Origin of the sequence: Irregularibacter muris, from assembly GCF_024622505.1 — a bacterium.
Classification (GTDB): Bacteria; Bacillota; Clostridia; order Eubacteriales; family Garciellaceae; genus Irregularibacter; species Irregularibacter muris.
Genome location: NZ_JANKAS010000001.1, coordinates 115,344 through 346,029, shown reverse-complemented (window position 1 = coordinate 346,029; position 230,686 = coordinate 115,344). Strand labels below are relative to the sequence as shown.

Below are 230,686 nucleotides of genomic sequence, written 5' to 3'. Positions count from 1 at the left end.
CCCTGTACCTAAGATATCTTCTACAATGACCTGGCCTACTTTTACAGGAGCATCGACTTCTAGAGAGTTAATAAGTTCCATGCATTGGTAGTTCATATCTTTGGGTATTGCCCCCTTGGTTTTTACTGGTAGTCGATTTAGTAAAGCACGGTTAATCTTTATGGTGGAGGTGATGACTCTTGTGGGATTGGTCATTTCTAAGATGCCATAACGTTCACCTCTTTTGCATTGATTGCCTTGAATTTTATATCCCTTGGGGTCAGTATCATCCTTTGTAATTTGCAAATGACATCCTATAGGACATACAATACAAATGATTTCTTTTTTTCCCATTATCTCTTCCCTCCCTCTTTTACTTCAACTTTTAAAGTTTTTCCTTTAGCGTTTTTTAAGAGGTCTACATCTATATTTATTCTTTCCATTTCTCCAGGAGTTAAGGTCTTCTTTCTCACCTTTTTGATGATTTCATCCTCTAGTTTTACATGAATCATGGCATCGGAATACACATCATCTGATCTCATAAAAAGGGTAAGAGTCTTCTCTAAATTATCTACCTGGATTACCTGAGGGACAATATATCGAATGCCTTTTTCTGCCTGAGCATAAACACTCTTTTCTCGTTGATTAAATCCTTCTATAATATATTTAGCCGCGTTCTTTCCTGCCTTACGCCCTTCCTCACTGACATAATCCACTAAATCATGAACATGAACCACATTACCACAGGCAAAAATTCCATTTACTGTGGTTTCCATTGATTCATTTACTATAGGTCCTCCTGTAATGGAATCCAATTTTAAATGGGCACTCTTGGAAAGTTCATTTTCGGGGATTAATCCCACAGATAGAAGCAATGTGTCGCAGGAGTAATACTTTTCTGTACCTTTTATTGGTCTTTTCTTTTGGTCTACTTGGCAAACTTCTACTCCCTGTACTCTATCTTTTCCATCTATTCTTGTTATGGTATGACTTAGTAGCAGTGGGATGTCATAGTCATGGAGGCATTGAACAATATTTCGAGTAAGTCCCCCCGAATAGGGCATAATCTCTGCTACTCCCATGACTTCTGCCCCCTCTAAGGCAAGCCTTCTTGCCATAATAAGCCCTATATCTCCTGAACCTAAAATAAATACTTTTTTTCCTACCATATAACCTTCCATATTAATAAATCTTTGTGCTGTTCCTGCTGTGTATATTCCAGCCGGTCTGCTACCTGGAAGTTTTATGGCCCCTCTCGTTCGTTCTCTACATCCCATGGAAAGGATGAGGGCCTTTGCTCTTAAATTAATCAATCCATCCTTACTATTTATAGCACTTATTGTCTTGTCTTCTGTAATATTGACCACCATGGTGTCCAATTTATATTCAATTTCTAGTTCCTTTAATTGCTCTATAAATCTCTGAGCATATTCGGGGCCAGTTAACTCTTCCTTAAATTCATGTAGACCAAAGCCATTATGAATACATTGTTGCAAAATGCCCCCTAGTTCTCTATCCCTTTCTATAACCAAAACCTTCTCTACGCCTTTCTTTTTCGCTTCCACAGCGGCGGCAAGTCCTGCTGGTCCTCCTCCGACTACTACAATATCATACTCAATCATGTCAGCACCCCCTTATTTCTTCCCCTTATTGGTTTTTCCAGTTAATATATAGGAATTCTTGCTGTCCTTCACAATTTCATCCATGTCCTTGCCTAACTCTTTTGCCAAGATCTCCATTACCCTAGGAGCACAAAATCCCCCTTGACATCTACCGGTTCCTGGTCTGGCTCTTCTTTTTACTCCATCTACAGTGGTTGCTCCTGCTTTTCTGTGAATAATATCTACGATTTCTCCTTCAGTGATGCTCTCACATCTGCAGATGATTCTTCCAAATCGAGCATCTTTTTTTATAAGTTGTGCTTTTTCTACATCACTCAATTGGTCAAAACGTACTACTCTTTTTCGTCTAGGGTTATAATCATCTTTTTCTTTTAACTCTCCTATAATCCCGCCAAGTATATTGACTACATGTTTTGCAATAGCAGGGGAAGATGTTAGTCCAGGGGACTTAATACCTGCTACATTGATAAATCCTTTTGCATCCTTTGCTTCCCCTATAATAAAGTCTTTTGTACTAGGCTCTGCTCGGAGTCCTGCATAGGTGGTAATGACCTTATGGGCAGGAACATGGGCAGCAGATTTTCTGGCGATTTCTTCTATAATCTTTAAGTTTTCTGCTGTGGTTGTCAGGTTTTCTTTATCTTCCATATCTTGAGCATCTGGACCTAACAAAAGATTGCCGTGCACGGTGGGGGTGATGAGTATACCTTTACCTAGCTTTGTAGGACATTGAAAGACAACTTTATTGACGAAACCTCCCTCGCTTTTGTCCAATACAAAATATTGCCCCCTTCTAGGCGTGATAACAAATCTATCCTGGGATACCATATTATTGATGTGATCAGCATGAAGACCAGCGCAGTTGATAACATATCGTGAATTTATCTCTTGATGGTTGGTCATTAACCTATACCCCGTCATGGTTTTTTGGATATCTAACACCTGAGTATTTAATAAAATTTCCACTCCATTTTCTGCTGCATTTTCTGCTTGGGCAATGGCTAGTTCCCAGGGATTGATAATGCCACAAGTGGGAGCATGGAGTGCGCCTACTATAGATTGGTTTAGGTTAGGCTCCATTTCTCTTACCTTGTCCCCTGAGATAATCTCTACACCTTTGACATTATTTTCTATACCCTGTTGGTATAAGGTCCTTACTGTTTTCATTTCTTCCTCGCTAAAGGCCAATACAAAAGAACCTATCCTTTTATATTCCACATCTAGTTCATCACATATTTGATCAAACATAGGGTTACCCAAGGAGTTGAACTTGGCCATTTGGGTACCAGGTTTGGTATCATACCCTCCATGGATAATGGCACTATTGGCCTTGGTGGTGCCGTTGGATACGTCGTTTTCTTTATCCATCAATACTACTTTGATTTCATATCTAGACAATTCTCTCGCTATGGAGGTACCTATTACACCAGCTCCTATTATTGCAACATCAAACATTTTCTTTTCCCTCCCCTTTCTCTATAGACAAGCAAGCTGGAATCTTAATAAGAAATGAATTGTTTATCTATAGATATCATAGAAAAAGGCCGCACAAATCTATCCCCATTTTATCTTGGGCTTAATTTGTGCGGCTCTCTTACTCTTGCCTTACGATATAGACTTTTATTTTAATGATGATTCTCAATATATTTTATGCTTCTTCCCAGTCTAAGGCTCTTTCTACTGCTTTTTTCCAACCAGCATATAGTTTTTCTTTTTCATCTTCAGCCATTTCTTGTTGGAATACTCTATCCACGTTCCATTTCTTAGCAATCTCTTCCTTGTTCTCCCAGAATCCAACGGCTAAGCCTGCTAGATAGGCAGCACCTAAAGCAGTAGTTTCTATGATTTCTGGTCTATGAACAGGAACACCTAAAACATCAGACTGAAATTGCATTAAGAAGTTATTGGCAACGGCTCCACCGTCTACCTTTAAGGCTTGAAGATTGATCCCTGAATCTTCCTGCATGGCTTCTAAAACATCTCTAGTTTGATAGGCAATAGACTCCAAAGCAGCTCGGATAATATGATTTCTATTGGCCCCTCTAGTTAATCCTACCATGGTTCCTCTCGCATACATATCCCAATGGGGGGCTCCCAATCCTACAAAACCAGGGACTAAATATACCCCATTATTATCTTCAACTTCAGTGGCAAAGTATTCGCTATCCTTGGCATGGTCAATTAATTTTAACTCATCTCTTAACCATTGGATAACGGCTCCGGCTATAAATATACTTCCTTCTAGGGCATATTCAACCTTGCCATCTACTCCCCAAGCAATAGTGGTAAGAAGGCCGTTTTTGGAGGGTACCATTTCTTCCCCTGTATTCATTAACATAAAGCAGCCCGTTCCATAAGTATTTTTTGCCATACCCGCTTCAAAACAAGCCTGACCGAATAATGCTGACTGCTGATCCCCTGCTATACCTGCGATAGGTATCATAGCTCCGCCAAAGGTAGCTTCATCAGTATATCCATAAACTTCACTAGATTGTTTAACTTCTGGTAACATAGATGCTGGAATATTTAATTCTTCTAATATCTTCTCGTCCCACTTGAGATCTTTAATATTGTAAAGCATGGTTCTAGAAGCATTGGAATAATCCGTTACATGTACTTTCCCCCGAGTAAGGTTCCAAATAAGCCAAGTATCAATATTACCAAATAATAATTCCCCTTTTTCGGCTTTTTCTCTAGCCTCTTCTACATTATCAAGAATCCATTTAACTTTTGTTCCTGAGAAGTAAGCATCGATTACAAGTCCGGTATGATTTTTTATGTATTCCTCTAGTCCTCTAGACTTTAGATTATCACATATAGCAGCCGTTCTTCTACATTGCCAAACGATGGCATTATATATGGGTTTTCCTGTATTTTTATCCCATACTACAGTGGTTTCCCTCTGGTTTGTGATACCGATGGCAGCCACTTCTTGAGGCCTAATTCCTGCAGTTTCAAGAACTTCTCTAGCCACTCCACTTTGTGTGCCCCATATTTCCCCTGCATCATGTTCTACCCATCCAGCTTTTGGATAGATTTGGGTAAATTCCTTTTGCGCAACCCCGACTATCTTTCCATCATGATTAAACAATACCGCTCTTGAACTTGTAGTTCCTTGATCAAAGGCTAAAATATATTTCTTTTCCATAAGTATCCCCCTTAATTTATAGTGTTTTTAGAAAGATATAATACATAGATAAGCAATGTAAAATCTTAATAAAAAGTTTAATGCCCTAATGCTTTTTATTGGAAAATATCATTGCTTATCTATAATTTATTGTGAAATATAAAATATGATTGCATTAAAATATACTATGAATTTTATTAGAGGTTGTATTTTTATTCAGTTTCTCTTATCTGTAATCCTTTACAAAAAACAAGATAGAAGAAATCCGCCTAAAGTTCCTCCAACTAATGCAGCAAGATAATCAGGCACACCCTTAGAAAAACTATCTCCACTAACTACTGATGCAGTAAAAAGTCCTATTCCAGCTGCCCAAGCCATATCTACCCATGCTCCTGTTTGGAATATCATACCTACACCATGATTTAATGTCCATGTGGTGCCAACAATAAAACCTGCTGCCATCCATCCGCCGATATTTCCCCAGTTTTCAACCATTTTTCCCCATATCATTCTGATAAGAAATGGGAAAATAAATGCCCCTGCAAAGGTTGCCACTATATTTTGAAATGTCACTACTAGTCCCCCCTTCTTTATTATTTTAAATCACACATGATATAAACCTTTTTAGGCTCTAGGCCTTTTTGGATGCCAAGTATTTCTCACATTTAGCCGCCATAAAACCTCCAGCTATGCCTCCTAACAACACTACGATTAGGGTTGGTAGTGCAGCCGTAAAGGCTTCTCCGCCTTGCATAAATACATCTCTCATGGTTCCCGCCATTCCTATACCTGCTGCCATGTCTACAAAGGCTCCTCCGTTATTTACTAAACCTACAGCATGATTTAGGAACCACATGGTACCAATGATGATAAAGCCGGCAAACCATCCTCCAAAGATTCCATAAGCGTCAGCAAAGGCTCCCCAGACACTCATCACGAAGATACCTGCTATTGCGGTCCCAATAATTGTGCTAATATGCTTCATTGTTACACCTCCTTTTATATTATACTTATGTATGTGACTAGGATAAATATTCCTATAAACTCCCCAACTACACATACCATATTTTTTCGTTACTAGTGGAAATTCCTATGGCACCAGATTGTAAGCTATGAATAACATCTTCTTTATGTGTGATTAGCCCTCCGGCAATGATGGGGATATTGGTCTCTTTCTGTACATATTTAGTTACCCTAGGGATAATGCCTGGTAGTATTTCTATGGCATCGGGTTTTGTACTCTTTACAGATTTTATTCCTGTTTCTAAGGATAATGAATCTAAGGCAAACAATCGTTGTATGGAGAAAAAGTCCATTTGTTTGGCCGCCTTCACAAGATTTCCCTTTGTAGTGATGATGCCGTCTGGTGAAATATGTTCATGCATAAATTTTAAAGCCATGATGCTTTTAGATAGACCTTCTATTAAGTCTATATGAACATAGATGAGTTTTCTCTTGTCTTTTACTCTATCTACAATGTGTTTTATATTAAATATGTCCCCATGTAAAAGGAAAACAATATTACATGGGGAATGAATTGCTCTTTCAGCTTCCTCCATATTGTTTATAGCGCCAATGATCGGATTAGTATTTAGATTGTCAAAAAATTTATTGTTCATCTAACCTATCCCTTCAAATAGCAAAATCTAAAATATCTTGGAGAAGATAACTTTCATTGGTTGACATCATCATTTTCCCCTTTATGATTTAAGAGTGTTAGCGATTTCTCTTATGATAATATAGCTGGAGGTTGCACCTGGATCTTGGTGACCTATGCTTCTTTCCCCTAGGTAACTCGCTCTACCCTTTCTTGCAATAATGGTCTTGGTGAATTCTACCCCTTCTTGTGCAGCTATTGCAGCCCTTTCAAAAGCCATAATAGTATCTTCCCCATTTTCCACTGCTTTTTCCAAGGCCTCATGGGCGGGTATGAGAGCATCTAACATTGTTTTATCTCCCTTTTGAGCCTTCCCCCTAATTTTTATTCCCTCTATAGCTTCATAAAATATTTTTACTGCATCCTGCTTGTCTATATCCATTTTCCCACTGACTACCATGGATGATTTTAAAAATGCTGTACCATATAAAGGACCTGATGCGCCTCCTACAGTAGATATTAATGTCATGGCTACGGTTTTTAAGATGGTGCCACAATCCTTATCCTTTAAATCTTCTAGCTTATTGAGCACGGCAGTAAATCCCTTGCTCATATTAATTCCATGGTCGGAATCTCCTATGGGATTGTCTAAATCTGTTAAGTATTCTTTATTTGATTTTATTGCTTCTGCTATATTCTGAATGATCTTTAAAAGGCTTTTGGATGTAATCATAATTCACTCCTCCTGTAAACAGATATGGCTTACAACTGTTTGAAAGCAGGTGTATCTGCCTCTCCATCTAATAGTTCCTTTAGCTCATCATCTAATTTAAGTACACTTATGGATGCACCGGCCATTTCTAGAGACGTCATAAAGTTCCCTACTAGAGTTTTGTAGACTTTTATTCCTTGTTCCCCTAGTTTTTTATGAACTTCCCTATTTACAATATAAAGTTCCATCAATGGCGTACCTCCAAGACCATTCACCATTACAGCAACTTCTTCATCTTCTTTTACTTCCATATCATCAAGGATTTTTTCTAGGAGTTGATCTGCTATTTCATCAGCTGATTTTATGCTTTCCTTGTGAGTACCTGGTTCTCCATGTATTCCTAATCCCACTTCCATTTCATCCTCGCCGATTTCAAAGCTTGGTTTACCAGCAGCAGGTACGATACAAGGGGTTAGGGACATTCCCATAGAGCGAACATTTTTTACCACCTTATCTGCTACCCTTTTTACTTCTTTAAGCTCCAATCCTTTTTCAGCAGCTGCTCCTGCCAGTTTGTGAATCAATACGGTCCCTGCTATTCCTCTTCTACCTGTTGTATAGGTACTGTTTTCTACTGCAACATCGTCATTTACCACAACATTTTCTACAAGAATTCCCTCTGCTGCAGCCATTTCTGCGGCCATTTCAAAGTTCATAATGTCTCCCGTGTAGTTTTTAATAACCAATAATACTCCTGCCCCTCCATCTACCGCTTTGATCGCTTCATATACTTGATCAGGAGTGGGTGATGTAAATACTTCCCCTGCTACTGCACCATCTAACATGCCTTTTCCTACAAATCCTCCATGGGATGGTTCATGACCACTTCCTCCTCCACTTACTAAGGCTACCTTGTCCTGTACGGGAGAATTTTTTCTAACTAATACGTCATATCCCTCCACTCTTTTTACATACTCCGGATGAGCTGCTACCATTCCCTGGAGCATTTCCTCTACAACATTTTCCCTGTCATTAATAATCTTCTTCATTATCCCACTCTCCTTTATTTTTGTTATCATTGATTAAAAACCTGCCTTGTAACCCTTTAAACCATTAGGCTTAAACTATTATGCTAGTTGATTTTGAACAATTAGCATAATAGAGAGGGTTATGCTTAATATATATTTTAATAATTCTTAATTATGACAAGCATTGGAATATTTTCCGCAAAAAACACATGGCTACTGTCTTCCTCTTTCAAGGCAGTATTCATGTGTTTTTGATCTTATATTGATATGGTTTTAAATAGATTTTTAAGTAACTTTTCTAAAAAATGATAAAAATTTTTCCAAATCCTTTTTCATAATGTTATTTTCTAAATAGATAAAATTAAACTCTCGTTCAATAATGAAATCCTCGATTACAATTTCAACTAATTCTTTATTTTCTATCTCCTTTCTTACAGCATCCTCATACATAAAACTAAGTCCTATTTCCCTTTTCACCATTTCCTTTATTACATTTACATTCCCTATTTCTATAGTGTTTTTAAATCCCTGTAGAGTATAATTTTTATCAAATAGACCTCTTTCTAGCACCTCTCTAGAGCCTGATCCTTTTTCCCTAATGATCATAGTTTCCTCCATAATGTCTTTTAAAGAAACCTTTTCCATTCTTATAAAGGGGTGAGTGATGGGAGCAGTGAGTATAAATCGAGAAGTTTTATAAAGTTTAGTTGCATAGTCTGATTTGTTAAAAAGGCCCTCTACTAGTGCAAAATGTATTTGGCCCTTTTGTAACAACTCAAGAACTTTCTCGGTATTATCCACATACATCGTTATCCTATACTCATGAAAGGTTTTCATGAAATCATCTAAGATAGGTGGTAGAGTAAACTCCCCTATGGTTAAAGTGGCTGCAAATCTTATTTCCTTTTGTACACGATTTAATTCTTTGATTTTTTGTAATACATTTTTCTCATTCACCTTTGTGCTTAATGCATATTTATAAAAAATTTCCCCTGCCTTGGTTACCTTTAGTTGTCTATTGGAATAATGAAAAAATTTACAGTCATAATAATTTTCCAGAGATTGAATATGTTGGGTCACAGCAGGCTGAGTTATACAAAGTTCCTCAGCAGCTTTTGTATAACTTCTATTTTTATATAAAGATAAAAATGTATTTACTTTTATATCAAGCATTTTCATCACCTCTATAATTTATTCTTATATAATTATAATCATTTATAATTATATTTTATATTCAAAAGGTGATAAAATCAAAAGGAATTTATTTAAGGAGATGATGGTTTTATGCATATTAAAAAATATGTACCCGGAATATTTTTTACTCTGTTATTGGCCTATATTTCTATGTTTTTTAGTGGACTTATTCCTTATAATCTGATAGGCGCTGGTGTTTTTGCTCTATTGATCGGAATGTTATTAAATCCCGTTATATCAAAATATACATTTTTTGATGCAGGCTTAGGATTCACTTCAAAAAAGATACTACGTCTAGCTATTGTACTTATGGGACTTGGTCTTAGTTTTAAACAGGTTATGGAAGTGGGAAAGTTCTCTCTATTTGTTATGATATTTACTTTGGCCACAGCCTTTGGCGGCGGTTACCTACTTGGGAAACTATTTCACATGAATTGGAAACTGTCCAGCCTTATTTCAGCAGGAACGGGAATCTGTGGAGGTTCGGCTATTGCTGCTATTGCACCCGTTATTGAGGCTGAGGAAAGTGATATTGCCTATGGGATTTCTGCTACTTTTATTTTCGATGTTTTAATGGTTATTCTTTTTCCCATTGCTGGAAGGTATTTTCATATGTCGGATTTGGGTTATGGCTTATGGACTGGGACAGCAGTAAATGATACCTCTTCAGTAGTAGCTGCTGGCTACGCCTTTTCAGATATGGCGGGTAAACTCTCTGTTATTGTTAAATTAACAAGAACTTTGTCCATTATCCCCATTGTGCTTATATTTTCCTATATAAATGAACGCCTTTTACGGAAGGAAGCTAGGTTGGCTATGGGAAATGAGGAAGTAGCTTCTACCAGAGCAAATGAAGGTGTCAATATTAGAAAAATCTTTCCTTGGTTCATCTTGATGTTTCTTGGCATGGTAATCATTAAGAGTTTAGGTTTTGTTCCTGAATCGGTTAGCCACTCTCTTTCTAATATGAGTAAGCTTTTTATGGTCATGTCTTTAGGAGCCATTGGTCTTAGAACAAACTTTAAAAAGCTTGCTAAGTCTGGTTTTACACCGATGATCCATGGTTTTATTATTTCAGCTTTAGTGGTAGTTGTTTCCTTCTTAGTGCAGATGATGTTTGGACAAATCTAATTTACAAATGAAAATATTTTAATTTTACTTGTTGTGCTGGTTGATTACTCTTCTCCTGCCAACTGGCACAACAAGTTGCTCCATTTTAATGATAGACCTTCTCTTTTATGATGTAACTTTAGATTTAGAAAATTTTATAAAATCAAAATCCAATATTGCTTTTGTTTTTTCTTCAGGCAAAAGGGGTTTTCCCCCTACATATTTATTCATAAAATTTAAACATGATCCTATCATACTGCCTAAAATAATAGCCGATACTAGTGTTCCAATATGTAAGCCCTGTAACTTTCTAAAAAATAACATACTAGAAGCAAAGGATATGGTAAAACAAACCAGATCAAATCCTGTTTTAAATTTTTTATATTTAATATTTTTTATTTCTGTAATTTCTTTTACAAAAGTGTCAAAAGGAAGAATAGGATAATTGCTTTTTATTAGAGAGGCTAGACCTACAGAAATAACTACCGAGGATAAAATAAATAACATAATTCTTTCCACGAGTGTACTGGCTGTATAGAAAGTCAAAAGTCCACCAAATAAATCTATAGTCACTCCGAATAAAAAAGCAACGATAAAGGACATTAAATGCTTTACTGTGAGTTTTTTAATCATTATCACTAAAAGTAGTAAGGAAAAACCATGAATAATATAGTTCCATTGTCCAAAACTTAATTTTGTAAAATATAAGCTAAAAACATAGGGAACAGATGTGGCAACTGAAATGCCTAAATCTGATTTAACCACCAATACGACACCCAGACTTAAACATGCTAATCCTAATAAAAATAAAAATAAATTATAGATTTTTAATTTTTCCATATACGCCTCCAAAGAATCGTTTTTTATGTAAACATAAATATGACATTGCTTTTCCTATATACTATATAAAGCAATGTCATATTTAGATCCTAATTATTTTAAACTGTATTTCAATATACTTATTTTAATTTGTTATCCTGATCATCCCATACATATAACGCTTTACTATTCTTTAATTCCTGAATTTCCTCATTACTATATCCTATTTCCCTTAAGATTTCTGGCCCTTGTTCTCCAATTAGCGGACCACGATTATAATCTGGTCTTCCCATCTCCGCAAATTTTACTGGTAAACATACTAATGTTCTTTCATTACCATTATCGTATTTCATCTTGTAGAAGCAATTATTTGCCCATGCTTGCTTATCCTCTAAAATTTCTTCCCAAGACTGAGCTACACTAAAGGGAATATCCGCATTGGTCAAAATTTCTTTCCATTCTAAAACTTCCTTGTTTTTCATAGCTTCTGCTACAATATCATATACTTCGGTGCCAAGGTTTTTTGCCTGTAAGTTTTGCACGGGGAAGTAATTTTCATCATCCACTAAATCTTCCCTACCAATAGCAGTCATAAACCTCTTATAATAGGTATTATAATCAGGCATACAGGTTTGAATATATCTACCGTCCTTAGTTAGCCATGCAGTATTAAATGGGTTATCTGCTTCGCGAATATCAATAGGATATTTTTTCCCAATATCTTTATATTGGGCTGCTTGCACCATCATCCCCATATTAAATATAGCACTTTCAAATAAACTTGTAGTGACTTTTTCGCCCTTTCCAGTGGTCTTTGCTTGATAAAGTGCCGCCAAGATTCCCGCTACTAAGTTCATTCCTACATTATGATCACCAACTCCCGGTACCACATTCATAGGTCTGGAATCCTTTTGTCGTAAAGTTTCTAGATATCCACCTCTTGCAAAGTAGGCAGTAAAGTCAAAACCTGGAAGATCCTTATCAGGTCCAAATTCACCATAACCTGTGCACATAGCATAAACTAAACTAGGATATCTTTCTCGTAAAGCTTCATAATCCAATCCGGCTCTTTCTAATGCTTGCACCCTCCAGTTGGTAATTAATATATCGGCTTGATCTAATAATTTGAAAAATGCCTCTTTTCCCTTAGGATCTTTCATATTAAGAGAAATACAAGATTTATTTGCATTTTCTAATTCCCAGGTAGTGTTTTCATACATATCCAAAGGTCTTCCTTCAGATGGTGCTGTATATCTTAAGGGATCACCCTTTGGTGATTCAATTTTAATAACCTCTGCTCCTAAATCCGCTAAAAATCTACCGGCTGTTGCTGCTGCAATAAATGTAGCAAGTTCTATTACTTTAACACCCTCTAATGGTTTGCTCATGATTTTACCTCCTTTTAAGTTGTAAATTTTTTCACACTAAAGATATCTATCATAATTATTAGTAACTGGAAGCACAAGAAAGAGAATTGGATCTTTCCTCTAATTTATCTAATTCTTCAATAATTGTAGGGATGACTTGATATAAATCCCCGACAATGCCAAAGTCTGCCGTTTCCAAAATAGGTGCAGCCTCATTGGTATTGATAGCAATAATATAATCAGAATTTTGCATTCCTGCAAGATGTTGAATAGCTCCTGATATTCCACAGGCAAAATAAATCTTAGGCTTAACCGTAGTTCCTGTCTGACCAATTTGGTGTGAATGATCAATCCAACCGGCATCAACACATGCCCGAGAAGCTCCTACCATTGCTCCTAGTTTATCTGCTAATTTTTGTAGGAGTTCAAATCCCTCTGGTTTTCCAAGTCCCATACCACCAGAGACAATTATTTCGGCATCTGTTAAAGATACTTGATTCTTTACGGTTTTTACAATATCTATAACCTTTGTGCGAATATCTCCATCGTTAAATTCTACCTCTAACTTGACAACTTCTCCCTTAAGGGAACGGTCATATTGGGCCTTATCCATAACCCCTGGTCTAACTGTGGACATCTGTGGTCTATGATCTTTACAAACAATGGTTGCCATTAGGTTACCTCCAAAAGCTGGTCGAGTTTGTTTAAGATATTTGCCCACAGGATCAATTTCCAATTGGGTACAGTCTGCCGTTAACCCTGTATTGGCTTTAACCGCAAGGCAAGGCCCTAAATCCCGTCCTATATGGGTCGCTCCTAGCAATACAATTTCCGGTTTATATTTTTCAATAGCTGAATAAATCACCTTTGTATAGGCATCTGTTCTATAGGTATTTAGCTCCCCATGGTCAGCAATATAAACTTTTTCCGCACCATGGGCAAAAAGCTCATCCGCTAGAAAATCCACATTATGGCCACAAAGTACAGCGCAAAGTTCTGTGCCAATTTCCTTTGCTAATTTTTTCCCTTCTCCTAATAGCTCCATAACTACAGGCATAATTTTACCATCTCTTTGTTCAGCAAAGACCCATACCCCTTGGTATGCACTAATATCCTGTGTGTTTTTCTTTTCCACTTCAGTTTTTTCTATAGCATCAAAAGGACATTTTTCAACACATACACCACATTCAGTACAGGAAGTTCCTATCACTGCCAATTTGCCTTCCATGGTTATCGCATCAAAGGGACAGTTCTTTACACATATAGAACATCCTTTACATTTCTCATCGATTACATTAATTGCCATATTTATTCACCTGTCCTTTCATTAAATTAAATGTTCTTGAGATAATTTGTTAACTAACTTATTTGCAATTTCAGATATATTGCCTTTAAATATTTCCCCTTTTCCTTTTTGAGGGGGAGTAAAGGATCGAAATACCTGGGTAGGTGATGCACTTAACCCACAATCCTGAGAATCCAATTCTAAATCCTTATGATTCCATATCACGATTTCCTTAGCGTAAGCATCTAAAATGCCGCTAACTGTCATATATCTAGGGTCATTTAATTCTTTTACACAGGTTAGTACACAGGGCATTTCTACTTCTAATACTTCATAGCCATCTTCCAGTTGTCTTTCCACTATACATTTACCCTCTTGTAATTTTACATCCTGTACATAGGTAACTACTGGAAGATCCAATCTTTGGGCAGTTTGAGGACCTACTTGGGCGGTATCACCATCAATGGCCTGTCTTCCGGCAAAAATGATATCTACATCCCCTACTTTTCTGATTCCTGCTGCTAGGGTAGTGCTGGTAGCACAGGTGTCTGCTCCTCCAAAGGCTCTATCGCTTAATAGATAAGCCGAATCTGCCCCCATAGCCATACATTCTCTTAGCATTTCCTCAGCTTGAGGTGGTCCCATAGTAATTACAGATACTTCTGTGCCTTTTATTTCATCTTTGATTTTTAATGCTGCCTCTAGGGCATTTGCATCGTCAGGATTCAGAATACTGGGGACACCTTCCCGAATCAGCGTCCCTTTTACAGGATCTATCTTTACTTCATTGGTATCAGGTACTTGTTTTACGCAAACTAGAATTTTCATCTATCATCTTCTCCTTTCTATTTCTTGAGCAATTGCCCTGCGATTACCATTTGTTGTACTTGAGTAGTTCCTTCGTAAATTGTAAACACTCTACAATCCCTATACATTCTCTCAATCTTATAATCCTTTATAAAACCGTAACCTCCATGAATTTGTAAGGCTTTTGCACAGATTTCATTACAAACTTCTGAGGCATAGTATTTTGCTATAGAAGCTGCCTGGGTAGTATTTTGATTGGTGTCTTTCAAATAAGCAGCTTTATAAGTTAATAATTTTGCTGCTTCTAATTTTGCTGCCATATCTGCTATCATAAAGCTTATTCCTTGGAATTTTGCAATACTTCTACCGAATTGTTTTCTTTCTGCAGCATATTTAATGGCTTCATCTAGGGCTCCTTGGGCAACACCTATGGACTGGGCAGCTACACCAATCCGTCCAACATCAAGAGTTTTCATGGCATTAATGAAACCTTTCCCCTCTTCTCCTAGAAGATCACCTTTATGCACCCGTACATTTTCTAGAATAATATCACTGGTTGCACATCCGATTAATCCCATTTTATCTTCTGGTTTACCACAGGAAACACCAGGTAATGTCATATCTACTATAAATGCACTTATTCCTTTAGTCCCCTTGGTTACATCTGTTTTTGCATATACAACTGCATAATCTGCTAAGGGAGCTGCCGTAATAAAAGTTTTTCGTCCGTTTAGTATATAATAATCCCCATCCTTAACTGCTTGGGTAAGCATTCCACCAGCGTCAGACCCCGCATCAGGTTCGGTTAAAGCAAAACACAATTTTTTCTCATTGGTTAAAATAGGTCGTAAATACTTATCTTTTTGTTCTTCAGTACCTTCTAATAAAAGAGGTCCACCGGATAGGGAGTTTGGAGAGGAAACATAGATACTGGCCACACCACTTACTCGGGCAATTTCCTCTACCACGGTAACATAGGCTCTATGATCTGCTCCACTCCCCCCATACTCTCTAGGAATTTTAATCCCAAAAAAACCTACATTGGCCATTTTCTGTAGTATTTCTTCGGGGAATTCCCCGCTTTCCTCTATCTTGTCTAATATTTCAGTGGTCAATTCTTTTTCAGCGAACTCCCTGGCTAGTTTTCTAATTAGTTCATGTTGCTTTGTAAAAAACATACTAGATCCTCCTCATTCTTTGGATTTATTCTATTAATGGCTTGTTGTTTTAAATCATTAATCCTAACTTTTCCACTTGCTGTGTGGGGAAAGTTATTAAATATCAATATATGCTTTGGAACTTTATACTCCGCTAATCTTTCTCCTATAAACTTCTTCAATGCTACTGTGTCTATTTCTTCTCCTCTTTCAGGAATAATGCAAGCCACAATTTCTTCTTGTAACACATCAGCTTCTATTCCTATAACCTTTACATCTTTAATTTTTGGAAAGCATCCAATGCATTCTTCTATTTCCAAGGGGGAAATATTCTCCCCACCCCGTATAATCATTTCCGATGCTCTTCCTGTGATGTATAAATATCCATTATGATCTAAATATCCAAGATCTCCGGTAGATAGCCAGCCCTCTTCATTAATAGCTCTCTGAGTCTCTGTAGGTGTTTTATAATAGCATTTCATTACATGATAACCCTTTGTTTGTATTTCACCTATCTGACCCGGTAACAACTCTTTCTGGGAATCCTGATCATAAATTCTTAGGAAAACATTATTAATGGTCCTACCTACTGTCTTAGATTTTATCTCCAAGGAATCCTCATAATCAGAAATAGTAATACAGGGCGAAGCCTCAGTCTGCCCATAAGAAGGTTGTAAATGACTAATGTGAAAAGTTTTACACAATTTCAAATAATCACTGGCAGATATGGGAGAACCAGCTATAATTCCTGACCTTATGGAAGATAAAGGATATCTTGAACGCTGTTTATTATGCAACATAGCAAGAAACATAGTGGGAACACCATTTAAAATGGTACAGTTCTCTTCATAAACTCTTTTTAAAACCTCTAAAGATCTGCACTGTTGTAATAAGTGTATAGTACACCCTGCATGAACTGCTGCTAATAAACTAGCCGTTATACCAAAACAATGAAATAAAGGAACGGCGATACACATCCTATCCTCATTAGTCCAACGCATATTTCTAGCAATTTCTAAAGAATTATTGTTTAGACTATAATGGGAAAGCATAACTCCCTTTGGTAGCTTTGTCGTGCCAGAGGTGAAAAACATTGCTGCCGTATCATGGATAGATATTTTACTTTGTTGTTGGAAAAGTTCCCTTAACTCTTCTTTAGTTGGAGGAGAACTTTTTTCTTGCAGTCCCTCCCAGCTACCATCTCTGGATTGGCCGATAGCAACACAGTTTTCCCCTTTGAGATATCCAATGGATTCTAATCTTTTTAAAATACTTTCACAATCACAGTCTTTATAGGAATCACCATAGCATATAAATTCTATATCCGCATATTCTAATACATTAGATAGCTCCTGTTCTTTGTAACAGGTATTAATTAATACAGGTATAGCTCCTAGCTTTATCAGTGCAAAAAAGTTGATAATCCAATTTGGACTATTGATACTCCAAATGCCTACATGGGTTCCCTTTGTTATCCCCTTTCTCATAAAAAAAATAGCAACATTATTGGATCTTAAGTCAAGGTCACTCCATGAAAATTTCTTTCCCTTATATTCCAATGCTAGTTGTTCGGGAGCCTGATTCACTCGCTCCCGAAAACTATCATATATGGTTTTCTTTTCTAGCTTAATTGCAATCACCTACTTGTTGATTTCTCAACCTTATCAATTTTACCCATTGCAGTAAGAATCATGTGGATAATATAGGGAACAATCACAACAGCTATGGTAATATATCCTAAGTATCCATATCCCACCTTAACCAATGGCAATAAACCAAATTGGGCGATACAGAATGCTAATATAACAAATACAAATGTAGTAATAATAGTTAGTTTTGAAGGTTTTGTTTTTCCATTAGAATCTTTGGATTGTTCTTTGTCATATTTAACCACTATACGGTTTACAATGCCAGCGATCATGTTTACTGCAGTAGATACTGCACCAAGGATAATTAAAATAGAAATGATAGGCGTCATAAAAGAACTTCCTACCCCGTTACGAATTAGGGTTAAGATTGGAATAGGTTGTTGATCTATTCCAGGAGTATTTACAATGGCTAATAAACCTAAAGTGGAAATAAAGATGATGCCAGCATTTACAATTACTCCATAAATCATACTTGTTTTTGCATCCTTTTCTGAAGTAAAGGCCTTCGCATGTTGTACTAACAATCCAATAGAAGCTAATTGAAAGAAGGCATAAACTAGAGAACTCCATATAGCTGGCCCTACAGGTGCTTCTTGGCTGGCTAAAGCCTTGATGTTAGCAGTAATATTTCCCCATTGGGCAATAATATTAGGGATGTACACCACTAATAATCCAACAATAATAATGACTGATAAAGTAGAAGCTGCTTTACGAACAATTTCTGTTCCATATACCGTGGTAATGAAAATAAATATTCCTATAATTACTGTACATAATAAGTAGGGAATTCCTATAAGCTCAGCCATAGTAGATCCACCAGTGGCAAAAGCTACTGAGGGTGCTAAACAAAGTAAAATAATGTAAACTATTTCATATAAATTTGAAAAGATTGGAGCAAATTTTCCATAAAAACTATCATTAAAGCTTCTATAGTCATATACATCGTGTCTTTTTGCATATCGAAGAGCATACCACTGAAAAACAGCACCTACCACTTGAGCTAAAATTGGTGTGATTAAAGTCCAGATGCCAAATACAATAAAGTATTGAAACAATTGTGCACCTGATGCAAATCCTCCACCAAATTGTGTAGTAAACCAAACAAACGCTACACCAACTGTCACTGACATGTTATTCTTATTGATTAATTTCATAACGTTTCCCCCTATTCATAGGAATTTAATTTATTTTTTAAAGATTGCCCAATTGGTTTTCTGCAGCATATATTTTGTAATCTTTAATTTGTGCCGCAGAAAAATTCAGTCTCATGTGCAATAAGAATTACTTTATTAAATATTTTCTTTAAAGGTCTGAATCATCGTTTTTGCTTGCTCATAATTTACCATTTGTCTATCTACTTCAATTTGGATGCAATGAAGTGATGCAGCATCACATGCTTTTTTAATAATGACATAATCAAATTCTTCCGGATCACAAAACTTAGTCATAACCATTAGAATCCCCTTAGCCCCTCTATCCTTGGCCATATTTACAATATAATCAGCTCGTTTTTTATCAACATCATATAATACTGAACAATAATCCATCTCTGCGAACTTATTAGCTAAAGCCTCCAATGCTGTATCCGCTGGTTTAGTATCTACTCGATATTGTCTTGATTCATGAGCGATATCGTCCCCAACAATTTGGAGATTATTTTCATCAAAAATAGATAGTAAGCTTGGATTATCTGCTAAAATACCAGAAGTAACCACTTGAATCTTTTTATTTTCTTCCTTTGGCATTTTTTTAAGCTCTTCAATTAATTCTTTAACCAGTAAAGTATGTTGTTCTTTTAACATAAAATAAGCACTTTTAAAAATATCATTTCTTTGGCTGGCTGTTATAGAGGGGTAATCTCCTAATAATTTAGAGATTTCTCTCATCACAGCATTGTGTTTGTTATATATTTCACTTGACTTTTCCAAAGAATGATCATCAAATTGATGACCTGTTATTTCTTCTAAATCTTTGATTACTCTTTCGTAACTCGCCTTAGTAAAACCAATGCCTGGCTTAATCTTTCTATTTTGGGGGTAGTTCATAGGGATAAGAGGAATGCCTGAAACACCATATTTCCAGTTTTGTCCCAAGGATTTTAGGGAATCGCATAAATTAGGAATAACCATAGCACTGACCCCTTCATATTCTCCACCTACTCCAAGTTCTAAAACAGATTGAGCAATACTACAAATAAAAGCTGGAAAGTATCTCTTGGATTCCTTTAATTCCATATCTGCTCCCCACACGCCAAAGGGAACCATATCCATTGAATGAATAATCTCTTCTGGTGTATAAACAGGAGCACAGGCTACTGCTTTCTTACCTTCTGCTAAATATCTTTCCAGTTGCATTTTTGGATTGGTTGCAACTTCATGAAATTTATCCAACATTTTTTTAATATCTGCCATTATCTGTTCCCCTCCTTATTTGCTTCCATTATCTCTGTTAATCCTTGTACCCTGGTATCATACTGGGCTTCAGAAAAGTTACGTGGATCAGCCTGGTCTCCATCAAAGGAAGTTACAGGAAGTTCACATTCCTCACCAATTTGACGACTCATTTCGTACATAAATCCACTCCACAACTTACAGGATCTATTGGTGTGTACTAAGAGTCCCTCTGCTCTTGTCCTCTTTACAATATCAATTCGAACATCCCTTGCCCTTTCCAGATTCATACAATTAGGTACTTTACAGTAAGCCTTAATAAGACCGTCAAAATCGTCATAACAAACTCCAAAAGCATCTGCATAAATAGTCGCTACCATATTAATGCCCCGGTTTTTTAATCCAGTGAAAGTGGTTCGTAGATGTGGCCAACAGGCAATCCCTTCAAACATAATTCTATGTTTCTCCTCTGCCCTAAAGGTACTGCTTCCTTCTTGTACCGCTTTTTTATACTCTTCTGTCAAAGTTTCAAAGGCTTCTGCTGCCTCTACGGTACCCCTAGCACAAACTGCAACGGCCATGTGATTAAGCAAATCAAATCCACTTAATGGTGAGGGCTCATATTTTGTATAGGATGTAGCTTCTAACCATGCTCGTGAGGTGCGATTGGAAATGGCCATAACTTCTTTAAACTTTTCATCATCCCACCTTTTCCCAGTGATTTCTTCTAATTGCTTTATGGCTTCTAAAAATTGTCCTTTTACATAAGCTATTTGGGCATCAGACACCTCATAATCTGTAGTAAAGGGGATGTCTATCATAATTAAAGGAATATTTAATTCCTTTGCAAGGTTTTCATACCACTTAATCATGCAATTACATATATTATTACAACATAGTAGAAAATCAGGTTGGGGCATATTCTGTTCTGGTGCATCCTTAATTTTGGCATAAGCTAAACTTATCCTAGCATAGGCACAAATATCATTAGAATAGCCATCACTTTCTGCGATTTCACACAGTTTTTCGCCAGCTCCCCTAGCGGCAATAGCGGCTGCTTGGTTTTCCGGATAACATACCTTTAAACCTAGGGTCTGATGAATTTCTTGGGGGAAATTACTGGCACACCATCCTACCATTTCACCCCGATCCTTTGCCTCTTGGGCCTCTTGATAATGCTTCACAATAATCTGATTGAGCTTATACTTTGCTGAGTTTGGATCTACTGGGCGTCTTTGTTTTTTTACTGCTTCTGCCATAAAAATACCTCCCTTTATTTATTTGCTTTATCATAAGCGAGTAAAGCTGCACCTAAAGCACCCATAAGCTGGGCATCTTTGGTAAATACAATGTCAGTTTCTAAAAAACTTTCTAGGGCTGTTCTTACTCCACCATTTTGTGCCACTCCACCGCTCATATAAACTTTTTCTCTGATTCCAATTCTTTTTGCTAGAGAGCCTACTCTTCGAGCCACTGATTCACAAATTCCTGCTACTAAATCTGGTAATTTTACCCCTAAGGCTAGCTGAGATATGACTTCTGATTCGGCAAATACCGTGCAAGTATTTGAAATTCTTACGGGATTACTTGATTTGGCCGCTTGCTTTTCCAAATCTTGAATATTTAATTGCAAAATATTGGCCATGACATCAAGAAATCTTCCTGTACCAGCTGCGCATTTATCATTCATTAAAAAATTCAACATTCTGCCCTTCTCATTTAGGGCAAGTACTTTTACATCCTGTCCACCTATATCAATAATTGTGCGAACATCAGGACATGTAAAATGTACCCCCCTTGCATGACAAGTTAGTTCACTCACTTCTTCATTTGCTATCTTAAAGGAAGTACGCCCATATCCTGTGGCCACTATATAAGCAATATCTTGTTCAAGAATAGGTGCTTTCTCTATCACTTCTTCTAATGCCCTTTCAGGTCCATTGGTACCTGTGCCGGCAGCAACTATTGATGAGGAAACAAATTCTTTTCCATCTTTTAAAATCATACATTTTGAGGTAGTGGAACCCACATCTACACCTAGTGTATACAATTTCCCCCCTCCATTTCATGGATTCTAGAATACTTGTATACAAGTATTCCGAAAAATAATTGCATGTATTGTTTTTATTTCTATAAGTAAAATTAACACATGCTAAATCAAATCATGATCTTTATCTAATTAATCGTCAAAAATATTTGTTAATGTTTTGTCTAGTTAAAATATTAACACCTATTCCTGTGTTTGTAAATAGATTTTTATAATTATATACAAAAAATCATACCTTGGTGATTTTCTCTAAAATATTGAGCAAATATTGCTTATATTTCGTGATTTTATTATAAAATCACCAATTTTTAGAAATCACGGGTATGATTTTCTTGAGTATTTTTAGTTTTTATTCTATTCAGATAGAAAGTGAAAATATTGAGGGAAAGCTTGACTAGATTCTGTACTGGCTTCTGCGATTGTCCTTATATGTTCTTCTATATGGGTTTGAGCTAATTTTAGATCATTATCTTTCAGTGCCTTTACAATTGCCTGATGTTCATCAAATATGTCAGATAAACTATGGGTATAGCTAACATATAAATTTCTCCATCTATTGACATGGATTAAAGGTTCCTTGATTAAATCAATTAGTCCCTTTCGTTTACTTCCACTTATTAATAAATTGTGAAATTCTTCATCTAACATTTTATATTCGTCAGGATAGCCCTCACGATGATAATATAATTTTTGTTGTTCTAGATTTTTTTCTAATTCTTTAATTAATTCTTCTTTATGGGGAAGTTTTATTATCTTAGATAAACATTCCTTTTCTAAAGCATTCCTTAAAAATAAAACATCATTTACATAATTGACATCAATTAGACTAATATATGTACCTCTTTGAGGATATATTTCAACTAGTTTTTGTGCCTTTAATCTAGTAAATACTGTACGTATTACTGAACGTGATACATTATATTCCGCACAGGTTTCATTTTCACTTATCTTTCTTCCAGGCTCAAGCTCTAAGTTAATAATTCTTTCTAACATATCTTTATACACTTCATCCACACTGATAGGCATTGCATTAGATTTTAAATACATTGTTGCTCCTTTCCCTGAAAACTTTTTTCTTCTTTTATTTACAAGAAAGATGGTATATTCAATTATTGTACAAGTTAAATCTCCTATTTAGCTTGCACAATACCTCATATTATTAGTTTATCAATCTTTCCCTTATCTGTAAATATCACCAATCCATTATTACTGTTAGGGAATTATCCTTTATTCTGAGGGATAAAGTTTCCATAGATACTAGAATAATTACACTGCTTTTTAAGAATTTTTCATAATAATAATAATAATAATAGCAATGAACACCAGCAATGTTAATTAATTGTCCTTAATTTTATAATCACCTTATTAGGAGGAAGATTTGCACTTAACCTTTATGTTATTCGATAAAAAATGATTAAATATTTTATTTCTCTCCCTTAGCAATAGGGTAGTCTCTATAGGTAATCCAATCACTCCAACTTCCAACATATAGTTTTGCCTTTAGACCTAGTTCATCAAGGGCAATAAAATTCATACAAGCATTTATGCCTGAACCACAATACAGCCCAATGTCCTGATAATTTTTAATATCTTCAAATCTTTTTTCCAATTTATCTTTTTCCTTCCACTCACCCTTTTCTTTTAAATTATCCTCTGCTGGATAAAGTTTGGCTCCTGGTATATGACCAGCTATTTTATCTACTGGTTCCACTTCTCCAATATATCTTTCTTTTGTCCTAGCATCAAGAAGCACAAGCGTGTCATCTTCTAACCTTTGTTGAATTTCTTGGGCAGTAATTTGCATTTCTTTGTTTATATTGATGGGAATATTTCCCTCTCGCTGTTCAGGAATATTCTTTGACAATGGATAATTTATTTCTAGCCACTTTTCTAATCCACCATCCAAGACATAGACTTTTTCATGGCCAATATATTTTAATTGCCACCAAAGTCTAGCAGCAGTAAATAATTTATTATCATCATAGGCAACAACTATAGTGTTTTTGCTCACTCCCATTTCTTCTATTGTTTTTTTAAAAGCCATTGTATCTGGTAATGGATGTCTACCCCCATGTACTCCCTTAGATCCCGATAGCTGATTTTTAGTATTTATGAAATAGGCCCCAGGAATATGGGCTTTCAAATAATTTTGATATCCGTCCTCTCCTTCAACCAAGCTGGATCTACAGTCTACTATAACAATATTTTTATCCGATATATTCTTACAAAGCCATTGAGCACTCACTAAATTTTTCATTTTTACCCTCCTCAATAAATTCCTGTAGTGCGATATTCTGTTTTCTAAATGTTTATTTAAGATAGTACAAAAACTTTGCAATTAAGCAAAGTTTTCTCACTCTTCTTCTATGATGATATCTTTTCTTTTTTTACTAAGTGCTTCTATTCTTTCAATGATACTAAGAATTTCATTGGATATATTACGGAGATCACCAGTTTCCACATTTTTATGGAGGAAAAAGCTTTCAAAGGAATGTTTAAAGGTCTCAATCCTATTTCCCAACTCTACAAATTCAGGGAAATTATTGCTATTTACAGCATTGCTAAATAGCTCAATATCCTTTAAAATAAATTTCACGATCTCTTCTTCTGTTTCAAATCTTCCCAAAGGAAGGCTATAAGGTCTAATTCTATCAATGAAAAATCCTCCATGATTATCCCGATGATAGGTATATTTTAACTTAAATTGTGTATCTGGATTAGACTCTGGATGAATATAGTATTTTACATAGACGATATTGTTATCAATCTCATCTACAGTACATCCCAGCTCTCTTAAATCTTCCAAGGCATATCTATGTAATAATGAACGTCTACTAAACATAACGCAACCTCCTTTTTGCTTTTATTCTATCATATCCTAATACAAAAAAAATAGGAATATTTAATTTTTAATTTGATTGTTTTTCTCTATCCAGGGTATATTATAACTGAAATAGGATACTTGAGGAGGTATATTATGGAGAAAATCAAAAGAATATTAAAATTTGGTATGCGTTTAGAAAAACAAGGGGAAAATTTTTATGAATACTACCGAGATGTAGTCACAAATAAGGGCACTAAAGAATTATTTGATGATTTAGCAAAAATGGAAAGAGATCATTACAATCTCTTAGAAAAAAAATATGATGAATTAAATACTAAGGATGACCTAAAGGTAATTTCTTGGGTTGTAGATGATCGAGAGTATTTTGATAGCCCAAAAATCTTTGGCCAAGCTGCAGATTTAGTGCCTACTGAAAATGAAGACACACAAATTTCTGATTTAGCAATTATGAGAATGGCCTATATCATTGAAGGAGACTTTTGTGAATTTTATAAAAATGCAGCAGAAAACGTAGAAAATGAAGAAGTGAAAAAATTCTTACTTCAACTATCAGAGTGGGAAAATGGACACAAAGAGATTTTTCAGAAGGAATATAGAAAACTATTAAAAGAAGACTGGGAGGACATGGAAAATTATCTTGCTTTAGATTAATTTATTTTTTACATAATGAATAAGAGGGAGACCGATATGGTCTCCCTCTTATTCATTATGCTTTAAGAAATATATTGATCCTCTACATAGTTTAATCTTTCTACAATACGCTTTTCACCTAAAACAGTGATAATTTTCATTAAATCTGGCCCGTGCATTTGCCCCGTAAGCATTATACGCACTGGCATAAATAGATTCTTTCCCTTAATTCCTTCTTCTTTTTGAATTTCTTTAAATATACCCTTTGCTATTGTAGGATCTAGATTTTCTGTTTTCTGTATTTTTTCTCTAAATACAGTAATCAGCTTGGGGATTTGTTCTCCCTGTAAAATATCATGACACTCTTGATCCTCTAAAGAGATTTCATCTTTAAAGAAAAGGGCAGCTTGCTCAGGAATTTGAGATAAATAGGAAACCTTATCTTTAATGGATTCTACCATCATTTCAATCCACTCATATCTTTTTTCTAGGTCTTCCTCCTGAATATATCCTGTTTCTAATAAATAAGGAATAGACAACTTTGTAATTCTTTCAACAGATGCTTCTCTAATATAGTGGGCATTCATCCAATTTAATTTACTTACATCAAAAACTGCTCCGGATTTATTGACTCTTTCTAAATCAAATAATTGTCCCAATTCCTCTATGGAGAATATTTCTTCTTCATTTCCTGGGCTCCATCCCAGTAGTGCAATAAAATTCACTAAAGCTTCTGGTAAATATCCCTTTTTCATAAAATCTTCTACCGCAACGTCCCCTTGACGCTTGCTTAGTTTTTTTCGATCTTGGTTTAGGATATTTGGTAAATGGACGAATTGGGGAGCATCCCATCCAAAAGCCTCATAAAGAAGCACATGTTTTGGTGTAGAGGGTAACCACTCTTCTCCTCTAATAATATGGGTAATCCCCATTAAATAATCATCTACAATCACAGCAAAATGATAGGTTGGATAACCATCAGATTTAATCAGCACCTGATCATCTAAGTCGTTGGTGTTGACTTCGATATGTCCTCTGACAATATCATCAAAGGTCACCAAACGGTTTTCTGGTAGCTTCAAACGTATGACATAGGGTTGTCCTTCCTTTAATTTTGCTTCTATTTCCTCTTGACTTAAATTTCTACAATGTCCATCATATCTTGCAATGTCCCCTTTAGCCTTTTGCTCATCTCTAACTTTATCTAATCTCTCTTTAGAACAAAAACAATAATAGGCCCAGCCATTGTCCAATAGTTTTTGAATATATTCTTTGTAAATAGGTAATCGTTCTGACTGAATATATGGGCCATTTTCCCCTTTTTGTATAATCCTTCCTTCTTGGATAAATGGACCTTCTTCATGATAAACCTCTGCCCAATTCATGGATTGGATAAGGCCTTCAATGGCACCCTCTACTAATCTATTTTGATCGGTATCTTCTATTCTTAATACCATTGTCCCATTGTTTTTCTTAGCAAATAAGTAATTATATAATGCTGTTCTCAGTCCACCAATATGTAAATATCCTGTTGGGCTTGGTGCGAATCTTACTCTAACCATAATAATTTATTCCCTCCTTCATCTGACAACATTTTACCATCTACAAGCTCCTTTTTCAATGTCCCTTCTGTCACAGACTATTATCGTCTTTATTTCTTGTTTTGGCGTAGTCTATAATTGCTTTTTTAAGTGCTAAAGCTCCCAGTAAAGAACAATGTACTTTTTCTTCGGGAAGCCCCCCTAATGCGTTAATAATATCCCCCTCTGTAATAGCAAAGGCTGCCATTACCGGTTTATTTTTAGCTAGCTCTGTAGTCATACTACTGGACGCTATGGCACCAGCACAACCATGTACTTTAAACTTTATATCTTTAACAAAATCATTTTCCACTTTAATATATATTTTTAAATAATCACCACAGGAGGGGTCCCCTGCCTCGCCCATACCATCATAATCTTCTATTACTCCTACATTCCTTGGATTAGTAAAGTGCTCAATAGCTATATCCGTATACAAAACAATATCCCCCTCTACCCATTTCCTTGATTTAATTTCAGTTTTTTCTATTGTATTATATCATAACTTTCAGCACTTCTTTATTTCAGGAATAGTGAATTCGCTAATTTTATAATATTTTTAATATGTTTTGTATAAATTCTTCATACTGATCCTTTTGATTTTGAATGTATTCTTCAATTTTTCCTTCATCACTCATTTCTACAAGTTTAGGATCTATAGGTAGTTTTGAAATTAACTCTAGATCCATTTCTTGAGTTATGCCTTCAATTAGACTCTTTCCAAAGATTTCTGTTTTTTCATCACAATGAGGACATTGAAAGTAACTCATATTCTCTACAATACCCAAAAGAGGAATATCTAAAGAACTAGCCATTTTAACAGATTTTTTCACGATTAATTTTACTAGTTCTTGGGGAGAAGTCACGACAATAATCCCATCTATGGGTATGACTTGCATAATGGTAAGGGGAATATCTCCTGTTCCTGGAGGCAAGTCGATAAATAAGTAATCCAATTCTCCCCAGTTAACATGGGAGAAAAATTGCTTTACGGTATTATTTAAAATAGGACCTCTCCAAATCACAGGAGATTCTTCATTGTCTAATAATAGGTTAATGGATATTGTCTTAATACCCGAGGATGTTTCTACTGGATCTATATATTTATTATTTCTATCGGCTCTTTCTTTATTAATTCCAAAAATTCTAGGTATACTAGGGCCCGTGATATCCGCATCCATAATTCCTACTTTATAACCTTGATCCTGAACTAGAGAAGCAATTAAAGAGGTGACTGAGGATTTTCCTACCCCACCTTTCCCACTCATAATGGCAATTACTTTTTTAATTGTTGAAAATTCATTGGGTTTTTCTTTTTGAAAAATCATTTTATCCCTCCAGAACATAATTATTTTTTAAAATATCTTTATTCCTTAAAGAAAATTTATCCTCAATTGGATTTTTCCCAAAGTATCTTGGCTTATACTAAGCTTTGCCTTTCTTTAATCTTCTTTCCATATAAGATTAAAGAGTTTCCAATGGAAACTCCCTAATCGTCCTTTATCTAGTCATTGTGTTATTTTGCAAGGAGTTCTCCAAAGATTCGCCCAGCTTCCTGAGCTCTCTCCATTTCCTCTTCTCTACTAAATTGTATTCTTAGAGGGAAGATAGGCTTCTCCATTCCTGTTGTTTTTATTAAGTAATTCTGGTTAATTGTTGTAAATCCTAATTTTTCTAAATGCTCTTCTACATGGACAATCCCTTCGCCACTCCATCCATAGGAACCAAAGGCAGCTGCTAGTTTCTCTTGTCCTTCTTCATCGGCTAAATGGGTCAATAATTCCTCTACATTACCTACCATGTCTGCATATTTTGTGGAGCTGCCTACTAACAAACCATCGCAATCTTGGATGGCAGATTTGACATCCTCTAATTGGGCATTTTTTAGATTAAATACAAGGGGGTTAATCTCCATTTCTTCTAATCCCTTCACTATTCTTTGTACAATTTTTGTGGTGTTTCCGGTCATAGTGCTATAGGCAATAACCACCTTTTTGTCCTTTGCATTTCCATCTATATTGCTGTACTCATCATATAACTGAATATATTTCTGGGCATTTTCCCGCAAAATATAGCCGTGGGAAGGTGCGATCATCTTCACTGGCAAATCTTTAATTTTTTTTAACATATCCCTTACATAGGAACGATGAGGATGCATAATTAGCTGATAATACACTTTATAATCTTCTTCATATTCTTCCTTAGCTAAATCATTGAAAAGCTCCTTTGTGGCAATGTGAGTGCTAAATTGGTCACAGGGATATAAGATTTTATCTTCAATGCAATAGGTAACCATGGTTTCTTCGGTATGAAGATATGGCGTTTCAAAGAATTTTAATGTTTTACCTCCAATATCTAAGGTGTCTCCCTCTTTAATAATTAGATACTCTCTATGATGAAGTTTAAACATATCCTTTAGTAATTCTGCACCCAGGGCAGTAGTTACAATTTGAGCATTCGGTGCTTGAGCTGCCAGGGCAGGTAGCGCACCTGCATGGTCGGGCTCTACGTGGTTGATGATAATGTATTGAATTTCTGATGGATCTATTATTTCCTTTAAATTGTCTACAAATTCTTTTCCAAATAAAATATCTACAGTATCTATAATGGTTGGTTTTTCTGTTTTTAGCAGATAACTATTGTATGTGGTTCCTTTTTCTAAAGTCAATCTATGAAAGGGTACCTTTCGATCATCGATTTTACCTATCCAATAGGATTGAGGTGCAATTTCAATAGCTTTCATATTATTCATCCTCCCTTAATGTTAAATAACTTTTCTTTGTCTTTATTATAAGAGTCTTAGAATATTCATTCTGTGATTTCAATCAAACTTTAAAAGTTATTTAACCAAAGGCTTTTCCTTTCATGAATAATAAATTAGAAGAGCAACGAAGTCGCTGCCCTTAAAAATCCTCTATCTCTATACACTTTGTGAAAGTGCCTCTATATTCTTCACTAAGATTTTCTTGTTTCCGATTATTTCAATTATGCTTTCTTCTTGGAGGGCATTTAATTTTCTGCTAATGGTTTCTCTAGTCACACCGATGTAATTAGCCATACCCTCTCTGTTCAAGGGTAAATTTATTAACACTCCCTCTTTATTATCCTTTCCATAATTTCGGGCAAAATCCAACAGCATCGTTCCAATTCTTGATTCTATATCCTTTGTACCAAGACTTTGCAACATGGATTGAGTTTTTTCCAACCGTTTAACCAATTCTTCTATAATATTTAAACTAATATCTGGATAATCATGGATTAGTTTTTCAAAGTCTTCCTTATAAATCATACATATATGGGTATTTTCTAAGGCCTCAGCATTATAGGTAGAATGCTGATTGATTAATATATTCATTTCTCCTATAAAATCTCCTGAAGAATATATAGATAAAATTTGTTCCTTGCCCTCTGGCGTATACCGATAGGCCTTTACTTTTCCTCTATTGATAATCATTAAATTTTTACTTTCATTACCTTCAAAGAGAATAATTTCTCCTTTTTTATACTTTCTTCTCTTAATTAATGATAATACCCTTTCTAATTGTACCTTATTTAATTGTGAAAAAATAGGTACGTGCCTAGCACAACTACGATGCTCACAATCACTGCAATTACAGGTTATGATTTCCACTTCTCTCATCTCCTCATCTTCTTCACTTATTATTGTATAATGAAAATGATTATCAATGCAAGTTTAATAAAAAAGAGGTAAGGGAAACAGTGATATGAGCCAGTTCACAGAATCCCTTACCTCTTTTTGTTAAACTATTATGAAGCTAAACCGGAGAGTACAGATACTCGGACAATAATGCCTTCAAACTTTCCTTCATCACTTACAACAGCTATAGGATATTTGGTATCTGCTGCCTTAGGAATTAAATCTTGTACATAATCACATGAATGTGCTACATGATAATCCGTCCTAATGATATCTTTTAAAGTCTTCTTGTTTTTTATAGCCTCTATTGCATCATCTATAGTAATAATCCCTTCAAGTATTCTTTTATCACCTACTACAAATAGGCTAGAGATACCATTTGAACGCATCTCTTGTACGGCTACTTTCAAACCATCTTTATTTGACACCAAGGCTGGGCTCTTTTTCATAATATGTTTTGCTTGGAGAACTTTTGAACGATCAATATCATGAATAAAGTCTTCAATATATTGGTTTGATGGATTTTCAAGAATTTCTTCTGGTGTACCTACTTGTACAACTTCTCCATCTTTCATTACTGCAACTCTGTCTCCAATCTTAAATGCCTCATTGACATCATGGGTGATAAAAATGATGGTTTTCTTTAATTTTGCCTGTATGTCTAGTAATTCTACCTGCATTTCCCGACGAATTAAAGGATCCAATGCGCTAAAGGGTTCATCCATAAGCAAAATATCTGGATCGTTTGCTAGTGCCCTAGCTAGCCCTACTCTTTGCTGCATCCCCCCACTAAGTTGGTGGGGCATAGATTCCTCCCATCCTTCTAACCCAACAGTCTTGATGGCTTCCATAGCAATCTTAGTTCTTTCCTCTTTAGAAACCTTTTTTATCTCTAGACCATATTCAACGTTAGATAAAATATTTCGATGGGTTAAAAGACCAAAATGCTGAAATACCATAGCCATCTTTTTTTGCCTAAACTCTTTTAGCTGTTTTTTATCATATTTTACAATATTTTCACCATCAACAATTACTTTCCCCTTTGTGGGTTTATTTAATAAATTAAGACATCGAATTAGAGTTGATTTCCCACTACCGGACAGTCCCATGATGACGAAAGTTTCTCCCTCTTTTACCTCCAGAGAAACATTATTCACACCGATTGCCTGTCCTGTTTTTTCTAATATCTCTTTTTTACTTTTTCCCTGCTCTAACATTCTAAAGGCTTCTTTAGGATTTCGTCCAAAAATTTTATATAAATCTTCCACTTTTAATTTTATTGTCATGGTCTACTCCTCCCTTCTCCTTCTTTTATTCTGATACCTTAAAGCTATCCGCCATACCCTGGGTAATTCGATCAAGAATAATTGCTAGGATAACAATACTTAGGCCTGCTTCAGAGCCCATGGCTACGTCAATTCGGTTAATGGCTGTAATAACATTTATACCCAGCCCCTTAGCTCCAACCATGGAGGCGATAACCACCATGGAAATAGCCATCATAATGGTTTGATTTATACCTGTCATAATGGTAGGTAATGCCTGGGGTAATTCTACCTTGATCAAAGTTTGCCATGGTGATGAGCCAAAGGAATATGCTGCTTCTTTCATTTCCCTTGGTACTCTTCGAATAGCAAGATTAGTTAATCGAATAGCAGGAGGAATTGCATAAATGGTTGTTGCAAATACTGCCGGTACTAATCCAAGTCCAAAGAGCATAATGGCTGGAATTAGATATACAAAACTAGGCATGGTTTGCATAGCGTCTAAAAGAGGCTTAACCACCATATCCAATTTTTCACTATAGGCTGTTATAATCCCAATAGGTATACCTATGATGAGGGAAATAATCACAGCTGTAATGACTACTCCTAAAGTCAGCATCATAGCTTCCCAAAGACCAAAGGTACCGATGAGGAAAATAAGTACAGCATAGGATAGACCAGCCTTCCACCCCTTTACCTTCCAACCTATTACAAATATGAAAACAATAAATATCCACCAAGGAATAATCATTAGAAAATTCTGTACGCCTAATAAAAAGTTTAAAGTCCCTGTCTTAATCACATCAAAAAATACTGAAAAATTGCTTTGTAGCCATTTTACCAATTGATCAACATACATTCCAAAATGAAATCTCAATGAATCTGGAAACATTCCCATAATTACGAGTTGTTATAATAAAACATACAACTCTTTTCACCTCATTCCTATAATAGTCTTATGAAAGGAAATATGAACAAATGTAGGAGGAAAATCTCCATACATTTGTTCATATTTTCTTAATTATTGAATAGCTTCTTTTACTTTTTGGGCGATATCTTCAGATACCCACTGAGTCCAAATATCTTCTTTTTCTCTTAAAAACCATAGTCCTGCTTCTTCAGCGGTAGTATTGTTGTCTTGCATATAGGCTAAAGCCTCACTTGTTATATCACTACTTGTTTTATATTTTTCTAAAAATTCTACTACCTTTGGTGCTTTCTCTGGCATATCTTTGTATACTGCCACTGCAACATCTACAGCTGGCCATTCAGTAGCGTAACCATCTTCCCATTTTGCTTCATCATAGGGTTCATCTTCTAGTAAAGTAAAGTCATATTTCCCTGTTACCCAAGTAGGCTCCCAATAGTAACCTACCCAGGCTTCTCCACTTTCATAGGCTGCTGCAAGAGAAGCTGCAAGACCAGAATCAGATCCAGGGCTGAAATAATTAAACTGCTCATCTAGTCCATAGGTCTCTACTTTGGTTCTCAATATTTGGTCTACCTCCCATCCAGGAGGGCCACCATATATTCTACCCTTGGATGGATCTTCTTCATCTTTAAATAGTTCTGGATATTTAGCCAAGTCTTTTACCGTCTTTAAATCTGGAGCCATAGGTTCTATCCCTCTGTCTGGGTCTCCCTTGATCACATAGGTAGGTACGTATAGCCCTTGGGCATTATCATCAAAGTTTGTAGAAGTCTTGATGATATCGCCGTTTTTTATAGCTTCGTCATATCTTTCCTGGACATTTTGAATCCATACTTCCATATAGACATCAATTTCTCCATTAGTAAAACCAGTAAAGGTGGCTGCAGTAGAACCAGAAATAACATCTGTTGGATAGCCATATCCTTTTTCTATAATGGTTTGGGCTACAGCATTGTGAAATTGAATGCTTTCCCATTGGGCATCTGCAAAGACAATTTTGTCTTTCCCACTTTCTCCTGTTGTATCATTTGTAGAACAGGCGGTAAATCCAATCATAGCAAGACTTATGTAGAGTACCAATAGAATGATTAAACTTTTTTTCTTCTTGAAAATTTTTGTCATAGTATTTGCTCCCCTCATTTTGTAGGTAAAAATTAAATCTTACTTTCTTGGTAAAAATAGATCTTTTAATTGTGACAACTCATTTATAATTTTAGGTTGTAACTTGTCTGTAATTATAACAATATTTTCTAAGTCTTGTCAATACCCTATGAGAAATTTTTACGCAAAAAAACCGCCATATCTAGTCTATATATGGCGGTCTTGTCCATCATCAAAGAATATTAAATTAAATATTATTATTTGTTTCGGCTTGCTCTTTTGCGTTTTGTACTGTCTAAAATTTTCTTTCGAATACGGGTATTTTCTGGTGTGATTTCCACCAATTCATCTTCTTCAATAAATTCTAGGGCCTGCTCTAAGCTTAAAACTTTTGGAGGAGATAATTTAAGAGCGTCATCGGATCCAGAGGCACGGACATTTGTAAGTTGCTTTCTTTTACAGACATTTACCTCTATATCCCCTAATCGAGCATTTTCTCCCACAATCATTCCTTCATAGACTTTAACTCCCGCTCCAATAAACAGCGTTCCCCTCTCTTGAGCATTAAACAATCCATAGGCTATAGATTCTCCTGTCTCATAGGCAATAAGTGACCCTTGGGAACGAGTAGGTATTTCTCCTTTGTAGGGTGCATACCCATCAAAAATAGTATTTAAAATTCCATTTCCTTTAGTGTCTGTCATAAATTCCGATGCATAACCAATTAGGCCTCTAGCTGGTATGGAAAATTCTAATCGGGAATATCCACCTTTGGATTGGGTCATATTGATTAGTTCTGCCTTTCTCTTCCCCAATTTTTCTATAACCGTACCCATAAATTCCTCTGGCACATCTATAGTTACTATTTCCATAGGTTCATTTTTCTTTCCATCTATGATTTCAAAGAGTACTTCAGGCTTTGAAACTTGGAATTCATATCCTTCTCGTCTCATGGTTTCAATGAGTATGGAAAGATGAAGTTCACCTCTACCTGATACTTTAAAGGCATCAGGGCTATCTGTTTCCTCTATTTTAATACTGACATCGGTTTGTAATTCTCTAAATAATCTATCTCTTAATTGTCTAGAGGTTACAAATTTCCCTTCCTGTCCTGCAAAGGGGCTATCATTTACAGAGAAGGTCATGGCAATCGTAGGTTGGGAGATTTTTACAAAGGGAAGGGCTTCAGGATGTTCCGCATTACATACGGTGTCCCCAATGTGAATCCCCTCTATTCCCGCAATAGCCACAATACTTCCTACCTCAGCTTGGTCAACTTCCATTCTATTTAATCCTTCAAATTCATAAAGTTTTGTAATTTTAACCTTTTTATGCAGTTCTGGGTTTTGTTCATTTACCATAATCGCCTCTTGATTGGTTTTAATGCTTCCTCTTTCTACTTTACCCACACCAATACGTCCAATATAATTATCATAGTCAATGGTAGAAATTAAAACTTGGAAAGGACCATCAAAATTCCCCTTTGGCGCTGGGATATGTTCCAGTATGGTCTCAAATAATGGCTCCATATTATCTCCTAGCTTGTGCATATCTAAGGAGGCTATCCCATTTTTAGCAGAGGCATATACAAAGGGGCATTCTAGTTGTTCTTCATCTGCATCTAGCTCTATAAAAAGATCTAGCACTTCATCCATTACCTTTTCTGGTCGTGCTCCTGGTCTATCTACTTTGTTAATACATGAAATAACTGGTAGTTCTAGTTCTAGAGCTTTTTTAAGAACAAATTTTGTTTGAGGCATAGGACCTTCAAAGGCATCTACTACCAAAACAACTCCATTCACCATCTTTAATACCCGCTCTACTTCTCCGCCAAAATCAGCATGGCCCGGTGTATCAATAATATTAATCTTTGTATCTTTATAACGAACAGCTGTATTTTTAGAAAGGATAGTAATTCCTCGTTCTCTTTCTAGATCATTTGAATCCATTACCCTTTCTTGAATCACTTGATTTTCCCTAAAAGTACCACTTTGTCTTAAAAGTTGGTCTACTAAGGTAGTTTTACCGTGGTCTACATGGGCAATAATAGCTATGTTTCTTACATCATTTCTGACCTGTTCCATGTTATTTCCTACTTTCCTATTAAATTTAAATATGATTATTTTTACTCTACATTATATAAAATTCCCCCAATTAACTATTTTAACACTTTTTGAGGATTAATAGAAATAAAATTAAAAAAAATATGATTTTCTCTCTAGTAACACTCCTTTTCTACCCGCATATGATAAATTGACAGTCAATCTTTGGAAATTATATGGAAATTGAGGTGATCTATCGATGTATAATCAAAATGAATGTCATGCTGTAGCTTATATAAAAGGGGGACCTTTAGCACCGAATATACAAGGTACGGTAAATTTCCAAGACGTTCCAGGGGGAACCATGGTATGTGCATGTATTATGGGATTACCTGAATACAAACCAGCATTAGGAAATCGTGCCCCCATTGGACCCCATGGCTTCCATATTCATGAAAATGGAAGTTGCATGATTGGTGATCCCACCGACCCCTTCCAAGCTGCAGGTGAACATTGGAATCCTTGCAATCAACCCCATGGCAATCATGCTGGGGATTTCCCTGTTCTTTTCTCTAATAATGGAATGGCGAACACCTGCTTTTTTACCAATAAGTTCAAAGTAAATGATATTATCGGAAAAGCTATTATTATCCATGAAAACCCTGATGACTATCGTACACAACCAGCAGGAGCATCTGGAAAACGGTTAGCCTGCGGGATCGTACAATCTATGTAGCCCTCAAGATTAAAAGCCCCAAGTGTGATATCACTCTTGGGGCTTTTAATCTTGAGGGCCAAGTAAATGAAATAAATTTCATTTACATCTTTATTTTAATCCTTTACCTAGAGTCTAAAATCTAGACAAGGTCCTCATTTTTAGGACATTTAATCTAATCTAGATCAAAAATTTCTAAAGTTCTATCCAGTATTCCTGTAAGATAGGCAAGTAAAACACCGTAATTAGTAATGGGAAGGTTTTTTTCTTGACAAATTCTTATTCTATTTTCCATGGTCTTTCTATTTACCATACAGGAGCCACAGTGAATGACTAAATCATAATTTTCGATATCCTCAGGAAAATTCTGACCTGCATTAAAATGGTAGTTAAATTGTTTTTGGGTATATTGATTTAATAATTTAGGTATTTTTACTCTTCCTATATCTTCATGGGAATGGCTATGGGTACAGCTCTCGGATATTAAAATATTTGCGTGGTTGGGTAATTGGTCTATAGATTTTATTCCTTCAACAAATGTTGGCAAATCCCCCTTGTATCTGGCGAAAACAATAGAGAAGGAAGTTAATTTTACTTCCTTGGATACCATTTGATCTACTTTTTTAAAGGCTTGAGAATCGGTAATCACTAGATCTATATCTTTCAAGTCTTCTAATGCTGATGGGAGCTCTATATCTCGAACGATATAACTTTTTATGCCATGATCTAAACAATCCCGTATGACCTGCACCTGGGGCAATATGATTCTTCCCTTTGGTGCTTCAGCATCAATGGGAACAACCAGTATTACTTTTCCATTATAGGGAACTAAATCCCCTACTATAGGAGGGTCTTCTTCTTGTTTTTTTATTTTAGTGATCAATTCCTCTTTTAACCTATGAATATTTGTACCTTCCTTGGAGGAAACAAAGATACATTGGGAATGGACCTTTTCCATTTCCTTTCGTTTTTCCCAGGAAATTTGATCTATCTTATTTATAGCAACAATATAGGGAATGTTTAATCTTTTGAACTCTCTTTTTGTCTTTTCTAGTAGATCATTATCTATGTCCTGGGCATCCATCACAAAAATGGCAAAGTCTGTTTTTTCCAGAACTTTCAAACTCTTCTCTACTCTGAGGGAGCCTAACTGGCCTTCATCATCCAATCCAGCAGTATCTATAAATAATACAGGTCCTAGGGGCAATAATTCTATGGCCTTATTTACTGGATCTGTGGTAGTCCCCTTAATAGGGGACACTAGGGAAATCTCCTGTTCTACTAAAGCATTTAGTAGGGATGATTTTCCAGCGTTTCTTTTGCCTACTAGAGCAATATGAGTCCGATTGGCGTTGGGCGTTTTATACATATAAATCCCGATCTCCCTCTTTAATTTTTTCTAAATTTTCTAGAAGTAGTTTTTTAATATCTTCTCTCTCTATTTTCTCAGCCTCTTTGTAAATTACTCTTTGGGCTTGCTGATATAACTCTTCATCTCCGTAGTCCTCAATAAATTCCATGAGGGTCATAAGGGCATTGGGACCGCAAACATTTTGAATTTGGCCTGATTTGGCTAATCTCATAAATCGATCCCCCGTTCTTCCCTGTCTATAACAGGCAGTACAGTAACTAGGAATAAACCCATCCTTTAACAATTCCTTAAGTACTTCTACTGGGGTGCGATGATCACCTATTTCAAATTGGTTTACATCCCTGCCACTATCATGTTCTTTATATCCTCCAACTCCAGTACAAGAGCCTGCACTAACTTGAGAAACTCCGTAGTTGATAACTTCCTCACGTATATTGGAGGTCTCCCTAGTCGATAGAATAATTCCTGTATAGGGCACTGCAATACGTATAATAGCCACTATCTTTTTAAAGGTTTCATCATCAATGATATGGGGAAATTGTGTTAAATTCATTCCCTCGGCTTTTTTTAATCGGGGCACCGAAATAGTATGAAAGCCTACTCCGAATTTTTCTTCCAAATATTGATTATGAAGCATTAAGGATAAAACTTCAAAACGATAATCTGCAAGGCCAAAGAGTACACCTCCACCCACATCATCAATTCCTCCCTCCATAGCTCGATCAAAGGCCGTGATGTGATACTCATAGCTACTTTTTAGACTTTTGGGATGAACTTTTTCATAAGTAGGTTTATGATAGGTCTCCTGGAATAAAATATAGGTTCCAATATTTTTTTCCTTTAACCTTTTATAGTTTTCTACTGTAGTAGCAGCAATATTTACATTAATGCGACGGATATTTCCCTTTTCGTTCTCAGTTTGATAAATCGCATCGATGGCATCTAAAATATAATCAATAGAGCAGTTGACAGGATCTTCTCCTGCTTCTAAAGCAATACGTTTATGCCCCATTTTCTCTAAGATTTTAACTTCCTGTTGTATTTCTTCCATAGTCAGTTTTCGGCGTGGAAAAGGATTCTTTTTTTGATAGCCGCAATAAGTACAATTATTTACACAAAAATCACTTACATAGAGAGGTGCAAAAACGACTATACGATTGCCATAAATAGCCCTTTTTATTTCCCCTGCAATTTTATACATCTCATTAATTTGTTCCTCATTTTGGATATATAATAACTTTGCAACTTCTAAATGACTAAGTCCTTGGAATGTCTTTGCTTTTTCTAATATCTCATTAATTTCTTCTTTAGATGCATTTTGGGATTGTTCTAATAATTCCTCTACATATTGATGATTAATAATCATTGTTTTCCTCCTATCGTAATATGATCCCCTCTAGATAAATCCACTTCAAAGCCCGCTTGATGTATTCGTGTTTCTATACAGCTCCTGCAGTGGGCAGATTCATCTCCCGTACAAATTTTTCCCTGATAGATTTCATATTTTTCTCGCACAGAAATAGGCGAAAGATTGGGCATCACTACATTAGCCCCTGCCTTTAAAGCCTTTTCTCTTCCTATAGGATCTAGGGTCCCCATGGCCGTTGTTGCAGGTAACAAAACATTAGGTAATAATAGTCTAGTCAAGGCTAACATAATCAAAGTTTTAGCAACTGTGCCTCCTACCTCACAACCTAGGGGAGTTTCCCCGTGGGGAATAAAGGGGCCAATGCCCACCATATGGGGTTGTAATCTTTTAAGGAATAATAAATCCTCTACTAAGTTTTCATCCCTTTGACCAGGCAAGCCTACCATAAATCCTGCTCCCGTCTGAAATCCTATTTCCTTTAACTCTTGTAGACAATTTTGTCTACTTACAATGTTCATCGTGGGATGAAATTTTTTATATAGATCTTCACTGGCTGTTTCATGTCTTAAAAGATATCTATCTGCTCCCGCTTCAAAATATTTTCTATAACTCTTCTTCTCTCTTTCTCCTATGGATAAGGTAATCGCCACATCAGAAAATTTTTCTCTGATGGCTTTGATAATTCTGCATATCTTATCGTCATCATAAAAGATATCTTCACCACTTTGTAAGACAAAAGTCCTATAACCCAATTGATAACCTTCTTGACAGCATTCCATAATTTCCTCTAGGGATAAACGATATCTCTCTACATTTTTATTCTCCCTACGAAGACCACAATAGAGACAGTTTTGTTTACAATAATTTGAAAACTCAATTAATCCTCTCATATATACTTTTTTACCGTAAACTTTTTCCCTCGTCCTTTGGGCATAGAAAAATAATCTTTCTGGATCGGAATAATTAAAATAGGTAATAATCTCTAATAATTCCTCTGGTGATAAATCATTATATTTATATAATTTTTCTAATATGTTCTTCATTCCTATACTTCCTTTTTTGAGATAGATGTTTTTATGGTAATGCCCTTTATATTCCCTAATTTTCCGGTAAGATGATTGATCTCATCTAAGCTACCTAAAAGGGTTATTGATACGACTGAAATCCCCACATCTTCAAAGGGAATTCCCATCCGCCCCCGTACAATATCTTTAAACTCAGCAATAATATGATTAAATTCGGCTTGACACTCCTTTGGATTTTCCAATATAGCACCTACCACAGCGATTCTTCTATTCACTCTACCACCCCTTTTGTTTTTAAAATATTTGTTTAGCACATAAAAAAACTTTCCTCAGAGGAAAGTTTACACACAAACAAACTATCATAGTAGCCATAAAAGGCCTAATATGAATAGACTCTATGTATCCCTCCCTTTTAGATTAGATGATTCTTTTCTATTAGGTATGATCTTATGATAAGACAAATGAATTAAGGCTTTCCTCAAAACATTTGAATATTTATTTTTATTATTGTTAATACTTTATCAAATCTTTCTACCTATGTCAACAATAGATATCATTTGTCCTTTACTATCCTCGCTTGCTTTCATCTCTTGGTTCTCTTCCCTATGTCCCCCGAGATTTCCAAAATACTCATTTACTTTTAGGAAACATTATCTTTCACCTATTGAATAGGTAAGTATAAAAATATAGAATAATATTGGAAGGATATGGTACAAAAAATATTTTACCTAGGAGTACAATTATACTATGATAAATTTGTTAAAAGTCCTTATCAACAATCTAAGTTATGTAATTCTCATTGCTTTTATTATTTCAAATATAAATATGTTTAAGAAAATAATACAAAAGGATGAGTTTAGATTATTTGATCATATCATACTCTCTTTAATTTTTGCCATCTTTGGAATCGTAGGCACCTATTCAGGTACAGATGTTTATGGTGCAATAGCCAATACAAGAATCATTGGAATAATGGCTGGTGGAATATTATGCGGTCCATTTGTGGGCATTGTATCAGGAATAATTGCAGGTCTCCATAGATTCACCTATGATATAGGTGGCATAACTTCCATTCCCTGTGCAATAACCACTATTCTCACAGGCTTTGCTTCGGCCTTCATCTATATAAAGGGCACAAGATTTGAAAAATGGGTTTATGGACTCATTGGGGGCTTTACTATGGAAAGCATTGAAATGCTCCTGATACTTCTTATATCCAAACCCTATTCCAGTGCACTATCCATAGTAAAAAGTATCTATCTGCCCATGAGCTTCACAAATGCCATAGGGATATGTATGCTTATATTGGTTATACAGAGAATTTTTAATGAAAAGGATCAAATAGCTGCAACACAAGCCCAACTAGCCCTTGAAATAGCAAATAAAACCCTACCCTATTTTAGGGAAATTGACAGCGACTCCTTGAAAAAAGTATGCTCCATAATAAAAGATTCTGCAGGAACGGCCGCAGTTGCCATTACCGATAAAGATACTATTTTGGCCCATGAGGGTCTTGGGGAAGAGCATCATATCAGTGGAGTTCCTATTCAGACTACTGCTACCAGACAAGTTATTGACGATGGGATTATGCGAATTTTAAATCATCCTAAGGAAATCCAATGTCCTAATAAAAAATGCCCACTAAAATCAGCTGTAATTGCTCCCCTTAAGGAGGACGAGGAGGTTATAGGAACCTTAAAGCTGTACTATGCAAAAGAGAATGGAATTTCCTATACAACTCAAAAGCTGGCCATAGGTTTATCTATGCTCATATCCACTCAGATTGAAATAAGCAAGGTGGGCAAGCTTAAGGAGTTGGCTACAAAGGCAGAGCTTAAAGCCCTACAGGCACAGATTAACCCACATTTTCTTTTTAATGCTTTAAATACTATCACATCCTTTTTAAGATTCAATCCCAATAAAGCAAGAGAACTGATTGTTAATCTATCAACCTATTTAAGGTATAATATAGAAGAAACAAACACCCTTGTAGATATTACCGAGGAGCTTGAACAGGTTAAAGCCTATGTGGGAATAGAAAAGGCAAGGTTTGGCGACAAACTTAGGGTAACCTATGACATCGATGAAATCATACATATTAAAATTCCTTCGCTTATAATCCAACCTTTAGTAGAAAACTCAATAAAACATGGAATACTCAAGGGTTCTGGCTCCGGAAATGTTTCCATTAAAGTGAAAAGACTTAACTTAAATGAGGTTGAGGTGGTTGTGCAAGATGATGGAATAGGTATCCCACAGGCTGTGATTGATAGCATATCCAATGGAACCTTGAGAGAAAATAAAATAGGCCTATGCAATGTACATAACAGATTAAAATATTTATACGGTAAGGGGATTATAATTGAGAGGCCTGCTATAGGAACAAAAGTCAGTTTTATTCTTCAAGATAATACAAAGGGGGATAAATAATGAATTGCATTATTGTAGATGATGAGTTTCCTGCTATAAAGGAGCTAAGTTATTTTATTGAAAGCTTTAGTTCAATTAAAATACTGGAAAAGTTTAATGACAGTATAATGGCCCTTGAATATATACAAACCCAACCTGTAGATGTCATTTTTCTTGACATAAACATGCCCAAATTAGACGGTATTGCTCTAAGTAGAGTGATAAACACCTTGAAGAACAAACCTCTTCTGGTATTTATCACTGCCTATAGGGAGTATGCGGTGGAGGCCTTTGAAGTTTGTGCCTTTGACTATTTATTAAAGCCCTTTTCTGAGAGTAGAATAATCGATACTCTGCAAAGACTTGAGGGCTTCAGTGAAAATCTATGCAGCAACAATAAAATAACTCTATGGAAAAAGCAAAAAATGTTTGTATTAAACATAAACGATATACTCTACTGCCAGGCAAATGAACACGAAGTGTTTATTTACACAAAGGAGGATCAATATAAGATTACTTCAAGTATTAGTGACTTTTATAGGAGACTTCCCCAAGATAATTTTTTTAAATCTCATCGTTCCTACATTGTAAATCTGGATAAAATCATTGAGATAATTCCCTGGTTTAACAATACCTATATGTTAAAGCTTCAAGGGATCAATGACGAGGTACCGGTTAGCCGTCATAATATTTTAACATTTAGGCAGTTGATGGGCATATAAGTGCATCTTATGTGCCTTTTTTGCTATTTCATGATACCGTTAATCCCTCTTTGCACACTATCTTATATAATGAAAGTGTAAAAAAATATTTTTAGGGGGGATCATAATGATATCATTTTTTCTATCCATCGCTGCCCTTATACTGGGTTATATGTTTTACAGCAAGGTTGTAGAAAAAGCCTTTGGCGCGGATGAAAACATCCAGACACCCGCAGTTAGACTTGAAGATGGCGTTGATTTTGTAAAAATGCCTGCATGGAAAATTTTCTTAATTCAGTTCTTAAACATAGCCGGTACAGGACCTATCTTTGGTGCTATTGCCGGTGCATTATGGGGACCTGCTGCCTTTCTGTGGATTGTATTTGGTTCCATATTTGCCGGTGGTGTACATGATTACTTATCAGGAATGCTATCAGCAAGACATGACGGTGCAAGTATTCCTGAGGTTGTAGGAAAGTATTTAGGTCCCGGTTTTAAGAACTTCATGAGAGGCTTTTCAGTCTTAGTTCTTGTCCTTGTCGGTGTGGTTTTCATAACAACTCCTGCAAATCTATTAGCGGGATTAACTCCTAAATCACTTAATGCAGCTTTCTGGATTTATATAATATTTGCTTACTATATATTAGCTACTATCCTTCCAATTGACAAAGTTATAGGAAAAATTTATCCACTCTTTGGTATATCTCTTTTAATCATGGCTTTGGGTATATCCGGTGGTATAATCTTTGAGGGATATAAAATACCTGAAATTACTTTAGCTAACCTTCATCCAAATAATCTTCCCATTTGGCCATTAATGTTTATATCCATAGCCTGTGGAGCGATATCAGGCTTTCACTCAACACAATCACCTATGATGGCTAGATGTATTACTTCTGAAAAGCAAGGTAGAGTAATCTTTTATGGAGCCATGATCGCTGAAGGTATAGTTGCTCTAATATGGGCAGCAGCTGCAATTGCTTTTTTTGGCAGCACCGGAGAATTAAATGCACAAATGACTGCTAATGGTGGGCAGGGTTGGGTTGTAAGCACAATTTCCACCTCACTTCTCGGAAAAATCGGAGGAGCCCTTGCAATCCTTGGAGTTGTTGCCTGTCCTATAACTTCTGGGGATACAGCCTTCAGAAATGCAAGACTTACGATCGCTGACTTCTTAAACTTCAAACAAAGTCCAATAAAAAATAGACTTATAGTCGTTGTACCACTATTTGCTATTGGTTTTATATTAACTCGAATAGATTTCAACATACTTTGGAGATATTTTGCATGGTCTAATCAAACTTTAGCCATGATAGTACTCTGGGCAGCCGCTATGTATTTATCTTTAAGAAAACAGATTCACTGGATCGCTACAGTGCCAGCTACCTTCATGACTGCCGTTTCAATCACTTATATACTCGTTGCTCCTGAAGGCTTTCAGCTTTCATCTTCAATAGCTTATCCTATTGGGTTAGTGGTTGCTGCTTCATCCTTAGCAGTATTTTTAGTAGCCGCTAAGAAGAAGGCTAAGGGAGGACATTTAGAAAATAAGATTAAAGCCTAATCATCAGCCTGCAGCGCATAATAGCTCGGCTATTATGTACTGTGGGCTTTAATATAGTATTTTATAATGATGTACAAATAAGCTTAAATTAACAAAGGGGTGAGTGGCTATGGATTATAAAGACGTACTAAAAAATGCAAAGGTTAATTTAAATGGAAGTTGTAGAGTTTGTCCAGTATGCAATGGTAAGGCATGTGCAGGAGAGGTGCCCGGCATGGGTGGAAAGGGCACAGGAGAGGCCTTTAGGGCAAACATAGATGCCTTAGGAGGTTATAAACTAAATATGAGAACGCTGCATAATTGCAGCAATCCCGACACTTCCATTGAACTCTTTGGCAAAAAAATGAGAATTCCTGTATTTGCAGCCCCTGTATCAGGGACAATTCTGAATATGGGAGGAAAATTTACTGAAGAAGAATATATCTCCTGGATTATTAAAGGCTGTCTTCATAGAGGAATTTACCCGATGGTAGGTGACACTGCTGTAGACTCCTTCCTCATAACAAATCTTCAAGAGCTTAAAAAGGTAGACGGAAATGGAGTTGCCATTATAAAACCCTGGGAAAACTCAGATGTTATTAGCAAAATACATTTAGCTGAAGAAGCAGGTGCCTATGCAGTTGGTATGGATATAGATGCAGCAGGCCTTATAACCCTCTCACTTCATGGAAAATCTGTAGGCCCAAAAACTATAGAAGACATAAAAGAAATCGTAGAAAGTACAAAATTACCCTTTATCCTAAAGGGAATTATGACTTCTGACGAGGCAGAACTGGCAGCTGAGGCTGGTGTTGCTGCCATAGTTGTATCAAACCATGGCGGCAGAGTACTGGATCAAACTCCTGGAGTTGCTAATGTCCTTCCCCAAATTGCTACAAAGGTAAAAGGAAGGGTGAAAATACTTGCAGACGGTGGTGTTCGAAACGGTGTAGATGTTCTTAAAATGCTTGCCCTTGGAGCCGATGCAGTTTTAATAGGAAGACCTTTGGTTTCAGCCTCTTTTGGTGGCCAAACAGATGGCGTAAAGGCTTATATCGATAATATAGCCGCTGATTTAAAGTCAGCTATGATACTAACTGGCTGTAATTCCATCAAAGAAGTTACTGGCAGGATTTTAGTTTAATAACTTCGCTATAATAATATTATTAACTTCATTTCCCTATTGAACATAGGATGTTATTACCTGTTAAAATTTACGCCAAAGGAGGTAATACAATGGAGGAGTTAGGGCAATTTATTAAACAGATCCAACTTGACCAAGAAAATAATATTGTAGTGGTAGTAGAGGAGCAATTGCTTACATTATTGCAAAATAGAAAAGTGCAATTTTTTCTATTTAGTACTGCTAAAAAAGTATTACAGGATGATTTTATAAATTTGGATATAGAAAATAATAGAATAAAAATTAAAGTCATTGAGGGTACTGAAGAGAAAAACCTAGAGAGGGTACGTCAAGAACTTCTAAAAAGCTTTGAGGGGCTGAAACCTTTTCTTCCTAAGAAATAACAAAAAATCCTGATGAATATTCATCAGGATTTTTGTTATTTCTCAATACCCTCCCGGGCTTGCACTCCTTGGGTATAATAGTGTTTTATCTCCTTCATCTCTGTTACTAAATCAGCCAATTCTATTAACTTTTGAGGAGCCTTACGCCCTGTACAGATCACTTCTACATGGGGTGCTCTTCCTTCTATGGCTTCAATGACTTTTTCTATATTAAATAATTTATAATATAGTGCGATATGAATTTCATCTAGAACCACTACATCATATTCACCCTGGGCTAATATTTTTTTTATTTCCTCCAAACCCTTTTGGGCTTTTTGAATATCTTCTTGGGTAGGCTCTTTGAAAATAAAACAATCTTGTCCGAATTGTTTTATTTTTAAATGAGGAAGAAATTCTACTGCCTTTAATTCGCTATAATCCATTCCCTTTATAAATTGACCAAAATAAACCTTTTTTCCAGCGCATACTGCCCGTAAAGAAAGGCCTAAAGCAGCAGTGGTTTTGCCCTTTCCATCTCCCGTATATATCTGTACATATCCTTTATCCATGTAAACCCTCCTAAAACTTTTATTTAAGCATATTTATTGCCTGCATAATTCTTGGCACCACTTGTTTTTTCCTAGATACTATGTCTTTTACAAATACCCCCTGATAGGCCTCTACATTGAAAGCTGTGGAAATAAACTTTCTTATCCCACATTCATAAAGGACATAAGATCCACCTTTTAAGATATCTGTTATAATAAGAAGAGTAAGAAAATGATTTTTTTCTTGATGTACATTTCTTATAAACTCAAGAAATACTTCTTTTCTTGAAAAAACTTCTTCGATATCTAGGGTAAATACTTGTGACACTCCTATTTTATCTTGACCAACATTAAAGACCTTATAGTCCTTGAAAAAGATATCTTGTACACTCTGTCCTTCTAAAGAGGTCCCCGCCTTGAACATACTCATCGAAAAATCCTCTATATCTAGATGTAAAATCTTATTTAATTCTCTAATCGCATGATGATCAATTTCAGTAGTAGTGGGTGACTTTAATGAAAGAGTATCCGATAGAATCCCTGCCATGAGTAACCCTGCCATTTTTGCGCTGATTTCAACTCCATATTCTCTGTACATATTGTAGACAATGGTACAGGTACTCCCTACAGGTAAGTTTCTAAAATGAATGGGTAGAGTAGTGGATATATCTCCTAATTTATGATGATCTATGATCTCCATAATCTCCGCCTCACGAATGCCCTGAGCACTTTGAGCATATTCATTATGATCTACTAGAATAACTTGTTTTTTATCAGGAATTAATAAATGTTGTTTATTCATTATCCCTAGATATTTATTTTCACTATCTACAATGGGATAATTTGCATGGTTTTTATTCACTATTTCTTCCTTAACTTCATCTAGATATTCATTTTCATCAAATTTCATGATATTTTCAGAAATCATAATGGAAGATACAAAATTACATTGGTTTATTAATTTTGAAATGGTATAGGTATCCTTGGGAACTCTGATTAAACTTACCCCTTTTTCCTTGGCTTTTTCAATATATTCTTGAGGTATTTCTTCCTTGCCAGAAATGATGATCAACTGTACTTTACATTTAATGGCATGATCAATAATAGAAAATCTATCTCCTACTATAACAATACTCTCCTCATTTAAGAAATCTAACTTTTTCAATGTCCTGGAATACAATGCAATTACTGATATTTTACCTTGGAATTTTTCTTTTTCAACGACTAATGCCTCCCCCTCTAAATCCTGTAGAATATTGTCCATGGAAGTTTCTAGTTTATATAGATCTCCTGTAATAAGAGCCATAGCAATGTCCTTCATGGTAATAATCCCCATTAATTGATTGTTATGATCTACTATAGGTAGAGTTCGGATATTGTTCTTTTCCATTAGTTTGTAAGCATGTAAAATCGAGTAATGGGGTAAAAGCCCAGGTATTTTATCATAATTTAGATCACGAACTTGGGTTTTAACATTTCCTATAAGATGTGGTGATTCCATTTGAAAATAATCTAAAACATATTTTGTTTCTTTATTCACCGCTCCCAACCTACAAGGGAGGGTATTATTTCCCAGTTTGTTTTTCAAATGTGAAAGTGCTATGGCCGAAGCAATGGAATCAGTATCTGGATTGCGATGGCCAAATATAAGTGTTTTCATCAACATCATCCTCCCTAAAAGTATATTTTCTTACTCGCATTGAAAGTATAACATAAGCTTTGTATATTTTCATTGTAAAAATTTTATATAAAAGGATTATCGGTATTATAAGGTCGAGTAATAATGAAAAAACACTGGCATAGTATAAATACTTTACCAGTGTTTCTTTCTAGTATGGTCTTCTACCACTAATAAAGCGGTTTTTAAAGTAAGCATTGTTTAGAGAGGTGATTTGTATGCTTTTCCCTGGACTAGGTGAATGAATAAAACTATTCCCTCCAACATAGATACCTACATGTCCTGGAAATACAACGATATCTCCAGGTTTTAGCTCACTTTTTGATACACGGGCTCCAAATCCTCCCTGGGCACCTGAACTTCTTGGAATATTAATTCCATATTGTCTATAGATGTAGGATGTAAATCCTGAACAATCAAAACCTGCTGGTGTAGATCCGCCACTTCTATAAGGGGTACCTAGATAATGTCGAGCAGTAGATACAATGGCTGATCCTAAATTGCCATTATATGTAGGTGCTGGTCTATTAGAACTCACTGAATTTTTATTTCCTTTTTTTCTTGAGGATTGTGTTGAAACTGCAGCTCTTGGACGCTCTTTTGTGCCCACCAGTACTACTTTATTCTTTGGTTCCTGCAATACCTTTTCCTCTACAATAGTCTTTTTGCTTTCTACTCCATTGATAAAGGTAATTTCAGCGGTGATTTCTTTTTCCCCTTTTTTGCCTTCTTCTTTAACCTTCTTTTCCCCTTTGTACAGGGATGAATCTTTCTTTTCTTCTACTTTAAAATTAATATCTGCAGTATCCTTATGTCTTTCCACCGTGACAACCTCTAATAAAGATTGAGGAACAACCAAGTTGATCTCTTCTCCTGGTTTTAACTTTTCAATATCTTTATCAGGATTGGCTTGTTCCAAGGTACGAATTCCCATATTGAAGGATCTGGATATATTCCAAGCAGAATCTCCCTGGGCTACCCTATAGGTTTGCATCTTATCATTCTTTTCGCTTAGAGCAGCTAGTGCCTCTTCTTTAGATAATACTGCATCGGCGGGCATATCCTTGGATATTATTTGTACCTCTTGATTAAAAGAAACTTCCAATACTTCAGTGTCTTTTTCACTATCAACTTCTATGTAAGGTTTTTTCACTTCTTCCAATATTTCCTGAGCATCTTTAGTAGAAGTAACAACCAATTCTTCCTGTCCATCTACGACGATAATAGAGGCAGGTTTTAAAACTTCCAGGTTTTGAGAAATAACTTCTCCTAATTTTTTTGAGTCTACCAAATCTTCTTTGTTGACCCGTACTTTCTTCATATCTATGTCTTTTGCGAAATATGCATTTTCGCCATGTTTTTGTGCTATGTCATTTTCTACTATTTTTAGGGCTTCCTCGATGGTGGTTACTTCTTTGACAATTCCAATGTTTTCCCCATTAAGTTGAACTTGATAGGAAAAGCCACTTTGATACACGAAAAAGCTTGTAACACCCATAATCGTTACGATAGAAAAAACAATTAAGGGTTTTTTCCATTGCACTACTTTCTGTTTACTGACCCTAGAGAATTTCGTCCAAAAGTCTTTAACTTTCATTCCTATTGGCTCTTTTTCCATTCCTCATCCTCTCCCCTTGAAAATAATATCCAAAATGAAGTTGTCCTTCATACTTATATATGTATTGTAACATCTTTTCAAATATTCTACAAACTTTTGTTACAACTTTTCTATTTTTTCCCTATAATGTACTAAAAATAAGTTTTTTCATATTCTGCTATACACTGAAAATGGTATATAATGATATATAGATAGCTATCCTAGAGTTTAAAAACCTTTTCAAAAATAATTCTCCTATAGAAAAAATATTTTTATTGTAAAGTAGGTGGCGGCCCATGAAAAAAAACACTTCTCTATCCCTATACTTTTTAATATCTTTGTTCCCTTTCAGCATCTTAATAACTTTTTTCTTCTCAAGATACCCTCTGGTGACAGAGCATATTTATTCTACAGGTATGTATAAAATAATAGGGAATCTTCTATCTCCCTTTTCCAAGATTACTAAGATTTCTGTAGGAGAATTTTTACTCTATATACTTTTGTTGTTTATTCTTTTCCAATGTTTAAGGTTTGTATATCATCTCTTTCAGCCTAGAAGCAATGTAAAAAAAATGTTCTTTACCTTGTTCATCAACATTATTGTTTGTCTTAGTATTCTCTATTTTGTTTTTATTATTACCTGGGGAATAAACTATCATCGGTTGCCCTTTTCTACTATAGCAAATCTAAATCCTCAACCATCTTCTGTAGAAGATTTAGAATCCCTTTGTGAAAATTTAATAGAACAGGCAAATAGCCTTCGAGAAAAGAATCTTGAGGATGAACAAGGGCTAACTGATATTCCCAATAAGTTAAAATCTGTGCCTGAACGTTCTAATCTAGGCTTTTCTATTTCTTCTAGGGTGTATCCCGAGCTAGGAGGGAGAGATGTTTATCCCAAAGGTGTTTTTCTTTCAAATCTTATGTCCTATGCTGGTATCGCGGGTATATTTTTCCCCTTTACAGGAGAAGCCAACTTCAACACCTTACTTCCTGATGTTCAGCTACCCAGTACGGTCACCCATGAAATAGCCCATCAACGAGGTTTTGCCCGAGAAGATGAAGCGAATTATATTGCATATCTAGTGTGTAGCCATCATCCTGATGTAGATTTTCAATACTCAGGAATATTATTGGCGCTGTCCCATTCTATGAATAAGTTATATGAATATGATCAGGATAAGTATCTTCATTTGACAAAGAACTATAGTAAGGGATTGATCCGAGATCTTGATTCTATTAAAGAATTTTGGAGTTCTTATGAAGGCCCCTTAGAGAGATTTTCCTCTAAAATGAATAATTTATATTTAAAATCCAATCTTCAAGAAGAAGGGGTCCATAGTTATGGTCGAATGGTGGATTTACTTCTAGCAGAATTTAAAGAAGGTAGAAAAACCTCAATGAAATAAAGGTTTTTCTACCTTAATTCTTCCCTTATTATCTGATTAAATCCTTCACTACCTCTGATGCAATGATTAAACCTGCTACCGAAGGTACAAAGGATACGCTACCTGGAATTTGTCTTCTTTCAACACAAGTCCTATCTTTGCTAGGACATATGCAATTTGTTTTGCAACCCCCATCTAACTCTAAGGGTGTTAAAGGCTTTTCCTTAGAAAACACTACCTTTAATTTAGGAATATTTCTTTTTCTTAGTTCAGTTCTCATTACCCTCGCTAAGGGGCACACCGATGTTTTATAAATATCTGCGACCTCTAACATCGTAGGATTTAATTTATTTCCAGCTCCCATACTGCTCATCATAGGAATATTCATTTTATGGCATCTTTCTACTAAATCCAGTTTAGAGGAGACCATATCAATAGCATCTACCACATAGGAGTATTCCTGGGATAGCATTTTCTCTGCACTTTCTGGGTTGTATAATTCCTGAAAAACTTCCACTTGGGCTTTGGGGGCAATTTCTAAAATTCGTTCTTTCATGACCTCTACCTTGGGTTTTCCTACTGTTTTTCTAGTAGCATGGATTTGTCTATTGATATTGGTTAAGCAAATATCATCATCATCTATCAATACAAAAGAACCTACTCCTGAACGAACTAAGCCTTCTACAACAAAAGTCCCCACTCCACCAATTCCAAAAACAGCAACTTTACTATTTTTTAATTTATTTAATCCCTCAGTTCCTATTAACATTTCTGTTCTTGAGAAGGAATGTAACATTTTAATAATCACCTCTATAATTGGTTATTTTTATTATTTTTGCGAAAAACTATCTTTTAAAAATTCTCAATGATCCAAAATACATTTTATCATAGATAAAAACCTCAACAAAGTATAAATACAGAAGATTATTTTCCTGTGTTTAACAACTTATCCATACTTTACATAGTGTATTCTCAACAAAACTACACATACTATTATTGCAAAACCAATTAGGAGGTGAAAACTATGGCAAACAGAAGTAGTAATAGAGTTTTAGTTCCTGAAGCTAGAAAAGCCCTTGATAGTTTTAAACTAGAAGTAGCTAACGAACTTGGAATTGCAAACTATGATTCAATGGATAAAGGTAATTTAACTTCCAGAGAAAATGGTTATGTTGGTGGTACTATGGTCAAGAAAATGATTGAAAAGGCGCAAAATCAAATGGCAGGTAAATAATTTAATATAAAATCAAAGGAGATCCATATTTGCGGATCTCCTTTGATTTTTAAATATATTTTTTCTATTTTATTGCTCTATCTACTTTTATTTTTTTTCCTTTAATTGTAGTTTTGGGAAGTTGGTTTAAGACTATTTTTTCCTTTCCATTCAGTATATCTACATAGGATATATTGTCCTGAATATCAATAATTCCGATATCTTCTGATGCAATTCCTTGGATACTTGTCATTGCCCCTAAAATATCCCCTGGTCTTATTTTTTTATTTTTCCCTGCTTTAATATAAATCTTTGTAATTTCTTGATTTAATTTTAACCCCTTATCTTTTTTCATCTTTGGCTTATGTTGTACTTGCTCCTGAAAAGCTTTCCTTCCTTGTTCTATATCTTTTTCCGAGGGTAATTCCCCTGGCGATATTTTATAAGCTAAATAATCCTCAATTTGATTAAACCATCTCACTTCTCTTGGGGTTACTAGGGTGAGAGCAACACCTTGTTTTTCTGCCCGTCCCGTTCTTCCAATTCTATGGATATAAGATTCCTTTTCTACAGGGACATCAAAATTTACCACAAGGTTGATATTCTCTATATCAATTCCCCTGGCGGCCACATCGGTGGCAATCAAAAAGCCAAAGGTCCCTTGTCTAAACTCCTTCATCACTGTAAGCCGTTCCTCCTGTTCCATTCCGCCATGTAGTGCACCACAACGATAGCCTTTGCTCTGCATCTTTTGCAAAAGCCAGTTTACGGTATTTTTTGTATTGCAAAACAAAATACAACTATCTGGTCTATAAACATAGATTAACTTATTTAGCAAACTAAATTTCCCCTTTTCTTCCACGGGATAATAGTATTGTTGTATTCTCTCTGTCGCAGGATTTTTTGAGCTTATCTCAATCAATTTCGGCTCTTCCATATGTTTTTCACAAAGATATAGGATTTTTTCCGGGATTGTAGCGGAAAATAACATAGTTGTTCTAGAGATAGGCAAGGTTTTTATAATCGTTTCCACATCTTCAATAAATCCCATATTTAACATTTTGTCTGCTTCGTCAATGACCAAGTAATTTATTTTTTCCAGATTAATATTGCCTTTTTGTATATGATCTAATGTTCTGCCGGGCGTACCTACAATAATGTGCACTCTTTGTTTTAACTCTCTGACCTGACGTTCAAAAGATTGTTTTCCAAAAATAGCTTCGCATCTTATTCTTTTAAATCTTCCTATGTTGAATAATTCTTCTTTAACCTGTACGGCCAATTCCCGGGTAGGTACTAAGATTAAAGCCTGTGGACTGTTTTCCTCTATTTCTATCCTCTCACAGATTGGGATAGCAAAGGCAGCTGTCTTTCCGCTACCAGTTTGGGACTTAACAATAAGATCTATGCTCTCCAGTGCAGAGGGCAGTACTTTCTCTTGAACATTGGTAGGGGTCATATATCCCAATTTTTCTAATGCTCTTATTATTTTTTCATCTAACTTAAAATCCTGAAAGCTTACTTTATTCATTAATATTTACCTCACTATAACTTGTATTTAGCCTTATTCTACCCAAAAATCTATAAAATCCTACTTGACGGAAAATGTAGAATAGAAAAGGTGATCTCTTGCCAACAGATAAGCTTTGTTCTTTTAAAGTAAAAACAGTGGTAAATACCACTGTTTTTAAATAACAATATTTTTTTCTTCTCCATTCATCCATGAGTAAACATTATCAAATACAATTTTTGCTCTTTTTATCATGGATTCCTCTGTAGCAAAGGCTACATGGGGTGTAACTAAAACATTTTTGGCATGAAAGAAAGGATGGTCAGGGGCAATGGGAGGCTCTATTTCAAATACATCTATTCCTGCTCCGGCAATTCTATCTTCATTTAATGCAGCTGCTAAAGCCTTACTATCCAATACAGGTCCCCTAGCAGTATTAATAAGAATAGCATTTTTCTTCATCCAGGATAATTCTTCTTCCCCAATTAATTCTTTTGTATCCTTTGTTAGAGGAACATGCAAGGATACGATATCACTTTTTGACATCAATTCCTTTAGACTCACATATTGGATACCTAATTCCTTTGCTTTTGGAGATTGAGATCTATTATATCCCAAAAGATTACAATTGAATACTTTTAATAGCTCTGCTGTACGCAGTCCAATACCACCTGTTCCAACAATTCCTACGGTTTTTCCATTTAACTCATTTCCCATCAACCCTGCTTTTGTTCCCTCACATCGTGTGACCTCATCACATTTTACTATATTTCTTAGTAAGGTGATGATCATGCCTAGGGTTAGCTCCGCCACAGCCTCAGTGGCATATCCTTGAGCATTGGATACTTTTATTCCTCTAGCCTGACAAATTTCTTGGTCAATGTGGTCATACCCTGTAAAAGCCACGGATATGTATTTTAAATTTTTTGCTGCCTTTATCACTTCACCACTTAAAGGATTATTGGCTATAATGAGTATATCTGCATCCTTGACTCTCTCTTTCAAAATCTCTTCATCTTTTTCTACTGTATCATAAGCTATGAATTCATGACCCATTTCTAAGAGTTTGCTGGATAAATTTTTTAGCTTTTCTTCACGAATAGAAAGTGGTTCCAATAATACAATTTTCAACAGTAACACGCTCCTTTTATATCTAAAGTTATTCTTATTGTATCTTTTTTTATACGTAAAAACAAATATAACTTCTCCTTGTCATGCACGACTCTATTGTTTTTAACGATTTCTCCCCCTAGTTGCTCTCTTTTTCCCTTGAATCTTTTGTTTTTGAGATCCCCCAGATTTTTTATCCTTTGTCCAGCTTTTTTCCTGTCTTCTCTTATCCGAGAACTTTGCTATTTTATTATATTTTTTATTCTTTCCCGTGCCATGACTGGGAGCTTTATCATCATTGCTTTTTTCCCCAATCTGTTGTGAACTTATCTTTTCTAAGTTCATCCCTATTTCTTTTTCTATGCTATTTAGCATTTGGTCATCCCTGAGCGTTGCAAAGGTAATAGCCACCCCCTTTTCCCCTGCTCGACCGGTACGCCCTATACGGTGGATATACCCTTCTGTATCCTGGGGCATATCATAGTTAAACACATGGGTTACTCCCTCTATATCTAATCCCCGGGCAGCCACATCGGTTGCCACAAGAAGCTGTATATCCGCCTTTCTAAAGGCTTTCATTACTCTTTCCCGCTTTGCTTGACTTAGATCTCCATGAAGTTCTTCTACATTGTACCCCTTCTCTCCCAAGGCATAATTTAGTGCACTTACACGGCGTTTAGTACGACAAAAGATTATGGCCATAAAGGGCCTATACTTATCTATGGTCATGCATAGTTCGCCCTGTTTTTTCCTATCGGTAGTTTTTATCACTATTTGCCTTATTTCATCAAGGATTATTCTCTCACTTTGTACTTGTATTTGCACAGGTTGGTTCATATATCGAGTTGCCATAGCCCCTACTCCCTTAGGCATTGTAGCTGAGAAAAACATGGTTTGGCGCTCCCTAGGTGTTTGCCTTATGATATCTTCTACCTCATTTAAAAACCCCATGTGGAGCATTTGATCCGCTTCATCGAGAACAAGCATGGAAACTTTACCTATATTGATGGTTTTTCTTCTCAGATGGTCTAGTAATCGTCCTGGTGTTCCTATCACAATATGTATATCTTTTTTTAACTTTCTAATCTGCCCTTCTACATCCTGACCTCCATAGGCAGATAATATTTTTATATCTTTATTCGCTACTAGTTTCTTTGCTTCTGATGTTATCTGGATAGCCAGTTCCCTAGTGGGTGTAACAATGAGAGCCTGTATAAAAGGCTTGTTTGCGTCAATTTTTTCTATGATGGGGAGCATAAAAGCAAGGGTTTTTCCCGTGCCTGTTTGAGCTTGGGCAATAACATCCAGCCCCTTCATAAGTACTGGAATAGTTTTTACCTGTATTGGTGTTGGTTCTTTTATGCCGTTTTTGGCTAATGTAGCACTCATTTCTCTATTAATACCTAATACCCCAAAGTTTTTCATCATATTCATTTTTCCTCCAATTTTTATTTATGATCTATAAATCTGTTTCTTCCCCATTTATGGAGGAAGATCAATATCCTTTATTCCCTTTCTCTTGATTATAAATAATAATATCCTCCCATAGAATAGGGAGCTGTTCTAGCGTAAGAAAGGAATGCTATATCTATCCTTTAGCATTCCTCTATAACTATTATTTATATATTGATAAGAATAAAATTTTCTTATTTCACCATCAACTGTTCATGAATAGCCCTAGCGGCAGTTTTTCCTGCTCCCATAGCTAAAATTACTGTGGCCGCCCCTGTAACAGCATCGCCACCAGCATATACCCCTGGTTTATTTGTAGCTCCCGTTTCTTCTTCCACAAGAATACCACCCCATTTTTGGGTTTTTAGCCCTTTTGTAGTGGACTTTATTAGTGGATTGGGAGATTGACCTATAGCTATAATAACCGTTTCTACTTCTAACTGATGCTCTGATCCCTCCTTAGGAACAGGTCTTCTTCTACCAGAATCATCGGGTTGCCCTAGTTCCATATCAATGCATTTTATGGCTTCTACCCAACCATCCTCTGTGCCTAAAATTTCTGTTGGATTAACCAAAAGTTTAAAAATAATGCCCTCTTCTTTTGCATGGTGTACTTCTTCCAGCCTTGCAGGCATTTCCTCTTCAGATCGACGGTAGATGATATAAACTTCTTCTGCTCCTAATCTTTTGGCACTTCGGGCAGCATCCATAGCTACATTGCCACCTCCTATGACTGCCACCTTCTTTCCGATCCTAATAGGCGTATCATATTCTGGAAACTTGTAAGCTTTCATAAGGTTGACTCTCGTTAGAAATTCATTGGCCGTATATACACCATTTAAGTTCTCCCCTGGGATATTTAAAAAGTTGGGTAATCCTGCACCAGTGCCTACAAAAACGGCTTCAAAATCCTCTTCTATGAGCTCATCAATGGAATATATTCTACCTATGACCATGTTGTTTTTAATGGTAACACCTAAATTTTGTAAAGACTGCACTTCCTTATTTACAATTTCCTTGGGCAATCTAAATTCTGGTATTCCATAAACTAATACTCCCCCAGGGGTATGGAAGGCTTCAAAAATAGTTACTTCATAGCCCATTTTTGCTAAATCTCCTGCACAAGAAAGACCTGCTGGTCCTGAGCCAACGATGGCTACTTTCTTTCCATTAGGTTGTATATCTATCTTCTCTTCCTGAACATTTTCCATATACCAATCTGCTACAAATCTTTCTAATCTTCCAACCCCAACGGGTTCTCCCTTTTTCCCTCTAACACATAGTCCTTCACATTGATTTTCCTGGGGACATACTCTGCCACATACAGCAGGTAAGGAATTGGTCTCTTTTATCTTATGATAGGCCCCTTGAAAATCTCCTTCTGCTACCAATTTGATAAATTCGGGAATTTTTACATTTACTGGACATCCCTGTACACAAGGTTTGTGTTTGCATTGCAAACATCTTTTAGCCTCTTCTATGGCTGATGCCTCTGTGTATCCCAAAACTACTTCTAAAAAGTTTTTGTTTCTTACTTGTGGATTTCTTTCTGATATTGGAACTTTTTTCAAGGACATATTAGGCATTTTTTAGTACACCTCCCATAGTACATTCATGATCTTTTGCAGAGGACCTTTCTTGATCCTTATACATAGATTGTCTCCTCATGGCTTCATCAAAGTCTATGAGATGTCCATCAAAATCAGGGCCGTCTACACAGGCAAATTTAGTTTTACCTCCTACAGTTACCCGACATCCTCCACACATACCCGTACCATCAATCATTACCGGATTCATACTAATAATGGTTTTTATCTCATAATCCCTAGTTAAATCACATACCGCCTTCATCATGGGAAGTGGTCCAATCGCTATCACTAAATCATATTCATTTCCTTGGTCTATTTGATTTTGTAATACATTGGTCACAAATCCTTTATTTCCATTAGATCCATCATCCGTTGTGATAAAGATTTCATCACTTATTGCTGTCATTTCCTCCTCAAGAATAATTAAATCCTTATTTCTAAACCCAGCAATCAGATGAACTTGGGCTCCTAAACTATGCAATTTCTTGGCTTGAGGAAAGGCGATTGCTGTTCCTAGACCTCCCCCTATCACCGCCACTTTTTTATACCCTTCCAAATGAGATGCTTCTCCTAATGGGCCTACAAAGTCTAACAGATGTTGCCCTTCCTCCATATTTCCAAGTAATTGGGTAGTTTTTCCAACTTCTTGAAAAATAATCGTTACTGTACCTTCCACCCTATTATAATCCGCAATAGTTAGAGGAATTCTTTCTCCGCCTTCATATACTCTTAAAATAATAAATTGTCCTGGCTCCGCTTTTTTTGCTATAGCCGGTGCATGGATATCCATTGATTTAACATAAGGATTAAGTACTCTTTTTCGAATAATCTTGTACATTTATCCAGTCCTCCTTTTGATATTGAGTCTAGAAATTATATTTCCAAATGACTTTGAAATTTTATCAACACATTGTTACTTTTTTATCTAAATGTAAAGCATTATCAATTAATAGCTATTTTATCATACTTACTTTTTTTCGTACAGACTTACAATGAATCCTCCTCTTTAAACCCTTTTAAAGTTGTAATGATTAATATACACCAAGAAGCAACCCTTTTAGGTTGCTTCTTGGTGTATATTTTATTTCATATTTTACCTTTATATTTTCCATACCTATAGTAATACACTTACTCTAAAACTGCCTAGTGTACTTGCAGCTTTATATGCTTCCTGTATATCCCCTAGTTTATATGTTTTTTCAACTAGTTTGGACACATCAACAAACTTTTCATTTAATAATTTTGCTGCTGTAAAAAAATCCTTCATGTCTGCCCCATAGGTTCCTATTAATTCAATTTTTTTATAATGAATAATATTAGAATCTACGTCCATTTTTGGAGCTGGATAGCCAGCTGCAAAGTATAGTATCCGTCCATGAAGTTTTTTCACCATTTTCATGGCCTGTTCATTTGCTTTTGTGGTACCTACAGCAATAATTACTGCATCTGCTCCTCGTCCATTAGTTCGTTTATGAACTTCCTCAACTGGATCTTTTTCCAAAGCATTGATCACATCAAAACCTAGGGATTCAGCTGCTGCAATTTTTTTCTCCATGATCTCGGTAATAATTACCCTAGCTCCGTGGGCCCTTACTGCCTGAGCATTTAATAACCCCATCGTCCCAGCCCCAATAATCACAACGGTTTCAAAGGGTTTTATTCTAGTTTTTTCAAGACCTTCTACAACTGTAGCTAAGGGTTCTAGAAATGCTGCCTCACTGGCATTTAAGTCTGGATTCATTTTCATCAGTACTTTAGCGTCTCTAACGCTGTAATCTGCGTATCCAAATGCTCCCAAATACCCGTCCTTTGTTGCTTGGTTTTTTACATTAATACACTCACTAGTAATTCCCTGCCTACATGGATCACATTGCCCGCAATAGGTGTAAGCCATGGCAACTCGGTCACCAATTTCAAGCTCACTAAGTACATTTTTCCCTTTCTTTACGATTTTCCCTGACCATTCATGACCACCTGCCATGGGATATCCCTGATGTTCTCTCAATCCCATCCATTGACCATAGTCTGTTGTACAGATATTACAAGCCTCATGCTTTACTAAAACTTGGCCCTCACCAATCTCTGGCAAATTTCTTTTATGCACTTCGGCATTTCCCTTTTCCGTTAACACCGCAAATGTCATTTTTTTAATTTCCATAATATAGTCCTTTCATGATAAATTATTTTATAGTGCTAATTTAAATATTTTATTCACATCTCCTTGATGCAATTTTATAAAGTTACCTACAGATCCATTCATTGTGCACTTATGACTCATATTCTCTAAATGTTCATCATGAATGTTTAAATCCCTTAGCCTAGTCGGTGCCCCTATTTGTTTAAAGAATTTTTCTGTTTCGAATATGCCTTCCATAGCTGTCCGGTCTAAATTATCCAAGTCTATTTCGATGTTCCACACTCTATTAGCAAATTGGGCAAATCTATTGGTGTTTGTTTTATATACGTACTTCATCCATGCTGGAAATATAATAGATAGGGTAAAACCATGGGTAATATCGTATTGGGCACTGATTTCGTGGGCAATCATATGGGAACCCCAGTCTTCTTCTCTGCCAGTACCCAAAAGGCCATTATGAGCCAATGTACCCGCCCACATAATTTCTGCCCTTGCATGGTAATTTTCTGGTTCTTCTAAAACAATGGGTATGTTTTTAATCAAGATTTTTAGTAAGCCCTCACATAATCTATCTGTTAGGTCAACATTTTCTGTATTGGTAAAGTACCTTTCAAAGACATGGGCCATGATGTCAATTGCTCCGGCAATGGTTTGCTTTTGAGGTAATGTAAATGTAGTCTCTGGGTTTAATATGGCAAATTTAGGTCTTAATTCTTCTGTGCTAAAAGCTCTTTTTAGCCCTTTATCTTGATTTGTGATTACCGTTGTGGTACTGGATTCGCTGCCTGCTGCTGGAATTGTTAGAATTGTTCCTAGTGGTAAAACTTCATTTTCAAAAACTTCTCCACTAAAGCAACTCCATATATCTTTATTACACTTTGCCCCCATTGCTATTGCTTTGGCTGTATCGATGACACTTCCGCCACCCACCGCCAATATGAAGTCTATATCTGATTTCCTTGCTTTATCAATACCTTCCAAAACTAAATCTAGCCTGGGATTAGGTTTTACCCCTGAAATTTCTTCAAAAATAAGCTGGTTTTTATCCAGCTGAGCAACAACCTTATCATAAATACCGTTTTTCTTTATGCTATTTCCTCCATAAACGAGTAATACTTTTCTTCCCCATTTGGAAATTTCCTTAGAAAGATCATCAAAAGAATTTTTTCCAAAAATTATTTTTGTTTCGTTCTGAAAATTAAAGTCTAACAATTTTCCACCTCCACTATACCTTTGTTTATGCTTTACCTACTGATCCAAATAATCTAACATAATGCTCTAATTTTTCTTTGTAACCCTTTATTCCGGTTTCAAAAGCGTCATATAAGTTTACGTTTTGAATAGCAAATTCTCCACTCTTTCCATCTTTATCCACAATTACATTGCCTTCTAGATAATTATTTAATTGATACACCGCTGCATTACTCAGATCAGTAAAAAGATTAACTTTTTGTATACCCTTTTCTATACATTTTGCTAAATTTTCATCCCCCGTTCCTGATCCACCATGAAGTACTAGGGGGATCTCAACCTTACTTTTAATTTCTTGCAATAGTTCAAAGTCTATTTTGGGTGTTCCTTTGTAAGTCCCATGGGAGGTTCCTATAGCAACCGCAAGGCAATCTATTCCTGTATCCTTCACGAACTGAACCGCTTCATCGGGATTGGTTAAACCTTCATCCCTAGTTTGTTCATATTCTGAACCAATCCCAACGTGGCCAAGCTCAGCCTCAACAGATACATTCACCGCATGAGCTATTTTTACAATTTCCTTTACTTCCCTTACATTTTCCTCATAGGGTTTTTGTGATCTATCCACCATTACAGAAGAAAATCCATTTTTAATAGCTAATACGGCTTCTTCAAAGGTAGCACCATGATCCAAATTTAATGCAACATTAACATTGGGATATTTTCTTTCATAGAATCTCGAAATATCCCCTACAATTTCTATTAGATCATATCCAGCACAATCAATAATTATGGGTGCTTTCATTTCTTGAGCTACTTCAAACACACTTCTAATGGTTCCTGCATCTATAACATTTGGAGCTGCAATTCCATAAGCGTTTTTTTTAGCATGTATTAAGATTTCTTTCATTGGCACTATCATAATGACATCCCCTTTTTGTATTATAAAATCCCAAAATATGACCCTATCAAGCTTATAGCTAAAATAATAACTAGTAAAACAGATATGTTTTGGCTCTTATTTTTCAAGTAGTAGTATATGCCAAATACAACAGCCAACGGTAGTAATCCTGGTGCTATTCCATCTAGGATTTCTTGAATACTTATACCATTTGTATTAGATAAGTTTATGGAAACTGGTGTACTAATTTTAATAAAATTCGCTGATAATGACCCCATCATAAAAAGTCCTAAAATACTGGCTCCAGTTATTAACTCCTGGATCCATCCTGATTGAAGAATAGATTTTATAGATTCTCTTCCTAATGTATAGCCTAGTTTCCACAAATAATATCCTTCAAATAAGGTAGCTATTACAAATAGAAATGGAATAAAAGCACCCAATGAACTACCTGTAATTCCAAAGGTAACTGCTAATGCTGCAAAAATTGTTTTAAGAGTTCCCCAGTCAATGGTATCCCCAATTCCGGAGATTGGTCCCATTAAACCAGTTTTAATACCGGTAATCGCCTCATCTGGTATACTATCACTATTGGCCTTTTCTTCTTCCATTGCAACTGTTACACCATGTATTAGATTAGCCCATGTTCCCTGACTATTAAAGAAATTAAGGTGCCTAGTCAATGCTTTACTTAAATCATCCTTTTTTCTATATAACTTCCTTAAAATAGGTATCATACTTGCACAAAATGCTACTGATTGCATTCTTTCATAAGAGTTTGATACTTCACACCCCATATACCAAGTCATAAAAGATCGTGTTTTATCTTTTTGTGATAAAACAATTGGTTTAGTTTTGCTTATTTGTTCACTCATATTCTTTGCCCTCCCTCTTCATTATCGCTATTTGGGGATTTTCCTAAAAAAATTATCAGTAAAGCAACGCACGTACCAAAAATTGCAGAGGCCATAATATTTAATTCCAAATATTGAACTAAGAAAAATCCTATAATGAAAAAAGGTAATAGCTTTTGCTTTCCAATGATAAATATGATTATTGCAAATCCTAGTGCTGGTAATATACCACCTGCTACACTTAAGCCATGCAATATCCATTCGGGAATGATATCTAGAAATCCTTGGACTGCATTTGCTCCATAGAAATTAGCTAAAAATACCGGTGGAAATCTTAAAAGAAATCCCAACAACATAGGCCAGACAAATGCACACATATATATACCTTTTGTATTGGCATTTAATGCATGCTTATCTGCTAGATGGGCGAAACCTGCATTTATAGTTCTTCTAGCTTGATCTACAAATACTCCAAGTACTCCAAAGGGGATAGCAAATGTAACTGCCATTTGAGGATCCATACCGGTTTGAAGCCCTATAGGTATAGCAATCAAACCAGCTAAGCATTCATCTGCAGGCATATTTGCTCCAGCTGCAACCATCCCCATATAAACAAGTTCTATGCTGGCCCCCATTATCATTGCGGTAGGTACATCCCCCATGATTAATCCTATTGGAAGCGCCATAACGATGGGCTGACAAATAAACCAGTGAAATGTATAACCCAGTTTACTTTGCCCCAACCAATACCAAAAACCAGTAAAAATGGCCAAAAACAACGATCCACTCATTAATTATCACCTCTTAATATTTTTTTAGGATTTTATCTATTTCAACTTTTGTTTCCTCGGGTATAATGTGTACAGCTACTTCTATACCTTCTTGTATTATGTCTTTTAAACATTTCACATCATTATCATCTAGTGATACTGCTCTGAAAACTGGTTTTTTCCCTGGTGCACTAGCAATACCTCCAATTTGGATATATGTAATAGGCAAGCCTTTTTTAATTGTTCTATATACAGTTGGTATATTTTTCAGTAGTATTAATAGTTTCCCTTTGCCTAGTTGATCTTTTTTATAATGTTCAGCAACTTGATCTACAGAATATATTTCTACAGATATCCCCTTTGGCGCTGCCATAATTGCGATTTCTGACATAAATGCATCTGCTGCCAAATCATCATCTATAATAATGATCCTATTGGCTCCACATTTTTTTAACCACTTGGTAATTACTTGCCCATGTATTAATCTACTATCAATTCTTACTAAATTAATTTCTGCCATATGATATCCCCCTAGTCTTTTTTTGATTTTTCTATCTTCCCCTTAATTGTCACTGGTTGATTCTTGCACACAACATCTCCTTTAGATTTTGTATCCCCTCATTGCCACTGGTCATACATTTTTCTACTAGCTCTGATAAGCTGCATGTGTTTCTAGATACAAGAGCTTCAATAAGCATAGGTAAATTGATACCGGTAATACACTCGAAATTTAAATGTTTTAAATTACTGGCTATTACATTAGACGGACTGCCACCAAATAGATCAGCAAGGACTAATACTCCATCACCTCTTTCCAAAAGATTTATGCTTTCATATACCTTACTTCTTAACTCTTCTACACTGTCATCGTGTTCTAAAGTCAAATAAGTTATATTTTCCTGTTTTCCTACAATTAGTTCTGCACTTTCTATAATTTCCTTTGAAAATTTTCCATGGGTAACTACCAAAATTCCAGTCATAAGCATTTGTCCTTTCATGTTAAATGTTTTGTTACTCTTTATTAAAGCAAGTTCCGTGCCATCATATGTATTCCATTGTATTTTTACATCATTATAAAGAACTTATAGTAAAACCCCTTAAAATCCATAGGATTCTAAGGGGAGTTGAGTAAACTAAGGTTAAAATGTATCATACAAAATTTGTGTATCAACTTCTTTTATTCTGTATCAATTAAATCAATTAGATAGGATATTTCTGTATCAGGTATTTTGATACTAAAGGTATCCTCCATATTTTTTAAGGATTTCTTTATCCTATTGTATTGAACTTTATTTTTATTAATGATTTCATCTACTTCATCAAATTGGAAAGCTTCATTCTTCATAATTCTTTCAATCATACCCGCCACATGGAAAACATATAATAATTTTTTCCTATTTTTATCGGTTATTTTATAATTTTGTGCAATATATTCGAAGGATTGATTTGCTAAGTGGTATGCCTTTGATGGATCTAAAAAAGTAAGCATCTCCTTTAAAGTTTTAGAAATCAGATTTATATTGGAGTCAATAGAATGGTATGTAGTATCTTCTTGTATATCGCTATTGTAAATTATTGCCTCTAGCCTTTTATATCCATCGCCCAATATCAAATCATCTATGGATATGAAGGGTGTATGGGGGACTTTAGGATTAATTGCCCCGACGACAGCAATAACATTATCATTATCTATTGTTTGATAGTTATATTTCATAGCCTTGATTTCAATATTGTATTCATTAATTATTGGAATTCCACTTCGAATTAGTTTTTCCAACTTAATGGCAGTGCCTTTTCCAGTAATACATGTTGTGATTATTGTTCTAGGTTTTTGTTTTAAAACTCTGCGCTTTGTCTCGTTTGTAATTATCCTTCCGACATAGGGATGCACCCTATTAATCTCCTCTACAATTTGTTCCAAACTTGTATCCGGAATAAGGCTTTTTCTTACAACTTCAATGACAATGGGTGTGGATACCATTTCAATGCATTGCACCTTTATATTTGTTTTTTTGGTAATAATCTCTCCAAAGGCTATGAGTGAACCCATATCCACTAAGATTAATGCCCCTTTTTGTTGATCAATTTTTTTTACCAAATCTATAGCTTTTTGCAGAGCAACATCTACTTTTTCTTCTAAGGGCATATCAATGGCATGGCAATGCTTTGTGCCTAACAAACTATTGGCAACTGCAGCCATGCTTGTAGCTGTATGGTTCCCATGGGCCATAACAATGACTCCTACTTTTTGAGGGCAATTTTTTAATTCTGTATCAACTGCATGAAGAAGCATGGTTACTATTCCAACCTCTTCCTGGGGTATTTTTATATTTAGTTCTGTATTAATGACATCTACCATTAGTTTTGCCTCTTGAAATTCATTGTGATAGTTTAAGGCAATATCCTTTATGCTTTTATATTCATAATTCTCATTTCTAGAGAGACGTTCAATTAATGCACTTATATGCATCATCAAACTTATTTTTAGCTTACTAGCATAGTTCTTATCATACTTATTTTCGCTGGTCCTTATTGCATTTTTTACAGCATTGTAAACCTGTGGACTCACTATTTTAAAAATTTCATCTGTAGAAGGCATATCTTTACTGATACTATATTTGTTTAGAAGTAATTTTAAATACTCCTCTATATATGAATTTAAAATTATTTTGATTTCTTCATTATCGTATCCTTTTTCTGAATACTGAGTATACTTTGTTCCTAAATCATTATATAAAGTATTGGATATATCGTATTCATCTTTCAAATGATTTTCTTTGCTATGTTCAGGAAAAAAATCATGGTATCTTTCAATGCCAATAGGGATAATATTCATTATCTCCTTTCTTTTTTCACGATATTCCATTAATCCATCATAGATATGTTCAGGAATCATAGAGGTGTTTATCTCGAGCATTTTTTTATTGTAAGTTTTATATTCTAAAAACCCCTTGGCACATAGCAATTGTATATCACTCTTTAACTGCCCTATATTCCCATTACAATCGTACAATAGTAGTGAGTGTATTACTTCATTATATAGCCTAATCTTAGTTCCAATCACCTTGGATTGCTTTTCAAAAAAATCTGAAATCAATTGGAATCGTTCTGGTAGTGTCCATTCATTTAAAAAGGGTAAATTGATGACCATGGGGAATCTTCGTGTGAAAGTTTGTAAAAGAGATGTGGTGATATCTTCTGTTGTAGCTCCAATGATAAAAACATTTGATTTCCTATACTTTTCGGTATCACCTAATTTTCTATATACCCCCTTATCAATGACCATGAAAAGCATTTCTTGTCCCTCAGGAGGGAGCCTGTGAACTTCGTCTAATAATAATATTCCTCCATTAGATGTTTCAACAAGACCATTTTTTTCAGTGTCCGCTCCAGTAAAGGCTCCTTTGATATGACCAAATAACATGGATAATAAAAGTTGTGGATTTTCTGCATACTCTGCGCAGTTAAATACGGTAAACTTTCCCCCAGAATTTATGGTGTTACTTTGTACTGCAAAATTGTACATGGTTTCTGCAAAGGTTGTTTTTCCTGCACCAGTAGGTCCAATAATTAAGGTATGCAGTCCTCTAGGGGGATAAAGCACCGCTGCTTTAGCTTGTTTTATTGGGGTTTTTAAGGTATTAGAAGAGCCAATAATAGAATGAAAGACATCTTTTATTTCTACCTCTTGATTATTGGTAATCAGTTCTTTCAGTGAGATCGCTTCACTATTTTTAGTCCTATTTATCTTTATACCAGCAATCTCTTCGAGTTTACCTTTGTCAAAGTAATAAACGGGTCTGCCTTTAATTTTCATCACCTTTTGTTCATCATATAAAGCATTTAATTCTTTGCTTGTATTACTTCTATTTATTCCTGATAACTCGCTTATATATTTTGTTTCAAACCCCTTGAACCCATCCATGATCTCATCTATTGTAATCTCTTCACAAATTGATGTCAGCGTATGAAAGATTTTATCTTTTCTATTCATGAATAAAGCCTCCCATTGTATTTAATCTTGATACATACTCCCCTTAGACATGAACCAGGTATAGTAAGGCCTAGAATAATCATTCAAATTATCATGAACATTATTCTGGAGTAGTTAGCCATTAATAAATTAGTATTCTTTACTTTTCTTCAATTTCCTTCATGCTTTTTTCGACATTCTTTTAAGCTATCTAATGACAAAATAAATTTTTAAAATATTCATCATGCTAGAATATGTAATTTCTGGTATTTCTCCTAACATGGTTTACATAAACATGGCCCTCCTGTATAATAGCCTTTGTTACATGTTCGTTACATGTTTACACACTTGCTGAATCCTAAGAATCTCTTAGGTACGGAGGAACCAAGTTTAGGGGTCAATCCATGGTATATGGTAGGGGGCCTTCTACCCCGCACCCGTCAGCTAACTTCGGAAGCAAATATTCGGAAGGAGTGGAATAAATGAAAACAAAAAAGAAGATAATTTTGACCATATTCATAGCAGTTTTAATGCTGGCTATTATTACACCAGAGGTATTAGCTAGTGAATCTTATCGGTTATTAAAATTTGGAAGCCGTGGAAATGATGTTGCACATCTCCAACAAACTCTACAAAATAGAGGCTATTCTATTTCTGTGGATGGAATCTATGGAAAGAAAACAGAGAGAACCGTTATTAATTTTCAAATCAATCATAAATTAAGAATTGACGGTATAGCTGGTAGAGAAACCCAATCTAAACTATTTGGGAATGCTACTACAACTTCAAGGGGGACAACCTCTAACACCAAAGTTGATTCTAATGATATCTATTGGTTGGCAAGAATTATTCAAGCCGAAGCTGGGGCAGAGCCCTATAAGGGAAAAGTTGCCGTTGGGAATGTTATTATAAACCGTGTTAATTCTAAAGACTTCCCCAATACTGTTTATAATGTAATCTTTGAATACTACAAGAATATACCTCAGTTTAGTCCTGTAGCTGATGGGACTATTTACAACAATCCTTCCCAAGAAAGTATACAAGCAGCTAAGGAGGCTATAGGTGGCGCAAGACCTGTTGGAAATTCAACTTATTTCTTTAACCCATCCAAAGCAGCCGGTAGTTGGATTGTAAACAATAAAGCCTATGTTACAAGAATAGGTGGACATGTATTTTATCAATAATTAGTAATGATCAAAGGGCAATCTTCCATTTTGGAAGATTGCCCTTCTTTTTTATGTATATAAAATACTCTCTATTTTAAGACGACATGAAGCTTTTTTCTTTGTATTGCATACAATTATTTCTTAGAGTTTTGCCACCACCCGACAAGGCAATCCTGTTGTCTGTGCATATTTAATAGGATAAGTATTGGCAATGAACTCCTTACTCCCAGTTTCCAAACCTAATGCCTTCAAATTACAAATATTTTCAACAACAAAAACATTTTTATCTGCACAATATTGGTCTTTTGGTGTATGTTCCGCACCTCGTCTAATTCCAGCACAATCAATTCCAATAATAGAAATTTTTAATTCTAGTAGCTTTTCAATTAAATCCTCTGAAAGCTGAGGATGTCCTTGAAAATATCCTTTTCCCCCATATCCTTCTCGCTCAATAAATCCAGTATGAAAAGCTACAAACATATCTTTTTTCACCTTTAAAATATCAATATCCGATATTTCAATATCCCTATCTACAATTGTACTTACATCGAATGCGATGGCCTTTCGCTCAATGTATTCTAAGGGGAATTCTTTGTCCATTACATCAAAATGGGTTCCTAAATGACCTACTAAAGCTTTCTTTTCATTTCCTTGGGCGTCTACAATCATTTTGGGCGTCACTAAAACCGTCAAATCAATAAACATTTTTTCACCTCTTTTCCTTTGATATGAATTCTATCTGTTCTCCTAAATACTCATTAAATTCCTCAAGAAATGTACAAATTTCAGCAAGTTTATTCTCGGGATATTGGTTCAAAAAAGCAGAATCCCGTTTCCTCCATATTTCATGACGTTGTTTGTGTTCATCAAATAATTTTTGCCCATCCCTTGTTAATTTGAAATAAATTTCTTTTTTGTTATCTTCTAAAGAATAGCTTTCAATCAATCCTGCCATTATTTGTTTTTTAGTAATCTTACTAATCGCTCCTCGGGTCATCTTTAAATGATTAGCAATATTGGTGACATTTGGGGTATCTAATACACCGATTGCATCAATGCAATGTATTTCAGAATATCCATAGCCATGTAAAAATTCTTTCTCTATTAATTTAGATAATAAGTCTTGTTTTTCAAGATGTTCAGCTAATAGCTCAAGAATTCGAATATTCATAACCTCCTCCTTAATTGTATCCTTGGAAACATTATAACCAGTTATTGTTTCTTTGTCAACAATACTGTTTTAAATTTCTATGTTATCCAAATGCAAAATCCTATAACCACATGCTATGTTAATGGTACACCACAATTAAAGAGAACAGCCTATAGGCTGTTCCCTTTAATCATCCTTCATATCCTATTTTTACTGATTAATAATCTCCATAAACTCTTCACCGGTAATGGTTTCTTTTTCTAATAGATATCTGGCTAGTTGATGCATTTTATCTTGATTTGATTTTAAGATATCTATGGCCTTTTCATGAGCTTTTTTAATAATTTCTAGTACCTCTTGATCAATTTTAGTAGCGGTTTCTGAAGAACATGCTAGGGAGGTATCTCCACCTAAATATTGATTGGTTACCGTTTCTAAAGCCATCATATCAAAGTTTTTACTCATTCCTAATCGAGTAACCATTGCCCGGGCAATCTTTGTGGCTTGTTCAATGTCATTGGAAGCACCCGATGTGGAAGTACCAAATATTAATTCCTCTGCTGCACGACCACCAGTAAGGGTAGCAATCTTATTAAAGGCTTGTTCCTTACTCATTAGGGTGTTTTCTCCTTCTTCCACCTGCATAGTATAGCCTAAAGCTCCAGAAGTACGAGGTATAATGGTAATCTTGTGAACGGGGGCAGAGTCTGTTTGCTTTGCTGCAACTAAAGCATGTCCTATTTCATGATAGGCTATGATTTCTTTTTCCTTTGGCGAAATTACTTTGCCTTTACGTTGATATCCTGCAATAACAACTTCTACAGATTCTTCTAAATCCTCTTGGGATACTAAATTTCTTCTCTGCCTTACAGCCCGAAGTGCACCTTCATTAACAATATTGGCAAGATCTGCTCCTGATGCACCAGAAGTTGCCCGCGCAATGATATTAAAATCTATATCAGGTTTCATTTTTATATCCTTAGCATGGACTTTTAAGATGGCCTCCCTTCCTGCAAGATCAGGTAATTCTACAGGGATACGTCTATCAAAACGCCCTGGACGTAATAAAGCCTTATCTAGTGACTCAGGGCGGTTAGTGGCCGCCAAAATAACAACTCCTTTTTTCCCATCAAACCCATCCATTTCAGTAAGAAGTTGGTTTAAGGTTTGTTCTCTTTCATCATTGCCCCCAAAGCCTGCATTGTCACGTTTTTTCCCTATGGTATCAATCTCATCAATAAAAACGATACAAGGGGCTTTTTCGTTAGCCTGTTTAAATAAATCTCTGACCTTGGCAGCACCCATTCCCACAAACATCTCTACAAATTCAGAACCAGAAATGGAAAAGAAGGGTACATTGGCTTCACCGGCAACTGCACGGGCTAATAAAGTTTTTCCTGTACCAGGGGGTCCTACAAGTAATGCTCCTTTAGGCAGTATGGCTCCTATTTCGGTATACTTTTCAGGACTATGCAAAAAGTCTACAATTTCTGTTAAGGCTTCTTTTGCCTCGTCTTGCCCTGCTACATCCTTAAAGGTTTTTCCTGTTTCGGCTTGTACATATATTTTGGCATTGCTCTTTCCAAAGGTCATGGCATTTCCACCGCCAAGCATACGCTTTTGCATTTGTTTTATCAGGAGCTGTCCCAATCCTATGAATATGGCTGGCAATAGTATCCATGACAAAATAAAGTTCGTTAAAGGAGAGTTTTCCTTTGGAATGACCTTAGAAAATTTCACTCCCTCTGCATATAATTTATTGACCAACTCCGGATCTTCCATTAACCCAGTGATATAAATTTGTTCTGTTTTATCCTTGTTCTTTACGGTAAAACCAATCTTATCTTTCTCAATCTCTACTTCACTTACTTTTCCTTCTTCTACCTGTTTTAAAAATGTTCCATAATCAACTTCTTTAACTTGCTGTTGTAAAAAGGTAGGTACTATTAGTGTATTAAAAAATATAATAACCAATAAAGCTATAGCATAGGAAAAGATTATAGATTTCTTGGGATGTTTTTGCTCTTTCATCTTGGTCACCTCTCATTGATTTAGCTTCTTCATTTCCTCTAAAATGGATGTCAATTGTTTTAATCCATAAATAATAGCTTCAAAATCATCTTGATTTTTTGTTTCTAAAATTGGTTGGTATTTTCCCTGCAATTCTCTGTCTATATTTGAAATGGTACTTTCCCCTAACTGAGTAAGAACCAACTTTACCCTACGTTCATCCTTTTCACTACGAATCCTTTGTAAAAACCCCATTTTTTCTAATTTTTTACACATGGAGGAGGCATTTCCGCTTGTTAATCCAAAAGTGTTTCCTAAAGTACCCACAGTATGTTCCTCATCCTGATTGATTTCAATCAGAATGCGGGTCTGCATAATGGTTAGTCCATAATGCTCTCCAATAGGACGAAAAACAGACTCCATGTTTTCATTTACACAGCGAAGTAGATCCCATATTTCATTTTTAAATTTTACTACTTTCATTCCTATCATCCCTTCAAATATCTATAAAGAATATTATCTATACTATATAGATAATATTCTTTATAGTATCTTTTGTCAAGATAGGATAATTGTCGATAAAAAAATATGCCTAGAAGATTCTTGTGAGAAAATCTTCTAGGCATTGATATTTTATTCATAGAAATCTAGATAGGAATGTTTTTCACCATCTTTTTTCCATCCCAATATAGCGTCCATATTGACATTCCTTGCAGCGTTAAAAATGGATTTATCCACATCTTTAATATTTATCTTTAAATCCTCTATTAGTTTTTTTATTTCATATCTTTTATTGCCTGTTCTCTTAGCAGCTACCATGCATGCACAATTAAGGGGCCAAATACCATTGTTTTGTGTAAATTTTTCTATATAAGTCTCCTCCATAAAGTAAAGAGGTCTGATTAATTCAAGTCCCTCAAAGTTTGTGGATTTTAATTTAGGTAACATAGTTTTAACATTACCAGTATAAAGGATATTAAGTAGAGTAGTCTCTATGACATCATTAAAATGATGACCAAGAGCCAACTTATTGCATCCTAGTTCTTGCGCTTTATTATACAAGGCTCCCCTTCTCATCTTGGCACACATAAAGCAAGGATAATCCTTAGCAATATCATTGATAATTCCAAAAATACCGGATTCAAAAATCTTTATAGGGATATTCAAGTAGTCGCAATTATCGATTAGCAGCTTTTTTATGTCTGGATGATAACCTGGATCCATGACAATAAATTCCAACTCAAAATTAGCTTGATGATTGTGTTTTTTTAATTCTTGAAATAATTTAGCCATTAGCATACTATCTTTCCCTCCTGAAATAGCAACGGCTATTTTATCTCCCTCTTCAACTAAATTATATTCTTTTAAAGCTTTGGTAAACTTTGACCAAATATGCTTTCTATATTTTTTTATAATACTTTTTTCAATCTCCTCAAGGGGTTTTCTTTCACTAAAGGGGACTAGCACTTCACACCCTTCTCCTGTTATATCCTTCATTTTTATCACCTCATCTATCTGATGGTTTATATCATTAATCTGGATCAGTCTACAGTCTACAACCTACAACTCTTTTACTGTATCAAACTTTTCAGAAGGGATCAATATTTTTATAGCCAAGGATTTATGAATAATTTGACTATTTAGACCCTATTGATTTACAATTGTCATATAATGGTACAAAAATAAAAATTTGGAGGAGATGTATAATGACTATAAATTGGCTAGAATGGATAGGGTACTTAGCTTCTTTTTTGGTTTTAGTATCTTTATTGATGACTTCTATAATAAGACTAAGATGGATAAACTTAATAGGTTCCGGACTTTTTTCTTTATACGGCTTTCTCATTGGATCCTTTCCAGTAGCAATAATGAATTTTTTCACTGTCTGTATTAATATATATTATCTCCGAAGGATCTATTTTACCAGGGAAGATTTTAAAATCCTTCCTCTAGAGGACAACCGCCAGTATTATCATTATTTTTTAGATTTTTATAAAATAGATATTGAGAAATATACAAACCAGAAATTTGTTCAGACAGATAAATTTGATGTCAGTTTTTTTACTTTGCGGAATATGATCCCAACAGGGATTTTTTTAGGAACTCGCTATAATGAAACGACCCTAGAAGTAGCCTTAGATTTTGTTATACCAGAATATAGAGATTTAAAGATAGGTGCCTATATTTATACAAATATGAAAGATTATTTTCTTCATGAAGGCTACTCTGAATTAATAAGCTTTTCGACAAATAAAGAGCATGATAAATATTTTGTCAAAATGGGTTTTGAAGAATCCATAGAAGAGGGAAAAACTTGTTTTAAAAAGACTCTTCTATAGCATAAAAAGGCTTCACTGATTTCAGCATGAACTGCTATGACTACAGGTTTTTTATCAAATAAAAAGATCAGAAACTTTTCTGATCTTTTTATTTCTATTATTGGTTTTGTATTGATAATATTACGTCTATTTCATCGGGGTTGTATCCTACTAATATATTTCCATTAATATCTATTACCGGCACATCTCTTTGCCCAGATTTTTGTACCATTTCTAAAGCAGCATCCTGATCCTTGGATAAGTCCTTTTCCTGAAAAGTAATATTTTTTTGGTTTAGGTAATCCTTTACCTTGTGGGCCCATGGTCAAGTAGGTGTAGTATATACTACAATATTATTCATGACTATTCCTCCCATAGATTTTTTGTTTTGACTGCTTCTTTTTATTATTTGTCTTTTCCATAGGATTTAATCATCAATACTTTTTCTATATTCTACAACAAAAAAAGAGCCGTCTATAGCTCTCTAATTATATTTAGTGTAGTATTCTTTTATCAGCTTATCCAATTCTTGACTTACATGAACAATCATGTCCTTAGTCAAAGCCACTTCATTACTTACCATTTTATTTAATATATGTCGTTTATCCTCAATAGCAATTATCAAATTTTTATCGCCCATTTTGATCCTCTCCTTATATCCTTACCCTCTTCTTGCCTAGTTTATTAATTTACACCAACGCTATTGATTATATTATTAAAGAAATAGAAAATCAAGGAAATTAATCAAAGTATTGTATGTGATTGTTTAACAAAATTACCAGAGTTATATTGTATATTATTAACAACATAAATTAATCATAGGATTTATTCCCTAAAGGTCATCAAATTAAGAAAAATAAAAGAGCGATATCCTAAAATTAATTAAGATATTTTTACATTAGTGGTAAATATTAGTTATTGTTAACTAGTTTATTTTATTGAATAAATCCCACTCTGTTAGCATGCCAAGAAGTTTACCCTGGCTGGTTCCGTCAGAAGTAATAAATAGGGCCACTAATTTATGATTATCTTTATTTTTCTGTTTGAAATGTTTTTCTGCATCATAAACATTTAAGAATTTATTCACAAAATAGTATTCTTCTTTTCGTTGTCCATCTAATTTCGTAAATTCAACAAAATCATTCATCATGGTATTCTCAGAGATCAAACATTTTTCTGTACTTGCTAAATAATATACCAGTACATTTCCATTAAATACTCCTATAACATTCTCACCCTCTAAAATAGGCACTCTAGATATCAGTAATTTCTCCATAGATTGCATAATATCCACGGCTAGGCTATTGGGTGAAGCCACAAGCATTTTTGATCTATGGGTACATAGATCAAAAACAGTTAGAGGATTTTTAAATCTGTTTAGAATCATTTGATATTTTTCAACCACTTCTGGCAGTGGAACTGCTATTGGATCTGCGGTTTCAGAAATGGTGTCATGAATTATACAATTTCTTAATCTAGCATATTGTTTTAGTGTATCTATATTTCTAGAGATTAGATCATTTTTGTTCGCTAATATATTCAATGCTTTCATATGGGACATTCGTGTGTCTGCGTTTAATTTCTTTCTCATCTCTCTATCTAGTTCATTATATATCCTAATGAATTCATCTACTCTATTCACGACATTTTCTCTCCCATCCTAGGTAAAGAAGTTTTCACTTCTTAAACTTTTTCTCCTCAATAATTTCATTTTGCTATGATTATTTTATCAAAATTAGGTTTATCTGTCGAAAAAGTTTTAGGGAAATTTATAGATATTTCCACCGAATAGGGGAACTAGCCCAGCTAAAGCAAAAATATTGAAAACCCCACCTTATGAAAGGTGGGGTCTTAAAATTCAATGAATCCTTTGGTTTTACTCCATTGGTTTTAATTTGCTAACTTTCCTCCAGCAATGGTGTAATCTTGCCCGAATAGTATATGCATAAAACATGAAGGGCTCTTGTACAAGCAGTATAAAGCAGCAGTCTGTCCTCTTCGCAGCAGTAGTTTTCATTCCCTGCATTATAAATAAGTACTACATCAAACTCTAATCCTTTAGCAAGATAGGATGGAATTACAAGGGTATCACTTACATATTCATCGTCATCCCTCATTATAGCTTTAACATGGATTTTATCTTTTAACGACCTATATACCTCCTCTGCTTCCTTTGCCGTTCTTGTTATAATTCCAATAGATTTGTATCCTTTCTCCTTGTATAATTTTATGTCCTCAATAATTCTTTCTTTGATATTTCCTTCTGTGGAGAACCCAAGGATTAATGGCTCCTCTCCACTTCTTTCTACATATTCATCTGAAATTTTCTTGTTAAGCAACTTCCTTGAAAACTGAGTAATTTCCATTGTAGATCTATAGCTTTTGGTTAGATTAATTATCAAAGTATTATTTTCGGGGAATATTTGGGATATACTATGATAATTTCCTAAGTTCATAAAGGGATTTATAGATTGGTTAAGATCACCCAGTATAGTTATATCTGCATGCTGAAAAAGCTGATAAAAAATTTCATACTGTAAAGGTGTATAGTCCTGAGCCTCATCAATAATAACATATTTTATTTCTGATGTTTTAGGAAGATCTCCTAGGGCTCCTTTCAGATACAAAAGTGGAGGTTGTTCCTCATAATTAAGCCTTCCAGCATTCAGATTATCCAAAGTATAGCTTTTTATTTTATCCATTTTCTTATAGTATTCGGTATTTGAATCTTCAATAAAAAATTCTAATTTCTCAAAAAGTTTTTTATACATATCTACTAAATCAAACTCTGTCATCCTACTGATTTCATGATATATATTTTCCATTTCATTTTTTATCATAGATTTACTGCGTTCCATAATTTCTACTTGATCTACATAAGATCCGGAGTCCTCAAGTTCACTAGCAAGTTCTTCGATCATCTGTTTTTCATATGGCTCTAAAAGGAATAAAATTCTTGCTCTTATCTTTTGCAGCCTTCTTTTCAGGGGAAGTTGTCTATAATCTTTTAAAAATAGCGCTTGTAAATCTTTAGAGGATAGGACTAACCTATCTCTAACTATAATATCTTTAAAGTTTTTGTCCATTTTTTCAATATAGGCTACATATTGTTTTAATACATCGATAAACTCCATAGAAGACTTATATTTTATATTCTCTATTCTGCTTTGATAAGCTAAATTTCCTTTTGAAGTCAGAATATATTCCATCATTGCGCAGTAGTCTTCCTTTATAAGCTCACTCCCTAAGACCTTATGCATATAGTCCTTAAATGTTGTCTGATTCATATTGTCTTCACCAAGCTGGGGCAATACATTAGAAATATAATCATTGAAAATTTCATTCGGTGAGAATATTACTATATTTTTAGATGTTATTTTATCCCGATGCTTATATAAAAGATAGGCAATTCTATGAAGGGCGATAGAGGTTTTCCCGCTTCCTGCAGGCCCTTGAACAATTAGATTTTTATATTTTTCATTACGAATTACTTTATTCTGCTCTCTTTGAATGGTTGTTATTATTGTTTTCATCTTATTATTGTCTGTACTCTTACCTAAGATATCTTGAAGGATTTCATCGTCTATCTTAAGATTGCTGTCAAACATATACTCAAGTTTTCCATTATTAATTTTGTATTGTCTTTTCAGCGTAAGTTTTCCATCAATAATCCCATCAGGGCATATATAATTTGCTTCTCCAATTTCATAATCATAAAACATACTACAAACCGGTGCACGCCAATCATATACAAGGAAATCATAATGATCATTTATTAGATTTGAGATTCCAATATAATACTTCTCAGCTCTTGATTCTCCATTTTCAAGAAAATCCATTCTTCCGAAATAGGGTGATAAAAGCATTTTTTCGTATTTTTCCTGAAGTTTTCTTGTAAACTCATAACTTCTTTTCTGGGTTTTAATCATATCGGTGAAGGTCATAAACTCTGCAATCTGATCAAGTCCATTACTTATAGAAAGCGCGCCTACATTTTGCCACATTTCCTTTTGGGTTTCAATGGTATCTTGTTTAAATTTTTCTTTCATATTACGTTTTTCATCAAACTGTTTTTTTATTTCTTTAAGTACATCCCGAAGCCTTTCATTCTCCACATCCCATTCAACGTCGTTCTTATGCATAATTTCCCTCCTCAATGAACAATTTATTAATATTTTTCTAAAATCTATTGACATTGACTTTTTAAACATATATAATATAATTAGGATAGTATTATATGTTAATATTCAAAAAGTGACAATGTATTTATATTATCACTTTTGTTTTACTATGTCAAAAAGACATTTGTTCTTAAACAAATGTCTTTTTTTAAATATAGAAAAGCTCCTCTTGTTTACTAGAATCTTTTCTATATTCTTAAAACAGCCCTAGCCGCTTTTTTGCAATATAAGATTGGATATCACTTTTGAATATTTTTCTTATTTTCAACATTATGAATAACTTCATCTACATATTTCGTCTTCTTATTTGTCTTCCTCATGATTTTAGATATCCTAGATAATGGGTAAATATTATTGATATTTTTTCATCAGAATCCGATATATAATAATACCAATAATGTACATAAAAATCCAAAGAATAAAAAGATAAAGAACAAGCATCTTTGTATCTAGTATTCCCAATGAACCCATAATTGAAAAAATGACAATCGAAAGGGCAATCACTAAGAATGTAATAATATATGCAATCCGTCCTGATCGATTTCTCAAACTTTCTTTGAATTCATCTTTGAGATTGATCTGTTCTTCTTCTAGTCTTGCTTCATAGACAGCTTTTCGTTTTGGTGATGTCCAGTAGAAATACCTCCAAATCAAATATAGGCCATTTATTAGTCCTCCACCTGAAAACCCAAATAATAAACTACCAAGTGAATTTACAGTATTTAATGCAAGCCCCAAACACACGGCTCCCAATGCCATATAGAGCAATCCAATGTACAAGTTATTTTTTTTCATTTTTTTTACCTCCTTTATTGGGAAAGAAGATTTCCTCGATTTTTAATCCAAAAAAATCTGATATTGTAAAAGCTAAATCTAGTGAAGGATTATATTTTCCGTTTTCTATCGCACTGATGGTCTGCCTGGATACTTTAAGTGCCTTAGAAAGTTCTTCTTGGTTCAATCCCTTATCTTTTCTTAATTTTTCAACTAGATTGTTCAAGTTTTTCCATCTCCTTTAGTCAAGTTTCCTTTACATATATAGTACCATTTTCAATTATTCTTTGTCAAGTTTCCTTTACAAATTTAATCTTAAAAAAACAGCAACATTTATCATTGCTGTTTTTTTAAGATTAAATTATAGATCAAAAAAATACTAATATTTGCATTTTTATGCAAATAAATAATTCTCATTTGGCTAAGATTTTCCATTAATGCTTTGTTTTACCTACAAAATTTATCAAAAATGAATTTGATTAATTGTTTTTTTAATGTCCCGTATCTTTTGTATTTTTGTATAGTAAATGCTTTCCAAGCCTGCTCCTTGTTTTTCTTCCGCTTTAGTTTAATAGAGTCGCTTTGTATAGCTGTCCTCCAGAATATCCATAACATCTTGGTTTGGAATTTTCGAGTGGTCAGATAAGATTTCTGATGCCGAAGGTAATGTTTTTTTATCTGGCCAGAAACTTGGTTGCCATAGATTGGAACGTTTGAAAGCTTTAGCACAATGGATGAAACATTCTTCGACTTCTACTCCTATACCTAAAAGTGGTTTCTTGCCTTTAAATTTCATTTTTTCAAGTAGTTCTTCATCTTTGACTATAGCTGCCTTTCCATTCACTCTCAGAGTTTCTTCCATACCGGGAATTATGAAAAGAAGGCCTATTCTGGGGTTTGATAAGATATTACGCATAGAATCAATTTTTTTATTTCCAGGTCTTTCAGGTATAATTAAATGTTTTTCATCTAAGACAAGAACAAACCCTGGGTTATCCCCCTTTGGAGATGAATCGCAATAACCAGCATCGTCTGCTGTTGAAATAACCAAAAACGGTGATTTGGAAATAAAATTTACACAATGTTCATCTAAATATGTAATAACCTTATTTCTTATTAATTGGCTAGGAAATCCTATAATGCTCCGAAGTTCTTCTTCGGTTTCGATTGTTTGGTTAAATCCTTGACTTGATCCCATTAACATCACTCCTCTTCTTTTCATTATATTATCAAAGTTATGATTATCTGTCGAAGAAATTTTGCAAGATTTTATAGGCATTACCACTGAATAAATAAATCCCTTGATTTTAGTCCAATGATTTTAATTTGTTGGCATTAACCCATTTTTGCTAAAAGCATATAAGCCAATTTAGAAAGATTGGCTTATATATATTGGTGATATGCCCCTTAAAGGAGTGGGCTATCCCCATATACTCCATGGTTTCTAAAGGTATTAAATAATAGATTGTTGATACGGTATTTGCCCTGCTCTACACTACATAATACAAATACTTCCCATCAACCAGCTCTGCTTTTATCTTGCCGCTTGTAATAAGATATTCAAGGTGAGATTCTGCCTCATTGACGGCAAAAAACTTTTGAACTATGGGGAAATCGTTCCAATTCTTAGATCGAATTGACCACTTCATCTTTGAAGCAACCTCATAGGCTGTAATGCCAGGCGTTATCAAAACTGCATTATAGGCCTCCTCTAGTCTTTTCCTATGGTGCTGAATAAGCTGTTCAATTCTCTCCCTATGATTCCCAATTGTGCTCCTATGAGCAGAAAATGTATGTTCTATGTTCATATCTTTAATTTTTTCTAGACTTTCAATATACTTCCCAAGTGGATTTTCAAAGTTATTCCAAGTTCCTATATTTGGGGAAATGTCAAACAATATATGATCTCCGCTAAAAAGCAACTTTTCATTTTCTTCATAAAGACACATATGCCCAGGAGTATGACCTGGAGTGATAATGGATCTTAACGTATAGTTTCCCAAATCAATAGTAAAATTATCTACTATAGTTTCGTACTTTATTTCTCTCGGTGGAAGATATGCTGTTAGAGGGTTGTATTTACTGTTTTGTTCAAATTCTTCCATTGAAAAGCCGCTTCCTTTAAACTTATTCAGCATATAATTCCAATAATGATTATTTAAGAATTCATCAAGATATTTTTTATCTATATCACTGATATAGATTTTTGAATTTTTCGATGCTATCCTATAGCTAAGACCTATATGGTCTGAATGAATATGTGTTAAGAATATGTCTGTTGAGTTCATATCCACCTTTAATTTCTTAAGACCTTCCTTCATTGCCTGATAACATACTTCTGAATTAAATCCTGTATCCACTAAAAGGTTTCTTTCTTCTCCTTTAATATAGTAGCTGTTTAAATTTTTAAGTGGATTGTTAGGTAATGGGATTTTTATAACATATATATTCTTTAAAATTTCTTCTATCATGATTTCTCCTTCCAAATCAAAAAAACCGTATCAGATATCTCTAATACGATCTATGTATTTACATTATAATATATGGTGGAGGCGAGGGGAGTCGAACCCCTGTCCGAAAGCACATTCCCCAAAGTTTCTCCGAGTGCAGTCAGTTTTTTAAGATTCGCCTCACCTAACTCCAACTGACAGGATTTAGGCTACGCTAGCTTCATCTATTCTACTTATTCTCAAAGCTTTGAATAAGCAGGTCCCCGCTAAGTCGGCGCTCTAACCAATCATGCGGGAATGATTGGTAGAACGTTAGCTGAATTAAGCAGCTAAAGCTAAATTATCGTTTTTAGCGTTTACTTTAAGTTTCCAGGTTTTTTAGTGGCCCCGGAGTCCACTACTCGCTACTTTGGCTTCAACACCCCCGTCGAAACCAGTACGCCCCCATATTTAATTTTCTTTCGAAGATACAGTATATCACTATTTTTTATTTTTGTCAATATCCTTCTAACTTTGATTTCGGTCTTTAAAAGCTCTTTCCATAGCTCTTTGAGCATCTTTTTTAGCTAAATCTTCTCTTTTATCATATAATTTTTTCCCCTTGGCCACAGCCAATTCCATCTTCACCAATCCTCTTTTTAAATATAATCTTAAAGGAATAAGTGCATACCCCTGTTGTTGAGTATATCCTATTAATTTTCTTATTTCTGATTTATGCAATAATAATTTTCTTACTCTTAGGGGATCTTTATTGTTAATATTGCCTTGTTCATAAGGACTGATGTGCATTTGATGCACTTGCACTTCTGCATTCTTGATAGAAGCATAGCTTTCCTTTAGGTTTACCCTTCCCTGTCTAATGGACTTTACTTCAGTTCCTGATAGGGATATTCCTGCCTCATATGTTTCCTCTATAAAGTAATCATGTCTAGCTTTTTTATTATTGGCTATAACTTTTATACTATCCTTTGCCATATGGTCACCTTCTTTTCAACAAGAAAGCGGTTAGCACCGCTTTAGTGAAATAGAATAGTTTGGTCTTAAAAGAGCAATACCAACATTTCTATTTCATACAAAACCCTATTTGTACTACAACAAATAGGGTTTTGTCATACTTTTATTATAGCATTAAAGTGAGAATTGTCAATTGGTGGAATTTTCATTCTCTATTAATACAAAGTCTATTTGACGTTGAATAATATCTACTCCTACAACCTTAATCTTCACTTCATCTCCTAATTTATAGCTTTTTTTGGTTCTTTCTCCAACAAACTGATAGTGTTCTTCATCATATTGATAATAATCATCATCCATTGAGCTAACTCGGACTAAACCCTCTACAGTATTCTCTAGCTCTACAAATACTCCAAAGGAAGTAACCCCAGATATGATCCCTTCAAATTCTTCACCAATATGGCCTTTCATATATTCTGCTTTCTTTAAATCATCTGTTTCTCTCTCCGCTTCCTCGGCTACTCTTTCTCGAATAGAGGATTGTTGGGCTACTTCTGGAATTCTATTATTTAATTTCTTTATCCTACCCTCATCTAATTTTTGGAAAAGCATTTCACTAATAATACGGTGAATCATTAAGTCCGGATATCTTCTAATAGGCGAGGTAAAATGAGTATAGTAGGGTGCTGCTAATCCAAAATGTCCTAGATTATCAGAATGATACTTAGCTTGCTTCATAGTCCTTAGCATTATCTGACTAATAACACCTTCCTCTGGTTTGTCCTTTACCTTCTCTAATAATACCTGTAATTCTTTTGGATATACCTCATCTCCTATACGTATACGATAACCTAAATTGTGAGCAAATTCTTTAAAAGCTTTTAGCTTTTCTGGATCTGGGTCTTCATGAACTCTATAGACAAAGGGCATATTGGTCCAATGCATATGCTCTGCAATGGTCTCGTTACATACTAGCATAAATTCTTCTATGATTTTATTGGAAATTCTTCTTTCATAGGGTTCAATTTTGATTGGTTTGCCCTCATCGTCCAAAATAATTTTGGATTCTGGAATATCAAAGTCGATTGCCCCCCTGGCCATTCTTCTTTTATTTCTTAAAATTAGTGCTAGTTCCTCCATCAAACGAAATTCTTCCACAAGATGTTCATATTTTTTAATTAGCTCCTGATCCTCTTCTTCTAGGATTTTAGTAACTTCGGTATAGGTCATTCGTTCCATACTCTTAATGACTGACTTTACAATTTCTTGTTTTTCTACTTTTCCCTTACCATTGATCTCCATCATACAAGAAAGAGTCAAGCGATCCACCTTTGGGTGCAAGCTACATATTCCATTGGATAGTTTAGGTGGAAGCATGGGAATTACTCTATCTACTAAATATACACTCGTTCCTCTTTCTAAAGCTTCTCTATCCAAGGGTGAGTTTTCCCATACATAATGACTGACATCTGCAATGTGGACACCTAATAAATAATTACCATTTTCTAGTCTTTCTATAGAAATGGCATCATCTAAATCCTTAGCATCTTCACCATCAATGGTTACAATTTTTAGATTTCTGAAATCCCTACGTATAGCAATATCTTCTTCCCTCACCTCATCAGGTATTTTATTGGCTTGGTTTAATACCTCTTGAGGGAATTCCTCGGGTAAATCAAATTTGCGGATTATCGACAATATATCTGTACCCACATCGTGTTTATGTCCCAGTATTTCCACGATATGCCCCTCTGGATTTCGTCTGCTTTCAGGATATTCTGTAATCTCCACAACTACCTTATCTCCTGTTTGAGCGCCCATGGTATTGGATTTGGAAACGAAAATGTCCTGTTTTATTCTCTGGTCATCAGGGGTGACAAATCCAAAACTTCTACTATCCTCAAAGGTGCCCACTACCTTATCATTGCCCCTATGAATAATGCGTATAACTTCCCCTTCATTTCTTCTGCTATGTTCAGCCTTTTTAGTCAATCTTACTACAACTCTATCTTTATGCATGGCTCCATTTAGATCATCTGAAGATATAAAAACATCACCATCCACAGCTCCAACCTCTGTTAGCAAAAAAGCAAATCCTTTGGCATGGCCTTGGAGCTTACCCACTGCTAGATTCATTCTTTCGGGAACACCATATTTCTTTTTTTTGGTTTTAATAATATATCCTTCATTTTCTAATTCTGATAGTATTCTACTTAATTCCTTTTTTTCACTTTTTTCTCTTATCTCTAATGCCGAAAAAAGTTCTTCTTCCTTCATTGGATTATAGGCCTTTTCCCTCATAAATTCTAAAATTTTATCTTCAATATTCATTATTTTCACTTCCCCTTATAACCTTTATTTTTATTTTTTCTATTTTACTTGTTTTTATACTCCCTCTTTATAGATGTTTTTGTTTCTTCTACCATGAAAAAAATCCTGTGAGATAAAGTATGAAAAGTATATGTAAGAACAATAATATGGGGCTACCTAAATAAAATAATTTATGTTTTGTCTTATGTTGATAGAATTTCATACCTAGTAGTATACCACAAGCTCCCCCTAATAAAGCCATACTCATTAAGTGTCTTTCAGATATTCTCCACTGATGTTTTCTTGCTCTTCTTTTATCTATTCCCATTAACAAAAGGGAATAGACGTTTATTCCTAGATAATAAAAAAATATAATGTATTTATAGTCTTGTAAATATATCATTATATATACCCCTCTTACTTATTCTTATCACTCTTATATCATAAAAGCCAAAAAAGCATGGAAAAATATCCATGCTTTTTGAGATCTATATTTATAGAGACATAAATAATGGTGCAAATACTAAAGCGACAATAGTCATTAATTTAATTAATATATTAATGGATGGACCGGAAGTATCTTTAAAGGGGTCCCCTACAGTATCTCCTACAACTGCAGCCTTATGGGCTTCACTCCCTTTACCCCCATGGGCACCACCTTCAATATATTTTTTTGCATTATCCCATGCCCCACCGGAGTTAGACATTTGGATAGCAACTAATACACCCGTTACTAAAGCTCCTGCAAGAAGTCCACCCAAAGCGGCAGAGCCTAAGAAAAATCCTACTGCCAAGGGTGCAGCTACTGCCAATAGTCCTGGAATAACCATTTCTTTTAAAGCAGCACTTGTAGAAATGTCTACGCAAGTCGCATAGTCTGGTGTTGCCTTTCCTTCCATAATGCCTGGTATTTCTTTAAATTGTCTTCTTACTTCTTCTATCATTTGATTTGCTGCTTTACCAACAGCCTCCATGGTAAAAGCACTAAATAGATAGGGTAGCATACCCCCAATAAACATACCGGCAATTACTTTTGGATCTAAAACATTTATAGCCTTTAGTCCAACAGCTTCAGAATAGGATGCGAATAGGGCTAAGGCAGTTAAAGCAGCAGAACCAATTGCAAAACCCTTTCCAATAGCTGCAGTAGTATTTCCTACCGAGTCAAGTTTGTCTGTGATTTCACGCACAGAATCCGGCAATTCAGACATTTCAGCTATACCCCCTGCATTATCAGCAATTGGACCATAGGCATCTACAGCTATTGTGATACCAGCTGTAGAAAGCATTCCTACAGCAGCCAAGGCGATACCATATAAACCTGCAAAGTGATAAGCCACAAGAATACCTACTACAATAAAGATAATGGGAAGGGCGGTGGAATACATACCCACTGCAAGTCCACTAATAATAGTAGTCGCTGGACCTGTTTCTGATTGTTGTGCAATTTTTTTAACAGATTTGTATTGATCTGAAGTATATATTTCAGTTAATTGTCCAATGATAATCCCCACTGCTAGTCCTGAAACTATAGCAATAAAAGGATTTATATTTTTTAATAAATTTATGCTTAAAAAATATGCAGCAATAATTACGATAGCAGAACTTACATAGGTGCCCATTTTTAATGCTTTATGTGGATCAGAATTTTCATTTCCTTTTACAAAAAATGAACCGATAATAGAAGCAATTACACCTACTGCAGACAGCATGATGGGGAAGGTTATCCCATTGACTCCAAAGGCTAAGGCACCTAAAGTCATAGCGGAAATTATAGACCCAACATAGGATTCAAATAAATCCGCTCCCATGCCCGCAACGTCCCCAACATTATCCCCAACATTGTCAGCGATTACTGCAGGGTTTCTAGGATCATCCTCTGGAATACCTGCTTCTACCTTACCTACAAGGTCAGCTCCTACGTCAGCAGCTTTGGTATAAATACCACCGCCCACTCGGCCAAATAAGGCTATAGAAGACGCACCTAATCCAAAACCAGTAATAATGGTGGTGTCTTGGAAGATCATATATAGTGCACTTACCCCTAATATCCCTAGACCTACTACCGACATTCCCATTACAGCTCCTCCTGAAAATGCGATTTCTAAGGCTTTATTCATTCCAGTTCTTGCAGCGTTGGCAGTTCTTACATTAGCTCTAGTGGCAACTTGCATACCGATAAATCCTGCCGCCACAGAAAATAATGCTCCTATTAGAAAACTAACCGCAGTTTTCCAACCCAATCCAGGAGTAATTATCAACACAACAAATAATACGGCAACAAATAATGTTAATGCTTTATACTCCCTTGTAAGGAATGCCATTGCTCCTTCATGAATATATGTAGAAATTTCTTTCATTCTATCCGTTCCAATATCCATTTTCAAGATTTTCGCTGTTAAATAATAGGCAAAAATCAACGCAGCTACTCCTACAAGAGGAGCGATGATGATCATGTTGTCCATTTTTTCTTTTCTCCTCCTTTAAAATAACAGGCATAATATGCCCGTTTTTAAATGTTCACTATTAAATTATCCAAAAAGTTCGTTATTTCTATTGATTTTATTCGATAATAGTTAAAATTAAAGCGGATAGCATAAAAACGATTGCGGAAATGGTTGTTATGCGAGCTAAAATACCTTCATAGGATTTCGCTCTTTTTTTCCCAAATAAACTTTCAGCGCCCCCACCAATAGATCCAGATAAACCTGCACTTTTTCCTGGTTGTAATAATACACTTGCTATTAACACAAGACTTGTCAAAACCAATAATACAGTTAAAATAGTTGTCACCTTTACACCTCCCCTAATGGATAACATGGATATTTTACCACAGCATTGTATAAAAAACAACAAAAATAATAGAAAGGATATGAATCCTCTCTATTATTTACATAAATTAACTCTTTATTCTTTTTTTATTTTTCTAAACTCACTATTTCTTTAAATTGTAGAAGGATTGAATTCCGTTATATTCTGAGGAATCTCCTAGTTCTTCTTCTATTCTTAATAATTGATTGTATTTTGCTACTCGGTCTGTTCTAGAAGGTGCACCGGTTTTAATTTGTCCTGCATTCACAGCAACGACAAGATCCGCTATTGTAGTATCTTCTGTTTCGCCAGAGCGATGGGATATTACTGCAGTGTAACCAGCTCTTTCTGCCATTTTTATAGCATCTAAAGTTTCAGTTAATGTACCAATTTGATTTACCTTAATTAGGATTGAGTTTCCAACTCCCATCTCAATACCTCTAGATAATCTTTCGGTATTGGTCACAAATAAGTCATCTCCCACTAATTGGACTTTCTTTCCTAGGCGATCGGTTAATAACTTCCATCCCTCCCAATCTTCCTCTGCAAGACCATCTTCTATAGAAATAATGGGATACTTTTCGATCAATGCTTCATAATAATCTACCATTTCTTCAGCAGATTTAACAATGCCTTCTCCTTCTAAATGATATTTACCATCTTCTTTATATAATTCAGTCGCAGCAACGTCCATAGCGATAAAAATTTCTTTACCTGCTTCATATCCTGCTTCTTTAATGGCTTTCATAATTACCTCAATGGCTTCTTCATTAGAGGTTAAGTTGGGAGCAAAACCACCCTCATCCCCTACAGATGTATTTAAGCCTTTGCCCTTTAATACTTTTCTAAGATTGTGGAAAATTTCAGCACACATTCTCAAGGCTTCCTTAAAGTCTTCAGCCCCTACAGGCATGACCATAAATTCTTGAATGTCTACATTATTATCTGCATGTTCTCCACCATTTAGAATATTCATCATTGGAACGGGTAATGCCTTGGCATTAACACCTCCTAGGTATTGGTATAGAGATAATCCTAAGGCCTCAGCAGTAGCTTTAGCTACTGCAAGAGATACGCCTAAAATAGCATTGGCCCCTAATTTTCCCTTGTTTGCAGTACCATCTAAATCAATCATCAATTGATCAATACCCACTTGATCTATTGCATTTAAACCAATGACTTCTGGAGCAATTATACTATTGACATTATCAACTGCATTAGCTACCCCTTTACCTAAGTATCTGCTTTTATCCCCATCTCTTAATTCCACTGCTTCAAAGGCGCCTGTAGATGCTCCTGATGGAACAGCTGCCCTACCTATAAAACCACTTTCCAATTCTACTTCTACCTCTACTGTGGGGTTTCCTCTGGAATCTAAAATCTCTCTTGCATATACATCAACAATTGTCGTCATTATTTTTTCTCTCCTTTCTCTTTATCCTATCTATTTGTCTTATTAGAGAATAAATTCTCCTCTAATGGAAATATTTATTTTACTATCAAGGATTGACCGGACATTTCCTTAGGTTGTTCAATGTTCATAAGATCCAATAACGTAGGGGATATATCGGATAATTTCCCCTGCTTTAGGCTAAGTGCTCCGGCTCCCGCAATAATACATTTGACTAAGTTTGTAGTATGAGCCGTAAAAGGTTTCTGCGTCTGGTAATCAATCAGCTTTTCTGCATTGCCATGGTCTGCAGTGATGATTGCCCTACCTCCCTTTGCTAAAATAGCCTCTACTACCTTTTCAGTACATTCATTGACGGTTTCTACAGCTTTCACTGCTGCTTCAAAAATACCTGTGTGTCCTACCATATCGGCATTTGCATAATTCAATACCATAAAATCATATTTTTCAGATTGGACTGCCTCTAAAACCTCTTCTGTTACCTCATAGGCGCTCATTTCAGGTTGCAAATCATATGTAGCTACTTTAGGTGAGGCTACTAAAACCCTGTCCTCTCCTTCAAATTCCTTCTCAATACCACCATTAAAAAAATAAGTTACGTGGGCGTATTTTTCTGTCTCAGCAATTCTCAATTGTTTTAGTCCTTGCTTGCTAAGATATTCTCCCATCGTATTATCAATGGATTGGGGACTATAGGCCATAATGACATTTTCAAGGGTTTTGTCATATTGGGTCATAGTAACAAAGGTCAAAGGGAAGAATCCATTTTCTCTTATAAATCCATCAAACTCTTCATCCACCAAGGATCTAGTAATTTGCCTTGCTCTATCTGGTCTAAAATTTAAAAATATGATGGAGTCATTTTCTTGTATAGTGGCCACTGGCTGGTTCTCTTTAAGTATAACCGTAGGTAATACAAACTCATCACTGATCTGGTGATCATAGGAATTTTCTATGGCCTCAATTGCTGAAGAGGCTGTTTCTCCTTTTCCTGAGACCATAGCCTGATAGGCTAGTTGGATTCTTTCCCATCTTTTATCCCTATCCATAGCGTAATATCTTCCAGAAATGGTGGCTATCTCACCTATGCCTATTTCTTTTATTTTGTCCTCTAATTCCTGTAGGAAATTCCTAGCACTCTTTGGAGGAGTATCTCTTCCATCTAGAAAACAATGAATATAGACTTTCTGTATTCCCTGTTTCTTAGCCAACTCCATAAGAGCATATAAATGTGTATTATGGCTATGGACTCCTCCATCAGATACTAAACCCATAAGATGAAGGGAAGAGTTTTTGGTCTTTACATTTTCTATAGCTTTAGTAAAAGCAGGGTTTGAATAAAATCCACCTTCTACAATTTCCTTTGTTATACGAGTTAAATCTTGATAAATAATACGACCTGCCCCAAGATTTAAATGTCCCACTTCTGAATTACCCATTTGCCCTTCCGGTAATCCTACTGCCAATCCACTGGCCTGTAGAAAAGTATGGGGGAATTTCTCCCAAAGTCCATCTATGTATTGGGTATTTGCAGAATTTATAGCATTTCCTTGTTTGTTTTCTGTATATCCAAATCCATCTAATATGATTAGTGCAGTTATTGGTTTCTTCATTTTTCTCCTCCCCTCTTCTATCGCATTTTAGTATTTGATTAGAGCAGCAAAGTCTTCTGCCTTTAGGCTAGCGCCTCCTACTAGTGCTCCATCAATGTGGGGCTTTTGCATTAACTCTTTGATATTGGAGGGTTTAACACTTCCACCATACTGTATACGTACTTGCTCAGCTGTATTTTCATCTGCTATTTCTTGAACTTTCTCTCTAATCCAACCGCATACTTCATTAGCATCTTCACTGGAGGCTGTTTTACCCGTTCCGATAGCCCATATTGGTTCATAAGCAATAACTAAGCTGGCAATTTCCTCTCCTGACAATCCAGCCAAAGCTTTTTCTACTTGAACTGTCACTACCTCTTTTGCTAGATCTTTTTCTCTTTCTTCCAAGGTTTCCCCTACACATACTATGGGCACCAACTTGGTTTTTAACGCTTTAATTGTTTTCTTATTCACTGATTCATCGGTTTCATTATAATATTGTCTTCTTTCGGAATGTCCTATAATGACATAGTCTACTCCTAATTCCTTTAACATTTCAGCAGAGACTTCTCCTGTATAGGCTCCACTTTCTTCATAATGCATGTTTTGCGCACCTACACCTATAGGAGTATTCTTGGTTAAATTCTTTACTGTATCTAAAGCAAGATAACTAGGACATAAGACCACATCGACTTCTGGCTCTTCAATTAATGAAATTAATTTCTCCACTAAGTCTTTTGCCTCTTTTGAAGTTTTATTCATCTTCCAGTTTCCAGCTATAATTGGCTTTCTCATTATATCCACTTCCTTTATTATTTATCTTCTAATACTTCTATTCCAGGTAAGTTTTTGCCTTCCAATAATTCTAAAGATGCTCCACCACCGGTGGAAATATGAGTCATCTTATCCCCATATCCCAATTGTTTAACAGCTGCCGCCGAATCTCCGCCACCAATAATAGTCGTTGCGTCACTATCGGCTAAAGCTTCTGCAATAGCTCTAGTACCCTTTGCGAAAGCTGGCATTTCAAAGACCCCCATAGGGCCATTCCAAACAACAGTCTTGGCCTTTTCAATGGTCTTTTTAAATGCTTGTTGAGTTTCTTCCCCAATATCTAATCCCATATAATCTGCTGGAATTTGGTCTATAGAAACCGTTCTATGCTCTGCATCGGCTTTAAATTCCTTGGCAATGACTACATCCTTTGGCAATAATAACTCTACACTTTTTTCCCTCGCCTTATGTAATAATTCCTTGGCAAGACCAATTTTATCTTCCTCTAGTAAAGAAGTGCCCACTTCATATCCCTGAGCTTTGAGGAAAGTATATGCCATTCCTCCTCCAATAATGAGGGAATCTACTTTTTCTAAAAGATTATTAATTACGCCAATTTTATCGGATACCTTTGCGCCTCCAAGAATCGCTGCAAAGGGTCTTTCAGGGTTTTCAATAGCGCCACCCATAACTCGTAATTCTTTTTCAATTAATAGTCCACCATAAGCTGGCAAGAACTGGGTAATTCCCACTGTGGATGAATGGGCTCTATGGGCTGTTCCAAAAGCATCATTCACAAAAATTTCCCCTAGACTGGCTAGTTCCTGTGAAAAGTTTTCTCCATTTTTGGTTTCTTCTTTTCTATATCTAACATTTTGTAGTAAAATCACATCTCCATCTTTCATTTCTGCTGTGGCTTCTTTAGCGCTTTCTCCCACCACTATATCATCAGAGGCAAAGGTAACTTCCTTACCAAGGGCATCTGCTAAACCTTGAGCCACAGGCTCTAAACTATATTTAGGGTTAGCCTCTCCCTTTGGTCTTCCCAAGTGAGACATTAAAATAAGCTTTGCTCCCTGATCAATTAAATAATTGATGGTAGGTAATGCTGCAATAATTCTGGTATTATCGGATATATTGCCATTTTCATCTAAAGGTACATTAAAATCTACCCTCATGATTACCTTTTTACCTTTTACATCAATGTCCCTTACACTTTTTTTATTTAACATAGGTATTACCTCCTGTAAATCTTCAATTTTAGAAGAAAACGGTTAACACCGTCCTAGTAAAATAGGAAAGTTTGGTTCCTTGCCAGTACAACCAACTTTTCTATTTTAAAATAAAAGGGTCCGGTCCGTAGCTTAAAACTACAAAACCGGACCCATTTTCATCTAGCTTATCTTATTACTTGGTGATCTATTCTTTAAATTCCTAACAAATTAGATACCTTTTTCATTAATAAACTGGATAAGATCTATTACTCTATTGGAATATCCCCACTCATTATCATACCAGCTAACTATTTTGGCTAATTTATTGTCCATTACCATAGTAGAAAGTCCATCTACTATAGAGGAGCGTGGATCTTGTTTGTAATCCATAGATACTAATGGCTCGTCACTAAATCCTAATACAACATCATCTGCAGCATCTTTAAGAGCTTTATTAATTTCTTCTGCTGTAGCTTCTTTTTCTAACTCAAAAACCACGTCCACAACGGATACAGTTGGAGTAGGCACTCTCATAGCCATTCCATTTAATTTCCCTTTAAGTTGTGGTAAGACTAAAGCAACAGCCTTTGCAGCACCAGTAGATGTTGGTATTATTGATTCAGCAGCTGCTCTTGCTCTTCTTAAGTCAGAATGAGGTAGGTCTAAAATACTTTGATCATTGGTATAGGCATGTACTGTAGTCATTAGACCAGTTTTGATACCAAATTTCTCATCTATTACTTTAGCAACAGGTGCTAAGCAGTTTGTAGTACAGGATGCATTAGAAATAATATGATGATTTTCTGGTTCATATTTGTCTTCATTTACCCCAAGAACAATAGTAATATCCTCATTTTTTGCTGGTGCACTAATAATTACTTTTTTAGCGCCAGCTTTTAGATGCTTAGATGTACTTTCTTTATCTCTAAATCTACCTGTAGATTCAATAACTACGTCTACTCCTAATTCCTTCCATGGTAAATTTTCTGGATCTCTTTCTGCAAAAACTTTAATTTCTTTACCGTTTACTATAAGAGCGCCTTCCTTAACTTCTACAGTTCCTTGAAATTTACCAAATAATGAATCATATTTTAAAAGATGTGCTAATGTAGAAGGATCTGTCAAATCATTTATAGCTACAATTTCAACCTCTTCAACATTGTTTAAATATTTTGCCTTAAAAGCATTTCTCCCTATACGACCAAATCCATTGATTGCTACCTTTACTGACATATTAATTCCTCCTCAATATTTATTTATTTTTTTCGATGATGGCCTTTGCGGCACTCTCATCGGTTACTAACACCAAGTCTTTTCTGATTTTACAACTTGTCATTATAGCTTCTGCTTTATTGGCTCCTCCAGATACTGCAATGACATGGGGGATTTTTTTAAAGTCCTCTATGCTTATACCCACACTGCTGGAACGATAAATTACATTGCCTTTTTTGTCAAAATAATGTCCAAAGGCTTCAGATACGGCATTGTTTTTTTTGAGAAGTTCTTTTTTCCCTTGATCCAAGCCTCTTTTTTCAGCCATGACATCGGCCCTACCTACTCCATAGACAAGTACATCTAGGGTCTTTAACATATCTAAAGTATGTTTGATAAGTGGGTTGGCTATTAGAGCCTTTAGGATTTCCCCTTCTACATCATCAGGCATATGTAATAATTCATAAGAAGCACTTAACTTTTCTGCTAGTTTGGCAGCGATATTATTTGCTTGTCTTCCAGCATCTCTCCCCATACCCCCTCTAGCTGGGATAACCGTTACATTGGGTAAGTTTAGTCTGGGCATTTCTTCTGCGACCGAGGCAACACTTCCTCCTCCTGTAACTCCAATTTTCATTTTATCCTTTAAAATCTCCTTAATATAATAGGCGGCTGCATGACCCATACTATCTATAATTGTTGGATTTTCCTCTATACTACCTGGTACAATAATGACTTGTTCTAGAGAAAGAAGTTTTTTTATTTCTCTTTCTGTTTCAGAAAGTCCACCCACTTCATGCATTAGTTCCCTAAGTCTTTCTACCATTTTTCTACCTTTTTCTGTAAGAAACATACCATGTCGCTGAATTTCAATTAAATTTTCTTCTTGTAGCTTTATGGTTTCACTTCTTACTATCCTTTCACCTATTTTCAGATTATTTGCCAAAGTACGTCTTCCAATAGGTTGATCATAGTAGATGTTTGATAAAATATTATACCTCTTTTCGATGAGTTCAAACAATTCAGGAGCTATTTGTTTCTGTAATTCAATTATATTGCCAATATCCATGTCCATTCTCCCCAATTATTATTACCCTACTTTTTAACTTTAGTGGAAACCTATCATACTTCTTAGTGCCAAAGATAGTTTTCCTACTTTTTATTCATTTTATACTATATATGGACATTTTTGTCCCAGTGGGTCTTTCTAAGCATATTGTATAACAAATCTTATTTTTTAGCAACCAGAATTTAGTAATATTCTCTAAATTTTCATAAAATGTTTTGGTAGTATATTCTATTGTAAGAGATGAGCCACAAGAAAGCAGCTTTGATCCCTCTAATGATATAAGAAAGTTTGATCCCTTGCTAGTAAGGCCTACTTTCCTCATATTAAAAAAAGATGGATGTTCATCCATCTTTTTAATTAAATCTCTTTCTCTTGGATGACGACATAATTCTCATCTCATCACGGTATTTTGCTACTGTTCTTCTGGAAATACTTACCCCTCTTGTTTTAAGTGTATTGGCAATGTCTTGGTCACTAATAGGTTTTTGCGGGTTTTCTTCTGCAATAATATTTTTTATCATGTCCTTTATTCCCTCGGAGGCTATGGCATCCCCATTTTTCTTTTCGATACCACTATTAAAGAAATATTTTAATTCGAATACACCTCGAGGGGTTTGAACATATTTACCATTGGTAGCTCTACTGACTGTTGATTCATGTATTTCTAATTTTTCAGCTACATCCTTTAAAACTAAAGGTTTTAATGCATGAATACCCATTTCAAAGAAATCTTTTTGCATATCTACAATAACAGAAATGACATTATATAGGGTGTTTCTCCTTTGTTCTATGCTTTTAATTAGCCACATAGCTGAATCTAATTTTTCATTTAGGTATTTAGAGGTTGTAGAAGACTTACTTTCATTTTTCAATATATTTCTATAAAAATTGCTAATTTGTAAACGTGGAGCTGTACTATCATTTACAATAATTATATATTCATTATCCACTTTTTCTACATAGGCATCCGGTACAACATAACCTACATCTTGGTCACTAGAAAAAATTCTACCTGGTTTTGGTTCCAAGGTTCTAATAAAATCCTTGATATCTTGAATCTCTTTAAAGCTTAAACCTAGGTCTTTAGAGATAGTTTGAAATCGATTGTTCGCCAAGTCTTCTAAATAAATATCAATTATTCTTTGAATTTTTTCGTTCCAATAGTCATGATGTTTTAACTGAATACTAAGGCACTCTTTTATATCCCGGGCAGCTACTCCACTGGGTTCGAATTCCTGTATAAATGTAAGGATATTTTCTACATCAGAAATATCCTCTTTCAAAATAGAGGCGATTTCTCGAGTATCTGTAGTTAGATATCCGTTATTATCTATGCATTCTATAATATATTCCCCAATTTTTTTATGTTTTGCATCAATTAAAGAGATATGCAATTGGAATAACAAATGCTCCTTAAGAGTTGTACTGTCCTTTACAAAATTCTCTTGGTTATATTCCTGATCATCATGACTAAAACTGGATTCCCCATAATAGGATTGGTTATTTTCAAAGTATTGTTCCCAATCTATTTCCTCTTTGGTCTTGGAATCTGCTTTTTCTTCCTGTTCTTTAGGTTTCCCATCTACAGCATCTTCCTGGATATCTAAAACAGGATTTTTTTCTAATTCTTCTGCAATAAGATTGTTTAATTCCAAGGATGATAATTGTAAAATTTCAATAGCTTGTCTTAATTCAGGCGTCATAACTAACTTTTGAGTCTGTTGTAATTGCAATCCAAAATTAAGTTTCATATGCTCTCCCCCCTTGTACAGGTCTTCTCTTTCTATCTATATGATTTATGTTCTCCTAATATTATACCACATTTATCAATACATCATGTTGCAAAAATCATTCCATAAATACAAAAACCCCTATTTTACCAGGAGTTTTTGTGTTTTTCTATTTATTTTAGAATTTTTTAAAAGTTTTCTGCAATATATCTTTCTGCACTTACAGCCGCTATTGCCCCATCTGCTGCTGCTGTAATGATTTGTTTAAGCATTTTTTTACGTACATCTCCTGCTACAAAGAGTCCAGGCACATTGGTTCTCATTTCCTCATCCCCAAGGATATATCCTATTTCATCCATTTCCACTAATCCTTGAAATAACTGTGATATAGGTTGATATCCTACATATATAAATACCCCATCTACTTTAAGTTCACTTAGTTCATTGGTCTTTTTATTTTTAAGAACTAAGGACTGCACTACCCCATTTCCTTTAATTTCTTCTACTACCGTATCCCATATAAATTCCATCTTTTCATTGGCAAAAGCTCTTTCTTGAAGAGATTTTACCGCCCTTAGTTCGTCTCTTCTATGAATAAGGGTGACTTTATTGGCAAATTTGGTTAGATACATGCCTTCTTCTACGGCGGAATCTCCTCCTCCTACAACGGCTATATTTAATTCCTGGAAGAAGTCACCGTCGCAGGTAGCACAATAGGATACCCCTCTTCCTCTATATTCTATTTCTCCAGGTACTCCAAGCAATTTGGGTTCTGCACCTGTTGCAATGATCATGGTTTTGGCTTCATAAGTGTTTTTATTTGTTTTCACTACAAAGATATTTTCTTTTTTCTCGATATTTTCAACATTTTCTTGTTTTATTTCACAGCCAAATTCTTCACTTTGTTTTTTCATTCTCTCCATTAATTTAGGGCCTGTAGGATTTTCAATGGATCCTGGATAATTTTCCACATCCTCTGTTGTGGCTGTCTGCCCTCCCATTTGCCCCCTTTCTAAAATTAAGGTCTTCATTCTGCTCCTTGCTGCATATAAACCTGCAGATAATCCCCCAGCTCCTGCGCCTATAATAACGGTATCATAATGATTATATGACATATTGTATCTCTCCTTTACTCATTCAATTTCATATTTTATCTGAAAAATATTTTCAATGCAGATATTCTATCAGACTGATTGGGCTTTTCTACTTAATAATTTACCCAATCATTACAGCAAACAATCATAAATTCCCAAATAATAAAGACATTAGCAGATGACTAATGTCTTTATTATAAATTAAAATTCTCCTAAATCCAAAACAGATTTACTAATATTTGTTGCATGGTCTGCGATTCTTTCTAAATTGCTAAGCATATCTAAGAATATTACTCCTGAACTAGGGTGACAAGATTGTTCATTAAGACGTTTTATATGTCTAGCTCTAAGAATTTCTTCTAATTGATCTATTTCTTCTTCCTGTTTATTTATAGTTTCTGCTAACTCTATATCATCACGATCTAAAGCAGAAATGGCATCTTGGACTATAGAATTTACTTTGTCGGCCATTTCCATTAACTCCCCAATAGCAATATCTGATAAATTCACATTATTTTCAATGCGATATTGGGCCAATTCCACTAAGTTTTCGCTATGATCACCTATTCTCTCCACATCGTTAATGGTATGGTATAGATTGGTTATCCGAGTATCATCTACTTCTGAAAGATTGGCATTGGATAAAGCTACTAAGTACTGGGTGATGTCTTTTTCTAATTGATTTATCACCTTTTCCTTAGCGAAAACCTTTTCTACTAAAACTTCATCTTTATCATAAAAGGCTTTCAGGGCATTGCCTAGATTCTCAATAGCAAATTGTCCCATTCTTACGGTTTCCTTTACAGCCTGCCCTGCAGCTATTGCTGGATTTTCTAGAATTCTCTCATCTAAGAATTTCAAACCGCCCTTGTCTTCTTCTTCCTTACCAGGCATTACTCTTTCCGCCAGGCTTGCCAAAGCTGGTGCAAATGGGAATAAAACAATCGTATTTAGGATATTGAACAAGGTATGCGTATTTGCAATTTCTCTAGAAACATTTGGAACCATCTGACCTTCCAGCATGGTTGTTCCAGAAATAGATATAATGAAATCATAGATGGGATTAGCTCCTTTAAATATCAAGGAGGTTAATCCTAATAATATAAGGAACCAGAGAGTTCCAATTACTTTCATTGTAAAGTGAACAAATGCAGTTCTCTTAGCATTTATAGAAGCTCCTATACTTGAAAGTACCGCTGTAACGCATGTACCTATGTTTTCTCCTAGAAGTATGGGGACTACCAAGTCTAAGGGAGATACTCCCGGAATATTACTAAAGGCACCTGAAATTGCTAATGCTTGCAACAAACCAATGGAAGCACTACTGCTTTGTATAATAGCGGTAAGAGCAAAACCGGCTAAAACTCCAAGGATTGGATTGCTACTAAAGGAAACCAACATTGCCTTAAATCCCTCATGATCTCTCAAGGGTTTCATGGCATTGGACATAAAATCTATCCCAGTAAATAAGATCCCAAATCCTAAAATAACGGACCCTATGTGCTTAGTTTTCTTCTTTTTAGCAAATAAAAACATTCCAGCTCCAATAGTGATGGCTATAGGTGCTAATTTTGTTACCTGTAGCGCTACCATTTGAGCTGTAATGGTGGTTCCAATATTTGCTCCCATAATTACGCCAATAGCCTGAAGAAGATTCATGAGTCCAGCATTTACAAAGCCTACTACCATTACAGTGGTTGTACTACTACTTTGAACAATCATGGTGACAACGGTTCCTACTAATATTCCCAAAAATCGATTGTTCGTAAGAATTTCCAACAATCTTTTCATCCGATCTCCCGCTATCGTCTTAAGGCCGTCACTCATCATGTTCATGCCATAGATAAATAGACCTAAACCTCCAAATAAGCTGATAAGCATTTCCATCGTCATTTTATACATACCCTCCAAACCACTTTTTTTATTAACCCTCTTTATAAAAATATATGAAAACAACCAACATTATTATATATTAAAAAATACATTCTTTCATTATAAATTATAGTTTAATCGTATTCATCTTTTTCCCTAATCCATACCCTTAAAGCCTAATTGTCGTAATGCTTCGTAGGCAATAATCGCTACTGAATTAGATAGGTTAAGTGATCTGGCTTCTTTTCTCATGGGAATTCTAATTGCCCTTTCTGGATTTTTTTCCAATAGTTCTTTAGGCAATCCCGCTGTTTCTTTACCAAAAAGAATAAAACAGTCCTCTTGATAGCTCATATGGGCATAGTCATTGCCTCCCTTGGTAGTGGCATAATAATATGTACTGTCGGGGTATTTTTTAAAAAATTCTTCTAAATTATCATGATATTCAATATCTAGTAAATCCCAATAATCTAGGCCTGCTCTTTTTAAATATTTACTTTCTAAAGAAAAACCCAATGGCTTGACCAGATGTAGTTTTCCGTGAATTGCTCCACAGGTTCTTGCAATATTTCCTGTGTTTTGAGGAATTTCTGGCTCTACCAAAACAATATTAATGGACATTCTATGTTTGTCTCCTCCCTGTACCTTTTTGTATATTATATCAAATAAGTCCTCTATTCATCCATGTTGATTTGCACATAAAAGAGAAATCAATTTTATAATTTCCCTCTAAATTTTCTAGGGTGTCATTCTGCCTTAATGATCTAAAATATATTTTTCCAGGATAGCGGCTACCCCTTCTTGATCATTAGATAAAGTAATTTCATCGGCGACTTCCTTTACTTCCTTTCTTCCATTGTCCATAGCCACCCCCAATCCTGCCTGTTTAATCATTGTGATATCGTTATAGCTATCTCCAATAGCTATAACTTGATTCATGGGAATATGATAATACTCAGCAAGGGTTTTTATGGCATTTCCCTTTGTAGCATTTTTATGGGTTAGTTCAATATTTCTTGGACTAGAACTTGTTACAAAGGCATTATCCATTTGATGGATTCTATATAGAGCTTCTTTTATTATGTCTTTATTCTGAGACCAAATAGAGAGCTTTAGGATTTCCTCCTGTATATCGCAAATCATAGAGGTACTATCTATAGAATGTATGGAAATATGTTTAGTAGGATCTACTTGGGTTTCCTTTAGTAAATAGGATCGGAAAAACTCTAGCTTTTGTCCTACATATATTTTATTCTGGGTAAAGAAGAAATAATCTGCCCCGATATCCTTACATATCTCTGCCCCTTCTATAATTGTTTTCTTATGAATAGGAAAGGTTTCAAATGTTTTTTCCTTCCCCACCTGCTGAATAATCGCACCATTACAGGCAATTATAGGTGTTTTTAAACCTATATATTGGGCATAAAGCAGGGCAGAAGTATATATTCTCCCTGTGGTAATAACAATCTTGGCTCCTTGTTTTTGGGCATCTAATAGGGCTTTTTTTGTCTTAGGAGTAACCTGCTTATGGGTAGTTAATAAGGTTCCATCCATGTCAATAGCCACCATCTTATATCTCATCATTTACTCTCCCTTCAAGTCCTCTTTGATCTTTAAGTTAAAACTATCCATTGATATTTTAATATCCTCTTAAATTATTCTCATATTATTAGCTGGTGTACACCCAAATAATCTTGTCCATCATTTCTCTACAAGAAAACGTCTATCCCCTCTCTAGTAATATAGGAAAGTTTAGTCCTTTGCTAGCTAGACCAACTTCCCTATATCATCAAAAAGGCATATGCCTTTGAGGGTATATGCCTTTAAGAGTCTATTCTACCTTAACAGCGGTACCGTATGCCATTAGCTCTGCGGCCGATTGCATAACTGAAGCTGTAACAAATCTAACATTTACAATGGCATTCGCTCCCATTTTTTCTGCATCTTCAATCATTCTTTGAATAGCTATATCTCGGGCTTCTGACATCATTTCAGTATACTCTTTGATTTCTCCACCTACTATGGTCCTAAAACCAGCCATAATATCTTTTCCTATGTGCTTAGAATGAATAATATTTCCCCTAACAATTCCATACACTTCTACTATTTTTCTATTGGGAACAGTCTCTGTGGTAACAATAATCATATTCTTTTCCCCTTTCTATTTCATGGTACTCAACCATCAAGATTTCACAACTATAAAATACTCCTATTCCCCTTCATTCAAAGGGCTTTGGGTGTTTTAGTTTTCTAGCCTTATTCATCCCTAGGTACTTTCTCCGATTGTGTACCCGTAGGATTTTGCTCTGGGTTTGGTTTTTGTTCCGAAGGCTTTGGCTTTTGTTCCGAAGGCTTTTCCTCAGGTTTTGGATCCTTCGGCTTAGTAGGTGCTTTAGGTGATTTTTCCTTGGGTTTCTCTTTTTCCTTGGAAACTTCCTTCTCCTTTGTACCTACTACGATTAGTCCGTTGACTGGTCTGTAATAATCACGGTGAAGCAGTTCTTTTTTGATCTGTTTTCCATTTTTATAAATAACTTTATAAACATTTGCTTTGTAGCCTGTCTTAGGAGTTTTTTCCTCTTTTTTATAGTCTTTATATTGATTTTTATCCTCTTTATAAGAAATTTTAGGAGCCAAAGTGGAAAGAATATCCGTTTGCAATTTTATCTCTTGATATACACCATTATTATCACCATATATATTTGTTGTCAAGGTGCTGCCATTAACGTACATCTGAATATATATGGGGCTATCTAAAGTGTTTTTAAATTTCATATCACTCCAATCCCCAGATATCATCGCATCTTGACCAATGGGTACGTAGTGTACTGGAAAGGAATGGTGCCTTCTTTCCACTATTTCTAAATTTGCCCTTACAGCTGCATTAAACATAGTGGTAGAGACTTGACATACCCCTCCCCCTACTCCTGGCTCTAATTGCCCATCTACAATGACAGGAGCATCTAGGTAGCCATTATCCTTAGTAATAGGACTAATCACTTGATTGATGGAAAATACCTCTCCTGGAAGAACAATTTTACCATCTATTTTACTGGCGGCAATTTTTATATTTTGCCCTCTTTGCCAGGAGGAGCCATTAAATTTAGTAGAAAATCCAACCATTTTCTCTTTAATGCCTTTTAACATTTCCTCTTTAATTTTAGGTGCCGTGGTGATTACAGGGAGTTCTATTCTTTGGTTTTTCTTTTGAGTAATGGATTCCTCTAATAAACTTATTGTCTCCTCCTCTTTTAAAGCCAACCCATTCTTTTCTTTTGTTGTAATAAATTTATCTTTTTCAAATTTTATTTTTGCATCTACTGCATCTTGCTTAATTTCTTCATTTAATTTTTTTGTAATTTCCTTTATTTTGTCTTTATCCATCGCAACTTTCATAGAAAGATTCTTACCCTTACTTTTTAGGCTAATGTAAGCATTCATTTTATGAAAGAGATTCCCTTCTTTTCCCGATTCATATGCCTCTTCCAGTGTTTTATCCACATCTTGGCTCACACCTAATTGATCATAAGTATAAGACCATTGTTGCTTTCCATAAAAAACTTCCAGTTTCTTTTCCTCTGGTTTCTCACTATATTTCTCTGTTATTTTTTCCTTTGCCTCTTCCTTTGTTAGATATCCTATATTTATACCCTCTATTTTTATATTGGGATATATAATATCTTTTGACACTAATAATCCCAGATAACAAAATAGTAATATAGCTATCGCAATAATGCCTATGGAAGCTAAGATTAAATAATTAGGCTTTTTACTTTTTACTTCTTCCCCTTGCATTTGTTTACCTCCCGGCATCAAATTTTACCCATCTCATTTTTCCAATATATTATATATAAAATTTAGCGACCAAATTACCAATGAAATTGTAAAATTTATGAAACTTCTTTAGAATAATATTCACAAAGATGTTGTATCGGACATATTTCACACTGGGGTCTTCTGGCTTTACAAATATTTCTTCCATGATGTATCAACCAATGATGAGCCTTTGACCATTTGCTTTTAGGAATATTTTTCATTAGTTGTTTTTCGGTTTCCTCTACATTCTTAGCTTCTGCTAATCCAATACGATTAGATACTCTAAATACATGAGTGTCCACAGCAATAGCATCCTTTCCAAATACATTGCTTAATACCACGTTGGCAGTCTTTCTTCCCACTCCTGGAAGTGTAGTTAATTCCTCTAGAGTATCCGGTACTTTACCATCAAATTTTTCCAAAAGTATCCTACTCGTGGCAATGATATTCTCACTTTTATTACGATAGAAGCCACAACTTCTAATCATTTCGCCTAATTCTTCCACACTTAAAGACGCAAAATCCTCAGGTTGATTATAATGATGAAATAGTTTCTCAGTAATAATATTTACTCTTTTATCTGTGCATTGAGCCGACAATATAGTCGCTACCAGAAGTTCAAAGGGAGTAGTATAGTGTAATGCAATGGTTGCTTCTGCATAAGTTTCTCCAAGTATATCTAATACCTCTTGGGTTTTTCTTTGGTTTAACATGTTTTGCCTCCTTATTTATTTTATATGTTATATATTCCCCAAAATATTTTATTTTCACTTTTATTTACTATCATAATTATGCACTATCTAGCAAAAAATATAATGTTAAATTTTTTCTGCTTTAATTTTTAAGTAAATACATAAAATAAGAATAGAAATATTATACAAAGGAGAGATAAAAGATGAAAACTATGATTAGAAATGCTGTCATTGTTGGTACTGTAAGTGCTATTGCTGGCTACTCTATGTACAAACAATCCAGAACTCCTATGAAAAGGTCTCAAAAAATGGCAAAAAAATTAGTATCTAAAGCAACAAATATGCTTCAATAATACAAAAATCTTCTAGTAAAACAAAACAGCTATCTCTGCTCTAGTGAAATAGAAAAGATACAAATAGACTACCCTAGTCTATTTGTATCTTTTCTAGCATTTTTAATGCGGGATCAATGATGGGTAGAGTAGATAATTCCCTAAGCGCTTTATAAATATAAGGAAAATGAGTACATCCCAAAATGATACCTTCACACCCTATAGTGGAAAAAAAATCTAATACTTTTTCTAGTGCAAATTCTTTTACTATGGTTTTAGGGTTCATCTTTTTTTCAATAGCATCTACCAAGAGCAATAAACCTATTCCCACGACATAAGCATCTGAATTTGATTTTTGGATAATCTTTTCTATAGCAAAAGTACTTTGGTTGTTTGCCGCCAACACCCCAATTCTTTTATAACTTTTACCCAATTGACTATAAATTTGCAAAGGAGTAATAATATTCACCTGAAAATCCAAGGAAAGTTTATCCATATCCACCGCCCCACTTAGGGAATTACAATAAACAAATATGTTTTTCATCCCTTGGGATTTTATTTCATGAATCCTATGTATAACCATTTTCTCTAATTTTCGAGGATATAAAATCTGTAGAATTGACTGCTCCTGGGGAGTATTAGAGATGGGATATGCCTCTGCATCATAACCCCGATTTTTTAAAAAATCTACCCCTAATTGAGTATCAAAAATCGTTCCTGCAATTACCCCAATATTCACAAAATGTCACCTCCAAAAAAGCAGACGAATTTTCGTCTGCTTTTTATTTGTCCTCTACTTTAATTATTTTATTGTACTACAATCAATTAAATTATGCGACATTCATCTTTTTGCTCCCCTTAGGGAAACCAAATCCAATAGCTAAGAATGCTACAATCGCAAGCAAGTATGGGTAGTATAGGGATGGCATAATTTGTACTGGAGATAATCCTGCAACACTTCCAGCAATTAATAGTTGTGCTCCATAGGGAATGATCCCTTGCCATATACAAGCAAAGATATCTAACATACTAGCACTTCTTCTTAAATCTATTCCATGTTCCTCTGCAATGTCCTTCGCCATAGGTCCTGTAATAACAATCGCTACAGTATTATTTGCAGTGGCAATATCTGCTAAGGATACTAAAGCGCCAATTCCAAGTTCTGCACCCTTTTTCCCCTTAATAAATCGATTTACTAAATCTAATAGATAAGCAATTCCACCTTGGCTTTCAATAAGGGCTGCTAAACCACCAATTAGTAGAGATAGGATAAAGATTTCTTGCATAGAACCAAAGCCCTCATATATATGGTTAGCAAATTCCATTATGGTAAAGCTATTGCCTATTAATCCTATTCCTCCAGCTAAGACTGTTCCTAAAATCAATACGGTGAAAACATTCATACCCAATAGGGCTAATATTAATACAGATAAATAAGGAATAATTTTAATGAATTGATATTCCAATCCTTGGGGTACAACACCCTTTGCCCCAGTAAATAGCATGACTACAATAGTTAAAATAGCAGCAGGAGCAGCAATTTTAAAGTTCATAATGAACTTGTCTCTCATTTCTACCCCTTGGGTTCTAGTCGCTGCAATGGTAGTATCTGAAATCATAGACAAATTGTCTCCAAACATAGCTCCTCCCACAACTGCTCCTACCGCAACAGCCAAAGGTAGAGATGTTTTAGAAGCAATATCTGCAGCAATAGGTACAACGGCCGCAATAGTTCCTACGGAGGTTCCCATTGCCGTTGCAATAAAAGCTGCAATGATGAAAATCCCTGGTAAAATCAAACTAGCTGGTATAATAGAAAGTCCAAAGTTTACAGTAGAATCCACTGCGCCCATAGCTCCTGCCACAGTGGAAAAACCACCAGCCAATAGGTAAATCATAACCATGGTAATAATATCTTGATCACCAACACCCTTAATAAAGGTGTTCATCTTGTCATCCAATTTCCCCTTACCGATTAAAAATGCAACAATAATACCGGCTACAGCAGCAATAGGTGCAGGCAATTGATAAAAAGCCATATCTTTACCCATTATACTGTAGTAAATTCCTACCCCCAAGAATAAAGCTAAAAATACCAATAAAGGCAATAGGGCAACTGGATTTTTTTTCTGTTCCATAATGATTAATTCCCCCTTTTTTTATTATTTGGGAATGTCATAATATTATGACATTCCCATTATTTAATATATTAACAGAATACGCATAAAATGTATATTGCTATTTACTCATTTCCCCAACTTTATTTAAAGCTTGCTCTAAGTCAGCAATAATATCTTCTACATCTTCAATTCCTACAGACAATCTAACTAATCCATCGGTAATTCCTGCAGCTAATCTTTCTTCCTTTGGCACTGGAGAGTGAGTCATGGAAGCGGGATGTTGAATTAATGAATCCACACAGCCTAAGCTTACTGCTAAACCTATCATTTCTACACTATCCATAAGAGTTCTTCCTTCTTCTACTCCACCTTTTAATTCAAAGGCGATCATTCCACCAAACCCATCCATTTGTTTTTTAGCAATTTCATATTGAGGATGGGATGCTAGTCCTGGATAATATACTTTATCCACTAATGGATGGTTCTCTAAATATTCGGCAACTTTTTGTGCATTTTTACAATGCTTTTCCATTCTCATGCCTAAAGTCTTAATTCCTCGAACAAGCAACCAAGCATCAAAAGGTCCTAAAATACCTCCTAAATCCTTTAGGTGAGGGAATTTCATATCAAATAAAAGCTCCTTGGATCCTACAATAATACCTGCAATAATATCTCCATGACCTCCTAGATATTTTGTTGCACTATGAACCACAACATCTGCTCCCAATTCAAGAGGTCTTTGTAAGAATGGCGTCATAAATGTGTTGTCTACTATAACTTTAGCATCAAATTTATGGGCGATTTCAGCTACACCTGCAATATCAATAACTTTTAAAGTTGGATTTGCTGGAGTTTCTAAATAAACTACTTTGGTGTTATCTTTCATAGCTTCTTCAACTTGTTTTAAATCAGAAGCATCCACTAAAGTAACTTCTATTCCATATTGAGGTAACATTTCTGTAATAAACCCAAAGGTACATCCATATAAAGTATCAGAAGTAACGATGTGATCTCCTTGTTTTAATAAAGTTAGTAGCGCAGTTGAGATAGCCGCCATACCAGATCCAGCTGCAATAGCCATTTCTCCACCTTCTAAAGCAGCCATTTTTTCTTCTAGTTCATTGGTATTTGGATTTCCTAATCTAGAGTAGATGTAGCCACCCTCTTCAAAAGCAAATCTTCTAGCACCTTGTTCTGCATTTTCAAAGATGAAAGTAGATGTTTGGAAAATTGGAGTAGCATGAGAACCTGTAGCTTTATCGTGGAAATTACCCGCATGTAAAGCTTGAGTGTGAAAACCTAATTTTTTATTATTCATTCATAAACCCTCCTAGAATATATAAATTTATTTTTTTCTTTTCATGCCATTATATACTTGCAAAAACCGTGCCAATCTTCCAATGCTAATCTCTGGGTGAAACCGGTTGCAATTCTCACCAATATCCTTAAATATGTGGTTAAAAACATAACCTGTGGTTATAATTATAACCACAGGTTATGTTAAGCCTTTTCTATGCCATAGAGCCTCATTTTATTAATCACTGTTGCATGATTGACCCCTAAGGATTTAGCTGCCTGACGAATACTGGTACTTTGTCTTAATGCCTCTTCAATAGCTCTTTTTTCCGCTTCAGCCACAACCTCTTTAAGTGGTTGAAGGCTTTTTTCTTTTGTCAATAGATCAATAGAGGAACTATATTGCTGATTTTCCAATATAAGATGATGGGTTTGAATAATATTTTCATGGCAAAGGTTCATTGCCCTTTCTATAATATTAGCCAATTCCCTGATATTTCCTGGCCAATCATACTCTATTAATTTTTTAATGGCCTCATCACTTATTCCCTGAATAGGTTTATTCATTCTTTGTCCTAATTTTTGAATATAATATTCACATAGAATAGGAATATCATCTTTTCTTTCCCTTAAAGGGGGAACGGTAATAGGTATAACATTTAACCTATAGTACAAATCTTCCCTAAACTGACCATTTTCCATAAATTTTTCCAGATCTCTATTGGTAGCCGCAATAACCCGTACATTAATGGGGGTTTCTGTATTACTCCCCAACTGCCTAACCTTACTTTCTTGCAATACTCTAAGAAGTTTTACTTGTAGGTGGGTTGACAGCTCTCCGATTTCATCTAAAAAAATGGTTCCGTTGTCAGCATATTTAAAAAGGCCTGGTTTCCCCCCTTTTCTTGCTCCTGTAAAGGCTCCCTCTTCGTATCCAAAAAGCTCACTTTCCAAAAGACTATCGGGTAATGCTGCACAATTCACTGCCACAAAGGGTTTATTTTTTCTTGGACTTGCCATATGAATTGATCTTGCAAACAATTCTTTTCCCGTACCGCTTTCTCCCCTGATTAATACGGTTGAATCACTCTTTGAAATAATCTTAGACATTTCAATAACTCTGATGATCTTCTCGCTTTTACCAATAATTTCATCAAAGGTAATCATAGAGGGTTTGGTAAATAAATGCACTAAGTCCATTACACTTTCTATATCTCTAATACTGCCCACTGCTCCAATGGGCTTTCCTTCTTCATCTAATATGGGTCTTCCGGAGGTAACATAATGGGCAGGGGACTCTTGGTTATCTAAAATAATTTCTACATGCTCATAGCTTTTACCGGTTTTAATGGTCTCCAAAATAGGGAGCTCTGGAGCTATTATTTTTGAAATATGTTCCCCTATGACCCCCTCATTTACCTTGAGCACTTTTTTGGCTCCCTGGTTAAGGGTTGTGATTATTCCATGTTTGTCAACAGCAATAATCCCCTCTTCAGTAGCATCTAAAACAGTTTCAATATATTTCTCCCTTTCTTCCTGGGGTAGCAACTCCACTTTCTGAACAGCTATCACATCTTTCTCCTGCAATAACTGGGACTTCAAAACTTCTAAGCTCACATGAAAATCATCATATGTTTTAATGTATGCAATACCTGGATGTACCTCCAAGGCTCTTATGTCAACACAATAATTGTTTAGAATATGCAGAATATCTAATACCATTCCTGATCTATCTTTGGTATCTATTCGAAGTCTAATGGTTTTTTTCATTTTTCTCACTCCAACAATTGAGTTATGATTCATAAGTATTTCTTCTATTCCAGGAGTCCACGAAGCTCTTTAACCCTTCTATAAGAAAAAGGTCCTTCCCCTTGTCCATAGCCCCTATCCTATTCTTGATGATAGAAACTTGATGATCCTGTAAGATTTTTATCTTTTTTTGTCCGCCTTGGGTTAATGCAAATATTGTTCTTCTCTTATCCTCAGGATGATTATTTTTGCTTATATATTCGAGTTGGACTAATTTATTAATAAACTGAGTTACAGCTGGTTGAGAGATCTTCAAAACATTGGCTAATTCTGTTGTGGAAGTTTTTTTATTTCTATTAAGATATTCCAAAATATAAAATTGATTTATGGAAATATCCTCACTCCTAATTACTTCCTCTATAATTTTTCCATTGATAAAATGTAATTCCGTTATCAAATTTCTTAGGATATTTGCTGAAAAATCAGAGCTTAGTTCCATTAAATTAAATCCCTCCCTTTCCATGCAAGTATTTTGCTTTTTTCCTTTGGGATAATTATTTTCAAGGCTTGTCTCTTGTTATAAATTTTTAAGGGTAGTATTGGGCCTATCTCCCCGTCTATATCACTAGGTATTTCTTCTTGATTGTGCTGCAAGGAGTTTATTGTGAGCTCCGATGTATGAAAAAATATGACATTGGGATCATAAATATGATCTCCTTTTAATACTTTTAAAAATAATTTGGCTAGTAGAGGCAAACTACAATCTTTGAAGAGAATAACATCAAACTTGCCATCGTCAATTTGTGCCTGGGGTGCAATATTTCTAAATCCTCCTGCAAATTGACTATTGAGAATAAGGAAGAAAAGTAAATCCCCCTCAAAATTGTAGTCAGGACTACTTAGAGAAAGAGGAACTGGCTTAAAGGTAGGGATTTCCTCCAAACCTTTTATATAATACCCCAATTTCCCCAAGGTGTTTTTTAGTCTGACATCTGTAGATCGAGGTATAGTGGCCAGTAATCCCCCACTGGCTGCATTGATAAAATACTCATCATTTACTTGGCCCACATCTATATCCATGAAATGATTCTCTACTATAATTTTACAGCATTCATCAACTTTTTTGGGCATACCTAAAAAAGTTCCAAAATCATTAGCAGTACCTGCAGGAATAATACCTAAGGGGGCCTTTATCTTATTTCTCATCATCATATTAATAACCCCATTGACTGTTCCATCCCCACCAGCTGCTACAACAATGGTCTTGCCATCATTTATGGATTCATCGAAAAACATCTGTACATCTGTGTTTTTCCCCAAACGAAATATCTCCACTAGATATCCCCCTTGTTGAAAGATATGAATTGCTGTATCCAATTCATTTTTAAAAGTACCATCTCCTGATACTGGGTTATAAATCATCTTAATTCTTTTCATTTATCTTCCACCTTTGTTAAGTCTTTCACTAGACTATGATGAACTATCGCACTTATTATCATTGTACATCATAATATAAATTAATACATTCTTTAAAAACCTACTACCTAAATTTTATCGATTTTTCTGCATCTATTCAATAGAGATTTTTAGGGAGGTCTTAAGGGAAAGGAAGGTAATCCATGTTTTTTAAGAGGAAGTATTCTATACAAAACATTTCAAAATTCATCATTGGTAATGGAAAGGAAATCCCTTTAATCAATGGCCAAATGATTAAAAGTATAAATTTCGATAATGCCGCCAGTACTCCTATACTTAGGCCTGTGGCAGACTACGTTGAAGAGTTTTATCCTTGGTATTCCAGTGTGCACCGTGGGACGGGTTTTAAATCTCAACTTTCCACAGAAGTGTATGACTTCTGTCATGAACGGGTAGCTGAATTTTTTAATGCCGATATAAATAAAAATACCATAATCTTTACGAAAAACTCTAGCGAAGCCATCAATAAGCTGTCTTATCGATTAAATCTTCAAAAGGATGATGTGGTTCTTACAAGCATTATGGAGCACCACTCCAACGATTTACCCTGGAGGAACAAGTGCCATGTGGAACATATTAAGGCCAATCCAGTAGGTAGTCTAGATTTAAATCATTTAGCTTCTTTAATAAAAAGGTTTGGTAGAAAAGTAAAACTTATCACGATTACAGGGGCTTCTAATGTGACAGGTCATATTAACCCTATTGATGATATCGCCCAGATGGCACACCATGCAGGTATTCCTATATTAGTAGATGCCGCCCAATTAGCTCCCCATAGGGCCATTGATATGAAGCCAAATGATCATCCCTGTCATATTGACTATATCGTTTGTTCTGCCCATAAAATGTATGCTCCTTTGGGTACGGGTGTATTAATTGGACCCAAAATCACTTTTAAAAGGGGCATTCCAGAATATTGTGGAGGGGGAACGATTAAAAGTGTAACCCAGGATGAAATCCATTGGGCCTCTCCCCCTGATAAAGATGAAGCCGGTTCTCCAAATATTATTGGAGCTGTAGCCCTAAAAAAATCTATGGATATCTTAGAGGAAATAGGTATGAATAACATCTCCCAACATGAGTGCCAACTAATGAAACATTTGGTTACTTCGTTGCAGAGTCATCCCAATATTATTTTATATGGGGATAATCAATCCATTCACCCCCAAGAAAGAGTGGGTGTTTTATGTTTTAATATTAAGGATTTAAATCATGCCCTAGTGGCTGCTATTCTTAGCTTTGAATACGGTATATCTGTTCGCAATGGGTGTTTTTGTGCCCATCCCTATATCCATCATTTATTAGATCTTAGCCCCCAGGAAATTCGCATACAGCAAAGACAGATATTACAATCTAATTTTCATAATGTAGTAGGGATGGTACGGGTTAGTTTTGGTATGTATAATCAAATGAAAGAAGTAAACTATTTTTTAAATGCTATTGAAGAAATTCTCGAGCAGCTAGGAAATAATTATTATCAAAAAAAATATTTACTGGACAGAAAGTCCGGTGCCTATTATCCCAGAGATTATGAGGTGAATTTTCAAGAATTTTTCCCATTTTTTTCTTAGAATTATGAACTTTTTTATTCATAAGTCTTATGGGTTATTCAAATACTAAAGAAAAAAGAAAGGATGAAAGTCATGCAAAAAAATGTAGGCACCTTAGATGCATATATGCGAATATCCTGTGGTCTCATGATGTTTGGTTATGGCATTATAAAAAAATCCCTTCCCGCAACTGCTCTAGGTAGCTGGAAAGTAGCAGAGGGAGTTACTAGATTTTGTCCCATGATGTATGCTCTAGGAATGGATAGTCATAATATTCGTTTGGATCTATTTAAAAAGAAAAATCACGACACAGCCTTATCCTACGAAGAATAGAAAATCCCCATAAATTACCCACTAAAATATCTTTTTGAAGTTAGTAAAATAAGTGTCTCAATTATTGAGACACTTATTTTGCTTCCATAATGAAATAATGAACATCATCATTTAATTTTACCCCTTTAGTAAAGGCCTCTAAGTTTTTTAAAATCTCATGGGATAGTAGCTCAGGGGATAGACTTCCATTTTTCTCCATAATATCAATGATTCTTTCTTCGCCAAAGGGCTGGCCTTTTCTATCTGCAATCTCTACTAATCCATCGGTATAAAACAAAACCTTATCTCCTTCATCCAAAACAAGATGATAATCCTTGAATTGGGGATCATAGTTGGCATCAATCTTACAGATAGGAAAGCCAGTGTGTTCCACTACTTCCACCATCCCATTTTTCCTAAATATCAAGGGGTAAGTATTCAATCCTGCGGATGAAAACACAAGTTTTTTAGTCCTTTTCTCATATATCCCATATAACATTAGGGCATACATTTCCAAGGGAAAATCAGTTTCATTGTATTTTCGATATAAATTTGTTAATACTTCTTTAGGAGAAAACATCTTTTCTAAACCATAATGATAGGGTTTAGAGGATACAATGGTTTGTTTCATGAATATAGTCATCATAGCGGCAGGAATTCCATGACCTGCTACATCTCCGATATAAAAGGCCACATTTTCATCATTGAGATCTTCAAATCCATAATAATCCCCGCCTACTTTTTCATAGGGAATGTACTCACTAAAAACTTCTAGGCTATCATATATTTCATGTTTCTCAGACATAATTGCCTTTTGTATAGTCTTCGCATATTCTAAATCTCGTAACATCTCTGTATTGGCTTCGTGAATTTCCTGCGTTCTTAATTCCACTAATTGTTCAAGATTATTTGCATACTTACTAATTTCTTTTTCTGCTCTATCCAGCCTATTATAAGGATGGTGAATGTTAAAAATAAATAGAACTTTGAAGATCATATAGGCAGATATAAGTTTGTATATATGACCCAGTAGATTATAAATATCATATACATTAGAATAACTTACAAAAGCCAATTCTGAAAATATGGTAAGGATTAGAGCAGAAAGAAATAATGATAGTAAAAAATCTTTTTTCTTGTTAAATTCTATAGCAAATCTTATAAAAGCAATTAACAACATGGCAATGATTATATATTCTAAAATAATTTTTATCGGAGTGAGACCTTGTCCCTCTATAAATAATAGGGGAAATCCCTTGGGAAAAAAGCTGAGATATAAAAGAAATCCTAGGGATAATAATAGGGGTAATCCCACCATAAGCCAATTGCTTATCTTTTCTACTTTTCTTTTTATGGGAATAAAACTACTTGTCAATATCCCTATGGAAAGTCCAAGTCTACCAATAATCCAATAGGCCGTAGCAGCTTGTACAGAACTAGGCACCAATAGCCCTGGCATTCCTTTATAGGAAAAAGTATGCCAAAAATCTACACATCCAACAAAAAGAAGAATCCCTGCTAGGACCTTCATTCTAAGCCTACGATCTCTATTCCCTACATAATAGATAACTAAGAAACTAGCGATATACATAATAATACTGGCAAATTCCGCTACAGTATGAAGGACTAAAAAATGTTCCTGTACATAAACTTTATAAAATTTATTTTCTAGAAATCTTACAAAATAAAAAATTACGGCTGAAGAAAAAAAGCTTATTATAATTAAACGATAGGCAGAAAAATCCATATTTCTGCCGGAAATCAATCCCTTAGGTGCATTTTCAATTTTCGCATTCATCTATACACCCTCTTTCTATGAACCTAACCAAGCTTCCTGAATAAAATTAATACCCATGTAAATAATAACTATTTTCAATTGGATATACTAATCATACAATAATCCCTCTACCATTGCAAAAAAAATTTACAGTCTCCTCATATTATTCTACATATTATTCTACATTTCCACTGCATTTTCCTTTATTTTTCGCTAAGATATGAAATAATTTTACACAAAAGGAGACAGCCCTTCTAGTGAAATAGAAAAGTTTGATCCCCTAGGAGCGATCACAACAACTTTCTTATTTCATAAAAAAACAAGGGATATTTTCCCCTTGTTTTTATTCTATAGGTAGGCTTTCCCCATTAAGAATGATAAATATTGCCTCCAATAAATTCTCTTAATATAGAATTTTGTAAAATAGAACTTTCATCCTCTATAGATAAAAAATATTTTAAAAACTTTAATAATCTTTTTGCTTCGCTATAGTACTCGCTATCATGAGGTATTTCTAGCAAAAGTGGTTCAACATATTTTTTCAAAACAGATAATTCATAAAACAACGCAGAATTAAACATCCTATCTGCTTCTTCCTGATAAGGAAAAATATACTTTTCTTCTCCTCTTCGTACCGACTGCCAACGCTGTAAAGTGCTTAAGGCATTATAGTTTCTGTACTTACTATCCCTGATCATTCTTCTAATAAGACGAATATCGGTGGTGTGTATTCTATTGTGCTGATCTACATTTAATTGAGTAAGAGGACTGATATATATTTTATATTTATTATCCTTTGGAATATCCCCAGTCAGTCTTTCATTGAGGCCATGAATGCCTTCTACAATAATAGGGTTATCCTTCGTCACTCTTAAAATTCTTCCTCTATATTCTCTTTGTCCTGTAACAAAATTAAAAGTAGGTATTTCAACTTCTTCCCCTTGAATTAAATTGAGTAAATGTTCATTAAACAACTCAATATCAATAGCTTCTATATTCTCAAAGTCATATTCCCCATTTTCATCCTTGGGGGTAAATTCCCTGTTCACAAAATAATCATCTAATGAAATTTCAATGGGCTTTAGCCCGTTTACCTTGAGATGGGTGGACAATCTATGGGCGAAAGTCGTCTTGCCTGAGGATGAAGGTCCTGCTATTAATATCACTCTTGTACGATCCCTTTGTTGATAAATTTCATCTGCTATTTTACTAATTTTCTTTTCATGATTTGCTTCAGCTACTCGAATGAGGTCGGTTATTTTTTCTACCTCTATGCTTTCATTTAGTATGGCTACATCAGAAACTTCTAATATTCTTCCCCATTTTTCGTATTCTCTATAAACAGAAAATAGTTTTTTCTGTTCTTTGAATTCTATACATTTCTTGGAACTATTGATAGTTGGACTTAGGAGAACAATTCCCGGTAAATAAAACTTTAAATCGAATAATTGTAAAAGTCCGGTGCTAGGTACCATATATCCATAGAAATAGTTATTATAATCCTCCAAAGTATACATATTCAATTTATTTTCCCTGCGATATCTCATTAAATTTACCTTTTCAGGTTCTCTATTTCTTCTAAAAATCTCTTTTGCTTCTTTTATATCTATTTCTTTCTTGCTTATAGGTAAATTCTCATCAATTATTTCCTGCATTCTTTGTTTAATCTGATTTACCTCATCCTTGGTAAGGTTTTTCTTGCCATGCAACTCACAATACAGACCTCCTCCTAAGGAGTGCTCCACAGAGAGTTGTCTATCTGGAAATAGGTCCCTAGCCGCTTTTATTAGGATAAAGGCAAGACTTCTTTGATAGATCCTTATCCCATCTGTGGTTTTCAGATCTAAAAATCTAACATGGGTATCTTCATACAATTTGTTAAATAATTCTTTTAAATCGCCATTGGCCTTGGCGGCAACAATAGGTGTTTCATGTAAGGGTTGCTTTTCCTGACTTAATTCCAATAAACTGATCCCTCTAGGATATTGCTTTTTTACGCCATTGGAAAAAGTAATGATAATTTGTTTATTGTCCATTCGCATAACTCCCCCTTATAATAAAGTAACTCATTGTGCTCATTAAAGTCGCTAAGGATTATAACTCATTGAAAAATGATGTTTTTGGTCTACATCCCTAAATATATATCTATGGAATGGAATGATCTTTATGCCTTCTCTAACATCTCATCCATAGCCATATTAACTAATTCATCACAACGATTATTAAACTCATTATTCGAGTGTCCCTTCACTTTTTTAAACTGCACTTGATGGGTTTGGGTCAATTGATATAATTCCATCCATAATTCTTTATTCTTTAGTTCTCCACTTTTTCCTCTTGTCCACCCCTTCGCCCTCCATGAATCAATCCATTTTTGCTGAAAGGCGTTTACTACATAGGCGGAATCACTATATACATCAACTTTACAAGGTTCTTTCAGCATCTTTAATCCCTTAATAACCGCTAATAGTTCCATTTGATTATTCGTGGTATTGATATAGGCCTTCCTATACTCCTTCACATAGTCTTTTTCAGGATAAATAAGTACGATCCCTATAGCTCCTGTATTCTCCTTTGCCCCATTATCCCGGCAACCTCCGTCAGTATATATCATAATGTTTTTCATATTATGCCCTCTCCTTCTTGTTGTTTTTTCATCATCAAATATCGATTGAGTGTTGTTAGGTAGGGTATAAATAGTCCTTTGTTATTTTCTATTTTAAAAAGAGGATTACACTCCTGATAAGATATGGATTTTCTTTCTCCTCTCTGCGCTCTTTCCCAGTATATCTTCAAATCCTCAAAGGGAATAAAAAAATACTCATCTACGGTATTAAAATATACAATAAGAAAAGCTACCCCTTTCTGTCTAGTAAATTGTTCCATAAACTCAATCTGATGGGCATGAATATTGGAGATAGGGAGATTTTTTTTCGTAGTTTCCTTGGCCTCAAAGCATACGGGTATCCCTTGTACACTGCCCATATAATCCACTGTGCTTTTTTGTTCGAAATAGGCTAGTTTTATAATACCCTTCTCTTTATCAAATTTAACAGGTTTAATGGATGTTGGTATTTTTTGTATAATGGCCAAGTTATGTTTTAGATAATTTTCATTGGTTAGATTAATAAGTTCCTCTAGGGTATTTCCCCTTAAGCCTCTACTATTCCAGTAAGCCATATTTCTTCCCCCTTATTTATCACAACTACTTTTCTTCCCTTATACTATTCGGTCTAAGTATATAACATATCACTTATGAAATATCATTTGGGTAATTTCTAATAATGTCTTTGGAAGTTCTGCCTCAAACATCCTATTCTCCAGATAAGATAAGAACTCTGGACAATTTTGAAACTTCAGGGAATAGGCATGTAAAAACTGTGAATTCAAATGGTATTGATTGTAAAATGTCCTATTTATCTTCCTTATACCGTACTTCATATCTCCTATAATAGGAAAACCCTCACTGGCCAGGTGTGCCCTTATTTGGTGAGATCTTCCCGTAATCAAATCTATTTCTAATAAAGTATATTCATGATTGGACTCTATAGGTTTATATTTTGTATGTATAAACTTTGCATCTTTTGTCTTGTGATGAATAATCTCTACTTTATTGGTACTAGAGTCCTTCACCCAAAAACCCTTTAATTCTTTTGCATCTTTTATTTCTCCCTTAACCAAAGCTCTATACTTTTTTATTACATTATTTTCTTTTATCATTTTATTTATTTCCTGCAAGGTTGGAAAATTTTTGGCAATAATCATTATTCCGCTGGTGTTTCTATCCAATCTATTACAACATGCAGGTGCAAAAGTATTTTCCTTTTCTGGATCATAATCTCCCTGAAGATATAAGTAAGAATGCACCTGATTGATTAATGTATGGACATTTTCCCTATTATCCCCATGTACCAGTAAATTTTTGGGTTTATTTAACAATAGAATATTACAATCCTCATATACAATATTCAATTGTCCTTTAGCAAAGGTCAGGGAAGGTTTCTTTTGAAATTTTCTCATGGTATCTTCACTTAGATAAAGTTGAATTTTATCCCCCATATTTAAAATATAATCTGGCTGGACTTTTGCTCCATTTACCTTTATTCTTTTTTTCCTTAGCATTTTATATAGATATCCTGTAGAAGCCTCGGACATATACTTTTTTAAAAATCTATCTATCCTTTGGTTAGCCTCATTGTGTGTAATGTCCAACTCTTTCATTTTTTCACCCGATTTTCAATGATATTCTCAAGGTTTTCTGGTTTTAATTCAAAGGCGGTATCTCCATAAGAAGCTACAGTAATACTGCCAGCAGCGATTCCACAATGGATAGATTTTTCCATACTATAGTTTTTACTTAGCCCATAAAATATTCCTGCTATAAAAGCATCTCCTGCCCCCTCTTCATCCGCAACAGCAACAATATAGGCAGGAATGAGTTTTCTTATTTTCTTTGTTGCAAAAAATACTCCATCATTTCCCATGGTTACGGCAATCGCTCTGGTGCCTCTCTCGATTATATTTTTTATTTCCCTATGCATTTCATCTAAAGTAGTGCATGTTTCTCCACAGAGGTGAATCATTTCATCTTTATTGGGACAGAAAATATCTATATCCTCTAATAATCTTTTTTTATTTACCTTATCTTCCTCTGGAATATGATCTATGGAAGTAATTAGACTGTGTTCCCTAGCTTCCTCTAATAAGTTGGCTAAAGGACGGTAAGGCCAATTGCCGTCTAAAATAACTCCGTCTAATTCCTCGGGAATGTCATGCAAACTCTCTGTTTGCTCTAAGCCAATTGGGTTAAGCCCTAATTGTCTTAAATTGATCATTACATTTTTCAAGGTATTACATACCACAATATTCATATTTCTTCACTCCTCCATACTACATTGTAGCATAGAACCTACCCTAACTTAAAATGTTAAATCTCTTTCATAGTTGACCCTATCTTATTCAATTTTGATTTCTATCTTCTTTTTCTTCATAATCCCTTTTGGATTCGGCAGTGTACTTGTTTAATTTCCTTAAGTTTATGACCCATAAATATAAAACAAAGGGAATAAAGAGTAACATCAATAGAGGTATCTTAGACAGTAAAATAAAATCAAAAATTCCATGGAAAATTACTGGCATCCAAAGAGACATCGATAGATTTCTTCTGGCTACTCTGGCATTGTTACTAAATTTAGCTAAGGATAAGTAATACCCCATAGTTACTGCAAAAAGTGTATGGGCTGGTACTGAAAAAATCCCCCTATAAATGCCCACAATCGGATCGGTAGGAAAACGAAACATAACATACATTACATTTTCTACAGCTGCAAATCCAAGAGCAGCGAAAACCGAGTATACAATACCATCTAGTTTTTCATTAAAGGCTCGACTATAAAAAGCGCTTTTCAATACTACCCACCTTTTAAAGAATTCCTCAGTAAGACCTGCCACTACAAAGGATAAAAAAAGAGTTCCCCATATCCCTGGCAATCTATTGATAGAAATAAGAAATTTCTCTACAAAAAGAGTAGGGATAATAGATAAAGCACCTAATATAAAGGTTTTCATCAATAGGCTCAAAGGTTCTCTATCATATCTATCTCTAAGGTAAACTCCTAAACCAATAGCTATAATCGGTGCAACAGCTATAATAAGCAATCTTAGTTCCATTCCTTTCTCCTCTCCTAAACCAACTTATCTTAAGGTTTCCCATCTTAAAAATAAAATAATCTACCTTTCCCACTTTTTCCCCTAAATCAATCACAAAATATCCATGGGAGAATATATTGAAATTAAGGTATCTCATAAATTTAAAGGAGGCGTACTATGGGGAAAAAAGATTCCATAAGCTATCATCACCATTTTATTAAGGGAAATACTACCATCAATGATGAACATTGCCATTCATTTCATGAAAAAACAAAACGAATGATTAAAACCACCCATGATCACATCCATCTTATTGATGCGAAAACTTCCTGCGAAGATGAACATATACATTGCATGGCATGTTTTACCGGTCCCGCAATTTTATGTGATAAGGGACACTATCATCATTATTGGGGAGTAGTATCCTATAATGATGGACATATTCATTATTTCAACGGATATACCTCTATTGTATAAAATTTCCACCTTAAAAGGTGGAAATTTTATGCCCTCTTTAGGGTAATAATAATAGTGAAAACATTTACATGCTTTGGTTTGTTTCATTTTTCTGGTAATTATAGTATACTATAATTAAGATCAAATAAAGAATGGAGGAATTACATATGGCATTAGTAACTTCTAAAGAAATGTTCCGAAAAGCCTATGAAGGAAACTACGCTATTGGAGCATTCAATGTGAACAACATGGAAATCATTCAAGGGATTGTAAGTGCTGCTCAGATTGAAAAAGCACCCTTAATTTTACAGGTTTCTGCAGGAGCTAGAAAATATGCAAATCCAATCTATCTTCGAAAACTAGTAGAAGCTGCAATTGAAGAAACTGATCTTCCCATTGTTTTGCACTTAGACCATGGAGAAAATTTTGAAATCTGTAAAGCATGCGTTGATGATGGTTTTACTTCGGTTATGATTGATGGTTCTAGTCTACCCTTTGAAGAAAATATCGCATTGACAAAAAAAGTTGTAGATTATGCTCACGAAAGAGGCGTTGTTGTAGAAGCTGAATTAGGACGTCTAGCCGGTATTGAAGATGCTGTTAATGTAAGTGAAAAAGATGCTACCTTCACAGATCCTGATCAAGCTGTAGAGTTTGTAGAAAGAACTGGCGTAGATTCTCTTGCCATTGCTATTGGTACTAGTCATGGTGCTTTTAAATTTAAGGGTGAGCCTAGACTTGATTTTGAAAGACTAGAAAAGATCACAAACATGCTACCTAATTTCCCAATCGTGCTACATGGTGCCTCCAGTGTTCCTCAAGAATTTGTAGAACTAACCAATAAATATGGTGGTAAAGTACCTGGAGCTCAGGGTGTTCCAGAAGAGATGCTAAGAGAAGCTGCAAAACTAGGAGTATGTAAAATCAATATTGATACAGACCTCCGTCTTGCTCTAACTGCTTCTATTAGAAAAACTTTTACCGAGACTCCTGAAGCCTTTGATCCTAGAAAATATTTAGGACCTGGAAGACAGGCAATCCAAGATATGGTTCAACATAAAATCAAAAATGTATTAGGATGTAGCAACAAAATATAATCCTACAAGATAAAGACTATCCTTGCTCTAACAAAATAAGAAAGTTTAATTCCTTCTAGGCAAGACAAACTTTCTTTTTCATAAAGATGACCAAATAGAAAATTCTATTTGGTCATTTTTTCTAACTCTCTATCTTGTGTTCTAAATCCGCAGCTAAAGCCATGAGCATCTTAAGATCTCCCTTTTCCCACATTTGGGCAAAAATATCTTGATATTTTTCTGCTAGTTCTTCTTTTCCTGATTTATATAGGGTTTGAATATAGTGGAGAATCTGGGATACCGTACTGGAGCGTATGGTAAAAGTTTTTTGCGCATCTTTTATTTCTTCCCGTATTTGAGACATTTCTTGGTCTAAGGAAAAGGCTGCCTCCGCGGCATTTTTAAGTCGGATACAAATTTTCTCTGGAATATTTTCCTTATATTTATAGTTTAAAGAATGTTCTATAGTGGCCCAAAAATTCATGGCCAAAGTTCTGATTTGTATTTCTGCCAGTACTTCCTGTTCCCCAAGAAAACATTGTACAGGGTAACGTATAATCACATGATAACTTCTATAACCACTTTCCTTTTCATGACTCACATAGTCCTTTTCATATACAATATGTAAATCCTTGCCATGGCGTTCTCTGATCAATTGAACCACTTTATTAATGTCTTCTACAAATTGACAAATGATCCTTATGCCTGCAATATCCTCCATTTCATTTTCAATCTTCTCTATAGATATTTTTTGCCTTTTGGATTTTTCCAATATGCTAGAGACCTTTTTTACTCTTCCTATAACTAATTCTATAGGGGAATACTGTCCCATTACTACATATTGTTTTTTTAGGCTTTGGAATTTCATGGTCAATTCTTCTACTGCTTGTTCATAAGGAATAAGAAATCTTTCCCAGTCCTTTGTTTCCAATCAAATCTTCCTTTCTTTTATGCAAATTTCTTTAAGGCAGGACCATTTAAGTAATTACACTTTTCCCCTTGATAAACCTTTCTTTTAGCCATTTCCTCTTCAATTTGATCTCTTATTTTCCACCAACTAGTATTCCAATTCATAAACAATGTGGTTTCTTCTGGTGCCCTACCAATAAGGCGTTGCATAACGATGGAAGGAGATAAATATTCTAAAAATAATATAACCCTTTCCACGTATTCCTCCTTCGTAATAAGTTGCACCTCTCCCTTTTCATACTGGTGGCCTAATACTGTATTTTTTTCGATATAAAGAGAATGAAGTTTAACAAAATCAATGTTTAAAGCTGAAAGTATTTTTGCACTTTCTATTACATCCAGTTCATTATCCCAGGGTAAATTTAATATTAAATGGGCACAGATTTGGAAATCATATTTTTTTATACGATTAACTCCATCAATAAACTCTCCTAGGGTATGGCCACGATTGATTTTTACTAGAGTATGATAATTTACACTTTGCAAGCCTAATTCTATAGTAATATTGATTCCCTTTTCTTCCTTTATTTTATATAAAAAATCCAGATATTCATTAGAAATACAATCCGGTCGAGTAGAAATGGACAATTCTACTACATCTTCTATACAGGCCTCCTTTACATGCCTTTTAAAGGTTTCTAAGGGCATATAAGTGTTGGTAAAGTTTTGAAAATACCCTATAAACTTTTGCGCCTTATATTTTTTCCTAATATAAGAAATATTTTCTTTCATTTGCTGTCCAACACTTAGGGTATTGGAAAGATTCTCATAACCTGCTCCCTCTTCTCCACAATAAATGCACCCTCCATAAGCAATATTGCCATCCCTATTGGGACAAGTTACTGGTAAATTAATAGGAATCTTATATACTTTTTCTCCATATTTCTCCTTTAAATATTCCGAATATACTCTATATAAAATTTTCCTTTCTTCCATAGCTGCACCTCTTTTTGTCTAATTAAACACCTTTTCTTTCCAATTATACCACAAGTATACTGATTTGCTAAAAAACCAAGGGCACCCTTTTTTATAGGATACCCCTTTTATACGCTATATCATGACATATTCTTTTAATAAATCAGGAATGTGTTCTCCTTCATAATTAGTGCTGAATACAAAATGAACCTGGTACTTTTCACAAATCTTTAACAGATCCTTTAAAAAGTTTTCCAGGTCATCTAAATCATTCTCACGAACATCTAATAAATTATCCACGTAAATTCCATCTATATCATAGTTTCCCGCCACCAAGCCATTAATAAAACCAAAAAAGTCTTTAAGGCTTTTCACAAAAAACTCATCAATATTTAAAAAGCGTATTCCTCTATGAAGATCAAATACAGAACTTTCCCTGTTGTCCACGAAAATAATATGTCCCTTTGTTTCTTCAGCTGCTTGATTTGCCAAGGCAATCATTTTTTTTGTTTTTCCACTACCTTTTCCCCCACACACTAATTTTATCATTGTCAACACCTCTTTCTAAATATTTAGAAATCTATGCTTTGTTAATATGTATTCGATACAAAAGAAAAATTTCCTTTATTTACTGTTGTATACATAAAATATTTAGTATTTATTTTTTATATCATAGATAAACAGGTTGAAATCTTAATAAAAATTACACGTTCCTATTATTACAGTCGATGGAAACTTTCACAATTCATTACGATATTAAATCCTAAGCCTTTCCACTGGCTATGCTCAGACACCCAAGCTTCTTAAGGTCTTTAACATCTACATTCATTGGAAATTTTAGAGCATCTACTGTCGAAGCAGTCACTTAGTATTTTTTATTAAGAAACGACATTATTTATATAATTAAGAAGATAATTGTTTATTCTAATAGATTTTGGAAATAAATAGGAATAATGATAGATGCTAAGGAGGCATTCTGATGAATAGATCTTTTAGACTAAGTATAGAATATTGTACTGCTTGAGGATATCTGCCTAAGGCCATGGATTTGGCTAAAGAATTATTACAAACCTTTAAAAATGATATTGAAATACTTACATTTTATCCTTCGAGTGGTGGTGTATTTGAGGTAAAGGCAAATGATCAGCTAATTTTTTCAAAAAAACAATTAGACCGTTTTCCAGAACCTAGAGAAATTCTAGAAAAAATTCAATAATAAAAAAAGTTTGCTTTCTTATCAATAAGAGAGTAAACTTTTCTTTTTATAAATCTTTCTCGATAGCAATCTCCAAAAAATAAAAAAACACCCTAATAGGTGAAATATTTGGTTGCGGGGACAGGACTTGAACCTGCGACCTCCGGGTTATGAGCCCGACGAGCTACCAGCTGCTCCACCCCGCGATGACTTAATAAATAAATTATAGCACGGATATATATATATGTCAAAGGTTTTTTATCTTTTTTATGTAATACACTATCTCTTTATAAAAGCATCTCTACAACTTATACAATGGTTTAAAATAATCCTAAAAATTTATGAAGTTTTCCATGTAAAATCTTATTCATAGGGTATAATGTAAGAAGAATGCTACGTATTGATTACTTTTAGGTAGGTGAATTTATTGTTTACGGATTTTCTAATCAGAAAATTTATTTCTGATTACAAAAATATCAACAATCCCCAAGTGAGAAAACAATATGGTTATTTAGGCAGTTTTGTGGGTCTATTTTCTAATATTCTCTTATTTATAGTCAAGCTTATTTTGGGATTTATGATTAACAGTATTTCTTTAATTGCAGATAGTTTTAATAATCTATCTGATGTTGGTTCCAGTGCTGTTGCCTTATTTGGATTTAAATTAGCAGGGAAGCCTCCAGACAAAGAACATCCCTTTGGACATGGCAGAACAGAATATATTTCTGCTCTTATCATATCCCTTATTATTATTTTAGTAGGGTTTGAATTGTTGCAAAGCTCCTTTAAGCGCATTGTAGAACCAGCGGAGATATTCTTCAATTTAGTTGGCGTTATTGTTTTAGTGATTACTATAGGGGTTAAACTGTGGATGGCAGTGTTTAATAAAAAACTCGGAAAAATAATACAATCCAAATCCCTAGCAGCAACAGCAGTAGATAGTCTCAGTGATGTTTTTGCAACAAGCTGTGTAGTCATTTCTATTATTCTTTCTCCTCTTCTATCCCTTCCTGTTGATGCCTATATGGGGATTTTAGTAGCCTTAGCCATTATGTATTCAGGGATTTCTATGGCTAGGGATACCTTGAACCCTTTATTGGGCCAAGCCCCTGAACCGGAATTGGTACAAAAAGTTGAAGAATTGGTCTTAAACTTTGATTGCATTGAGGGGGTGCATGATCTGATTATTCATGATTATGGTCCTGGTAGAACTATGGCAACTCTACATGCTGAAATATCTGCCAATCTGCCTCCCCTGATATCCCATGAAATAATCGATGAGGCCGAAAGAAAAGTTGCCAATGAGTTAAATGTGCTTTTGGTGATACACATGGATCCCCTTAACATTCACTGCGAGGAAACCAATGAAATTCGGGAAAAAATCAAGGATAATTTATTTGTACATCCTTCTATTGTTTCCTTTCACGACTTTAGAATTATACAGGATGCTCAAAAGAGTTGTATGATTTTTGATGTGGTTGTAGAAGAAACCCTTAGCAACCAGGAAATTTTATCTCTAAAGGATAAGATCAAAGATCATCTGTCCAGTGTATTTCCTGATTATGTCTTTGTGATCACTATGGAAAGACAACACGCCTTTTTACATTAGTCATTTATATGTTCATCGGTTATGCTCGTTAAATTCCGATTTTCTCATGTTCCAAGATCAAGAGTTTGTAAATTGACCTTCAGCATTATCAAAAACTCGCTAGGCTCAAATACTTGATTTAAAATGCTTTCGGCTGCATCAACAAACTCTCCATTTAATTAGCACAACGAGTTATGTTAGTTATATTCTAAAACCCAGCTTAACAATTGTTAAGCTGGGTTTTGTATTTAATAATCACTGTCTTTATCATTATCGCTTTTATCTACTATATTAAAGCCTCCACTGGTACCTAGGCGCATTGCCCCTGCTTCTATAAATTTAGCTGCATCTTCATAGGTTCGAACGCCACCAGAGGCTTTGATTTCAGGGTACTCTCCTAATACTTCCTTCATCAGTTGTACATCTTCTAATTGTGCCCCTGCTGTTCCAAAACCAGTAGATGTTTTGACAAATTCCACGCCTACTTCTTTACATAGACTAGAAATTTCCTTGATGCCTTCATAGTCTAAGTAACAAGTTTCGATGATTACTTTTAATAATTTATCTTCACCAAGGGATTTGACCGCTTCATAGATAGCCTTTACTTCTGATTTAATTCGATCATATTGTTTATCCTGAGCCCAAGATATATTAATGACCATATCAATTTCATGAGCTCCTCTTTCAATAGCATCCTTGGTCTCAAAAACTTTGGTTGCAGTAGTATTCAATCCCAAGGGAAACCCTACCACTGTAGCAATTTTCACATCGGTTCCTGCAAGAATATCCTTTGCATACTCAATGTGCCCAGGTAAAATACAGATGGATGCAAAATCATAGGGTGCAGATTCCTTAGCGAATTTTTCAATATCGGCCTGGGTAGCTGTTGGCTTTAATAGGGTGTTGTCAATATACTTGGATAATTTCATTATTATTCCTCCTCTATGTAATTTAAAATTAAGATACTAGCTTTTTAGTTTAGTATCAGAGTATCTTAAATGAAATACACATTCCTTGCTTGCAGTAGTGGATAACACCATCTGCAAAAGCGTCATTTAGTATTTTATTTAAGATACATTATTATTTAGCTATTTTGTTTACAGAATGAAAAGCTAAGTACAGACTTTTCCAATTTACTAAAAATACTCTTTTAATTCTATGAGATCAAATAGTTTTAGAATGTTTTCATCCTGTACTTTATGATCTGGGTCTAAAAGGATGCCGGTAATGCCCATTTTATTTGCGGCAAGGGTGTCCACTAGATAGTCATCCCCTACATAGGCAATTTCATTAGGCTGACACCCACTTTCCCTTATTGCATGAAGAAAGATCTCTGGATGGGGCTTATTCACTCCAACTTGGTCAGAGGTGATAATAGGATTAAAATAATCAATGATTTTAGAATAGGACATTTTACTATATTGGGCCTGTTTAAATCCATTGGACAAAATGCCTAAGGAGTAATGGGGAGATAAATAATCTAAGATTTCCCTTGCATGAGGCATTAAATGAGGAAGCTTTGCTAGGTTATGCAGGTAAAAATCATTTAAATCTTCACTTTTAAATAATTTTGTTATGCCCAACTCCTCCAGGACTCTGTCAAACCTGCTGACTTTTAGTTCTTCTGCTGTAACTTCCCCTCTTTCATAAGCTTTCCAAAGGTCATGATTGTGCTTTTCGTAGATATCCCTAAAGGAGGAAAAATCAATGGATATTCCCTGTAGATTACTTAACTTTTCCAGGTAAAGTTTTTTAAGTATTTCTGCGGAATTTCTTTTAAAATCCCAAAGCGTGTTGTCTAAATCAAAGTATATAAATCTTATCTTATCCTTTAGTTTTATGATTCAATACCTCCCTCAAACACTAGATTTAGTTTTCATTTTTGATAATTTGGTCAATAATGCCTCCACCTAGGCAAACCTCATCTTGGTAAAATACCACAGCCTGTCCTGGAGTAACTGCTTTTTGAGGTTTATCAAAGATGACTCTACAGACATCCTCTCCTACTAATTCTACTTTAACGCCTTGATCAGGTTGACGATAACGGAATTTTGCCGTACAGCTAAAGGAAGAGGATTTTGGCTTATGGCTAATCCAATTTAAATCACTGGCAAGTAATCCATAAGAATATAATACAGGATGCTTGTCCCCTTGTACAACATATAAAATATTATTTTCTAAATCTTTCTCTGCTACAAACCAAGGTTCTCCAGTTCCTGTCCCTCCTATTCCCAATCCTTTTCTTTGCCCTAAGGTATAGTTCATTAACCCTACATGTTTCCCTTTAACTTCGCCCTCTAAGTTGCGTATTTCACCTGGTTTTGCTGGAAGATAGTGGCTTAAAAATTCTCCAAAGTCCCGTTCTCCAATAAAACAAATACCTGTACTATCTTTTTTCTTGGCGGTTTTAAGCTGGTACTCTTCGGCAATTTCTCGAACTTTCTTTTTATCCATATGCCCTATAGGAAATATAGATTTTGAAAGCTGATATTGTCCCAAGGCACATAAAAAATAGGTTTGATCTTTATTAGAGTCTGCGCCTCTAATTAATCTATATTCCCCATCTTTATAGTCTACTTGAGCATAATGTCCTGTAGCAATATAATCAGCACCTAATTTTAGAGCGTATTCTAAAAATGCTTTAAATTTAATTTCCTTATTGCACATAACATCTGGATTTGGTGTTCTTCCCCTTTTATATTCATCTAAAAAGTAGGTAAACACCCTATCCCAATATTCCTTTTCAAAGTTTACTGTATAATAAGGTATACCAATTTGATCACATACCGCTATAACGTCTTCATAATCCTCAGTGGCTGTACAAAGACCATCTTCATCAGCTTCATCCCAGTTTTTCATAAAAACACCGATAACTTTATATCCTTGCTGTTTAAGCAATAAAGCCGCTACTGAGGAATCCACGCCTCCTGACATCCCCATAACCACTGTTGTTTCTTCCGGTTTTTTCATCATGATTTTATCACCCTTCTGTATTTTAAAAATAGTTCCTATTATATTTCTATTTATAATTTGCTAAGTTGTTGATTTATATTATATAATAAACGGCGCTTATATACAAAAATCTTGTTTCTACATAGAAAAATACCCCATAAAAGTTTTTTCTTTTACGAGGTATTGGCACAACTTAATTACTTCCTAGCCTGTTTAAGCACATCAACATAAGTTTTCATATAAATAGGTAAATCTAAGGGACGTCTGCTGGAAACCAAGGTTCCATCGACAACGACTTCCTCATCCACCCATATAGCTCCTGCATTTTCCATATCGTCTTTTATGGCTACAGTACTGGTTACTTTTTTGCCCTTAAGGGTGTTGGCCGATACCAATACCCAGCCAGCATGACAGATTTGTGCAATAGGTTTGTCATTTTCGTGCATATGTCGAGTGATTTCTAATACCTTTGAATCTCTTCTAAGTTTATCAGGTGCCCATCCCCCTGGAATAACTAACCCATCATAATCAGATGGATTGATATCTCTAAAGGCAAAGTCTGTTACTACTGGTACTCCATATTTACCTAGGTATTGTTTTTGGGCTTCCTCTCCTACTAAGTGAACAACTATTCCTTCTTCTCTTAGCCTATACATAGGATAAGTAAGTTCCAAATCCTCAAATTCATCATGAACTAAAGCAATAATTTTTAATCCTTCTAATTTCATACCTACACCCCTTCTTTCTATTCATTATAGATAACATTGGTATTGTTTATACCCTTTTCTACAAAAAAGAAACTTTGTTTTCTCACCTTGATGACAAAGTTTCTTAAATAAAATTCCCATCCTTAATTTCCATCAGGAAATCTTTGTTTTTTGTATTATAGACAAACAAAGCGAAAGCTTAATAAAAAGTACACGTTCCTTTCATTGCAACGATGGAAAGTTTAAACCGTCTTATGCAAAAACAGTCTCTTAGTATTTTTATTAAGATCCGAAGTTGTTTCCCTATAGTAACCAAGATTTAATATCCTCTATAACCTCTTCTTTGTTTAGCTCATGTAATAATTCATGTCGCGCATCTTGGTAAAAATGATAATCAATGTTTTTAATCCCCGCTTCTTTATAGGTTTGTATAACATGTAGCACGTCTTTGGTGTTGTTTCCCACGGGATCCTTCTCGCCTGAAATAAACAATATAGGCAAATCCTTAGGAATGCTATGGATTAATTTTTTATTGTTTATTGTCTTTAGCCCGGTTAATAAATCATAGAAAAAACCACAGGAAAAAATTCCACCACAATAAGGATCCTGGATGTAATTATCCACTGCTTTTTCATCTCGGGAAATCCAGTCAAATTCTGTTCTTGCAGGTTCAAACTTTATATTGAAGCTTCCAAAGGACAACTTGTTTAATAAGACACTTTTATATCTTTTCCCTCTAAGAGTACATTCTATTTTTGCTAAATTTCGCCCTACATCCAGTATTAGCCCATGTTGACCACTGGTACCTGATAAAATAACTGCCTTTATTCCTCCACCATAGAGGGAGATATAATGTCTTGTTAATAAAGAGCCCATACTATGTCCTAATAAAATAATAGGTTTTCCTGGCCATTGTTCCTTAATATGTTTTGTAAGCTGATACATATCCTCTACAACAATGTCCCATCCTCCTTTGTCAGCAAAAACCCCTCTTTCTTCCATACTTTTGGCCGTTCGCCCATGTCCCCTATGATCATTTGCATATAATGCATATCCTTCTTTTACCATAGACTTAGCGAATTCTTCATAACGACCGGCATGTTCTGCCATGCCGTGGGCAATTTGTATGATCGCCTGGCAAGTATTTCTCTCTGGTAACCATCTATATACAAATAGTTCCTTTTCATCCTGAGCTTTTAACTGAAAAGTGCCTTTATTTATTTTGATCACCCCATAGATTTTCAACTTTTCTTTTTTATATTTTTCCTATCCGATTAAAGGGATAATATCTAAATATAGCTTTCCCAATTATTTTCTCTTTGGGTATAAAAGGAGAGGGCCAAAGATGAGAATCATAGCTAATATTCCGGTTATCTCCAAGAAATAAAAAATTATCTTCCGGCACCGTAATAGGCCCGAATTCATAATTTATAGGTTGAGCTAAATAGGGTTCTTCAACCTTTTGCCCATTTCTAAAAAGATGTCCTTCCTTTACTTCTATGACATCTCCCTCTAATCCTATGACTCTTTTTATCAACCTTTCTTCTTGACTATCCTCTATAGGTGAGAAGAATACCACAATATCCCCGAATTTTAGATTATCTGGCTTGACCATTTTATTGATTATTAATTTATCACTTATACTTAAGGTCGGTACCATAGACGCACTGGGTATTGTTACTGCTTGTGCTATATAGGTCTGTAAAATTAGACTCAAAACTAATGCAATAAGTATGCTAGGTATCCATTCTACAATCCATTTTTTCATGTTATTCATCATCCTATTCCTTAATTTTATATAGGGTATTCTCTATAGTGGTATTTATTTTTTTCTTTTATCCCTTATATAGATGGCCTTGGCCGGTGAGTTTTCAGAAGATCGCTCATTAATATCAAATAATTGAGTGGCTTTTATTAATTCCCCTAATTTTTTATACCCAAAATTTCTGGGGTCAAATTCTGGAGATTTATTGGCAAGATTTTGCCCTACATTTCCCAAATGAGACCAACCATTTTCATCTGCTGAATCCTCTACCGCACTACGCAATAAATTCACTAGCTTGGTATCATTTTTTAGCTCTCTAGTTGTTTTAGGAGAAGACGTCAAGTCATAATAATTTTCCCTTAAAATTTCTGTATAGATAAATTTATCACAGGCTCCCACAAAGGGCCTAGGCGTCTTTTTTTCCCCAAATCCAAAGACAATTCGGCCTGTTTCTCGTATTCTTGAGGCCAAACGAGTGAAGTCACTGTCACTGGATACAATACAAAAACCATCTAAGTTTTCCATATATAATAAATCCATTGCATCAATAATCATTGCACTATCTGTGGAGTTTTTACCTGTGGTATAACTAAATTGCTGTATAGGTTGAATAGCATATTGTAATAAAAGTTCCTTCCATCCCAATAGATTGGGACTGGTCCAATCCCCATAAATCCTTTTTACGCTAGTCACTCCATAATTGGCGATTTCAGCGATTAATCCTTCAATAATTGCTGGTGAAGTATTATCTGCATCAATCAGTACTGCTAATTTTTTTTGTGGATCTTGTTGATTCATTGAATTTTTCTCCCCCTTATTTTTCTTTTGTTTTTATCCTGTGCCCATATTTTATTAAGGTAAACATTTCCCTATTTTTTATTCCCTTTCTCTAGTATACTACATATGAAATATCATTTGAATTTAGTATCTAATTTTTTTCTAAAAGATGAAAAGTAGGTCTAACTTCACAAAACATTAATGCACTACATGATCATGTAGTGCATTAATAAAAATTTTATGTTTATGCTTTTAATTTTTTTACCATTTCCTCGGCAATATTTACGCATTTCTTAAAATCCTCAGCCTTTGGAGAGGACTTTGCCTCCACGGATTCTCCTACTCTTTCCCATTTCATCTTATCTGCAAAAGCTTCTAGGTTAACTACTCCTCCACCGCTCCAACTATAGTTTCCGAATATGCCCAACACTCTATTTTTAAGAGCTGAGTTTTCAATTTTGTTAATTACCGTTTGCATAGATGGAAATAAGCCTGAATTGTATGCACAACTCCCTAAGATGACACCTTTAAATCGCCACATATCGCTAATGATGTAGGACACATGGGTTTTGGATGCATCATATAGTCTAATATTGGTAATCCCTTTTTCTGAAAGTTTTCTTGCAATAAAATCTGCCATTCTCTCTGTATTTCCATACATAGATCCGTATACAATAACTACCCCTTCTTCAGCTTCATAACGACTCCACTTATCATATAGAGAAATAATATGTTGGGGATTTTCTCTCCATACTGGTCCATGGGTGGGAGCTACAATGCTAATGTCCAGTCCCTGTAATTTTTTTAGGGCATTTTGAACCATCATACTAAATTTACCCACGATATTGGAAAAGTATCTACGGATCTCATCCTCATAAAACTCTAGATTAACCTCATCATCAAAAACTCCACCATCTAAAGATCCAAAGCCGCCAAAGGCATCCATGGAAAAAAGAATTTTATCTGTTTCGTCATAAGACATCATAGTCTCTGGCCAATGCACCATAGGAGTTAGGTAAAATCTTAGCTTATGTTCTCCTAAATCTAATACATCCCCATCCTTAACTAAATAAAAATTATCAGTAATCCCATAAAAGGCCTCTAGCATTTCTAAAGTTTTTTGATTGCCCACAATTTTTATGTTGGGAAAATAATGCATAGCCTCCTTAATTGCTCCTGAATGATCTGGCTCCATATGATTTACAATTAAATAGTCTACCTCTTTATTTTCTCCCAATATTTCTTGAATCTTTTCAAAATATGTATCCATTTTGTTGATTTTTACCGTATCTATTAAGGCTACCTTCTCATCATTGATTAGGTAAGAGTTGTAGGCAACCCCCTTATCTAATGGCCAGAGATTTTCAAAGAGTGCTGTCTCTCTGTCATTTACTCCAATCCAATATACTTTTTCTGATACTTTAACAGGCTGATTCATTGATCTCCTTCTCCTCCCTTTTCTTCGTTGTGAAATATTATCTTTTACCACATATTATCAATTATTGCCCAATTTCATGGGAATAAACAATTTTTTATACATAAAACTCTTTCTAAAGGATTTATATCTCTTCTCTTAGGGGGATGGTATATCCTTAGATGAAGCTAAAGGATGAGAAAATATGTATTAATTCATTAAGTTGTTGCCAACACCTTGACCTATGTTTGTCTCTTTTAGCCTAAAGGACTGCCTTTTTAAAAATATACCAAACCATGTTACCAGCACGATCCCCTTAAATATACTACTTATGCTTATACTCCACCATATACCATTTAGTCCAAGTAAATTAGGGGAGGAGAGAATCAATGCTGTAGGTATTCTCAGGGCATTAAAGGTAATCCCTACAATGGAGGGTGGGACAGTTTTACTTAATCCATTAAATGCACCTGCTGTAGTAATTTCTATACACATGAACAATTGGGATATCCCTAAAATTTTGAGATATTGGATTCCATAGGCAATGGCCTCTTGTTCAGGAATAAATATTGAAAATATAGACTCTGCCCCTAAAATTAGGAAACCAGTGGCGGCTATTCCTATCGCACACATTATACCCATGGCTGTAAAATACCCTTTATAAATTCTATTCCATTTTTTTGCTCCATAGTTCTGACCCACAAAGGCTCCTAAAGCCGTGGAAAACCCATTGGCAGTCATCCAAGATATGGCTTCTATTTGAGATCCAACTTTTTGAACGGCTACAGGGACAGGTCCCCATTGGGCAATGATTCTGGCAATAACCATAGCAATTACAGTAAATAAACCACTTTGGAGAGCAACCGGCAAACCTAGCTTGGTTATTCCTCTTATATGGTTCCAATCAGGTACCCTAAAGAAATTGATTTGGGAAAAGACGGGTATTTTCCTTCTAATATTCAAGAGAAAAATTGTGGTAACCACCACTTGAGCTATTACAGTAGCTAGAGCTGCCCCTTTCACTCCCATAACTGGAAAAGGTCCAATGCCCATGATCAATACTGGATCTAAAATCATATTGGTAATCAATCCTATTCCATTAATTAAAAAGGGAGTTCTACTCTCCCCATAGCCATTTAATATCCCTGTAAGCACTGGATTGATAAAATAAAAAAGCATGCCCGCAGATACAATCGTTAAATAGGATTGTGCCATTTCTATAACCGCTTTATCTTGTAAGTTGAAAAAACCAATCACTTGTTTTTTTAGCAAAATCAATATAAATCCATATAGAAGAGCAAAGAATACATTTAATTGAAGGGTATGACGAATATAGTAAATAATGGATTGGTTATCCTTCTTCCCTACAGACTGGGCAACGCCTATCTCTGCAGCTATTTTAGGAATCATAATAAAAGCCATAGCAAGCCAGGTAAAAAAGCCTGCTGTACCTACTGCAGCTACAGCTTTACTCCCTACTCTCCCTATCCAAATCATATCGGTCATATTGTAGGCCATTTGCACAAAGGAAGTACCCATAATCGGTAGGGCTAAGCCTATCAATGCTTTAAAGATATTTCCTTCTATTAGTTTGTTTTGTTCTATCATTTCTAGTTCCTCTTTTCAACCTACTTTATAATTTTTCTTTCTACATCCTTAGCATCAGCATAAGTTTTTAATAGTCTTTCCATGTTTTCCACATGTTTAATTAATTCTTTTTCCCCATTAAAGGATACAATAATCATCAAAAGATTTTGTGTATGATCATTTACCATAGTTCTTTCTGAGTCTGAAGTTGTACTCCCAAAATATCCATCTCTATCTGCAAAGGTTGGCAAAAATTCAATATTGAATTTTCCTTTGCCTATCCCCTCATAGGTAGCTCCTTCTCCAGCCCTTTCTAGGGTAATCGCTCCTGTAACCTTTTCTAAATCATAGGCACACACGGGATAAAGGGACTGTAGAGATATTAGATTATTGATTTCCACTACATTATTGATGGAATATAGATCTTGTCCCTTTAGAATTCTTCGTGCTAGAGCTTCAGCAGATGAACGATATCTTGTGGGATCTTTTCCTAGCTTTCTATAGGCTTGTCTAGTGTCCTTAATATTTTGTTGTTTTGAAATATCCCCTACTACCATATGCTCCTTCATTTTTTTACAATAATCATGAATCTCCTCCCACAATTCTTTGGATGCCTTCTGCACTTTTACTTTTGTCTCTATGCATCCTAGCACAGTATTAGGACAAAGTTCTTTTACTTCAGAAGAAATATTAATTTCTACCATAGGTATTTCACTCCTTTTATGTAGTATACATAATTGTAAATTTCTTACTTCTCTATTCTAATAAGTACTATAATACAATAGGCAGACCTTGTAAAGGAATGTATATTGTCTTTAAGATACTTCACCAAAAAACTTAGGTAGATCTTATAAAGGATCTACCTATTGCACAGAATTATTATTTTCTATAAAAATCTGCCTTTTCCCTTTCGCCTTTCCCCTTAAGTTGATCCTCTCTGTGAGGCACTTGGTCTAGGGGGATGTTTTTTTCTCGGGAAATAATTTCTCTTACTCTACTTTCACAGAATCCGCCTTGGCATCTGCCCATCCCTGCTCGTGTTCTTCTCTTAATGGCATCGGGAGAATAAATATCTATGTTCCTATGAAGGGCATCTACTATCTCGGCCTCGGATACTCCTTCACATCTACATATGATTTTTTCTGGGGCAGAATCAATGAATAAAAGATCTTTTATTTCTTCTGGTTTTAAATTTTTTTCCTTAATGATGGGTTTTCTATAAGGGTTAAAGTCCTCTTTTAGAACTAATTCAACTCCCATGTCCTTGAGTATATCCTTAACATGCAGAGCTATGGCTGGTGAAGCCGTAAGGCCGGGGGATTCAATTCCAGCGACATTGATAAAACCTTTTTCCTTAGTTTCTTCAATGATAAAGTCTTTTGTTGTCGGGGTTGCCCGTATACCAGAAAAGGTCCGTATAATCTGGTTTAGATTGAATTGGGGAACCGATCTTTTTGCTGTCATTACAATTTCCTCTAGGGCATCTTTTTCGGTTCCTACATCTTCTTTATTCTGTGTGTCTTCTGCATTGGGCCCAATCATCAAATTGCCATGATAGGTAGATGCTACCAATATGCCCTTTCCTTTTTTACTAGGTACTTGGAAGATAACATGATTGACTTTTTCTCCAGTCCCCTTATCAAAAATGACATATTGTCCTCTTCTAGGTAAGATATCAAAGGTATTTTGTCCCACCATGGAGGCAATTTTATCACTGAAAACACCAGCACTATTAATAATATATCTTGCTTGGTAGCTTTTTTCTCCCGTATCTATGGTGAAAATCCCATTGTCTTTTTCAATGTTCTTCACTTCAGTATTTAATTTAAGGGTAACTCCATTATCTATAGCATTTTCCATTAAGGCTATGGCAAATTCATAGGGGGATGTTATGCCCACCTCTCCACAATATAGAGCTGCTGCTATGTCAGGATTAAGATTAGGTTCCATTTGAAGAGCTTGTTCTCTATCTATAATTTCTATCTCTTTTACGCCATTTTCTATACCACTTTGGTATAGTTTTTCTAATTCTTCCATGTCTTCCTGGTTAAAAGCTAATACAAGAGCTCCAGTTTGTTTATATCCAAAATTTAATTGCTGATTAAGTTGTCTATACATTCTATTGCCTTGTATACATAGTTTGCCTTTTAGGGTATCAGGTTTCGCCACATATCCGCCATGGACTATACCACTATTGGCCTTGGTCGCTCCACAACCAATGTCTTCTTCCTTTTCCAGCACTAGGATATTCAATTGATATTTGGATAGCTCTCTAGCAATATTTGTTCCTACAATTCCCCCGCCGATTATACATAGATCATACATTTTATCACTTCCTCCCCTAAGGATAGCTTGACGCTAAGGTGCGTAAAACTTAGAAAGCTTAAACTATCTTATGCAAGAATAGTTTATTCCTATATTTATTAAGAAAGAGTTTCTTTTATTCATAGGAACAAGTATTCATATTTCTTGAAGCGATTATGTTTACTCCTGTGTTGAGTATGTTTTCTACCAAAACGTCATTCATTTTTATGGGTGCTTCTACCTCTACAAGATTTAAGGCTTCCATAATAGTGGATAGTTTTTCCTTTGGAACTTCCCCTTGGGTTACCACAGGTATACGTCTTAATGGTCCATTTTTCACCTTAATGGTAGTTGTCAATACCCTAGTAGGGTGAGTAAGTTCCTTTTGTGCGTACGCCGGCCCCCTTTTACATCCATTTCCCTGTACTTGGAAACCTTCTTGATTTTCTATAACTTCTAAGTGACATCCCATTGGACAAACAATACATATAAGTTCATGCTTTTTCATCTTATTCGTCCTCCTTTAATACTTCTACCTTTAGACTTTGGATACCTTCTTCTTTTAGTAAATCCTTTTCAATGATTAAACTTTCCATTTCCCCTGGGGCTAAATGTTTTTTCTTAAAGGTTTTTACCACTTTATCCTCTACTTTAACCACCATCTTTATATTTTTAAATACATTGTTGGGTCTCATTAAAAGTTTTATTTTATCTTCATCATTTATCTGTATTTTTTGAGGAATAATATAACCAATTCCATTACCGGCTATTGTTTCAATATTTTTTCCCTTTGGTTGTAATTTGTCCATTATATATGCGGCGGCATTCCTTCCTGCCCTTTGGCTTTCCTCTGTAACAAAATCCACCAAATCATGAACATGCAATACGTTGCCGCAGGCAAATATGCCCTTAGTTGATGTTTCCATGGAATTATTGACAACGGGGCCTCTAGTAGTAGGATCCAGTCCTATACCTGCTTCCTCCGTCAATTCGTTTTCTGGTATAAGACCAACCGACAATAGGAGGGTATCGCAGTCAAAATATTGCTCGCTCCCCTTAATAGGCTGTCTTTCTTCATCTACCTTGGCTATGGTCACACCCTTTACTCTATCCTTCCCTTCTATATCTATTATGGTATGGGCTAACAATAGAGGAATATCAAAATCTTGTAAGCATTGTACAATATTGCGAGTTAGCCCCCCGGAATAGGGTAGAATCTCTACTACTGCCTGCACATCAGCTCCTTCTAAGGTCATTCTTCTTGCCATAATCAATCCAATATCTCCTGAACCTAAAATGACAACCTTCTTCCCCACCATATAGCCTTCCATATTGATATACCTTTGGGCTGTTCCTGCCGTCATTACCCCCGCAGGTCTTTTACCAGGTATGCTGATGGCTCCTCTTGTTCTTTCTCTACATCCCATGGCCAAAACAATGGACTTGGCCTTATAAATTTGATATCCTTGATTTTTGCTTATGGCATGTACTTCTTTATTGCTGGTAATTTCTAGAACCATGGTATTAAGATGGTATTCTATATTTAAATCCTCTAATTCATCTATAAAACGTTGGGCATATTGTGGTCCTGTTAATTCTTCTTTGAACTGATGGAGTCCAAATCCATTGTGAATACATTGTTGTAAGATACCGCCTAATTCTCTGTCTCTTTCCAATACAACTATTTTTTTCACTCCACTTTTTCGTGCTTCTATGGCGGCAGCTAAACCTGCCGGTCCTCCACCGATAACAATAACATCATAATTTAACATTTTTCCACCTCCGGTATTTAAAAGAATAAAAGGAGTTAATCTATTCCTTGGTATATCCTAAAAGAATTTTTGCATCCCTACCGTCATACAAAATATCTTTCATGTCTTTATTTAATTCCCTAGCTAATATTTCAACTACTCGGGGTTCACAAAAGCCCCCTTGACATCTTCCCATTCCGGGACGGGCTCTTTTCTTTACTCCCTTTACCGTGGTAGCTCCTGCTTTTCTATGAATACAATCTAGGATTTCCCCCTCGGTAATTCTTTCACATCTACAAATGATATTGCCATAAGCTGGGTTCTCCTTTATAATTTTCTTCTTTTCATCCATAGACAATTGATTAAAATGAACTACTTTTCGTCTATTCGGCTCAAAGTTTTCATTTTTCTCTAAAGAATTAAATATTTCCTTCACTAGGTTTACAACCTCTAAGGCAATGGCAGGTGCTGCTGTCAATCCAGGGGATTCAATACCTGCAACATGGATAAAAGTCTTATTGTCCTTAGAACTTTCAATGATAAAGTCTCCTGTATCTGGGGTAGCTCTAAGTCCTGTAAAGGATCTTATAATATCTCCATAGGGAATATTGTTGATTAATCTGCCTACCTGAGCTTTTACATATTCTAAACCCTTCCTTGTTGTTTGTAGAGCTTCCTTATCCTCTACGAGTTCAGAGGTTGGGCCTAATAAAATATTGCCATGAACTGTAGGTACTGCCAAGATACCCTTACTATGTTTCGTGGGGCAAGGGAAAATGATTGAATTCACTAAATTTCCTGCTCGTTTATCCAATACGAAATATTCTCCACTTCTCGGCTTAATGTGGAAAGTATCTTTATTTAACATTCTATTAATATGGTCTGCATAAAGCCCTGCACAATTGATCACTACTTTGGTTTCATAGGTTTTTTCGTTGGTTTTGATACGGTAAATATTTTCAACTTTTTTAATATCTTCTACTTTATTATTAAGAGCTAATTCCACCCCATTGTTCATTGCATTTTCCATTAGAGCAATGGATAACTCCCAAGGACCTACAATTCCCGCTGTAGAGGCTAATAAAGCACCTTGGACATTTTTATTTACATTTGGTTCTCTGACCAAAACCTCTTCCCTTGATAGTCTTTCTACGGGAACTCCATTTTCCTTAGCTCTTTCTTCTAATTGGTCTAAAATCTTTAACTCTTCTTTATCTAAGGCCACGGTCAGGGAACCGATTTGCTTAAAGGGCACATCTAATTCCTTACATAACTGCGGATATAGCTGATTCCCTAATTTATTAAACTTCGCTTTATTGGTTCCTGGTTTTGGATCATAGCCTGAATGTACTATAGCGCTATTGGCCATAGTCGTCCCATTAGCTACATCCTGTTCTTTATCCAACACAATTACCTTTGTTTTATATCTAGACAATTCCCTCGCAATGGCTGTGCCAACAATGCCAGCACCTATAATGACAACATCATACATTATATTCCCCCCTTATTTATTATGAGAATACAAAAAAGCACAACTAGACGATCCAAATTTCGGACCGAATGCTGTGCTTTCTCCCATTCTCTAACATACTATTAACTTATCTCTATTTTAGCATAAATTTCTCTCTTTTCAATAGCTTTAGAGAAGATTTTGTTGATGTTCCTTCTCTGCTCTAGAATTTCTTATCTTTATCAAAGGAACGAGTATATTTATTTAGGTAATTTTCTATGTTGATTAGTCTTTCACCAAAATCTTTTAAGGATTGAGTTTTCACATCATTCCACTTCTTTTGCTCATCTATGAATTCTTCTATGTTATCCTTTGTATCTTTGAAAGATTGCTCCAAATCTCTTATAGCCTCTATTGCATGATCAATTCTTGCTCTTTCATTCTCTATTCCCTCTATATCTTTAGTATTGTTTAACTCTTTTTTCACTTTGTCTACCTCTTCTTGCATGGCATCTAATGAATTAGCCATTTCCTTTACCTCCTTTTTTACCAAAGCCTTTTGGCCAGATTTTCTATGTTTTATGGGTATAACTCTTGTATTTTCAAGGCCGCCAAAACCTATAAAAGAAAAGTTAGAAGCTCTACCAAAGGAATAATTAAGTTGATACTCTCCATGGGTATCCTCAAAACAGGATTTATATTTATACATAAGAATATCCTCTGATTTTGAATCCTTCCATAGATAGGCGTCCTCCCAAGTTTCTCCCAAATCCTCTGTATATCTACTCGCTATGTAATTGTACTCACTCCAAGCGATCCATAGTTTATCATTAAAATATACAAGTAAAGGATGGGTGCTGTTGGCAGGGTTTGAGATATCCTGTTCCTTATGCTTTACATATATACTTTTCTCTCTTTTAAATTTTTCGTATTTTATGATCAAATTGCCCTCAGTAAATTCACTGTAGGTGATATGCAATTGATCTTTTTTCATAATCAGCATATCCAAATATAACTTATTGGCTTGGCTATGGGTTAGTTGTTGACCTTCACTCCAACTATCTTTTTCAAAGTTGAACGTTCTAATAAATAGTTGTTCTACCTCTTCTATTACATCATAGTACCCTAATATTATTTCATCTTTTCCCTTTAGAATTTGAATAGGATTTAATATATCCCGGGTAACAATCTGACATACTTCATTGGTTACCCAGTGATCATGGTTGCCAAATTTATGAACAATTTTATATTGGTTTTTATTTGTATCCAAGCCTATACAATAGAAGATATGAATATCCTTTCCAATGAGATAAATATTTACATTATAAATATCCTGTTGATTGGATTCAACTACTATTTGAGCTTCAGAAAAACCTTTATGGTTGGATAGCAGTATAACATCCCCATATTTTTTTTTACAGACCAAAAAAATTTCTCCTGCTGAATTGATGTCTGCATCAAATTCAGGAGTAGCTTGGTGTAAAATCGTTCTATTTTCTACCTTTCCTAATTGTCTATTAAAAGAATAATAGGAAATATTTTCGTTACGATAGGTGAAATTCTCTAGATTCCCCAAAGAGTCTTGAAGAATTAAACTGGGTGAGTTTAATAAAGACATGATTTTCCCTCCTTAAAATAATCAAGATAAATCCTTTCTCGTTCTATCTTCCTCTACTAACACAACGGGTTATTTATTATATGTTTATTACTCTTTATAAAAAACATGATAATTCATTTAAATTTGTAACAAGTTAGTCTTTAAAGAATATATTGTAAGTGAGAATAAACATTTTAGAAAGAGGAGGTCTATCGATGAGTGAATATAATAAAGGTCATTCTCATTGTGATTCAAAATGTGATCCTATAGACAATACATCCCCAGAGCAGTGCTGTACAGCTGAAACTGGTTGTCATTTTAACGGATCTCTAAGAAATGTTGTTGCTGAACCCATCTATACACAAAAGGTATATGATGCTGCATTGTATCATTTACAAGGATTAAGGACTATCCATAATCAACCATTTAGACCAAATTTAGAGGAAGATGCTCGTATTGAAAGGATAGTGGATATACGATGTAGAAGATTTTTCAATCCTAGAGATATAGAGGATCCAAGAAACTTAACTGTAAAACCCCACACTGAAGTTGCCGGAGCACAATTTGTTCAAAAGTGCGGAGAAGATATATCTGTAGTAGGACCCGATGGAACATATAGTGAAAAACTTCTATATGTAGATACCACTGAGTGTGATGAAAGAGATAGAGGTACTCCAATATTCGGTACGCAGCATATTTCTATCTATGGCAATGTGGTTGTAGAAATTGATGCTATTGTAGTAACAGATTGTAAAAAAAGGTGTGAAGAAACTTTAACAGCAAATGTTCCAATCGCTACTCCAGAGGCTCCTTTAGTGCTGACAAATTTCTTTGAATTATGCTTACCTTCTGTATTTGACGGAGCATTTTTACCAAGATTTACCGAGTTTTGTAATATTGGCTGTGAGCCTAGACTAGCAACGAATAATATTAACAGAGACATAAGGATAAATCCTAAAAACGGTCAGGTATCTGCTAATTTATTAGTTACTGTAAGTTTAGCCTGTGAGAAGAAAATAATTGTCCCCGTACAATTATGTGTATTGTCCACTGGTTTCCCCAAACTTACACCTGAAACTTCTCCTATCTCTAATACTTTCCCCACTCTGTTCCCACAACAAATAGATAGGGAAAGTCAGAAAAATCGTGCTAGGATGAGTGAAGTAGAAAACATTATTGAGGATGAAGAATAATATTTCCCATAAAAAAAGCAGCGGGATAGCCCGCTGCTTTTTTGTGAAATAGGTATTAGCCACTGTCTTGCCTATTATAATTCATTATTTAATTTCCAAAGTTCTCTATAGGATGTCGTAACACCCTTTGCACCTGCCTGCAACGCCCGATCAATGTCCTTTGGGGTTGTGATTAGTCCTCCTGTAATAATGGGTATATTGGTTTTTTCTCTTACTTCTGTAATCATTCTAGGGATTAATCCTGGCAGTACCTCTATATAATCCGGTTGCGACTTTTCTAATAAGCGGTAGCTTTTGTCTAAGGATTGGTGGTCAATTAAGAAAATTCTTTGAATGGCAATTTTTTTCTTTTTCTTGGCAATATGAATCACACTTGTACGAGTAGAAATTAAGCCTTCTAATTTTAATTCTTGGCATAGATATTCTGCCGCATATTCATCACTGTTTAAGCCATGAATTAAATCTACATGAATGATGAGATTTTTATTGTGTTTTTCTGCCAGAGATGCAATAGGTCTTAATTGCGCAATGTGAAAATCCATAATTATACAATAGGGAAAAGAAGTCTGTAGAAATTTCTCATAATCTCTCATATTTGTGATGGCTGGTAATACTTTTTGATTGATAAATTTCATTCTATCCCCTACTTTTTAAAGTAATGACCAATAACGAAAATTATTGATTTAGAGTTTCTCTTATAAATTGTTTCTTATTGGCAGTAATATCCATATATATCTCTTGACTAATAATGCCCTCCCTTAAACAATTCTTAGAAAATTTCAAAAAGGTTTTCACAACTTCTGCTAGTGAATCAAAATACTTATCATCCATTTCCTTCTCCTCTTCTCCCTACAATATCCTTTTCCTCATATCTTTTATGTCAACTCATTGTTTTTCCTTGTGTAGTATATATTAGACATTCAATCACTAAATCCTTTTTTATTTTTGAATAGAGTAGCTTATATTTTACTTATAAAAATAATTGATTAAATAATCTGCAGCCCTATCCAATAATTTTAAGGAATCTAATAACCTAAATACTGTATATCTATCTCTAATAAAACCTGCCTTAAGTACAATCTCTCTTAATAACTCTGGAGTCATACCATAATCACTTGGATGGTAAGATAAATCCAAAGTTGTTAGCCAGGTTTTTACTTTCTCTTCCTTAGGCAAATACTTCATAAGATCTTCTTTTATTTTTTCACTATTTTCTAATTCTGTAAATTCTTTTGTTTCAAATAAAAATTTATATAAAAGAGTACTTATAAGGGTACCAATAGCGACAGTCCTACCATGAGATGGTGGTAATTCTCCTTTTTCCACCGCTTTCATCACTAAATAATGAGATACCAAATGTTCAGAACCAGAGGCGGGCCTGGTATCATCTACTAAAGACATACATATTCCTGATAAAGTCAATGCATCAATAAGATGACCTATAGCTTCGGTATCTCTTTGGGCAATTTTTTCTGCCTCTCGAATACATATATCTGTGGATTCCTCTACCAACTTCACTGTTTTATCACACCAGTATTCTCCAGTGATATGCTTTGATAATACCCAATCAGCTAAGGAAGTCTTTTTCCCGATAATATCTCCAAAGCCTGCTTGTATGAGATCATAAGGGCAATTTTTTATTACCTCTATATCCCCGTAAATAGCTGTTACCGTAGAGCCTTTTATGGTTTTTTTGACTCCTTTAAACATTAGAGAGGACCCCGAAGAGGCATAACCATCCATAGAGGGGGCAGTAGCTATAGTAATTACGGGGATTTTCATTCGATCTCCAACTAACCTATTTAAATCGTTAATTGTGCCAGAGCCTACAGATACTATACCGTCAATCTCTCTATCCGTGCTCATGAGAATTGTTCCTATAGCCTTTTCATCGGGAATTAATTTTTTTTCATCAAATTCTAGCATAGCTGCATTAAATTCATTAGCTTTTAGGGTATCAAAGATTTTTTGATTGATTTGTTCATGGGTATGTTTATCCCCAACAACAAGTATATTTTTCCCTGGGATAAATTCCTTGCATATTTTAGATAGTTTTTCTTCAGTAAAATCAAAGTCTACATCTTTTATAGGGACGAAGTGGGTCCTACCACAAGCACAAGTAATCTCTTTGTTTAATAAATCATTATAATTGGTCATCATGATCCCTCTTTCTATATATGTTTTATAATCTCCTTTACTGAATCCATAATATAGCTAGCTTCTATGTTTGATTGTTTATAATCTTCCAACGTTGTTTCTCCGGATAGAACAAGAAAAGATTTAATTCCTAGGTCAAAGCCCATTTTAATATCCGTATAAAGTCTATCTCCCACCATGGCCATGTCTTCTTTTTGATAATGATAAATATCCATGATAGCATTCAACATATGCTCATAGGGTTTCCCAATGATAAGGGGTTCTTTCCCTGTGGCTGCCTTGATAAAGGCAATCATTGCCCCAATATCCGGCATATTTTTATTGTCTTCTAAGGGACAAACGAAGTCTGGATGGGTAGCGATAAAAGGGTATTGCTTAACATAATCACAGGCGGCCCATAGTTTGTCATAGGTTAATGTGGTATCAAACCCTAAAACTACACAATCTATCTCCTGCCCCCCCTGTTTTACTAATTCAAAACCAGCTTTTTCAAAGGAACGCTCTAGGGCGGGAGTACCTAATAAAAATAATTTTTTATACTTTGTGTATCTTTTAATGTAGTGTATCGTGGCATCCCCTGAGGAAAAAACATCCTCTTCCTCGGCAGAAACTCCTAAATGACTCAACTTCTCTATATAAGCATGCTTATCCTTAGAGGAATTATTGGTCAAAAAAATATACCGGGTTTCATTTTCTTTTAACTTTTCTAAAAATTCCTTAGCCCCATCTATTAATTGATTGCCTAAATATATGGTGCCGTCCATATCCAATAAAAAACATTTTATATTCTTTATTTCATTCATTTGTAGGCTCCTTTCAATGATGCTTTGTATGATAGTTATCAACCCCCTAATATATAGGCTAAAATGATTTTATGACTATATTTTTACCGATAACAATATCGGGATCTTTCTCTCCTTTTAAATGAATAGTACCTGGTAATTGCGCAGTATCCGCCCCATCAAATACTAGACTACAATGGCCCAATGTTCTTAGGGTATAGTTGGCCTCTTCTCCTACTGCAGTTACCTCATATTCATTATCACAAAATATCCATTTATCTCCTACCAACACTTCCCCAACTAGTTCTCCTACTTCATGTGTTACCGAAATTTCTGCTAGTTCTGGAGGGGCATTGTCATTAAAAATAATCACCATTTTTTCCTTTAAAAATTCTGGCACAAGCCCTCCCATATCTGTAATTCTTACGTTGTATTTCATTTCTTCTCCTCCTTCAAATGGAATATGCAAAAATGTAGCACGATGTGCATCGTGCTACATTTTATTTTAAAACATACCTATACTGAATACCCAAGCGATCACTACTGCAAGGGGACCGGTAATCAATCTTGAAAATAATATAGCAGGTACACCGATTTCAACGGTTTCTGGTTCTGCTTCTGCCATGCTTAAAGCTACTGGGAAGAAATCACAACCAACTTGGGCGTTAATTCCATATAATGCTGGAAGCGCATAGGCTACAGGAATAGTTCCCTTTCCAATTTCTACACCAACGAAAACCCCAACAACTTGTGCAATAACTGCTCCAGGTCCTAGAACCGGTGATAATATAGGAATAGCACATATTAAAGCTAATACAACTAGTCCTGGCAAACTACCTGCAATAGGAGTCAATGTCTTTGCAATCCAGTCTCCAGCACCGGAGGCTGTAATAATACCAACAAGCATTGAAACAAAAGCCATGAAAGGCAAGATATTATTAATAACCATGTTCATGGTTTCTTTCCCTGCTGCAAAGAACTTACCCATTACTCCACCCATGACCTTACCAATTCGGGTAATAATATTGGTCTTTTCTTCTACTTCTGGTTCTTCCTCTTCAAAAACGATTTCTTCCACATGGCCTGTTCTAACCGTTGCATCTTCTTCTGCCAATGTAATGTTTTCTAATTTTACACCTGAAACATAAATATCCTCTGTAATAAATTTTGCTAAAGGACCTGACTGCCCAACTGGAGTTAAGTTCACTGTATATACTTTCTTTTGAGGATAAACGCCACACCTGGCAGTACCTCCACAGTCTACAACGGCTACAAATATCTCATCATCAGGAACAGTTGTTTTAAAACCATCAACAATAGTACAACCAGATAATTCAGCTATTTTTTTCGCCACTGGTACAATTCCTCCACCTGTAACGCAAACAACTTTGGTTCTTTTCCCCTCTGGCTTAATGACAAGGGGGCCTCCCCAACCTTTAGAACCTTTTTCGATTCGAATCGCATTGTATCCCATTATGCAGTCACTCCTTTCTTGGATGATCCCTTCTTAGTCATTGCAAAATAGATTTTTTCAGTTATAATTCCTCTAAGGAAAATAACTACAATACCAGATAAGAAGTATCTTACAGCTAAGTCCCCTGTAGGATATCCAGCCTTAATAACACCGTCTGAAATCCCTATCCATACGAAAAGCTCAGCAGCATTAGCATGAGGAAAGAGACCCGTGATAGGATGAACAAAGGATAATGCCGCATCAATAAAAGGTGGTTTGTATTTTTCTTCTAAGAATCTTCCAAAGGTGTAGGCCATTGGATTGGTTAAGAAAAATACTGCCATGATTGGGAAAATTGTATATCTAGTAATCGCATATTTCGTTGTCTTTCTCGCAAAATTTTCCACCTTTTCTTGTCCTACCAATTGTACAATGGAGTTAACAAATGTGATCAAAACAACTAAGGTAGGTATAATACCTGTGACGAGGCCCATAAAGTTTTCCCCGCCGGCTTCGAATAAGCCAATAAAGCCTTCTGCTAATTTAGCCAAAAAATCCATTTTTAAATTCCCCCTTTTTTTTATATTTTAACAGGTAATTACCTGTTAAATAAACTCTTCCTATATAGACCCTTCTACTTCCTCACTATAGTTGAGTTTTTCGTACATAATCTCAATGGCATTATTAATGGCATTACGTATCCGTTTATGTTTTATGTCCTTTAGCCATAGTTCTGAATTTAATACATTTTTCCCATTAATCTCTTCATAGAGCTTAAATCTGTTAAATACGGTTATTCCTTTCATATAACGGGTTTCTAGCACTTGAAAATCATCATCTATTCGTATAAGTACTACGCATCCGGAGCTTAGCATCCCTTTTTCCCTACCTATAATAATTTTCCCCTGCCTCACCATCTCAGAAAGATTTTTTTGGTAGCTTTTAATTTGAAGGATGGTAAGTAGGGTTTGAAGAAAAAATGCTAATAATATAATGACCGCAATTCTACCCATAAATCTCTTCCTTTCTCTTTTTTAAGATGATATTTGCAGTGTCATAATCGGTAACCAAGATATTGATTAAACCTGATTTTATAGCACTTATAATGGCATCGGATTTTTTACTATGGCCCGCTACACCTATGACACAGGGAATTTTGATTAAATCTTCCAAATCAATACCAATGACATTTTCATTGACTTCAAAATCTCCTTTACCCTGACTGTCCATGAACTTGTTGCAAATATCGGCCACAGCACCTTTTTTCCTTAAATCTAACAATTCCTCTTGGCTAATATATTCTGTAAGTATTCTTACCGTCGTTTCTAGATCTGATGAACCTATCCCCACTATGCCCACATCTAGTTTTTCTGTTAGGTTTAATATGGATCTAATACCAGAATCCTGTATAAAGCTTTCTTTAATCTCTAAACTCTTCACCATAGCAGGAGCGTGCAATATCTTATAATGGGCCTTAAAAGATTTTGCAAAGCTTTGGGCGATATTATTGGATTGAATATTTGCATTAATTTGTCCATTTCCTCCCACCATGGGCACAAAAGTAAAATCATTACTTTTGTAATTTTCAACATACTGAGAAACTTTTTCTAGGGTAGAGCCATTCCCCACTCCTATAAGCATTTGGGGTTTCAATATTCTTTCTAGGATATATGCAGCCTCTCGAGCTATGGACTTTTTTATATCCTCGATATCATTGCTTGCTACTTGAACGACGACTACCTCCTGCAGTCCAAATAACTTCTCTAATTCCTTTTCTATTTCAAGATTCTCATGGGATAATGGATTGACTACACTAATCTTCACAATACCTTCCTTCCGGGCAGAAGTAAGTATTCTGGAAATGGTGGCCTTAGAAACCCCTAATTTTTTCCCAATTTCTATTTGATTCATGTTTTCTTCATAGTACATCTTAGAACATTTTACCATTAACCTTATATTTCTATAATTTTTCATCTCACACCTGCAACTTTTCTCACTGTTTTAATTTTATTTCATATTTAGATTCTATAGGCTATGTAAACGATTGTCAATACATTTTCTTGTTTTCTTTGTGTATACTTAAAAGTTATTATTTTAACACTTCCTTTTATCCCGTAAGCTCCTAGATACCCCACCCCCACAAGTATAATCAAGAAAAATGCAGGAAAAAAAGACCAATTCAACAGGGGGTTCTCCCCAGAATTGGTCTTTGGAGTTAAAATCCAGTTGAAATTTTTGTCTTTCTTCTTTCTACATCCCTGTATAAATTAAAATAGCGTCCCTCAAAAATTCTGCTATACCGGGTTGTTCTTTATCATAGTATGCTCTAAATCTTTCATCTTCTACGTACATCTGGGCAAGACCAGCATGGGCTGCCTTACTATATTGATTCCAGGTGTAACTGAGCCACTGTTTATGCAAATCAGCTACTTTTTGGGCTAAAGGACCTGCTGGGTCACCACTTTGAAATGCCTCTGCTAAGGTAGATGAAATTTCTTCCTCTAGTTTTTTAAAATCCCTATACTGTTCCTCAGTCATATTCATCATCTTGGCATTGGACTTATCAATTGTGTCCTCCCCGTATTTTTCTCGAATTTCTTTCCCATATTTTTTCTCGTTTTCCTCAACTACTCGCTTTTTAAACCCTTCAAATTTTTCTCTATCGCTCATTGTATTTCTCCCTTCTTTCAGTCCAATGGTTTTTTCCACATTGGCTATTAATACATCTAATCGTTCTTTCTGTTCAAGGAGCGTTTTATGGTGTTCTTCCAGTGCTTTTCTATAGTCAAAGCCAGGTGAGATTATGATTTCCTTTATTATTTGTAGGCTTACTCCTAGCTCTCTATAAAACAATATCTGCTGTAATTGATCAATTTCTTTTTCACCATATATCCTATAGCCCGAGGAATTTATTCTTGCTGGTTTTAAAATGCCTATTTGATCATAATATCTTAGGGTCCTATTACTAACACCTGCTAATTTAGCTAATTTTTGCACCGTGTACTCCATGGGAAAACCTCCTTTCTCCTATAATATACACCTTTACCTTACGTCAAGGTCAACAGATAATTACAGAAAAAAAAATTATTTTTTATAACCAATAACCGCAGCACCAATTGCCCCTAAATACTGGGAAAATTCAGATGAGATAACTTCTGTATGAAGTTTTTTGCTTAATAAATCTTTTAGCAAAGGATTTTTCGATACTCCTCCAGAGAAAAAAACTTTTTCTTTTACCCCTACCTTACTGGCTAATGTATAGGCCTTACTACATACCGATTGAAGTAATCCCGCTGCAATACTTTCCTTAGAGGCACCCTCTGCCATCAAACTGATAATTTCAGATTCAGCAAATACCGTGCACATGCTACTTATGGTCTGAGCCTCCACACCCTGGGCAATCGTTGAAAGCTCTCCCACTTCTATTTCTAAAGCATGGGCCATCACTTGCAAAAACTTTCCTGTACCCGCCGCGCATTTATCATTCATTAAAAAGTCAATAACATTTCCTTTGGAATCTAGACTTATGACCTTACTATCCTGACCTCCGATATCTATGACCGTCCTTATGCTGGCATCCAGAAAATATGCTCCTTTTCCATGACAGGTAATTTCTGTCACCTTTTGATCTAAAAAGGGCAGGGAGATCCTGCCATAGCCAGTTCCAACTATAGATTTAATCTCTTGTCTTTTTATATCATTAACTTCAATAATCTCTTCAAACAATTGTTGCCCTGATTCCTTGGGACTCCACCCTGTGGGCGTGATTTTCTTTGCTATAATATTTTTACCATCGAATATAACAGCCTTTGCTGCCACTGAACCCACGTCTATTCCAACACTATACATCTGTTATTCCTCCTGCATCTATTTTTCATTCCTTATCTATCATTTATTCTAACATAAGAAAGCGGCTCTAGTGATATAGGAAAATTTGCTTCCTTGCTAGCAAGGGCAAATTTTCTATATTATAAAAAGAGAGCCTCAGGCTCTCCTTTTATGATTTAATTCCTTCTAAGAAGGCTTCTACCCTTACTTTGATCTGACCAACATCAGAATCTGAATAATCAGTTTCCAATTGTAAGAATGGAAGGTCTAATTCATCCCTTACAAAGTTTTTCACTGTAAAGGACTCTATATTATAGGTATGGCACGCTTGCCATGTTAAATCTACAACTCCATCTACCTGATATTCCTTGACTAATCTTTCAATTAAATCTAATCTTCCATTGTTGTTGGTCATGCAGGAACAGGGAGTGGATAGATATTTTTCGGCCAAAGCTTCAATAGGATCCTTTTCTTCATCCACAAGAACATCTAGTCCTTTGTATCCTGTACAGTTTTCTAGTGCCACTACACTGGCCCCAGATTCCTCCAATATTCTTAGGGCCTTTTCAGAGCCAAGACCTATAGGACAGCCCGTTAATAATATACGGGGTGCATTTTCATCAAAGGCATAGATGCCCTTTTCCATACGGTCTTCAACTTCTACAATAAATCTTTCAATCAAGTCTATTCCTGCTTCTTTATCTACATTAAACCCTTTAAGCCATTGGGCGAGCATCATATCCATTCCTGTTATAGGTGCAGGCTTATGAGCATTTAATTGATGTAGACGTCTCATAGCTATTCTTTCTCTGTTCATCAGTTGAATAGCCTCTTTTAGTTTATCCTCTGTAATCTCTACATCAAATTCCTTTTCTAAAAACTCTTTAAAATAAACCATTTCCTTTTTCCATAATGTTAAAGCCTCTTCCCCTTGGGCTGTTTGGGGCAAATTCATAATATGCATAGGTTTTAATTTGGACATTAATTCATACATTTTTTTCTTTCCATCACAAGTAGTCTCTGCCAATAATACGTCTGAGAAATAAAAATAAGGGCATTTATCCGTGATGGCAAATCCATAACTTGATTTAATCAGTGGACATAAATTCCTAGGGAGTTCTTTTTCTGCTTCTTCTATTGGGTCATTGCTGGTGCCACAAAGAGTAACACTAATGGCGTCCGCTGCCAAAGCAATCTCTTGGGGAGAAAATACGCAATACATTCCTACTACTTTTTTCCCTGCTTCATGGGCTTCCTTTATTTTTACTGAATTTACACCTCTTAAACCTTCTATTTCTGTCATCAATTCTGGCCTCACTGGCTAATCCCCCTTAAAATATCGTTTCTTCATTGAATTCTTTTTATCATCTTGTTAAAAATTTGATCTGCATCAGACATCAATAGTGTATCAGAGATAAATGGCCCAAACAATGTATTTATAAGGATTTTACTATTGAATATTTTTATAGATATTCATCCTCAATAGATAGTTTTTATTAGTGAAGGTTCTTTACTTAGAGCCCAAAATTTTTCATTATAGACGATCTATTGTATACTTAATACTATAAGTAATGGTTATAAATTGAGTTAAGGGGGTATCAATAAAAGATGTATACACTAAAAATTACTTAAATATAAACTTTTTGATCAAGAAAGGTAGTGAATGACTTTGAACGTTCTTATGGAAAAATTTAAAGAAGTTTTGCTTGCAGTTCTTCCGATTATGCTTATTGTATTAATCCTTCATTTTACAATTGCTCCTATGGAAAGCAACATGGTATATCGATTCTTACTAGGGGGATTGTTTATTATCCTCGGACTCTCCATCTTTTTATTGGGTGCAGACTTGGGAATTACCCCCATTGGTACCCATCTAGGCTCTTCTATAGTAAAAAGCAATAAAGCTTGGATAGTCGGTGTTGCAGGTTTGATATTAGGATTTTTCATTTCTATTGCCGAACCTGATCTACACATTCTTGCAGGACAGGTAAATACAGCAACTGCCGGATTAATCAGCAAACTGACTATCGTGGTTGTGGTATCCATAGGGATTGCCCTCATGTTATCCACAGGATTATTGAGAATCATATTTAATAAACCCCTGAATAAGCTATTAAGTGGCATCTATTTTATTATTTTTATCCTGGCAATCTTTGCAAGTCCGGAATTTTTAGCCATATCCTTTGATGCCTCAGGCGCGACCACCGGTGCTATGGCTACCCCCTTTATGCTGGCTTTAGGATTAGGAGTGTCTTCTTTAAAGGCTGGAAAAGCCTCCGAGGAGGATAGTTTTGGATTGGTAGGTATAGCTTCTTCCGGTGCTATTTTATCTGTACTTGCCATGAGTATTTTATCCAAATCCGATAAAATATCAGATAATCTAGAACAAGCTAGCCTACATTCAACTTCTATTATTCGTCACTTTATAGAACAAATTCCTGGTGTAGCATGGGAAGTTTTCCTTGCATTGCTCCCCCTATTGCTTATCTTTTTGTTTGTTCATCATCTATCTATTAAATTACCAAAGAGAAATTTGTATAAAATAATGAAGGGTCTAATTTATACCTTTATTGGACTGGTCCTCTTTTTAGTAGGGGTGAACGCAGGTTTTATGGAAGTAGGCAGTATTGTAGGTCATAGTTTGGCTAGTTATGACAATAAGCTCATCGTAGTATTGGTTGGGTTTATTATTGGTTTAGTGGTCATATTAGCCGAACCCGCCGTATATGTATTAACAAATCAAATAGAAAGTGTAACCAGTGGATATATAAAAAGAAAGGTTATTTTATTTGCTTTATCCATTGGGGTTGGTGTTTCTGTAGCTTTGTCTATAATAAGAATCCTTATTCCTCAAATACAATTATGGCATTATTTACTTCCAGGATATATCGCTTCACTCATTATGTCTTATTTTGTGCCCTCATTATTTGTGGGTATAGCCTTTGACTCCGGGGGAGTGGCTTCCGGACCTATGACTGCCACCTTTATCTTAGCCTTTGCCCAGGGGGTTGCCCAAGCAACAGAAGGTGCAAATGTGTTAATCGACGGCTTTGGTATCATTGCTATGGTAGCCCTTACTCCACTAATAGCCTTGCAGGTTTTAGGTTTAATCTTTAAAATGAAAACTGTAAAAGGAGATTTATAAAATGATGAATACTATGGATATAATCAATCATGAGCTATGTGTGGTAATCGTAAATTTTGGTCTAGGGAGTAAAATAGTAAGAACAGCAGAAAAATTTGGTGTGACAGGAAGTACCATTTTATTAGGTAGAGGTACAGTGGAAAATCATATATTAGAATTCCTAGCTCTAAATGATATTCGAAAAGAGATTGTCTTTATGATCATTGAAGAGTCTACGGTTTCTAAAGTATTGGAAGGACTTAATGAAAAGTTTGCCTTTAGAAAACCAAATCATGGAATTGCTTTTTCTATCCCTGTAGTAAATTTTCTCGGTTCTAAAAAATGCCAGTATGATAAAAATAAGGAAAGTAGAGGTGCGGATAATAAAATGTATGATGCTATTTTTACTATTGTAGATAGAGGAAAAGCTGAGAATGTAATAGATGCAGCAGTTCTTGCTGGTTCTAAAGGGGGCACGATCATCAATGGAAGAGGCTCAGGAATACATGAAAAAAGCAAATTATTTTCCATGGTAATCGAGCCTGAAAAGGAGATTATTATGGTCATATCTGAGAAGGAAAAAACTGATCATATTGTATCTTCCATTAGAGAGCATCTAGAAATTGATAGACCTGGTAATGGAATAATGTTTATCTTGGATATCAATGAGGCCTACGGATTAATATAAAATGCTAAAAAACAATGCCTTTTCTCTCTAAGAAAAGGCATTGTTTTTTTAGGATAAAAGATATCCCTTATGCCTCTGTTTCACAAGCTTTATGCTCTTCTAGGTGAATGCCAGACTTTAAAACAGGAAGATTTAAATTGTACTTAACAGCAATCATTCTTATGGCAAAAGTGATAATAAAGCACATATATAAAGAAGAAATACTTTTGAAGTTGTTGTATGTATAGTATAAGCTGGTAGATCCTAATACAGAAGCTATGGCATAGATTTCCCTTTGAAATACCAGAGGAATATCCTTAACAAAAACATCCCTTAAAATTCCACCCCCTATCCCTGTCAATAATCCCATACAAATAACAAGGAAAGGTTTATCCATGTTTCCTATCATAGCTGTAGTAGATCCAATGACGGTAAAGGCCCCTAATCCTATAGCATCAAATATCAATATAATATTTTTTAGTTTAAGAATCTTTTTATGAAATATAAAGGTAAGCAAAGCTGAAAGTATACTGATAAGACAGTATATAGGCTTAACAAAAGCCATAGGAGGAGTTTTCCCCAAAAATACATCTCTAAATATCCCACCACCTACAGCAGTGGTTATGGCCAAAAAAATTACTCCAAATATATCCAATTCCTTTCTAATCCCAATAAGGGCCCCTGATATAGCAAAAGCTACAGTTCCTGCTATTTCAAAAGTATCTAATAAAAACATAATGTCCTTCCCCCCAACGTTATTGTCAAAAAAATTATAGCATAGTTATTCTGCAAATACATCTACTCTATAGACTACTATAAAATTTAGATACTTGTTTATCCCTTAAAAAATATAAGCATTTAAAATGGGGGTATGCTATGATATAATTTTTAGCACAGCATATTAACTTAAGTACAGGAAAGGAAAGGATTTTTATATGAGATGGTTACAAAAACTTGAAAGAAAACTTAGTCCTTATGCAATCCCCAATCTTATGTACTACATAATAGGAATAACCTCCGCTGTATATATTGTAGATTATATTTTCCCTGTATTCTTGTATCAGTATTTAGCTTTTATTCCACACTTGGTGATGCAGGGACAGATTTGGAGAGTAATTACCTTTATCTTTATCCCTCCTTCTGCCTCCATTTTCATGATTGCCTTTGTGATGTATTTTTATTACATGATAGGAACAACTTTAGAAAGTGAATGGGGTACTGTCAAATTTAATCTTTATTATTTATTTGGGATTATAGGTACAATTATTGCTGCATTTATCACAGGCTTTGGTACAAGTATTTATCTAAACTTATCCATGTTTTTAGCCTTTGCCTATCTATTCCCCAATGTGGAAATCTTATTATTTTTTATTCTCCCTGTAAAAATCAAATGGTTGGCCTATTTAAATTGGGGATATTTTATTATTAGTTTGATTTTTGGTAGCATGGGGGTCAGGATAGCTACGGTTATGTCTTTAATCAACTTCTTTCTTTTCTTTGGAAAGGATTTTATCGACTACTTAAAGCACCAAAAGAAGTATGGATCAACCAGAAGAAATTTCAAAAGAGAGATGAAAAAATTCAGAAGGTAAATCTTTCTTTATATTTCATAGTTTATCATTTTTTAAGCCTCCACCTTTTATAAGGTGGAGCTTCTAATGTTTTTGCTTCAGGTGGGGGATCCCCCACCTGAAGTGTCGATGTTCAGTTTTCGCTAGAGGAGTTTACTTTTCCTTTAAAAATATATGAATATCAAATTCTCCAATAAGAGTAACCAAGGACAATAATAGAGCTTTTTCATTGGCCATGGAAAAGGATTTATATTCTCCTACAAAAATCTGTGGCGGTGCAATGTCACAGATGTAATTATTCTCAGTAAGAATGGTTAAAGCATTTCCACCAATAATATTGGCTACTTCCCCTAAAGCAGAGGAGGCAAAACTGTCAAGGGTATTTATTTCCATACCGGACATGATTTTAATCATCTCTAAGGTCATATCCTTAGGAAAACTAAAAAGAATTGTCCCATGTAAATCTCCCGTCACTCCAAGGACTACACTGGCATCTTTACTACTTACCATATCTTCTACCACTGCTACCTTTCCTCTTTTGGGATCCATATCAAACATCAACTTAAATACATCATTGGTGGCCTTATAAAAGGAATTCGCATATTCTGCCTTCATTAGGCTTGCCCCCCTTTACTTTTTACATACTCTCCTATTTTTTGATCCATTTTACCCACATGCATAATCAACCAAGTCATAAGTTTACCCCCAAATTCTTGTATCTTTTCCTTGCTAAAACCCTCTTCTTCAAAAATCTTCACATAGTCATTAACCCCTTCTTTAAATTTAGCATGGGCTTCTTTATGTATTTCAATATCAGGGTAATTGATTTGTTCTTGATAAATTTCCTCTTCATTAAAATGTACGACTACATATTCCTGCATAAAGGCCATAGTTTCCTTTACTTGCTCTAGCTTATCTTCCCAACTATCCTCATTTTGAATAATTTGAAGAAAATCTGATACCCGTTTAAATAGCTCTTGATGTTGTTCATCAATTAATTCTACATCAATTCTATACTTTTCCTTCCACATCATTTTAATATCCCACCTTTTCTTTTCATTAAATTGCTCGTACACATTGCCCTATCACTATTTACCCCTGTATAATATTTATAATCAAGATTGATTTTCCTTTTTATCAAATAAATAAGCTAATGAAGACCTTTCTTCTGTCTTCATTAGCTTATTTATCTCTATATTTTTAATTTCCTCTAGCATAATTTGTCATCTTCCCAAGAAGATAACCTGCTAATTATTATTCTGATTATTATCATGAAGTACTTGATCAATAACAATGACTAAAGCCAACATAAAGGCTTGATCTTCATTATCGTTTATTTCTACCATATAGGTATCGGAAAAAGAAAGCCATTTTTTATTTACCGATGCTACAGGATGGTTGTTCTTTAGGATTTGAAAATCATGGCCGAAAAAATCTCCACTGATTTGGAAGTTGCCCATTATACTTTTAATATTAAATCTTGGTTTTAAGAAGGTAAGTTCCTTTTTTACCGTGGCTAAATGTTGGCCTGATGAATAGATACTATATTCCGGTAAGAATCGAAATACCTTTTGTTCAATATACATCAATTCATGCCCCTGTAAATCTTCTATTTTTAATTTATCTCCAATGGCAAATACTTTTCCTCTGACAATATATCTATCTTGGTCTTGATTATCCTTAATGGTGAAATTATCCCCAAAACTAAATATTTTTTGTCTTATTTTATATTGCATGCCTCTACGCCCTCTCTGTAACACTAAAATTAATCTTATTTTACACTATATTTCCACTTATTGCATTATTTTTATCCCCATCTTATTTAATTTTTCTAATCACTACCGTAATATCTCCTTTGTAATTTTCATCTTCCTGATGTTTATGGGCTTCTTTTAATAAATCTAATAGTTGCCCTCCCTCTATATCCTCAGGGGTTATTTCGCCTATCATGATCATTGTATTATTGCTTTCAGAAAATAATCCGTACTTGTTAAAGTGACATCCCGCATTCACAAAAGCTTTGTGGGCCTTTGTTACTATTTTTGTTATCTCTTCCAGAGAGTGATTCTGCAATTCAAGTCTTAGGGTAACCTCGGCGTCTATAGGTAAAGATTTGTCAAATTTCATATCCAACTCTAAAAGATTGCTATAATTTCCATGCTCATCCATATCATAGATGACCATTGTGTTATTGTCTTCATAGCCTAATTCTTTAGAAATAATCTCTTTTGCTAGATGAGAGTACTCCTTAGAAAGCCTTTCCCAGGTATTAAAACCGTCCAACACATAGTTTTCATAGTCGTCTCTTTGTACCTTTCCCCTTGCATAATATATAGAAAAATGAGTATCAATACTGGTTGTAGATTTTGCTCTGATCATATACATCCCATCTTTAAAGTTATAGGTGGCCTTATCTAATTCTAAATCTAGAGATGCATAATGCTGATCTATATATCTTTGAGCTGCTCTATTGGCCATCATGGCAGATAATGGATTTCCCACAAAGGCATTGGTGATAAAAAGAATAGCTAGAATAAGCAATATTCCTACTGTCCCTGCAACAATCTTTAAGGTTTTTGATTTTTTCATGAGATATCTTCCTCTCTTTTAAAGGCAAATTTTAAGAGCATAGCAATAATGGTACCCAGGACTACTAAACATCCATAGATCAAACTTAAAAATAATCCTCCATACAAAATCCCCCACATAAATCCCTCGGATAGGGATAGATCTATGATCTGCCATAGATAGCTTAAAAGAAAGATAGTTAGAGGAATCCTATGCCATTTTGTTTTAAAAGTTATAAAAGAAATTCCCCCAATAATCGGCATGATCAAGAAGTTATAGAACATTCCCATAGAGTTAGTAAGAGCTACACCTACTATAGCTCCTATAATCAGAATACTAATTTGAGTAATAAAAATATTTCTTTTTATAGAAAAAATGATTTTCATATCCCGGGATTGAGAATCCTGTAATGCCAAGTCCTGAAAGCTTTGAAAATCCGATTTGCATTTTTCGCATTCTTCCATGTGCTCCTGAACTATTTTTATACTCTCTTCGCTAGCAATTCCATCCTTTACTAAAGGCATCAGATCTGAGATGATATTACAAGGAATTTTCATCTAAAACCCTCCTTTTCTAATATATTTCTAATCCATTTCTTAGTACGAAAATCAATCACCCTTGCAGAATTTTCGTTGATATTTACCCTTTGGGCAATCTCACTAAAACTATATCCTTCTATTCTCATTTGCACTATTTTCTGAGTTCGAATGTCCTTTTCCTTTAATAGATTTTTAATTCTTGTGGCTATTTCCTTTGTGATCATGTTTTCCGATATACTATCCCCTACATAGAGACCTAGAAGATCGTTATACTCTACTAGGTTTTTCTTGGTTCTTAAATCTTGCAACCATAAATTTCTTGCAATAGAACACAACCAGGTCTTTATGGAAGAATGTCCTTTGAAATTTTCTATGGAGGTTATTGCCCTTACAAAGGTCTCTGATAATAGATCTTCTGCATGAAGGGGATGATGAGTTAAGGACAAGAGATATCTATAAATGTCATCTTTATAAAGTAAATATAGGTTTTCTATTTCTTTCATTTTAATTCCCCCTTCACTCAATTAGTCACAATATAGGCTGAAATGTTACAGGATTTATCTAAAATTTAATTTTTTTGGATATTTCCATCATATCATTGAATAGGATAGATAAGGAGATGTTTAAGATTATTTCCCTTTTTCTGGGGTATATTAGGTAGTAACAATAAAATATAAATTTGGAGGTATAGATATGAATGTAGTGGCTATAGTAGGCAGTATTAGTGAAAAATCTCAAAATAAAAAACTAGCAAACTTTATGAAAAAACATTACCAAGATAAACTGAGTATTGATGTTTTGTACTTAAATGACATTCCTATGTATAATGAAGATAATGAATTAGATCCACCTAAAGAAGTTGTCGATATTAAAGAAAAAATCAAAAAGAGCGAAGGCATAATCATCGTTACTCCAGAGTACAATCACTCTATTCCAGGGGTGTTAAAAAATGCCCTTGATTGGTTTTCCAGAGTAGATAGAGTCATGGCTCATAAACCTACCATGATTGTAGGGGCTTCCTATGGAGCTCTAGGTACAGTCAAAGCTCAAATGCATCTGAGACAAATCTTGAATTCGGGTGGAATAGCAACCTTGACCTTGCCAGAAAATGAAGTCTTCATAGGAAGTATTCAGGATAAAATGGATGATCAAGGAAATCTAACCCATAAACCTACCCTTGAATTCTTAGATTCTGTTGTGGATAATTTTATAAAATGGTCTGAAAAAGTAAAGTAAGCTTTTTGTTTAAAGAAGAAACCCCCAAATCGAAAAGACTCTTCGGGAAGAGTCTTTTCGATTTGGGGGTTTCTCTCTCTATAAATTGCCAACTTGGTGATTTTCAATTTGATAAACCTGAGAATAGAGTTTATCTCGTACATGCTCAAAAGTGTTTTTAGAAATGGCGTGGGGATAGGACATAATACTTAGTTCTATGGGCTTTACACCTTTTTGATAAGAAGGCTGGATATAGGGGTGATCATTATAGCAAAATCCACATCTTTTATAAAAACCTATACGCCTTTTCGCTATAGAATCCTCTGGCAATTCTACTTCTAAAATTAAAGGATACTGAGACTTTTCCTTTACATTTTTTATTATTTCTTTCCCTATCCCCCTATTTCTATGTTCCTTACCTATGGCAAAATGTTCGATAAAATAAAATGTTTTTAATTTCCATAGGGTAATAAATCCAATTATCTTTCCTTGCTCACGATGAAGTATTACTTTGTAATCATGGTTTTTCAATAACTTTTTTTGTTCCTTTAGGCTTCTTTTTTCGGTTTTGGGAAAAGAGTTATCATAAATCTCCCAAAATTGTGCAAATTCCTGTTCTGTCATCACTATTATCTAGTTTTCCAAATAGGTACTGGACTATCTTTACAAGAAACTAGATGTACACCACCTTTGCTTATATAGTTTTAAATATAGATTAATCTTTAACATATCAAAGACCCATATTGCTGGCTATGGGCCTTTGACAGAAATTTTCCTACAACTAATTGAATTTAAATAGATTTATTCCAATCTCTTCATCCATCTGTCTTTCCACTGTACCTTCAATGGCCTCTATCACAATTTCTCCTGTCACACTGATAATCGCAGAGTTTAGATGCCCTCCATAGGTTTTATACTCTTCATCCGATAGGGTTATATGAAGATGTAGATATACTTCTCCATCTTTTGTGGTGACATTTCCTAATAGACTTGTCACTTCATAATCTCCAGTAAAATCCTTGGTATAGTATTCCTTAGTTTCTACTTGGAAAAATCCTAAATTTGCTTTGTCCACTGCTCCTATACCCTGGACCCAACCTAAGGTAATTTGTTGTTCTGTACAGAAGGTCTTTAAGGTTTCAACAATGTCCTCCCCTATGTTCAATCTTACAATGTACTTATTCCCAATTTTTTTATATTCCACAATACCACTCCTTTGTATTTTATATTGTATCCCATAATATTTGATATTTACATTCTATCATAAACTATTTTATTTTTTAGATACCCAGGATAGAGGGAAATATTCATTTTACCCATAATGCATATCTGTAGACATATTATTTTAGAATCCTAGATAATAAAGGCTTTTTTATCTCAATGGCATGATCTGGACACACTTCATGGCAGCAAAAACAGCTGATGCATTTTTTTAAATCCATTATCGGCTTATTGTTTTCATTCATGGTAATAATTTTGGTAGGACAATTTCGAATACAATGTCCGCAGGATATGCATTTTTCATGAATAAATTTTGGTTTTGCCTTTAGTTTTCTTATTAAAAATTCCTTCCACCACTTTGGCATAGTTTTCGGTAAAAAAGTAACCTCTGTCGAATCAGGAAGTAAAAAGGGAGGAATGGCCATTTGTTTATAATCATCTCCCACGAATTCTATCTCTTGATCAAGTAAATTCCTCTCTCTAGCTAAATATAAGGTGGGAATGAGCCTCTCATCTATAGAAGCAATATCTGCAGCTACAACATCGGTCTCATAAGGATTATCTCCACCAAGGATTAACCCTACATGACGTTTAATTCCACTGGAGGGGCCATTTCCCTCCATACAATCTATAGCATCAATAATGCTATAATCCGGCTTTACATATTCTGCAATATCAATCAGATGATGGCCAAAGTTATCTTTATCCATTAATTTAAAATGATAATTGGCCTTGGTCAGTCCTGGAATCACCCCAAAGAGATTTTTAACTGCTCCTGTATAAGTCATCATTCCATGAGTCTTTAATTTGGCGGCGGAAATAACAAAATCACATTCCGAAACAATATTTATAAGGTCAAATCTTTTTAACCTTAGAGCACCTTCGCTAGTTACTTCACTGTATCCAACATCATAGTTTAATTGTCCTCCAGAATTTTGCGCGGCCAATTCCATTCCACAGGCCCTATAAATTTCTCTCAGAGCATGGACAGTAAAGGGTCCTGCTGGAGAATCTCCAATAATGGCAGTACAACCCCTCTCTATCAGATATTCTGCTATAGTTTGAATAACCATAGGGTTTGTAGTCACCGCATCCTCTGGGCGCTTTTTCATTAAAAGATTAGCCTTAATTAGCACTTTTGCTCCCCTAAAAAGCTTTTTACTCATTGCACTATTATCTAGACAATCATAAATAACTTTTTTGACTGAAGAATATTCATAATCCAAACATTGAAAAACACAAACCTTTCCCATTATTTCATCTCTCCTATATTTTAAATACAAAGTGCTGAATAAACACAATAAATGATTTTAAACTTATTTTATCTCATATGGCCCTACATTTCATCTATTTTTCTGAACTTTATTTTAGTAAATCCTTTACATTGTTTGTAATAATTTCGTTTATATTATAAAATAATACATGTGTATAGAGGAAAAAATTGATAAAAGTTAATAGATAAGGAGAGACTTTCAATGGAGAGAATGATAGGAACGGTAGTTAGAGGTATTCGTACACCCATTATCAATAAGGGGGACATCTTAACAGACATTGTCGTAGACAGCGTCTTAAAAGCTTCACAATCAGAAGGCTTTTCTATTCGGGATAAAGATATTGTGGCTGTTACTGAGTCAGTGGTTGCCCGAGCCCAAGGGAATTATGCAAGCGTAGATGATATTGCAAAGGATATAAGCTCCAAATTTGGTGAGGATACCATTGGGGTTGTATTTCCTATTTTAAGTCGTAACCGTTTTGCTATATGCCTAAGAGGTATTGCCAAGGGAGCAAAAAAAATTGTTCTGATGCTTAGTTATCCTTCAGATGAGATGGGCAATCATATCATTGAGATGGATGCCTTAGATGAAAAGGGTATAAATCCATGGACGGATGTCTTAACAGAGAGTCAATTTCGTCAGTGTTTTGGTTATAATAAACATACCTTTACTGGTGTTGACTATATCGATTATTATAAATCTTTAGTAGAAGAATACGGTATAGAATGTGAGATTATTTTTTCAAATAATGCTAAAACCATCTTAAATTATACAAAGTCTGTTCTTACATGCGATGTTCATAGCCGCTTGAGAACGAAAAAAATATTAAAGGCCAATGGTGGAGAAAAGGTCTTTAATCTTGAAGATATTCTATCCACTTCCATGAAGGGTAGTGGATATAATGAAAATTATGGACTTTTAGGCTCCAATAAAGCCACAGAAAATAGTATTAAGCTTTTCCCTAGAGATTGTCAAAAGATCGTTCAAGAAGTACAGAAAATCTTGAAGGAAAAAACAGGCAAAAATGTTGAGGTCATGATCTATGGAGATGGTGCTTTTAAAGACCCTGTAGGTAAAATCTGGGAACTAGCAGATCCTGTAGTTTCTCCAGCCTATACTAAAGGATTAGAAGGTACACCCAATGAAGTAAAATTAAAATATCTTGCAGATAATCATTTTGCCCATTTGAAGGGAAAAGAATTAAAAGAAGCTATTTCAAACTATATTGAAAATAAAGAAGCTGATTTGATCGGTGCCATGGCATCTCAAGGAACTACCCCCAGAAGAATTACTGATCTTCTTGGATCTCTTTGCGATCTAACTTCCGGTAGTGGAGACAAGGGTACACCTGTTGTTTATATTCAAGGTTATTTTGATAATTTTACAAAGGCTTAGAAATAATCCTTTCTTTCATTAATGATATAGATGATGAGTAAAACCAAAATACCATTTTCGAGAGTTCTCTGATAATGGTATTTTGGTTTTTTTGTTTATATAATTATTTTTAGTAAAAATGGCAAGGTAAATAAGGATAAAAAGGTTGTTGCCACCACCATTACTGCAGCATAATCCTTTTTTATATCAAAATTCTCTGCAAATATAGATGTCATTGTGGCCGAAGGCATAGAGGCTAAAATAATCACCGTGTTAGACACGATGGATCTGTCATTAATGAATATGGAGATAAAATATAATATTGCCGGGATTAAAATAATTTTACTAACAACCCCATAGTATATTGTCCAATCCCTTAAATGGGCTTTTATGTTCACTTGAGAAAAAGTTACTCCCACAATAATCATAGATAGAGGAGCTGTCATATTTCCTATAGAAGTCATGCTCTCTTTTATAACCATAGGAAGCTGAATGTCAAATACCATCAGAATGATCCCCAAGTATACTGCTATAATCGAAGGATTCAAAAATGTTTTTTTTAATTCTTCCTTGAATTCTTCTTTTTTCATCTTTTTATTAAAGAGCATAATTCCATAAGTCCATACAAACAATACAAAAAACATATTAAAAATAGATCCATAGATAACAGCTTCTACCCCATAGAGAGCATGTAATATGGGAAAACCAATATATCCTGTATTCGTAAATACATTGGCAAAATGCAATATAATTTTCTTTTCCTTTTTTATGGGCCAAGTTAATAGATAAGAAAAAACCGTTACAATAATATAAGCAAAAAAACTATAATAAAAAGTTTTAATTACATTGCTCTTGATGGTATTTGTATAGGAAAAAGAAAAGGAAGATACAATCATAAAGGGCAAGATAATTTGTAAAAGAAGATCCGTCAAGCCTCTGTTCAATCTATTTGTAATAATCCCCTTTTTTTCTCCATAGACTCCTACGACTATAACTAAAAATAATGAAAGAATGCTCTTTATTATGGTTAGCATTTCCACTGCATCACCTCCAACATGGTATTACTTACTTTATTCCTCTTCCCTAATTTTTGTTCCTATTAAAATAAAGGATCTACAATCTTTATTTTTTAAAATTTTTCCATAAATTGATTGATGAATTTTTTAATAAATGGGTATCTTAATAGATAATAATGTACATGAAATTACCATGTACATATTGAAAGGAGGATTTTATATATGAATATAGGGAAATTAATCATAAGAATTATTGTATCAGCCGTTGCTATTGGAATTGCAACTTTTCTCACTCCAGGTATGACCAATAGAGGTGGGATCTGGTCTTTATTACTGGCTGCCATAGTCATTGGTATATTGGATTGGGGAATTGCTAAATTAATCAAAGTTGATGCCTCACCTTTTGGTAGAGGGATTGTAGGTTTTCTAGTAGCAGCACTTATTTTATATCTAACGGGAAGAATTGTCCAAGGGTTTAACGTTTCTATCCTTGGCGCTATCGTTGGTGCATTAATATTAGGTGTTGTGGATGCCCTCCTTCCCGGTGAAACCGATACAATGTAAATCAAAAAAACCTTATGCTATTTCTAGCATAAGGTTTTTATATTATCCTTAGATAAGTTCGATATTCGCTGCTTGAGGACCTTTTTGGCCTTCTACAACGTCAAAGGAAACTTTTTGGCCTTCTTCTAATGTTTTGAATCCATCTACATTAATTTGAGAAAAGTGTGCAAATACATCATTACCATCTTCCCCTGTAATAAATCCAAAACCTTTGTCTGCATTAAACCATTTTACTGTACCAGTCATGTTTGTGTACCTCCTAATTTTTATTCTCCCTAAATTATGTAATAGAGATAACAACTTTATTTCTAAATTAGGATTACACTTTAAACAAAGGTTCTAATTTTAAAATATTTTTGTTATATTTATTTACAGTTAACTTAAGTGATACCTAATACTAGCATTTCCTTATTAGATTGTCAAGTTTTAGAAAGGATATTCTCTTCCATTAAACAGTCTTTTTACAAAGAAAATCACTTCTCTTAAATAGGATTCATATATTATTATAGAAATATATGAAAGGAGTGGAAGATATGTATAATCCTTATCAACCTAATTCTAACCATAACCCTATGAATATACCTATGCATTGTAATTGCATGATCTATCCCCACTGGATGTATCCACCAATGCATTGTCCAAATCATCGGGAAAAATGTCCTGCATTAAAAGACTATGGTCCTATGCCCTTTGTTCTTAATATTGAAGAGGCTGCCATACGAAATGATAATTTCCGTCTTACCTTGTGGACAGGAAAGCATTTGCAGCTTACCTTGATGAGTATTCGTGTTGGTGAAGATATAGGTCTAGAAATGCATCCTGATGTAGATCAATTTATTCGTATTGAGCAAGGTCAGGGCATAGTTAAAATGGGAAACCGCAAAAATAACTTGAATTTTCAATCAAGGTTCTCTGAGGATGATGCTATATTTATACCTGCTGGCAAATGGCACAATGTAATCAATACAGGTTGTGTGCCCATTAAGCTATACTCTATTTATGCACCACCTGAGCATCCCCACGGCACAGTTCATCAAACCAAGGAAGATGCAGAGGAACACCATCATTAGTAAATATCATTAAGCCCTGTTTTAAAAGGGGTAGCAGAAGGCTATCCCTTTTAAAATATAAAAGACAATTACATATTTTTTCAATATAAGGCAAAAATAAATGCACATAGAACATATAATTGAGGTGTTGTCATTGACGGAGAACCGTGAAATTTTTCAGGAAAAACGTATGGATATTTTTAGAGAGTTGGTTCAAAGCTTTTGGAATGAAGGTATTCAAAACAATTCTGATTTAGAAAACTTAGCTGCCCATATTCAAAACAAGTACGAGTTTAAGGATAAGGATATGTCCTTGATTAGAAATCATATGAGGATTTGCATGGGTCTAGACCCTCGGGGTGATACAGAATTTAGTAGTGAACTATCCGATATAAAATCGAAAAAGATTTCTCCCCCAATTGCTGCAAATGTTGAAAATCCCCATGAGAGCGACAAACATTGCAATGGGAGATGTAAATATGAGGACCCTATATATAGAAGAAATAATGAGCCTATCATCATTGATAATAAATGCCTAAGTTGTGGCTATGGCGTTTCCCAATGGGATTTTGGAGCTATAGCGGATAAAATCGAATTCATTCCCCTCATTGATCTATTAAAGGATAAAAATACACCTGTCTATGCCGCTGTAGCACCGGCAATAGTCGGTCAATTCGGTGATGATCTTAGTATGGGTCAGTTAAGAACAGCCCTAAAGTTAATGGGCTTTACTGATATGGTTGAAGTAGCTCTATTTGCAGATATTTTAACTATAAAAGAAGCCTTTGAGTTTAATAAACTAGTAAAAAGCAAAGAAGATTTCTTTTTAACCAGCTGTTGTTGCCCTGTTTGGTTTAATATGGTAAAAAAAAGCTATCCTGATCTTTACAAAAAAATGTCTCCCTCGGTATCCCCTATGATTGCCTCTGGAAGAGTTTTAAAAAGTCTATATCGAAATGCCAAGGTTGTATTTATTTCCCCCTGTATAGCTAAAAAAGGAGAGGTAAAAGAACCGGATTTGGAAGGTGCTATCGATTTTGTCATTAATTTTAGAGAACTAAAAGAAGTATTTGAAGCTTTAAAAATAAATTTAAAGGATTTGGTCCCAGACGATATTGACCAAGCTTCTTTAGGGGGAAGACTTTATGCTAGAACTGGCGGGGTAAGTTTTGCTGTTAAAACCGCCGTTAATCGCCTTGAACCTACAAGAGTCATAAAACTAAGAGCAAAAAAAGTGGATGGAGTAAAGGAATGTAAAAATATACTGGAGGATCTTCGCAATGGTAAAGACGTAGATGCTAACTTTATTGAAGGCATGGGCTGTGCTGGTGGTTGCGTCGGTGGTCCAAGAACAAACATTGATGTAGATGTTGCCACAAAGAATGTGAATGAATTTGGAGAGGAATCCTATATATTAACTCCTTTTGATAATAAAAATATTATGAAGATATTGGAGAACTTTGGCATATCTGATCTAGAGGGTATAATGGAAAATGAGATGATGGTAAAATTGTTAACAAGGGAGTAAATCAAAAATTCTCATTTTATTAGGGGATAAATTTCTAGATTTTTATCCCCTCTATCTTTGTACAATAAAAATTCAACAAAACCTCTTGAATTTTTATTCATATTGAGAACTGGCTTATTATTACTCCTGGGAATTGATATTCTTAACAGGCAATGATCTCCTTAATTTGAAACTCCCTTCCCCCAAGTAAATCCCATTCTTTACTACCACAATCAGGACAAATTCCTTTATTGTCAAGATAATTAAACACACTCCTGCAATCACTACATAAGCAATTTCCTGGCAATATCTCCATTTTTAATTTAGTATTCTGTAACATAGTACCATCTACAGCGGCTGGATAGCAGGCTTTGGCATATCTAGGGATTACAGAGGATAATTCTCCAATTTGTAATACCAGTGTCTCTATTTGAGTAAGATCATTTTTCCTTGCAAAATTCTCCACAGTTTGTACGACATTCATCATAATTCCTAATTCATGCAAATAAACCTCACCTCTATTTCCTATACTAAATAATAGGGGCAGGTTTTCCCCTGCCCTAATTTTTTCTAGATACTCTACTGATTTTGCTCTTTTATTTTGAGCTCTTGAAGGTCTTTTTAATGCTATGGGCAATCATTCTTCCCTGTCGCTTAACCATGTTTTTAACAACTATGGGCTTCAGATCCTCAAAGGAAGCATTTTCTTCATCATATTTTCTGACAAGGGATATGGCATCAAATTTACATCTCGTTGTACAAGCACCACAGCCTACACACATATATTGATCTACAACAGTTGCGCCGCAGCCTAGACATCGCTCTGTTTCCTTCTTCACTTGATCTTTCGTCAAAGTAGATCGTAGATCTTCAAAGGATTTTTTGGCCTTTGCTCCCTCTACAGATTCTGTTCTTTGTCTTGGAATATGATCATAGCCTTCTAGCCTTAAATTTTCCTTATCAAAGGCCTTAAATTCTTTTCGATTCCTGCCAATCAGTAAATCCTGTCCTGGATGGACAAAGCGGTGTATTGAAATAGCAGCTTCTTTGCCTAGGGCGATAGCGTCTATTGCAAATTTAGGTCCAGTGGCTGCATCTCCACCAGCAAATATATCTGGTTCTCCAGTCTGTAGTGTATGGGGGTCTACCTTTATCATATTATTTGGATTTACCTCTGCCCTTGACCCCTCCAATAGTCCACCCCAATCTATTCCCTGACCAATGGAAAGTAATATCTTATCTGCTTTTACAACCTTGGTTTGACTTTCATCAAACTTTGGAGTAAACCTTCTATTTTCATCAAAAGTAGAAATACATCTTTTAAATTCCATGCCTACAACCTGGCCGTTTTCTGAGAGAATACGCTTTGGTCCCCATGAATTATGGATCCTTATATCCTCTGCTATCGCCTCATCAACCTCTTCTCCAAGGGCAGGCATTTCCTCTCTATTTTCTAGACAGTACATTTCAACCTTTGAGGCACCAGTTCTCGTAGCTGTTCTAGCCACATCTATTGCAACATTTCCTCCCCCGATTACTAGGACCTCTCCATTGATGTCTACATTATTTCCTAGACTAACATCTAAGAGAAAGTCTACCCCTGAAATAACTCCCTTTACCTTTTCTTCCTCAATACCTAATTTTCTACCTTTTTGAGCACCAATAGCAAGATAAAAAGCCTCATAGCCTTGTTGTCTTAATTGGTCTAAAGTAATATCCTTTCCTACTTCTACTCCAGTTCTAAATTTAACCCCTAACTCCTTTAATATATTAATCTCCGCATTTACCACATCTTTTTCCAAACGATAGGAAGGGATTCCAAGGGTTAACATACCTCCAAGGGCTTTGTGCTTTTCAAATACCGTTACATCATAGCCATCTATTGATAAATAGTATGCACAGGAAAGTCCTGAAGGTCCAGCACCTACAATGGCAATTTTGTTTTTATAATCATGCCTCTTTTTCGGTATATATCGAATATCCCCATATAAATCCTGTTGTGCGATAAACTTTTTAATTTCATCAATAGCAATTGGTTCATCTACATCGCCTCTAGTACATACAGATTCACAAGATCTAGGACATATTCGTCCACATACTGCTGGAAAAGGATTTTCCTTTTTAATCAGTTCCAAAGCTTCTGCATATCTTCCTTGGGAAGCCAGTTTAATATAGCCTTGAATAGGAATATGGGCTGGACATTGGGTTATGCAAGGACTTGTTCCACTATCCAAAACGTTTTTTCTATTTATACGATAGTCAGGATTCCATTTCTCTGGTCCCCATTTTGAATTAGATGGTAAGTCCATCCTTGTCTCAATAACTTGTGCTTCTTCACATAGTTTTTGTCCTAATTTCAGGGCATTAACCGGACATATTTCTACACACTCTCCGCAAGCCACACATTTTTCTACATCCACTTGTGAAACATAATTTGAACGTACCATATCATTGTTCAAAAACATATTAGCTGTTCTTAAAGAGAAACAGCTACATCCACAGCAATTACAGATTGCGTGGGTTTTTCCTACACCATCTACATTAGGTATTTGATGCATTAGTCCATTTTCCTCAGCTTTACTTATAATTTCAAAGGCTTCTTCTCGAGTAATCGCTCTTCCTCTCCCGGTACGAATATAGTATTCAGCGGCATGGTCTAATTGGATACACATCTCTTCCTTTAAATGCCCACAGCCTTCACCCATAATTTCTCTAGATGTACGGCAAGCACAATCGGAAACCGAGAATACCTTGCTTTCATTTAGATATTTTGAAACTTCTTCATAGGAAGCCCTTCTCGTCTCCCCATCAATTGCTGTTTCAATAGGAATAACTCTCATAAGTCCTTTGCCCACAGGGAAAGCACCTGCTGTCTTAGATCCTCTTACTCTTCCATAGGCTTCAAAAGCTTCTGCAATTTGGGGATACTTTTTAACGTTTTCTAGATTATTCGCCATCATTTCCATAACCCCTGGCACCCAAGTATCAAACCAGTATTTATCAACGTCATCCCTTTTATTCACAAAACATACCCCTGCCTCTGCCAATTCCCACAAAACTTTTTCAGCGTCTTCTATAGATCGATCACATAATTTAGCTATTTCTTCTGCACTCTTAGGATTGCGGAATTCTAAACAAAGCCCAATCTCTGCCATCTCATCTGTAACAACAGGTTCTAAAATCATATATTCTGGATCTTGAAAGGTATAAGATGATTTTGAACCATGTTTTTTGCCCCCAATATGATTGGCAAGTTGTAGCACTTTTTCTTTTCCCATTGATTTCCCCCCTACATGAATAGAATGATATTTAGTCTTCTTGCCATTTTTCAATTTCAGTATGAAGCCAATTTGCCCACTCCTCTATTCCTTTTCCTGTCTTTGCAGATATTGGAATAATCTCAATATCCGGATTTAGTTTTTTCGCCCGCTCCTTTACTGCCTCTATATCAAAATCAAAATAATCTAAGACATCAATCTTATTAATGAGCAATATATCTACTTGGGAAAACATTAAAGGATATTTTAAGGGCTTGTCATCCCCTTCTGGCACACTTAAAATCATAGCATTTTTAGATGCACCAGTATCAAATTCAGCGGGACATACTAAATTCCCTACATTTTCTAAAATCGCAAAATCAATCCCCTCTATTCCCAATTGGTCTATCCCTTGTTTTGTCATATCCGCATCTAAATGACACATACCTCCTGTATGTAACTGAATGACTTTTGTCCCGGTTTTATAAACGGCATTGGCATCTACATCCGAATCAATATCTGCTTCTAAAACGCCGATGTTTATTTCTTTTTGTAAAGCTTCAATAGTTCTTAAAACCGTGCTGGTCTTACCTGATCCTGGAGATGACATCAAATTTAATAAAAAAGTTTTATCCTTTTTAAGTCTTTGCCTTAAAAGCTCTGCTTGTTTATTGTTATCCTCAAATACGCTTTGCTTAATTTCTATGACCTTAAAATTTTCCATCCTTTACACCCTCCCCTTAAATTCATTGTTATTGTTTTGTCAAATCCATTGTATCGACAATAAAAAAGGCTGTCAAAGATTTGAAGGTATTGATATTCCGTGATTTGAGTATTAATTGTTTCAAGTATAGTTTACAATTAAAAAAAGTTAAAAAGAAGATTTCATAATTGCTTTAGAACTATACCCCTTCATGAATTGCGACAGTTTTCATCCCCTTAGTAACCGCATTGCGTATCTTTTATTAAAATTTTTCCTTATTTCCCTATAGAGATTAATTTCGTTATACTTCTAGATTTCATTATATTATTTGTGTAAATCTATCCTAAATGTAAAATAACCCAAAGAATTAAGCAAATCTATACTCTCATTATTTAGAGATTGATTACACGATAAATACCCCTCCCCAAGATTGGTGAGGGGTAAATTTTTTGTTTTACTGATGGGAAGTTTCAATATCAAGTATGGAAGCTTCTCCAAGGGCTTTAACCCTTTGATATTTTGGTAAATCAATATATAATTCTCCCATATAGGGATTTCTTTTTGTAGCCATCACCTTATAAATCATGTATGCAAACACGGCGATATTCGCAATTAAAGCAGCAAAACTTACTACAAAGTAAATATCAGGATTATATGTTGACATGACTTGGTACTTTCCTTGATCCTGAAAAAGTGGAAAAGTTTGTGCAAACATGCACCAAATAGCTAAGGTATGAGCTCTATGCTGAAGCCATGCGCCCTTTCCTAATGTGAAGGCACACAAGGTGGGCGCCAATAATAATGCAAAACCACAATACCATGAATGACCGGGCAAACAATTATAAGTATATGCAAAATTCCACAAATCATAGGCAATTATCCAAAACCACATCATATCCGGCCATAGCATATCCATACTTTTATCCTTGGCAGTTTTCTTTCGAATAACAATTCCAAACCATCCAGTAATGGTTATAATATTAAGTATCCCCGCAATTCCATTCATGTAATTCCATGCCCCACTCATCATGATTTCGCCTTCAAAGAATTCTTTCATAAGTCCAAGATTCCCTATTTGAAAATCACGAGCTACAGCTTCTATAATATTAATGGCAAGAATAAGCGGTGGAAAAATAAGGGCAAACTTTTTTTCTGAAAGACTCCATAAAACTTTTCCTGTATTTTTATCTCTTTTCTTATAATGTCTTATGGCCCAGAAACCAATACATCCTGCTGTAGCAGAATAAACTTTTGCCAAGTGGAACCAATCGGTATAAGTTTTTTCTTTTAAAACTGTAAACCAAAGTATAGATAAAAATATCGGTAGCAATATAAAGCTGATAAACGCACCTATTTTTGATCTTCTGGAAAATTCATTAAACAGAAATAAAACAGCAAAAACTACAAACCACATTCCCCAGGCAGAAAATAAAGTTGCTCCCTCTGCATAATTAAATGTAAACATAAAATCCCCCCTTCACAAACAATATATTGCCTGTATAGCTATAAATCATTAATTAAGGAATTTTTCCACCACCTCTCTATACTGCATAGAATAAATACCTTCTCCCATTGAAAAGTAAATATTATTGTGATAGAGTAGCTAGATACAAAATAGCTTTTAGATATTGTTATTATTATGTCAATATTATTTTAAATAAAATAGAAAAATCTGTCAAAATTTCAAAGCCTTTAAATCCCAATCCTTACACTGATTATCTTTCAAGTTATCATTACACTATTTCTTTAAACATGTCTCTTTTAACTAAACCTGCAGACGTTATATGGAAAAATAATGTTAACAAGTCTCAAAGGTAAAATAATTATCAAAATGAGTAAAATTCTTAATAGAAAGAATAAAAAATCTTCCTAAGCATCATGCTTAGGAAGATTTTACGATATATTTTGTTAAAAAAACTCCTCTAATAAATATTCCGAATACTTAATACAATTTTCTATAGAGAGCATACTCATAATTTCTCCCGCTAAAAATATATTGTTTTTTCCTTGCATAGCATCCATTTTTTCATAGAATCCTTGCTGCAAAACATGAGTATCTAAATAGGGACAATGTTTCCATTGTTTCACTTGATATAATCTTGGTTTTTTTATTTTTAATCTTGCCAGATCATCCTTTATCTTATCTAAGGGAGATGACTTATAGCTATGAAGAGGACTATATGCATAAAGAATGACCATCCCCTCTTGATGAGAAGTATTCCATCTAGAGTCCCATATGGTAATATGTCCCCGCCTACTGAGGGATAAATTTTCTAATATACAACCACAGCCCTTAGGAACATTCTCTACAATAAAAGAATATACATTAAAATTTTGATACTTTATGCTTTGTAAATAGTTCTTCATTTCTTCATCCCATAAGTCCAACTGAGAAAAGTTATCTAGTGGTGCTGTTATAATCACCTGATCAAATTGAATTTTTTCAAAGGGTGTCCTTACCCACAAGGTATCATCATCAGATAGGGTGATATCCGTCACTTTCTGCCCTAATCGAATGTCTTTAATCCTACTGCCTAAACTTTCAGCCAATATAGAAACTCCTCTTTTCCATGTATAGAATTGTGGAATTTCCATAAAAGACATTAAATGCTCATCATTCAAGATTCTGAGGACATATAAAGCAGGAACTTCCTCAATATCTCCCAGCCCAAAGATAGTAAAATAATGGAGATAGACAGTTTTTAAAACATTAAAACAATGCATATCACACCATTTAGAAAAGGGGAGCATCAGTGCAGGTTCTATATCTTTAATCTTTGGACTTTTCAGGGATTCATATCCATCCAGCACTTGAGGCAACCGTTTTAGTTCCTCTACAAATCCATGTAAATCCTTCCTAGGTATGGGCATTATTTTTTTGCCCTCAGCATTATAATTGGTCCGAGATAATTGAGGTCCGTCTGCTTTAATATTTAATCTATCCATCAATGCTGTAAGCCTTGAATAGGAAGGGAGACCAAAAATAGCTCCTAATTCATAGGATTTTCCCTTATAAGTAATTGTATGTAATTTTCCCCCTAGACGTACATCTTTTTCCAGAAGGGTCACATCATGGTATCCTTTTCTTTGAAGGCCTTCAGCCATTACTAAACCAGAAAGGCCCCCTCCTATAACTCCAATCCTACAATCTGCCTTATTCATCTCTAACACCTCGTCTTGGGGAATTAATTAAAGCCAGAAGCCAAAGAGGTAATGCATCCAAATCCGTCCCTTTTTCCATTGCTCTTTCAAGAACTATTTCAGCAGGTGTCTTGCCCGCACTTGGTCCCTGAGAAGTTTTATTGGTAAAATTGTATTCTCTTATAAAGTGATTTAATGCATTCTCCACCTTCATAAAGGAATTCAGTTTTTCATTTAAGAGAATTTTATTATAAAATTCTGTAACCAAAAACTCATTAAACTCTACTATATCATCAAATACTTCTGACTCTTCATAAGGAATAAATAGATGATGAATATTATAGGCATCAATAATTTTGTTATATTTATCTCCCTTGACAAAGTATGGTAAGAATTCTCTTTCTTTTGCAGTAATCAGATTTTTTATATCTAAATTGAAAGTTTCTAATAAATAGGCTAATTTTTGTTCAAAATATTCCCAAATACCGATATCATGTTTTTTATTATATAACTTTATCTCGCCCCATTTTGAATAGGTGTCGTAAAAACAATACTGATAGATCTTGCCAATGCCCTCAAAAGTTCCTATATAATCAATTCTTTGAATGACCAAGTAGCCTGGATATGCCTCTTTTGGATCAATAAGATGAAGTGCTGCTTTTTCTTTTCTCCCCTTGATACCCCTAGGAGGTATTTTATACTTAGAATATTCTACGCGTTGTTTTTTTCGGGTTAAATTATTTCGTTTCAATACATTGTAAATCCCTGTTTCTCCAACATCAATCCCCTCAGACTTTAATTCATAGTAAATTCTTCTTGGGCCATCCCCAGGGTACTTTATCACATATTTCAATATTTCATGTTCAATAGCCTTGCTAATCTTATTTGGCATTTTAGGCTTTTTCGGCACCTTATTTTCCAACCCAGCAATACCAAACCTTTGGTATGCAGTTTCCCAATTATAAAAGGTAGTTCTGGAAATTCCAAACAACTCACACACTTCAGAAACATTCTTAACTTTTAAGGCATGTTGTAATATTCTATATTTTGTATAGGCATTAAATCCCTGGAATTTCATCACCATGTACCTACCTCTCAAACCAATTCTATGCATATATCATTATATAATAGATTGGATTAATATGTAAAATATTGCTAGGTATTTGTTTAATAACAAATAGACAATGGCCTTAACCCTGGGGCTGATTGACTGAATTAGCACTAGAAATAGCATTGGCAAAGATAAGCAGGCGTGTCCTATGGCAAATTTATAAACTCTCAGCCGAAAAACTGCGGCAAACCGGATTTTAATTCGCACAATGATTAAATAATAAAAGACTTCAGAGTGACCTATTATTTTTTATTTCCTAAGTCACTCTGAAGTATTTTATTAATGAGCAATATCCATTTTAAAATAAAAGAATCCTACTTTGAAAGCTTATCAATAATTTGCATAATTTCTTGGACTTTCTGATGGGAATCTCCCTTTTCAAAAGCTTCTTCTACGCAGCTCCCCAGGTGTGCATGAAGCACATCTTTGTTGATGTTTCGCAAAATAGCTATTGTTGCCATAAGCTGATTGGATATGTCGACACAATACCGGTCATCAGCAACCATCTTAAGAATGCCATCAAGCTGTCCTCTAGCAGTTTTTAAAAGACGTGTTACTTTCTCCTTTTCTGCCTTCATCTTTCTTGCCTCCTAATAAAAAACTTTCCAAACACTTGTATACAACCTACATACTTCTAGCTATTAAATAGACCACCTAGGATAGAGTGTAGCTTTAACAACGTACTCTTTTAATGTTTATCCTTTATCTCTTAAACTTTTTATCGTATTTGCATTATAGAACTTCTATTTTTACAACTTCATATCCTACATCCTCAATAGTATATTTGATCTCTTCATCACTAATATCAACGGATGCTTCAAGGACAGCTGTTTTTGCACTTAAATCTACATCTACATTTGTTACTCCACTAAGTTCCCCTAATGCCTCCTTCACATGATTAACACAGTGTCCACAGCTCATACCTTCAATTAATATTTTCTTTGTCATTTTATTTTCCTCCATTTATATTATATTTTTTTATCCTTATCTAATAGGTTTAAATCTCTTTAACCTTAAAGCATTTGTTAATACCGATACAGAGCTAAGGCTCATTGCAGCTCCTGCGATCATAGGGTTTAGTAATGGTCCCCCAAAAATGTGTAGAATTCCCATTGCTACGGGTATTCCCACTGTGTTGTATCCAAATGCCCAGAACAAGTTTTCCTTAATATTTTTTATTGTACTTTTACTCAATTGTATTGCTGTTGGAACATCCATTAAATCACTTCTCATGAGAACAATATCTGCTGATTCCATTGCAACGTCTGTTCCAGACCCTATTGCTATACCTATATCTGCTTGAGCTAGTGCTGGTGCATCATTGATACCATCCCCAACCATAGCTACCTTTCTGCCTTCAGCTTGAAGTTTTTTAACTTCATTTGCTTTATCCTGTGGAAGTACTTCAGCAAGTATTCTATCTATTCCCACTTGTTTAGCAATAGCTTCCGCTGTTCTCTTATTATCTCCAGTAATCATAGCTACTTCAATTCCCATTTCATGGAGCTTATCTATGGCCTTCTTACTATTTTCTTTCACTATATCAGCAACAGCTATAATACCAGATATCTTATTCTCTATAGCTATATACATTGGCGTTTTACCCTCACCTGCTAACTTATCAGATACTTCTTCCAAGCTTGCTAAAGAAATATTGCTTTCAATCATAAGTTTTCTGTTTCCAAGTAAAATATTTTTTTCATCTATTTTAACTTCAATGCCGTGTCCTGGGATAGCTTTAAAGAAATCCAGTTTTTTAAATTCCAATCCTTTTTCCACAGCATCTTTAACAATGGATTCACCAAGTGGATGTTCAGATCCTTTTTCTGCTGATGCAGCTAACTCTAATAATTCATCCTCGGTAATGCCCTCTGTCACAACGATATCTGTAACCTTTGGTTTTCCTTCTGTGATCGTACCCGTCTTATCAAATACGATAGTCTGTATCTTATGAGCAGCCTCTAAAGCTACACCACTTTTTATTAAAACACCGTGTTCTGCTCCTTTGCCTGTACCTACCATTATTGCTGTTGGTGTTGCCAAGCCTAGGGCACAAGGGCAAGCAATTACCAAAACAGATATAAATATGGTAAGAGAGAATATTCCTGATTCTCCCCCTAGGAAGTACCATCCTAAACCGGATAATACCGCTAAGGATATAACGATTGGAACAAAGTAACCAGAAACAACATCTGCAAGCTTTGCAATCGGGGCCTTGGAACCTTGAGCATCTTCCACGAGCTTAATAATTTGAGCAAGGGCTGTATCTTTACCAACTTTGGTAGCTTTATATTTTATCCTTCCGTTTTTATTTATGCTTGCACCAATAATTTTATCTCCAATATTTTTTTCTATGGGAATACTTTCCCCTGTAAGCATGGATTCATCTACTGAAGTAGTCCCTTCTACTACCTCCCCATCTACAGGCATCTTTTCCCCTGGCTTAACCACTATAATATCTCCTACCTCTACATCTTCAATAGGAATTGTTACTTCTTTTTCATCTCTTATTATCATAGCTGTTTTAGGAGCAAGACCTACAAGTTTTTTAATTGCCTCTGAAGTTTTTCCCTTAGAAACAGATTCTAAATATTTCCCTAAAAGTATTAGAGTAATAATGACTGCTGCTGATTCAAAGTATAAATCATGGGCATATTCATGGTGACCACCAGCGATCTTCACTGTGGCAAATATTCCATAAAGTACAGCAGCTGCTGTGCCTATTGCAATAAGTGAATCCATGTTAGGACTTCTCCTTATCAATGCTTTAAACCCGACTGTATAAAATCTATTCCCAGCAATTACCACAGGTATAGTTAGAAGTAGCTGAGCTACTGCAAAGGCCATAGGATTTATCATTGGGTTAATAAAATCTGGTAGAGGCATTCCGATCATATGTCCCATGGAAATATAAAGTAGTGGCACTGTAAATATAGCAGATATAATGAATTTTTGCCATAACAGTTTCATTTCTTGTTCTTTTCTCTCTTTGTCTGTATCCACAGTGACTTCTTCTTCCATCACTTTATAGCCAGCCTTTTCTACTGCCTTCTTTATATCACCAACCCTTACCTTTGAGGGTTCATAATTTAGAACTAATTTTTCTGTTGCATAATTCACATTGGCTTCATTAACTCCATCAAGCTTTCTAGTTGCTCTTTCTACAGCTTTTGCACAGGCTGCACAGGTCATCCCTTCTATTTTCAATATTTTACTTGTGGATTCAGTGATGGCTTTATATCCAGCTTTCTCAACTGCTGCCTGAATATCCCCTATAGAAAGTTTTTCTTCATCAAAGTTTATATTTAGCTTTTCTGTGGCATAATTCACATTGGCTTCTGTTACACCTTGCAGTTTTTTCGTTGCTCGTTCAACTGCCTTTGCACAAGAAGCACAGGTCATCCCTTCTATTTTTAATGACTTTGTTACCATATGTTTTCCCTCCTTATATAATCATATAATCAGAAAATAATAAATCTAATAATTATTTTCGATAGCCATCCATAGTCTTACATGCATTTTTATCTCTTCTAATCCACCCCACCCCGGTGGGGGTATATTCATAATATACATCCCATAAACGAAATTGTCAACCCTTTCCTATAAAAACAATTAATTTTTTCTTTTTAAATTAGTCAATTTTACATTCAGCGTCTGTGTCCCCTAAAAATGCAACAATAGGCTTCTTCCTTCATTTCTTTATCCGTTATTATTCATGTCACAATTAAAATACCCGAAATTTGAAAAAAAAATCCCCAAACCATAAGTTTGGGGAAACTGAGACAAGGGGAGGGGGTGGGACCAATAGGCAAAACCATACCCTATATATCAAATTTCAAATGTATTTCACTGATAAATCATTTAATTCTGCTATTATCTTTTCATTATCCATTTTTACTGCTATCGGTAAAAATATTTCCAATGTTTCTTTTGCCTTCTCTTTCCAACGACTTTCATCCATAAACTCAATTGTTCTCATATTATGAAGCCTTTCAGCTAATTTAACCATTATTACATCTTCATCCGTTATATCACTCTTTCGGTTAAATTCTGTTACCCCCTTAATAATATCTACAATTCTGCTGGAAAACTCCTTCCTCACTTCTTCTAGAGATATATTTGCTTTTTTTAAAAGAATATCATGTAGCAATCCGGCTATGACTGTATCCTCACTTGCTTCCATTTCTGCTAATAGAATAGCAACATTCATCGGATGGGTTATATAATCATCCTCTGAATATCTCTTTTCTCCACTATATGCTATGCAGGCTAATTCATATGCTTTCTTAATTTTTTCATGATCATATTCTATCATGTTCTCATTTACAGTCCTTATCAAGAGATCATACAATTCCTCTTTTGTGGCGTGAATAGCTGTAGATTTCATAAACACATGACTCATATCACAATTACCTCCTAAACAATTAATTTGAAAGCTAAATGCTCTTAAAAGTGTTGGTGAAAAACCAAATTTATTTTTAAATGCCTTTGTAAAACCACTATGTGACTGATAGCCATAATTTAATGCAATATCAATTATTTTCTTTCCATCTGCTATTTCTTCTGAGGCCTTAATCAATCTTTGGTCCTTTACATATTCCATAATTGATAATCCCATTTGCTTTTTAAACATCCTTGAAAAATAATATAATGAATATCCTGCATTTTGGGCAACATCCTCCGCTATTATAGGTTTGTTAATATTTCTTTCAATGTATTTTAGGCTATCAAATACAATAGTTTTTAATTCCACTTTCTTCACCTTCTTTATTCCACGTGGTAATTATAATATATCCATTTATTCAATAAGTTTCTTTTCCATTCTTGCTGTCTTTAGCATATAAATCATTTTGATGTTTTTCACTCTTTTCATTCATCTAAAATTATTTCTTTTTTTACTAATGGTGAAAGAACATTCGATATTTTTATTTTTCAGGTACACCAAACGACTTCCTACACTCCTACGGAGCGTGGATTATTTTTTAGAACATTTAAGTATATACTAAAGTCGAGGTGAACACAATGAATATAAAGAAAAAGAAAGAACTCTTGGAAATTTATAAAAACAGGCACCCGGAAATGGGTGTAATTTCTTACTGCTGTAAAGAAACAGGAGAAGTATTCTTAGGTATTTCCAAAGATACAAAAGCAGACTTTAACAGCACTAATGTAAAATTGAGGGCCAACTGGCATCCCAATAAACAATTACAGGCACTTTGGAACAAATATGGTTCAGAAAGCTTTGAACTATCGGTTATAAAAGTGTTGAAGTATGATGACCCAAAGAAAGATCATACAGCAAAATTAGAAAGTTTAAGAGAGCAGTGTCTCGCTGCTGATCCGAATGCAAGGAGGATATGGCGATGAATGAGAAAATAGTTATGGTATCAAATGGTTATGACCGTGTAGATGGTAGAAACGCCTATCAATCGGATATCAAACGCTTAACCCTGGGTGTGCCCATGCTGGAAGAAAATAAAAAAATGCAGATTGCTGTACAAATTTGGAAAAGAGGTAAAGACGACAAATTGATTTTGGCGCAGGAGCTACCTGTCCATCAAGTATTTGACCTAATCATCTTTTTGTCTAGGACATTACTTTATTTTAAGGAAGCTTACCGTCTTCCACTTTTATATGACCCGGAAAACCCCACCGTAGAACGTATTGGCGTGCAAGGTGATGTATTGCCTGTAGAGGTTTGTATTGACAATCAAAATATCCATGAAGACATCAAAGCCTTTGCCCAGAGTCTAAATGATTTAGGAGAGTTAATCGGGGGACGCCAACGGGTACTTCACCGTATTTTAGAAGAATTGGAGTGTTATTAAGATGAAAAAGACCAGAATTCTGTCACCCGACAGACAATTGACAGCAGAGGAACAATCCCTTATCTGGCAAAAACCATCCTCGCATATTGAAAGTGAAACAGAAAAACGTATATATCAAGAAGTCGTAAGAAATTGGAATCGTGGTGAAATGAAAATCAGTACAATTTTGTTAGAGGGCGATGCAGGTTCGGGAAAAACTCAGCTTGCTAAAGCCCTCTCTGCTGATTTTAATCTCCCTTATACAAAAGTAACTTGCTTTGCTGATATGGATAAATCTGATGTGCTAGGTTCTATTCTTCCAGTACTCTCTGAAAAAGACGATAAATCAGGCACGATTGAATATCAGTATTATCCGTCAGAAATTGTCCGTGCTTATGAAAATGGATGGCTCTTGGAAATTCAGGAACCGACAGTTATTCGAGACGCCGCTGTTTTAATGGCTCTGAATTCCGCATTAGAACCGGACGGCAGCCTAAACTTACCTACCCGTATTGTACACCGTCATCCGGATTTTATTGCTATTATTACAACAAACCGTGGCTACAATGGTTATCGGCCTTTAAATGAGGCTTTACGTGACCGAGTTCAGCATGCCGAAAAATTAGATTTACCACCTAAAGCCGTTATGATGGAACGAGCTGAAGCTAAGACCGGCTATCATTCTAAAAATGTTCTTTCTCTTTTAGCTGAAACCATTATCTTGCTAGATGAAACAGCTCGGGCTAATGCAATCAAAGGTGTGGCCGGGATGCGATCCTATATCTTTTGGGTTGATGCTGCTCAAAGTGGTGCATCAATAGAGCATACTCTATATCATAAAGTACTTTACAAAATTACCACTGACCCACAGGAACTTGCTATTTTAGAACAGGCACTAGCAAGCCATGGCTTGACAGACAAGCTTGCAGAATTGGATACTGTCTGTCATTCTGATCATTCTCATTCAGATGAAGAGAATCTAGAAGTTATTGAACTTCATATTTCAGAGAACGGTGAATACTCTGCAGAAACAAATAAAAAGGATAAAAATGCAATCCGTTTAAGAAAATCGGCAGACAGCGAGGGGCATTCGAATACGAGTAGTGATGAAAATACCGATGTTTCAAGCAATGATAATGGAGAAAATGGCACTCCATTTTATCACGAACTAGATAAACCCACTACAAATGAACAAAAAAGAGAATTTCGTAAACAATTAAACAAAGAAGCTCGACAAAGTGTTCAAGGCAGCTGTCATGAAGCAGTTAAGCTTATTGTCCACCGTCCAGAAGCTACCGCTCAAGATAGGGAAGAATATCACAACACGGCTGCCCTCTTGCTGCCAGTCATTCGGGAACTCATTCGCAAAACAGATCCACTTTTAGAGCATGAGGTTTCCTCTGAATTTGCTAAATCTCAGCTTTATGGCACGCAATTTCGTGCGGACCAAGCTGCTTCTTTAGATTTCCGCGTATTTGCTCGTAAGCGCCCACCTGCTGAAGAACCCTCTCTTGCAGTTGCTCTCAGAATTGACGAATCTGCATCTATGTCAGCCTTTGGGCGCTTAGATGCTGCAAAACAGGCTGCCATCGCTTTATATGAATTTTGCACTGGGTGTGGTATTCCTATAATGGTTTACGGGGATACAGCAGACCGCTCTAAGCTGGAACAAATGTCCATTTATGCCTATGTAGACTTTGAAAGTAAAAACGCAGACGAAAAATATGCTCTCATGAATATCCAGGCTCGCAGCAATAACCGAGATGGTATGGCATTACGTATTCTTTCTGATCGATTGCTTAATGCCCCCCAAAAAACAAAATTAATAATCAGCATCAGTGACGGGCAGCCTAAGGCTATGCCTGATTACACAGGTGAAAAAGCAGCGTATGATATGAAAGACACTTTACAGGAATTTAGGCGTAAAGGCATCCAATTTCTTGCGGCAGCTATTGGACAAGATAAAGAGGCTATCCGTGAACTGTATGGAGCTGAAAACACATTGGATATAACCGAGTTAAAGCAGCTCCCAGCAAGATTGGTACAAATCATCACAAGGTTTCTTTAAATATGTTATACTGAGCAGAAATGGAGGTGAAGATATGGATTGTGTAAAAATAGGGAAATTAATTGCCAAGCTGCGGAAGGAAAAAAAACTTACACAGAAAAATATTGCAGATGCATTGGGTATTCAAAGTAAAACCGTTTCCAAGTGGGAATGTGGTTTAGGGTGTCCTGACCTATCGCTGTGGCCAGAACTATCTGCCATTTTAGGTGTAGATATGGTACAGATGATGCAGGGTGAAATTACGCCAAACCATCCGGACAGCGGAAATATTGATAAAATCCGTTTTTATGTCTGTCCTTCCTGTGGGAATATTCTGGTTAGCACAGGAAGTGCCTCCATCTTCTGTTGCGGAAGAAAATTGGAGCATATCTTGCCTATGGATACACTTACTGTACCCAAAATCACAGTGGAAGAAATGGACACCGATTACTTTGTTACCATTGATCACCCTATGACCAAAGAACACTATCTTTCTTTTGCAGCATGGGTTAAAAACGATCGAGTATTTCTGAATCGATTGTATCCAGAGCAAAGCCCAACTTGTAGGTTTCCAATAACTGCTGGAGGTAAACTCTATTTTTATTGTATTAAACATGGTTTATCGATATACTCAAATGATTTATCCTGAAAAAGAGTAGGCTGAATCTGTCTACAAGACGGATCCAGCCTACTTAACAAATTGAATTTTATTCTTCAATCCCTTCTCCATGTACCCAAACTCTGCCACCATCTGGACACTTTACATCAAACTGCGGTGAAGGAATTTCTTCATACTCCAAATCTGCTTATGCTCTTTGTGCTGCATATTTTAAATCTTGAGAAATGCTTTTCCATTTCCCCGTCCTATATTCTTTATATGAAATAATAAAGTTTACCAGCCAACCAACTGGAACGGCATACCATACCATAGCAATACCAAAGCGTGGTGCAAATATTACTGCAACACAAACACGAATAGCAAGATTAGCCAAATTGGCTATGGTAAACATCTTCATATCGCCAGCTCCTCTGAGCAAGCCATCTATAACCATCTTTATCCCAATTAACACAAAAAACCATCCCATAAATTTCAAGAAATTTGAACCTGTTTCAAGGGCAAGTTGTGTACCAGCACTTCCTAAAAACATTAAAATAATATCTGCATAAAATAATTCCAGCACTACGCAAATTAAAACTGCAAAAACCCCGGCTAGCTTATTTCCTACACGATACCCTTCTTGTACTCGTTCATATTTTCCTGCTCCAATGTTTTGGGCAGTATAAGCTGAAATAGCATTTCCCATGGCCATCATAGGAACTATGCAAATGCTTTCTACACGCATTGCAGCTGAAAAACCTGCTAGCATTTCTGTTCCAAAACTATTTACAACAGACTGAACAAACATCATGCCAATAGAAACAGTAGACTGCTGCAAAATAGAGGGAATGGCAATTCTAGCCATACTTTTTAATTCCTCTCCATCAAAAACTTCTGTTTTTTCTGTAGAATATGCAGCCATTTCTCGTAAAAATAATACAAAAGAGATAAGAGCAGAAATGCCCTGGGCAATTAGTGTTGCCCAAGCAACACCTGCTACTCCTAAGTGCAAAGAATACACCATGTATATATCCAATAAAATATTTAATACCGATGAAAAAATTAGTAGATATAAGGGGATACGTGAGCGACCAATTGCATTAAACATAGCCGAAAGCACATTATACATAAAAAGAAAGGGAAGTCCAAAAAAATAAATATTTAAATAGACCACTGCCATGTCCATAATATTCTCCGGAGTATTTAACACCTCCATAATCTGCCTGCCAGCCACTAATCCAATAATTCCTAATGCTATGCCTATGGCAAGAAAAGACAACAAAGCAGTATAGACTGACTTCTTCATTTTCTGATATTCTCTGGCGCCAAAGTAGCGACTGGTAACAACGGAAGCTCCTATGCCACCACCAATTGCAATACATATAAATACATTCGTCAAAGAGTATGAAGCACCAACAGCCGCCAATGCATTTTCACTAACAAATCGACCGACAACTACTGAGTCAGCCATTGTATAAAACTGCTGAAATAGATTTCCTATAATCATGGGTAGAGCAAAAACAAATAATGCTTTTAAAGGTTTTTCGTGTATCAAGTATTCTTTATGCATATCAAATTCTCCTCATGTCAAAAGTTATTTACTTGAGATATAAATCTCTTCACTTCACTATAAAGTTTCTCAACTATACTCTAGCATTCTAAAAGGGAAAACCTAAAAACATGGCTTTCCCTAAAATATTTATAAAAATTTAAACTGTAATCCAACTACAGAACTTCCTAGTCCCATAGGTAGTCCTTCTGATTTTTTATAAATTGATCTAGTCCCGTTTCCGAGGTTAACTTTTCAAGATGATTAAATATCTTTTCTGCATCCCAATTCCACCATTGAAGTTTTAGCAAAAACTCAACCTTTTCATCATTAAATCGTTTCTTGATAAATTTAGCTGGATTCCCACCATATATTGTATAGGGTTCAATATTTTTTACTACCGTTGAATTAGCAGCAATAATTGCACCATCCCCCACCTTAACACCTGGCATAATGGTTACATTTTGACCAATCCAAACATCATTACCTATTACCGTATCGCCCTTGAAAGGCAATTGATCTATGCTTGGAGTGATCTTTTCCCACCCGCCTTCAAAGATATTAAAGGGATAGGTTGTAATTCCATCCATTTTGTGATTTGCACCGTTCATGACAAATTTGATCCCTTCTGCAATAGCACAAAATTTACCTATTATCAACCTATCCCCCAGAAATTCGTAATGGTACTCTATATGATCATAAAATTTTTCAGGGGACTTTTTAGTATCACTATAATAAGTGTATTCTCCAATCTCTACATTAGGTTGTTTAGGTAGATTGCTTATATAGCAAACTGTCTTTAGGTTTTCATTTGGATAAAGCTTATTCTTGTCTGGTCCAATCATCGAATGCTCCCTCCTTCCTTTTCAACTCTTATAATCCTAGATAAATTAGTTTATTGGATTAAGTTCAATCTCTTATCCTGGATTTCATAAATTCTATCCGCTACATTATCAAGAAACCGTTTGTCATGGGTGATAAACACAATGGTTCCAGCATATTCCCTCATCATTATTTCCAAAGCCTCTAAACTTGGTAGGTCAAGGAAGTTGCTCGGTTCATCCATTAATAGAACATTATATCTCCCCATGAGCATTTTAGCCAGCAATAATTTAATCATTTCGCCACCGCTTAAAACAGATAAGCTCTTGATAATATCCTTGTGCTCAAAGCCCATAGAGGCCAGGACTGAACGAATTTCCGATACATTATAATCACAATTCTCCTGCATAAATTCCATAACCTTTTGATTATGGTTATACTTATAGCCATTTTGAGCGAAGTAACCTATTTTAGCCTTAGGAGAAATTAAAATACCCTCTTCACCATTTAAGATCATCTGAATTAAAGTTGTTTTCCCCGTACCATTTCCACCGGTCAGTGCCACCTTTGCTCCAAGAGGAATGCGAAAAGATGTGCTTTCAAATAAAACCTTATCTCCAAATTTTTTATTAATTTCAGTACCCATAATCGGATAAGGGTTATGGAGTTCCAATGCTTTACTTTGCCTAAAGTGGATCCTAGGAATATTTTTCGGAGCTTCCCGATTTTCCAAAGCTGCCATTCTGTGTTCTATAGATTTGGCAGCATTATGCATCTTTTTTTGCTTACTCCCTATTGTTTTTTGATGAGCCAAACGCCCACCACTTTTAGACTTATTTTTCTTAGCGGCCCCCTTGGCTTTTTGATCTATTTTATGTGCCTGACTCCGTTTTTCTTCTGCGGCTTTTTCCAACCGTTTTCTTTCAGTAATAAATTGTTGATATTTTAAAGCTTGGTTTCTATGCTTTTCCTCTTTTTGTCTAAGATAATCGGAATAGTTTCCCCAATACTCGGTGATTTTTCCCTCTTTTAATTCCCATATTTTATCTACTACCTCATCAAGGAAATAACGATCATGGCTAATAACTAGCAATGCACCAGAAAAATATTTTAGCTGTCCAATTAAAAAATCCACTCCTTCACGATCTAAATGGCTAGTGGGTTCATCTGCCAAAATACCATGTGCTTGTTTGGAAAGAGCCTGTGCTATTTTTAATCTTGTTTCCTCTCCCCCGCTCATCGTCTGTGCTTCTAACTGATTAACACCAAGTTTGCCTATAAGAGCAAAATCTTTTTCTTTCTGTAAACTTACTTCGTCTACCTGGGGGATATAGGTAAATTCTCCAAATCGATTTACCTCACACCCTGGTGGAGTTAATTCCCCCAAAAGCACCTTTAATAGTGTACTTTTACCTGCACCATTTGCTCCTACTAGACCAATACGGTCATAGTCATATATTTCTAATTCCTCTATATCTAAAATATCACATCCTGTGTATTCAACACAAATATTCTTTCCTTTTATTAATAATTCCATTTTTATTCCTCCTGTCTAGAATCCCATGGCTTTCATTTACCTACTCACAGGGAAAACCCTGCGATTTAAGCAGGAAGGATTACATAAATATATAATACATATAAATATACCTCCTAAATTTTTTATAGCTTTATTTTATTTGCTATCTAAAGCTCTAACAACTAAAACCAGCGGACAAATCATCGCAATGCCCATAACTAAGATTCCTGATATTAAGAACCAATTATTTACACCAATCCTATCTGCAAATAGCCCCGATAGAATTAAGCCAATCGGCATAGCAAAGGACATAATGCTTCCTGTAAGGGAAAATACACGTCCTAAATATTCTGGTTTAATTTTTTCCTGAAAAAGAGCGGTTTGAACACCACTGTAGAATGGAACAGTAAGCCCCATAATTGCACAGCAAATTGCAAATAGGACAAATCCACTTGGGGGAAGTAATCCTGAAATAGTTAAACTAACTCCCATCATAAAAATAGATGCTGTTATTAATATAATCCGTTTTTTAAACTTACCAAATAAACCTAATAGCATGCCCCCTATTAACATACCAGATGCATAGGCAATTTCTGTAATAGAAACATGCATGGGTGTTCCTGCAAAGTATTCCATGCTAATCAAAGGGTATAGTGCATTGATTGGCATATAAACAAACATATATAGAGTGCCTATGAGGAGTAAGGTAAATAATCCCTTGTTCTCTCTTAACGTACTGAACCCTTCCTTCATCTCCTTCATAAAATTTCTCTCTACGCTTTGCTCCTCTATACTAAGTTTAGGAATGGGTACTAACGCTACCGCAATACAAGCAATTATAGCCCCTAGTACGTCGATGGCTATAATGGTGTTTAATTCCCAAGTTGAATATAAAAACGCCGCAGCCGCTGGGCTAAGAATATAGCTTATAGATTGCAAGGACTGGCTATAACCAGCACATTTAGTTAATTGTTCTTCTGGTACTAATAGAGGTGTGACTGCACTTAATGCCGGAGAATGGAATGCTGTCCCGATGCTACGGATAAATAATACCATCATAACCATCCAAACCGATAGTTCCATATATAATGTAATAAAAGCTAATACTGCACCGGCTGCAGCAATAATTAAATCAGCACCAATCATTATCTTTTTTCTATCATAACGATCAACTAATACACCAATAGCAGGACCAAAAACCGCATAAGGTAGAAACCCAACTAATGAAGCTATTGACAGCACCATAGCTGATCCTGTTTTTTCTGTAAGGTAAAAGATTATTGCCATTTGCAGAATAGCACTTGTAATTAGTGAAACTGCCTGTCCTATATATATTGTAAAAAATTTTTGTTTCCAATTGTGTTTTTCCATTATCATTTTCTCCTGTATTTTTCTATAGTATTTTTATAATTCATCCTTTGACTAAGGATTTAAACTCTGCCTATTTAGCAATAAAAAATGCAGGCCGAGCCACAACGTGACTTTAGCCTGCATTTATACAATATGAGGATACATTAAAGAAAGGTATAGCCAAAAAGACTATTCCCTACCCTAACCAGCATTTAATATCGTATAAATAAGCACAACAAAAAAGCCTATCATTGTGGATAGTATCTGCTCTCTTATTGCTAGCTTATCTTAAACGCATTGAAGCTGTCATAGGTTCGGTTCCTCCCGTATATTTATTTACGCTAACTTACATTTTAACATAATAAGTTAGTATAATCAATGCTGAGCATAGTAATGCTAATATAATATTGTAGATACGAAATTCCCCATACTACAAAATATATAAATATGGAAACTTTCCATTTTGAGTACTGCTCAGGTTATATTATGATTCGATATATTTTATATTAAAAAAGTCGAGCAACGCTAAAATAGCTTTGGTATTATATAAATATTGAAAGGAGGGAAGCCATGTTAAAAGAATTAAATCATGTAATTGACTATATCGAAGATCATTTAACCGATGATTTATCTTTTAAAACAATTTCTGAATATGCTGGGGTTTCTGACTACCACTTTAGAAAGATATTTTTTTATCTTTCAGGATTAACCCTTAGTGAATATATCAAAAACAGGAGATTATCAGAAGCAAGTATGGATTTGTTACATGGAGAAAGAATAACGGATGTTGCTTTGAAATACGGTTATCAATCAATAGACGGCTTTACTAGAGCATTTAAAAAGTGGAGTGGGTTTTTACCCTCAGATATAATAAAAAAAGGCATAAGTAAATCCTTTCCTAAACTTTCATTTATAATAACCGTCAAAGGAGGAAATACTATGGAATTTAGAATTGTAGACAAACCAGCTTTTAACTTAGTCGGTGTAAGTAAACGTGTCCCTATGCAATTTGAAGGTGTCAATAATGAAATTGTAAAGCTTGCAGAGAGTATAACAGAGAAACAAAAAGAAGAAATGCGTTCTCTTCAAAATATTGAACCTTATGAAATCGTCAATGCTTCTTATGAAGCTGACGCTAACTTCCTAAAAGAAGAAGGAGATTTAACTCATCTCATAGGTGTTCTAACTACTGAAAATCAATTAAGTGATCTATTAGAAAAGGTCCCAGTTGATGCATATACTTGGGCGATATTCCCAAATGAGGGGCCATTTCCTTCTACATTACAAGAAACAATGGCAAAAGTATATTCAGAGTGGATTCCTTCTTCCAATTACGAAGTCATCAATGTCCCTGCTTTCTCCTTTACTAAAATGGATAAAGACAAAGGAGATTATGCTTATAGTGAAGTTTGGATTTCTGTTCAGAAGAAATAAAAACTATAAATACACAAAAATCATTATATCTGTCAACTCACCCCTATCATCTTCGAGGTAGTTGATATGTTACCTAAACAATAAAAATAAGGGGTTCTAGGCATTGGCCTCTTCGGCAAAGCCGCCGAGAAAAAAGTTAAAAGTCTAGAACCCCTTTGTTTATGGACATTTTCAGTCCTTCTATTTTTGATATCAACACAAGCGTCTCCACGTGCATTGGAGCTTATTTATTATACCACTTTACGCTTAGCGTTAAGTGGTATAAGTTTTATCCCCCTGTTCCATATATTGTACTCCCTAAACCTTATTATCCGCCTGGTAAAGTTAGTGTTGGTCAACTTCAAATTAGTTTCATTAGTTATATCACACTAACCTATTTCTTATATGCAATTGCGTCAATTTGTACATGCAATCCATCTGGCCCACCAATATGTGCAAAATCTGTTTGTATCGTTTTTCTTTCTGGATACTGACCAGCGAACCGTTCCTTAAATACATTTTCCATGATAGGTATATTCCAAGCATCTCTTAATAATACATCTACCTTAACTATGGACTCAAAAGTCAAGCCAATCTGTTTTAGATGATTTTCCATTTTCACGTTCTTCTAGTATGCTCCCATATAAGAATAGTCTGTCTACCCAACAATTTGTCTTCCCATCTTAAATAGGATTACATCCAAAATCACTTAAAATACACTTGTATATTTTCTTTAATACCCCTAAGCTCTTGATCTATAAGTCTTTCCCCCAAAAATCTCTTTTATAGAATTATTCATCCTTTGACTTTGTCTCTAACATAAGATAATATCTTTGTTGGTCAGAATGCAAGGTGATCACCTTCTAAAGAGCCCGCTTGATATAGTAATGCCTGCAACTTAAACAGTCCATATTCCTTATCATTTATACCCTAAGTTTAATATATTTTTCAAAAAATTATCTATAGCCACAACCGGACTGGCTAAATGAATGCCCCATGTGTAAAGGATGGATAAAATAAAACCAAAACACAAAATAAAAGAAACTAATTTTAATTCTTTTTTTCTATTTTCTTTTATCAAATCGGGCACTTCTATAAACGAAATAATTAAAAAAATAAAAATCACATATAACATTTAATTTTCCTCCTGACTAAGAGGAAGTTCTTCAGGTAATTTCCTTATTTTAGCCACAATCAGTGTAATGAGTGGAAGTAAAAATTCGTATATAAGCCATTGAAATGGAGTTATATTACTACCATATTCAATATGCTGTATTATTGAGGAATACACGTTAAAAGAATAAATAATTATAATTACGCCCACTCCAATAACGAGATTTTTATAAGAATCAAGCTTAAATATTTGACTGATTGCCAAAACTGTTACATAGTAAAGGAAACAAATCTTAAAAAAATATAATATAATTAAAATGACCGCAAATAATACTTCCATTCTACTTAAAGTAGCGGATACACTTGTCAATCTAAGGGTTTCAAAAGACGGGAGGGAAAATAGTGTTATTGTATTGCCAAGAACTGCTATATCCCTTAATACAACAAGGATCATACCTATTCCCCCTATTAGAAATCCTAGGATGAAATATTTTTTTATTCCCTTATTTGGTATTTTAATATTAGGGGTAATCATTAAAAATACAACAAGTTCTCCAAAGGGGATAACGGTAATGATATGTGTTCCTTGCACATATTTAACAGTGGGCTGCCTAAATATCGGTAGAAAGTTATTGAAATCCATATGATTAAGAGTAAGAAAAATTGTGATTATTATAATAGATAAAGCTATTAATGTAAAAAACATGCTATATCTGGTCACAACCTGTATTCCGCTTTTAACCGCCCATGCACATATATACATAAAGGAAATAAGTATTACTATAGTAGGAGTATCTGGCATTATAGCCGCTCCGATAAAATCTCCCAAATCCTTTAAGTTTAAAGAAGACAAAGTTAAAAAGAAATATACATAAATACATGAAAATATTTTTCCTACCATCGGTCCGTATACCAAATCATTGATTTCTACCAGATTCTTGTTGGGAAAGTTTTTCATAAGAGCCATGTAGATCCATATAAATAATAATCCTACTAGAAACCCAAAGATAACAACTATCCATGAATCTTGTTTAGTAATCGATGTAATAAATGCTGTTAACAAAGATGATGCTAGAATAAAACAAGCTATAGAGAACATAAATTGAAATGTAGATATGCCACCTTTATCTATTCTCATTCTGCCCTTTCCTCCATATCTAAAGATTTTACTATTTTTCCGGTATCTCTTACCGTTAAATTAATATTAATCTCCATTTTTAATTCAGTATATAGATCATTCCAATTTTCCTTCATTTTTTCCCATTCTTTAGGATATTTACGGCTAATTTCTGTGCCAAAACCATAAATGTCTCCATTTAATTCTTTTGTGTAATTAAAGCAATCCAATATTTCTTTTTTTATTGCTCTTTCCCCGGCTTTTTTTAATGCAGAAAATACTTCATTGGAGTTCATGCCTTCAAATCCTTGCATTTCAGAGACATTGATGTCTCCCTTAAAATCAATAGAAATCAATAATTCATCCTCAGTTATTTTGGGATCTTTTTTAAGGTTGATATTTGTTATATTCATATTTGCATAACCATTGTCCGTCGTTACATTCAATGAGTTTTTTTTACAACGATCCATGATCCAGGAATATCCTCTCACTTTCTCCAAATCCAGTTTTCCTATATATTTGTCGTCTTTAAAAATAGCTAATCCTGTGATTTCAAATTTAGAATTTTGGTCTTCAGGCTTTGCTCTAACTATGGGAATAATAGGTGATGTAGTCTCTTCCATCATTTTAGATATGAGATCTATAAATCGCACTGAAAAAGATTCATATTGTCGAGAACTTGTCTCTATCATTTTAGACAATCCGATAGCAGAATTTGTTTCCTGTTCAACAGCATTTGATAGTATGTCTTTCGCCATATTATCGGCAACGACAACCCATGTTTCCATACGCATCTGATGTTCTCTACTAAAGGCATCCACATACTTTTTTATCCCCTTTTGGGCTTGTTCTTTTCCAAAAATGATTACTTGATTGTGATGCAAAAATATCGTCCGAGTACTTTCTGTGTCAAGATTATTTATAGCAGACGATATCCCTTTGTCTATAGTTTCCATAACCCAAAATGAGTTTTCTTGTTGGCTGCTTCCTGACTCATATCCGGAATTCTCCTTTATTTTACCCACTTGTAGAATCAAATGAACATCTTCCTCATTTTCGGCAGCATCTACTCCCAATCCTGTAGCAATCGAGATGGTATCCAATTCATCATTATCCCAGCATCCAGCTAAAGTAGTATTGGCTAATAATATGACAATCATGATTAATATTCTCCAACGATATTTATTCATCAAATAGATCTTTTCCTTCCTGACTTATATTTTCATAGGGTTGAACCGGTGGAATAGTAGAGTCCCTTCTTTTTTTATCTTCACTGGCCATATTTTTTGGCCGTTTTCTCATTATCCATAGGGGCACTCGAATAAAACTATCCTGTTGATCTCTGGAGAACATTACCGCTTCAAAATAAGGCATACCAAAAGATGTCATCTTGGCAAGCTGAACCAACATTCCTAAAAATCCTATGGCAATTCCAAATCCGCCCAATACAGAGGCTAAAATCATCATAATGATACGTAATACAGATATGGAATCCGTTTGAGTGGGAATGACAAAGCTTGCAACAGCTGTAATAGCAACGGTAATTACCATGGGGGCACCAACAAGTCCCGCTGAAACTGCTGCATCACCCATAACCAACGCTCCTACAATACTTATTGCCTGACCTACAGGCCGGGGCAATCTTAGTCCTGCTTCTTTTAAAATTTCAAATGAAGTTACCATAATCAATGCCTCAAATAATGCAGGAAAAGGCGTTCCTTCCCTTGCATTTGCTATGGTAAACAAGAGTGTCGTTGGAATTAGCTCTTGATGAAAAGTTGAGAATGCAATAAATCCAGGAACAGCAAATATAGCAATAAAGAAACAGAAAATCCTCATCAATCTCGTTATACTTGCATAAATTGTCCTGCCATAATAATCTTCAGCTGTTTGAAAACTTTCAATAAATAGCATAGGAACTGTCAATACAAATGGACTCCCGTCCGAAATAATAGCAATACGCCCTTCTAGAATCTTTGATGCAATTACATCAGGTTTTTCGCTATATCCAACTGTTGGGAAAATAGAAAATGAAGATTCTTCAATATATTCCTCAATATATCCCGAATCTAATATGGAATCTACATTGATATTATTCAATCGTGTTTTAAGGAGTTCTATTATTTCCGGTCTTGCAACTCCTTCTATATAAGCAATACATATATTCGTAGCTGTTTTGTGGCCTATAATCATATTTTCCATTCTAAATCTAGGGCTTTTAATTCTTCTCCTTAAAAGAGAGGTGTTTGTCCGAAAATTTTCTGTAAACCCTTCTCTTGGACCTCGAACTACAGATTCTGTCTGAGGTTCTGTTACATTTCTTTTGTCCCACATTTGGGTATCTATAATAAGTGCTTCTGAAAAACCGTCTAATAACATTACGGTATCTCCTGATAAACAACCATCAAAGATTTCATTAAAAAAATGGCTTTCTGTAACACTCCCTGAACAAAGAACAGATTTGCGGATTTCATCTATAATCGAATCATCTTCAAGGGATAGATGCATTTCTTTCTCTGAAATAAGGGGTTTTAAAATACTTTCAGTGATTTGATTACTATTGACTAAACCATCAATAAAAATCAATGCGCCTAAAAATTGTCTCTTACCAAAGACAAACTCGTGTATCTTGATATCATTACTCTCTCCTAAAGAGGATTTGATAAAATCCAAATTTTGTTTCAAATTCTTAGAAATAACAAACTTTTCTTCTTGTAATTGAGCTTCATGATTAAATTGATTGCGATTTTGTGCAGCTGCTATTTTTCTTATAATATATCTAAAAATCATCTGTCTAAAACTCCCTTATATTTTCATAAAATGGATTATTACTATTGTGATCCATTTGCAGTGGTGATATTCATGTATATTCAAAAGAGACAAGGGGGGAAGGTTTCATTTGTTTTCTTTCTGAGGCATATAGGAACAGGGACTTCTATCTACTGTCATATAGAACATCAAAATATAAGCTCTATTGGAGAAAGGCAAAGAAATATTTTATTGAGAAACTAGAGAAAAATGGGAAGGAAATGGTTCATAACAGAATATGAGTCGATATAAAAACAGAAGAAAGGATTGAAAAGAATGTGAAGAAAGGAAAATTTGAACCTATCCTATCTTTTATTATGAAATCATTTATATTATAATAAACAAGATATTATTGATCTATTACAATCTAGCATCAAAGGAGCGAAACAATTTGAAAAAGAAAAAGGGGTTTTGGTTTTTAAATTTCTTAAGATATCTAGGTATCATTATTGGGGCAGTGGTCTTTTCTATTCTAATCATGATAGGCATTCAATTTTTACAACAAAAGATCTTTGTTCCGAATTCTTATCTCCTATTTCAATTTAAAGCGCCCTATTCCTATTTCTTTCTTTTCTTTGAAATAGAACTTATTGTCTATTTATTAAATGATTTTTTTTAACCCCGCTATAGGAAAGAAGCTTTCCCCTTAGAAACCTCTATTTTTCATTTTATGAAAAAACACAAAATTGCTTTTGCATTATTAAATCTCATAATACTTTATATGTGTCTCACAAATATTACCGTTATTACAGAAGAAAAAATAACAGATTACAGTTTTTATAACCCCCGAGGCACTGTTTATCAATTCTCAGATATAGAAAAAATAGAGACTGGTTTTAAAGGTTCTACTCTTAAATTTTTTAAAAGACATCAGGGAGATTTTTACTATACTATCTCTTTTGACAATAAAAAAGTAGACCTCTACCAATCTGTCTCAGAGTATGAAGATACTTATTATGAATTAGAACTTTTGGATGAAATATTGATGGATAAAGGCATTCCTAAAGACTCTTCTACTGACAATATACAGTACAATGATCTTGCCAAAAGATATGTAAATAGATTTGAACGTATTATTAAAAATAAAAAACAAAGATAAAACTGCCGAAAATAAAGAAAGACAAGAGGACGAATGAAACGTCCCCTTGTCTATACCTATGTCTTATATTAAATCGCAAAATAAAAAGCGCTCATCCCGAAGCACCTTTTCACCAAGGGCAAATGGTATCTTTTCCTTAAAGATGGGGCCATTAAATACAAAGGAATGAAATTCCCCATTTTCTCCGCCAAGATCAATACTCTCAGGCAAATCTTTCAATAAATTCTTATCATATAATCTGCCTACAAATTCTCCCCCTAACACTTCTGTATCCACACAGGTAAGGATGGATTGAAAATTTAAATTGATAAACGTGTTGGCAATTTCTTCTGTATCTCTTGCCCATAAAGGAAAAATAGCTTCTACACCAACCTTCTTTAAATTATCTTCCCTATATTTCCTGATATCTTCTAAGAAAATATCTCCAAAGGCCACCTTTGTAACACCAAGTTTTTTATACTTGTTCATGACCTCTTCCATACTTTTATTGTATTTTTCATTAGAGCCATTAGAATCTATATATACTTTTTCTAATGGAAATCCTAAAGCCTTGGCCTGTTTTTCTAGTAAATCTTCCCTTACCCCATGCATACTTATTCTCTCATAGGGGTCTGTAATCGTGGTTAATAAAGTAATATCATACTTCTTTTGCATCACTAATTGGTAAAGTGCCAAGGCACTATCTTTGCCACCACTCCAAGATAATAGTATTTTTTCTTTCATTCTCTTCATCTCCTAATCAATAATTCTTGAGGATAATGTTTTGAAGACAAGGGAACCTTTCGGCTGTCTTCTTTTATTGCCCTTCCTCAACCCTTTATCTGCTCATTCATTCGATAAAAAACACTTCTTCAAAGGTTTTATTTAATGCGATGGCAATAATCAATGCTAATTTCGCACTTGGTGTATACTGTCCTTTTTCAATAGAACCAATTGAATTTCTGGATACTCCAACCATATCCGCTAATTCTTGTTGAGATATATGTTGTTCTGCACGTATTTTCTTTAAGTTGTTTTTAAATACTAAATGATCCTTCATATCTATCCTACCCAAATAATCCTAACATGAAATTTATAAATGATATAACAAAGAAGATTAAAAGTAACAAACCCAGATAAAGATTTCTTTTATCTTTCAGTTTTTTATATAGAGATAATGAATTAAAACAACTTACACCACACATTATTACTACTGCTTCACTACTTGTTGCTCTTTGTAAATCTTGAATATCCGCATGTATTACTCTTATAAAGAAAAGTATAATACAGATTATTGCCAAAAAAATGGTGCTTTGTTTCATTAAACCATTTGCAATATTGTTTTCATATTCTTGGTTCTTACTCCCTTTTGCTTTTGCTAATATTTCTTCCCTATTCATATATGACCCTCCTCAATTTGACAAGTATACTTGTCGTAAATAAAGAATAGCACATGACAAGTGTACTTGTCAATACAAAAAAACCGCCATCCAAGAATCTCTCCCTTGATTGACGGTCAAGTCATTATCATAGTATCTTACAGCCCTATCCTATGATTCTCATGTATATTTCATTTTTTCACTTTAGCATTATCATATGACCTTGATAATAGAAGACACTGTTCCTGAAATGTCTCCTTGTCTTTATCCCTTCTAGAAATTTGTGACTATGAATAACGAATTAGCCCCCCATTTACATGGAGTACCTGTCCAGTAACATATGCTGAATCATCTGAAGCTAAATAAACATATGTGGGTGCAACTTCAAATGGTTGAGCAGCTCGTCCCATAGGAATATTTGTCCCAAGGGTCGCTATATGATCTGGAGGATAAGTACTAACACTCAATGGTGTCCAAGCAGGTCCTGGTGCTACAGCATTTACGCGAATACCTTTTTCTGCAAGAGATAGGGCCATGGTTCGAGTAAAGGAAACAATAGCACCTTTAGAGGATGAATAGTCAATAACTGTCGGTGCTCCTTCATAAGCAACTCTAGACGTTGTGCTAATAATAGCGCTACCATATTTTAAATAAGGTAGTGCAGCCTTTGTCATATAAAAAAGTGGATAAACATTGATGCGGAATGTGTCTTCCAGTTGTTCATCCGACACATCCATTATATCTTTTGTATATGGTTGCACAGCTGCGTTATTTACTATCACATCCAATTGCCCATACATTTTAACGGTATGATCGACTGCTGATTTCGAGGTGGACGGATCTCGTAAATCTCCGGGCAGAAGCAGACAGTTTGCGCCCAAATTCTCCACATAATCTTTGGTTTCCTCTGCGTCTTTATGCTCATTCAGGTATAAAATTGTAAGGTTTGCCCCCTCCTTTGCAAAGGCTACTGCAATTGCTCTACCCAACCCACTATCACCACCTGTAATGATGGCTGTCTTCCCTTTCAGTTTTCCACTTCCTACATAACCCGAATAATCAAAAATCGGACGAGGGTTCATAAGGTGTTCAAATCCTGGTGGATCTTGATGTTGGGGAGGGAAAGAACTTGGTGGCGTTACTTCCCCATTTCCCTTATCGATATATGGATGATGTTGATTCATTCATTCTCCTCCTTATCTAAAATATATTCATCTTTCAGGATATAAATTTTTCTCCTTCTTATATTTCCCAAGGGTATGTTTAAGTATTCGATAAAAAATTACTAGCCCTAAACAGGTATAAAAACAGGTTACTAAAATACATTAATATCTACTCCCTATTTACATTTTTGTCAAAATATCTCTATTTTTAAACCCTAAAAGTCCAATTCCAATCAGTACTGCAGATAAACCCAGTAGCAAAATTAACAACATTAAAGGCAGATTTATAATATCAATCGTATAATGAGCATATGCAAAGGGAGAAATTTGCATCAGTGACCAATCAATAATCTGCCCTTCCCAAGCCAATTCTAACATAACAGATCCTATCCATACTATCCACCCTACCCCTGTCATTTTAGGACATAGTCCATATAATAATGCTGTTACAGCTAGAAATATTAATACAGGAGGAATCTTTGAAACACTCATAATAAAAACACCCCAAAATCCACTGCTTATATCCCCTGATGCAATTCCATAAAACACTCCTCCGCCAATGCCCATAACCAGCAATAATGCGGTAGAACATAAAGCTGCTACGATCAGATGACTACTCATCCAACAAATTCGGCTGACACGTTTATCCACAAGCATCTCTACTCTTCCTTCATTTTCTTCTTTTTTCAAGCGTAATACAGCAGTCATGGCGTAAGCAGCTACAAAAAGTGATATCAGATATATGCTAATACTAATAAATACATAGCCTAAGCCCATCTCCTCTGCCCAGCTTGTTCCACCTAAATTTGCCAGCCAATTACTCATTGCCCCATCACTAGATAATCCAGGTGAAATAGCTGCAAATACGGAAATATATAGTACTATTCCTACCATCCAGACAACAAAGCTTTTTTTGTGTAATCTCCAAGCTAAAGCCAAGGGACTAGTAAAATGGGGACTTGCCTCTGTTAATCCTGGGGAGGCTGGGAAAATACCTGCTCCCAGATCTCTCCGGGAAGAAAGTTTATAAGCAATAATAATAGGTATAGCAGCAAAAACAGCACAATATAACAGCCACCACCCATAATTTCCTCCAAAAGGACTGGTCACTCGATGCCATGCCATTGGAGTTATCCATATCAATAAAGTATAACCGCCTCTAAAGTTATTCAAAATACCCAGCACTAATCCTAATCCCAGCGTTGCAATACCAATGCTCTTGGCAGTTGAGCTACTTTCTCGGAGCTGAACACCTAAAGTACCTACTCCGGTGAAAAAGCATCCAATCGTTGATAGGGTTGCACCAAAAACAAAGGCTCCTTTTATCTCGCCCCCTAAAGCAATAATACTCAAAGAGATAAGTATTCCTGCTATCATATTTCCAATAATAGTAATAATAAGTGCAGCAGTTAGATTTGCATAACGTCCTACCGGATAAGCTCTAATCAGCTCACTACGTCCCGTTTCCTCATCTGTACGGGTATGTCGAATCACAATAAGTAGACTTCCAATTCCTAATGCCAATGCCAACTGTGACATCCCTCTCCATACAATAGCTCCAGAAATGTCAACGGATATAACAGGTCCAAGAAGAGCAGAAATTAACGGATCTTTATTAAATTCACTAAGAACATGCTCCAACCCTTCACCACCTATAACATTAAAAGTGGCTGCTGTTATAAAAGTCAACATCACAGAAAAGATTATCCAAATAGGAAGTAAGAATCGATCCCTGCGCAAAAACAATCGAATAAGGGTTCCAGTACCTATAAAATCATTGGATTTCATTCTATGCTCCTCCTTTTTCACCAATATCATCACCATAATGACGCATAAAGAGTTCTTCCAAGCTGGGAGGTTCAACCGTCAAGGATTTCATTCCTAGAGGCAACAGCAACTCCATCACTTTGGTCATTGCATTTGAATCCACAGAAAAGCCATACTTCAATCCATCTCTAGATATACCGTAAACTCCAGGCAAGTTTTTCAGATTAACAGCAGGCTTACTAATTTCTACATGGACTGTTGTACGGGTTAAATGACGTAAATCACCTAAGGTTCCCGACTCTACAATTTGTCCTTGTCGGATAATACTGACTCTGTCGCAAAGACTTTCTACCTCTGATAGAATATGGCTTGAAAGAAGTACCGTTTTCCCGGCTTTTTTTATTTCTGCTACATATTCCTGAAAAATTACCTCCATTAATGGATCCAGCCCTGATGTAGGTTCATCCAAAAGATATAATTCCGCTTCACAGGAAAAAGCCGCTACCAGTGCCACTTTCTGACGATTTCCTTTAGAATAAGTTCTACTCTTTTTGGTTGGATCTAATTGAAAGCGCTCTATAAGCTCATTTTTCTTAGAAATATTAAGTCCTCCATGAAGTCGTCCAAGAAGATCAATCACTTCTCCTCCCGATAAATCCGGCCACAAGGTAACATCGCCGGAAACATAGACTAACCTGTGGTGCAGCTCCACAGCATCCTGCCATGGATCTTTCCCAAACAAAGATATCTCTCCCCCTGTTCTTCTCAAAATTCCTAACAAGATACGAATTGTCGTCGATTTTCCAGCACCATTGGGCCCAATAAAACCGTGCACTTCCCCTTTCTTCACTGTAAGATTAATTCCTTTTAGAACCTGAGTCTTTCCAAAAGACTTGGTCAGATTTTGAATATGAATAATATCCATATACACCTCTCCCATTTTATATGTTTTATAATGTTATATTATATAACTCTATAATATATAGCTAAATATTTTTTGTCAATAAGTTTTATATAATTTATATTGACTCATGATAAAACTTTTTGTATGATTGAATGGAGGTGAAAATTCATGAATGGATACCAACGTCGTTCAGAGCTGAAAAAAGATAAAATACGAACTGCAGCATTAGATCTCTTCACTACTTATAGCACAGATAAAACTAGCATCAATGAAATTGCACAAAAAGCAGGCGTTGCACCTGCAAGTATTTATAATTATTTTGGAAGCAAGGAGGCTCTAATAAAAGATGTCATCATAAATCTCCTTGAAAATAGCTGGAAAGAAAGAAAAGAACTATGGGAAAGTAATTTGCCTTTTCCTGAATTGATGAAACGTACCATTTCAATGAAAGATGATTTTATTGATCAAACCAATTTAGCGCTTTTAACTACATTAGATACTGATCCTGAAATCAAGAAACTAATCGATGACTTTTATGAAGTTAGATATCCTTATATCGTTGAATTATTTATTAAAAAAGGACGTACTGAGGGGTACATAGGTAGAGAAATTTCCATTGAAGCAGCCATGGTATATCTAAAAATGTATCAAAATCTAGCTAAGGAACATGAAATCCTAATAAACGGAAAAAAAGACTTATTAAAAGAATTATTTGATTTAATGCTATATGGACTAGCTGGGCAGCCTATTAAAGATTAGTATTATAAATTCTTTTTCAAAAATCCACCTTACAATTTAGATATGATATCTAAATTGTAAGGTGGATTTTACTGATCATATTAAGACGCTCTTCCATAACAACATCATCAAGATTATTGTTGTTGTATATCTCTTCTTTTAAACTTTTTATTATTTTATATCAATTTTATTCAATACTACGACATCTTCATCCAATAAATTCAAGCTTATAGGTTTAGAAAGGTCTGTGATGACAGTTGTCCGTGTTAAATGACGAAATTCCTCAAGAGTACCAGATTCAATAATTTTTCCCTGCTGGATAATCCCAACTCGTTCGCAAAGTGCTTCTATCTCTGCAATGCCCTCCTATTGTCACAAATTAATTACAGTATCTTCTTGATTTCACACATACTTTGTGAGAGACTAAAATTAAAACAATCTAAGGAGACCATTATGAAAAAGCCCCTTATGATATCTCTTGTTTTGATTTTGATAGATCAAATAGCAAAAATATTGATAACACGTTATTCTATAGGCGTGGAATTTATTTTACTTCCAAATATTTTACTTTTCCGTCCCGTCCAAAATACCAATTTAACATGGCTTGCCAGCCTTTTTGATTACAAAATGTCGGTTTTCTCTATGGTAATCATTCAAATTTGCGCATTTCTCTTTACTATAGTTATTTATCGTTATTTTTCTTCTCTTTGGATGGAAAGAAAAGGACTCTTAAAAATCATGTTAGTGTGTTATATCGCTGGCATCTCGTGTTCTTTTATCGATGTTGTCTTTTGGGGTGGGAGTTGGGATTTTATTCGGTTATTTGACTGGTTTACATTTGATTTTAAAGATGTCTATTTTAATGTTGGTTTTATTCCTGTACTCTTTTACGGCATACTCTATCATTTTAAAGTATATGTAAAAATGAGTAAGAAAGAGCGTGAGGAAACAGGATTTCTCAAATGGATCCAACGGGGCATGCCTTCATCGTAGATGAAATGTTTTTTTGTTCATTATAAGTACCCCTTTATGGCATAAAAAAAGAGCTACCCTATAGCAACTCTTATCAATAAACTACTTTTATAGTTAAATCAGCAAAAATTTCTAACCATTATTTTTCATGTACTACGCTAAGGGAACCTTATCATTCCCCTACTCATATTGGTATTCTACAGGTTTCTCATTATAATAAAAAATACCTATACCACCGATACCCAAATGAGAACCTAAAACTGCCCCAATTTCAAATACAATGGTTTTACATTCAGGAATCATTTCTTTTATTTTTGTTTCTATATATCTAGCTGTTTCTTCATCATCTGCATGGCTAATGGCGATTGTCTGATCTACAAATTTTCCAACACCGTTTTTTACGTCATTCAAGATTTTTTTGTAGATTCTTTTTTGCCCCCGAATAAGCTCTTTTACTTTTATCAATCCATCTTCCACAACTAAATAGGGTTTTATATGAAGGGTAGAGCCAATATAGCCTGCTACCTTGTTTAATCTCCCCCCTAAAACTAGCCACTTTAAATCTTTTAGAGTAAAATGATAAATTACATGGTCAATGCTCCACTTTATATGATGGACGATGTCTTGAAAAGCAAATCCTCTTTTAATCATTTTGAGTGCTTGCAATGCAATAAGAGCGCCACCTCCTGCACCGCCTTTTGAATCAATAAGCTCAAACTTTGTATTTGGGTACTTGGTTTTATAATCTTCAAAAATTTGACTTGCAAAACTATATGTTCCTGATAGCTTAGATGAAAATGCCATATAGATAATATCATGACCTTCTGAAATACATTTATTTAAGGTCTTCGTGATAGAATCATAAGAAATTTGAGAAGTCTTAGGTACTTTCTCTGCTCGCATATAATCATAAACTGTGTGGAGTTGAATTTCTTCTCCATCTAAATAGGTCTCATTATCTAGAGTAATATGTAGTGGGATAATCTCTAAATTTGGATCATTTAACATTTCGTCATTTCTGTCACAGGTCGTATCAATAATTAACTTTGTCATTAGATCACCTAACTTTTTATCTTTATATATTTGCATATTTGTACATTTTATCATAATAATACAAAATTTCATAAATTCTATATTTTTATCACCTATTTACATATTCATCTTTGCCTGCTTCGTCAATAGGCAGATCAATGGAAATTTTTGTACAATCCCAAAGTTAGCCCCTTTCCAAAGCAAATCATTTCTATCAAGTCTATTATACCATTCCTCAATAGGGTTTCCAGCTATTCACTTGTCTGTTTTTTATTGAAGAATCCATTGACCATCGGTTCCACATCTTTTTGTATCAATGGCTCAATCAGATATTGAAGTGATACCTACCAATTTTGAAATCACATAAAATTTGGTGTTACCCATATCCATTGTGCTATTTTGTTCATTTTCTTGTGTTACAGTCTCTCTATTTTGCATTAGAAAAAAACACCATTGCTAGTGTTTTAAACCAATCATTCTATTTCCTTATAGCTATATTTTTATATACATCACAAGATCATGGCGAACATCCTTTCTACAGGATATCTCTGAATCCCAATTAATAATTGCTGGCTTATCCTATGCATAAAGTATCCCAGTTTGCCCATTATTTACAATCAATATTTCGCTTGAAAGTATAATAGGTAGCTACAAAATAGCACATATATATAGCGATAATTAATAACAAAGAGATACTGATATTAAATATAAAAGCTTTATCGCCAATATATAAATCAATCACCGCACTATTTGCAGACTGAAAGGTGTATAGGAAGATATAGAAACCAATGACAGCTAATACTATTGGGATAATAAAATATATGGATATTTGTTTGAAAATGATTCTGCCAATTTGTTTATTATCTATACCTAGCTTTCTTAATATATGATATCTTCCTTTATGCTCGATTGAGTCTGATAGCTGCTGCAGGGCTAATACTGTTAAGCTAATCATTAGTAAAACAGTCCCTCCATATATTCCAAGAATTCTCATTCCCAATGTGGAATTTAATATTACATTGGTTTCTGCTACCTTTAATCGAATAATCAAGGGACTTGCTTGGTGCTCTCTATTAAGGATGTTTTTATAATTATTCATGAACCAATTTGGGATATACTCTTGTTCTAGCTGTATTGCCTCATCAAAGCTAATTTTTTTCGTTGTAGTTGCATAAAAATCCTTGTTTGCTAAGGTCAAACTTTCGCACCACTCATCGGGTAAAACAATAAGTCCTCCTAGAAAAGAATCATAAATATAATGTCCAATGGATTCCTTATAATAAGGAATGGGGCTAGTTTTTAGTTTATGACCCTTTATATTCAATGTTGAATGGTCCTCAATATATTCTTCAATAAATTTATTATCCTCTGTGGTTATCCATTGGGTGGTAAATTCATTATTTTTCAATTTTATTTCCTTATAACCAAGCATTTTTCTTAGCTGATTATAATCACTTAATCCGATTGCCAGTGGCGGCATATCATTTGCACCTTTAGTATAAAGCTCCTCATCGTAAACAAAGTATTTCTCCACCTGAGAATAATCTTCTACATTGTAAGGTTGGCTGCCTAAATACTTTACAATATCACCATAGTCTATTTTTGATACATTCTCTACTTCCTTTATACTATTTAACTTACTACTTATAGCCATATCAAAAGGAATTCGATTTTCTAAATATCCTAAGCTCCATTGGGATAGTAAAAGCGTCAAGGTAAAACTTAAGGCTGCCCCTAAAAAAGTTAATGTGATGGTAGCCATTAAAAATGGCGCTGTTTTTATTTTAGAAACAATTGTCCCAATTAAGAATAGGTTTGTATACTCGTACTTAAATGTAATCCACCTTTCTTTAATAAGTATGACTATATAGGCCAAAGAATAAAACAATCCATATGTTCCTGCAATAAAAGCTACTAGTGCAAATGCTATATAAGTCATTTTGTTCCCCTGGATAAGATTGGAATTACCCACTCCCTGTAATACTCTGTGAATAGAGTAACCGCAAAGTATATATAAGAGAACCGCTGCAATAAATACACTAATATAAATTGCCTTACCTCTTTTGAATTTAAATTCTGTTATTTTTTCATCATTTAACATATTAATTAATTTAGATTTGTTTAAGGAATGCATATTTAAGAATCCGATAAAACAGAACATTGCAATAAAAAAGATAAAAGTGATTAACACAGTATCTATATATAGTTTAAAGGAAAATAGAATATCCTGTTCTGCTGTCATAAGGATTAAAGCTGTAACAACCTGGGAAAACAAAGTGCCCAAGAAGACACCTAATATAATGGACACAATCCCCATGATCAGCGTTTCAATAAAAAACATAAACGCCACGTTTTTTTGTGGAATGCCTAATAGCATATAAGTAGCAAACTCTCGTTTGCGTCTTTTTATCATATATTTATTCACATAACCAATCAGAACAATCAGTAAGCCTGTTATTACATAGGTTGCGTATTTCATTATCTGCTTTAGCATTTCAAAATTATAAGAGTCCTCTGTTATCAATTCATAATGTGCACTTGATAAGGATAAAAATGCATAGAATAGACTTACACATATTGTTAATGTAACAAAATAAATGACGTAGTCTTTTAAGGAACGTTTTGCATTGTTTAATGCCAATTTAGCGTACATCTCGAACATCGCCTCCTAGCAGAGCCACCACATCTAAAATCTGATTAAAGAATTGCTTGCGAGTATTTTGTCCCTTTGCAAACTCAGTAAAGATTTTACCGTCCTTAATGAATAAGATTCTATCGCAATAGCTTGCTGTAAAGGAATCATGTGTAACCATTAAAATAGTTGCCTCCAATTCCCTATTTAAGTGTGAAATCATTTCTATCAGCATTTGGGCTGACCTGGAATCCAAAGCTCCTGTGGGTTCATCTGCCAAAATAAGTTTTGGATTTGTTATTAAGGCCCTAGCACAGGCACAGCGCTGCTTTTGCCCACCTGAAACTTCATAAGGATACTTTGGAAGAATCTCCTCTATGCCCAGTTCGATAGCTACAGCTTTCACCTTACTGTCAATCTCATGCTTTTTATGTCTATTAATCGTAAGTGCCAGAGCTATGTTCTCATGGATTGTTAAAGTATCCAGAAGGTTAAAATCTTGAAAGATAAAGCCTAGGTTTTCCCTCCTAAATTTAGCAATATCCTTCTGATTAATTTTTGTTAAATCATTCCCATCTACATAGATATGTCCTGAGCTTACCTCATCAATAGTAGATATGATGTTCAGTAAAGTTGTCTTACCGGAACCAGAGGGACCCATCACACCGACAAACTCTCCCCTAGAAACATGAAAGCTTATGTCATCAATAGCCTTTACTACATTTCCCTTGTTTCCATAATATTTTTCTACATTTTTTAAATCTAATATCTTTTCCAATCCCCTCACCTCCATTCCATTGTACCTGATTTTTTCACGATCTGATTCGATTAAACCTTACTTTAAGGTTACAAATTTGTCACTTAGTAAAAAAAGAGTAGCTTGGCTGCTTCGGTTAGGAAACCCTAGGTTCCCTTCGGCAATGGCAAATATGCCCTCTGAGCATCTTCCTAATAGGGCAGAGGATACTTCTCTACAACCTCTTTTTTATATAATCGGAAGGTAGGACCTTCCGATTATATAAAAAAGAGCCTATACGGCTCCATCCTTACAAAAGTTTCCCTTGGGAAAGGTAATTGTTATTCTAGTATATAAACCTTCCTTTGAATCTGCTGCTATCAACAGCCCTAATTTATCACACAGTTTTTTACAGAGATACAGGCCTATTCCTGTAGATTTATGATTTTGTCTACCTTTACTTCCCGTGTAGCCCTTTTCAAATATACGATCCACTTCATTCACCGGAATTCCTATGCCATTATCCTCAACAACAAGTTGAATACCATGCTTAATATCCTGGGTATAAATCTTAACCACAGAGGGGCTATTTCCCCTGTATTTTACTGCGTTAATAATAATCTGATTTAATATAAACTCCAGCCACTTGCTGTCACTATAAACATTTTTCTCTAGATCAACTAGACTTAAATCGATATGGTTAAGAATAAACATCTGCTTGTTTCTTATGATTACCTGATTGATACACTGCTTAAGGGAAATCTCTTTAATAAGATAATCCTTTTGAGCTTCCTCACTTCTAGCATAAAATAATGCCTGCTCAACATATCGATCAATAATTTCTAACTCCTCTAATACAGTTCTTGAATTCTTTGTTTTGTTATTCTCTTGGATTAGCTTTATGGCTGCTATGGGCGTTTTTACTTCATGAATCCACTGCTCAATATATTCTTTGTATTCCTTTCGCTGAGTCTTATTTTTATTGACTTCTTCAAGCATAGACCTTCCAGCCTCCTTCATTAACATATAATAAGGAACTGCATCGTTAAAAGGAGGAAGATCTATGATTTCTCCCATAAGATATTTCTTATCCAGATTGTTGGCAGTTTTTATCAAATTCCCATAATATACTTTCCTTTTATGATATTCATAGATTAAAAACATTGCATAAACGGTAATCCAAGCCACTGTAATGGTGATGATTGTATCAAAGGTATTTCCTACACTGAAAAGAAATGTGTTTAAGGTAATCAATGCAATTAGATTCAGCAGAATAGCTTTTATTCTTTCTCTTAAATAGCCCTCAAATCTCATAGGATATATCCCTGTCCCCTTCTAGTTTTTATGAAATCATAAACTCCGATATCCCCAAGCTTATTTCTTAATCGAGTGATATTTACAGTAAGGGTATTATCATTTATAAACAAAGAACTATCCCACAAATATTCCATAATGTCTACCCTCGATACAATTTTCCCTTTATGAATCAATAAATAGTAAAATATCTTTAATTCGTTTTTAGTCAATTCTACTGATTTGTCCTCATTTTCAATCCTGCTGGACAATATATTTAACGTAATACCGTTATATTCTATGAAATCACTTGCCCCTTTATTAGGATATACCCTCTTCAAAAGTGAATTTATTCTAGCCAAGAGTATTTGAGCATTATATGGCTTTGTAATAAAATCATCCCCGCCTAAGGATATGCTTATGAGTTCATCAACATTCGTATCTCTGCTTGTGATAAAGATAATCGGTACCTTTGAAAAGCCGCGAATTTCCGTACAAATGGTGAACCCATCTTTATTAGGAAGATTAATATCTAACAAGACTAAATGGGGATCAATCTCCTTTACCTGCTTCGATATATCACTAAAGTCTATAGTCTTGGTAACAGAATAGCCGTTACGTAATAAGAGACTTCCAATTTCATTCTGTAATTTTTGGTTATCTTCCACTATCATTATATTAAACATATTATCTTTAGTAAGAAATTCCACGATAAGTACAAAACCTTACTAATGTCCTCCTCTTTCCAAATCATAATGTGTGTTTCATAATCCTATTAGCTCATAATATAATCATATCATAAAAAATTCATGATAAACTAGGGTATCTAGATATAGGAATTTGCCTTTTATGGATAAACCTATATTTATAATATCACAAAAAAATATTTTTCTTTCCTGCAGGATAAGACTATTAGAAAATAGAAGTAATATCTTGTTAAAGTTGATATCTTATAGGTAGGCCATGTATATTTTTCGATCTATAGATCAAAAATTATGGACTGAATTTTTTATAAATTAAGGAGTATATTTAATGATAAAAGGATTAGAGGATTCTAAAATAGATAGTATAATGAAAATTTGGCTAGAAGCAAATATTCGTGCCCATGACTTTATACCCCAAGACTATTGGAAGGCAAACTATGAGTATGTGAAGAAGGTTTTACCAGAGGCTACTATTTTTGTCTATGAAGATGGCGATGAAATAAAAGGATTCATAGGGATTATTCAAGAAACATATATTGCAGGATTATTTGTTTCTGATAAATACCAAAATGAAGGTATAGGGAGCAAATTGCTTGAAAAATGCAAGGACCACTATCCTGCTTTAAGTTTAGATGTTTATGCTAAGAACATAAAGGCTTTAAACTTTTATAAAAAGCATGGATTTAAAGTTACAAAAGAGAAAGAGAATGATGAAACTAGAGAAATAGAATATTCAATGCTATGGAAGATGATATAATACAAATTTACCTCAGGGGGATATACTATGAATAATATCGGCTTAATTTTTATAGGCATTTTAAGTATCATCCAAGGATGTATTTTAATGACTAGAAAAAAACTAGTAATTAAAGGAGAACATCAAAATATATATGCTTCCCTTATTTTTATAGCCCCTTTTATTCAAATAGCTATTGAAACAATATTCTATGATCAGACCTCTATCATACCTATAATATTGATTAGTATCGTTATTCTATTTCCTTTCTTAATCTTCAGTTTTAATAGGGAAAGAAATACCTACTATATAGAAAATAGTTCTATTGAAATGATCATACCTATTATTACTCGTATTTTAAATGAAAAAGATATTTCCTATGAAGAAAGGGAAAAAGCGATTTTCTTAAAGAGCTATGATAGTTCTATATATTATAAAAAGTCTTTGGATACTGTAAGGTTAGACTTTAAAGACATCCAAAACATATCTCTACAAGAAGAAATTATAGAAGAATTAAAAAGAAGTATTAAAGAAAACAAATCAAAAATATTTCCCTTTTCAGGATTTCTTTTTATAGGACTTGGGGTTCTGATCTTTTTAGTAGATAAATACATCTAATGAATCTGCCATTTCTAATGTTCTGCTTAATTGATGTATACGGACATCTATTTCATAACATATATGATGAACGATTTACTTTCTTTTTCCTTGAAATCTCCGTCCCATACTGTATTCGTAAGCGAATAAATGCCCAACGATTCCAGTAATATTAACATTTTGAGAACTGAGAAGCTTTACAAGCTTTCTTAACACCTGGTTTTTTAAGCGTATCATCACTATATTTTAAACTACTTGATATTCTAAACATTCATCACTATTTTTAGTATTTGTATCACCTATAAAGTAAGCTTTGATTAAAGATAATAAAAAAGTATGTTCTTGTTCGCCCTGTGATTCTCCATCCAAGCCAATAAGAACATACTTTTTTATAAAGATTGGAAACTTAAATCCTATGAATACCTATCCTTTTTCAATTTGATACGCATCCCCACTGTCCAACGCAAACAAGATAAGCGGCTTAAAATCCAGGTCAAACCATATCCTATACCTCCCTGTAAGATCATGCTTATTAAAAAAAATGGATAAGGACTCAGCGTGGAATACAAATCCTGGAACTGGTTAAATGGCAGCCGATGGATTAAATAAATGCCAAATGAATAGCGTGCAACAGGTTCCAGAAAGGTTCCTTTGGGAATACATGTAGCCAGAGCCAGTAGAAAGGGAAGAATTAACAGGAATGCTACCTGAACCAAGGGTTGAAAGGAAGCCACTTGGGATAATGTCCTGGTAACAGATAAACCCATCAAAAAAGGTACTGCTAGCTGGATCAGTCGCCAAGGCTTCATCAACCATTCCCGGATAGGTTCCCACCAGCGTGCCACCCAGGCCCCAAGAACAAAGTAAAAGCACCATGCCGGGAAGGTCAGATAAAAGTACGGGAACAATGACCGGAACTGTGCACTAAACAATGTCTGTATTCCAAGCATCAATCCCAGACTACCTGCAAAGACCCAGGGTGTGTAAAGCAAGCGGCGAAACCATGCACAACCATTTAATGTGAAAACAAGATAGAACTGCAATACGATGGGAATAAAATACAAATGAAAGGAACCGCCCACCAACTTATCCAGATAATTCAAAAAAGTAGGTGTCTGTGCTTTTCCTGTTAAGACGGGAATCCATATATAAACATTCACCCAGAACAAATAAGGTAAGCCTACTAGAAGAGTATGCTTTTTTAGGTAACCATAGGGTGTTACGTTGGGACTGGCATAAAAAGCCAGAAAAGAGGAGAGAAAAAGAAAGAGCGGAACCACAATGGTTATTAATTGATTAACAGCATCCATAAGCGGTGTGGTATGTGGATAGACGATTGAATGTCCTACCACCACTCCAATACAGGATATCCCCCGAAGTAGCTCCATTTCTTTTACCCAACCTCGACTAGCCAAAATCCCCTGGGGTACAACCAAATGGTCTGTTTCATCTCCCTTATCTTTCCTCTTTTTTAAATTTTGGTTTAAATTCTTTCTCCATCTTACTCCTTTTTCCAATGTTTGCTGGTTTTTTACTCCATATCTCAAATAAGAAAACCCCTTTTTAAGCTTAATAAGAAAAATGAGAAGCTCCCACTTCTTTAAATGGTGGGAAGGTGTCACAACTTCTATGATAACCAATTAACCTTTAAGAAACCTTTAATATATCCAAATATAATTTTCCATTTTTGCACAGAACCTTAATGATGTCTCTAAAATCAAGGATTTCCATTATCCTAAAGTAAAGCTACAAAGGGATAGACATATACCACGTAAAAAAATGATAAGAAAATATATTCTAAAGATAAAAATAAAAGTTTCTCGGCACTGGAACCTCCGCTCATATTTCCCTGCGAAACTTCCAACACTTTGAAACTCTTAAATTCCCAGTGTTTTACTTTTATCTATTTTTCTGCCTTTGCCCCCATACTATGGTCTCACCAACGGTCTTGCCCTAAAACATCATTATATCCAGTTCATTAACTGTGGACGCGATATTCTCTTTGCTATTTTTTCTAAACAAATCCTATTGACAACCGCCAAAATAATACAATAAATCATGGACCATAAAAGATGATTCTCCGTCCAATATACAATACTAAGAGGTGGAAAAACAAAAAGCAATCCCAAAACACTTGAAATATACAAACCATTACGTGGTCTTTTCATTCTGGCAGATAAACTACCTGTTATAAGAACCATAGATATACAAGACAATATGCTGACTGGAAACAAGAGAATTAACTGATCTGTAGTATACATATACCCTGTTCCCTGCTGCATAAAGTGACCAACTATGTTTCCAGCAATAAGAGTAAGGCTTGAAGAAATAAGCAGCATGACAGAAGATACAACCACTGGCACCATCATTTTAGCTAAAAACATGGATCTCACATGAAGTGGCGTGGAAAGCAAGGACTCGGCTGTTTTGTATACTTTTTCTCCGCCAATTGAATATGCAATCAAGTTGGTAGGCGTTCTGGGCATCATCAAAGCCGTCAACAGAACTGCATAATTTAAGTTTAAGTCACCTAAGTAATAATAACCTAAAATACAAGCGCTTGCTGGTGCCAAACATAATATCAAGAAATTAAATAAAAGAAGTTTCAGTGTTGCCAAGTATCTCATTTCGTGGGCAAATACAGACCTCATTGGCGATTTTCTCATAGTCTCATGGAATCGGACCTTTTGTTTTCTCCCCCGCTTTTTATATTTGACATTTTCAAAATAAGTAGCTTGTCGAAGTTTTGCAATCTTCACTAAATAAATCAGACAAACAGCAACATAGATAAACAAAAACAACCCCATTACATATACGGCAAAATGTAGTTCAATGCGTGTTATGGCAGTAAGTCCAGCCATATATAAAATGCAAAGTGGAAACGCCCTAAAAGCAATCATGGTATATGCACTTTGCGTATCGCCAGATAATGCCGATTGATAAAGACCGCTTAAAATAACAGATATAAACGTCATAATTGCCAGTAACCCTATGCCAATCCAATGTAAGCCTGTGAAGCCTATTTCAGCTCCCGTTAAAAGACTGGTAAATATGGCAATCTCTGTAGTCAATATAAAAAAGACTAGGGCAAATACAATGGATAAAAGGAACTTTCCCCATAGAATACTGCTGCCCTTAATTACAGTTGACAAAAGGGACTCTAAAGTTTTCTTTTCCCGTTCACCTGCTAGACTATCTGCAAGAAGTGGTATTAAAAGCGTAACGGTTAAAAGCATGGCAAAGTATATGCAGGTTGCCATATCTCTGATGAAAAAAGGTACGCTGCCCCCCGTTAATAACGCGGCGAGAAAATAGAATATCAACATTCCCCTATCACTAAAAAACAGAGTTAATTGGTTGCGAAAAACAACAAATGTCTTACTCAATTTTCCGCCCTCTCTTTCTCAATGTCCATATATAATTTTTCTAAACGGAATTGCCCATGGGCCCTGTAATTTGAACTATCTTTTAAGGCTTCTATAGAATTGGTGAAAATATTCTGTCCTTTTCGTAATATGCTGATTTTATTGCACATCTTCTGTACTTCTTCAAGATTGTGGGTTGTCATAATAATTGTAGTACCCCGTTCTTGCGCCAGCTCAAGCAACATGTTTCGCAAATCGGCGGTACTGACAGGGTCAAGACCATTGGTGGGCTCATCAAGTAGAAGTATTCGCGGCTTATGCAACATGGCACGAATTAAGGCTACTTTCTTTTTCATACCGGTGGAAAATCCTTTTACTGGCAAGTGTTTTTTATCAGACAGATCAAACTGGCCTAGAAGTTCATCAATCCGTCTATTGGATTCTATAGGACTTATCCCATAAATATCTGCGTAATACATAAGGTTGTCATAAACAGAGAGTGGTTCATAAAGGCCAACATCTTCCGAAAGAACACCACATATTCTACGGACAGCATCACCATCTTTAATAGGATGCTTTCCATAAACAGATATATTGCCCCTATCGGGTTCTAATAGTCCCAGCAGTAATCTCAATGTAGTTGTTTTTCCAGAGCCGTTATGACCTAACAGACCATACACATCCCCCTCTGTAATTTGTAAATTGAGTTGGTCTATCGCTTTCACTACGCCAAATGTTTTTGTTACCTCTTCAAAAATAAGTTTCTTCATACCCTCACTCCATATTTTAAGAAATCTCACCTCTATATGTATAGTATATATAACAAAATATGTTAAGTCAACATTACATTTAATGTTAAGTTAACTTGACAATGGGAGGTTCCAAAGATATACTTAAACTATGTAAGCCTATGCACTATTAAGGATTTTTGGTTGAGAGAGGATGATTGTGTGAAAACAAAAATACGTGAATTACGAAAAAAGAAGCGGATTTCGCAAGAGGAATTAGCCAAAGCGGTGCGTGTAACTCGCCACACAATCATGGCGCTTGAGAATGAAAAATATATTGCTTCCTTACCGCTGGCAGCAAAAATTTCAAGGTTTTTCGGACTTTCCATAGAGGAAGTCTTTGATCTATCGGAAACGGGGGATATTGATTATGACATCTTTTGAAAAAGAAATACAGAAAAGACTAAAAATCACCATATGGGGTACTGTTTTGACAATGGTTGCAGTGGCTTTGGCTTTTACTATTCGTCTAAGCATTGGAGGCTATTCACTGGAAGTTTCCATTGATCATTTATTTGTTATGCTTGGGATATTTGCAGGTATAGTTGTTGCCGCATTGATAAAAATCACTCGATTTCGTAACGCATTAAAAAATAAAAACAAGTTGGAAGAGCTCTATATAAAGGAAACAGATGAACGTAATCGCATTATCATTCTAAAAACTTGCAGAGCATGTATTACCATAACGCTTACATTTTTAGGGATTGGAGCAATTATTGCTTCCCTGTTTAATGAAATAGTTTTCTTTACCCTGGGGATTGTTTTGATTTTAATATTGATACTATATTTAACATTGAGAGTATATTATACTAATCGATAAATTATCTTATGTAGTCCTCATTATTCTTTAAAAAGATGTTTATTGAGCCAATATCGTTTATAACTCATATTTTCTAAAAATAATCAGTCCAAACATGGTAGTTATGAACATTATAATAGCTGAATTTATCACAATACTCATCACCATATCTAATGAAACTGATGTTGTAGAAATTATCGTTGTCATACCATAGATAGAGTGACGTATGCCTAATTCAATAATTTTTGCAGCACTGGAAAAAGAATTGCTTAGATTTCTAATAATAGTCCATAATGTTCTACTAAATAATACATAGCATAGACAAACAACGATTGATGTGGTATTCTTCCTTATCAACATTGAAAATAGACAAATAAATGTTCCTAAGGTAGCGTATAGGACAGTGCCACAAATTATCATTGCAACGTATTCATTGGTCAGTATGTTACTGATTTGTCCTGAGCTAAACAAAGCAATCAATTCAAATATTAAGAAAATGCTGACAGACATAATTGATGATAAAATAGCTTTTGACAAATAGATACGGGTGCGGCTTTTATTGATAATCCATTTATGCTGCCATGTCTTCCATTGATATTCTTGCCCAATCAGTACAGAGATTAAGATAGCAATTAAAATACCTAGCCCCTTTTGGTATTCTATACCTAAGCGAAGAATATCCTCAATCCCCTTAAATGTAGTTATACTCCCAAAGACAGAGATTCCCACTCGAATATCTTGTCGCATAATCATCGTCAAGAAAAAAGCAAGGAAAGCTGTAAATGTAATTCCTCCATAAAATAACCTGCTTTTTCCAAACCTATAAAGGTCACTTCTTAATAGTTTAATCATTTGTCCGCCCCTCTCTTGTATATTGGATATACAGTTTTTCCAACGAAATCTCATTTTGAATAGCATCATGAATAGCTAACTCCTTTAGAATTTTGCCTTCATGTAGAATCCCAATATTGGTTGCCATTTGCTCTAGTTCACTTAAAATATGGCTGGATATTAATATTGTCATACCCTTTTCATTTAAATGTAGTAATAATTCACGTAGCTCTGCAATCCCACTAGGATCAAGTCCATTCATCGGTTCGTCCAAAATAAGGATATCTGGATTTTGCAGTAATGCCATTGCAAGTTTCAGCCGTTGCGTCATACCAAGAGAAAAGCTATTTACAGGTTTATTATTGGTATTTGTCAGACCTACAGTTTTCAACACTTTTATAATTTGACTGTCATCATGTAGACCAAGTAAATTTGCCTGTGCTTTCATGTTTTCAAAAGCATTCATATTTAGGAAAAGTGATGGATCATTGATTACCACAGCTAATCGACATTCATATCCATTTATTTTTGCTATAGAAACAGCTCCTCCAAAATTCTGAATTAGCCCAGTTAGGATACGAAGCAAAGTTGTTTTCCCAGAGCCGTTTTTCCCAATAAGTCCGTAAATTTCACCATGTTTTACATAGATAGAAAGATCTTTCAAAATAGAATTTTTATCGTATCTCATTTTTATATTCTCTGCTGTTAAAATGTAATTGTTCAATCTATAATCCCCCAATCAATATGGTTTTTATGAAACTCTTATATCCATAAACAAATAGAGAACGAGTGCAATGGCAGCAATTACTAATAGTGTGCTTAAGATGCCTTTAATCAGTGATTTTAACATGCCTTTTTTCCACTTCCTTGATAATTTCTTTACTGCCTCAGCTTCTTTCAAATTTTGGTCCTTGTTATTTATTAAGAATTCTTCATCCATTGCTTGTAGCTCAGCCTTACAACTATCACAGTCTTTCAAGTGTTCCTCAATCATCGTTTTACTGTCATTACTGCATACTTCATCATGATACAATGGGAGCAAATCCTTTATTATTTCGCAAGATGCTTTCATTTTATCACCTCCTGTAAATGCTTTTTTGCCCTGTAAAAAATTAGTCTTGCCCAACTGTCAGTTTTCGCAAATAAATCTCCAATTTGTGAGAATGGCAGCTCTCCAAACACTCGTAAAGTAAAAACCTCTTTGTATGGCTCTCTCAGGTTATGCAACTCAATATGTAGTCGTTTCGCCGTATCTTTGTCAAGATAATCACTTTCCAAATTGTATAACGTGTTAGGTCTGTCTATACCTAAGTCTGATATCATGCGCTTTTTCTTTTTATAGTGCGTAAAATAAGCATTTTTTGCTATTTGACAAAGCCAGACATACAATGTGCAAGACCCATTGAATTTATCTATACTCTGCATTGCCTTAAAAAAGGTATCTTGGGTTATTTCTTCTGACAAAGCCTCATCCATACAAAGAGATAGCACATATTTATATACATCGGAAAAGTACTCCAAATATATTTCACTGAAATCTGCCACTTTCTCACCTCCTTACCCATAGGACTCACAACATATTAAAACGTTTCAAACTTTTTTATTTTCTTTTGTTTCTTTCGTTTTGTCTACAAGTTCCAACACTTTATCATAGACATTTAGTTCAAGTAGAATCCGATTGATGCTTTGGATATAAGCATATGTGGCAAACAAACCAATCAATCCCATGAGAACTTGAGCGGTAAAAATCATATCTAAGAGTAACTAGATTTGATCTCAGAGAAAAATTACAATTAGCTAGTTAAAAAAGGTTATAAAGAGAGGACTATATGTTAACGTGATTCGCCGAGCCCAACCATAAAAACAGCCTCGCGGTTTTTCTTCGCGAGGCTGTTTTTAATTCTGCAATAGACTCAAGTACTGCGAAAGTCTTTCTTTTACATACTGGCCGACCATATTTACCATGGACGACGGGTCATTATCCTGATAATAGCTGTCAAAGCAGGCATAGTATTTTCTCCGATCGGCAAATTTCACGTCAATGGGCGGGTAGCCTGCCTGCATCAGCATCAGGTTTAATATAAGGCGCCCAGTGCGTCCATTGCCATCAATGAATGGATGGATTCCCTCAAAATTCAAATGGAATAGCGCCGCCATTTCTATAGCATGTCGATTATCATGGGACAGATCCGCAATCAGCTGTTCCATCTGAACTGGAACAAGATAAGGCTGTGGAGGTTGGTGGTGGGCCCCTATAATTTTTACTGGAATTCTGCGGTACACGCCTTTGTCTTCCGGCCTGTTCATCAAGACAAGGGAGTGGATTTCACAAATTACCCGTTCCGAAATCGGAACTTTATCCCTGAAGAGTAACCTGACATAAAGAAAAGCGTCACGGTGTCCTACCGCTTCCAAATGATCTTTGAGCGGCTTCTGGTCAATTGTCACGCCCTCCAAGGCAAGCGCAGTCTCCTGCAGCGTGAGCGTGTTGCCTTCGATGGCATTTGAGTTGTAGGTGAACTCCACGAGAAATTCATCCTGCAGTCGTTTTAACTCTCCGCTGGTCAAAGGGTGCCGGCGGTCAAGCTCCGCCTTCATCTCATCAATAGACATGAAAAGTACAGCGTATTGTTCTGGAATCTTTTTGCCACGTAAACTGCGTCCGTCGATGGGCTTTAAAGTATCCTTTGGAATAAGATAGGAACGTCCCTTACGGACGACCCCCTGTATTCGTCCCTCCACACAAAGTACGCGAACGCGTCGATCAGATATGCCCCACCGCTCCGAAGCCTGTTTTACAGTGATGTATTGCATCCCTTCACCTCCTCAATCTTTTTTATAGCATACCACATTATCGGAATAATATTAATAGTTTTTTTCATTTTATTATTCTTTTATTCCGATGCGCTTCAATTTCAGAATGCTTTTTAAAATCAGATATCAACATTCCGTAGACAAAGCTATCCGTCCACTCTCTCTTATTCCAAAAGTCCTCAATAGGCTAAAATTTACCATCCATTCCTTAGCATCCTTCTTTTTATTCAACATTTTTTATTCATTCACTATATGGTTGATATAGAGGGTGAGAGGAAAAATCTGTTATACTTATAGTAAAAAATATTGAGGTTTAAAAACTGTTGTATATAGACCATTTTAAAGGTTTGTAAGTCAACTTCATTGTGGATTCATACGGAATTCACATGAATAGTGTTTAATACAGATAGGAGGAAAACTTATGGTTCGAATCATGTATTTAGAGGACGAAGAGACAATTCGTGAAGTTGTTAGCGAATATTTATCACTCAAAAATTATCAAGTAGATATAGCCATTGATGGCAAAGAAGCTCTTCAATTCATTGATAAGCAAACTTATGATCTTGCTATTTTGGATATCATGGTACCCTTTGTTTCAGGTCTTGAAGTGTTGGATGCATTAAGAAAGAAGCAGTCGAATTGCGCCACGATTATGCTGACAGCATTGGGAGACGAAAGTAGTCAGATAGAAGCCTTTAATCGTTACGCAGACGACTATATGATTAAACCCTTCTCACCAATTCTATTGTTAAAGCGAATAGAAGCCATCCTGAGAAGAACGAAAAATGGCAAAGTGAAGTCAGAGGGTTTAGATATAAAAAGCGAAAATTTTCAAGTGTATTATAATCAACTGCCGCTACATCTAACGGTCACTGAATTTTTGATTTTTGAGGCCTTGTATAAGCATCCTCAGCGAGTATATACTCGGGAGCAATTACTTGAAATTATTGCACCGGATGATTTTATGGTAAGTGACCGCGTGATTGATGCCCATATCAAAAATTTGCGTAAAAAACTTCCGAAAGACATGATCAAAACAATTATTGGCATCGGTTATTGCTATGAGGAGACTGAAAATGAGCATTACTCGTAAAACAGTGATTTTTACAGGTCTAACAACTTTATTGATTGGAACATTGATCATTAGCTATTTTATATGGATGCTGCCTGGATTATATGTTCGCTATAAGTCTGATAACTATTTACATACCGTAGAGGAAGTCCATCGTAGATTTATGGAAGGAAAAACATTCGATGATGGTTATCAATTATCCGACTTGTTTTATTTGGTTAGCTTAAAACTCCCGAAGGAAGATGAGACCATTCAAGTTTCTTCACCTAATTTTTCAATGGATGTTGTGCTGGAAGCACCGGAACTCAAACAACTTTATCGAGACATTCGGAAAGTTTTTCAACAATTTGATGAAGAAGAAATTGATGAAGGAATGGATTTTAACGATGTTGATTTTGAACCAATTCGTGAATTGTTTCAGAAGACCTTTCAACCCATTAACCAGGAAATTTATCAGATTGAAAATTTTCAAGGGTATCCATTTGAAGTAATCGAAGGTGTTGGCAGCCGAGAGTTTCGTATGACAGCTGACGACATTCTCATTACAGGGGAGACGGCAGAGCAAAATGCCAATCATTATACAAACTATTTTGTCTTTAAAGAAGTGGATGAAACTATTTATGTGACCATGGCTTCCACCATGACACCTAAATTGAATGAATTGCTTCCAATTGTGACACAAAGTATCCCTATGATATTGTCTGTATTGGTTTTGTCGTCGTTTTTAATTGCCAAGTGGTTCAGCCGCAAACTGGCGCAACCCATCGAAATGTTAGCCAACCAAGCCATGACACGCGAGAAGACGACAACACAAGTATTCAACCAACCCAATAAAGGGGATGAATTTGAGATTTTAGAAAATGCGTTAAATCAAATGCATGAAGAGCTGCAGGAAAATTTGTCCCAGCTACATGACCAGAACCAACAGTTGGAACGGATGCATCTAAAACAGGGGTTACTTTTAGCAAACGCTTCCCATCAATTAAAAACTCCTATTGCCGCGTCATCATTGCTGCTTGAAGGGATGATTCATCAAGTAGGTAAATTTAAAGATACAGATAGATATTTACCGGAAGTTCGAAAAGAAATCAAAAAAATGCAGTCCATTATTGACCGTTTAATGATGGTTTTTGAAGAACAGCAACAAGTAGCGCAGATTCAAAGAATTGATATTGATCACCTAATTCAAAGAATTTTATTGAATTACCAATGCAAAATATCCGAAAGACAATTAACCCAAGAAAAACAGCTGACATCCATTGTTATTGAAACAGACGGAGAAATGTTTACATCAATTCTAGAAAATTTGATTCAAAATGCAGTGAAGTATACACCAAAGGGAAAAGGAATTTCCATTGAATTAACTAAAAATCAATTCACTTTAATAAGCCAAGGAGCAAAAATTGACCAACATCTGCTGGCTCATATTCGTGAACCTTTTGTTCGGGATACAAAAGAAGAAGAGGCTGGAACAGGATTGGGATTGTATTTGGTAGATATGTTTGCCGAAATACTCGGAATGAGGTGGAACATTTGCAATACCGAGAGTGGTGTACAGGTGACAGTAGAATGGAGGAATGAACAATGATAACAATTGAAGATTTAAAAGTCGTATATGGTTCAACGGTCGCTCTAGACATCCGAGAACCCATTAAGATTTTACCAACAGATAGAATAGGAATTATCGGATCAAACGGTGCAGGAAAGACCACACTGATTAAAGCTTGCCTGGGTTTGACGAAGTACCAGGGGAAAATCATTTCCGATGTGAAGCCGGAACAAATGGCTGTGCACATGCAGTTCAATGAGTATGTCGACACCGTGAGCTGTAAAGTGATTTTAGAAGCCGTATTGAATACCAATGTCAAAGACAATGAGATCCTAAAGGAATTAATTGATTTCTTTGATTTTGAAGAACACTTGAAGAAAAAATTTAAAAATTTGTCCGGTGGACAAAAACAACGCTTTACCCTAATTTTGGTGTTAATGCAGGATGCACCCATTACCTTTTTCGATGAAGTGACTACAGGCTTAGATTTTGAAACACGGCGCTCATTGATTCAAAAAATTCTGCAATGGTATGATCACAAGCAGTCTGCCATCCTTTTTGTAACGCACTACTATCAAGAATTAGAACAATTGACCAATAAATTAATGATCCTCCATGAAGGAAAAGTGGTTGCTTTTGATTCTCATCGTATATTATTTGAAAAATATTGCGGTCATTCTGTAGTAACCTTTGAAGCAACAGATGCACTGAACTTGGATGGTTATCGCCAATTAATCGCACCGGAGAATACCGTTGCCATTGCTTGTGATACGCAAGAAGAAGAGCTGGCATTAGTAGAATATTTGGTTCACAATGAAATGAATTTTAAAAGAAGCAATCAAGATATTGAATTATTGACGATGAATGTGATTGGAGGAAAAACAAGATGAAAGCTTATATCAAGTATGAATTGTTCAATTCTTTAGGGAATTTTTTTACTATTCTATTTGGAATTATATTTCCTATCTTAGTATCCTTGTTATTTTACTCGATTTTTGGTAAACAAGTTCCAGAATCAGAAATGGCTCTTTTTACCACTCAATTGTTTGTGACCAATTTGTTAGTTTCCCCCCTTGCCGTTGTGTTTATTGGCTTTGCTGCATTATTCTCCCAAGAAATTGAAAAAGAAGTTACCCTTCGAATGTCTTTGTTTGGCTATACTGAAGCCAAGCAAATGCAAGCAAAATTTTGCGCTCAGGCAATTATGTCTACCCTCTTAATCATTGTATATATCGCGGTGGTAGCTCCAATTATAAAGGTGCCCATGCCGACGGCATTTGGATTATTGGTCTTTGTAATTGGCTTGTGTTTATTGTCTTTCAGCCTATTTTTAGCCGCATATGGGATTTCTTTACTGTTGAAAAAATTTAGTACGACTTTTGGGACTGTCATGTCGGTGTATTTTTTAATCATGATTTTATCAGGGATGATGGGTATCCAAACCCATCAATTGCCAAAACCCATTCAAAGCATTGCAAAGTTGTTGCCCACAACACATATGATTGAAGATATTCCAAAATTGTGGCAGCAATCCCAATACAATTTGATGCCCATGATTCAGTCCATGATTTTTTTACTGGCAGTTTCCATTATTCTTTACTTACTAGGAATTGGTTCCAAAAAACGAAAACATTAAACTAGGTAAGCAAGGAAATTTTAGAATTGGCTAATGTTAAAAGATCTTTTGCAAGTTTCTCATCTTCTTATCTATCCGTACCCCAACTACATTATCGATATCGCATATTGCCGTTTTGATATTCTCCTCAAACCTGATTTAAAAGTCATCTTTGTATCCATATTTTAGAGCGAGATAATCAAAACGTCTTCATGTCTTCAGCCAAAAACACATTAAGCCTTTCAGATATGTCAAAGTAATCTGGATCACTTGCTTGTTCAGAAAGGGTTCTATCCTAGAACAGCAATCCAATTATGACAGTCCTCTTGAAAATACGCAGGAAAAAAGACCGCCATAGCGATCTCTTTAGCACACTAGTATTGTATTAAGAAAACTGGTTATTTTTTAATTGGGTGTCGTATCACGGTCTTTTGTTTGGCGATATTGCTTTTTCGTGGATCCGTCAAATATATTTCGTGGTGATACCTATCATCCGTGATGTCTACCCTATATCCATTCTCTACTGCAAATTTTTCCATTGCCTCAACAGTCTTCCCTTCATCATCATAAGAACCAATATGCATGCATTGTACACACAAGCCTTCATGATAATTGAAAAATTCCACCTTAGAAAAATCTGTTTTCTTTTTTCTAGTCACCTCTGCGATCGCCCACGTAAAATCTTTTTTTCTTATGAAATCAGGTAAGCGGATTAATGAAATCCAGTAAAACTTCTCCTTATGAGAACAATCAGCCCCTTGAATACCCTCTTGCCACCAAAACCCTTCTAAAGGTGGAACGACATATTCAAAAAATCCGTCAATTTTGTAGTTGCCTTTATAGCTCATTCTAAGAGTATAAGCCACAGAGTACAATAAACCTACTGCCTTGGCGTATTCACCGTCTTCCTCGTTTGGATTCCCTTTCCCTTTTACAGCAAGATAATTCATGGATGGTATTTCTATAATACTGGGTCTTTTTGACGGCATATAAAATTCCTTATACTCCTTTTTATAATCAAAAGCCATTTGTATCTCCTTTCCATCCTATGCATGAGAACGCAGTTTTTTTATTTGCCTTTTAATCTTCTTTATTGCCCAATTATAGTGGCTAGAAGTTGCACTAACACAGTAACTACCAATATTCGTAGTACCACTCCATTTAAAATGCTGCTTCTCAAACAACGCTTCATTAGAAAAACTTTCGATAAGTTCAAGCACTTCTTTATGACTTTTAAGAAGCATCCTCTTGGCATCTTCATATAGGGTATTCTGGTGTTTCGCCCAAAACTCCCTGTTCATATCACTGTATGTCCTCCAATTATAAGGCTTAGGTAAAAAAGATACCTCATGACCACTTTGATTGGATACAATCCAATGTATCAAAAGCTGATGCCACTCATATAAGTGAACTAAAATATCCCGCAAATTTTTATCCCGTTTCCAGTGCGCCTCTTTATCCTTTGGGTCATCACCAAAATGAAAAGACGAATTAAATTCCTCCATCGTCATACTGTCAATAAGTGTCCACATTTTATCAAATTGTTGATTTGCCACAAGGATTAAATCTGTTTTTGTTGCAGGTCTCGGCATATTATCTCCCTCCTTCTTGGCTCAGCATAACACATATAAGATGACAACAGCATGTCATGTTTTATTCTCTTTTTCAAATTTTTCTTTTAAGTGTTTAGGACTTATAATGCAAACATCCTCCCTATAGGATCTTAAAAAACCATATAGCCAGTTATCTTCAGGAATCTGTGCAGTTACACGAAGCCAACCATTGTCGCACTTTTCAATACAGCTTTCATCAAATTCATCATAAACGCGATAAGCAATCTGTGGTGAAAAAATAAGCGTGAGGGTTATAAGTGAATCTAAAGGTATCTGAGGCGTTTGGATGGGCGGAGGAGTGTAATTGTTTTCGGCAAAGCTCTCATCTGTTTCAGTTATATTTAATATGCGGTTGATCCTGAATGTCCGATAGTCCTGTCTTGTAGTGCAAAATCCCTGAAGGTACCACGCTTTTGATTTAAATACCAGTTTAAGGGGATATACTCTCCGTTCGCTTTCTTCGCTATAAGAACTAACATACCGAAAAGAAATAGCTTGTTTTCCTAGAATAGCATTTTTTAAAATGGCAAGCTTATGCTTATCTGAGTCGCTGTTCCCCCAGCGTGAAAAATCAATCTCGATCCAGTTGGTATCCGTCTTACCGAAAAGGACTTTTAACTTACTCAGGATACGCTTTGTATCAAGAGTATTTGCAACTGATAAGCTTTGAAGTGCAAAGAGAATCTGATTTTTATCATCTTCACTGAGAATAGCTTTATTTAGGACAAAGCTATCCATAATTGAAATACCGCCGCCCTTGCCTCGTATAGTATAAACAGGGATTCCAGCCATTGACAGGGCATCAATATCTCGAAGAATGGTTCTTTTTGAAACCTCAAAATGCTCAGCAAGTTCTACTGCCGTCATTTTCTTTTTGTCCATTAAAAGATATATCATCTCGAATAGTCGATCTATTTTCATAGTATCGCCTCCTATATCCAAGTATACCATTAAAACATGACAATAGTATGTCTTGGTGTTATCGAGAGCGCATTTTTGAATTCCTCCTGTTTACTATTTTCCTCAACTGGTTAAAAGATGAGAAAAAAATCGTTCATAATGCAACATGGTTAAAAAGAATATAAAAAAAGAAAGATTAAAAGTTTCGTGTATTACAATATAGTCTTAAAGGAGCAAAACAATTTAAAGAAGAAAAGGGAGCTAATGTCTTCCTCTTTCTATTCTATTTCAAAGT

At 35.1% G+C, this 230,686-nt stretch carries 225 protein-coding genes, 1 tRNA gene, 1 other RNA gene, 1 pseudogene and 1 riboswitch (2 of these 229 only partly in view); of the genes and pseudogenes, 44 read left to right on the top strand and 184 right to left on the bottom strand.

Annotation, left to right across the window (positions count from 1 at the left end):
* From NSA47_RS01670 to NSA47_RS01625, 10 genes are all read right to left on the bottom strand, one after another.
* Positions 1-333: the 5' portion of a DUF1667 domain-containing protein gene (locus NSA47_RS01670; RefSeq protein WP_257529112.1), read on the bottom strand. It extends 33 nt beyond the left edge of the window; 333 of the gene's 366 nt are visible here — the first part of the coding sequence; the start codon lies at positions 331-333; its stop codon lies off the left edge, out of view.
* The gene (locus NSA47_RS01665) at positions 333-1,601 is read right to left on the bottom strand and encodes an NAD(P)/FAD-dependent oxidoreductase (RefSeq protein WP_257529111.1); all 1,269 of its coding nucleotides are present in this window, start codon (positions 1,599-1,601) and stop codon (positions 333-335) included. The genes NSA47_RS01670 and NSA47_RS01665 overlap by 1 nt, the downstream gene beginning before the upstream one ends.
* A gap of 12 nt (positions 1,602-1,613) precedes the next feature.
* Complete coding sequence (locus NSA47_RS01660; RefSeq protein WP_257529110.1) at positions 1,614-3,056, bottom strand: NAD(P)/FAD-dependent oxidoreductase; 1,443 nt, start codon at positions 3,054-3,056, stop codon at positions 1,614-1,616.
* A 193-nt stretch (positions 3,057-3,249) separates the two neighbouring features.
* Positions 3,250-4,749, bottom strand: coding sequence for a glycerol kinase GlpK (gene glpK, locus NSA47_RS01655; RefSeq protein ID WP_257529109.1), 1,500 nt, complete (start codon positions 4,747-4,749; stop codon positions 3,250-3,252).
* A 219-nt stretch (positions 4,750-4,968) separates the two neighbouring features.
* Positions 4,969-5,301, bottom strand: coding sequence for a Lin0368 family putative glycerol transporter subunit (locus tag NSA47_RS01650; protein ID WP_257529108.1), 333 nt, complete (start codon positions 5,299-5,301; stop codon positions 4,969-4,971).
* Between the two features lie 58 nt (positions 5,302-5,359).
* Positions 5,360-5,713, bottom strand: a complete 354-nt coding sequence (locus NSA47_RS01645) for a Lin0368 family putative glycerol transporter subunit (protein ID WP_257529107.1) — start codon at positions 5,711-5,713, stop codon at positions 5,360-5,362.
* 67 nt (positions 5,714-5,780) lie between these two features.
* Positions 5,781-6,347 (bottom strand): glycerol-3-phosphate responsive antiterminator, encoded by a 567-nt coding sequence (locus tag NSA47_RS01640; protein ID WP_257529106.1) that lies wholly within the window; start codon positions 6,345-6,347, stop codon positions 5,781-5,783.
* An 81-nt stretch (positions 6,348-6,428) separates the two neighbouring features.
* On the bottom strand, positions 6,429-7,058 hold the full coding sequence (gene dhaL / locus NSA47_RS01635) for a dihydroxyacetone kinase subunit DhaL (RefSeq protein ID WP_257529104.1): 630 nt from the start codon (positions 7,056-7,058) through the stop codon (positions 6,429-6,431).
* A gap of 29 nt (positions 7,059-7,087) precedes the next feature.
* Complete coding sequence (dhaK, locus tag NSA47_RS01630; protein WP_257529102.1) at positions 7,088-8,086, bottom strand: dihydroxyacetone kinase subunit DhaK; 999 nt, start codon at positions 8,084-8,086, stop codon at positions 7,088-7,090.
* A 264-nt stretch (positions 8,087-8,350) separates the two neighbouring features.
* Positions 8,351-9,238 carry a LysR substrate-binding domain-containing protein gene (locus NSA47_RS01625; protein WP_257529101.1) on the bottom strand — a complete coding sequence of 296 codons (888 nt, stop codon included), beginning with the start codon at positions 9,236-9,238 and terminating at the stop codon, positions 8,351-8,353.
* A gap of 111 nt (positions 9,239-9,349) precedes the next feature.
* On the opposite strand from NSA47_RS01625, the gene NSA47_RS01620 reads away from it, so the two are divergent.
* Entirely contained in the window at positions 9,350-10,390 is a 1,041-nt protein-coding gene (locus tag NSA47_RS01620; RefSeq protein WP_257529100.1) for a YeiH family protein, read from the top strand.
* A gap of 105 nt (positions 10,391-10,495) precedes the next feature.
* On the opposite strand, the gene NSA47_RS01615 is transcribed toward NSA47_RS01620, so the two are convergent.
* From NSA47_RS01615 to NSA47_RS01555, 13 genes are all read right to left on the bottom strand, one after another.
* A complete protein-coding gene (locus NSA47_RS01615) occupies positions 10,496-11,209 on the bottom strand; it encodes a YczE/YyaS/YitT family protein (protein ID WP_257529099.1) in 714 nt (237 codons plus the stop codon).
* A gap of 119 nt (positions 11,210-11,328) precedes the next feature.
* Positions 11,329-12,576, bottom strand: coding sequence for a CaiB/BaiF CoA transferase family protein (locus NSA47_RS01610; protein ID WP_257529098.1), 1,248 nt, complete (start codon positions 12,574-12,576; stop codon positions 11,329-11,331).
* Positions 12,577-12,634: 58 nt separating this feature from the next.
* Positions 12,635-13,861, bottom strand: coding sequence for an electron transfer flavoprotein subunit alpha (locus NSA47_RS01605; RefSeq protein ID WP_257529097.1), 1,227 nt, complete (start codon positions 13,859-13,861; stop codon positions 12,635-12,637).
* A gap of 21 nt (positions 13,862-13,882) precedes the next feature.
* On the bottom strand, positions 13,883-14,668 hold the full coding sequence (gene etfB / locus NSA47_RS01600) for an electron transfer flavoprotein subunit beta (RefSeq protein ID WP_257529096.1): 786 nt from the start codon (positions 14,666-14,668) through the stop codon (positions 13,883-13,885).
* Positions 14,669-14,685: 17 nt separating this feature from the next.
* On the bottom strand, positions 14,686-15,825 hold the full coding sequence (locus tag NSA47_RS01595; protein ID WP_257529094.1) for an acyl-CoA dehydrogenase family protein: 1,140 nt from the start codon (positions 15,823-15,825) through the stop codon (positions 14,686-14,688).
* Positions 15,798-17,444, bottom strand: coding sequence for an AMP-binding protein (locus tag NSA47_RS01590; protein ID WP_257529093.1), 1,647 nt, complete (start codon positions 17,442-17,444; stop codon positions 15,798-15,800). Before NSA47_RS01590 ends, NSA47_RS01595 begins: the two co-directional genes overlap by 28 nt.
* Positions 17,441-18,607: a YkvI family membrane protein gene (locus NSA47_RS01585; RefSeq protein ID WP_257529092.1), complete on the bottom strand. Its 1,167-nt coding sequence runs from the start codon at positions 18,605-18,607 to the stop codon at positions 17,441-17,443. Before NSA47_RS01585 ends, NSA47_RS01590 begins: the two co-directional genes overlap by 4 nt.
* Before the next feature lie 135 nt (positions 18,608-18,742).
* Entirely contained in the window at positions 18,743-19,864 is a 1,122-nt protein-coding gene (locus tag NSA47_RS01580) for a 2-hydroxyacyl-CoA dehydratase subunit D (protein ID WP_257529091.1), read from the bottom strand.
* Positions 19,864-21,102 (bottom strand): 2-hydroxyacyl-CoA dehydratase subunit D, encoded by a 1,239-nt coding sequence (locus tag NSA47_RS01575; protein ID WP_257529090.1) that lies wholly within the window; start codon positions 21,100-21,102, stop codon positions 19,864-19,866. Before NSA47_RS01575 ends, NSA47_RS01580 begins: the two co-directional genes overlap by 1 nt.
* A gap of 14 nt (positions 21,103-21,116) precedes the next feature.
* A complete protein-coding gene (locus tag NSA47_RS01570) occupies positions 21,117-21,893 on the bottom strand; it encodes an acyl-CoA dehydratase activase (RefSeq protein ID WP_257529088.1) in 777 nt (258 codons plus the stop codon).
* A 351-nt stretch (positions 21,894-22,244) separates the two neighbouring features.
* A complete protein-coding gene (locus tag NSA47_RS01565; protein ID WP_257529086.1) occupies positions 22,245-22,937 on the bottom strand; it encodes a GntR family transcriptional regulator in 693 nt (230 codons plus the stop codon).
* Positions 22,938-23,313: 376 nt separating this feature from the next.
* The gene (locus NSA47_RS01560) at positions 23,314-24,147 is read right to left on the bottom strand and encodes a sulfurtransferase (RefSeq protein WP_257529085.1); all 834 of its coding nucleotides are present in this window, start codon (positions 24,145-24,147) and stop codon (positions 23,314-23,316) included.
* 96 nt (positions 24,148-24,243) lie between these two features.
* Positions 24,244-24,732: a hypothetical protein gene (locus NSA47_RS01555; protein WP_257529084.1), complete on the bottom strand. Its 489-nt coding sequence runs from the start codon at positions 24,730-24,732 to the stop codon at positions 24,244-24,246.
* A gap of 135 nt (positions 24,733-24,867) precedes the next feature.
* On the opposite strand from NSA47_RS01555, the gene NSA47_RS01550 reads away from it, so the two are divergent.
* Positions 24,868-25,386, top strand: coding sequence for a ferritin family protein (locus tag NSA47_RS01550; RefSeq protein WP_257529083.1), 519 nt, complete (start codon positions 24,868-24,870; stop codon positions 25,384-25,386).
* 62 nt (positions 25,387-25,448) lie between these two features.
* Here the strand turns inward: NSA47_RS01550 and gltX are convergent, their stop codons facing one another.
* The 9 genes from gltX to typA form a co-directional block, all read right to left on the bottom strand.
* Positions 25,449-26,927 (bottom strand): glutamate--tRNA ligase, encoded by a 1,479-nt coding sequence (gene gltX / locus NSA47_RS01545; protein ID WP_306811064.1) that lies wholly within the window; start codon positions 26,925-26,927, stop codon positions 25,449-25,451.
* Positions 26,928-26,997: 70 nt separating this feature from the next.
* A complete protein-coding gene (locus NSA47_RS01540; RefSeq protein WP_257529082.1) occupies positions 26,998-27,384 on the bottom strand; it encodes an iron-sulfur cluster assembly scaffold protein in 387 nt (128 codons plus the stop codon).
* A 109-nt stretch (positions 27,385-27,493) separates the two neighbouring features.
* The gene (locus tag NSA47_RS01535; protein WP_257529081.1) at positions 27,494-28,273 is read right to left on the bottom strand and encodes an Mrp/NBP35 family ATP-binding protein; all 780 of its coding nucleotides are present in this window, start codon (positions 28,271-28,273) and stop codon (positions 27,494-27,496) included.
* A gap of 188 nt (positions 28,274-28,461) precedes the next feature.
* Positions 28,462-29,688: an FprA family A-type flavoprotein gene (locus NSA47_RS01530; RefSeq protein ID WP_257529080.1), complete on the bottom strand. Its 1,227-nt coding sequence runs from the start codon at positions 29,686-29,688 to the stop codon at positions 28,462-28,464.
* A gap of 177 nt (positions 29,689-29,865) precedes the next feature.
* Positions 29,866-30,576 (bottom strand): Crp/Fnr family transcriptional regulator, encoded by a 711-nt coding sequence (locus tag NSA47_RS01525; RefSeq protein ID WP_257529079.1) that lies wholly within the window; start codon positions 30,574-30,576, stop codon positions 29,866-29,868.
* A 137-nt stretch (positions 30,577-30,713) separates the two neighbouring features.
* Positions 30,714-31,889, bottom strand: coding sequence for a quaternary amine ABC transporter ATP-binding protein (locus NSA47_RS01520; protein ID WP_257529078.1), 1,176 nt, complete (start codon positions 31,887-31,889; stop codon positions 30,714-30,716).
* A 25-nt stretch (positions 31,890-31,914) separates the two neighbouring features.
* Complete coding sequence (locus NSA47_RS01515; RefSeq protein ID WP_257529077.1) at positions 31,915-32,766, bottom strand: ABC transporter permease; 852 nt, start codon at positions 32,764-32,766, stop codon at positions 31,915-31,917.
* 123 nt (positions 32,767-32,889) lie between these two features.
* Positions 32,890-33,921, bottom strand: coding sequence for an ABC transporter substrate-binding protein (locus tag NSA47_RS01510; protein ID WP_257529076.1), 1,032 nt, complete (start codon positions 33,919-33,921; stop codon positions 32,890-32,892).
* A gap of 236 nt (positions 33,922-34,157) precedes the next feature.
* Positions 34,158-35,984, bottom strand: coding sequence for a translational GTPase TypA (typA, locus tag NSA47_RS01505; protein WP_257529075.1), 1,827 nt, complete (start codon positions 35,982-35,984; stop codon positions 34,158-34,160).
* A gap of 217 nt (positions 35,985-36,201) precedes the next feature.
* Here typA and NSA47_RS01500 point away from each other — a divergent pair, with 217 nt between their 5' ends.
* Entirely contained in the window at positions 36,202-36,678 is a 477-nt protein-coding gene (locus NSA47_RS01500) for a superoxide dismutase family protein (RefSeq protein ID WP_257529074.1), read from the top strand.
* Positions 36,679-36,832: 154 nt separating this feature from the next.
* Here NSA47_RS01500 and hydF read toward each other — a convergent pair whose 3' ends face one another.
* Genes hydF through NSA47_RS01480 form a run of 4 tightly spaced genes read right to left on the bottom strand, consistent with a single transcriptional unit; the run spans position 36,833 to position 40,698 of the window.
* Positions 36,833-38,026: a [FeFe] hydrogenase H-cluster maturation GTPase HydF gene (hydF, locus tag NSA47_RS01495; protein ID WP_257529072.1), complete on the bottom strand. Its 1,194-nt coding sequence runs from the start codon at positions 38,024-38,026 to the stop codon at positions 36,833-36,835.
* Positions 38,019-39,395 carry a [FeFe] hydrogenase H-cluster radical SAM maturase HydG gene (hydG, locus tag NSA47_RS01490; RefSeq protein WP_257529071.1) on the bottom strand — a complete coding sequence of 459 codons (1,377 nt, stop codon included), beginning with the start codon at positions 39,393-39,395 and terminating at the stop codon, positions 38,019-38,021. Before hydG ends, hydF begins: the two co-directional genes overlap by 8 nt.
* Positions 39,392-40,441, bottom strand: a complete 1,050-nt coding sequence (gene hydE, locus NSA47_RS01485) for a [FeFe] hydrogenase H-cluster radical SAM maturase HydE (RefSeq protein ID WP_257529070.1) — start codon at positions 40,439-40,441, stop codon at positions 39,392-39,394. The genes hydG and hydE overlap by 4 nt, the downstream gene beginning before the upstream one ends.
* 2 nt (positions 40,442-40,443) lie before the next feature.
* Positions 40,444-40,698 carry a TM1266 family iron-only hydrogenase system putative regulator gene (locus tag NSA47_RS01480; protein ID WP_257529069.1) on the bottom strand — a complete coding sequence of 85 codons (255 nt, stop codon included), beginning with the start codon at positions 40,696-40,698 and terminating at the stop codon, positions 40,444-40,446.
* Between the two features lie 472 nt (positions 40,699-41,170).
* On the opposite strand from NSA47_RS01480, the gene NSA47_RS01475 reads away from it, so the two are divergent.
* The 5 genes from NSA47_RS01475 (at position 41,171) to NSA47_RS01455 (ending at position 46,603) form a co-directional block, all read left to right on the top strand.
* Positions 41,171-42,853, top strand: a complete 1,683-nt coding sequence (locus NSA47_RS01475) for a sensor histidine kinase (RefSeq protein ID WP_257529068.1) — start codon at positions 41,171-41,173, stop codon at positions 42,851-42,853.
* On the top strand, positions 42,853-43,554 hold the full coding sequence (locus NSA47_RS01470) for a LytR/AlgR family response regulator transcription factor (RefSeq protein ID WP_257529067.1): 702 nt from the start codon (positions 42,853-42,855) through the stop codon (positions 43,552-43,554). The genes NSA47_RS01475 and NSA47_RS01470 overlap by 1 nt, the downstream gene beginning before the upstream one ends.
* A gap of 106 nt (positions 43,555-43,660) precedes the next feature.
* Positions 43,661-45,097 (top strand): carbon starvation CstA family protein, encoded by a 1,437-nt coding sequence (locus NSA47_RS01465; protein ID WP_257529066.1) that lies wholly within the window; start codon positions 43,661-43,663, stop codon positions 45,095-45,097.
* A gap of 109 nt (positions 45,098-45,206) precedes the next feature.
* The gene (locus NSA47_RS01460) at positions 45,207-46,220 is read left to right on the top strand and encodes an alpha-hydroxy-acid oxidizing protein (RefSeq protein WP_257529065.1); all 1,014 of its coding nucleotides are present in this window, start codon (positions 45,207-45,209) and stop codon (positions 46,218-46,220) included.
* Positions 46,221-46,312: 92 nt separating this feature from the next.
* On the top strand, positions 46,313-46,603 hold the full coding sequence (locus NSA47_RS01455) for a hypothetical protein (protein ID WP_257529064.1): 291 nt from the start codon (positions 46,313-46,315) through the stop codon (positions 46,601-46,603).
* Between the two features lie 35 nt (positions 46,604-46,638).
* Here the strand turns inward: NSA47_RS01455 and cobO are convergent, their stop codons facing one another.
* The 3 genes from cobO to NSA47_RS01440 form a co-directional block, all read right to left on the bottom strand.
* Positions 46,639-47,154 (bottom strand): cob(I)yrinic acid a,c-diamide adenosyltransferase, encoded by a 516-nt coding sequence (gene cobO, locus NSA47_RS01450; protein ID WP_257529063.1) that lies wholly within the window; start codon positions 47,152-47,154, stop codon positions 46,639-46,641.
* A 19-nt stretch (positions 47,155-47,173) separates the two neighbouring features.
* Positions 47,174-48,793 (bottom strand): putative manganese-dependent inorganic diphosphatase, encoded by a 1,620-nt coding sequence (locus tag NSA47_RS01445; RefSeq protein WP_257529062.1) that lies wholly within the window; start codon positions 48,791-48,793, stop codon positions 47,174-47,176.
* 169 nt (positions 48,794-48,962) lie between these two features.
* Positions 48,963-50,429: a C40 family peptidase gene (locus NSA47_RS01440; RefSeq protein ID WP_257529061.1), complete on the bottom strand. Its 1,467-nt coding sequence runs from the start codon at positions 50,427-50,429 to the stop codon at positions 48,963-48,965.
* A 395-nt stretch (positions 50,430-50,824) separates the two neighbouring features.
* Between NSA47_RS01440 and NSA47_RS01435 the strand changes: the two genes are divergently transcribed.
* Positions 50,825-51,817, top strand: coding sequence for a DUF3810 domain-containing protein (locus tag NSA47_RS01435; RefSeq protein ID WP_257529060.1), 993 nt, complete (start codon positions 50,825-50,827; stop codon positions 51,815-51,817).
* Positions 51,818-51,845: 28 nt separating this feature from the next.
* On the opposite strand, the gene NSA47_RS01430 is transcribed toward NSA47_RS01435, so the two are convergent.
* The gene (locus tag NSA47_RS01430; RefSeq protein ID WP_257529059.1) at positions 51,846-52,592 is read right to left on the bottom strand and encodes a tRNA threonylcarbamoyladenosine dehydratase; all 747 of its coding nucleotides are present in this window, start codon (positions 52,590-52,592) and stop codon (positions 51,846-51,848) included.
* A gap of 228 nt (positions 52,593-52,820) precedes the next feature.
* Between NSA47_RS01430 and NSA47_RS01425 the strand changes: the two genes are divergently transcribed.
* Complete coding sequence (locus tag NSA47_RS01425; protein ID WP_257529058.1) at positions 52,821-53,030, top strand: alpha/beta-type small acid-soluble spore protein; 210 nt, start codon at positions 52,821-52,823, stop codon at positions 53,028-53,030.
* Positions 53,031-53,094: 64 nt separating this feature from the next.
* On the opposite strand, the gene NSA47_RS01420 is transcribed toward NSA47_RS01425, so the two are convergent.
* The 13 genes from NSA47_RS01420 to NSA47_RS01360 form a co-directional block, all read right to left on the bottom strand.
* The gene (locus NSA47_RS01420) at positions 53,095-54,540 is read right to left on the bottom strand and encodes a DEAD/DEAH box helicase (protein ID WP_257529057.1); all 1,446 of its coding nucleotides are present in this window, start codon (positions 54,538-54,540) and stop codon (positions 53,095-53,097) included.
* A 156-nt stretch (positions 54,541-54,696) separates the two neighbouring features.
* A complete protein-coding gene (locus NSA47_RS01415) occupies positions 54,697-55,650 on the bottom strand; it encodes a 2-hydroxyacid dehydrogenase (RefSeq protein WP_257529056.1) in 954 nt (317 codons plus the stop codon).
* A 102-nt stretch (positions 55,651-55,752) separates the two neighbouring features.
* On the bottom strand, positions 55,753-57,054 hold the full coding sequence (locus tag NSA47_RS01410) for a DEAD/DEAH box helicase (protein ID WP_257529243.1): 1,302 nt from the start codon (positions 57,052-57,054) through the stop codon (positions 55,753-55,755).
* A gap of 221 nt (positions 57,055-57,275) precedes the next feature.
* A complete protein-coding gene (gene gltA / locus NSA47_RS01405; protein WP_257529055.1) occupies positions 57,276-58,667 on the bottom strand; it encodes an NADPH-dependent glutamate synthase in 1,392 nt (463 codons plus the stop codon).
* Positions 58,660-59,508 carry a sulfide/dihydroorotate dehydrogenase-like FAD/NAD-binding protein gene (locus NSA47_RS01400; RefSeq protein WP_257529053.1) on the bottom strand — a complete coding sequence of 283 codons (849 nt, stop codon included), beginning with the start codon at positions 59,506-59,508 and terminating at the stop codon, positions 58,660-58,662. The genes gltA and NSA47_RS01400 overlap by 8 nt, the downstream gene beginning before the upstream one ends.
* Positions 59,509-59,784: 276 nt before the next feature.
* Positions 59,785-60,828, bottom strand: coding sequence for a zinc-dependent alcohol dehydrogenase (locus NSA47_RS01395; RefSeq protein ID WP_257529052.1), 1,044 nt, complete (start codon positions 60,826-60,828; stop codon positions 59,785-59,787).
* A 27-nt stretch (positions 60,829-60,855) separates the two neighbouring features.
* On the bottom strand, positions 60,856-62,019 hold the full coding sequence (locus NSA47_RS01390; protein ID WP_257529051.1) for an iron-containing alcohol dehydrogenase: 1,164 nt from the start codon (positions 62,017-62,019) through the stop codon (positions 60,856-60,858).
* Positions 62,020-62,044: 25 nt separating this feature from the next.
* Positions 62,045-62,920, bottom strand: coding sequence for a class II fructose-bisphosphate aldolase (locus NSA47_RS01385; protein ID WP_257529050.1), 876 nt, complete (start codon positions 62,918-62,920; stop codon positions 62,045-62,047).
* 20 nt (positions 62,921-62,940) lie between these two features.
* Positions 62,941-63,774 carry a PTS system mannose/fructose/sorbose family transporter subunit IID gene (locus NSA47_RS01380; protein WP_257529049.1) on the bottom strand — a complete coding sequence of 278 codons (834 nt, stop codon included), beginning with the start codon at positions 63,772-63,774 and terminating at the stop codon, positions 62,941-62,943.
* Positions 63,771-64,544 (bottom strand): PTS mannose/fructose/sorbose/N-acetylgalactosamine transporter subunit IIC, encoded by a 774-nt coding sequence (locus NSA47_RS01375; RefSeq protein WP_257529048.1) that lies wholly within the window; start codon positions 64,542-64,544, stop codon positions 63,771-63,773. The genes NSA47_RS01380 and NSA47_RS01375 overlap by 4 nt, the downstream gene beginning before the upstream one ends.
* A 13-nt stretch (positions 64,545-64,557) precedes the next feature.
* Positions 64,558-65,043, bottom strand: a complete 486-nt coding sequence (locus tag NSA47_RS01370) for a PTS sugar transporter subunit IIB (protein ID WP_257529047.1) — start codon at positions 65,041-65,043, stop codon at positions 64,558-64,560.
* 49 nt (positions 65,044-65,092) lie between these two features.
* The gene (locus tag NSA47_RS01365) at positions 65,093-65,521 is read right to left on the bottom strand and encodes a PTS sugar transporter subunit IIA (RefSeq protein ID WP_306811061.1); all 429 of its coding nucleotides are present in this window, start codon (positions 65,519-65,521) and stop codon (positions 65,093-65,095) included.
* A 179-nt stretch (positions 65,522-65,700) separates the two neighbouring features.
* Positions 65,701-68,517, bottom strand: coding sequence for a sigma-54-dependent transcriptional regulator (locus NSA47_RS01360; protein ID WP_257529046.1), 2,817 nt, complete (start codon positions 68,515-68,517; stop codon positions 65,701-65,703).
* Positions 68,518-68,835: 318 nt separating this feature from the next.
* A riboswitch (cyclic di-AMP (ydaO/yuaA leader) is annotated at positions 68,836-68,971 on the top strand.
* 7 nt (positions 68,972-68,978) lie between these two features.
* Here NSA47_RS01360 and NSA47_RS01355 point away from each other — a divergent pair.
* Positions 68,979-69,680, top strand: a complete 702-nt coding sequence (locus NSA47_RS01355) for a cell wall hydrolase (protein ID WP_257529045.1) — start codon at positions 68,979-68,981, stop codon at positions 69,678-69,680.
* A gap of 123 nt (positions 69,681-69,803) precedes the next feature.
* Here the strand turns inward: NSA47_RS01355 and NSA47_RS01350 are convergent, their stop codons facing one another.
* From NSA47_RS01350 to NSA47_RS01330, 5 genes are all read right to left on the bottom strand, one after another.
* Entirely contained in the window at positions 69,804-70,367 is a 564-nt protein-coding gene (locus NSA47_RS01350) for a cyclase family protein (protein ID WP_257529044.1), read from the bottom strand.
* A gap of 4 nt (positions 70,368-70,371) precedes the next feature.
* Positions 70,372-70,833, bottom strand: coding sequence for a MarR family transcriptional regulator (locus NSA47_RS01345; protein ID WP_257529042.1), 462 nt, complete (start codon positions 70,831-70,833; stop codon positions 70,372-70,374).
* A 189-nt stretch (positions 70,834-71,022) separates the two neighbouring features.
* Positions 71,023-72,843, bottom strand: coding sequence for an ATP-dependent zinc metalloprotease FtsH (ftsH, locus tag NSA47_RS01340; RefSeq protein ID WP_257529041.1), 1,821 nt, complete (start codon positions 72,841-72,843; stop codon positions 71,023-71,025).
* A 12-nt stretch (positions 72,844-72,855) separates the two neighbouring features.
* Complete coding sequence (locus NSA47_RS01335; protein ID WP_257529040.1) at positions 72,856-73,305, bottom strand: MarR family winged helix-turn-helix transcriptional regulator; 450 nt, start codon at positions 73,303-73,305, stop codon at positions 72,856-72,858.
* Positions 73,306-73,455: 150 nt separating this feature from the next.
* Complete coding sequence (locus NSA47_RS01330) at positions 73,456-74,319, bottom strand: tRNA 2-thiocytidine biosynthesis TtcA family protein (protein ID WP_257529039.1); 864 nt, start codon at positions 74,317-74,319, stop codon at positions 73,456-73,458.
* Positions 74,320-74,528: 209 nt separating this feature from the next.
* Here NSA47_RS01330 and NSA47_RS01325 point away from each other — a divergent pair, with 209 nt between their 5' ends.
* A complete protein-coding gene (locus NSA47_RS01325) occupies positions 74,529-75,161 on the top strand; it encodes a YgjV family protein (protein WP_257529038.1) in 633 nt (210 codons plus the stop codon).
* 97 nt (positions 75,162-75,258) lie between these two features.
* Here NSA47_RS01325 and NSA47_RS01320 read toward each other — a convergent pair.
* The 28 genes and pseudogenes from NSA47_RS01320 to nth form a co-directional block, all read right to left on the bottom strand.
* Positions 75,259-75,453: pseudogene (locus NSA47_RS01320) on the bottom strand (glutaredoxin family protein); the annotation flags it as partial.
* A 171-nt stretch (positions 75,454-75,624) separates the two neighbouring features.
* Positions 75,625-75,780 (bottom strand): aspartyl-phosphate phosphatase Spo0E family protein, encoded by a 156-nt coding sequence (locus tag NSA47_RS01315; protein WP_257529034.1) that lies wholly within the window; start codon positions 75,778-75,780, stop codon positions 75,625-75,627.
* A 285-nt stretch (positions 75,781-76,065) separates the two neighbouring features.
* Positions 76,066-76,782, bottom strand: a complete 717-nt coding sequence (locus tag NSA47_RS01310; protein WP_257529033.1) for a hypothetical protein — start codon at positions 76,780-76,782, stop codon at positions 76,066-76,068.
* A gap of 256 nt (positions 76,783-77,038) precedes the next feature.
* On the bottom strand, positions 77,039-79,282 hold the full coding sequence (gene helD, locus NSA47_RS01305; RefSeq protein ID WP_257529032.1) for an RNA polymerase recycling motor HelD: 2,244 nt from the start codon (positions 79,280-79,282) through the stop codon (positions 77,039-77,041).
* A gap of 390 nt (positions 79,283-79,672) precedes the next feature.
* Complete coding sequence (locus tag NSA47_RS01300; RefSeq protein ID WP_257529031.1) at positions 79,673-80,116, bottom strand: hypothetical protein; 444 nt, start codon at positions 80,114-80,116, stop codon at positions 79,673-79,675.
* Entirely contained in the window at positions 80,103-80,321 is a 219-nt protein-coding gene (locus tag NSA47_RS01295) for a helix-turn-helix transcriptional regulator (protein WP_257529030.1), read from the bottom strand. Before NSA47_RS01295 ends, NSA47_RS01300 begins: the two co-directional genes overlap by 14 nt.
* A 342-nt stretch (positions 80,322-80,663) precedes the next feature.
* Positions 80,664-81,293 carry a pyridoxamine 5'-phosphate oxidase family protein gene (locus NSA47_RS01290; RefSeq protein WP_257529029.1) on the bottom strand — a complete coding sequence of 210 codons (630 nt, stop codon included), beginning with the start codon at positions 81,291-81,293 and terminating at the stop codon, positions 80,664-80,666.
* A gap of 292 nt (positions 81,294-81,585) precedes the next feature.
* Positions 81,586-82,566 carry an MBL fold metallo-hydrolase gene (locus NSA47_RS01285; protein WP_257529028.1) on the bottom strand — a complete coding sequence of 327 codons (981 nt, stop codon included), beginning with the start codon at positions 82,564-82,566 and terminating at the stop codon, positions 81,586-81,588.
* 73 nt (positions 82,567-82,639) lie between these two features.
* Positions 82,640-82,991, bottom strand: a transfer-messenger RNA (tmRNA) gene (ssrA, locus tag NSA47_RS01280).
* A 61-nt stretch (positions 82,992-83,052) separates the two neighbouring features.
* Complete coding sequence (gene smpB, locus NSA47_RS01275) at positions 83,053-83,520, bottom strand: SsrA-binding protein SmpB (RefSeq protein WP_257529027.1); 468 nt, start codon at positions 83,518-83,520, stop codon at positions 83,053-83,055.
* A 168-nt stretch (positions 83,521-83,688) separates the two neighbouring features.
* Positions 83,689-85,830: a ribonuclease R gene (rnr, locus tag NSA47_RS01270; RefSeq protein WP_257529026.1), complete on the bottom strand. Its 2,142-nt coding sequence runs from the start codon at positions 85,828-85,830 to the stop codon at positions 83,689-83,691.
* A gap of 88 nt (positions 85,831-85,918) precedes the next feature.
* Positions 85,919-86,212 carry a DUF1294 domain-containing protein gene (locus NSA47_RS01265; protein WP_257529025.1) on the bottom strand — a complete coding sequence of 98 codons (294 nt, stop codon included), beginning with the start codon at positions 86,210-86,212 and terminating at the stop codon, positions 85,919-85,921.
* Positions 86,213-86,303: 91 nt separating this feature from the next.
* On the bottom strand, positions 86,304-88,274 hold the full coding sequence (locus NSA47_RS01260; RefSeq protein WP_257529024.1) for a sodium-translocating pyrophosphatase: 1,971 nt from the start codon (positions 88,272-88,274) through the stop codon (positions 86,304-86,306).
* Between the two features lie 97 nt (positions 88,275-88,371).
* Positions 88,372-88,602 carry a preprotein translocase subunit SecG gene (gene secG / locus NSA47_RS01255; RefSeq protein WP_257529023.1) on the bottom strand — a complete coding sequence of 77 codons (231 nt, stop codon included), beginning with the start codon at positions 88,600-88,602 and terminating at the stop codon, positions 88,372-88,374.
* Positions 88,603-88,744: 142 nt separating this feature from the next.
* Positions 88,745-90,034, bottom strand: coding sequence for a phosphopyruvate hydratase (gene eno / locus NSA47_RS01250; protein WP_257529022.1), 1,290 nt, complete (start codon positions 90,032-90,034; stop codon positions 88,745-88,747).
* 74 nt (positions 90,035-90,108) lie between these two features.
* On the bottom strand, positions 90,109-91,644 hold the full coding sequence (gpmI, locus tag NSA47_RS01245; protein ID WP_257529021.1) for a 2,3-bisphosphoglycerate-independent phosphoglycerate mutase: 1,536 nt from the start codon (positions 91,642-91,644) through the stop codon (positions 90,109-90,111).
* Positions 91,645-91,671: 27 nt separating this feature from the next.
* Complete coding sequence (gene tpiA / locus NSA47_RS01240) at positions 91,672-92,418, bottom strand: triose-phosphate isomerase (RefSeq protein ID WP_257529020.1); 747 nt, start codon at positions 92,416-92,418, stop codon at positions 91,672-91,674.
* Positions 92,419-92,435: 17 nt separating this feature from the next.
* The gene (locus tag NSA47_RS01235; RefSeq protein WP_257529019.1) at positions 92,436-93,629 is read right to left on the bottom strand and encodes a phosphoglycerate kinase; all 1,194 of its coding nucleotides are present in this window, start codon (positions 93,627-93,629) and stop codon (positions 92,436-92,438) included.
* A gap of 210 nt (positions 93,630-93,839) precedes the next feature.
* Positions 93,840-94,844 carry a type I glyceraldehyde-3-phosphate dehydrogenase gene (gene gap, locus NSA47_RS01230; protein ID WP_257529018.1) on the bottom strand — a complete coding sequence of 335 codons (1,005 nt, stop codon included), beginning with the start codon at positions 94,842-94,844 and terminating at the stop codon, positions 93,840-93,842.
* A 19-nt stretch (positions 94,845-94,863) separates the two neighbouring features.
* Positions 94,864-95,892, bottom strand: a complete 1,029-nt coding sequence (locus NSA47_RS01225) for a sugar-binding transcriptional regulator (RefSeq protein ID WP_257529017.1) — start codon at positions 95,890-95,892, stop codon at positions 94,864-94,866.
* Positions 95,893-96,245: 353 nt separating this feature from the next.
* Positions 96,246-97,643 (bottom strand): RNA polymerase factor sigma-54, encoded by a 1,398-nt coding sequence (rpoN, locus tag NSA47_RS01220; RefSeq protein ID WP_257529016.1) that lies wholly within the window; start codon positions 97,641-97,643, stop codon positions 96,246-96,248.
* A 167-nt stretch (positions 97,644-97,810) separates the two neighbouring features.
* Positions 97,811-98,737: a thioredoxin-disulfide reductase gene (gene trxB / locus NSA47_RS01215; RefSeq protein ID WP_257529015.1), complete on the bottom strand. Its 927-nt coding sequence runs from the start codon at positions 98,735-98,737 to the stop codon at positions 97,811-97,813.
* A 180-nt stretch (positions 98,738-98,917) separates the two neighbouring features.
* Positions 98,918-100,609 (bottom strand): Na/Pi cotransporter family protein, encoded by a 1,692-nt coding sequence (locus NSA47_RS01210; protein ID WP_257529014.1) that lies wholly within the window; start codon positions 100,607-100,609, stop codon positions 98,918-98,920.
* Positions 100,610-100,744: 135 nt separating this feature from the next.
* Complete coding sequence (gene trmL / locus NSA47_RS01205) at positions 100,745-101,209, bottom strand: tRNA (uridine(34)/cytosine(34)/5-carboxymethylaminomethyluridine(34)-2'-O)-methyltransferase TrmL (RefSeq protein ID WP_257529013.1); 465 nt, start codon at positions 101,207-101,209, stop codon at positions 100,745-100,747.
* Between the two features lie 135 nt (positions 101,210-101,344).
* The gene (locus NSA47_RS01200) at positions 101,345-102,169 is read right to left on the bottom strand and encodes a Cof-type HAD-IIB family hydrolase (protein WP_257529012.1); all 825 of its coding nucleotides are present in this window, start codon (positions 102,167-102,169) and stop codon (positions 101,345-101,347) included.
* Between the two features lie 250 nt (positions 102,170-102,419).
* Positions 102,420-102,734 carry a YbjQ family protein gene (locus tag NSA47_RS01195; protein ID WP_257529011.1) on the bottom strand — a complete coding sequence of 105 codons (315 nt, stop codon included), beginning with the start codon at positions 102,732-102,734 and terminating at the stop codon, positions 102,420-102,422.
* Positions 102,735-102,844: 110 nt separating this feature from the next.
* Positions 102,845-104,383, bottom strand: coding sequence for a VanW family protein (locus NSA47_RS01190; protein WP_257529010.1), 1,539 nt, complete (start codon positions 104,381-104,383; stop codon positions 102,845-102,847).
* A gap of 95 nt (positions 104,384-104,478) precedes the next feature.
* Positions 104,479-105,117, bottom strand: coding sequence for an endonuclease III (nth, locus tag NSA47_RS01185; RefSeq protein WP_257529009.1), 639 nt, complete (start codon positions 105,115-105,117; stop codon positions 104,479-104,481).
* A gap of 182 nt (positions 105,118-105,299) precedes the next feature.
* On the opposite strand from nth, the gene NSA47_RS01180 reads away from it, so the two are divergent.
* Positions 105,300-105,449 (top strand): hypothetical protein, encoded by a 150-nt coding sequence (locus NSA47_RS01180; protein WP_257529008.1) that lies wholly within the window; start codon positions 105,300-105,302, stop codon positions 105,447-105,449.
* Positions 105,450-105,522: 73 nt separating this feature from the next.
* Here NSA47_RS01180 and NSA47_RS01175 read toward each other — a convergent pair whose 3' ends face one another.
* The 6 genes from NSA47_RS01175 to NSA47_RS01150 form a co-directional block, all read right to left on the bottom strand.
* A complete protein-coding gene (locus tag NSA47_RS01175) occupies positions 105,523-106,167 on the bottom strand; it encodes an aspartate/glutamate racemase family protein (protein WP_257529007.1) in 645 nt (214 codons plus the stop codon).
* A 91-nt stretch (positions 106,168-106,258) separates the two neighbouring features.
* Positions 106,259-107,566, bottom strand: a complete 1,308-nt coding sequence (locus tag NSA47_RS01170) for a Na+/H+ antiporter NhaC family protein (protein ID WP_257529006.1) — start codon at positions 107,564-107,566, stop codon at positions 106,259-106,261.
* 100 nt (positions 107,567-107,666) lie between these two features.
* On the bottom strand, positions 107,667-108,866 hold the full coding sequence (megL, locus tag NSA47_RS01165; RefSeq protein WP_257529005.1) for a methionine gamma-lyase: 1,200 nt from the start codon (positions 108,864-108,866) through the stop codon (positions 107,667-107,669).
* A 182-nt stretch (positions 108,867-109,048) separates the two neighbouring features.
* Positions 109,049-110,647, bottom strand: a complete 1,599-nt coding sequence (locus NSA47_RS01160; RefSeq protein ID WP_257529002.1) for a sigma 54-interacting transcriptional regulator — start codon at positions 110,645-110,647, stop codon at positions 109,049-109,051.
* Positions 110,637-111,092: a MarR family winged helix-turn-helix transcriptional regulator gene (locus NSA47_RS01155; RefSeq protein ID WP_257529001.1), complete on the bottom strand. Its 456-nt coding sequence runs from the start codon at positions 111,090-111,092 to the stop codon at positions 110,637-110,639. The genes NSA47_RS01160 and NSA47_RS01155 overlap by 11 nt, the downstream gene beginning before the upstream one ends.
* Positions 111,092-112,030 (bottom strand): YegS/Rv2252/BmrU family lipid kinase, encoded by a 939-nt coding sequence (locus NSA47_RS01150; RefSeq protein WP_257529000.1) that lies wholly within the window; start codon positions 112,028-112,030, stop codon positions 111,092-111,094. The genes NSA47_RS01155 and NSA47_RS01150 overlap by 1 nt, the downstream gene beginning before the upstream one ends.
* 182 nt (positions 112,031-112,212) lie before the next feature.
* Between NSA47_RS01150 and NSA47_RS01145 the strand changes: the two genes are divergently transcribed.
* A complete protein-coding gene (locus tag NSA47_RS01145) occupies positions 112,213-113,640 on the top strand; it encodes an aminotransferase class V-fold PLP-dependent enzyme (protein WP_257528999.1) in 1,428 nt (475 codons plus the stop codon).
* Between the two features lie 72 nt (positions 113,641-113,712).
* Positions 113,713-113,952, top strand: a complete 240-nt coding sequence (locus NSA47_RS01140) for a YgaP family membrane protein (protein ID WP_257528998.1) — start codon at positions 113,713-113,715, stop codon at positions 113,950-113,952.
* Between the two features lie 73 nt (positions 113,953-114,025).
* Here the strand turns inward: NSA47_RS01140 and NSA47_RS01135 are convergent, their stop codons facing one another.
* The 7 genes from NSA47_RS01135 to NSA47_RS01105 form a co-directional block, all read right to left on the bottom strand.
* Entirely contained in the window at positions 114,026-115,729 is a 1,704-nt protein-coding gene (locus NSA47_RS01135; protein ID WP_257528997.1) for an MASE3 domain-containing protein, read from the bottom strand.
* Positions 115,730-116,076: 347 nt separating this feature from the next.
* Positions 116,077-117,744 carry a nucleoside kinase gene (locus tag NSA47_RS01130; protein ID WP_257528996.1) on the bottom strand — a complete coding sequence of 556 codons (1,668 nt, stop codon included), beginning with the start codon at positions 117,742-117,744 and terminating at the stop codon, positions 116,077-116,079.
* 128 nt (positions 117,745-117,872) lie between these two features.
* Positions 117,873-118,334, bottom strand: a complete 462-nt coding sequence (gene rnhA, locus NSA47_RS01125; protein WP_257528995.1) for a ribonuclease HI — start codon at positions 118,332-118,334, stop codon at positions 117,873-117,875.
* Positions 118,331-118,888, bottom strand: a complete 558-nt coding sequence (locus NSA47_RS01120; RefSeq protein WP_257528994.1) for a Holliday junction resolvase RecU — start codon at positions 118,886-118,888, stop codon at positions 118,331-118,333. Before NSA47_RS01120 ends, rnhA begins: the two co-directional genes overlap by 4 nt.
* Positions 118,889-118,957: 69 nt before the next feature.
* The gene (locus NSA47_RS01115; RefSeq protein WP_257528993.1) at positions 118,958-119,929 is read right to left on the bottom strand and encodes an RluA family pseudouridine synthase; all 972 of its coding nucleotides are present in this window, start codon (positions 119,927-119,929) and stop codon (positions 118,958-118,960) included.
* On the bottom strand, positions 119,926-120,579 hold the full coding sequence (locus NSA47_RS01110) for a carbohydrate kinase family protein (RefSeq protein ID WP_257528992.1): 654 nt from the start codon (positions 120,577-120,579) through the stop codon (positions 119,926-119,928). Before NSA47_RS01110 ends, NSA47_RS01115 begins: the two co-directional genes overlap by 4 nt.
* A gap of 88 nt (positions 120,580-120,667) precedes the next feature.
* Entirely contained in the window at positions 120,668-121,378 is a 711-nt protein-coding gene (locus tag NSA47_RS01105; protein ID WP_257528991.1) for a PrsW family intramembrane metalloprotease, read from the bottom strand.
* Between the two features lie 156 nt (positions 121,379-121,534).
* Here NSA47_RS01105 and NSA47_RS01100 point away from each other — a divergent pair, with 156 nt between their 5' ends.
* Both NSA47_RS01100 and fba read left to right on the top strand, forming a co-directional pair.
* Positions 121,535-121,834 (top strand): YmaF family protein, encoded by a 300-nt coding sequence (locus NSA47_RS01100; RefSeq protein ID WP_257528990.1) that lies wholly within the window; start codon positions 121,535-121,537, stop codon positions 121,832-121,834.
* A gap of 146 nt (positions 121,835-121,980) precedes the next feature.
* Complete coding sequence (fba, locus tag NSA47_RS01095; protein ID WP_257528989.1) at positions 121,981-122,910, top strand: class II fructose-1,6-bisphosphate aldolase; 930 nt, start codon at positions 121,981-121,983, stop codon at positions 122,908-122,910.
* A gap of 121 nt (positions 122,911-123,031) precedes the next feature.
* Here fba and yjbM read toward each other — a convergent pair whose 3' ends face one another.
* The 3 genes from yjbM to NSA47_RS01080 all read right to left on the bottom strand — a co-directional run bounded on the left by yjbM (position 123,032) and on the right by NSA47_RS01080 (position 125,322).
* Positions 123,032-123,820, bottom strand: a complete 789-nt coding sequence (yjbM, locus tag NSA47_RS01090) for a GTP diphosphokinase (protein WP_257528988.1) — start codon at positions 123,818-123,820, stop codon at positions 123,032-123,034.
* Positions 123,821-123,837: 17 nt separating this feature from the next.
* Complete coding sequence (gene mnmL / locus NSA47_RS01085; protein ID WP_257528987.1) at positions 123,838-124,794, bottom strand: tRNA modification radical SAM protein MnmL/YtqA; 957 nt, start codon at positions 124,792-124,794, stop codon at positions 123,838-123,840.
* Between the two features lie 114 nt (positions 124,795-124,908).
* The gene (locus NSA47_RS01080) at positions 124,909-125,322 is read right to left on the bottom strand and encodes a hypothetical protein (RefSeq protein ID WP_257528986.1); all 414 of its coding nucleotides are present in this window, start codon (positions 125,320-125,322) and stop codon (positions 124,909-124,911) included.
* Between the two features lie 481 nt (positions 125,323-125,803).
* Here NSA47_RS01080 and NSA47_RS01075 point away from each other — a divergent pair, with 481 nt between their 5' ends.
* The gene (locus tag NSA47_RS01075) at positions 125,804-125,989 is read left to right on the top strand and encodes an Rdx family protein (RefSeq protein WP_257529241.1); all 186 of its coding nucleotides are present in this window, start codon (positions 125,804-125,806) and stop codon (positions 125,987-125,989) included.
* 109 nt (positions 125,990-126,098) lie between these two features.
* Here NSA47_RS01075 and NSA47_RS01070 read toward each other — a convergent pair.
* Positions 126,099-126,174 (bottom strand) — tRNA-Met (locus NSA47_RS01070).
* A gap of 221 nt (positions 126,175-126,395) precedes the next feature.
* On the opposite strand from NSA47_RS01070, the gene NSA47_RS01065 reads away from it, so the two are divergent.
* Positions 126,396-127,577 carry a cation diffusion facilitator family transporter gene (locus tag NSA47_RS01065; RefSeq protein ID WP_257528985.1) on the top strand — a complete coding sequence of 394 codons (1,182 nt, stop codon included), beginning with the start codon at positions 126,396-126,398 and terminating at the stop codon, positions 127,575-127,577.
* A gap of 227 nt (positions 127,578-127,804) precedes the next feature.
* On the opposite strand, the gene deoC is transcribed toward NSA47_RS01065, so the two are convergent.
* The 15 genes from deoC to NSA47_RS00990 form a co-directional block, all read right to left on the bottom strand.
* Positions 127,805-128,485, bottom strand: coding sequence for a deoxyribose-phosphate aldolase (gene deoC / locus NSA47_RS01060; protein ID WP_257528984.1), 681 nt, complete (start codon positions 128,483-128,485; stop codon positions 127,805-127,807).
* Between the two features lie 207 nt (positions 128,486-128,692).
* Positions 128,693-129,370 carry a YjjG family noncanonical pyrimidine nucleotidase gene (locus tag NSA47_RS01055; RefSeq protein ID WP_257529240.1) on the bottom strand — a complete coding sequence of 226 codons (678 nt, stop codon included), beginning with the start codon at positions 129,368-129,370 and terminating at the stop codon, positions 128,693-128,695.
* A gap of 55 nt (positions 129,371-129,425) precedes the next feature.
* The gene (gene mnmA, locus NSA47_RS01050) at positions 129,426-130,529 is read right to left on the bottom strand and encodes a tRNA 2-thiouridine(34) synthase MnmA (RefSeq protein ID WP_257528983.1); all 1,104 of its coding nucleotides are present in this window, start codon (positions 130,527-130,529) and stop codon (positions 129,426-129,428) included.
* Between the two features lie 176 nt (positions 130,530-130,705).
* Positions 130,706-131,236: a type 1 glutamine amidotransferase domain-containing protein gene (locus tag NSA47_RS01045; RefSeq protein ID WP_257528982.1), complete on the bottom strand. Its 531-nt coding sequence runs from the start codon at positions 131,234-131,236 to the stop codon at positions 130,706-130,708.
* 282 nt (positions 131,237-131,518) lie between these two features.
* A complete protein-coding gene (locus NSA47_RS01040; RefSeq protein WP_257528981.1) occupies positions 131,519-132,445 on the bottom strand; it encodes an alpha/beta hydrolase in 927 nt (308 codons plus the stop codon).
* Between the two features lie 25 nt (positions 132,446-132,470).
* A complete protein-coding gene (lepB, locus tag NSA47_RS01035) occupies positions 132,471-132,983 on the bottom strand; it encodes a signal peptidase I (RefSeq protein WP_257528980.1) in 513 nt (170 codons plus the stop codon).
* A gap of 54 nt (positions 132,984-133,037) precedes the next feature.
* Positions 133,038-133,778: an NYN domain-containing protein gene (locus tag NSA47_RS01030; protein ID WP_257528979.1), complete on the bottom strand. Its 741-nt coding sequence runs from the start codon at positions 133,776-133,778 to the stop codon at positions 133,038-133,040.
* Between the two features lie 223 nt (positions 133,779-134,001).
* Entirely contained in the window at positions 134,002-135,195 is a 1,194-nt protein-coding gene (locus NSA47_RS01025; RefSeq protein ID WP_257528978.1) for an FprA family A-type flavoprotein, read from the bottom strand.
* A 186-nt stretch (positions 135,196-135,381) separates the two neighbouring features.
* The gene (locus NSA47_RS01020; RefSeq protein WP_257528976.1) at positions 135,382-136,779 is read right to left on the bottom strand and encodes an MATE family efflux transporter; all 1,398 of its coding nucleotides are present in this window, start codon (positions 136,777-136,779) and stop codon (positions 135,382-135,384) included.
* Between the two features lie 20 nt (positions 136,780-136,799).
* A complete protein-coding gene (locus NSA47_RS01015; RefSeq protein ID WP_257528975.1) occupies positions 136,800-137,462 on the bottom strand; it encodes a B3/B4 domain-containing protein in 663 nt (220 codons plus the stop codon).
* 175 nt (positions 137,463-137,637) lie between these two features.
* Positions 137,638-139,083: an NAD(P)/FAD-dependent oxidoreductase gene (locus NSA47_RS01010; RefSeq protein ID WP_257528974.1), complete on the bottom strand. Its 1,446-nt coding sequence runs from the start codon at positions 139,081-139,083 to the stop codon at positions 137,638-137,640.
* Positions 139,084-139,198: 115 nt separating this feature from the next.
* The gene (locus NSA47_RS01005) at positions 139,199-139,570 is read right to left on the bottom strand and encodes a DUF1667 domain-containing protein (RefSeq protein ID WP_257528973.1); all 372 of its coding nucleotides are present in this window, start codon (positions 139,568-139,570) and stop codon (positions 139,199-139,201) included.
* 1 nt (position 139,571) lies between these two features.
* The gene (locus NSA47_RS01000; RefSeq protein ID WP_257528972.1) at positions 139,572-140,834 is read right to left on the bottom strand and encodes an NAD(P)/FAD-dependent oxidoreductase; all 1,263 of its coding nucleotides are present in this window, start codon (positions 140,832-140,834) and stop codon (positions 139,572-139,574) included.
* Positions 140,835-140,874: 40 nt separating this feature from the next.
* Complete coding sequence (locus tag NSA47_RS00995; protein ID WP_257528971.1) at positions 140,875-142,305, bottom strand: NAD(P)/FAD-dependent oxidoreductase; 1,431 nt, start codon at positions 142,303-142,305, stop codon at positions 140,875-140,877.
* 181 nt (positions 142,306-142,486) lie between these two features.
* Positions 142,487-143,881 carry a coiled-coil domain-containing protein gene (locus NSA47_RS00990; protein ID WP_257528970.1) on the bottom strand — a complete coding sequence of 465 codons (1,395 nt, stop codon included), beginning with the start codon at positions 143,879-143,881 and terminating at the stop codon, positions 142,487-142,489.
* 194 nt (positions 143,882-144,075) lie between these two features.
* Here NSA47_RS00990 and NSA47_RS00985 point away from each other — a divergent pair, with 194 nt between their 5' ends.
* A complete protein-coding gene (locus NSA47_RS00985) occupies positions 144,076-145,053 on the top strand; it encodes a hypothetical protein (RefSeq protein ID WP_257528969.1) in 978 nt (325 codons plus the stop codon).
* 74 nt (positions 145,054-145,127) lie between these two features.
* On the opposite strand, the gene NSA47_RS00980 is transcribed toward NSA47_RS00985, so the two are convergent.
* The 12 genes from NSA47_RS00980 to NSA47_RS00925 all read right to left on the bottom strand — a co-directional run bounded on the left by NSA47_RS00980 (position 145,128) and on the right by NSA47_RS00925 (position 154,591).
* Positions 145,128-145,688 (bottom strand): glycerol-3-phosphate responsive antiterminator, encoded by a 561-nt coding sequence (locus NSA47_RS00980; RefSeq protein WP_257528968.1) that lies wholly within the window; start codon positions 145,686-145,688, stop codon positions 145,128-145,130.
* Positions 145,689-145,728: 40 nt separating this feature from the next.
* Positions 145,729-145,884 carry a hypothetical protein gene (locus NSA47_RS00975; protein WP_257528967.1) on the bottom strand — a complete coding sequence of 52 codons (156 nt, stop codon included), beginning with the start codon at positions 145,882-145,884 and terminating at the stop codon, positions 145,729-145,731.
* Between the two features lie 135 nt (positions 145,885-146,019).
* The gene (locus tag NSA47_RS00970; protein WP_257528966.1) at positions 146,020-147,210 is read right to left on the bottom strand and encodes a sn-glycerol-1-phosphate dehydrogenase; all 1,191 of its coding nucleotides are present in this window, start codon (positions 147,208-147,210) and stop codon (positions 146,020-146,022) included.
* A gap of 14 nt (positions 147,211-147,224) precedes the next feature.
* Positions 147,225-148,013 carry an HAD-IIA family hydrolase gene (locus NSA47_RS00965; RefSeq protein WP_257528965.1) on the bottom strand — a complete coding sequence of 263 codons (789 nt, stop codon included), beginning with the start codon at positions 148,011-148,013 and terminating at the stop codon, positions 147,225-147,227.
* 58 nt (positions 148,014-148,071) lie between these two features.
* A complete protein-coding gene (locus tag NSA47_RS00960) occupies positions 148,072-148,431 on the bottom strand; it encodes a PTS glucitol/sorbitol transporter subunit IIA (RefSeq protein WP_257528964.1) in 360 nt (119 codons plus the stop codon).
* 66 nt (positions 148,432-148,497) lie between these two features.
* The gene (gene srlE, locus NSA47_RS00955; RefSeq protein WP_308933658.1) at positions 148,498-149,469 is read right to left on the bottom strand and encodes a PTS glucitol/sorbitol transporter subunit IIB; all 972 of its coding nucleotides are present in this window, start codon (positions 149,467-149,469) and stop codon (positions 148,498-148,500) included.
* Positions 149,466-150,005 (bottom strand): PTS glucitol/sorbitol transporter subunit IIC, encoded by a 540-nt coding sequence (gene srlA / locus NSA47_RS00950; RefSeq protein WP_257528962.1) that lies wholly within the window; start codon positions 150,003-150,005, stop codon positions 149,466-149,468. The genes srlE and srlA overlap by 4 nt, the downstream gene beginning before the upstream one ends.
* A gap of 60 nt (positions 150,006-150,065) precedes the next feature.
* Positions 150,066-150,458: a transcriptional regulator GutM gene (locus NSA47_RS00945; protein ID WP_257528961.1), complete on the bottom strand. Its 393-nt coding sequence runs from the start codon at positions 150,456-150,458 to the stop codon at positions 150,066-150,068.
* The gene (locus tag NSA47_RS00940) at positions 150,451-151,419 is read right to left on the bottom strand and encodes a sugar-binding transcriptional regulator (protein WP_257528960.1); all 969 of its coding nucleotides are present in this window, start codon (positions 151,417-151,419) and stop codon (positions 150,451-150,453) included. The genes NSA47_RS00945 and NSA47_RS00940 overlap by 8 nt, the downstream gene beginning before the upstream one ends.
* Positions 151,420-151,695: 276 nt before the next feature.
* Positions 151,696-152,454, bottom strand: coding sequence for a MerR family transcriptional regulator (locus NSA47_RS00935; protein WP_257528959.1), 759 nt, complete (start codon positions 152,452-152,454; stop codon positions 151,696-151,698).
* Positions 152,455-152,529: 75 nt separating this feature from the next.
* Entirely contained in the window at positions 152,530-153,294 is a 765-nt protein-coding gene (locus NSA47_RS00930; protein WP_257528958.1) for an acyl-CoA dehydratase activase, read from the bottom strand.
* Between the two features lie 148 nt (positions 153,295-153,442).
* Positions 153,443-154,591: a double-cubane-cluster-containing anaerobic reductase gene (locus NSA47_RS00925; RefSeq protein WP_257528956.1), complete on the bottom strand. Its 1,149-nt coding sequence runs from the start codon at positions 154,589-154,591 to the stop codon at positions 153,443-153,445.
* A 351-nt stretch (positions 154,592-154,942) separates the two neighbouring features.
* On the opposite strand from NSA47_RS00925, the gene NSA47_RS00920 reads away from it, so the two are divergent.
* A complete protein-coding gene (locus NSA47_RS00920; protein WP_257528955.1) occupies positions 154,943-156,418 on the top strand; it encodes a DUF1538 domain-containing protein in 1,476 nt (491 codons plus the stop codon).
* A 1-nt stretch (position 156,419) separates the two neighbouring features.
* Entirely contained in the window at positions 156,420-157,085 is a 666-nt protein-coding gene (locus NSA47_RS00915) for a P-II family nitrogen regulator (RefSeq protein WP_257528954.1), read from the top strand.
* Between the two features lie 67 nt (positions 157,086-157,152).
* Here the strand turns inward: NSA47_RS00915 and NSA47_RS00910 are convergent, their stop codons facing one another.
* Complete coding sequence (locus NSA47_RS00910) at positions 157,153-157,800, bottom strand: trimeric intracellular cation channel family protein (RefSeq protein WP_257528953.1); 648 nt, start codon at positions 157,798-157,800, stop codon at positions 157,153-157,155.
* Between the two features lie 199 nt (positions 157,801-157,999).
* Here NSA47_RS00910 and NSA47_RS00905 point away from each other — a divergent pair, with 199 nt between their 5' ends.
* The gene (locus NSA47_RS00905; protein ID WP_257528952.1) at positions 158,000-158,656 is read left to right on the top strand and encodes a rhomboid family intramembrane serine protease; all 657 of its coding nucleotides are present in this window, start codon (positions 158,000-158,002) and stop codon (positions 158,654-158,656) included.
* A 132-nt stretch (positions 158,657-158,788) separates the two neighbouring features.
* Here NSA47_RS00905 and NSA47_RS00900 read toward each other — a convergent pair whose 3' ends face one another.
* From NSA47_RS00900 to NSA47_RS00875, 6 genes are all read right to left on the bottom strand, one after another.
* Complete coding sequence (locus tag NSA47_RS00900) at positions 158,789-159,250, bottom strand: chemotaxis protein CheX (RefSeq protein ID WP_257528951.1); 462 nt, start codon at positions 159,248-159,250, stop codon at positions 158,789-158,791.
* Positions 159,250-159,669: a bacteriohemerythrin gene (locus tag NSA47_RS00895; RefSeq protein WP_257528950.1), complete on the bottom strand. Its 420-nt coding sequence runs from the start codon at positions 159,667-159,669 to the stop codon at positions 159,250-159,252. Before NSA47_RS00895 ends, NSA47_RS00900 begins: the two co-directional genes overlap by 1 nt.
* A 213-nt stretch (positions 159,670-159,882) precedes the next feature.
* Positions 159,883-160,371 carry an LURP-one-related/scramblase family protein gene (locus NSA47_RS00890; RefSeq protein ID WP_257528949.1) on the bottom strand — a complete coding sequence of 163 codons (489 nt, stop codon included), beginning with the start codon at positions 160,369-160,371 and terminating at the stop codon, positions 159,883-159,885.
* 82 nt (positions 160,372-160,453) lie between these two features.
* Positions 160,454-161,224, bottom strand: a complete 771-nt coding sequence (locus NSA47_RS00885; protein WP_257528948.1) for a YfjL-like protein — start codon at positions 161,222-161,224, stop codon at positions 160,454-160,456.
* Positions 161,221-161,760, bottom strand: coding sequence for a zf-HC2 domain-containing protein (locus tag NSA47_RS00880; protein WP_257528947.1), 540 nt, complete (start codon positions 161,758-161,760; stop codon positions 161,221-161,223). The genes NSA47_RS00885 and NSA47_RS00880 overlap by 4 nt, the downstream gene beginning before the upstream one ends.
* Positions 161,757-162,245, bottom strand: a complete 489-nt coding sequence (locus tag NSA47_RS00875) for an RNA polymerase sigma factor (protein WP_257528946.1) — start codon at positions 162,243-162,245, stop codon at positions 161,757-161,759. The genes NSA47_RS00880 and NSA47_RS00875 overlap by 4 nt, the downstream gene beginning before the upstream one ends.
* Positions 162,246-162,435: 190 nt before the next feature.
* On the opposite strand from NSA47_RS00875, the gene NSA47_RS00870 reads away from it, so the two are divergent.
* A complete protein-coding gene (locus NSA47_RS00870; RefSeq protein ID WP_257528945.1) occupies positions 162,436-162,978 on the top strand; it encodes an NADPH-dependent FMN reductase in 543 nt (180 codons plus the stop codon).
* A gap of 78 nt (positions 162,979-163,056) precedes the next feature.
* On the opposite strand, the gene NSA47_RS00865 is transcribed toward NSA47_RS00870, so the two are convergent.
* The 3 genes from NSA47_RS00865 to NSA47_RS00855 all read right to left on the bottom strand — a co-directional run bounded on the left by NSA47_RS00865 (position 163,057) and on the right by NSA47_RS00855 (position 165,431).
* Positions 163,057-163,581 carry a GNAT family N-acetyltransferase gene (locus NSA47_RS00865; protein WP_257528944.1) on the bottom strand — a complete coding sequence of 175 codons (525 nt, stop codon included), beginning with the start codon at positions 163,579-163,581 and terminating at the stop codon, positions 163,057-163,059.
* A gap of 157 nt (positions 163,582-163,738) precedes the next feature.
* Complete coding sequence (locus NSA47_RS00860; RefSeq protein WP_257528943.1) at positions 163,739-164,161, bottom strand: PPC domain-containing DNA-binding protein; 423 nt, start codon at positions 164,159-164,161, stop codon at positions 163,739-163,741.
* A gap of 136 nt (positions 164,162-164,297) precedes the next feature.
* Positions 164,298-165,431 (bottom strand): DUF362 domain-containing protein, encoded by a 1,134-nt coding sequence (locus tag NSA47_RS00855; RefSeq protein ID WP_257528942.1) that lies wholly within the window; start codon positions 165,429-165,431, stop codon positions 164,298-164,300.
* Positions 165,432-165,653: 222 nt separating this feature from the next.
* On the opposite strand from NSA47_RS00855, the gene NSA47_RS00850 reads away from it, so the two are divergent.
* Positions 165,654-166,847: a coenzyme F420-0:L-glutamate ligase gene (locus tag NSA47_RS00850; protein WP_257528941.1), complete on the top strand. Its 1,194-nt coding sequence runs from the start codon at positions 165,654-165,656 to the stop codon at positions 166,845-166,847.
* Between the two features lie 95 nt (positions 166,848-166,942).
* Here NSA47_RS00850 and NSA47_RS00845 read toward each other — a convergent pair whose 3' ends face one another.
* Complete coding sequence (locus tag NSA47_RS00845; RefSeq protein ID WP_257529239.1) at positions 166,943-167,860, bottom strand: AEC family transporter; 918 nt, start codon at positions 167,858-167,860, stop codon at positions 166,943-166,945.
* A gap of 204 nt (positions 167,861-168,064) precedes the next feature.
* On the opposite strand from NSA47_RS00845, the gene NSA47_RS00840 reads away from it, so the two are divergent.
* A complete protein-coding gene (locus NSA47_RS00840; RefSeq protein ID WP_257528939.1) occupies positions 168,065-168,406 on the top strand; it encodes a phage holin family protein in 342 nt (113 codons plus the stop codon).
* A 48-nt stretch (positions 168,407-168,454) separates the two neighbouring features.
* Here NSA47_RS00840 and NSA47_RS00835 read toward each other — a convergent pair whose 3' ends face one another.
* Complete coding sequence (locus NSA47_RS00835; RefSeq protein ID WP_257528938.1) at positions 168,455-168,652, bottom strand: cold-shock protein; 198 nt, start codon at positions 168,650-168,652, stop codon at positions 168,455-168,457.
* A 287-nt stretch (positions 168,653-168,939) separates the two neighbouring features.
* Between NSA47_RS00835 and NSA47_RS00830 the strand changes: the two genes are divergently transcribed.
* Together NSA47_RS00830 and NSA47_RS00825 are read left to right on the top strand one after the other, a co-directional pair.
* Complete coding sequence (locus NSA47_RS00830) at positions 168,940-169,476, top strand: cupin domain-containing protein (RefSeq protein WP_257528937.1); 537 nt, start codon at positions 168,940-168,942, stop codon at positions 169,474-169,476.
* Between the two features lie 133 nt (positions 169,477-169,609).
* Positions 169,610-170,983 carry a [Fe-Fe] hydrogenase large subunit C-terminal domain-containing protein gene (locus NSA47_RS00825; protein ID WP_257528936.1) on the top strand — a complete coding sequence of 458 codons (1,374 nt, stop codon included), beginning with the start codon at positions 169,610-169,612 and terminating at the stop codon, positions 170,981-170,983.
* A gap of 142 nt (positions 170,984-171,125) precedes the next feature.
* On the opposite strand, the gene NSA47_RS00820 is transcribed toward NSA47_RS00825, so the two are convergent.
* From NSA47_RS00820 to NSA47_RS15430, 10 genes are all read right to left on the bottom strand, one after another.
* Positions 171,126-171,467, bottom strand: coding sequence for a hydrogenase maturation nickel metallochaperone HypA/HybF (locus NSA47_RS00820; RefSeq protein WP_257529238.1), 342 nt, complete (start codon positions 171,465-171,467; stop codon positions 171,126-171,128).
* A 91-nt stretch (positions 171,468-171,558) separates the two neighbouring features.
* Positions 171,559-174,240 carry an FAD-dependent oxidoreductase gene (locus tag NSA47_RS00815; RefSeq protein WP_257528935.1) on the bottom strand — a complete coding sequence of 894 codons (2,682 nt, stop codon included), beginning with the start codon at positions 174,238-174,240 and terminating at the stop codon, positions 171,559-171,561.
* Between the two features lie 31 nt (positions 174,241-174,271).
* Entirely contained in the window at positions 174,272-174,943 is a 672-nt protein-coding gene (gene hypB, locus NSA47_RS00810; RefSeq protein ID WP_257528934.1) for a hydrogenase nickel incorporation protein HypB, read from the bottom strand.
* A gap of 433 nt (positions 174,944-175,376) precedes the next feature.
* On the bottom strand, positions 175,377-176,387 hold the full coding sequence (locus NSA47_RS00805) for a DUF5692 family protein (protein WP_257528933.1): 1,011 nt from the start codon (positions 176,385-176,387) through the stop codon (positions 175,377-175,379).
* Positions 176,388-176,830: 443 nt separating this feature from the next.
* Positions 176,831-178,084, bottom strand: a complete 1,254-nt coding sequence (locus NSA47_RS00800; protein WP_257528932.1) for an FAD-dependent oxidoreductase — start codon at positions 178,082-178,084, stop codon at positions 176,831-176,833.
* Positions 178,077-179,147, bottom strand: a complete 1,071-nt coding sequence (locus NSA47_RS00795; protein ID WP_257528931.1) for a helix-turn-helix domain-containing protein — start codon at positions 179,145-179,147, stop codon at positions 178,077-178,079. Before NSA47_RS00795 ends, NSA47_RS00800 begins: the two co-directional genes overlap by 8 nt.
* Positions 179,148-179,488: 341 nt before the next feature.
* Positions 179,489-179,752, bottom strand: coding sequence for a metal-sensing transcriptional repressor (locus NSA47_RS00790; RefSeq protein WP_257528930.1), 264 nt, complete (start codon positions 179,750-179,752; stop codon positions 179,489-179,491).
* Positions 179,753-179,906: 154 nt separating this feature from the next.
* Positions 179,907-180,122, bottom strand: a complete 216-nt coding sequence (locus NSA47_RS00785; protein ID WP_257528929.1) for a heavy-metal-associated domain-containing protein — start codon at positions 180,120-180,122, stop codon at positions 179,907-179,909.
* Between the two features lie 36 nt (positions 180,123-180,158).
* Positions 180,159-182,606 (bottom strand): heavy metal translocating P-type ATPase, encoded by a 2,448-nt coding sequence (locus tag NSA47_RS00780; RefSeq protein WP_257528928.1) that lies wholly within the window; start codon positions 182,604-182,606, stop codon positions 180,159-180,161.
* 403 nt (positions 182,607-183,009) lie between these two features.
* Positions 183,010-183,927, bottom strand: coding sequence for an HD domain-containing protein (locus NSA47_RS15430; RefSeq protein ID WP_257528927.1), 918 nt, complete (start codon positions 183,925-183,927; stop codon positions 183,010-183,012).
* Positions 183,928-184,196: 269 nt separating this feature from the next.
* Here NSA47_RS15430 and NSA47_RS00770 point away from each other — a divergent pair, with 269 nt between their 5' ends.
* From NSA47_RS00770 to NSA47_RS00755, 4 genes are read left to right on the top strand one after another with little or no spacing between them, the layout of a single operon-like run.
* Complete coding sequence (locus NSA47_RS00770; RefSeq protein WP_257528926.1) at positions 184,197-184,541, top strand: GIY-YIG nuclease family protein; 345 nt, start codon at positions 184,197-184,199, stop codon at positions 184,539-184,541.
* A complete protein-coding gene (locus NSA47_RS00765) occupies positions 184,538-185,002 on the top strand; it encodes a DUF6530 family protein (protein ID WP_257528925.1) in 465 nt (154 codons plus the stop codon). Before NSA47_RS00770 ends, NSA47_RS00765 begins: the two co-directional genes overlap by 4 nt.
* Before the next feature lies 1 nt (position 185,003).
* Positions 185,004-187,049: an AAA family ATPase gene (locus NSA47_RS00760; RefSeq protein ID WP_257528924.1), complete on the top strand. Its 2,046-nt coding sequence runs from the start codon at positions 185,004-185,006 to the stop codon at positions 187,047-187,049.
* A gap of 34 nt (positions 187,050-187,083) precedes the next feature.
* Positions 187,084-187,677: a helix-turn-helix domain-containing protein gene (locus NSA47_RS00755; protein ID WP_257528923.1), complete on the top strand. Its 594-nt coding sequence runs from the start codon at positions 187,084-187,086 to the stop codon at positions 187,675-187,677.
* A gap of 157 nt (positions 187,678-187,834) precedes the next feature.
* Here the strand turns inward: NSA47_RS00755 and NSA47_RS00750 are convergent, their stop codons facing one another.
* From NSA47_RS00750 to mef(A), 4 genes are all read right to left on the bottom strand, one after another.
* On the bottom strand, positions 187,835-189,196 hold the full coding sequence (locus tag NSA47_RS00750) for an MATE family efflux transporter (RefSeq protein ID WP_257528922.1): 1,362 nt from the start codon (positions 189,194-189,196) through the stop codon (positions 187,835-187,837).
* 167 nt (positions 189,197-189,363) lie between these two features.
* Positions 189,364-190,020 (bottom strand): Vat family streptogramin A O-acetyltransferase, encoded by a 657-nt coding sequence (locus tag NSA47_RS00745; protein ID WP_257528921.1) that lies wholly within the window; start codon positions 190,018-190,020, stop codon positions 189,364-189,366.
* 50 nt (positions 190,021-190,070) lie between these two features.
* Positions 190,071-191,534, bottom strand: a complete 1,464-nt coding sequence (locus tag NSA47_RS00740) for an Msr family ABC-F type ribosomal protection protein (protein ID WP_257528920.1) — start codon at positions 191,532-191,534, stop codon at positions 190,071-190,073.
* A gap of 135 nt (positions 191,535-191,669) precedes the next feature.
* Entirely contained in the window at positions 191,670-192,884 is a 1,215-nt protein-coding gene (gene mef(A), locus NSA47_RS00735) for a macrolide efflux MFS transporter Mef(A) (protein WP_257528919.1), read from the bottom strand.
* Between the two features lie 549 nt (positions 192,885-193,433).
* On the opposite strand from mef(A), the gene NSA47_RS00730 reads away from it, so the two are divergent.
* Positions 193,434-194,297, top strand: a complete 864-nt coding sequence (locus NSA47_RS00730) for an AraC family transcriptional regulator (RefSeq protein WP_257528918.1) — start codon at positions 193,434-193,436, stop codon at positions 194,295-194,297.
* Between the two features lie 373 nt (positions 194,298-194,670).
* On the opposite strand, the gene NSA47_RS00725 is transcribed toward NSA47_RS00730, so the two are convergent.
* The 5 genes from NSA47_RS00725 to NSA47_RS00705 all read right to left on the bottom strand — a co-directional run bounded on the left by NSA47_RS00725 (position 194,671) and on the right by NSA47_RS00705 (position 199,296).
* Positions 194,671-194,892, bottom strand: a complete 222-nt coding sequence (locus NSA47_RS00725; RefSeq protein ID WP_306811058.1) for a RidA family protein — start codon at positions 194,890-194,892, stop codon at positions 194,671-194,673.
* 303 nt (positions 194,893-195,195) lie between these two features.
* The gene (locus NSA47_RS00720) at positions 195,196-195,411 is read right to left on the bottom strand and encodes a hypothetical protein (RefSeq protein WP_257528917.1); all 216 of its coding nucleotides are present in this window, start codon (positions 195,409-195,411) and stop codon (positions 195,196-195,198) included.
* Positions 195,412-196,527, bottom strand: coding sequence for a GerAB/ArcD/ProY family transporter (locus NSA47_RS00715; protein WP_257528916.1), 1,116 nt, complete (start codon positions 196,525-196,527; stop codon positions 195,412-195,414).
* Complete coding sequence (locus NSA47_RS00710) at positions 196,524-197,696, bottom strand: Ger(x)C family spore germination protein (protein ID WP_257528915.1); 1,173 nt, start codon at positions 197,694-197,696, stop codon at positions 196,524-196,526. Before NSA47_RS00710 ends, NSA47_RS00715 begins: the two co-directional genes overlap by 4 nt.
* Positions 197,689-199,296 carry a spore germination protein gene (locus tag NSA47_RS00705; RefSeq protein ID WP_257528914.1) on the bottom strand — a complete coding sequence of 536 codons (1,608 nt, stop codon included), beginning with the start codon at positions 199,294-199,296 and terminating at the stop codon, positions 197,689-197,691. Before NSA47_RS00705 ends, NSA47_RS00710 begins: the two co-directional genes overlap by 8 nt.
* Positions 199,297-199,984: 688 nt before the next feature.
* Here NSA47_RS00705 and NSA47_RS00700 point away from each other — a divergent pair.
* Complete coding sequence (locus tag NSA47_RS00700; RefSeq protein ID WP_257528913.1) at positions 199,985-200,413, top strand: hypothetical protein; 429 nt, start codon at positions 199,985-199,987, stop codon at positions 200,411-200,413.
* A 63-nt stretch (positions 200,414-200,476) separates the two neighbouring features.
* Here the strand turns inward: NSA47_RS00700 and NSA47_RS00695 are convergent, their stop codons facing one another.
* The 6 genes from NSA47_RS00695 to NSA47_RS00670 form a co-directional block, all read right to left on the bottom strand.
* Positions 200,477-201,136 carry a Dph6-related ATP pyrophosphatase gene (locus NSA47_RS00695; RefSeq protein ID WP_257528912.1) on the bottom strand — a complete coding sequence of 220 codons (660 nt, stop codon included), beginning with the start codon at positions 201,134-201,136 and terminating at the stop codon, positions 200,477-200,479.
* Positions 201,137-201,242: 106 nt separating this feature from the next.
* Entirely contained in the window at positions 201,243-201,452 is a 210-nt protein-coding gene (locus NSA47_RS00690; protein ID WP_257528911.1) for a helix-turn-helix transcriptional regulator, read from the bottom strand.
* Between the two features lie 7 nt (positions 201,453-201,459).
* The gene (locus NSA47_RS00685) at positions 201,460-201,792 is read right to left on the bottom strand and encodes a DUF6442 family protein (protein ID WP_257528910.1); all 333 of its coding nucleotides are present in this window, start codon (positions 201,790-201,792) and stop codon (positions 201,460-201,462) included.
* A 266-nt stretch (positions 201,793-202,058) separates the two neighbouring features.
* Positions 202,059-202,955 carry an SDR family oxidoreductase gene (locus NSA47_RS00680; RefSeq protein ID WP_373370291.1) on the bottom strand — a complete coding sequence of 299 codons (897 nt, stop codon included), beginning with the start codon at positions 202,953-202,955 and terminating at the stop codon, positions 202,059-202,061.
* A gap of 159 nt (positions 202,956-203,114) precedes the next feature.
* Entirely contained in the window at positions 203,115-204,722 is a 1,608-nt protein-coding gene (locus NSA47_RS00675) for an ABC transporter permease (RefSeq protein WP_257528908.1), read from the bottom strand.
* Position 204,723: 1 nt separating this feature from the next.
* A complete protein-coding gene (locus NSA47_RS00670) occupies positions 204,724-205,626 on the bottom strand; it encodes an ABC transporter ATP-binding protein (RefSeq protein ID WP_257528907.1) in 903 nt (300 codons plus the stop codon).
* Positions 205,627-205,773: 147 nt separating this feature from the next.
* Between NSA47_RS00670 and NSA47_RS00665 the strand changes: the two genes are divergently transcribed.
* Entirely contained in the window at positions 205,774-206,364 is a 591-nt protein-coding gene (locus NSA47_RS00665) for a TetR/AcrR family transcriptional regulator (RefSeq protein ID WP_257528906.1), read from the top strand.
* A 432-nt stretch (positions 206,365-206,796) separates the two neighbouring features.
* Positions 206,797-207,336 carry a signal peptidase II gene (locus tag NSA47_RS00660; RefSeq protein ID WP_257528905.1) on the top strand — a complete coding sequence of 180 codons (540 nt, stop codon included), beginning with the start codon at positions 206,797-206,799 and terminating at the stop codon, positions 207,334-207,336.
* A 159-nt stretch (positions 207,337-207,495) separates the two neighbouring features.
* On the opposite strand, the gene NSA47_RS00655 is transcribed toward NSA47_RS00660, so the two are convergent.
* The 5 genes from NSA47_RS00655 to NSA47_RS00635 form a co-directional block, all read right to left on the bottom strand.
* A complete protein-coding gene (locus NSA47_RS00655) occupies positions 207,496-208,404 on the bottom strand; it encodes a DegV family protein (protein ID WP_257528904.1) in 909 nt (302 codons plus the stop codon).
* A gap of 550 nt (positions 208,405-208,954) precedes the next feature.
* Complete coding sequence (locus NSA47_RS00650; RefSeq protein WP_257528903.1) at positions 208,955-211,000, bottom strand: ABC transporter permease; 2,046 nt, start codon at positions 210,998-211,000, stop codon at positions 208,955-208,957.
* Complete coding sequence (locus tag NSA47_RS00645; protein WP_306811057.1) at positions 210,990-211,757, bottom strand: ABC transporter ATP-binding protein; 768 nt, start codon at positions 211,755-211,757, stop codon at positions 210,990-210,992. Before NSA47_RS00645 ends, NSA47_RS00650 begins: the two co-directional genes overlap by 11 nt.
* Positions 211,758-212,009: 252 nt before the next feature.
* Positions 212,010-213,029, bottom strand: a complete 1,020-nt coding sequence (locus tag NSA47_RS00640) for a sensor histidine kinase (RefSeq protein ID WP_257528901.1) — start codon at positions 213,027-213,029, stop codon at positions 212,010-212,012.
* A complete protein-coding gene (locus tag NSA47_RS00635; RefSeq protein WP_257529237.1) occupies positions 213,026-213,694 on the bottom strand; it encodes a response regulator transcription factor in 669 nt (222 codons plus the stop codon). Before NSA47_RS00635 ends, NSA47_RS00640 begins: the two co-directional genes overlap by 4 nt.
* 346 nt (positions 213,695-214,040) lie before the next feature.
* Here NSA47_RS00635 and NSA47_RS00630 point away from each other — a divergent pair, with 346 nt between their 5' ends.
* Positions 214,041-214,469: an N-acetyltransferase gene (locus tag NSA47_RS00630; protein ID WP_257528900.1), complete on the top strand. Its 429-nt coding sequence runs from the start codon at positions 214,041-214,043 to the stop codon at positions 214,467-214,469.
* 27 nt (positions 214,470-214,496) lie between these two features.
* Positions 214,497-215,066 (top strand): hypothetical protein, encoded by a 570-nt coding sequence (locus NSA47_RS00625; protein ID WP_257528899.1) that lies wholly within the window; start codon positions 214,497-214,499, stop codon positions 215,064-215,066.
* A gap of 392 nt (positions 215,067-215,458) precedes the next feature.
* Here the strand turns inward: NSA47_RS00625 and NSA47_RS00620 are convergent, their stop codons facing one another.
* The 3 genes from NSA47_RS00620 to NSA47_RS00610 form a co-directional block, all read right to left on the bottom strand.
* Entirely contained in the window at positions 215,459-216,592 is a 1,134-nt protein-coding gene (locus NSA47_RS00620) for an acyltransferase (protein ID WP_257528898.1), read from the bottom strand.
* A 417-nt stretch (positions 216,593-217,009) separates the two neighbouring features.
* Positions 217,010-218,431 (bottom strand): ABC transporter permease, encoded by a 1,422-nt coding sequence (locus NSA47_RS00615; RefSeq protein ID WP_257528897.1) that lies wholly within the window; start codon positions 218,429-218,431, stop codon positions 217,010-217,012.
* Positions 218,428-219,135, bottom strand: coding sequence for an ABC transporter ATP-binding protein (locus NSA47_RS00610; protein ID WP_257528896.1), 708 nt, complete (start codon positions 219,133-219,135; stop codon positions 218,428-218,430). The genes NSA47_RS00615 and NSA47_RS00610 overlap by 4 nt, the downstream gene beginning before the upstream one ends.
* Positions 219,136-219,360: 225 nt before the next feature.
* On the opposite strand from NSA47_RS00610, the gene NSA47_RS00605 reads away from it, so the two are divergent.
* Entirely contained in the window at positions 219,361-219,582 is a 222-nt protein-coding gene (locus NSA47_RS00605) for a helix-turn-helix transcriptional regulator (protein WP_257528895.1), read from the top strand.
* Positions 219,569-220,018 carry a hypothetical protein gene (locus NSA47_RS00600; protein ID WP_257528894.1) on the top strand — a complete coding sequence of 150 codons (450 nt, stop codon included), beginning with the start codon at positions 219,569-219,571 and terminating at the stop codon, positions 220,016-220,018. Before NSA47_RS00605 ends, NSA47_RS00600 begins: the two co-directional genes overlap by 14 nt.
* 57 nt (positions 220,019-220,075) lie before the next feature.
* On the opposite strand, the gene NSA47_RS00595 is transcribed toward NSA47_RS00600, so the two are convergent.
* From NSA47_RS00595 to NSA47_RS00575, 5 genes are all read right to left on the bottom strand, one after another.
* Positions 220,076-220,849 carry an ABC transporter permease gene (locus NSA47_RS00595; protein WP_257528893.1) on the bottom strand — a complete coding sequence of 258 codons (774 nt, stop codon included), beginning with the start codon at positions 220,847-220,849 and terminating at the stop codon, positions 220,076-220,078.
* Positions 220,842-221,552: an ABC transporter ATP-binding protein gene (locus NSA47_RS00590; RefSeq protein ID WP_257528892.1), complete on the bottom strand. Its 711-nt coding sequence runs from the start codon at positions 221,550-221,552 to the stop codon at positions 220,842-220,844. The genes NSA47_RS00595 and NSA47_RS00590 overlap by 8 nt, the downstream gene beginning before the upstream one ends.
* 27 nt (positions 221,553-221,579) lie before the next feature.
* Entirely contained in the window at positions 221,580-221,900 is a 321-nt protein-coding gene (locus tag NSA47_RS00585) for a zf-HC2 domain-containing protein (RefSeq protein WP_257528891.1), read from the bottom strand.
* On the bottom strand, positions 221,897-222,373 hold the full coding sequence (locus NSA47_RS00580) for an RNA polymerase sigma factor (protein WP_257528890.1): 477 nt from the start codon (positions 222,371-222,373) through the stop codon (positions 221,897-221,899). The genes NSA47_RS00585 and NSA47_RS00580 overlap by 4 nt, the downstream gene beginning before the upstream one ends.
* A gap of 351 nt (positions 222,374-222,724) precedes the next feature.
* Entirely contained in the window at positions 222,725-223,642 is a 918-nt protein-coding gene (locus NSA47_RS00575; RefSeq protein ID WP_257528889.1) for a Fic family protein, read from the bottom strand.
* A 421-nt stretch (positions 223,643-224,063) separates the two neighbouring features.
* Here NSA47_RS00575 and NSA47_RS00570 point away from each other — a divergent pair, with 421 nt between their 5' ends.
* From NSA47_RS00570 to NSA47_RS00555, 4 genes are read left to right on the top strand one after another with little or no spacing between them, the layout of a single operon-like run.
* Complete coding sequence (locus NSA47_RS00570) at positions 224,064-224,735, top strand: response regulator transcription factor (protein ID WP_257528888.1); 672 nt, start codon at positions 224,064-224,066, stop codon at positions 224,733-224,735.
* Entirely contained in the window at positions 224,719-226,302 is a 1,584-nt protein-coding gene (locus NSA47_RS00565; RefSeq protein WP_257528887.1) for a HAMP domain-containing sensor histidine kinase, read from the top strand. Before NSA47_RS00570 ends, NSA47_RS00565 begins: the two co-directional genes overlap by 17 nt.
* Positions 226,299-227,153 carry an ATP-binding cassette domain-containing protein gene (locus tag NSA47_RS00560; RefSeq protein ID WP_257528886.1) on the top strand — a complete coding sequence of 285 codons (855 nt, stop codon included), beginning with the start codon at positions 226,299-226,301 and terminating at the stop codon, positions 227,151-227,153. The genes NSA47_RS00565 and NSA47_RS00560 overlap by 4 nt, the downstream gene beginning before the upstream one ends.
* Complete coding sequence (locus NSA47_RS00555) at positions 227,150-227,899, top strand: ABC transporter permease (RefSeq protein ID WP_257528885.1); 750 nt, start codon at positions 227,150-227,152, stop codon at positions 227,897-227,899. Before NSA47_RS00560 ends, NSA47_RS00555 begins: the two co-directional genes overlap by 4 nt.
* 377 nt (positions 227,900-228,276) lie before the next feature.
* Here the strand turns inward: NSA47_RS00555 and NSA47_RS00550 are convergent, their stop codons facing one another.
* The 4 genes from NSA47_RS00550 to NSA47_RS00535 all read right to left on the bottom strand — a co-directional run.
* Positions 228,277-228,906 carry a GyrI-like domain-containing protein gene (locus NSA47_RS00550; protein ID WP_257528884.1) on the bottom strand — a complete coding sequence of 210 codons (630 nt, stop codon included), beginning with the start codon at positions 228,904-228,906 and terminating at the stop codon, positions 228,277-228,279.
* Positions 228,907-228,924: 18 nt separating this feature from the next.
* Positions 228,925-229,470 carry a ClbS/DfsB family four-helix bundle protein gene (locus NSA47_RS00545; protein ID WP_257528883.1) on the bottom strand — a complete coding sequence of 182 codons (546 nt, stop codon included), beginning with the start codon at positions 229,468-229,470 and terminating at the stop codon, positions 228,925-228,927.
* 54 nt (positions 229,471-229,524) lie between these two features.
* The gene (locus tag NSA47_RS00540) at positions 229,525-230,412 is read right to left on the bottom strand and encodes a helix-turn-helix transcriptional regulator (protein WP_257528882.1); all 888 of its coding nucleotides are present in this window, start codon (positions 230,410-230,412) and stop codon (positions 229,525-229,527) included.
* Between the two features lie 257 nt (positions 230,413-230,669).
* On the bottom strand, positions 230,670-230,686 hold the 3' portion of the coding sequence (locus NSA47_RS00535; RefSeq protein WP_257528881.1) for a DUF6179 domain-containing protein. 1,336 nt of this gene lie beyond the right edge of the window; 17 of the gene's 1,353 nt are visible here — the last part of the coding sequence; the start codon falls outside the window, past its right edge — the gene reads right to left on this strand; its stop codon occupies positions 230,670-230,672.

What these genes read in the sequence shown, in the direction of transcription:
- gltA (WP_257529055.1), bottom strand. Translation starts at nt 58,667, where the DNA reads ATGCCTAATATGTCCTTGAAAAAAGTTCCAATATCAGAAAGAAATCCA.
- NSA47_RS01625 (WP_257529101.1), bottom strand. Translation starts at nt 9,238, where the DNA reads ATGCTTGATATAAAAGTAAATACATTTTTATCTTTATATAAAAATAGA.
- NSA47_RS01330 (WP_257529039.1), bottom strand. Translation starts at nt 74,319, where the DNA reads ATGAAGGATATAACAGGAGAAGGGTGTGAAGTGCTAGTCCCCTTTAGT.
- NSA47_RS00970 (WP_257528966.1), bottom strand. Translation starts at nt 147,210, where the DNA reads ATGACCAATTATAATGATTTATTAAACAAAGAGATTACTTGTGCTTGT.
- NSA47_RS01110 (WP_257528992.1), bottom strand. Translation starts at nt 120,579, where the DNA reads ATGAATATTGTGGTATGTAATACCTTGAAAAATGTAATGATCAATTTA.
- NSA47_RS00740 (WP_257528920.1), bottom strand. Translation starts at nt 191,534, where the DNA reads ATGGAATTATTAATAAAAGGAAAGAATATTTGTGTTGAATACACAGGA.
- gltX (WP_306811064.1), bottom strand. Translation starts at nt 26,927, where the DNA reads ATGGTTAGAGTAAGATTCGCACCAAGCCCAACAGGATATTTACATATT.
- NSA47_RS00890 (WP_257528949.1), bottom strand. Translation starts at nt 160,371, where the DNA reads ATGCAATATAAAATAAGACAAAAAATATTTAGTTTTGGGGATAATTTC.
- NSA47_RS00865 (WP_257528944.1), bottom strand. Translation starts at nt 163,581, where the DNA reads ATGACAGAACAGGAATTTGCACAATTTTGGGAGATTTATGATAACTCT.
- NSA47_RS01290 (WP_257529029.1), bottom strand. Translation starts at nt 81,293, where the DNA reads ATGGGATCAAGTCAAGGATTTAACCAAACAATCGAAACCGAAGAAGAA.
- NSA47_RS00995 (WP_257528971.1), bottom strand. Translation starts at nt 142,305, where the DNA reads ATGTATGATGTTGTCATTATAGGTGCTGGCATTGTTGGCACAGCCATT.
- smpB (WP_257529027.1), bottom strand. Translation starts at nt 83,520, where the DNA reads ATGGCAAAGGATAGTATAAAAGTTATAGCCAATAATAAAAAAGCTAGA.
- helD (WP_257529032.1), bottom strand. Translation starts at nt 79,282, where the DNA reads ATGCATAAGAACGACGTTGAATGGGATGTGGAGAATGAAAGGCTTCGG.
- NSA47_RS01225 (WP_257529017.1), bottom strand. Translation starts at nt 95,892, where the DNA reads ATGGATATTGGCAATATAATTGAATTACAGAAACAAATAGCTCCTGAA.
- glpK (WP_257529109.1), bottom strand. Translation starts at nt 4,749, where the DNA reads ATGGAAAAGAAATATATTTTAGCCTTTGATCAAGGAACTACAAGTTCA.
- trmL (WP_257529013.1), bottom strand. Translation starts at nt 101,209, where the DNA reads ATGTCCATTAATATTGTTTTGGTAGAGCCAGAAATTCCTCAAAACACA.
- NSA47_RS01345 (WP_257529042.1), bottom strand. Translation starts at nt 70,833, where the DNA reads ATGAATATTCGAATTCTTGAGCTATTAGCTGAACATCTTGAAAAACAA.
- dhaK (WP_257529102.1), bottom strand. Translation starts at nt 8,086, where the DNA reads ATGAAGAAGATTATTAATGACAGGGAAAATGTTGTAGAGGAAATGCTC.
- NSA47_RS01465 (WP_257529066.1), top strand. Translation starts at nt 43,661, where the DNA reads ATGATATCATTTTTTCTATCCATCGCTGCCCTTATACTGGGTTATATG.
- NSA47_RS01430 (WP_257529059.1), bottom strand. Translation starts at nt 52,592, where the DNA reads ATGTTACATTCCTTCTCAAGAACAGAAATGTTAATAGGAACTGAGGGA.
- NSA47_RS01355 (WP_257529045.1), top strand. Translation starts at nt 68,979, where the DNA reads ATGAAAACAAAAAAGAAGATAATTTTGACCATATTCATAGCAGTTTTA.
- NSA47_RS00710 (WP_257528915.1), bottom strand. Translation starts at nt 197,696, where the DNA reads ATGAATAAATATCGTTGGAGAATATTAATCATGATTGTCATATTATTA.
- NSA47_RS00635 (WP_257529237.1), bottom strand. Translation starts at nt 213,694, where the DNA reads ATGTTTAATATAATGATAGTGGAAGATAACCAAAAATTACAGAATGAA.
- NSA47_RS01530 (WP_257529080.1), bottom strand. Translation starts at nt 29,688, where the DNA reads ATGAAAGCTATTGAAATTGCACCTCAATCCTATTGGATAGGTAAAATC.
- NSA47_RS01300 (WP_257529031.1), bottom strand. Translation starts at nt 80,116, where the DNA reads ATGAAAAAAAATAACTTGTACATTGGATTGCTCTATATGGCATTGGGA.
- NSA47_RS01535 (WP_257529081.1), bottom strand. Translation starts at nt 28,273, where the DNA reads ATGATTTTTCAAAAAGAAAAACCCAATGAATTTTCAACAATTAAAAAA.
- NSA47_RS00670 (WP_257528907.1), bottom strand. Translation starts at nt 205,626, where the DNA reads ATGGATATTATTCATATTCAAAATCTGACCAAGTCTTTTGGAAAGACT.
- NSA47_RS01520 (WP_257529078.1), bottom strand. Translation starts at nt 31,889, where the DNA reads ATGACAATAAAATTAAAAGTGGAAGATTTATATAAAATTTTTGGACGA.
- rnr (WP_257529026.1), bottom strand. Translation starts at nt 85,830, where the DNA reads ATGAATATTGAAGATAAAATTTTAGAATTTATGAGGGAAAAGGCCTAT.
- NSA47_RS00780 (WP_257528928.1), bottom strand. Translation starts at nt 182,606, where the DNA reads ATGGTAACAAAGTCATTAAAAATAGAAGGGATGACCTGTGCTTCTTGT.
- NSA47_RS00795 (WP_257528931.1), bottom strand. Translation starts at nt 179,147, where the DNA reads ATGGTGATGAAATTCCAGGGATTTAATGCCTATACAAAATATAGAATA.
- NSA47_RS01380 (WP_257529049.1), bottom strand. Translation starts at nt 63,774, where the DNA reads ATGAGTGAACAAATAAGCAAAACTAAACCAATTGTTTTATCACAAAAA.
- NSA47_RS00800 (WP_257528932.1), bottom strand. Translation starts at nt 178,084, where the DNA reads ATGAATAAGGCAGATTGTAGGATTGGAGTTATAGGAGGGGGCCTTTCT.
- NSA47_RS01365 (WP_306811061.1), bottom strand. Translation starts at nt 65,521, where the DNA reads ATGAAAGGACAAATGCTTATGACTGGAATTTTGGTAGTTACCCATGGA.
- gpmI (WP_257529021.1), bottom strand. Translation starts at nt 91,644, where the DNA reads ATGAAGAAACCAATAACTGCACTAATCATATTAGATGGATTTGGATAT.
- NSA47_RS01005 (WP_257528973.1), bottom strand. Translation starts at nt 139,570, where the DNA reads ATGAAAAAGCATGAACTTATATGTATTGTTTGTCCAATGGGATGTCAC.
- NSA47_RS00730 (WP_257528918.1), top strand. Translation starts at nt 193,434, where the DNA reads ATGTTAAAAGAATTAAATCATGTAATTGACTATATCGAAGATCATTTA.
- NSA47_RS00870 (WP_257528945.1), top strand. Translation starts at nt 162,436, where the DNA reads ATGAATGTAGTGGCTATAGTAGGCAGTATTAGTGAAAAATCTCAAAAT.
- NSA47_RS01145 (WP_257528999.1), top strand. Translation starts at nt 112,213, where the DNA reads ATGTTTTTTAAGAGGAAGTATTCTATACAAAACATTTCAAAATTCATC.
- trxB (WP_257529015.1), bottom strand. Translation starts at nt 98,737, where the DNA reads ATGTCATATAATCATTATGATACCGTTATTATAGGCGCAGGAGCTGGG.
- NSA47_RS01580 (WP_257529091.1), bottom strand. Translation starts at nt 19,864, where the DNA reads ATGGCAGATATTAAAAAAATGTTGGATAAATTTCATGAAGTTGCAACC.
- NSA47_RS01375 (WP_257529048.1), bottom strand. Translation starts at nt 64,544, where the DNA reads ATGAGTGGATCGTTGTTTTTGGCCATTTTTACTGGTTTTTGGTATTGG.
- gap (WP_257529018.1), bottom strand. Translation starts at nt 94,844, where the DNA reads ATGTCAGTAAAGGTAGCAATCAATGGATTTGGTCGTATAGGGAGAAAT.
- NSA47_RS00985 (WP_257528969.1), top strand. Translation starts at nt 144,076, where the DNA reads ATGAGTGAATATAATAAAGGTCATTCTCATTGTGATTCAAAATGTGAT.
- NSA47_RS00650 (WP_257528903.1), bottom strand. Translation starts at nt 211,000, where the DNA reads ATGTACGCTAAATTGGCATTAAACAATGCAAAACGTTCCTTAAAAGAC.
- NSA47_RS01470 (WP_257529067.1), top strand. Translation starts at nt 42,853, where the DNA reads ATGAATTGCATTATTGTAGATGATGAGTTTCCTGCTATAAAGGAGCTA.
- hydG (WP_257529071.1), bottom strand. Translation starts at nt 39,395, where the DNA reads ATGATTATTAATCATCAATATGTAGAGGAATTATTAGAACAATCCCAA.
- NSA47_RS01350 (WP_257529044.1), bottom strand. Translation starts at nt 70,367, where the DNA reads ATGTTTATTGATTTGACGGTTTTAGTGACGCCCAAAATGATTGTAGAC.
- NSA47_RS00600 (WP_257528894.1), top strand. Translation starts at nt 219,569, where the DNA reads ATGACATCTTTTGAAAAAGAAATACAGAAAAGACTAAAAATCACCATA.
- fba (WP_257528989.1), top strand. Translation starts at nt 121,981, where the DNA reads ATGGCATTAGTAACTTCTAAAGAAATGTTCCGAAAAGCCTATGAAGGA.
- NSA47_RS01235 (WP_257529019.1), bottom strand. Translation starts at nt 93,629, where the DNA reads ATGTTAAATAAAAAAAGTGTAAGGGACATTGATGTAAAAGGTAAAAAG.
- NSA47_RS01500 (WP_257529074.1), top strand. Translation starts at nt 36,202, where the DNA reads ATGTATAATCAAAATGAATGTCATGCTGTAGCTTATATAAAAGGGGGA.
- hypB (WP_257528934.1), bottom strand. Translation starts at nt 174,943, where the DNA reads ATGGAAAATTTTAAGGTCATAGAAATTAAGCAAAGCGTATTTGAGGAT.
- hydE (WP_257529070.1), bottom strand. Translation starts at nt 40,441, where the DNA reads ATGAAGAACATATTAGAAAAATTATATAAATATAATGATTTATCACCA.
- srlA (WP_257528962.1), bottom strand. Translation starts at nt 150,005, where the DNA reads ATGGATTTTTTGGCTAAATTAGCAGAAGGCTTTATTGGCTTATTCGAA.
- NSA47_RS00705 (WP_257528914.1), bottom strand. Translation starts at nt 199,296, where the DNA reads ATGATTTTTAGATATATTATAAGAAAAATAGCAGCTGCACAAAATCGC.
- NSA47_RS01100 (WP_257528990.1), top strand. Translation starts at nt 121,535, where the DNA reads ATGGGGAAAAAAGATTCCATAAGCTATCATCACCATTTTATTAAGGGA.
- NSA47_RS00905 (WP_257528952.1), top strand. Translation starts at nt 158,000, where the DNA reads ATGAGATGGTTACAAAAACTTGAAAGAAAACTTAGTCCTTATGCAATC.
- NSA47_RS00655 (WP_257528904.1), bottom strand. Translation starts at nt 208,404, where the DNA reads ATGCAAATATATAAAGATAAAAAGTTAGGTGATCTAATGACAAAGTTA.
- cobO (WP_257529063.1), bottom strand. Translation starts at nt 47,154, where the DNA reads ATGGATAAAGGATATGTACAGATATATACGGGAGATGGAAAGGGCAAA.
- NSA47_RS01660 (WP_257529110.1), bottom strand. Translation starts at nt 3,056, where the DNA reads ATGTTTGATGTTGCAATAATAGGAGCTGGTGTAATAGGTACCTCCATA.
- NSA47_RS00560 (WP_257528886.1), top strand. Translation starts at nt 226,299, where the DNA reads ATGATAACAATTGAAGATTTAAAAGTCGTATATGGTTCAACGGTCGCT.
- NSA47_RS01260 (WP_257529024.1), bottom strand. Translation starts at nt 88,274, where the DNA reads ATGGACAACATGATCATCATCGCTCCTCTTGTAGGAGTAGCTGCGTTG.
- NSA47_RS01120 (WP_257528994.1), bottom strand. Translation starts at nt 118,888, where the DNA reads ATGGCTTACTGGAATAGTAGAGGCTTAAGGGGAAATACCCTAGAGGAA.
- NSA47_RS01460 (WP_257529065.1), top strand. Translation starts at nt 45,207, where the DNA reads ATGGATTATAAAGACGTACTAAAAAATGCAAAGGTTAATTTAAATGGA.
- eno (WP_257529022.1), bottom strand. Translation starts at nt 90,034, where the DNA reads ATGACGACAATTGTTGATGTATATGCAAGAGAGATTTTAGATTCCAGA.
- NSA47_RS01200 (WP_257529012.1), bottom strand. Translation starts at nt 102,169, where the DNA reads ATGAGATATAAGATGGTGGCTATTGACATGGATGGAACCTTATTAACT.
- NSA47_RS00680 (WP_373370291.1), bottom strand. Translation starts at nt 202,955, where the DNA reads ATGAATCAACATCATCCATATATCGATAAGGGAAATGGGGAAGTAACG.
- NSA47_RS01410 (WP_257529243.1), bottom strand. Translation starts at nt 57,054, where the DNA reads ATGAAAAACTTTGGGGTATTAGGTATTAATAGAGAAATGAGTGCTACA.
- NSA47_RS00930 (WP_257528958.1), bottom strand. Translation starts at nt 153,294, where the DNA reads ATGTATAGTGTTGGAATAGACGTGGGTTCAGTGGCAGCAAAGGCTGTT.
- NSA47_RS00965 (WP_257528965.1), bottom strand. Translation starts at nt 148,013, where the DNA reads ATGAATGAAATAAAGAATATAAAATGTTTTTTATTGGATATGGACGGC.
- NSA47_RS00765 (WP_257528925.1), top strand. Translation starts at nt 184,538, where the DNA reads ATGAATGAGAAAATAGTTATGGTATCAAATGGTTATGACCGTGTAGAT.
- NSA47_RS01510 (WP_257529076.1), bottom strand. Translation starts at nt 33,921, where the DNA reads ATGACAAAAATTTTCAAGAAGAAAAAAAGTTTAATCATTCTATTGGTA.
- NSA47_RS00855 (WP_257528942.1), bottom strand. Translation starts at nt 165,431, where the DNA reads ATGGGAAAGGTTTGTGTTTTTCAATGTTTGGATTATGAATATTCTTCA.
- NSA47_RS00595 (WP_257528893.1), bottom strand. Translation starts at nt 220,849, where the DNA reads ATGATTAAACTATTAAGAAGTGACCTTTATAGGTTTGGAAAAAGCAGG.
- NSA47_RS01615 (WP_257529099.1), bottom strand. Translation starts at nt 11,209, where the DNA reads ATGGAAAAATTAAAAATCTATAATTTATTTTTATTTTTATTAGGATTA.
- ftsH (WP_257529041.1), bottom strand. Translation starts at nt 72,843, where the DNA reads ATGAAAGAGCAAAAACATCCCAAGAAATCTATAATCTTTTCCTATGCT.
- NSA47_RS01115 (WP_257528993.1), bottom strand. Translation starts at nt 119,929, where the DNA reads ATGAAAGAGTTGGACATTACACACAATGAGGCTAACCAAAGGATAGAT.
- NSA47_RS01190 (WP_257529010.1), bottom strand. Translation starts at nt 104,383, where the DNA reads ATGCAAGGGGAAGAAGTAAAAAGTAAAAAGCCTAATTATTTAATCTTA.
- NSA47_RS01170 (WP_257529006.1), bottom strand. Translation starts at nt 107,566, where the DNA reads ATGGAACAGAAAAAAAATCCAGTTGCCCTATTGCCTTTATTGGTATTT.
- NSA47_RS01440 (WP_257529061.1), bottom strand. Translation starts at nt 50,429, where the DNA reads ATGGAAAAAGAGCCAATAGGAATGAAAGTTAAAGACTTTTGGACGAAA.
- NSA47_RS00790 (WP_257528930.1), bottom strand. Translation starts at nt 179,752, where the DNA reads ATGAAGGCAGAAAAGGAGAAAGTAACACGTCTTTTAAAAACTGCTAGA.
- mnmA (WP_257528983.1), bottom strand. Translation starts at nt 130,529, where the DNA reads ATGATGAAAAAACCGGAAGAAACAACAGTGGTTATGGGGATGTCAGGA.
- NSA47_RS00945 (WP_257528961.1), bottom strand. Translation starts at nt 150,458, where the DNA reads ATGGGTAGAATTGCGGTCATTATATTATTAGCATTTTTTCTTCAAACC.
- mnmL (WP_257528987.1), bottom strand. Translation starts at nt 124,794, where the DNA reads ATGGAAGAAAGGAAAATTTTATATAGAGTATATTCGGAATATTTAAAG.
- NSA47_RS01325 (WP_257529038.1), top strand. Translation starts at nt 74,529, where the DNA reads ATGACTATAAATTGGCTAGAATGGATAGGGTACTTAGCTTCTTTTTTG.
- NSA47_RS01445 (WP_257529062.1), bottom strand. Translation starts at nt 48,793, where the DNA reads ATGAAAACACTTATATTTGGCCATCGCAATCCAGATACTGATTCCATT.
- NSA47_RS01030 (WP_257528979.1), bottom strand. Translation starts at nt 133,778, where the DNA reads ATGAATCAACAAGATCCACAAAAAAAATTAGCAGTACTGATTGATGCA.
- rnhA (WP_257528995.1), bottom strand. Translation starts at nt 118,334, where the DNA reads ATGAAAAACATTATGATATATACTGACGGAGGTTGCCGGGATAATGGG.
- NSA47_RS01555 (WP_257529084.1), bottom strand. Translation starts at nt 24,732, where the DNA reads ATGTTTAGTAGACGTTCATTATTACATAGATATGCCTTGGAAGATTTA.
- dhaL (WP_257529104.1), bottom strand. Translation starts at nt 7,058, where the DNA reads ATGATTACATCCAAAAGCCTTTTAAAGATCATTCAGAATATAGCAGAA.
- NSA47_RS00695 (WP_257528912.1), bottom strand. Translation starts at nt 201,136, where the DNA reads ATGAAAGAAAAAATACTATTATCTTGGAGTGGTGGCAAAGATAGTGCC.
- NSA47_RS01610 (WP_257529098.1), bottom strand. Translation starts at nt 12,576, where the DNA reads ATGAGCAAACCATTAGAGGGTGTTAAAGTAATAGAACTTGCTACATTT.
- NSA47_RS00725 (WP_306811058.1), bottom strand. Translation starts at nt 194,892, where the DNA reads ATGGAAAATCATCTAAAACAGATTGGCTTGACTTTTGAGTCCATAGTT.
- megL (WP_257529005.1), bottom strand. Translation starts at nt 108,866, where the DNA reads ATGAATAATAAAAAATTAGGTTTTCACACTCAAGCTTTACATGCGGGT.
- NSA47_RS00770 (WP_257528926.1), top strand. Translation starts at nt 184,197, where the DNA reads ATGAATATAAAGAAAAAGAAAGAACTCTTGGAAATTTATAAAAACAGG.
- NSA47_RS01455 (WP_257529064.1), top strand. Translation starts at nt 46,313, where the DNA reads ATGGAGGAGTTAGGGCAATTTATTAAACAGATCCAACTTGACCAAGAA.
- NSA47_RS00980 (WP_257528968.1), bottom strand. Translation starts at nt 145,688, where the DNA reads ATGAAATTTATCAATCAAAAAGTATTACCAGCCATCACAAATATGAGA.
- NSA47_RS00895 (WP_257528950.1), bottom strand. Translation starts at nt 159,669, where the DNA reads ATGATGTGGAAGGAAAAGTATAGAATTGATGTAGAATTAATTGATGAA.
- NSA47_RS01000 (WP_257528972.1), bottom strand. Translation starts at nt 140,834, where the DNA reads ATGTTAAATTATGATGTTATTGTTATCGGTGGAGGACCGGCAGGTTTA.
- NSA47_RS01025 (WP_257528978.1), bottom strand. Translation starts at nt 135,195, where the DNA reads ATGAATCAGCCTGTTAAAGTATCAGAAAAAGTATATTGGATTGGAGTA.
- NSA47_RS00745 (WP_257528921.1), bottom strand. Translation starts at nt 190,020, where the DNA reads ATGATTGGACCAGACAAGAATAAGCTTTATCCAAATGAAAACCTAAAG.
- NSA47_RS01195 (WP_257529011.1), bottom strand. Translation starts at nt 102,734, where the DNA reads ATGATTATTGTTACCACAGAGACTGTTCCCAATAGAAAAATAGTAGAA.
- NSA47_RS00835 (WP_257528938.1), bottom strand. Translation starts at nt 168,652, where the DNA reads ATGACTGGTACAGTAAAATGGTTTAATGCAGACAAAGGTTTTGGATTT.
- NSA47_RS01015 (WP_257528975.1), bottom strand. Translation starts at nt 137,462, where the DNA reads ATGGTAGAAATTAATATTTCTTCTGAAGTAAAAGAACTTTGTCCTAAT.
- NSA47_RS00880 (WP_257528947.1), bottom strand. Translation starts at nt 161,760, where the DNA reads ATGAAAATTCCTTGTAATATCATCTCAGATCTGATGCCTTTAGTAAAG.
- NSA47_RS01565 (WP_257529086.1), bottom strand. Translation starts at nt 22,937, where the DNA reads ATGTATTTAAAATCTAATGCAATGCCTATCAGTGTGGATGAAGTGTAT.
- NSA47_RS00760 (WP_257528924.1), top strand. Translation starts at nt 185,004, where the DNA reads ATGAAAAAGACCAGAATTCTGTCACCCGACAGACAATTGACAGCAGAG.
- NSA47_RS01285 (WP_257529028.1), bottom strand. Translation starts at nt 82,566, where the DNA reads ATGATAGAAGAAATTTTAAAGAATATATATGTTATAAAAATCCCATTA.
- NSA47_RS00685 (WP_257528910.1), bottom strand. Translation starts at nt 201,792, where the DNA reads ATGAATAGGGAAGAAATATTAGCAAAAGCAAAAGGGAGTAAGAACCAA.
- NSA47_RS00990 (WP_257528970.1), bottom strand. Translation starts at nt 143,881, where the DNA reads ATGTCTTTATTAAACTCACCCAGTTTAATTCTTCAAGACTCTTTGGGG.
- NSA47_RS01080 (WP_257528986.1), bottom strand. Translation starts at nt 125,322, where the DNA reads ATGATAAAATTAGTGTGTGGGGGAAAAGGTAGTGGAAAAACAAAAAAA.
- NSA47_RS01370 (WP_257529047.1), bottom strand. Translation starts at nt 65,043, where the DNA reads ATGGCAGAAATTAATTTAGTAAGAATTGATAGTAGATTAATACATGGG.
- NSA47_RS00585 (WP_257528891.1), bottom strand. Translation starts at nt 221,900, where the DNA reads ATGAAAGCATCTTGCGAAATAATAAAGGATTTGCTCCCATTGTATCAT.
- NSA47_RS01130 (WP_257528996.1), bottom strand. Translation starts at nt 117,744, where the DNA reads ATGGACAATAAACAAATTATCATTACTTTTTCCAATGGCGTAAAAAAG.
- NSA47_RS00815 (WP_257528935.1), bottom strand. Translation starts at nt 174,240, where the DNA reads ATGGGAAAAGAAAAAGTGCTACAACTTGCCAATCATATTGGGGGCAAA.
- NSA47_RS00910 (WP_257528953.1), bottom strand. Translation starts at nt 157,800, where the DNA reads ATGTTTTTATTAGATACTTTTGAAATAGCAGGAACTGTAGCTTTTGCT.
- NSA47_RS00840 (WP_257528939.1), top strand. Translation starts at nt 168,065, where the DNA reads ATGAATATAGGGAAATTAATCATAAGAATTATTGTATCAGCCGTTGCT.
- NSA47_RS01620 (WP_257529100.1), top strand. Translation starts at nt 9,350, where the DNA reads ATGCATATTAAAAAATATGTACCCGGAATATTTTTTACTCTGTTATTG.
- NSA47_RS01395 (WP_257529052.1), bottom strand. Translation starts at nt 60,828, where the DNA reads ATGGAAATTAAAAAAATGACATTTGCGGTGTTAACGGAAAAGGGAAAT.
- NSA47_RS00960 (WP_257528964.1), bottom strand. Translation starts at nt 148,431, where the DNA reads ATGAAATACAACGTAAGAATTACAGATATGGGAGGGCTTGTGCCAGAA.
- nth (WP_257529009.1), bottom strand. Translation starts at nt 105,117, where the DNA reads ATGTTAAACCAAAGAAAAACCCAAGAGGTATTAGATATACTTGGAGAA.
- NSA47_RS00575 (WP_257528889.1), bottom strand. Translation starts at nt 223,642, where the DNA reads ATGCAATACATCACTGTAAAACAGGCTTCGGAGCGGTGGGGCATATCT.
- NSA47_RS01575 (WP_257529090.1), bottom strand. Translation starts at nt 21,102, where the DNA reads ATGGCAGAAGCAGTAAAAAAACAAAGACGCCCAGTAGATCCAAACTCA.
- deoC (WP_257528984.1), bottom strand. Translation starts at nt 128,485, where the DNA reads ATGAAATTATCCAAGTATATTGACAACACCCTATTAAAGCCAACAGCT.
- NSA47_RS01420 (WP_257529057.1), bottom strand. Translation starts at nt 54,540, where the DNA reads ATGAATAAAGTAAGCTTTCAGGATTTTAAGTTAGATGAAAAAATAATA.
- NSA47_RS00665 (WP_257528906.1), top strand. Translation starts at nt 205,774, where the DNA reads ATGAATGGATACCAACGTCGTTCAGAGCTGAAAAAAGATAAAATACGA.
- NSA47_RS01265 (WP_257529025.1), bottom strand. Translation starts at nt 86,212, where the DNA reads ATGATATATTTACAAGACTATAAATACATTATATTTTTTTATTATCTA.
- NSA47_RS01605 (WP_257529097.1), bottom strand. Translation starts at nt 13,861, where the DNA reads ATGGCAATTAATGTAATCGATGAGAAATGTAAAGGATGTTCTATATGT.
- NSA47_RS00555 (WP_257528885.1), top strand. Translation starts at nt 227,150, where the DNA reads ATGAAAGCTTATATCAAGTATGAATTGTTCAATTCTTTAGGGAATTTT.
- NSA47_RS01315 (WP_257529034.1), bottom strand. Translation starts at nt 75,780, where the DNA reads ATGGGCGATAAAAATTTGATAATTGCTATTGAGGATAAACGACATATA.
- NSA47_RS01150 (WP_257529000.1), bottom strand. Translation starts at nt 112,030, where the DNA reads ATGAAAAGAATTAAGATGATTTATAACCCAGTATCAGGAGATGGTACT.
- NSA47_RS01550 (WP_257529083.1), top strand. Translation starts at nt 24,868, where the DNA reads ATGGAGAAAATCAAAAGAATATTAAAATTTGGTATGCGTTTAGAAAAA.
- NSA47_RS01105 (WP_257528991.1), bottom strand. Translation starts at nt 121,378, where the DNA reads ATGGAACTAAGATTGCTTATTATAGCTGTTGCACCGATTATAGCTATT.
- NSA47_RS01560 (WP_257529085.1), bottom strand. Translation starts at nt 24,147, where the DNA reads ATGAAAAATTTAGTGAGTGCTCAATGGCTTTGTAAGAATATATCGGAT.
- NSA47_RS01515 (WP_257529077.1), bottom strand. Translation starts at nt 32,766, where the DNA reads ATGGGAATGTTTCCAGATTCATTGAGATTTCATTTTGGAATGTATGTT.
- NSA47_RS00900 (WP_257528951.1), bottom strand. Translation starts at nt 159,250, where the DNA reads ATGAAGGCAGAATATGCGAATTCCTTTTATAAGGCCACCAATGATGTA.
- NSA47_RS01020 (WP_257528976.1), bottom strand. Translation starts at nt 136,779, where the DNA reads ATGATAGAACAAAACAAACTAATAGAAGGAAATATCTTTAAAGCATTG.
- NSA47_RS00675 (WP_257528908.1), bottom strand. Translation starts at nt 204,722, where the DNA reads ATGAAATCCAATGATTTTATAGGTACTGGAACCCTTATTCGATTGTTT.
- NSA47_RS00570 (WP_257528888.1), top strand. Translation starts at nt 224,064, where the DNA reads ATGGTTCGAATCATGTATTTAGAGGACGAAGAGACAATTCGTGAAGTT.
- NSA47_RS00545 (WP_257528883.1), bottom strand. Translation starts at nt 229,470, where the DNA reads ATGCCGAGACCTGCAACAAAAACAGATTTAATCCTTGTGGCAAATCAA.
- NSA47_RS01135 (WP_257528997.1), bottom strand. Translation starts at nt 115,729, where the DNA reads ATGAATGCGAAAATTGAAAATGCACCTAAGGGATTGATTTCCGGCAGA.
- NSA47_RS01140 (WP_257528998.1), top strand. Translation starts at nt 113,713, where the DNA reads ATGCAAAAAAATGTAGGCACCTTAGATGCATATATGCGAATATCCTGT.
- NSA47_RS00630 (WP_257528900.1), top strand. Translation starts at nt 214,041, where the DNA reads ATGATAAAAGGATTAGAGGATTCTAAAATAGATAGTATAATGAAAATT.
- NSA47_RS01475 (WP_257529068.1), top strand. Translation starts at nt 41,171, where the DNA reads ATGATAAATTTGTTAAAAGTCCTTATCAACAATCTAAGTTATGTAATT.
- NSA47_RS00935 (WP_257528959.1), bottom strand. Translation starts at nt 152,454, where the DNA reads ATGGAGTACACGGTGCAAAAATTAGCTAAATTAGCAGGTGTTAGTAAT.
- hydF (WP_257529072.1), bottom strand. Translation starts at nt 38,026, where the DNA reads ATGTATAAAACGCCCAACGCCAATCGGACTCATATTGCTCTAGTAGGC.
- etfB (WP_257529096.1), bottom strand. Translation starts at nt 14,668, where the DNA reads ATGAAAATTCTAGTTTGCGTAAAACAAGTACCTGATACCAATGAAGTA.
- NSA47_RS01155 (WP_257529001.1), bottom strand. Translation starts at nt 111,092, where the DNA reads ATGGAACTAAGCTCTGATTTTTCAGCAAATATCCTAAGAAATTTGATA.
- NSA47_RS01665 (WP_257529111.1), bottom strand. Translation starts at nt 1,601, where the DNA reads ATGATTGAGTATGATATTGTAGTAGTCGGAGGAGGACCAGCAGGACTT.
- NSA47_RS00565 (WP_257528887.1), top strand. Translation starts at nt 224,719, where the DNA reads ATGAGCATTACTCGTAAAACAGTGATTTTTACAGGTCTAACAACTTTA.
- lepB (WP_257528980.1), bottom strand. Translation starts at nt 132,983, where the DNA reads ATGAAAAAATGGATTGTAGAATGGATACCTAGCATACTTATTGCATTA.
- NSA47_RS00700 (WP_257528913.1), top strand. Translation starts at nt 199,985, where the DNA reads ATGAAAAAACACAAAATTGCTTTTGCATTATTAAATCTCATAATACTT.
- NSA47_RS01360 (WP_257529046.1), bottom strand. Translation starts at nt 68,517, where the DNA reads ATGAATAGAAAAGATAAAATCTTTCATACGCTGACATCAATTTGTGAA.
- NSA47_RS01425 (WP_257529058.1), top strand. Translation starts at nt 52,821, where the DNA reads ATGGCAAACAGAAGTAGTAATAGAGTTTTAGTTCCTGAAGCTAGAAAA.
- NSA47_RS01210 (WP_257529014.1), bottom strand. Translation starts at nt 100,609, where the DNA reads ATGACGATGGAAATGCTTATCAGCTTATTTGGAGGTTTAGGTCTATTT.
- NSA47_RS00550 (WP_257528884.1), bottom strand. Translation starts at nt 228,906, where the DNA reads ATGGCTTTTGATTATAAAAAGGAGTATAAGGAATTTTATATGCCGTCA.
- NSA47_RS01640 (WP_257529106.1), bottom strand. Translation starts at nt 6,347, where the DNA reads ATGAACAATAAATTTTTTGACAATCTAAATACTAATCCGATCATTGGC.
- NSA47_RS01435 (WP_257529060.1), top strand. Translation starts at nt 50,825, where the DNA reads ATGTATAAAATAATAGGGAATCTTCTATCTCCCTTTTCCAAGATTACT.
- NSA47_RS00875 (WP_257528946.1), bottom strand. Translation starts at nt 162,245, where the DNA reads ATGAAAGAAATAGAAAACCTATATTTACTTTATAAAGATGACATTTAT.
- NSA47_RS00850 (WP_257528941.1), top strand. Translation starts at nt 165,654, where the DNA reads ATGGAGAGAATGATAGGAACGGTAGTTAGAGGTATTCGTACACCCATT.
- NSA47_RS01400 (WP_257529053.1), bottom strand. Translation starts at nt 59,508, where the DNA reads ATGTACAAGATTATTCGAAAAAGAGTACTTAATCCTTATGTTAAATCA.
- NSA47_RS01645 (WP_257529107.1), bottom strand. Translation starts at nt 5,713, where the DNA reads ATGAAGCATATTAGCACAATTATTGGGACCGCAATAGCAGGTATCTTC.
- NSA47_RS00720 (WP_257528917.1), bottom strand. Translation starts at nt 195,411, where the DNA reads ATGTTATATGTGATTTTTATTTTTTTAATTATTTCGTTTATAGAAGTG.
- NSA47_RS01585 (WP_257529092.1), bottom strand. Translation starts at nt 18,607, where the DNA reads ATGAAATTAATCAATAAGAATAACATGTCAGTGACAGTTGGTGTAGCG.
- NSA47_RS00845 (WP_257529239.1), bottom strand. Translation starts at nt 167,860, where the DNA reads ATGCTAACCATAATAAAGAGCATTCTTTCATTATTTTTAGTTATAGTC.
- rpoN (WP_257529016.1), bottom strand. Translation starts at nt 97,643, where the DNA reads ATGAAACTTAATTTTGGATTGCAATTACAACAGACTCAAAAGTTAGTT.
- NSA47_RS00755 (WP_257528923.1), top strand. Translation starts at nt 187,084, where the DNA reads ATGGATTGTGTAAAAATAGGGAAATTAATTGCCAAGCTGCGGAAGGAA.
- NSA47_RS00660 (WP_257528905.1), top strand. Translation starts at nt 206,797, where the DNA reads ATGAAAAAGCCCCTTATGATATCTCTTGTTTTGATTTTGATAGATCAA.
- NSA47_RS00830 (WP_257528937.1), top strand. Translation starts at nt 168,940, where the DNA reads ATGTATAATCCTTATCAACCTAATTCTAACCATAACCCTATGAATATA.
- NSA47_RS00715 (WP_257528916.1), bottom strand. Translation starts at nt 196,527, where the DNA reads ATGAGAATAGATAAAGGTGGCATATCTACATTTCAATTTATGTTCTCT.
- NSA47_RS01595 (WP_257529094.1), bottom strand. Translation starts at nt 15,825, where the DNA reads ATGTTTTTTACAAAGCAACATGAACTAATTAGAAAACTAGCCAGGGAG.
- NSA47_RS00625 (WP_257528899.1), top strand. Translation starts at nt 214,497, where the DNA reads ATGAATAATATCGGCTTAATTTTTATAGGCATTTTAAGTATCATCCAA.
- NSA47_RS00540 (WP_257528882.1), bottom strand. Translation starts at nt 230,412, where the DNA reads ATGAAAATAGATCGACTATTCGAGATGATATATCTTTTAATGGACAAA.
- NSA47_RS01045 (WP_257528982.1), bottom strand. Translation starts at nt 131,236, where the DNA reads ATGAAATTAGAAGGATTAAAAATTATTGCTTTAGTTCATGATGAATTT.
- NSA47_RS00940 (WP_257528960.1), bottom strand. Translation starts at nt 151,419, where the DNA reads ATGAAAAATTATAGAAATATAAGGTTAATGGTAAAATGTTCTAAGATG.
- NSA47_RS00805 (WP_257528933.1), bottom strand. Translation starts at nt 176,387, where the DNA reads ATGTTTACATTTAATTATGCAGAGGGAGCAACTTTATTTTCTGCCTGG.
- NSA47_RS01160 (WP_257529002.1), bottom strand. Translation starts at nt 110,647, where the DNA reads ATGAATCATAACTCAATTGTTGGAGTGAGAAAAATGAAAAAAACCATT.
- NSA47_RS00975 (WP_257528967.1), bottom strand. Translation starts at nt 145,884, where the DNA reads ATGGATGATAAGTATTTTGATTCACTAGCAGAAGTTGTGAAAACCTTT.
- NSA47_RS01335 (WP_257529040.1), bottom strand. Translation starts at nt 73,305, where the DNA reads ATGAAAGTAGTAAAATTTAAAAATGAAATATGGGATCTACTTCGCTGT.
- typA (WP_257529075.1), bottom strand. Translation starts at nt 35,984, where the DNA reads ATGGAACAGGTCAGAAATGATGTAAGAAACATAGCTATTATTGCCCAT.
- NSA47_RS00915 (WP_257528954.1), top strand. Translation starts at nt 156,420, where the DNA reads ATGATGAATACTATGGATATAATCAATCATGAGCTATGTGTGGTAATC.
- NSA47_RS00785 (WP_257528929.1), bottom strand. Translation starts at nt 180,122, where the DNA reads ATGACAAAGAAAATATTAATTGAAGGTATGAGCTGTGGACACTGTGTT.
- NSA47_RS00640 (WP_257528901.1), bottom strand. Translation starts at nt 213,029, where the DNA reads ATGAGATTTGAGGGCTATTTAAGAGAAAGAATAAAAGCTATTCTGCTG.
- NSA47_RS00690 (WP_257528911.1), bottom strand. Translation starts at nt 201,452, where the DNA reads ATGAAGGATCATTTAGTATTTAAAAACAACTTAAAGAAAATACGTGCA.
- tpiA (WP_257529020.1), bottom strand. Translation starts at nt 92,418, where the DNA reads ATGAGAAAGCCAATTATAGCTGGAAACTGGAAGATGAATAAAACTTCA.
- NSA47_RS01010 (WP_257528974.1), bottom strand. Translation starts at nt 139,083, where the DNA reads ATGTATGATCTATGTATAATCGGCGGGGGAATTGTAGGAACAAATATT.
- NSA47_RS00750 (WP_257528922.1), bottom strand. Translation starts at nt 189,196, where the DNA reads ATGCATAAAGAATACTTGATACACGAAAAACCTTTAAAAGCATTATTT.
- NSA47_RS01180 (WP_257529008.1), top strand. Translation starts at nt 105,300, where the DNA reads ATGAAAACTATGATTAGAAATGCTGTCATTGTTGGTACTGTAAGTGCT.
- NSA47_RS00885 (WP_257528948.1), bottom strand. Translation starts at nt 161,224, where the DNA reads ATGAAAAAATCAAAAACCTTAAAGATTGTTGCAGGGACAGTAGGAATA.
- NSA47_RS01385 (WP_257529050.1), bottom strand. Translation starts at nt 62,920, where the DNA reads ATGATAGTGCCAATGAAAGAAATCTTAATACATGCTAAAAAAAACGCT.